The sequence below is a fragment of the Sphingomicrobium sediminis genome (assembly GCF_023805295.1).
Classification (GTDB): Bacteria; Pseudomonadota; Alphaproteobacteria; order Sphingomonadales; family Sphingomonadaceae; genus Sphingomicrobium; species Sphingomicrobium sediminis.
This window is the reverse complement of record NZ_JAMSHT010000001.1, coordinates 1,995,001-2,221,413: the sequence shown is the minus strand read 5'-3', so window position 1 is coordinate 2,221,413 and position 226,413 is coordinate 1,995,001. Positions and strand designations below refer to the sequence as shown.

214 protein-coding genes, 3 tRNA genes, 2 rRNA genes and 1 pseudogene (2 of these 220 cut by a window edge) are annotated in these 226,413 nt (G+C 64.2%); 121 read left to right on the top strand and 99 right to left on the bottom strand.

Translation table 11 applies throughout. The annotated features are described in order from the left end of the window. The 7 genes from NDO55_RS11400 to pal form a co-directional block, all read left to right on the top strand. Positions 1-1,060, top strand: partial view of a DUF3089 domain-containing protein gene (locus tag NDO55_RS11400; protein WP_252115307.1) — the 3' portion only. It extends 68 nt beyond the left edge of the window; 1,060 of the gene's 1,128 nt are visible here — the last part of the coding sequence; its start codon lies beyond the left edge, outside the window; its stop codon occupies positions 1,058-1,060. 70 nt (positions 1,061-1,130) lie between these two features. Next, positions 1,131-1,577 carry a tol-pal system-associated acyl-CoA thioesterase gene (gene ybgC, locus NDO55_RS11395; protein WP_252115305.1) on the top strand — a complete coding sequence of 149 codons (447 nt, stop codon included), beginning with the start codon at positions 1,131-1,133 and terminating at the stop codon, positions 1,575-1,577. A gap of 34 nt (positions 1,578-1,611) precedes the next feature. Beyond that, on the top strand, positions 1,612-2,268 hold the full coding sequence (tolQ, locus tag NDO55_RS11390) for a protein TolQ (protein WP_252115610.1): 657 nt from the start codon (positions 1,612-1,614) through the stop codon (positions 2,266-2,268). Continuing rightward, positions 2,268-2,723: a protein TolR gene (gene tolR / locus NDO55_RS11385; protein ID WP_252115303.1), complete on the top strand. Its 456-nt coding sequence runs from the start codon at positions 2,268-2,270 to the stop codon at positions 2,721-2,723. Before tolQ ends, tolR begins: the two co-directional genes overlap by 1 nt. Next, positions 2,720-3,484 carry a hypothetical protein gene (locus tag NDO55_RS11380; RefSeq protein WP_252115301.1) on the top strand — a complete coding sequence of 255 codons (765 nt, stop codon included), beginning with the start codon at positions 2,720-2,722 and terminating at the stop codon, positions 3,482-3,484. Before tolR ends, NDO55_RS11380 begins: the two co-directional genes overlap by 4 nt. Then, entirely contained in the window at positions 3,481-4,827 is a 1,347-nt protein-coding gene (gene tolB, locus NDO55_RS11375) for a Tol-Pal system beta propeller repeat protein TolB (protein ID WP_425276892.1), read from the top strand. The genes NDO55_RS11380 and tolB overlap by 4 nt, the downstream gene beginning before the upstream one ends. An 18-nt stretch (positions 4,828-4,845) precedes the next feature. Then, a complete protein-coding gene (gene pal, locus NDO55_RS11370; RefSeq protein ID WP_252115297.1) occupies positions 4,846-5,358 on the top strand; it encodes a peptidoglycan-associated lipoprotein Pal in 513 nt (170 codons plus the stop codon). Between the two features lie 72 nt (positions 5,359-5,430). Here the strand turns inward: pal and NDO55_RS11365 are convergent, their stop codons facing one another. Then, positions 5,431-5,748: a hypothetical protein gene (locus NDO55_RS11365; protein WP_252115295.1), complete on the bottom strand. Its 318-nt coding sequence runs from the start codon at positions 5,746-5,748 to the stop codon at positions 5,431-5,433. Positions 5,749-5,866: 118 nt separating this feature from the next. After that, complete coding sequence (gene panC / locus NDO55_RS11360; protein WP_252115293.1) at positions 5,867-6,700, bottom strand: pantoate--beta-alanine ligase; 834 nt, start codon at positions 6,698-6,700, stop codon at positions 5,867-5,869. Positions 6,701-6,759: 59 nt separating this feature from the next. Between panC and NDO55_RS11355 the strand changes: the two genes are divergently transcribed. Both NDO55_RS11355 and pgmG read left to right on the top strand, forming a co-directional pair. Then, positions 6,760-7,566, top strand: a complete 807-nt coding sequence (locus NDO55_RS11355; protein ID WP_252115291.1) for a division plane positioning ATPase MipZ — start codon at positions 6,760-6,762, stop codon at positions 7,564-7,566. Between the two features lie 4 nt (positions 7,567-7,570). Beyond that, positions 7,571-8,938, top strand: coding sequence for a phosphoglucomutase/phosphomannomutase PgmG (pgmG, locus tag NDO55_RS11350; protein ID WP_252115289.1), 1,368 nt, complete (start codon positions 7,571-7,573; stop codon positions 8,936-8,938). Here pgmG and NDO55_RS11345 read toward each other — a convergent pair. Then, positions 8,935-9,936, bottom strand: coding sequence for a ligase-associated DNA damage response exonuclease (locus NDO55_RS11345; RefSeq protein WP_252115287.1), 1,002 nt, complete (start codon positions 9,934-9,936; stop codon positions 8,935-8,937). The genes pgmG and NDO55_RS11345 overlap by 4 nt on opposite strands. Positions 9,937-10,000: 64 nt before the next feature. Between NDO55_RS11345 and NDO55_RS11340 the strand changes: the two genes are divergently transcribed. The 4 genes from NDO55_RS11340 to pdeM are packed head-to-tail and all read left to right on the top strand — an operon-like array spanning position 10,001 to position 13,750. After that, positions 10,001-10,183, top strand: coding sequence for a hypothetical protein (locus NDO55_RS11340; protein ID WP_252115285.1), 183 nt, complete (start codon positions 10,001-10,003; stop codon positions 10,181-10,183). Further along, positions 10,180-12,594 (top strand): ligase-associated DNA damage response DEXH box helicase, encoded by a 2,415-nt coding sequence (locus tag NDO55_RS11335; RefSeq protein ID WP_252115608.1) that lies wholly within the window; start codon positions 10,180-10,182, stop codon positions 12,592-12,594. Before NDO55_RS11340 ends, NDO55_RS11335 begins: the two co-directional genes overlap by 4 nt. A gap of 11 nt (positions 12,595-12,605) precedes the next feature. After that, complete coding sequence (locus NDO55_RS11330; protein WP_252115283.1) at positions 12,606-13,061, top strand: hypothetical protein; 456 nt, start codon at positions 12,606-12,608, stop codon at positions 13,059-13,061. Positions 13,062-13,087: 26 nt separating this feature from the next. Next, positions 13,088-13,750 (top strand): ligase-associated DNA damage response endonuclease PdeM, encoded by a 663-nt coding sequence (gene pdeM, locus NDO55_RS11325; protein WP_252115281.1) that lies wholly within the window; start codon positions 13,088-13,090, stop codon positions 13,748-13,750. Here pdeM and pabB read toward each other — a convergent pair. Further along, positions 13,747-15,519 carry an aminodeoxychorismate synthase component I gene (gene pabB, locus NDO55_RS11320; RefSeq protein ID WP_252115279.1) on the bottom strand — a complete coding sequence of 591 codons (1,773 nt, stop codon included), beginning with the start codon at positions 15,517-15,519 and terminating at the stop codon, positions 13,747-13,749. The two genes, pdeM and pabB, sit on opposite strands and share 4 nt — an antisense overlap. Positions 15,520-15,638: 119 nt before the next feature. On the opposite strand from pabB, the gene NDO55_RS11315 reads away from it, so the two are divergent. From NDO55_RS11315 to NDO55_RS11280, 8 genes are all read left to right on the top strand, one after another. Then, a complete protein-coding gene (locus NDO55_RS11315; protein ID WP_252115277.1) occupies positions 15,639-17,576 on the top strand; it encodes a S9 family peptidase in 1,938 nt (645 codons plus the stop codon). A gap of 2 nt (positions 17,577-17,578) precedes the next feature. After that, positions 17,579-18,865: a dipeptidase gene (locus tag NDO55_RS11310; RefSeq protein ID WP_252115276.1), complete on the top strand. Its 1,287-nt coding sequence runs from the start codon at positions 17,579-17,581 to the stop codon at positions 18,863-18,865. An 11-nt stretch (positions 18,866-18,876) separates the two neighbouring features. Further along, positions 18,877-19,548 carry an MBL fold metallo-hydrolase gene (locus tag NDO55_RS11305; protein ID WP_279639106.1) on the top strand — a complete coding sequence of 224 codons (672 nt, stop codon included), beginning with the start codon at positions 18,877-18,879 and terminating at the stop codon, positions 19,546-19,548. A 126-nt stretch (positions 19,549-19,674) separates the two neighbouring features. Next, positions 19,675-19,854, top strand: a complete 180-nt coding sequence (gene rpmF / locus NDO55_RS11300; RefSeq protein WP_252115275.1) for a 50S ribosomal protein L32 — start codon at positions 19,675-19,677, stop codon at positions 19,852-19,854. An 82-nt stretch (positions 19,855-19,936) separates the two neighbouring features. Next, positions 19,937-20,929, top strand: coding sequence for a phosphate acyltransferase PlsX (gene plsX / locus NDO55_RS11295; protein ID WP_425276891.1), 993 nt, complete (start codon positions 19,937-19,939; stop codon positions 20,927-20,929). Next, positions 20,926-21,885 carry a beta-ketoacyl-ACP synthase III gene (locus NDO55_RS11290; RefSeq protein WP_252115273.1) on the top strand — a complete coding sequence of 320 codons (960 nt, stop codon included), beginning with the start codon at positions 20,926-20,928 and terminating at the stop codon, positions 21,883-21,885. Before plsX ends, NDO55_RS11290 begins: the two co-directional genes overlap by 4 nt. A gap of 112 nt (positions 21,886-21,997) precedes the next feature. Next, the gene (locus NDO55_RS11285; protein ID WP_425276890.1) at positions 21,998-22,330 is read left to right on the top strand and encodes an integration host factor subunit alpha; all 333 of its coding nucleotides are present in this window, start codon (positions 21,998-22,000) and stop codon (positions 22,328-22,330) included. Between the two features lie 8 nt (positions 22,331-22,338). Next, positions 22,339-22,653 (top strand): MerR family transcriptional regulator, encoded by a 315-nt coding sequence (locus NDO55_RS11280; RefSeq protein WP_252115272.1) that lies wholly within the window; start codon positions 22,339-22,341, stop codon positions 22,651-22,653. Here NDO55_RS11280 and NDO55_RS11275 read toward each other — a convergent pair. Together NDO55_RS11275 and NDO55_RS11270 are read right to left on the bottom strand one after the other, a co-directional pair. Then, entirely contained in the window at positions 22,650-23,150 is a 501-nt protein-coding gene (locus NDO55_RS11275; protein ID WP_252115271.1) for a SixA phosphatase family protein, read from the bottom strand. The two genes, NDO55_RS11280 and NDO55_RS11275, sit on opposite strands and share 4 nt — an antisense overlap. Then, positions 23,143-25,857, bottom strand: a complete 2,715-nt coding sequence (locus NDO55_RS11270; RefSeq protein WP_252115269.1) for an ATP-dependent DNA helicase — start codon at positions 25,855-25,857, stop codon at positions 23,143-23,145. Before NDO55_RS11270 ends, NDO55_RS11275 begins: the two co-directional genes overlap by 8 nt. A gap of 89 nt (positions 25,858-25,946) precedes the next feature. On the opposite strand from NDO55_RS11270, the gene NDO55_RS11265 reads away from it, so the two are divergent. The 3 genes from NDO55_RS11265 to NDO55_RS11255 are packed head-to-tail and all read left to right on the top strand — an operon-like array spanning position 25,947 to position 29,158. Then, positions 25,947-26,966: an adenosine deaminase gene (locus tag NDO55_RS11265; protein WP_252115267.1), complete on the top strand. Its 1,020-nt coding sequence runs from the start codon at positions 25,947-25,949 to the stop codon at positions 26,964-26,966. Further along, positions 26,963-27,517 (top strand): phosphoribosyltransferase, encoded by a 555-nt coding sequence (locus NDO55_RS11260; protein WP_252115265.1) that lies wholly within the window; start codon positions 26,963-26,965, stop codon positions 27,515-27,517. The genes NDO55_RS11265 and NDO55_RS11260 overlap by 4 nt, the downstream gene beginning before the upstream one ends. 51 nt (positions 27,518-27,568) lie before the next feature. Next, complete coding sequence (locus NDO55_RS11255; protein ID WP_252115263.1) at positions 27,569-29,158, top strand: lysine--tRNA ligase; 1,590 nt, start codon at positions 27,569-27,571, stop codon at positions 29,156-29,158. Here NDO55_RS11255 and NDO55_RS11250 read toward each other — a convergent pair. Continuing rightward, positions 29,155-30,264 (bottom strand): S41 family peptidase, encoded by a 1,110-nt coding sequence (locus NDO55_RS11250; protein ID WP_252115261.1) that lies wholly within the window; start codon positions 30,262-30,264, stop codon positions 29,155-29,157. The two genes, NDO55_RS11255 and NDO55_RS11250, sit on opposite strands and share 4 nt — an antisense overlap. 108 nt (positions 30,265-30,372) lie before the next feature. Between NDO55_RS11250 and NDO55_RS11245 the strand changes: the two genes are divergently transcribed. Beyond that, complete coding sequence (locus tag NDO55_RS11245) at positions 30,373-30,843, top strand: Lrp/AsnC family transcriptional regulator (RefSeq protein ID WP_252115259.1); 471 nt, start codon at positions 30,373-30,375, stop codon at positions 30,841-30,843. Positions 30,844-30,852: 9 nt separating this feature from the next. Here NDO55_RS11245 and NDO55_RS11240 read toward each other — a convergent pair whose 3' ends face one another. The 4 genes from NDO55_RS11240 to NDO55_RS11225 all read right to left on the bottom strand — a co-directional run bounded on the left by NDO55_RS11240 (position 30,853) and on the right by NDO55_RS11225 (position 33,523). Further along, positions 30,853-31,083 (bottom strand): hypothetical protein, encoded by a 231-nt coding sequence (locus NDO55_RS11240; protein WP_252115257.1) that lies wholly within the window; start codon positions 31,081-31,083, stop codon positions 30,853-30,855. A 49-nt stretch (positions 31,084-31,132) separates the two neighbouring features. Beyond that, positions 31,133-31,795 (bottom strand): PspA/IM30 family protein, encoded by a 663-nt coding sequence (locus NDO55_RS11235; protein WP_252115255.1) that lies wholly within the window; start codon positions 31,793-31,795, stop codon positions 31,133-31,135. Positions 31,796-31,933: 138 nt separating this feature from the next. Further along, the gene (locus tag NDO55_RS11230) at positions 31,934-32,947 is read right to left on the bottom strand and encodes an RcnB family protein (RefSeq protein ID WP_252115253.1); all 1,014 of its coding nucleotides are present in this window, start codon (positions 32,945-32,947) and stop codon (positions 31,934-31,936) included. Between the two features lie 48 nt (positions 32,948-32,995). Beyond that, positions 32,996-33,523 carry a (2Fe-2S)-binding protein gene (locus NDO55_RS11225; protein ID WP_252115251.1) on the bottom strand — a complete coding sequence of 176 codons (528 nt, stop codon included), beginning with the start codon at positions 33,521-33,523 and terminating at the stop codon, positions 32,996-32,998. A gap of 110 nt (positions 33,524-33,633) precedes the next feature. On the opposite strand from NDO55_RS11225, the gene NDO55_RS11220 reads away from it, so the two are divergent. Both NDO55_RS11220 and NDO55_RS11215 read left to right on the top strand, forming a co-directional pair. After that, complete coding sequence (locus tag NDO55_RS11220; RefSeq protein ID WP_252115249.1) at positions 33,634-34,419, top strand: alpha/beta fold hydrolase; 786 nt, start codon at positions 33,634-33,636, stop codon at positions 34,417-34,419. 65 nt (positions 34,420-34,484) lie between these two features. After that, positions 34,485-35,360, top strand: coding sequence for a transglutaminase-like cysteine peptidase (locus tag NDO55_RS11215; protein ID WP_252115247.1), 876 nt, complete (start codon positions 34,485-34,487; stop codon positions 35,358-35,360). A 3-nt stretch (positions 35,361-35,363) separates the two neighbouring features. On the opposite strand, the gene NDO55_RS11210 is transcribed toward NDO55_RS11215, so the two are convergent. The 7 genes from NDO55_RS11210 to NDO55_RS11180 all read right to left on the bottom strand — a co-directional run bounded on the left by NDO55_RS11210 (position 35,364) and on the right by NDO55_RS11180 (position 53,157). Next, positions 35,364-36,623 carry an HlyD family type I secretion periplasmic adaptor subunit gene (locus tag NDO55_RS11210; protein ID WP_252115245.1) on the bottom strand — a complete coding sequence of 420 codons (1,260 nt, stop codon included), beginning with the start codon at positions 36,621-36,623 and terminating at the stop codon, positions 35,364-35,366. Further along, positions 36,620-37,642, bottom strand: a complete 1,023-nt coding sequence (locus NDO55_RS11205) for a cell wall hydrolase (RefSeq protein WP_252115243.1) — start codon at positions 37,640-37,642, stop codon at positions 36,620-36,622. The genes NDO55_RS11210 and NDO55_RS11205 overlap by 4 nt, the downstream gene beginning before the upstream one ends. Then, the gene (locus NDO55_RS11200) at positions 37,639-39,801 is read right to left on the bottom strand and encodes a type I secretion system permease/ATPase (protein ID WP_252115241.1); all 2,163 of its coding nucleotides are present in this window, start codon (positions 39,799-39,801) and stop codon (positions 37,639-37,641) included. Before NDO55_RS11200 ends, NDO55_RS11205 begins: the two co-directional genes overlap by 4 nt. A 16-nt stretch (positions 39,802-39,817) precedes the next feature. Continuing rightward, entirely contained in the window at positions 39,818-41,230 is a 1,413-nt protein-coding gene (locus NDO55_RS11195) for a TolC family protein (RefSeq protein WP_252115239.1), read from the bottom strand. 72 nt (positions 41,231-41,302) lie between these two features. Further along, positions 41,303-50,575 carry a beta strand repeat-containing protein gene (locus NDO55_RS11190; protein WP_252115237.1) on the bottom strand — a complete coding sequence of 3,091 codons (9,273 nt, stop codon included), beginning with the start codon at positions 50,573-50,575 and terminating at the stop codon, positions 41,303-41,305. 561 nt (positions 50,576-51,136) lie between these two features. Beyond that, positions 51,137-52,594 carry an FGGY family carbohydrate kinase gene (locus NDO55_RS11185; RefSeq protein WP_252115235.1) on the bottom strand — a complete coding sequence of 486 codons (1,458 nt, stop codon included), beginning with the start codon at positions 52,592-52,594 and terminating at the stop codon, positions 51,137-51,139. Further along, entirely contained in the window at positions 52,591-53,157 is a 567-nt protein-coding gene (locus tag NDO55_RS11180; protein WP_252115233.1) for a TetR/AcrR family transcriptional regulator, read from the bottom strand. The genes NDO55_RS11185 and NDO55_RS11180 overlap by 4 nt, the downstream gene beginning before the upstream one ends. A 150-nt stretch (positions 53,158-53,307) precedes the next feature. Between NDO55_RS11180 and NDO55_RS11175 the strand changes: the two genes are divergently transcribed. The 4 genes from NDO55_RS11175 to NDO55_RS11160 are packed head-to-tail and all read left to right on the top strand — an operon-like array spanning position 53,308 to position 57,555. Further along, positions 53,308-54,444 (top strand): ABC transporter permease, encoded by a 1,137-nt coding sequence (locus NDO55_RS11175; RefSeq protein ID WP_252115231.1) that lies wholly within the window; start codon positions 53,308-53,310, stop codon positions 54,442-54,444. Further along, positions 54,441-55,181 carry an ABC transporter ATP-binding protein gene (locus NDO55_RS11170; RefSeq protein WP_252115229.1) on the top strand — a complete coding sequence of 247 codons (741 nt, stop codon included), beginning with the start codon at positions 54,441-54,443 and terminating at the stop codon, positions 55,179-55,181. Before NDO55_RS11175 ends, NDO55_RS11170 begins: the two co-directional genes overlap by 4 nt. Further along, positions 55,181-56,158, top strand: a complete 978-nt coding sequence (locus NDO55_RS11165; protein WP_252115227.1) for an efflux RND transporter periplasmic adaptor subunit — start codon at positions 55,181-55,183, stop codon at positions 56,156-56,158. Before NDO55_RS11170 ends, NDO55_RS11165 begins: the two co-directional genes overlap by 1 nt. After that, the gene (locus tag NDO55_RS11160) at positions 56,158-57,555 is read left to right on the top strand and encodes an efflux transporter outer membrane subunit (RefSeq protein ID WP_252115225.1); all 1,398 of its coding nucleotides are present in this window, start codon (positions 56,158-56,160) and stop codon (positions 57,553-57,555) included. Before NDO55_RS11165 ends, NDO55_RS11160 begins: the two co-directional genes overlap by 1 nt. Here NDO55_RS11160 and NDO55_RS11155 read toward each other — a convergent pair. The 6 genes from NDO55_RS11155 to NDO55_RS11130 all read right to left on the bottom strand — a co-directional run bounded on the left by NDO55_RS11155 (position 57,552) and on the right by NDO55_RS11130 (position 63,886). Beyond that, positions 57,552-58,583 carry a serine hydrolase domain-containing protein gene (locus NDO55_RS11155; protein ID WP_252115223.1) on the bottom strand — a complete coding sequence of 344 codons (1,032 nt, stop codon included), beginning with the start codon at positions 58,581-58,583 and terminating at the stop codon, positions 57,552-57,554. The two genes, NDO55_RS11160 and NDO55_RS11155, sit on opposite strands and share 4 nt — an antisense overlap. Before the next feature lie 135 nt (positions 58,584-58,718). Beyond that, positions 58,719-59,174 carry a nuclear transport factor 2 family protein gene (locus NDO55_RS11150; RefSeq protein ID WP_252115221.1) on the bottom strand — a complete coding sequence of 152 codons (456 nt, stop codon included), beginning with the start codon at positions 59,172-59,174 and terminating at the stop codon, positions 58,719-58,721. Between the two features lie 75 nt (positions 59,175-59,249). Beyond that, positions 59,250-59,645: a response regulator gene (locus tag NDO55_RS11145; protein WP_252115219.1), complete on the bottom strand. Its 396-nt coding sequence runs from the start codon at positions 59,643-59,645 to the stop codon at positions 59,250-59,252. Then, positions 59,609-63,046: a chemotaxis protein CheB gene (locus NDO55_RS11140; protein ID WP_252115217.1), complete on the bottom strand. Its 3,438-nt coding sequence runs from the start codon at positions 63,044-63,046 to the stop codon at positions 59,609-59,611. Before NDO55_RS11140 ends, NDO55_RS11145 begins: the two co-directional genes overlap by 37 nt. Positions 63,047-63,147: 101 nt before the next feature. Then, positions 63,148-63,699, bottom strand: coding sequence for a PAS domain-containing protein (locus NDO55_RS11135; protein ID WP_252115215.1), 552 nt, complete (start codon positions 63,697-63,699; stop codon positions 63,148-63,150). Positions 63,700-63,793: 94 nt separating this feature from the next. Next, positions 63,794-63,886 (bottom strand) — tRNA-Ser (locus NDO55_RS11130). Positions 63,887-64,050: 164 nt separating this feature from the next. Between NDO55_RS11130 and NDO55_RS11125 the strand changes: the two genes are divergently transcribed. After that, the gene (locus NDO55_RS11125) at positions 64,051-64,821 is read left to right on the top strand and encodes a Crp/Fnr family transcriptional regulator (RefSeq protein WP_252115213.1); all 771 of its coding nucleotides are present in this window, start codon (positions 64,051-64,053) and stop codon (positions 64,819-64,821) included. On the opposite strand, the gene pyrC is transcribed toward NDO55_RS11125, so the two are convergent. Continuing rightward, positions 64,818-65,855, bottom strand: a complete 1,038-nt coding sequence (gene pyrC, locus NDO55_RS11120; protein ID WP_252115210.1) for a dihydroorotase — start codon at positions 65,853-65,855, stop codon at positions 64,818-64,820. The genes NDO55_RS11125 and pyrC overlap by 4 nt on opposite strands. Before the next feature lie 41 nt (positions 65,856-65,896). Here pyrC and ygfZ point away from each other — a divergent pair, with 41 nt between their 5' ends. Further along, a complete protein-coding gene (gene ygfZ, locus NDO55_RS11115; protein ID WP_252115208.1) occupies positions 65,897-66,595 on the top strand; it encodes a CAF17-like 4Fe-4S cluster assembly/insertion protein YgfZ in 699 nt (232 codons plus the stop codon). After that, positions 66,592-68,541 (top strand): TonB-dependent receptor, encoded by a 1,950-nt coding sequence (locus NDO55_RS11110; RefSeq protein WP_252115207.1) that lies wholly within the window; start codon positions 66,592-66,594, stop codon positions 68,539-68,541. Before ygfZ ends, NDO55_RS11110 begins: the two co-directional genes overlap by 4 nt. Here NDO55_RS11110 and NDO55_RS11105 read toward each other — a convergent pair. Both NDO55_RS11105 and acnA read right to left on the bottom strand, forming a co-directional pair. Then, complete coding sequence (locus NDO55_RS11105; protein WP_252115205.1) at positions 68,538-68,954, bottom strand: rhodanese-like domain-containing protein; 417 nt, start codon at positions 68,952-68,954, stop codon at positions 68,538-68,540. The genes NDO55_RS11110 and NDO55_RS11105 overlap by 4 nt on opposite strands. Next, a complete protein-coding gene (gene acnA / locus NDO55_RS11100; RefSeq protein ID WP_252115203.1) occupies positions 68,954-71,629 on the bottom strand; it encodes an aconitate hydratase AcnA in 2,676 nt (891 codons plus the stop codon). The genes NDO55_RS11105 and acnA overlap by 1 nt, the downstream gene beginning before the upstream one ends. 204 nt (positions 71,630-71,833) lie before the next feature. Between acnA and NDO55_RS11095 the strand changes: the two genes are divergently transcribed. Next, a complete protein-coding gene (locus NDO55_RS11095; protein ID WP_252115201.1) occupies positions 71,834-72,004 on the top strand; it encodes a hypothetical protein in 171 nt (56 codons plus the stop codon). Here the strand turns inward: NDO55_RS11095 and NDO55_RS11090 are convergent. Both NDO55_RS11090 and fumC read right to left on the bottom strand, forming a co-directional pair. Next, positions 72,001-72,534, bottom strand: a complete 534-nt coding sequence (locus NDO55_RS11090) for a DUF4142 domain-containing protein (RefSeq protein ID WP_252115199.1) — start codon at positions 72,532-72,534, stop codon at positions 72,001-72,003. The genes NDO55_RS11095 and NDO55_RS11090 overlap by 4 nt on opposite strands. A gap of 23 nt (positions 72,535-72,557) precedes the next feature. Then, the gene (fumC, locus tag NDO55_RS11085) at positions 72,558-73,949 is read right to left on the bottom strand and encodes a class II fumarate hydratase (RefSeq protein ID WP_252115197.1); all 1,392 of its coding nucleotides are present in this window, start codon (positions 73,947-73,949) and stop codon (positions 72,558-72,560) included. Between the two features lie 80 nt (positions 73,950-74,029). On the opposite strand from fumC, the gene NDO55_RS11080 reads away from it, so the two are divergent. Together NDO55_RS11080 and rimK are read left to right on the top strand one after the other, a co-directional pair. Further along, the gene (locus NDO55_RS11080) at positions 74,030-74,482 is read left to right on the top strand and encodes an ATP-dependent zinc protease family protein (protein ID WP_252115195.1); all 453 of its coding nucleotides are present in this window, start codon (positions 74,030-74,032) and stop codon (positions 74,480-74,482) included. Continuing rightward, positions 74,479-75,384: a 30S ribosomal protein S6--L-glutamate ligase gene (gene rimK, locus NDO55_RS11075; protein ID WP_252115193.1), complete on the top strand. Its 906-nt coding sequence runs from the start codon at positions 74,479-74,481 to the stop codon at positions 75,382-75,384. Before NDO55_RS11080 ends, rimK begins: the two co-directional genes overlap by 4 nt. Positions 75,385-75,479: 95 nt before the next feature. On the opposite strand, the gene NDO55_RS11070 is transcribed toward rimK, so the two are convergent. Beyond that, the gene (locus NDO55_RS11070) at positions 75,480-76,139 is read right to left on the bottom strand and encodes a class I SAM-dependent methyltransferase (RefSeq protein ID WP_252115191.1); all 660 of its coding nucleotides are present in this window, start codon (positions 76,137-76,139) and stop codon (positions 75,480-75,482) included. Between the two features lie 91 nt (positions 76,140-76,230). On the opposite strand from NDO55_RS11070, the gene NDO55_RS11065 reads away from it, so the two are divergent. Beyond that, positions 76,231-77,121, top strand: coding sequence for a LysR family transcriptional regulator (locus NDO55_RS11065; RefSeq protein ID WP_252115189.1), 891 nt, complete (start codon positions 76,231-76,233; stop codon positions 77,119-77,121). Positions 77,122-77,134: 13 nt separating this feature from the next. On the opposite strand, the gene NDO55_RS11060 is transcribed toward NDO55_RS11065, so the two are convergent. Further along, positions 77,135-77,461 (bottom strand): hypothetical protein, encoded by a 327-nt coding sequence (locus NDO55_RS11060; protein ID WP_252115187.1) that lies wholly within the window; start codon positions 77,459-77,461, stop codon positions 77,135-77,137. A gap of 4 nt (positions 77,462-77,465) precedes the next feature. Next, positions 77,466-77,942, bottom strand: coding sequence for an SspB family protein (locus tag NDO55_RS11055; protein ID WP_252115185.1), 477 nt, complete (start codon positions 77,940-77,942; stop codon positions 77,466-77,468). 68 nt (positions 77,943-78,010) lie between these two features. Between NDO55_RS11055 and NDO55_RS11050 the strand changes: the two genes are divergently transcribed. Further along, the gene (locus tag NDO55_RS11050) at positions 78,011-78,391 is read left to right on the top strand and encodes an HIT family protein (RefSeq protein WP_252115183.1); all 381 of its coding nucleotides are present in this window, start codon (positions 78,011-78,013) and stop codon (positions 78,389-78,391) included. Between the two features lie 3 nt (positions 78,392-78,394). On the opposite strand, the gene NDO55_RS11045 is transcribed toward NDO55_RS11050, so the two are convergent. Together NDO55_RS11045 and NDO55_RS11040 are read right to left on the bottom strand one after the other, a co-directional pair. Continuing rightward, positions 78,395-78,907: a surface-adhesin E family protein gene (locus NDO55_RS11045; RefSeq protein WP_252115181.1), complete on the bottom strand. Its 513-nt coding sequence runs from the start codon at positions 78,905-78,907 to the stop codon at positions 78,395-78,397. A 32-nt stretch (positions 78,908-78,939) separates the two neighbouring features. After that, positions 78,940-79,455, bottom strand: coding sequence for a hypothetical protein (locus tag NDO55_RS11040; RefSeq protein ID WP_252115179.1), 516 nt, complete (start codon positions 79,453-79,455; stop codon positions 78,940-78,942). A gap of 226 nt (positions 79,456-79,681) precedes the next feature. On the opposite strand from NDO55_RS11040, the gene NDO55_RS11035 reads away from it, so the two are divergent. Beyond that, on the top strand, positions 79,682-81,130 hold the full coding sequence (locus NDO55_RS11035) for a sodium-dependent transporter (RefSeq protein WP_252115177.1): 1,449 nt from the start codon (positions 79,682-79,684) through the stop codon (positions 81,128-81,130). Between the two features lie 78 nt (positions 81,131-81,208). Here NDO55_RS11035 and NDO55_RS11030 read toward each other — a convergent pair whose 3' ends face one another. Further along, on the bottom strand, positions 81,209-82,210 hold the full coding sequence (locus NDO55_RS11030; protein ID WP_252115175.1) for an adenosine kinase: 1,002 nt from the start codon (positions 82,208-82,210) through the stop codon (positions 81,209-81,211). Between the two features lie 156 nt (positions 82,211-82,366). Here NDO55_RS11030 and NDO55_RS11025 point away from each other — a divergent pair, with 156 nt between their 5' ends. Together NDO55_RS11025 and NDO55_RS11020 are read left to right on the top strand one after the other, a co-directional pair. Beyond that, positions 82,367-83,473 (top strand): DUF5694 domain-containing protein, encoded by a 1,107-nt coding sequence (locus NDO55_RS11025; protein ID WP_252115173.1) that lies wholly within the window; start codon positions 82,367-82,369, stop codon positions 83,471-83,473. After that, complete coding sequence (locus tag NDO55_RS11020) at positions 83,470-83,838, top strand: hypothetical protein (protein WP_252115171.1); 369 nt, start codon at positions 83,470-83,472, stop codon at positions 83,836-83,838. Before NDO55_RS11025 ends, NDO55_RS11020 begins: the two co-directional genes overlap by 4 nt. On the opposite strand, the gene queG is transcribed toward NDO55_RS11020, so the two are convergent. After that, positions 83,835-84,866 (bottom strand): tRNA epoxyqueuosine(34) reductase QueG, encoded by a 1,032-nt coding sequence (queG, locus tag NDO55_RS11015; protein ID WP_252115170.1) that lies wholly within the window; start codon positions 84,864-84,866, stop codon positions 83,835-83,837. The two genes, NDO55_RS11020 and queG, sit on opposite strands and share 4 nt — an antisense overlap. A 29-nt stretch (positions 84,867-84,895) precedes the next feature. Between queG and NDO55_RS11010 the strand changes: the two genes are divergently transcribed. Together NDO55_RS11010 and NDO55_RS11005 are read left to right on the top strand one after the other, a co-directional pair. Further along, positions 84,896-85,825: an ABC transporter ATP-binding protein gene (locus NDO55_RS11010; RefSeq protein ID WP_252115169.1), complete on the top strand. Its 930-nt coding sequence runs from the start codon at positions 84,896-84,898 to the stop codon at positions 85,823-85,825. Positions 85,826-85,830: 5 nt separating this feature from the next. Continuing rightward, entirely contained in the window at positions 85,831-87,054 is a 1,224-nt protein-coding gene (locus NDO55_RS11005; RefSeq protein WP_252115168.1) for an ABC transporter permease, read from the top strand. A gap of 6 nt (positions 87,055-87,060) precedes the next feature. On the opposite strand, the gene NDO55_RS11000 is transcribed toward NDO55_RS11005, so the two are convergent. Continuing rightward, on the bottom strand, positions 87,061-87,441 hold the full coding sequence (locus tag NDO55_RS11000) for a VOC family protein (RefSeq protein ID WP_252115167.1): 381 nt from the start codon (positions 87,439-87,441) through the stop codon (positions 87,061-87,063). Positions 87,442-87,483: 42 nt separating this feature from the next. On the opposite strand from NDO55_RS11000, the gene NDO55_RS10995 reads away from it, so the two are divergent. Genes NDO55_RS10995 through NDO55_RS10980 form a run of 4 tightly spaced genes read left to right on the top strand, consistent with a single transcriptional unit; the run spans position 87,484 to position 91,329 of the window. Next, positions 87,484-88,830 (top strand): MATE family efflux transporter, encoded by a 1,347-nt coding sequence (locus NDO55_RS10995; RefSeq protein WP_252115166.1) that lies wholly within the window; start codon positions 87,484-87,486, stop codon positions 88,828-88,830. A 60-nt stretch (positions 88,831-88,890) separates the two neighbouring features. Then, positions 88,891-89,667, top strand: a complete 777-nt coding sequence (locus NDO55_RS10990) for a DUF2189 domain-containing protein (RefSeq protein ID WP_252115165.1) — start codon at positions 88,891-88,893, stop codon at positions 89,665-89,667. A gap of 52 nt (positions 89,668-89,719) precedes the next feature. Further along, a complete protein-coding gene (locus NDO55_RS10985) occupies positions 89,720-90,511 on the top strand; it encodes a hypothetical protein (RefSeq protein ID WP_252115164.1) in 792 nt (263 codons plus the stop codon). Then, entirely contained in the window at positions 90,508-91,329 is an 822-nt protein-coding gene (locus tag NDO55_RS10980; RefSeq protein ID WP_252115162.1) for a hypothetical protein, read from the top strand. The genes NDO55_RS10985 and NDO55_RS10980 overlap by 4 nt, the downstream gene beginning before the upstream one ends. A 3-nt stretch (positions 91,330-91,332) precedes the next feature. Here NDO55_RS10980 and NDO55_RS10975 read toward each other — a convergent pair whose 3' ends face one another. The 3 genes from NDO55_RS10975 to NDO55_RS10965 form a co-directional block, all read right to left on the bottom strand. Beyond that, positions 91,333-91,620, bottom strand: a complete 288-nt coding sequence (locus NDO55_RS10975; protein WP_252115160.1) for a hypothetical protein — start codon at positions 91,618-91,620, stop codon at positions 91,333-91,335. Positions 91,621-91,707: 87 nt separating this feature from the next. Further along, a complete protein-coding gene (locus NDO55_RS10970; protein ID WP_252115158.1) occupies positions 91,708-92,511 on the bottom strand; it encodes a LytR/AlgR family response regulator transcription factor in 804 nt (267 codons plus the stop codon). Beyond that, positions 92,508-93,530, bottom strand: a complete 1,023-nt coding sequence (locus NDO55_RS10965) for a sensor histidine kinase (protein ID WP_252115601.1) — start codon at positions 93,528-93,530, stop codon at positions 92,508-92,510. Before NDO55_RS10965 ends, NDO55_RS10970 begins: the two co-directional genes overlap by 4 nt. Positions 93,531-93,874: 344 nt before the next feature. On the opposite strand from NDO55_RS10965, the gene NDO55_RS10960 reads away from it, so the two are divergent. The 3 genes from NDO55_RS10960 to NDO55_RS10950 all read left to right on the top strand — a co-directional run bounded on the left by NDO55_RS10960 (position 93,875) and on the right by NDO55_RS10950 (position 98,770). Then, on the top strand, positions 93,875-95,758 hold the full coding sequence (locus NDO55_RS10960; RefSeq protein WP_252115156.1) for a M1 family metallopeptidase: 1,884 nt from the start codon (positions 93,875-93,877) through the stop codon (positions 95,756-95,758). A gap of 104 nt (positions 95,759-95,862) precedes the next feature. Further along, positions 95,863-98,166: a putative bifunctional diguanylate cyclase/phosphodiesterase gene (locus NDO55_RS10955; RefSeq protein ID WP_252115154.1), complete on the top strand. Its 2,304-nt coding sequence runs from the start codon at positions 95,863-95,865 to the stop codon at positions 98,164-98,166. Positions 98,167-98,248: 82 nt separating this feature from the next. Continuing rightward, the gene (locus NDO55_RS10950) at positions 98,249-98,770 is read left to right on the top strand and encodes a TIGR00645 family protein (protein ID WP_252115152.1); all 522 of its coding nucleotides are present in this window, start codon (positions 98,249-98,251) and stop codon (positions 98,768-98,770) included. 3 nt (positions 98,771-98,773) lie between these two features. On the opposite strand, the gene NDO55_RS10945 is transcribed toward NDO55_RS10950, so the two are convergent. Then, positions 98,774-101,167, bottom strand: coding sequence for a hybrid sensor histidine kinase/response regulator (locus tag NDO55_RS10945; RefSeq protein WP_252115150.1), 2,394 nt, complete (start codon positions 101,165-101,167; stop codon positions 98,774-98,776). Positions 101,168-101,341: 174 nt separating this feature from the next. Between NDO55_RS10945 and NDO55_RS10940 the strand changes: the two genes are divergently transcribed. Then, on the top strand, positions 101,342-103,615 hold the full coding sequence (locus NDO55_RS10940; protein ID WP_252115148.1) for a hypothetical protein: 2,274 nt from the start codon (positions 101,342-101,344) through the stop codon (positions 103,613-103,615). Positions 103,616-103,993: 378 nt separating this feature from the next. On the opposite strand, the pseudogene NDO55_RS10935 reads toward NDO55_RS10940, so the two are convergent. Both NDO55_RS10935 and NDO55_RS10930 read right to left on the bottom strand, forming a co-directional pair. Next, positions 103,994-105,370: pseudogene (locus NDO55_RS10935) on the bottom strand (DEAD/DEAH box helicase); the annotation flags it as partial. A gap of 332 nt (positions 105,371-105,702) precedes the next feature. After that, positions 105,703-105,978 carry a metal-sensitive transcriptional regulator gene (locus NDO55_RS10930; RefSeq protein WP_252115144.1) on the bottom strand — a complete coding sequence of 92 codons (276 nt, stop codon included), beginning with the start codon at positions 105,976-105,978 and terminating at the stop codon, positions 105,703-105,705. A 78-nt stretch (positions 105,979-106,056) separates the two neighbouring features. On the opposite strand from NDO55_RS10930, the gene NDO55_RS10925 reads away from it, so the two are divergent. The 3 genes from NDO55_RS10925 to NDO55_RS10915 are packed head-to-tail and all read left to right on the top strand — an operon-like array spanning position 106,057 to position 109,487. Further along, positions 106,057-107,778 (top strand): copper resistance system multicopper oxidase, encoded by a 1,722-nt coding sequence (locus NDO55_RS10925; protein ID WP_252115142.1) that lies wholly within the window; start codon positions 106,057-106,059, stop codon positions 107,776-107,778. Next, positions 107,775-108,734, top strand: a complete 960-nt coding sequence (locus NDO55_RS10920; RefSeq protein ID WP_252115140.1) for a copper resistance protein B — start codon at positions 107,775-107,777, stop codon at positions 108,732-108,734. Before NDO55_RS10925 ends, NDO55_RS10920 begins: the two co-directional genes overlap by 4 nt. 57 nt (positions 108,735-108,791) lie before the next feature. After that, the gene (locus tag NDO55_RS10915) at positions 108,792-109,487 is read left to right on the top strand and encodes a DUF305 domain-containing protein (protein WP_252115138.1); all 696 of its coding nucleotides are present in this window, start codon (positions 108,792-108,794) and stop codon (positions 109,485-109,487) included. Between the two features lie 39 nt (positions 109,488-109,526). On the opposite strand, the gene lepA is transcribed toward NDO55_RS10915, so the two are convergent. Continuing rightward, entirely contained in the window at positions 109,527-111,347 is a 1,821-nt protein-coding gene (gene lepA / locus NDO55_RS10910; RefSeq protein WP_252115137.1) for a translation elongation factor 4, read from the bottom strand. A 106-nt stretch (positions 111,348-111,453) separates the two neighbouring features. Between lepA and NDO55_RS10905 the strand changes: the two genes are divergently transcribed. Both NDO55_RS10905 and NDO55_RS10900 read left to right on the top strand, forming a co-directional pair. Beyond that, entirely contained in the window at positions 111,454-112,245 is a 792-nt protein-coding gene (locus tag NDO55_RS10905) for a DUF1206 domain-containing protein (RefSeq protein ID WP_252115135.1), read from the top strand. A 129-nt stretch (positions 112,246-112,374) separates the two neighbouring features. Next, positions 112,375-115,218: a M16 family metallopeptidase gene (locus tag NDO55_RS10900; RefSeq protein WP_252115133.1), complete on the top strand. Its 2,844-nt coding sequence runs from the start codon at positions 112,375-112,377 to the stop codon at positions 115,216-115,218. Between the two features lie 31 nt (positions 115,219-115,249). On the opposite strand, the gene NDO55_RS10895 is transcribed toward NDO55_RS10900, so the two are convergent. The 4 genes from NDO55_RS10895 to NDO55_RS10880 form a co-directional block, all read right to left on the bottom strand. Next, complete coding sequence (locus tag NDO55_RS10895) at positions 115,250-116,308, bottom strand: 5-(carboxyamino)imidazole ribonucleotide synthase (protein ID WP_252115132.1); 1,059 nt, start codon at positions 116,306-116,308, stop codon at positions 115,250-115,252. Then, the gene (gene purE, locus NDO55_RS10890) at positions 116,305-116,784 is read right to left on the bottom strand and encodes a 5-(carboxyamino)imidazole ribonucleotide mutase (protein WP_252115130.1); all 480 of its coding nucleotides are present in this window, start codon (positions 116,782-116,784) and stop codon (positions 116,305-116,307) included. The genes NDO55_RS10895 and purE overlap by 4 nt, the downstream gene beginning before the upstream one ends. A gap of 61 nt (positions 116,785-116,845) precedes the next feature. Next, the gene (gpmA, locus tag NDO55_RS10885) at positions 116,846-117,532 is read right to left on the bottom strand and encodes a 2,3-diphosphoglycerate-dependent phosphoglycerate mutase (protein ID WP_252115127.1); all 687 of its coding nucleotides are present in this window, start codon (positions 117,530-117,532) and stop codon (positions 116,846-116,848) included. After that, positions 117,532-118,677: a M14 family metallopeptidase gene (locus NDO55_RS10880; RefSeq protein WP_252115125.1), complete on the bottom strand. Its 1,146-nt coding sequence runs from the start codon at positions 118,675-118,677 to the stop codon at positions 117,532-117,534. The genes gpmA and NDO55_RS10880 overlap by 1 nt, the downstream gene beginning before the upstream one ends. A 180-nt stretch (positions 118,678-118,857) precedes the next feature. Here NDO55_RS10880 and NDO55_RS10875 point away from each other — a divergent pair, with 180 nt between their 5' ends. Further along, complete coding sequence (locus NDO55_RS10875) at positions 118,858-120,477, top strand: M20/M25/M40 family metallo-hydrolase (RefSeq protein ID WP_252115123.1); 1,620 nt, start codon at positions 118,858-118,860, stop codon at positions 120,475-120,477. Positions 120,478-120,569: 92 nt separating this feature from the next. Next, the gene (gene ykgO, locus NDO55_RS10870; RefSeq protein ID WP_029941846.1) at positions 120,570-120,695 is read left to right on the top strand and encodes a type B 50S ribosomal protein L36; all 126 of its coding nucleotides are present in this window, start codon (positions 120,570-120,572) and stop codon (positions 120,693-120,695) included. A 75-nt stretch (positions 120,696-120,770) separates the two neighbouring features. On the opposite strand, the gene NDO55_RS10865 is transcribed toward ykgO, so the two are convergent. Beyond that, complete coding sequence (locus NDO55_RS10865; protein ID WP_252115121.1) at positions 120,771-121,682, bottom strand: phosphoenolpyruvate carboxykinase (ATP); 912 nt, start codon at positions 121,680-121,682, stop codon at positions 120,771-120,773. A gap of 22 nt (positions 121,683-121,704) precedes the next feature. Here NDO55_RS10865 and NDO55_RS10860 point away from each other — a divergent pair, with 22 nt between their 5' ends. The 6 genes from NDO55_RS10860 to NDO55_RS10840 all read left to right on the top strand — a co-directional run bounded on the left by NDO55_RS10860 (position 121,705) and on the right by NDO55_RS10840 (position 126,276). Next, positions 121,705-122,004, top strand: a complete 300-nt coding sequence (locus NDO55_RS10860) for a PqqD family protein (RefSeq protein WP_252115119.1) — start codon at positions 121,705-121,707, stop codon at positions 122,002-122,004. Beyond that, positions 122,004-123,641, top strand: a complete 1,638-nt coding sequence (locus tag NDO55_RS10855) for an ATP-binding cassette domain-containing protein (RefSeq protein WP_252115117.1) — start codon at positions 122,004-122,006, stop codon at positions 123,639-123,641. The genes NDO55_RS10860 and NDO55_RS10855 overlap by 1 nt, the downstream gene beginning before the upstream one ends. 100 nt (positions 123,642-123,741) lie before the next feature. Beyond that, a complete protein-coding gene (locus tag NDO55_RS12025) occupies positions 123,742-123,873 on the top strand; it encodes a hypothetical protein (protein ID WP_279639104.1) in 132 nt (43 codons plus the stop codon). A 125-nt stretch (positions 123,874-123,998) separates the two neighbouring features. After that, entirely contained in the window at positions 123,999-124,136 is a 138-nt protein-coding gene (locus NDO55_RS10850) for a hypothetical protein (protein WP_252115115.1), read from the top strand. A 140-nt stretch (positions 124,137-124,276) separates the two neighbouring features. Beyond that, positions 124,277-125,878, top strand: coding sequence for an asparagine synthase-related protein (locus NDO55_RS10845; protein WP_252115113.1), 1,602 nt, complete (start codon positions 124,277-124,279; stop codon positions 125,876-125,878). Then, positions 125,875-126,276 carry a lasso peptide biosynthesis B2 protein gene (locus tag NDO55_RS10840; protein ID WP_252115111.1) on the top strand — a complete coding sequence of 134 codons (402 nt, stop codon included), beginning with the start codon at positions 125,875-125,877 and terminating at the stop codon, positions 126,274-126,276. Before NDO55_RS10845 ends, NDO55_RS10840 begins: the two co-directional genes overlap by 4 nt. On the opposite strand, the gene NDO55_RS10835 is transcribed toward NDO55_RS10840, so the two are convergent. Further along, positions 126,237-126,698, bottom strand: a complete 462-nt coding sequence (locus NDO55_RS10835; RefSeq protein WP_252115109.1) for a hypothetical protein — start codon at positions 126,696-126,698, stop codon at positions 126,237-126,239. The genes NDO55_RS10840 and NDO55_RS10835 overlap by 40 nt on opposite strands. Beyond that, on the bottom strand, positions 126,692-126,844 hold the full coding sequence (locus tag NDO55_RS10830; RefSeq protein ID WP_252115108.1) for a hypothetical protein: 153 nt from the start codon (positions 126,842-126,844) through the stop codon (positions 126,692-126,694). The genes NDO55_RS10835 and NDO55_RS10830 overlap by 7 nt, the downstream gene beginning before the upstream one ends. 135 nt (positions 126,845-126,979) lie before the next feature. Here NDO55_RS10830 and NDO55_RS10825 point away from each other — a divergent pair, with 135 nt between their 5' ends. Continuing rightward, a complete protein-coding gene (locus tag NDO55_RS10825) occupies positions 126,980-127,870 on the top strand; it encodes a peptidylprolyl isomerase (RefSeq protein WP_252115106.1) in 891 nt (296 codons plus the stop codon). A gap of 3 nt (positions 127,871-127,873) precedes the next feature. Here the strand turns inward: NDO55_RS10825 and NDO55_RS10820 are convergent, their stop codons facing one another. The 3 genes from NDO55_RS10820 to NDO55_RS10810 form a co-directional block, all read right to left on the bottom strand. Then, on the bottom strand, positions 127,874-128,110 hold the full coding sequence (locus tag NDO55_RS10820; protein ID WP_252115104.1) for a hypothetical protein: 237 nt from the start codon (positions 128,108-128,110) through the stop codon (positions 127,874-127,876). A gap of 99 nt (positions 128,111-128,209) precedes the next feature. Then, positions 128,210-130,687 (bottom strand): ABC transporter permease, encoded by a 2,478-nt coding sequence (locus tag NDO55_RS10815; RefSeq protein ID WP_252115103.1) that lies wholly within the window; start codon positions 130,685-130,687, stop codon positions 128,210-128,212. After that, positions 130,684-131,355, bottom strand: a complete 672-nt coding sequence (locus NDO55_RS10810; RefSeq protein WP_252115101.1) for an ABC transporter ATP-binding protein — start codon at positions 131,353-131,355, stop codon at positions 130,684-130,686. Before NDO55_RS10810 ends, NDO55_RS10815 begins: the two co-directional genes overlap by 4 nt. Positions 131,356-131,427: 72 nt before the next feature. On the opposite strand from NDO55_RS10810, the gene NDO55_RS10805 reads away from it, so the two are divergent. Next, positions 131,428-132,069, top strand: coding sequence for an arylesterase (locus tag NDO55_RS10805; RefSeq protein WP_252115100.1), 642 nt, complete (start codon positions 131,428-131,430; stop codon positions 132,067-132,069). On the opposite strand, the gene NDO55_RS10800 is transcribed toward NDO55_RS10805, so the two are convergent. Next, positions 132,066-132,374: a PilZ domain-containing protein gene (locus tag NDO55_RS10800; RefSeq protein ID WP_252115099.1), complete on the bottom strand. Its 309-nt coding sequence runs from the start codon at positions 132,372-132,374 to the stop codon at positions 132,066-132,068. The two genes, NDO55_RS10805 and NDO55_RS10800, sit on opposite strands and share 4 nt — an antisense overlap. A gap of 263 nt (positions 132,375-132,637) precedes the next feature. Between NDO55_RS10800 and NDO55_RS10795 the strand changes: the two genes are divergently transcribed. Then, positions 132,638-133,972: a L,D-transpeptidase family protein gene (locus tag NDO55_RS10795; protein ID WP_252115098.1), complete on the top strand. Its 1,335-nt coding sequence runs from the start codon at positions 132,638-132,640 to the stop codon at positions 133,970-133,972. A gap of 75 nt (positions 133,973-134,047) precedes the next feature. On the opposite strand, the gene NDO55_RS10790 is transcribed toward NDO55_RS10795, so the two are convergent. After that, on the bottom strand, positions 134,048-134,680 hold the full coding sequence (locus NDO55_RS10790) for a murein L,D-transpeptidase catalytic domain family protein (protein WP_252115097.1): 633 nt from the start codon (positions 134,678-134,680) through the stop codon (positions 134,048-134,050). 324 nt (positions 134,681-135,004) lie between these two features. Between NDO55_RS10790 and rpsU the strand changes: the two genes are divergently transcribed. Together rpsU and NDO55_RS10780 are read left to right on the top strand one after the other, a co-directional pair. Further along, a complete protein-coding gene (gene rpsU / locus NDO55_RS10785; protein ID WP_245112460.1) occupies positions 135,005-135,211 on the top strand; it encodes a 30S ribosomal protein S21 in 207 nt (68 codons plus the stop codon). A gap of 70 nt (positions 135,212-135,281) precedes the next feature. Then, complete coding sequence (locus tag NDO55_RS10780) at positions 135,282-135,821, top strand: FKBP-type peptidyl-prolyl cis-trans isomerase (RefSeq protein ID WP_252115096.1); 540 nt, start codon at positions 135,282-135,284, stop codon at positions 135,819-135,821. Positions 135,822-135,882: 61 nt separating this feature from the next. Here the strand turns inward: NDO55_RS10780 and NDO55_RS10775 are convergent, their stop codons facing one another. From NDO55_RS10775 to pyrE, 7 genes are read right to left on the bottom strand one after another with little or no spacing between them, the layout of a single operon-like run. Next, positions 135,883-136,983 (bottom strand): AI-2E family transporter, encoded by a 1,101-nt coding sequence (locus NDO55_RS10775; protein WP_252115095.1) that lies wholly within the window; start codon positions 136,981-136,983, stop codon positions 135,883-135,885. Positions 136,984-136,986: 3 nt separating this feature from the next. Further along, entirely contained in the window at positions 136,987-137,958 is a 972-nt protein-coding gene (gene lepB / locus NDO55_RS10770; RefSeq protein WP_252115094.1) for a signal peptidase I, read from the bottom strand. A 6-nt stretch (positions 137,959-137,964) separates the two neighbouring features. Then, on the bottom strand, positions 137,965-138,369 hold the full coding sequence (acpS, locus tag NDO55_RS10765; RefSeq protein WP_252115093.1) for a holo-ACP synthase: 405 nt from the start codon (positions 138,367-138,369) through the stop codon (positions 137,965-137,967). Next, positions 138,366-138,623: a hypothetical protein gene (locus NDO55_RS10760; RefSeq protein ID WP_252115092.1), complete on the bottom strand. Its 258-nt coding sequence runs from the start codon at positions 138,621-138,623 to the stop codon at positions 138,366-138,368. Before NDO55_RS10760 ends, acpS begins: the two co-directional genes overlap by 4 nt. Continuing rightward, on the bottom strand, positions 138,620-139,363 hold the full coding sequence (locus NDO55_RS10755; RefSeq protein WP_252115091.1) for a pyridoxine 5'-phosphate synthase: 744 nt from the start codon (positions 139,361-139,363) through the stop codon (positions 138,620-138,622). Before NDO55_RS10755 ends, NDO55_RS10760 begins: the two co-directional genes overlap by 4 nt. Then, entirely contained in the window at positions 139,353-140,408 is a 1,056-nt protein-coding gene (locus tag NDO55_RS10750; RefSeq protein ID WP_252115089.1) for a serine hydrolase domain-containing protein, read from the bottom strand. The genes NDO55_RS10755 and NDO55_RS10750 overlap by 11 nt, the downstream gene beginning before the upstream one ends. Next, the gene (pyrE, locus tag NDO55_RS10745) at positions 140,405-140,980 is read right to left on the bottom strand and encodes an orotate phosphoribosyltransferase (protein WP_252115088.1); all 576 of its coding nucleotides are present in this window, start codon (positions 140,978-140,980) and stop codon (positions 140,405-140,407) included. Before pyrE ends, NDO55_RS10750 begins: the two co-directional genes overlap by 4 nt. 171 nt (positions 140,981-141,151) lie before the next feature. On the opposite strand from pyrE, the gene coxB reads away from it, so the two are divergent. The 4 genes from coxB to NDO55_RS10725 all read left to right on the top strand — a co-directional run bounded on the left by coxB (position 141,152) and on the right by NDO55_RS10725 (position 146,024). After that, positions 141,152-142,186: a cytochrome c oxidase subunit II gene (gene coxB, locus NDO55_RS10740; protein ID WP_252115087.1), complete on the top strand. Its 1,035-nt coding sequence runs from the start codon at positions 141,152-141,154 to the stop codon at positions 142,184-142,186. Positions 142,187-142,200: 14 nt separating this feature from the next. Then, a complete protein-coding gene (ctaD, locus tag NDO55_RS10735; RefSeq protein ID WP_252115086.1) occupies positions 142,201-143,889 on the top strand; it encodes a cytochrome c oxidase subunit I in 1,689 nt (562 codons plus the stop codon). Positions 143,890-144,063: 174 nt separating this feature from the next. Then, positions 144,064-144,480, top strand: coding sequence for an ester cyclase (locus NDO55_RS10730; protein ID WP_252115085.1), 417 nt, complete (start codon positions 144,064-144,066; stop codon positions 144,478-144,480). Between the two features lie 137 nt (positions 144,481-144,617). Then, a complete protein-coding gene (locus tag NDO55_RS10725; protein ID WP_252115083.1) occupies positions 144,618-146,024 on the top strand; it encodes a porin in 1,407 nt (468 codons plus the stop codon). Between the two features lie 36 nt (positions 146,025-146,060). Here NDO55_RS10725 and phoU read toward each other — a convergent pair whose 3' ends face one another. Further along, a complete protein-coding gene (gene phoU, locus NDO55_RS10720; protein ID WP_252115081.1) occupies positions 146,061-146,747 on the bottom strand; it encodes a phosphate signaling complex protein PhoU in 687 nt (228 codons plus the stop codon). A gap of 157 nt (positions 146,748-146,904) precedes the next feature. Between phoU and NDO55_RS10715 the strand changes: the two genes are divergently transcribed. Further along, positions 146,905-147,063: a YqaE/Pmp3 family membrane protein gene (locus NDO55_RS10715; protein WP_252115079.1), complete on the top strand. Its 159-nt coding sequence runs from the start codon at positions 146,905-146,907 to the stop codon at positions 147,061-147,063. A 20-nt stretch (positions 147,064-147,083) separates the two neighbouring features. After that, complete coding sequence (locus NDO55_RS10710) at positions 147,084-147,380, top strand: hypothetical protein (protein WP_252115077.1); 297 nt, start codon at positions 147,084-147,086, stop codon at positions 147,378-147,380. Here the strand turns inward: NDO55_RS10710 and NDO55_RS10705 are convergent. Continuing rightward, on the bottom strand, positions 147,377-148,108 hold the full coding sequence (locus tag NDO55_RS10705; protein WP_252115075.1) for a peptidylprolyl isomerase: 732 nt from the start codon (positions 148,106-148,108) through the stop codon (positions 147,377-147,379). The two genes, NDO55_RS10710 and NDO55_RS10705, sit on opposite strands and share 4 nt — an antisense overlap. A gap of 89 nt (positions 148,109-148,197) precedes the next feature. Here NDO55_RS10705 and NDO55_RS10700 point away from each other — a divergent pair, with 89 nt between their 5' ends. The 7 genes from NDO55_RS10700 to NDO55_RS10670 are packed head-to-tail and all read left to right on the top strand — an operon-like array spanning position 148,198 to position 152,447. Beyond that, entirely contained in the window at positions 148,198-149,109 is a 912-nt protein-coding gene (locus NDO55_RS10700; RefSeq protein ID WP_252115074.1) for a heme o synthase, read from the top strand. After that, a complete protein-coding gene (locus NDO55_RS10695) occupies positions 149,106-149,249 on the top strand; it encodes a hypothetical protein (RefSeq protein WP_252115073.1) in 144 nt (47 codons plus the stop codon). Before NDO55_RS10700 ends, NDO55_RS10695 begins: the two co-directional genes overlap by 4 nt. Continuing rightward, the gene (locus tag NDO55_RS10690; protein WP_252115072.1) at positions 149,246-149,782 is read left to right on the top strand and encodes a cytochrome c oxidase assembly protein; all 537 of its coding nucleotides are present in this window, start codon (positions 149,246-149,248) and stop codon (positions 149,780-149,782) included. The genes NDO55_RS10695 and NDO55_RS10690 overlap by 4 nt, the downstream gene beginning before the upstream one ends. A gap of 50 nt (positions 149,783-149,832) precedes the next feature. Further along, entirely contained in the window at positions 149,833-150,654 is an 822-nt protein-coding gene (locus tag NDO55_RS10685) for a cytochrome c oxidase subunit 3 (RefSeq protein WP_252115071.1), read from the top strand. After that, positions 150,620-151,012 (top strand): DUF983 domain-containing protein, encoded by a 393-nt coding sequence (locus NDO55_RS10680; RefSeq protein ID WP_252115070.1) that lies wholly within the window; start codon positions 150,620-150,622, stop codon positions 151,010-151,012. The genes NDO55_RS10685 and NDO55_RS10680 overlap by 35 nt, the downstream gene beginning before the upstream one ends. Beyond that, positions 151,009-151,584, top strand: a complete 576-nt coding sequence (locus tag NDO55_RS10675) for an SURF1 family protein (RefSeq protein ID WP_252115069.1) — start codon at positions 151,009-151,011, stop codon at positions 151,582-151,584. Before NDO55_RS10680 ends, NDO55_RS10675 begins: the two co-directional genes overlap by 4 nt. Further along, the gene (locus NDO55_RS10670) at positions 151,581-152,447 is read left to right on the top strand and encodes a class I SAM-dependent methyltransferase (RefSeq protein ID WP_252115068.1); all 867 of its coding nucleotides are present in this window, start codon (positions 151,581-151,583) and stop codon (positions 152,445-152,447) included. The genes NDO55_RS10675 and NDO55_RS10670 overlap by 4 nt, the downstream gene beginning before the upstream one ends. Here the strand turns inward: NDO55_RS10670 and NDO55_RS10665 are convergent. From NDO55_RS10665 to NDO55_RS10655, 3 genes are read right to left on the bottom strand one after another with little or no spacing between them, the layout of a single operon-like run. Continuing rightward, positions 152,444-153,076, bottom strand: coding sequence for a heme exporter protein CcmB (locus NDO55_RS10665; RefSeq protein WP_252115066.1), 633 nt, complete (start codon positions 153,074-153,076; stop codon positions 152,444-152,446). The genes NDO55_RS10670 and NDO55_RS10665 overlap by 4 nt on opposite strands. Then, on the bottom strand, positions 153,073-153,639 hold the full coding sequence (gene ccmA / locus NDO55_RS10660; RefSeq protein ID WP_252115064.1) for a heme ABC exporter ATP-binding protein CcmA: 567 nt from the start codon (positions 153,637-153,639) through the stop codon (positions 153,073-153,075). The genes NDO55_RS10665 and ccmA overlap by 4 nt, the downstream gene beginning before the upstream one ends. Then, positions 153,636-154,037 carry a metallopeptidase family protein gene (locus NDO55_RS10655; protein ID WP_252115062.1) on the bottom strand — a complete coding sequence of 134 codons (402 nt, stop codon included), beginning with the start codon at positions 154,035-154,037 and terminating at the stop codon, positions 153,636-153,638. Before NDO55_RS10655 ends, ccmA begins: the two co-directional genes overlap by 4 nt. 86 nt (positions 154,038-154,123) lie before the next feature. Here NDO55_RS10655 and NDO55_RS10650 point away from each other — a divergent pair. After that, positions 154,124-154,214: transfer RNA gene (locus NDO55_RS10650), tRNA-Ser, on the top strand. A 70-nt stretch (positions 154,215-154,284) separates the two neighbouring features. Here the strand turns inward: NDO55_RS10650 and NDO55_RS10645 are convergent. The 3 genes from NDO55_RS10645 to NDO55_RS10635 form a co-directional block, all read right to left on the bottom strand. Beyond that, on the bottom strand, positions 154,285-155,442 hold the full coding sequence (locus NDO55_RS10645; protein WP_252115060.1) for a tetratricopeptide repeat protein: 1,158 nt from the start codon (positions 155,440-155,442) through the stop codon (positions 154,285-154,287). Then, the gene (locus NDO55_RS12100) at positions 155,439-156,302 is read right to left on the bottom strand and encodes a transferrin-binding protein-like solute binding protein (RefSeq protein WP_252115058.1); all 864 of its coding nucleotides are present in this window, start codon (positions 156,300-156,302) and stop codon (positions 155,439-155,441) included. Before NDO55_RS12100 ends, NDO55_RS10645 begins: the two co-directional genes overlap by 4 nt. Before the next feature lie 275 nt (positions 156,303-156,577). Beyond that, positions 156,578-157,573: an AraC family transcriptional regulator gene (locus NDO55_RS10635; protein ID WP_252115056.1), complete on the bottom strand. Its 996-nt coding sequence runs from the start codon at positions 157,571-157,573 to the stop codon at positions 156,578-156,580. Positions 157,574-157,726: 153 nt separating this feature from the next. On the opposite strand from NDO55_RS10635, the gene NDO55_RS10630 reads away from it, so the two are divergent. Genes NDO55_RS10630 through NDO55_RS10620 form a run of 3 tightly spaced genes read left to right on the top strand, consistent with a single transcriptional unit; the run spans position 157,727 to position 159,650 of the window. Beyond that, positions 157,727-158,569, top strand: a complete 843-nt coding sequence (locus tag NDO55_RS10630) for an NmrA family NAD(P)-binding protein (RefSeq protein ID WP_252115054.1) — start codon at positions 157,727-157,729, stop codon at positions 158,567-158,569. A 26-nt stretch (positions 158,570-158,595) separates the two neighbouring features. Then, entirely contained in the window at positions 158,596-159,081 is a 486-nt protein-coding gene (locus tag NDO55_RS10625) for an anthrone oxygenase family protein (RefSeq protein ID WP_252115053.1), read from the top strand. Positions 159,082-159,140: 59 nt separating this feature from the next. Next, positions 159,141-159,650, top strand: a complete 510-nt coding sequence (locus NDO55_RS10620; protein ID WP_252115052.1) for a DUF2721 domain-containing protein — start codon at positions 159,141-159,143, stop codon at positions 159,648-159,650. Here NDO55_RS10620 and NDO55_RS10615 read toward each other — a convergent pair. Further along, a complete protein-coding gene (locus NDO55_RS10615) occupies positions 159,647-160,552 on the bottom strand; it encodes a haloalkane dehalogenase (protein WP_252115051.1) in 906 nt (301 codons plus the stop codon). The genes NDO55_RS10620 and NDO55_RS10615 overlap by 4 nt on opposite strands. 82 nt (positions 160,553-160,634) lie before the next feature. Between NDO55_RS10615 and NDO55_RS10610 the strand changes: the two genes are divergently transcribed. The 3 genes from NDO55_RS10610 to NDO55_RS10600 are packed head-to-tail and all read left to right on the top strand — an operon-like array spanning position 160,635 to position 164,127. Continuing rightward, positions 160,635-161,834 (top strand): 3-deoxy-7-phosphoheptulonate synthase, encoded by a 1,200-nt coding sequence (locus NDO55_RS10610; protein ID WP_252115050.1) that lies wholly within the window; start codon positions 160,635-160,637, stop codon positions 161,832-161,834. Next, positions 161,831-163,132, top strand: a complete 1,302-nt coding sequence (gene aroA / locus NDO55_RS10605; protein WP_252115049.1) for a 3-phosphoshikimate 1-carboxyvinyltransferase — start codon at positions 161,831-161,833, stop codon at positions 163,130-163,132. The genes NDO55_RS10610 and aroA overlap by 4 nt, the downstream gene beginning before the upstream one ends. Next, positions 163,129-164,127, top strand: a complete 999-nt coding sequence (locus NDO55_RS10600; RefSeq protein ID WP_252115048.1) for a chorismate synthase — start codon at positions 163,129-163,131, stop codon at positions 164,125-164,127. The genes aroA and NDO55_RS10600 overlap by 4 nt, the downstream gene beginning before the upstream one ends. Before the next feature lie 16 nt (positions 164,128-164,143). Here NDO55_RS10600 and NDO55_RS10595 read toward each other — a convergent pair whose 3' ends face one another. The 4 genes from NDO55_RS10595 to pcaF are packed head-to-tail and all read right to left on the bottom strand — an operon-like array spanning position 164,144 to position 167,322. Then, entirely contained in the window at positions 164,144-164,416 is a 273-nt protein-coding gene (locus tag NDO55_RS10595; RefSeq protein WP_252115046.1) for a DUF4242 domain-containing protein, read from the bottom strand. A 45-nt stretch (positions 164,417-164,461) separates the two neighbouring features. Next, entirely contained in the window at positions 164,462-165,652 is a 1,191-nt protein-coding gene (locus NDO55_RS10590; protein WP_252115044.1) for a cation:proton antiporter, read from the bottom strand. Between the two features lie 3 nt (positions 165,653-165,655). Beyond that, positions 165,656-166,117 (bottom strand): 1,2-phenylacetyl-CoA epoxidase subunit PaaD, encoded by a 462-nt coding sequence (gene paaD, locus NDO55_RS10585; RefSeq protein ID WP_252115042.1) that lies wholly within the window; start codon positions 166,115-166,117, stop codon positions 165,656-165,658. Between the two features lie 2 nt (positions 166,118-166,119). Beyond that, positions 166,120-167,322, bottom strand: a complete 1,203-nt coding sequence (gene pcaF, locus NDO55_RS10580; protein ID WP_252115040.1) for a 3-oxoadipyl-CoA thiolase — start codon at positions 167,320-167,322, stop codon at positions 166,120-166,122. A 62-nt stretch (positions 167,323-167,384) separates the two neighbouring features. Between pcaF and NDO55_RS10575 the strand changes: the two genes are divergently transcribed. From NDO55_RS10575 to NDO55_RS10555, 5 genes are all read left to right on the top strand, one after another. Further along, on the top strand, positions 167,385-167,636 hold the full coding sequence (locus tag NDO55_RS10575; protein ID WP_252115039.1) for a 4a-hydroxytetrahydrobiopterin dehydratase: 252 nt from the start codon (positions 167,385-167,387) through the stop codon (positions 167,634-167,636). Then, the gene (locus NDO55_RS10570) at positions 167,633-167,818 is read left to right on the top strand and encodes a hypothetical protein (RefSeq protein WP_252115037.1); all 186 of its coding nucleotides are present in this window, start codon (positions 167,633-167,635) and stop codon (positions 167,816-167,818) included. The genes NDO55_RS10575 and NDO55_RS10570 overlap by 4 nt, the downstream gene beginning before the upstream one ends. A 299-nt stretch (positions 167,819-168,117) precedes the next feature. Continuing rightward, positions 168,118-168,933 (top strand): phenylalanine 4-monooxygenase, encoded by an 816-nt coding sequence (locus NDO55_RS10565; protein WP_252115035.1) that lies wholly within the window; start codon positions 168,118-168,120, stop codon positions 168,931-168,933. Next, positions 168,917-169,423, top strand: coding sequence for a flavin reductase family protein (locus tag NDO55_RS10560; protein ID WP_252115033.1), 507 nt, complete (start codon positions 168,917-168,919; stop codon positions 169,421-169,423). Before NDO55_RS10565 ends, NDO55_RS10560 begins: the two co-directional genes overlap by 17 nt. An 86-nt stretch (positions 169,424-169,509) precedes the next feature. Continuing rightward, positions 169,510-170,121, top strand: a complete 612-nt coding sequence (locus NDO55_RS10555; protein ID WP_252115030.1) for a M23 family metallopeptidase — start codon at positions 169,510-169,512, stop codon at positions 170,119-170,121. Here the strand turns inward: NDO55_RS10555 and crcB are convergent. The 3 genes from crcB to NDO55_RS10540 are packed head-to-tail and all read right to left on the bottom strand — an operon-like array spanning position 170,111 to position 172,300. Then, entirely contained in the window at positions 170,111-170,470 is a 360-nt protein-coding gene (gene crcB / locus NDO55_RS10550; RefSeq protein ID WP_252115028.1) for a fluoride efflux transporter CrcB, read from the bottom strand. The genes NDO55_RS10555 and crcB overlap by 11 nt on opposite strands. Further along, the gene (locus NDO55_RS10545) at positions 170,467-171,444 is read right to left on the bottom strand and encodes a DUF808 domain-containing protein (protein ID WP_252115026.1); all 978 of its coding nucleotides are present in this window, start codon (positions 171,442-171,444) and stop codon (positions 170,467-170,469) included. Before NDO55_RS10545 ends, crcB begins: the two co-directional genes overlap by 4 nt. Before the next feature lie 25 nt (positions 171,445-171,469). Beyond that, positions 171,470-172,300 (bottom strand): serine aminopeptidase domain-containing protein, encoded by an 831-nt coding sequence (locus NDO55_RS10540; protein ID WP_252115024.1) that lies wholly within the window; start codon positions 172,298-172,300, stop codon positions 171,470-171,472. A 96-nt stretch (positions 172,301-172,396) separates the two neighbouring features. On the opposite strand from NDO55_RS10540, the gene serS reads away from it, so the two are divergent. From serS to NDO55_RS10510, 6 genes are read left to right on the top strand one after another with little or no spacing between them, the layout of a single operon-like run. Then, entirely contained in the window at positions 172,397-173,659 is a 1,263-nt protein-coding gene (gene serS, locus NDO55_RS10535; protein ID WP_252115022.1) for a serine--tRNA ligase, read from the top strand. Next, positions 173,646-174,365, top strand: a complete 720-nt coding sequence (locus tag NDO55_RS10530; protein ID WP_252115020.1) for an alpha/beta fold hydrolase — start codon at positions 173,646-173,648, stop codon at positions 174,363-174,365. Before serS ends, NDO55_RS10530 begins: the two co-directional genes overlap by 14 nt. Positions 174,366-174,421: 56 nt before the next feature. Then, entirely contained in the window at positions 174,422-175,246 is an 825-nt protein-coding gene (locus NDO55_RS10525) for an alpha/beta hydrolase family protein (protein ID WP_252115018.1), read from the top strand. A gap of 60 nt (positions 175,247-175,306) precedes the next feature. Next, positions 175,307-176,083, top strand: a complete 777-nt coding sequence (locus NDO55_RS10520) for an ImuA family protein (protein ID WP_252115016.1) — start codon at positions 175,307-175,309, stop codon at positions 176,081-176,083. Next, positions 175,986-177,596, top strand: coding sequence for a DNA polymerase Y family protein (locus NDO55_RS10515; protein ID WP_252115014.1), 1,611 nt, complete (start codon positions 175,986-175,988; stop codon positions 177,594-177,596). The genes NDO55_RS10520 and NDO55_RS10515 overlap by 98 nt, the downstream gene beginning before the upstream one ends. Next, a complete protein-coding gene (locus NDO55_RS10510; protein ID WP_252115012.1) occupies positions 177,596-181,036 on the top strand; it encodes an error-prone DNA polymerase in 3,441 nt (1,146 codons plus the stop codon). The genes NDO55_RS10515 and NDO55_RS10510 overlap by 1 nt, the downstream gene beginning before the upstream one ends. Here the strand turns inward: NDO55_RS10510 and hutH are convergent. From hutH to hutI, 3 genes are read right to left on the bottom strand one after another with little or no spacing between them, the layout of a single operon-like run. Further along, positions 181,033-182,529 carry a histidine ammonia-lyase gene (gene hutH / locus NDO55_RS10505; RefSeq protein ID WP_252115010.1) on the bottom strand — a complete coding sequence of 499 codons (1,497 nt, stop codon included), beginning with the start codon at positions 182,527-182,529 and terminating at the stop codon, positions 181,033-181,035. The two genes, NDO55_RS10510 and hutH, sit on opposite strands and share 4 nt — an antisense overlap. Continuing rightward, positions 182,526-184,193 (bottom strand): urocanate hydratase, encoded by a 1,668-nt coding sequence (hutU, locus tag NDO55_RS10500; protein WP_252115008.1) that lies wholly within the window; start codon positions 184,191-184,193, stop codon positions 182,526-182,528. Before hutU ends, hutH begins: the two co-directional genes overlap by 4 nt. 8 nt (positions 184,194-184,201) lie before the next feature. Beyond that, positions 184,202-185,395, bottom strand: coding sequence for an imidazolonepropionase (hutI, locus tag NDO55_RS10495; RefSeq protein ID WP_252115006.1), 1,194 nt, complete (start codon positions 185,393-185,395; stop codon positions 184,202-184,204). Between the two features lie 40 nt (positions 185,396-185,435). Between hutI and NDO55_RS10490 the strand changes: the two genes are divergently transcribed. Together NDO55_RS10490 and NDO55_RS10485 are read left to right on the top strand one after the other, a co-directional pair. Further along, complete coding sequence (locus NDO55_RS10490) at positions 185,436-186,314, top strand: arginase family protein (RefSeq protein WP_252115004.1); 879 nt, start codon at positions 185,436-185,438, stop codon at positions 186,312-186,314. An 89-nt stretch (positions 186,315-186,403) separates the two neighbouring features. After that, positions 186,404-187,624 (top strand): ammonium transporter, encoded by a 1,221-nt coding sequence (locus NDO55_RS10485; RefSeq protein ID WP_252115003.1) that lies wholly within the window; start codon positions 186,404-186,406, stop codon positions 187,622-187,624. Positions 187,625-187,684: 60 nt separating this feature from the next. On the opposite strand, the gene NDO55_RS10480 is transcribed toward NDO55_RS10485, so the two are convergent. From NDO55_RS10480 to katG, 4 genes are all read right to left on the bottom strand, one after another. Then, positions 187,685-189,238, bottom strand: coding sequence for an alanine/glycine:cation symporter family protein (locus NDO55_RS10480; protein ID WP_252115001.1), 1,554 nt, complete (start codon positions 189,236-189,238; stop codon positions 187,685-187,687). 82 nt (positions 189,239-189,320) lie between these two features. Beyond that, the gene (locus tag NDO55_RS10475; protein ID WP_252115000.1) at positions 189,321-190,127 is read right to left on the bottom strand and encodes an alpha/beta fold hydrolase; all 807 of its coding nucleotides are present in this window, start codon (positions 190,125-190,127) and stop codon (positions 189,321-189,323) included. Continuing rightward, the gene (locus NDO55_RS10470) at positions 190,124-190,549 is read right to left on the bottom strand and encodes a nuclear transport factor 2 family protein (protein WP_252114999.1); all 426 of its coding nucleotides are present in this window, start codon (positions 190,547-190,549) and stop codon (positions 190,124-190,126) included. The genes NDO55_RS10475 and NDO55_RS10470 overlap by 4 nt, the downstream gene beginning before the upstream one ends. A gap of 143 nt (positions 190,550-190,692) precedes the next feature. Continuing rightward, positions 190,693-192,897, bottom strand: a complete 2,205-nt coding sequence (gene katG / locus NDO55_RS10465; protein ID WP_252114998.1) for a catalase/peroxidase HPI — start codon at positions 192,895-192,897, stop codon at positions 190,693-190,695. Positions 192,898-193,087: 190 nt separating this feature from the next. Here katG and NDO55_RS10460 point away from each other — a divergent pair, with 190 nt between their 5' ends. Continuing rightward, positions 193,088-194,263, top strand: a complete 1,176-nt coding sequence (locus tag NDO55_RS10460; protein ID WP_252114997.1) for an acetyl-CoA C-acetyltransferase — start codon at positions 193,088-193,090, stop codon at positions 194,261-194,263. On the opposite strand, the gene NDO55_RS10455 is transcribed toward NDO55_RS10460, so the two are convergent. Then, a complete protein-coding gene (locus tag NDO55_RS10455; RefSeq protein ID WP_252114996.1) occupies positions 194,260-194,679 on the bottom strand; it encodes a VOC family protein in 420 nt (139 codons plus the stop codon). The genes NDO55_RS10460 and NDO55_RS10455 overlap by 4 nt on opposite strands. Further along, the gene (locus tag NDO55_RS10450) at positions 194,676-195,947 is read right to left on the bottom strand and encodes a TetR/AcrR family transcriptional regulator (RefSeq protein WP_252114995.1); all 1,272 of its coding nucleotides are present in this window, start codon (positions 195,945-195,947) and stop codon (positions 194,676-194,678) included. Before NDO55_RS10450 ends, NDO55_RS10455 begins: the two co-directional genes overlap by 4 nt. 137 nt (positions 195,948-196,084) lie before the next feature. On the opposite strand from NDO55_RS10450, the gene NDO55_RS10445 reads away from it, so the two are divergent. Genes NDO55_RS10445 through NDO55_RS10430 form a run of 4 tightly spaced genes read left to right on the top strand, consistent with a single transcriptional unit; the run spans position 196,085 to position 203,234 of the window. Further along, entirely contained in the window at positions 196,085-199,204 is a 3,120-nt protein-coding gene (locus tag NDO55_RS10445; protein ID WP_252114994.1) for a TonB-dependent receptor, read from the top strand. Between the two features lie 18 nt (positions 199,205-199,222). Next, positions 199,223-200,722, top strand: a complete 1,500-nt coding sequence (locus NDO55_RS10440) for an SLC13 family permease (RefSeq protein WP_252114993.1) — start codon at positions 199,223-199,225, stop codon at positions 200,720-200,722. Next, the gene (locus NDO55_RS10435) at positions 200,719-201,855 is read left to right on the top strand and encodes a M14 family metallopeptidase (RefSeq protein ID WP_252114992.1); all 1,137 of its coding nucleotides are present in this window, start codon (positions 200,719-200,721) and stop codon (positions 201,853-201,855) included. Before NDO55_RS10440 ends, NDO55_RS10435 begins: the two co-directional genes overlap by 4 nt. Continuing rightward, positions 201,846-203,234 (top strand): lyase family protein, encoded by a 1,389-nt coding sequence (locus NDO55_RS10430; RefSeq protein ID WP_252114990.1) that lies wholly within the window; start codon positions 201,846-201,848, stop codon positions 203,232-203,234. Before NDO55_RS10435 ends, NDO55_RS10430 begins: the two co-directional genes overlap by 10 nt. On the opposite strand, the gene hppD is transcribed toward NDO55_RS10430, so the two are convergent. Further along, positions 203,231-204,328, bottom strand: a complete 1,098-nt coding sequence (hppD, locus tag NDO55_RS10425) for a 4-hydroxyphenylpyruvate dioxygenase (protein ID WP_252114988.1) — start codon at positions 204,326-204,328, stop codon at positions 203,231-203,233. The genes NDO55_RS10430 and hppD overlap by 4 nt on opposite strands. 86 nt (positions 204,329-204,414) lie before the next feature. On the opposite strand from hppD, the gene argH reads away from it, so the two are divergent. After that, positions 204,415-205,806 (top strand): argininosuccinate lyase, encoded by a 1,392-nt coding sequence (gene argH, locus NDO55_RS10420; protein WP_252114986.1) that lies wholly within the window; start codon positions 204,415-204,417, stop codon positions 205,804-205,806. Here the strand turns inward: argH and NDO55_RS10415 are convergent. The 7 genes from NDO55_RS10415 to NDO55_RS10385 all read right to left on the bottom strand — a co-directional run bounded on the left by NDO55_RS10415 (position 205,803) and on the right by NDO55_RS10385 (position 212,120). Next, on the bottom strand, positions 205,803-207,032 hold the full coding sequence (locus NDO55_RS10415) for an argininosuccinate synthase (RefSeq protein ID WP_252114984.1): 1,230 nt from the start codon (positions 207,030-207,032) through the stop codon (positions 205,803-205,805). The two genes, argH and NDO55_RS10415, sit on opposite strands and share 4 nt — an antisense overlap. Further along, on the bottom strand, positions 207,029-207,487 hold the full coding sequence (locus NDO55_RS10410; RefSeq protein ID WP_252114982.1) for an arginine repressor: 459 nt from the start codon (positions 207,485-207,487) through the stop codon (positions 207,029-207,031). Before NDO55_RS10410 ends, NDO55_RS10415 begins: the two co-directional genes overlap by 4 nt. Then, positions 207,484-208,356, bottom strand: coding sequence for an ornithine carbamoyltransferase (gene argF, locus NDO55_RS10405; protein WP_252114980.1), 873 nt, complete (start codon positions 208,354-208,356; stop codon positions 207,484-207,486). The genes NDO55_RS10410 and argF overlap by 4 nt, the downstream gene beginning before the upstream one ends. After that, positions 208,353-209,246 (bottom strand): acetylglutamate kinase, encoded by an 894-nt coding sequence (gene argB / locus NDO55_RS10400; protein ID WP_252114978.1) that lies wholly within the window; start codon positions 209,244-209,246, stop codon positions 208,353-208,355. The genes argF and argB overlap by 4 nt, the downstream gene beginning before the upstream one ends. After that, a complete protein-coding gene (gene argJ, locus NDO55_RS10395) occupies positions 209,243-210,403 on the bottom strand; it encodes a bifunctional glutamate N-acetyltransferase/amino-acid acetyltransferase ArgJ (RefSeq protein WP_252114976.1) in 1,161 nt (386 codons plus the stop codon). Before argJ ends, argB begins: the two co-directional genes overlap by 4 nt. Next, the gene (argC, locus tag NDO55_RS10390; RefSeq protein WP_252114974.1) at positions 210,400-211,413 is read right to left on the bottom strand and encodes an N-acetyl-gamma-glutamyl-phosphate reductase; all 1,014 of its coding nucleotides are present in this window, start codon (positions 211,411-211,413) and stop codon (positions 210,400-210,402) included. Before argC ends, argJ begins: the two co-directional genes overlap by 4 nt. A 65-nt stretch (positions 211,414-211,478) precedes the next feature. After that, entirely contained in the window at positions 211,479-212,120 is a 642-nt protein-coding gene (locus NDO55_RS10385; protein WP_252114972.1) for a YceI family protein, read from the bottom strand. Positions 212,121-212,381: 261 nt separating this feature from the next. Here NDO55_RS10385 and ccoN point away from each other — a divergent pair, with 261 nt between their 5' ends. From ccoN to acs, 12 genes are all read left to right on the top strand, one after another. Continuing rightward, positions 212,382-214,058, top strand: a complete 1,677-nt coding sequence (ccoN, locus tag NDO55_RS10380) for a cytochrome-c oxidase, cbb3-type subunit I (protein ID WP_425276889.1) — start codon at positions 212,382-212,384, stop codon at positions 214,056-214,058. Positions 214,059-214,072: 14 nt separating this feature from the next. Beyond that, on the top strand, positions 214,073-214,807 hold the full coding sequence (gene ccoO, locus NDO55_RS10375) for a cytochrome-c oxidase, cbb3-type subunit II (RefSeq protein WP_252114970.1): 735 nt from the start codon (positions 214,073-214,075) through the stop codon (positions 214,805-214,807). A 2-nt stretch (positions 214,808-214,809) separates the two neighbouring features. Then, positions 214,810-214,974: a cbb3-type cytochrome c oxidase subunit 3 gene (locus tag NDO55_RS10370; protein ID WP_252114968.1), complete on the top strand. Its 165-nt coding sequence runs from the start codon at positions 214,810-214,812 to the stop codon at positions 214,972-214,974. Next, on the top strand, positions 214,961-215,923 hold the full coding sequence (gene ccoP / locus NDO55_RS10365; protein WP_252114966.1) for a cytochrome-c oxidase, cbb3-type subunit III: 963 nt from the start codon (positions 214,961-214,963) through the stop codon (positions 215,921-215,923). Before NDO55_RS10370 ends, ccoP begins: the two co-directional genes overlap by 14 nt. Beyond that, positions 215,904-217,391 (top strand): cytochrome c oxidase accessory protein CcoG, encoded by a 1,488-nt coding sequence (gene ccoG, locus NDO55_RS10360; protein ID WP_252114964.1) that lies wholly within the window; start codon positions 215,904-215,906, stop codon positions 217,389-217,391. The genes ccoP and ccoG overlap by 20 nt, the downstream gene beginning before the upstream one ends. Before the next feature lie 3 nt (positions 217,392-217,394). Beyond that, entirely contained in the window at positions 217,395-217,841 is a 447-nt protein-coding gene (locus NDO55_RS10355) for a FixH family protein (RefSeq protein ID WP_252114962.1), read from the top strand. Then, positions 217,841-219,970 carry a heavy metal translocating P-type ATPase gene (locus NDO55_RS10350; RefSeq protein ID WP_252114960.1) on the top strand — a complete coding sequence of 710 codons (2,130 nt, stop codon included), beginning with the start codon at positions 217,841-217,843 and terminating at the stop codon, positions 219,968-219,970. The genes NDO55_RS10355 and NDO55_RS10350 overlap by 1 nt, the downstream gene beginning before the upstream one ends. Then, entirely contained in the window at positions 219,967-220,161 is a 195-nt protein-coding gene (gene ccoS, locus NDO55_RS10345; RefSeq protein ID WP_252114958.1) for a cbb3-type cytochrome oxidase assembly protein CcoS, read from the top strand. Before NDO55_RS10350 ends, ccoS begins: the two co-directional genes overlap by 4 nt. Continuing rightward, on the top strand, positions 220,158-221,480 hold the full coding sequence (gene hemN, locus NDO55_RS10340; protein WP_252114956.1) for an oxygen-independent coproporphyrinogen III oxidase: 1,323 nt from the start codon (positions 220,158-220,160) through the stop codon (positions 221,478-221,480). The genes ccoS and hemN overlap by 4 nt, the downstream gene beginning before the upstream one ends. Positions 221,481-221,535: 55 nt before the next feature. Then, entirely contained in the window at positions 221,536-221,694 is a 159-nt protein-coding gene (locus tag NDO55_RS10335; protein ID WP_252114954.1) for a hypothetical protein, read from the top strand. An 85-nt stretch (positions 221,695-221,779) separates the two neighbouring features. Further along, positions 221,780-222,112 (top strand): cyclic nucleotide-binding domain-containing protein, encoded by a 333-nt coding sequence (locus tag NDO55_RS10330; RefSeq protein WP_252114951.1) that lies wholly within the window; start codon positions 221,780-221,782, stop codon positions 222,110-222,112. 177 nt (positions 222,113-222,289) lie between these two features. After that, a complete protein-coding gene (gene acs / locus NDO55_RS10325; protein WP_252114949.1) occupies positions 222,290-224,215 on the top strand; it encodes an acetate--CoA ligase in 1,926 nt (641 codons plus the stop codon). Between the two features lie 149 nt (positions 224,216-224,364). On the opposite strand, the gene NDO55_RS10320 is transcribed toward acs, so the two are convergent. The 3 genes from NDO55_RS10320 to NDO55_RS10310 all read right to left on the bottom strand — a co-directional run. Further along, a tRNA-Met gene (locus NDO55_RS10320) sits at positions 224,365-224,441 on the bottom strand. A 111-nt stretch (positions 224,442-224,552) separates the two neighbouring features. Next, positions 224,553-224,667: ribosomal RNA gene (gene rrf, locus NDO55_RS10315) — 5S ribosomal RNA — on the bottom strand. 102 nt (positions 224,668-224,769) lie between these two features. Continuing rightward, positions 224,770-226,413 (bottom strand): 23S ribosomal RNA (locus NDO55_RS10310) (it continues 1,147 nt past the right edge of the window).

The following is a 226,413-nucleotide window of genomic DNA, read 5'->3' as shown; positions in this document are numbered from 1 at the left end:
TTCCCAAAACTGGATCTGCCTGCCCGGCGGCGATGATATCTGTTCGGATATTCCCATTGGCAGCGAGCTGACGCCGCAAGGCTGGGGCCGCGCCGCCATCAGCGCACCTTACGAAGAGGCCAGCGTCGACTGCTTCTACGTCTATCCGACGATCAGCGGCGATAGCGGCATGAACAGCGACATGCAGGTCGGCAGCAACGAGGAACTGCGTATCACGCAGATGCAGTTCGCCCGTTTCTCCAGCGTCTGCCGTCCCTTCGCGCCCGTCTATCGCCAGATGACCATGGCCTCGATCGCGCTTGCGGCCACCGGCGCCGACATGACCCGCTATGGCGAAATCGCCTATAGCGACGTGCGCGATGCCTTCCGCACCTACCTGCGCGACCATAATGACGGCCGACCCTTCGTCCTTATCGGCCACAGCCAGGGTTCGATCATGCTCGAACAGCTGGTGCGCGAGGAAATCGAGGGCAGCGACGCGCACGACCTCATGCTCCGCGCCATCCTGCCCGGCTGGAACATCCTCGTGCCCGAGGGCGAGGATGTCGGCGGCAGCTTTGCCGAGACGCCGGCCTGCCGCGATGCGCTGCAGACGCAATGCGTCATGAGCTGGTCGAGTTTCGGCGCCAACGAGCCCCCGTCCCGCGGCGCGTTGTTCGGCTACAGCCCGGTGCCGGGCATGCGGCCCATCTGCACCGTGCCTGCCGCCGACGCCAATGGCGGCTGGACCAAGCTGGACGGCTACTATTTCGTCAAATCGACCTATCCGGTGAAGGGCGGTCCGATTACCTGGACCACCGACGGTCCGCCGCCGACCGCCTATGCGGTGGCCGACGATTTCGTCGAGGCGCAATGCGTCGAAGACGGCCCCGCCGGCTATCTCGCCATCCGCATTCCACGCGGCACCGACGACACGCGCTCGCGCCGTATCGGCGGCGAAGTCGGCATGGGCGGCTTCTTCCTACCCGGCTGGGGCAAGCATCTCAACGACATCGCCTTTGCGCAGGAAGACCTGATCAACCTTGTCGCGGCGATGTCGGACACCGTCGGTCGCGAATAGGAGTCGCTTTGGCGACCCCCATGTTAACCCTGCTGGCGCAGGGGCATTTCCCGCGCTATTCACGCCCGTAATGACCTTGACCCCGCCAGAGGGCCGCTTCGACGGCAGCCTCCACTCCTTTCCCGTGCGCGTCTATTTCGAGGACACCGATTTGTCGGGGATCGTCTATCACGCCAATTATCTGCGCTATTTCGAACGCGCCCGCTCGGACATGCTCCGCGCCGTCGGCATCGACCAGCGCGCGGCGCAGGATGAGGGCCTCGGCGCCTATGCCGTCACCCATATGGACATTCACTGGAAACGCCCCGCCAAACTCGACGATGCGCTCATTGTCGAAAGTCGCGTGAAACAGGTGCGCGCTGCCAGTTGTTTCATTCATCAATCAGTCAGGCGCGGCGATGAATTGCTGGCATCGGCCGAAGTGACCGCTGCGCTCCTGACACCGGACGGGCGGCCGCGACGGCAGCCGCGCGACTGGATCGATAAATTCAACGCCGTCGTCGACGAAGGACATTGATGTGATTGCTGGCATCGCCGCTTCCGAAAATCTCATGAGCCCGCTGACCCTTTTCCTCCAGGCCGACCTGGTGGTGAAGGCGGTGATGATCGGATTGCTGCTCGCCAGCATCTGGACCTGGGGCATCATCTTCACCCATTCGGCCCGCCTGTCGCGCCGCCGCGCCGCTGCCCGGAAGACGGCAAAGGCCTTCTGGCAAACCAAGGATGTCGATGCTTTCCTCAAGGATCATGCCGGCGACAAGAGCTCGACCGCCAGCGTGCTGCGCGCCAGCGTCGATGAATATCATCGCTCGACCCGCAACGGCGTCGCCGATGCCGCCGCCGCGCGCGACCGCATCGCGATCGCTGCCGACGATGCCATCGCTGACGAGAGCGAAAAGATGTCGGATCGCCTCAACATCCTCGCCACGGTGGGCTCGGTGGCCCCGTTCGTCGGCCTGTTCGGCACGGTCTGGGGCATCATGCGCAGCTTCACCGCCATTGCCGGCGCCAACAACACCTCGCTCGCCGTCGTCGCGCCGGGCATTGCCGAGGCATTGTTCGCCACCGCCATCGGCCTGTTCGCCGCTATTCCCGCGGTGATCGCCTATAACCGCCTGACCCACCGCCTCGACCAGTATGAGGCCGAACTCACCCGCTTTTCCGATCGCCTGCAGGGAGCGCTGTCCCGCAAGCTGGAGCGCGCCTGATGGGCATGGGCACCGTCGCCTCTTCGCGCGGTAGGCGCGGCCGCCGCGGCGGCAAGCGCCGCCCGATGAGCGAGATCAACGTCACGCCCTTCGTCGACGTGATGCTGGTGCTCCTGATCATCTTCATGGTCACCGCGCCCCTGCTGGTTGCCGGCGTCGCCGTCGACCTGCCGGAAAGCCGCGCCGAAACGCTCGACCAGAATAACGAGCCGGTGCAGCTCTCCATGGCCGCCGACGGCACCATCTCGATCAACGACACGCCGCTCGGCGAAGGCGATCTCCCTGAAGCGCTCGCCACCATCGCTGCCGAACCCGCCCCGCCCGAGGGCCGCCGCGTCTACCTGCGCGCCGACCGTACGCTCGATTACGGGCAGGTCATGCGGGTGATGGGCGAACTCAATGCGGCAGGCCTCAACCGCGTCGCCCTCGTTTCGGTCGGTCAGGACGGCCAATGAAGCTGGACGCGGCAGAATGGACCGGCAACGGCGCAGCCTTCGCGCTGCACGTCGCCTTGGTCGCTGCACTGTCGCTCAGCCTCGCCAAGCCCAATCGCGCGCCCGAAGCGCCTGCCATCTTCGTCGAATTCGTCGATGAAGTCGGCCTCGACAGCCGCGCGCCCGACCAGGTGAGCGCCGCCGCCGCGCAGGCCGCGCTGGACGATCTTCCCGACGATGCCGTGCCGCCTCCGCCCGACGAGGTCGAACCGGTCGACACGCCTCCGCCGCCGCCGCGGACGGCGAGCGAAACGCCCACCCCGCCGCAAACGCCCACCCGACCTCGCCCGCGCCCGCGCGGCGAGCGCTTGGAAGGGATTCTCGACGGCGTTCGAGACGGCAATAGCCGCACCGGCCAAGCCGAGACCGGCCAGGCCGCCGCGCCGACCTTCGATGCCAATGCGCAGGCATCCGTCGCCGCCGTGATCCAGCGCCAGGTCCAACCGTGCGCCAACCGCCAGATCGACCCCGGCCCCGGCGCCAATCGCATCCGCGTCGTCATGCAATTGAACCTGACGCGCGATGGCCGCCTGTCGCGCACGCCGCGCGTGGTGCGCACCGAAGGCGTCACGCCCGACAATGCCCGTTATGAGCAGCGCGTGCGCGACCTTGCCGTCGCCGCCTATCAGGGCTGCGCACCCTATGACGGGCTGCCACCGGAACTTTATTCCACCCCAAGCGGTGGCTGGTCAGAGATTCGCGCCAGCTTCCGCCTGCCATGAGGACAAAACCTATGTTTGTCAGATTGATCGCCCTCTTCGCCCTGCTGCTCCCGTTCCCGGCGCTGGCGCAGGATAGCGGGCCCATCGAGGTCGACGTCATCGGCGGCCAGCAGGCGGCGCAGCCCGTCGCCGTGCCGCAGATGGTCGCGCGCGGTCCACGCATGACGCCCGCCGGCGAAATCGACGCGTTGGCCCGCAACATCAGCTCGGTCATCGCCTCGGACCTTCGCTCGACCGGCGCGATCACGCCGATCGGCCCGGTCGGCATCCGCCCGTTGCGCGATGGCGAAGTTGTCAATCCCGACTTCAACGAATGGCAGAATGCCGGCGCGACCGCGCTGGTGGCCGGCTATACCGAATTTGCGGCAAACGGCCGCCTCACGGTCGCCTGCTACCTGTTCGACACGGTCACCGGCCGCGAACTGGCGCGCCAGGGCTTTTCGGTCATTCCCGCCGACTGGCGTCGCGGCGCGCACAAATGCGCCGACATGGTCTATGCCCGCCTCACCGGCGAAGGCGCCTTCCTCGACACGCGTATCGTCTACGTCGCCGAAACCGGCCCCAAGGATGCCCGCGTCAAGCGCATCGCGCTGATGGACAGCGACGGTCGCAACCATCGCTACCTCACCGAGGGCCAGGAAACGGTGATCAAGCCGCGCTTCAGCCCCGACGGCTCGCGCCTCACCTATTTGAGCTACAAGGGCCGCCGTCCGCGCGTCTATGTGCTCGACCTCGCCACCGGCAATACCCGCCTGCTGGTCCCCGGCACCGCCTTCACCTTCTCGGCGAGCTTCTCGCCCGACGGGCGCAACATCGTCTTCTCGATGGCCGAGGGCGGCAATACCGACATCTATGTCACCCGCGCCGACGGCAGCGGTTCGCCGCGTCGCCTCACCACCATGCCGGGTGTCGACACCTCGCCGAGCTTCTCGCCCGACGGCCGCTCGATCGTGTTCGAAAGCGATCGCTCGGGCTCGCAGCAGCTCTATGTCATGAATGCAGACGGCACCAACCAGCGCCGCATCAGCTTTGGCGGCGGCCAATATGCCGATCCGTCGTGGAGCCCGCTCGGCAACCTCATTGCCTTCACCAAGATCGGTGGTGGCCAATTCCGCATCGGCGTCATGAGCCCTGCGGGCGGGGGCGAACGCCTCCTCACATCGTCCTGGCAGGATGAGGGCCCGAGCTGGGCCCCCAATGGCCAGTTCGTCATGTTCCACCGCACCCGCCAGGGTTCGGGGGACGCCAGCCTCTATGCCGTTCCCGTAAACGGCGGCGAAGCCCGTTTGATGCCGACCCCGCTGGGTGGATCCGATCCCAGCTGGTCTCCGTTACAGAATTAGCAAAAGGGAGTTTTGCACATGAAAAAGGTTCTTTTGATTTCGGCGGCCACGCTCGTGCTTGCCGCCTGTTCGTCCAAGGATGATGCCGTCGAAACCGCGCCGGTCGTCGTCGAGGACACCACCCCGTCGGACGTGGTTGCCGATGAAGATGTCGATCTGGTCACCCTGCCGGGTGCGCAGGCCGAGCTCATCGCCGCTGCCGGCAGCGACACCATCTATTTCGGCACCGACCTCTACAATCTCGAGGCCGATGCCCGCCGTACGCTCGAAGCGCAGGCCCGCTGGCTGGTCGCCAATCCTGGCGTCAATGCCTCGATCGAAGGCCATGCCGACGAACGCGGCACGCGCGAATATAACCTTGCTCTGGGTGAACGCCGTGCCAATGCGGCGCGCGATTATCTGGAATCGATGGGCGTCCCGGGCAATCGCCTGACGGTCATCAGCTGGGGCAAGGAGCGTCCGGTGGCGCTTGGTTCGAATGAACAGGCCTGGGCCCAGAACCGCCGCGCTGTGACGGTGGTCGTCCGCTAGGGACCGTCACCACCAAAGAGGAATTGAGGGGTCGGCCGCGCCAATCGGAGGTGCGGTCGGCCCCTGTTCGTTTCAGGCCGCGTAGGGCTGGGCCTGGCTTGCGCCTGCACCGCCCATGGCGAGGAAGGCACGCGCCGATTTTTGCGCTTCGGCGATTTCGCGGGCCGTCATTTCGACCGAGATTTCCGCGCGGCACTGCTGCGAACGCATGTCGCCGTTAAGGGCGCCAAGGTTGAACCACTTATGGGCTTCGACAAGGTCGACGGCGCAGCCGCCGCGGCCGGTCGAATAGGCGACGCCAAGATCGAACAATGCGTCGATATCGCCCGCCATCGCATCGTCGATGCGGCTCTGCATCAGGAATTCGGCACTCTTCTGGCTGATGGCCATGATCACTTACCCCTGTTCCATGTTGCGGGCTGTTCGCCCGTCGATGAAGCCAGTGATCGCGAGTCGGGTTTGAGAAATGGTTAACGCGCGAAAACCATGTTTCGCGAAATCGGACCGATCAGCCCTCGATATTGTCGATTAATCGCACTTTTCCGAGGAAAGCGGCGACAATCAGGCGCGCATTCTCGGCCCTGTTTTCGAGCGGTTCGAGGCTGTCGGCATCGACATAGGCCAAGTATTCGACCTCCCCGAAACCCGCATCGGCGAGCGATTTTTCGGCCGTTTCGAGCGCTGCGCCAATCCCCTCGCCGTCACGAATCATGTTGCGTGCTTCCTCCAGCGCCTGCGGCAGCGCCGTCGCCCGCGCCCGTTGGTCGGCGCTCAGCAAGGCATTGCGCGACGAGAGCGCCAGACCATCCTCGGCGCGAACCGTGGGAAAGCCGACGATTTCGACACCCAGATCGAGGTCGCGGGTCAGCCGGCGAATGAGCGCCAGCTGCTGGAAATCCTTCTCGCCGAAGATCGCCACGTCAGGTCGGATGTTCGTGAAGAGCTTGGTGACGATCGTCGCCACGCCGTCGAAATGGCCGGGACGATGCGCGCCCTCCCAACGTTCGGTAATGCCCGCGACGCTGACCGTGGTCGCAAAGCCGTCGGGATAGAGATCGGCGGGGGTCGGCATCCACACCAGGTCGCAGCCTGCGCTTTCCAGCTTCTTCGCATCGCCCTCATGATCGCGCGGATAGCGGTCCAGATCGGCCTTGTCGTTGAACTGGAGCGGATTGACGAAGATGGAGGCGACAACCTTGTCGGCGCGGCTGGCCGCTTCGCGTACCAGCGTGAGATGTCCCTCGTGCAGCGCGCCCATGGTCGGGACCATCCCTATCCGGCCGGCAGCGCGCAGCTTTTCCATCGCCTCGGCGAGCCCGTCCATGCCGCTAATGATTTGCACCGCTTCTGACCCTCCGATAAGGCTGTTGGGGAGAGCAATTAGTAGGGGGCCGGGGCCGCATGGGCCAGCCGCATTTCATCATCTTCGCCAATGAAAAGGGCGGAACGGGGAAATCCACCACTGCCGTCCATACCGCCATCGCGCTGGCCGCGACGGGGGTGCGCGTCGGCGCGCTCGACCTTGACGAGCGGCAGCGTACGATGACGCGCTACCTCGAAAATCGCGCCAAGACGGCCGAGCGGATCGGCGCGGATATCCCGATGATCCGCCACGAAGTGCTGACCGAGCGCACCGACGAGGCCTTCGATGCCGCGCTGTCCCGCCTCGCAGCCAACAGCGATTTCGTTGTCGTCGACACGCCCGGACGCGACGATCCGATGGCGCGCACTGCCATCCTCTTCGCCGACACACTGGTGACCCCGATCAATGACAGCTTCATCGACCTCGACCTGATCGGCGAAGTCGATCCGGACACTTACGAAGTCACCCGCCCCTCCTTCTATGCCGACCTCATCTGGCAATCGCGCCAGACCCGCGCGCGCGAGCTTGGGCGCAGCGTCGACTGGGTCGTGCTGCGCAATCGTCTCCAGCATGTCGAGAGCCACAATAAAGAGCGGATGGGCCTCGCCTTGGGCCAGCTCTCCAAACGCGTCGGCTTCCGCGTCATTCCGGGCCTTGCCGAGCGCGTCATCTTCCGCGAACTTTTCCCAAAGGGCCTGACCCTGCTCGACTTCAAGCATCTCCCCGATATCGGCATCGGCCATGTCGCGGCGCGGCAGGAATTGCGCGAGATGGTCTCCAGCCTCGGCCTGCCCGATCCCAGGGCCGAACAACGCACGCCTAACGAAACACGAGAAGCGAGCTAAAACCATGTCCCACGTCTTCGACCCCTCGATCCTGCGCCAGTACGATATTCGCGGCGTCGTCGACGACACTCTCCACGAGGCGGATGCGCGCGCGCTCGGCCGCGCCTTCGCCACCATGGCGAGCGATCGTGGCCTGTCGAAGATCGCGGTCGGCCGCGACGGGCGCGATCATTCGCAGCGCCTGCAGGACGCGCTGATCGATGGCCTGCGCGTCTGCGGGATGGACGTCGTCAATGTCGGCATGGGCCCCTCGCCCATGCTCTATTACGCGGCCGCCGAACTCGACGTGGATGGCGGCATCCAAGTGACGGGCAGCCACAATCCGGGCGACTATAACGGCTTCAAGATGCTCTTGGGCGACGGCAGCGTGCATGGCGAGGCGATCCAGGAACTGGGCCGCATCGCGGCCTCGGGCGAATGGAGCGAAGGCGCGGGCAGCCTCAAGTCGAAGGACGTGCTCAAGGCCTATGTGAAGCGTCTCACCAAGGATTTTCGCGGCGGTGAATTCCGCATCGGCTGGGACGCCGGCAATGGCGCTGCTGGTCCGGCGCTCGAGATGCTCGTCAAGGCACTGCCCGGCGAACATCACACCCTCTACACCGAGGTGGACGGCAGCTTTCCCAACCACCACCCCGACCCGACGGTCGAAAAGAATCTCGACGACCTGAAAGCGCTCGTCGCCGAAAAGGGGCTCGACTTCGGGATCGCCTTCGACGGTGACGGCGACCGGATCGGTGCGGTCGATGGCAAGGGCCGCGTCATCTGGGGCGACCAGATCCTCATGTTGCTTGCCCGCCCCGTGCTGGCGGAAAATCCAGGCGCGACGATTATCGCCGACGTGAAGGCGTCCAAGGCCTTGTTCGACCGGATCGAGAGCATGGGTGGCGACCCCGTCATGTGGAAAACCGGGCACAGCCTCATCAAGGCCAAGATGAAGGAAACCGGCGCGCCGCTCGCGGGCGAGATGAGCGGGCATATCTTCTTCAAGCATCGCTGGTACGGTTTCGACGATGCGCTCTATGCCGCCGTGCGCCTGATCGAGGCGGTCGGCCAAGCCGGGATGAGCCTCTCCAGCCTCTACGACAATTTCCCCGAAACCGTCGCGACGCCCGAAATGCGCTTCCCCGTCGACGGCAAGGACAAGTTCGCGGTGATCGACCAGTTGCTTGACAATCTCCGCGCGGCCGGTGCTGACATCAACGATACGGACGGCGCGCGCGTCACGACCGAGGATGGCTGGTGGCTGCTCCGCGCCTCGAACACGCAGGACGTCCTCGCCGCCCGCGCTGAGGCAAGCGATGAGGAAGGCCTCGACCGCCTCGTCGCCCAGATCGACGCCGAACTCGGAAAACTCGGCATCAGCCGCAGCTAGTCATCCTCCTCTTCGCGCCCGACAAGGTTCAGCTCGCGCGCCTTGATCTGGTGCGTCAGGCACCAATGCTTCAGCGCATCCTCGCGCCCATGCGTGATCCACACTTCCTTGGGCGCCACCTCGCGGATGGTCTGCGTCAGCTCGTCCCAGTCGGCATGATCGGAAATGATCAGCGGCAGTTCCACATTGCGTTGCCGCGCCCGCGCCCGCACGCGCATCCAGCCGCTCGCCATGGCGGTGATCGGATCGGGCAGGCGCCGCGACCAGCGATCATTGAGCGCGCCCGGCGGGCAGATGACGATATGCCCGGCCATGTCCGCCTTGGTCGCCTCGGCAACCGGACGCAGCTCGCCAAGGCCGACACCCAGCTCCTCGTAGAGATTGCACAGCCGCTCCATCGCGCCGTGATAGTAAATGGGCGCGTCATGCCCGCGCTCGCGTAGCTCCTTCACCACGCGCTGCGCCTTGCCCAGCGCATAGGCGCCGACCAGCACGCTGCGGTCGGGTTCGCTGTCGAGGCGGGTCAGCAATTTCTCGACCTCTGCGCCCGTATCGGGATGGCGAAAGACCGGCAGTGCGAACGTCGCCTCGGTAATGAAGATGTCGCAGGGCGTCACCGCAAAGGGCTCGCACGTGGGGTCGGGGCGGCGCTTGTAATCGCCCGAAACGACGACCCGCTCGCCGCGATATTCCAAGAGGATCTGTGCCGAGCCCAGCACATGGCCTGCGGGCACGAAGCTCACATCAACCTCGCCCAGCCGCACCGTCTCGCCATATTGGACGGGATTGTCCGGCTGCGTCCCGTAGCGGATCCCCATGATCGCCAGCGTTTCGGGTGTCGCCCACACCTTGCCATGCCCGCTGCGCGCATGATCGGCATGGCCGTGTGTCACCAAGGCGCGCGGCTTTTCCTGCGAGGGATCGACCCACGCATCTGCCGGCTTCACGTAAATCCCTTCCGGGTGCGGCACGATCCAGGAACCCAAACGGGGTGTCATGCCGTTATAGTCAATGAAAGGGCGTGCAGGTTCCCTGCGCGCGGTGGATTGGAAAGAGGTTTTCATGACCCAGAATATCTGGCTCTTCGTCGTCGGCGGTGGTGCTTTGGCGCTGCTGCTCGTCTACATTTTCGTGATCAAGTCGAACAAGGATAGCGACGTGCCGATCGAACGCACCGAAAAGGCGACGCACGATCTTTACGAGGCCGAGCATGAAGCGGCCGAAAAGCGCGAGGGCGAGATCTGAGCCCACGCCTCCCCGGCATCATCGATGATTGGCTGAGTGGGCGCGGCTGGCAGCTGCGCACCCACCAGCTCGGCATGCTCGAGGCTGCAGAGGCTGGCGAGCATGCATTGCTCGTCGCCGCGACCGGCGCGGGCAAGACGCTCGCCGGCTTCCTGCCCAGCATTGCCGACCTGATCGACAATCCCTCGGAAGGTCTCCACACGCTCTACATCTCGCCGCTGAAAGCGCTGGCGGTCGACGTCCAGCGCAACTTGCTGACCCCGATCGAGGAAATGGGGCTCGAGATCCGCGTCGAGACGCGCTCGGGCGACACACCCTACAATCGCAAGATGCGGCAGCGCACCAAGCCGCCGCAAATGCTGCTGACGACGCCCGAGAGCCTGTCGCTCCTGCTTTCCTATCCCGACAGCATCGACCTGTTCGCAAACATCAAGACGATCATCATTGACGAGGTTCACGCCTTCGCCAAGGAGAAGCGCGGCGACCTTCTCAATCTCGCAATGGCGCGGTTGCAGCGCATCTCGCCCGGCCTGCGCCGCGTCGGGCTTTCCGCCACCATCAGCGACCCCGATGCCTATCGCGCCTGGCTCGCACCTTATGGCGATATCGATGCGGTAAGTTTGGTCAAAGGCGAACCCGGCGCACCTGCCGACCTCTCCATCCTCATCCCCGAAGAGCGCGTGCCCTGGTCGGGCCATTCGGGTCGCTATGCCGCAGGGCAAGTGCTCGATCTTATCGAAGAGCATGAGGCGAGCATCATCTTCTGCAACACGCGCTCCTTGTGCGAGCTCATTTTCCAGGACCTGTGGAGCGCCAACGACAAGCAACTGCCCATCGGCGTCCATCATGGCAGCCTCAGTCGCGAAGCGCGGCGCAAGGTCGAGCTGGCCATGGCCGACGGGCGCCTACGCGGACTGGTCGCCACCGCCTCGCTCGACATGGGATTGGACTGGGGCAATGTTGACCTGGTCGCGCAGATGGGGGCCCCCAAAGGGTCCTCCCGCCTGCTCCAGCGCGTCGGCCGCGCCAACCACCGGCTGAACGAGCCATCCAAAGGCATGATCGTTCCCGGCAACCGCTTCGAATATCTCGAAGCGCGCGCCTGTCTCGATGCGATTGCCGATGGCGAGTTGGACCCCGAAGATTTCCGCCCCGGCGCGCTCGACGTGCTGGCCCAGCATGTCATGGGAATTGCCTGCGCAGGGCCGTTCGAAAGCGAGGCCCTGCTCGACGAAGTCCGCTCCGCCGCGCCTTATTCAGGCCTTACCGACGAGATGTGGGAGCGCATCCTCCACCTCAATTCGACCGGCGGCTACGCCTTGAAGGCCTATGACAAATATAAGCGCCTGGTCGAGGACAGCCCCGGCAAGTGGCGCATTGCCCGGCCCGCCGTCGCCAAGCAGCACCGCCTCAATGCCGGCGTCATCGTCGACAATGTCATGATGGACGTCCGCTTCCGCAACGGCCGCAAGATCGGCAAGGTCGAGGAAGGGTTCGGCTCAACCCTTACCATTGGCGATGCCTTCTATTTCTCGGGCATCAGCCTCGAGGTTGAAGGCTTCAAGGATGCCGACATCATCGTCCGCGCCTCCAAGAAGAACGGCCAGATCGTCAGCTATGGCGGGCAGCGGATGAGCATGTCGACGCACCTTGCCCAGCGCGTGCGCAATTTCCTCGCCGACCGCTCGCAATGGTCGCGCTTTCCCGATGACGTGCGCGAATGGCTCGACGTCCAGTCGCAGCGCTCGCGCCTGCCGGAACCGCACGAACTCCTCGTCGAAACCTTTCCGCACGAGGGCCGCCACTTCATGGTCGCCTACTCGTTCGACGGCTGGAATGCGCACCAGTCGCTCGGCATGCTCGTTACCAAACGCATGGAGCAGGCCGGCCTCAAACCGCTCAATTGGGTCGCCAACGATTATGCGCTGGCCATTTCCTCGATCGAGCCGGTGACCGATCCGCAGGCGCTCTTCTCCCCCGACATCCTCGAGGAAGAATTCGTCACCTGGGTCGAGGAGTCCCACTTATTGAAACGCGCGTTTCGCGAAGTCGCGGTGATCGGCGGGCTGGTCGACCGCCAGCAGCCGGGCCAGCGCAAGACCGGGCGGCAGGTCAGCTTCTCCACCGACCTCATCTATGACGTCCTCAAGCGTTACGAGCCCGATCACCTGCTCCTGAAGGCCGCCTGGGACGATGCCCGAGCGCGCATGACCGAGCTTGGCCGCCTCGTCCGGCTCGTCGACCGCGCCGCCGACACGATGGTCCATGTCGAGGCGAGCCGCGTCACCCCGATGGCCGTCCCGCTGATGGTCGTGATCGGCCGTGAACAGGCGCCGGGCGCGGCTGCCGACGAAGCCGTGCTGGTCGCGGCCGAGGAAGCATTGATCGACGCCGCGATGAGCTTGGATTAGAACCACCCGCCATGCGCTACTTTTGCGACACCGAATATGACGGCTTTGGCGGGCGCCTGTTGAGCCTCGCGCTCGTGCCGGAGGATGAGGGCGAGGAATTCTACGTCGTCCTCGATCCGCCGCACGCGGAGAACGAGTGGGTGCAGAAAAATGTCCTGCCCTATCTCTTCATGGTGCCCGAGGCGCTCAAGGAAGACCCCATGTCGCGCGAGGATGCCGCGCGCGCGCTGGCCCATTATCTCGCGCATGACCCCGAGCCCGTCATTTGCGCCGACTGGCCCGAAGACCTCGCCCATTTCTCGATGCTCACCGTAGTCGGTCCGGGCCACATGGTGACCATGCCCGCCTTCAGCCTGCAAATGCTCAATCTCAGCGGTTTCTCGACCGCTGCGAACAGCGCGGTGCCGCACAATGCGCTGCACGACGCGCGCTCCTTGCGCGAGCATGTCACAAATCACTTGGCGTGAATCGGACGGCCTGATTAAGAGGGGATATGGTTCCCCTTTCGTTCTCTGACCGAAACTTTTCGGTGCTGCCTTCGGGCGGGCTGTTCTGGCCCGATGAGCGCGCACTGTTGCTCGCCGACCTGCACCTTGAAAAGGGCAGCTGGTTCGCGCGCTTCGGCCAGATGCTGCCCCCTTATGACAGCGAACAGACGATCGATTGGGTCGCCGACGATGTCGCGACTTGCGGCGCCGACACCGTCTATTGCCTGGGCGACAGCTTTCACGACCGCTTCGGCTGCGACCGCTTACCCCAGGCCGCACGCGACAAGCTCACGTCCCTTACCGCCTCGCTCGACTGGGTGTGGATCACCGGCAACCACGATGCCGGCATGATCGACCATTGCGGCGGCCGGGTGGTCGAAGAGATCGAGGTCGGCGGCCTGCTGCTCCGCCACGAGGCCGAGCATGACGAGACCCGCCCCGAACTGTCTGGCCACTATCATCCCAAGCTGCGGATCAAGGGGCGCGGTCGCCGCGTCTCGCGCCGCTGTTTCGTCGCGACCAGCCGCAAGCTCATCCTGCCGGCCTATGGCGCCTTCACCGGCGGGCTCGACGCCAACCATCCCGAAATCCTGAAAGCCGTCGGCGCGCCTGCCGAGGCGTGGGTGCCGATCAGCGACCGGCTGCTGCGCTTCCCGCTCGCCGCCTAGTCGGCCAGCCGCGCCGCAATCAGCCCGCGCGCCGAATTGCCGATCCAGAAACCGTCTTCCAGGTCGCTGCGCGTCAGCACGCCCTCGACCGCGCGGCCTTCGGACAGGAGCTGGCCGCGCAGGATGCCGGGGATGAGCCCCAGCGACAGAGGCGGCGTCGTGAGCTGGCCATGCTTTTCGGCGAAAATGCTGGTGAAACTGCCCTCGGTCAGCAGCCCGTCCTCGCGCTCGAAAATCGTCTCGAAGGCCCGATCGGGCTCGCGCGCGTCATCGTAGAAATCGCGGTCCGACGTCTTGTGGCGAAGCCGGAAGTCGCGCGGATCGACCGGCAGCGGTTTGACCAGCACATCGACCGGTTCGCTCGGCGCGGGCGGCATCGGCTTGACCTCGATCGCCATCGCGCCGCCCGGTCCGGTCAGCAGCCGCACCATCGAGGCTTCCTTCTGTCCGAACGTCGCCGCCTGCAGCTCGTTTCGGGCATCATGGCGGTCATAGGCGAAGCCCAGTTCGCCCGCCGACACCTTCATCCTCAAGAGATGATCCTCGAGCGCATGGATCCCTTCGACGGGATCGTAGCGCATCGTTTCGATAAGGTCGTATTTCTGCGTCACGCGATTGACGAACGCCCCCTTAAGCAAACATTCGGCCCACTCCTGCGCGGGCTTTGAGTCCACGACAAGCCCCGATCCCAATCCGATCCGCGCCTGTGCCCGCGCGGCATCAATCTGGATTGTCCGGATTAAGACGTTAAATGCCGCGTCCCCCGCTGCGCCGTTAACGCCCGGGGCAATCCAGCCCATGGACCCGGTATAGGCGCCGCGCGGCTCGGGTTCGAGATCGACCAAGGCCCGCATCGCCGCAATCTTCGGCGCGCCGGTCACCGACCCGCAGGGAAACAGCTTCTCCAGCGCGTCGACGGCATCCAGCCCCTCGCCGATCCGCGCTTCGATCCGGCTCACCATCTGGTGGACGGTTGGATAGATCTCGACGGTGAAGAGATCGGGCACGGTGACGCTTCCCGTCTCCGCCACACGCGCCAGATCGTTTCGCAACAGATCAACAATCATGAGGTTTTCGGCGCGCTGCTTTTCATCGCTCATCAACGCGACGCGTTCGGCCTCGTCCGCTTCGGGATCGGCGCGGCGCGGCGCGGTGCCCTTCATCGGCCGCGCCGATAGCGTCCCGTCTTTCAGCGTGAAGAAGAGTTCAGGCGACAGGGAAACCAGTGCGCCATCGTCATGCACCAGCACGCCGCCCCAGCCGCCACCGCCGGAAGCTGCAAGCTTGGCATAGAGCGCCAGCGGCTCCCCGCCCGCCAGCAAATTGCAACCGAAGGTCAGGTTGGCCTGGTAATAATCGCCGGCAAAGAGCGCCTCACGCACCGTCGTCGCCGCCGCCTCGTAATCCTGCTTCGAGATACGCGGCGTGAAGGGATTTAGCGAAGCCCGCCCGGCCCCGGCCAGCAAGTCCGCCCGCTCGCGCTGCGACAGCCGCTCGGGCGCATCGAACAGGCCGAACAGCAAGAGCGGCTGCCCATCGCTGCGGTGCATCCCGGCGAGAGCGGGATCGAGCGCGAAGCCCGCCTCATAGGCCATGTACCCCGCGACATGATGCCCGGCGCGCAATGCCTCGCGCAGCCGGTCGAGTGCACGCCTTACCTCGTCATGCTCGCGTGCGATGATGACGTCCGACGGCTCGGCAAAGCGCAGGCACGCGCGCTCCGGCACCGGACGGGCATCGTCGAACAGCATCCACATATCCGCCCTCATGGCGGTCCGCGAGCAAGGTCACAAGCTTTCGACGAAGGGCGGTCGCTTCGCCTTGCCCCCTCGCCCCGGCTCTGGTTTGCTCTCCCGCGATCGTTTCGACAATCAGGGGACCTACAAAAATGCGCCTTGCTGCCTTGCTCGCCACCACCGCCGTCACCCTCGCCGCCTCGCCTGCCATGGCGCAGGTCGCGGCCAAGCCTGCCGAACTCACAACCTCGGGCATGCCCGACATTCCGATCGAGATCGTCGAGGCGACGCGCCCCTACCAGGAATATCGCACCGCCGGTTTCCGCGGCTGGGATGCCAGCGACCGCTCGATGCTGATCGGCACGCGCTTCGGCAATGTGAGCCAGCTGCACAAAGTCGCCATGCCGTTGGGCATGCGCCAGCAGCTGACCTTCGAGGCCGAACCCGTCGGCGGCTCGATCGACCCTACCGGATCGACCATCGTCATTTCAAAGGATGCCGGCGGCAGCGAATTCTCGCAGCTCTATCGCTGGGAAAACGGCAATCTCGTGCTCCTAACCGACGGCGAGAGCCGCAATGGCCTAGGCGGCTGGAACGAGGAAGGCACGCAGATCCTCTACTCCTCGACCAAGCGTAACGGGCGCGACGGCGACATCTATATGATGGACCCCAACGATCCCTCGACCAGCCGGATGATCTTCGAAGCGCCGGGCGTCGGCTGGTTTCCGGGCGGCTTCAACGAGGCCGGCACCCACGCCATCGTCGTCAAATATACGTCGGTCACCAACATGGACCTCTACATGATCGACCTCGCCACGGGCGAGCTCATGGCGGTGCGCGATCCTGAAGGGCCCGACTGGGCGTTCGGTGGCGCCGCCGAGGCCGCTGACGGAAATTGGTTCATCGCCGCCGATATCGACAGCGACATCAAGCGGCTCGGCACGATGGACGTCTCAACCGGCGACTTCGCGCCGATCGGCGATTTCGGCGGCTGGGAAGTGACCAGCCTCGATATCAACGAGGAAAAGACGATGCTCGCGGTCGTCACCAACGAACGCGGGTCGAGCCAGCTCTGGTTCTACGACATCGCCACTGGCGAGGAACGCCGCGTCGACACGCTGCCGCCGGGCCTTATCGGCGGCGTCGACTTCGCGCCCTGGGGGCCGCTGGGCTTCACTTTCACCAGCGCGACCAGCCCGTCCGATGCCTATTCGATCAACCCCGACACGTTCGAGGTCACCCGCTGGACCAAGTCGGAAACCGGCGGTCTCGACCCCGAAGCCAATGTCGGCGCCGAACTGGTCGAAGTCGAAAGCTTCGACGGCGAAAAGGTCACCGGCTGGCTCTATCGCCCTGATCCCGCCAAATTCCCCGGCGAGCGCCCGCTGATCGTGTCGATCCATGGCGGGCCGGAAGGCCAGTATCGCCCCGGCTTCCTCGGCAGCCGCAACTATTATCTGAACGAGCTCGGTATCGGCATGTTCTATCCCAATGTGCGCGGCTCGACCGGGTTTGGGCGCCGCTTCGTCAGCCTCGATAACGGGCCTTTCCTGCGCGAGGACAGCGTCAAGGATATCGGCGCCTTCCTCGATGCGCTGCAGGCCGATCCGGCAATCGACGGCGATGCCATCGGCGTGCGCGGCGGCTCCTATGGCGGCTATATGTGCTACGCCTCCATCCTCGCCTATAAGGACCGCCTGGTCGGCGCGGAATGCAACGTCGCCATCTCCAACTTCGTCACCTTCCTCGAAAATACGCAAGATTATCGCCGCGACCTTCGCCGTGCCGAATATGGCGATGAGCGCGATCCCGAACAGCGCGCCAAGCTCGAGGAAATCTCGCCCCTCAATCGCATCGAGGAAGTCGAGGACCCGCTCTTCGTCATCCAGGGCGCCAACGACCCGCGCGTACCCAAATCGGAGGCCGACCAGCTGGTCGAACGCGTCCGCGCCAACGGGCAGGACGTCTGGTATCTCGTCGGCGAAAATGAAGGCCATGGCTTCCGCAAGAAGGAAAATGCCGACTATTATGGCTGGGCTGCCATCGCGTTCTGGCAGGACCTGATGCTCGAAGACGAAGCGGGAGAATAGATTTGTTGAACCTCACTCTCGCCGCGGCCCTGGTCGCGTCGACCCCTCAGTCGACCGCCGCCGCGCTCGCCGCGGCGCATCCCCCCATGGCTGCCGACGGGATCGATCCCGACGCCGCCGCGCGGATCGAGCGCATCCTGGCAGAAACGCCGCTCATCGACGGGCATAACGATTTGCCCATCGCGCTGCGCTTTCGCGCCAACCGGGCGATCGACGATCTCGAGGCCGACACGCCCTACATGACCGATATCGAGGGCATGCATGCCGGCCGCGTCGGTGCGCAAATGTGGTCGGTCTACATCTCCGCCAACACGACCGGCGACGAGGCCATCCGCACCACCATCGACCAGATCGATATCGTCGACCGCCTGGTCGAGGCCTATCCGCGCGATTTCGGTTGGGCCCATGACGCCGACGAGGTAATGGAAGTGTTCGACAGCGGCCGTATCGCCTCGATGGCCGGCATCGAAGGCGGGCACCAGATTGGCGGCAACATCGCCGCACTGCGCCAGTTCAAGCGGCTCGGTGCCATCTACATGACCCTGACTCACAGCCGCACGACCGGCTGGGCCGACAGCGCCACCGACGATCCCGTCCATGGCGGGCTGTCCGATTTCGGCAAGCAGGTCATCCGCGAGATGAACCGCGTCGGCATGCTGGTCGATCTGAGCCACGTGACCCCCGATGCCATGCACGACACGCTCGACGTTACCTCGGCCCCGGTCATCTTCAGCCACTCTTCGGCGCGCGGCGTCACCGACCATGTCCGCAACGTGCCCGACGATGTGCTTCTGCGCCTCAAGGATAATGGCGGCGTCGTCATGGTCACCTTCGTGCCCCAATTCGTGAATGCCGATGTCGGCGCATGGAGCGAGCGTCGCAGCGCAGAGATCGAACGACTGATGGAGCAATATCCGATGGTCGACGGTCAGCCGAGCGAGGAAGGCCGCGCCGCACTAGATGCGTGGATGGAGGCCAATCCCGCCCCCACCGCCACCATTTCCGACGTTGCCGACCATATCGAGCATGTCGCCAAGGTGGCCGGCTACGACCATGTCGGCATTGGCGGCGACCTCGACGGCATCAGCATGACCGTCGCCGGCCTCGATTCGGTCGACGATTATCCCGACTTGCTGGCCGAACTCGTCGCGCGCGGCTGGAGCGATGAAAATCTCGCCAAGCTGGTCGGCGGCAACGTCCTGCGCGTCATGCGCGAGGCCGAGGCGGTCAGCCGCGACATGAAGCGTAGCACCGATCCGCTCATCGACATGGCGCCGCTTGAGGACTAAGCCCGCCCGCCATGACCGATCCCATCGAACCGCCCATGAAGGCCGCCATCATCCCGGTGACGCCGCTCCAGCAGAATTGCACGCTTCTGTGGTGTACCAAGACCAACAAGGCGGCTTTCTGCGATCCGGGCGGCGATCTCGACCGGCTGAAGTCGGCGCTCGACCAATCGGGCGCTCAGCTGGAGAAGATCATCCTCACCCATGGCCATATCGACCATTGCGGCCAGGCCGGCGTGCTCGCCAAGGAATTGGGCGTGCCGATCGAGGGACCGCACGAGGATGACCGCTTCTGGATCGACCGCCTGCCGGAAGATGGCGCGCGCTATGGCGTGCCGGGTGCCAGTTTCGAAAGCGATCGCTGGCTGGTCGATGGCGACGAAGTGACGGTCGGCGAACTCACCTTCTCGGTCCACCATTGCCCCGGCCATACGCCCGGCCATGTCGTCTTCTACAATGCCGAATCGCAGCTCGCTCTGGTCGGCGACGTCCTATTCAAGGGATCGATCGGGCGCACCGATTTCCCGCGCGGGAATCACCAGGACCTGCTCGACGCGATCACGACCAAGCTATGGCCGCTAGGGAATGACACCCGATTCGTCCCCGGGCACGGTCCGATGTCGACTTTCGGGGCCGAACGCGCCTCGAATCCCTTCGTTGGCGATGCAGCCCTGCAAAAGGGGTAGCGATATGCTTGCATCACGCCCGATATCCGTTATAGGACGCCCCAGCCAGCGACCGTCCCTGCGTCCGCATGATTGGGGCGCGGATGAGTCGCTCATTTTTTTTGACTGTTAGATGAAGGTGCCGTCATGGCCGTCCCTAAGAGAAAAACCACGCCCTCCAAGCAGGGTATGCGTCGCAGCCACCACGCGCTCAAGCCGAGTGCGTTCCAGGAGTGCCCGAACTGCGGCGAACTCAAGCGCCCGCACCATATGTGCGACGCCTGTGGCCACTATAATGGCCGCGAAATCATCGCGCCCGAAGACTAGGTCCTAGCAGGCACGCGGCAGGGTGGCGGCAAAACCGAGGATCGCAATTGATGCGATGGGCGGAGATATCGGCCCATCGGTCATGGTCGAAGGTGCCGCCCTCGCCCGCCGCCGCGACAAGGACTTAAGGTTCGATCTCTACGGAGACGAAGATCGTATCGCCGCCGAATTGAAGCGGTACGAAAAGCTGAATCGCGTCTCCACGATCCATCACTGCGAAGGCGTCATCGAAGGTGATGCCAAGCCCAGCCAGGCGATCCGCAAGGCCAAGGGCACGTCGATGGGCGAAGCCGTCGCCGCCGTGAAGGAAGGCGATGCGCATGCCGCCGTCTCGGGCGGCAATACCGGCGCGATGATGGCCATCTCCAAGCTTGCGCTGCGCACCATGGAAGGCATCGACCGTCCGGCGCTTGCAGCCTTGCTCCCGACATTGAAGGATGACGATCTCGTAATGCTCGACCTCGGTGCCAATACCGAGTGCGATGCCAACAATCTCGTCCAGTTCGCGGTCATGGGCTCGGCCTATGCGCGCACCGTCATGGGCAATGAAAAGCCCTGCGTGAAACTGCTCAACATCGGCACCGAAGAGCTCAAGGGCACCGAGGAATTGAAGGATGCGGCGCAGATGCTCCGCGATGCCGACTACCTCCCCCTCAATTTCGCCGGGTTCACCGAAGGCGACCAGCTCGCGCGCGGCAATGTCGATGTCGTCGTCACCGACGGCTTCTCCGGCAATATCGCTTTGAAAACCGCCGAGGGCACGGCCCGGTTCGTCACCGACCTGCTGCGCGGCGCCTTCAAGTCGAGCCTCCGGAGCCGCATCGGCTTCCTCATCTCGAAGCCCGCCATGCGCCTGCTCAAGGTCCATCTCGACCCCAACAACCATAATGGCGCGGTCTTCCTTGGTTTGAACGGCATCGTCGTGAAAAGCCACGGCAGCGCCAGCGCTAAGGGCGTCGCCAACGCCATCTCGGTCGCCGGCTCGATGGTCCGCAATGACATAACCGCCAAGATCCGCGACGATCTCGACAATTTCCGAAGCCACCAAGGCAATATGCCAGAGGCCGCCAAGTGACATCGAAAAGCGTGATCCTGGGTTCCGGGAGCGCCCTCCCAAAGAATTGCGTCAGCAATGACGAGCTGGCCAAGCGCGTCGACACGTCGGACGAATGGATCGTCGAGCGCACCGGCATCCGCCAGCGCTATATCGCCGACGAGACTGAGACGACCTCGAGCCTCGCCACCGACGCGGCGAAAAAGGCGCTCGAGACGGCCGGCATCGCGGCCAGCGATATCGACCTCATCGTGCTCGCCACGGCAACGCCCGACCAGACCTTTCCGGCAACCGCAACGCGCGTGCAGGCCAATCTCGGCATCGAAGACTGCATCGCCTTCGACGTTGCCGCCGTGTGCACCGGTTTCCTCTATGCGCTGACGGTCGCCGATTCGATGCTGCGTGGCGGCAATGCCAAGCGCGCATTGGTGATCGGCGCGGAAACGTTCAGCCGCATTCTCGACTGGGACGATCGGGCCACCTGCGTCCTGTTCGGCGACGGCGCCGGCGCGCTCGTGCTGGAAGCGCAGGACGGCGATAGCGGCATCCTCGCCACGCGCCTCCATGCCGCGGGCCAGCATAACGAACTTCTCTATGTCGATGGCGGCCCCTCGACCACGCAAACGGTCGGCCATGTCCGCATGCGCGGCCGCGAAGTCTTCCGCCATGCCGTCGTCAACCTGGCCGAGGTCCTGAACGAGACGATGGAAGCCGCCGGCCTCACCGCCGAGGATATCGACTGGGTCGTGCCGCACCAGGCCAATGCGCGCATCCTCGATGCGACCGCCAAGAAATTGAGCCTCGATCCCGCCAAAGTCATCGTCACGGTGGACCAGCATGCCAACACATCGGCTGCCTCGGTCCCGCTCGCCTTCGATGTCGCAGTGCGCGACGGACGCATCAAAAAGGGCGACATGGTGGTCATGGAAGCCATGGGCGGCGGCCTAACTTGGGGTGCAGCCGCGCTTCGCTATTGAACTTGCACGTAAATTGCGCAAGGTTACCGCGAGTCGGTCCTCCGGGCTGACCTAAGTTTTTGAGTCCGCGACCTAATCTCCTTAAAGGTCGCTAGAGGGGCGGGAGAAGGAAATGGCCGATTTGGGTGTTGCACGCGCTGCGAGCATGAGTGAGGACGAGACCGGGACGCTGACGCGCGCGGATCTCGCCGACGTCGTTCATCTGAAGCTCGGCCTGAGCCGCGCGGAGTCGGCCTCGCTGGTCGAGCGCGTCCTCTATCACATGTGCAATTCGCTCTCGGACGGCCAAAACGTCAAGATTTCGGGCTTCGGCAGCTTCGTGCTGCGCGACAAGGGCGAGCGTATCGGTCGCAACCCCAAGACCGGGGTCGAAGTGCCGATCGCGCCGCGCCGCGTGATGACCTTCCGCGCCAGCCAGATCATGCGCGACAAGATCGCCGGCTAGGCGAGACGTTGGACAAGGACCCCGACGCCTTTCGCACGATCGGTGAATTGTCCGAAGAGCTGGGCATCGCCCAGCACATCCTGCGCTACTGGGAAACCAAGTTTCCGCAATTGAAGCCGCTCAAGCGGGCCGGTAACCGTCGTTACTATCGCGCGTCGGACGTCGAGATCGTTCGCCGCATCGACCAGCTGCTCAACCGCGAAGGCTATACGGTGAAGGGCGCGCAAAAGGCGCTGCGCGAGGGCGGTGGCGAGCCGGTCCTCGACGATCTCTCGGCATTGAAGGCGATCCGCACCCGCATCGCGCGCGCGCTCGACGCCTAGAGGTCCTTGGGGCGCGTGAAGCGCTTCAGCTCCGCCATTCCCGTATCGAGCTCGCTCCACTGGCAATCGAACAGGATCTCGGCCAGCGCCGCAGTCGGATATTTGCGCACCATCACCGATCGTCCCGGCCCGTTGCTGCCGCGCGTAAGCCGCGTCGCCAATTCCTCCATGCCGGGATTATGTCCCACCAGCATGAGCCGGTCGCACCGCGCCTGGCGCACGAGGTCGAGCAGCCCGGCATAACTCGCGCCATAGATCGAAGGCACGGTGACTGGCGCGGGCAGTTCGGGAAACGCCTTGCGCAGGCCCGACACCGTCTGCTGCACGCGCACCGCATTGCTGGCCCAGATGAGGTCGGGCGGCGCGATATCCTGGAGAAAGGCACCCATTTGCGCTGCCGCCTTCACCCCGCGCGGCGACAAAGGCCGGTCGATATCGGCGAGGCGATGATCCCCCCAATCGGACTTTGCATGACGCAACAGATAGAGCTCAGGCATCGTCCCCCACTCCTTCCTTGCTACGTTCCGAGGCTACCCGAAACGCGGTGCGGTCGGCAATCCGCGCCACGGCTTCCTCTAGCGGCACGCGGTCGACCGACACGCCTTCGGGAAAAGCGGTCATCAGCCGCGACGGGCTGGCCGCCGAGAGCAGCACGAAGAAGCCGCCATCACCCTCGCGCCGCACAAGTCGGCCGTAGGCTTGGGCCAGCTTGGCGCGCACGACCTTGTCGTCATAGCCGCTGCCGCCACCCGCCAGCCGCCGTGCGCCATGCAGTACCGTCGGACGCGGCCATGGCACGCGCTCCATCACCACCAACCGCAGCGAATCCCCAGGTACATCGACCCCGTCGCGCAGCGCATCGGTGCCGAGCAGGCTCGCCTTGGGATCGTCGCGGAACATGTCGATCAGCGTGCCGGTATCGATCGGATCGACATGCTGGGCATGGAGCGGCAGTCCCGCGCGCGCCAGCCGGTCGGCAATCCGCGCATGCACCGCTCGCAGCCGCTTGATCGCAGTGAACAGCCCCAGCGTCCCGCCGCCCGCCGCCTCGATCAGCCGCGCATAGGCGCCCGCCAGCGCCGGAATATTGTCGCGGCCAAGATCATTGACCACCAGCACCTGCGTCTGGCCCGCATAATCGAACGGGCTCTTCGCCTCGAAATGGCGGACGGGTGCGTCGAGATGGACGGCGCCGGTGCGTTGGTCCGCCTCGTCCCAATCCTCCGCGCCTTTCAGCGTCGCCGAGGTCACGACCACGCTATGCGACGGCTCGATCACGGCCTTGGCCAACGGCCGCGTCGGATCAAGCCAATGGCGATGCAGGCCAAGATCATATTCGCGCCCCTCGACGCGGTAGATTGCCAGCCAGTCGACGAAATCGGGATCGGCCGGCCCGCCGACGCGCCCCAGCATCGCCATCCAGCCGCTAATCTCGTCGCGCCGCCAGCCGAGCGAATTGATCGCCCCTTCGACCCGCGCACGTGCCGGGCTGTCGAGCCAGTCGGGCGCATCCTCGAGCACCGCTTCCAGCCGCTGCGACAACTTGGCCATCGGCTTGGCGAGCGCTTCCAACGCCTCCAACGCCGCACTTGCCGCCTCGACCAGGGGCCCGTCAGGCTCGACCATCTCGGTCTCGAGCCCATAGCCCGCATCCTGCGCCTTCGCCCGCGCATAGGTCATGTCGCGCACCGCCGCGAACAGCTTCTCGAACGGTCCCCAAGGGTCGCCCTCGCCGATCCGCGCCAGCCAGCCTTCGCTGTTCAATTTGCCCGCTGCCTCGACAATATCGGCGATCGCCTGGCTGCCTTCCTCGTCATAGCTGGCAAGGTCCATCAGCCTTGCCGCCAGCCCCCGTCGCCGCCCGCGATGCTTGCCTTCGGGGCCGATGACCCAGCGCCTGAGATCGATCGCCTCGCGCCCCGTCAGCGCCGCCGAAAAGGTCGAATCCGCCGCATCGAAGAGGTGATGCCCTTCGTCGAACACGATCCGGCTCGGCGCATCGGGCCGCCCCCGCGCCGCGCCGATCAGGACCAACGCATGGTTGGCGATGACAAGGTCGGCCTCGCGCCCCGCTTTCTCGGCGCGTTCGATGAAGCATTTGCGATAATGCGCGCAGCCCGCATAGACGCACTCGCCGCGTCGGTCGGTGAGCGCGGTCGCGCCGGCGCGCCTGAACAGGCTCGGCAACCAGCCGGGCATGTCGCCGCCGACCATGTCGCCATCCTTCGAATAGGCCGCCCAGCGCGCCACCAGCTGCGCCAACACCGCCGCACGGCCCGAAAAGCCGCCCTGCATCGCATCTTCGAGATTGAGCAGGCAGAGATAATTTTCGCGCCCCTTGCGCACGACGATCCGCTGTTTCCGCGCGGCGGGGTCCGGCTCGATCCGCGGCCCTTCGGCATCGAGCTGCCGCTGCAATGCCTTGGTGTAGGTCGACACCCAGACCGTCCCGCCCGATTTCTCCGCCCAGACCGTCGCGGGGGCGAGATAGGCCAATGTCTTGCCGATCCCCGTCCCCGCATTGGCGAGCAGCACATTGGGCTGCCCGGCGCGCGGCCGCGGATCGAAGACCGGCGCGATCTCCGCCGCCATCTTTCGCTGGCCCTCGCGCGCCTCCGCACCTGTCCCGAGAAAGCGATCGAGCCGCTGCAGGCTCTCAACTTCATCGACGCGCACAGTGCGCGGCTGGCTTGCCTCGGCATGCTCGTCCCATTCGGGCAGGCGCGTGAACAGGCTGCGCTCCATCTCGCCCGGCGTCTGCAGTTGGGCCGTCAGGATCGGTGACCAGGTCCACCCATTGCGCGACAATGCAAGGTTGACCGTCCACGCCCCCTCCCGCTCCGCCCAGTCCGGCTCCTTGGTGCGCGCCACCAAAGCCTCGGCAATCGCCTTCAATGCCAGCACCGCCGCTTCGTCATCAGCAGGCAGATCGATCCCGACCGCGCGCGCCATCCCCTTCACCGTCGGCACGGCAAAGCGCGCCGGATGGATGAAGGCGAACAGCTCCAACAAATCGAGCCCCGACAGTTCGCCGGTCCCCAACCGTCCGCCCACCAACGGCGCGTTGAGGATGAGGTGCGGCGTCTCCGCCGCCAGCTTCATCGCTTCGCCTCGCCCGACCGAACGCACCTGCCCCTCCGGGTCGGCGACCCAGATACCCGCATGGGTCGCATGCAGGGCGGGAAGTGGCGGCAGGAGACTCATGTGAAATCTTCTAAGTCACGAGAACGAAAGGGCAACAGTCCTTGTGGGCAGATTGACGGCGCGACCGGCTTGCGTCAGCTTGCCGCGCCATGACCGAGACCTTCACGCCCGCCGATCGCCGCGCGCTCATCGAGGCCCTGCCCAAGGCCGAACTGCACCTCCATATCGAAGGCTCGCTGGAGCCCGAATTGCTGTTCGAACTTGCCCAGCGCAATCAGGTGGAAATCCCCTTCGACAGCGTCGAGGCGGTCCGCGCCGCCTACGATTTCTCGAACCTGCAGGACTTTCTCGACATCTACTATCAGGGGATGAGCGTGCTGCTCCACGAGCAGGATTTCTACGACCTCACCATGGCTTACTTGAAGCGCGTCCATCAGGACGGCGTGGTCCATGTCGAGATCTTCTTCGATCCGCAGGGCCATACCGAGCGCGGCGTTGCCTTCGACACGGTCATCAAGGGCATCACCCGCGCACTCGACGATGGCGAGGAGCAACTCGGCATTACCCACCGCCTGATCATGTGTTTCCTCCGGCATCTCGACGAGGAAGCGGCCTTCGAAACGCTCGAACAGGCCAAGCCATGGCTGAATCGCATTCACGGGGTCGGGCTGGACTCAAGCGAAGTCGGCCACCCGCCGAGCAAGTTTGAAAAAGTCTTCGCCAAGGCGCGTGCCATGGGGCTCTTCCCGACCGCCCATGCCGGCGAGGAGGGTCCGCCCGAATATGTCCACGAGGCGCTCGACTTGCTGCAGGTCCGCCGTATCGACCATGGCAACCGCGCGCTCGAAGATGCCGCGCTGACGCAGCGTATCGCCGATGAGGGCCTCACCCTCACCGTCTGTCCGCTATCCAATCTCAAACTGTGCGTCATCGACCGGATCGAGGACAGCCCGGTACGCAAGATGCTCGATGCGGGCTTGCGCGCCACCATCAACAGCGACGATCCCGCTTATTTCGGCGGCTATGTGAACGACAATTTCCAAGCCATCGCCGACGCGCTCGACCTCGACCGCGAGGAAATCCTGACCCTTGCCCGCAACGGCTTTGAAGGCGCGCTGATCGACGCCGACGTGCGCCAGCGCCACCTCGACAGGATCGCGTCGCTGTGAGCCACAAGGTCTGGATCAGCGCCGACGAATTGCTCGCCGACAGCTTCAAGCTGGCGCGGCAAGTGCTCGAGAGCGAATTCGCGCCGACCCATCTCGTCGGAATCTGGCGCGGCGGGGCACCGGTCGGCATTGCGGTCCAGGAACTGCTCGCGTTCCACGGCCAGGATTGCGATCACATCTCCATCCGCACGTCCTCCTATTCGGGCATCGACAAGCAGGACAAGGAAGTGCGGGTTTTTGCGCTCGGCTACCTTATCGACACGCTCAATCCCGAAGACCGCCTGCTCGTCATCGATGACGTGTTCGACACCGGCAAATCGATCCAGGCCTTCCTCGAGGAACTCCGCGCCCGCTGCCGCCACAACATGCCGCGCGAGACGCGCATCGCCACGGTCTATTACAAGCCCAGCCGCAACCAGACCGACCTCAAGCCCGATTATCACGTCCACGAATGCGACGATTGGCTCGTCTTCCCGCATGAAATTTGCGGACTGTCTGAAGAAGAGATCGCCGCTCACAAGCCGCAGGCCGAGACGATCCTCAAGGACTAAGGCACTCCGTTACGGTTGATGCGGCGCACAAAGCGCGATAATCGCCACGCCATGTTGAACCGAGACGAACTTTCCGCCGCTGCCCGCAACTCCAAGGCCTGGCCCTATGAAGAGGCCAAGCGCATTGCGAAACGCTTCCCCGAGGGGAAAGCGGAGCCGGTCGTGTTCGAAACGGGCTACGGCCCGTCGGGTCTGCCGCATATCGGCACGTTCAACGAAGTGTTGCGCACCACGATGGTCCGCCGCGCCTACGAAGAATTGATGGGCTACGCGCCCGAAGATGGCCGCACCCGCCTCATCGCTTTCTCGGACGACATGGACGGCCTGCGCAAGGTGCCCGACAACGTGCCCAATGGCGAGATGCTGGCCGACAATCTCGGCAAGCCGCTGAGCCGCATCCCCAATCCGTTCGACACGGATGACGAGAGCTTTGCCGCGCACAACAATGCGCTGCTGCAGCGCTTCCTCGACCAATATGGTTTCGACTACGAATTCGCTTCGGCTGCTGACAAGTATAACAACGGCGCGTTCGACGATGCGCTGCGCACCGTGCTGCGCCAGAACCAGGCGATCCTCGACATCATGCTGCCGACGCTGCGCGAAGAGCGCCGCGCCACCTATTCGCCCATCCTGCCTGTCTCGCCGACCACCGGTCGCGTCCTCCAGGTTCCGGTCGAGATCGTCGATGCCGACGCCGGCACGATCCGCTTCACCGACGAAGATGGCAGCACCGTCGAACAGTCGGCGCTGGGCGGCCAATCGAAGTGCCAGTGGAAGGTCGACTGGGCGATGCGCTGGGTCGCCCTTGGCGTCGACTATGAAATGTACGGCAAGGATTTGACCGATAGCGGCGTCCAGTCAGGCCGCATCGCCAAGGTACTGGGCGGCCGCAAGCCCGAGGGCATGATCTACGAGATGTTCCTCGACGCCAATGGCGAGAAGATTTCCAAGTCGAAGGGCAACGGCCTCTCGATCGAGGAATGGCTGACCTATGGCAGCGAAGAGAGCCTCTCATTCTACATCTATCGCGAGCCCAAGAAGGCCAAGAATCTCCACCTCGGCCTCGTTCCGCGCGCGGTCGACGAATATTGGCAGTTTCGCGGCAATTATGACAACCAGCCGATCGAGAAGAAGCTCGGCAATCCGGTGCATCACGTCCATTCCGGACGCGTGCCCGACAAGACGCTGCCGCTGACCTACGGCCTGCTCCTCAACCTCGTCAGTCTGCCCGGCGTCCAGGACAAGGACATCGCCTGGAAGTTCGTGCAGCGCTATGCGCCTGAATCCTCGCCCGAGAGCGATCCTGAACTCGACAAGCTGATCGGCCTTGCGGTCAATTATGCCCGCGACTTCGTCGTACCCGGCCTCGCGCGCCGTGCGCCGGTCGGGCAGGAAGTCGATGCCCTTAAGGAGCTGGACGAGAAGCTTGCAGCGCTCCCCGCGGATGCGACGGGCGAAGACATCCAGAACATCGTCTTCGAGGTCGGCAAAAATTACGAATTCGAGACGCTGCGCCACTGGTTCCAGGCGCTTTACGAGACCCTGCTCGGCTCGAGCCAAGGCCCGCGCATGGGTAGCTTCATCGCGCTTTACGGCATCGAGGAAACCCGCAAGCTGATCGCCGAAGCGCTCGCCGCCTAGTCGAGCGCGGCGAGCAGGGTTTCCGCGTCCGCCTCGACCCCTTCCAGCCGCAGTACCTCCGCCAAGGCATCCTCGCGCTCGACCTCGATATCGGGCGCGACCCCGGTGCCTTCCCAGCTCTCTCCCGTATCAGGGTCGAAAGTGCGGCCATGCGGGATGAACGTCCCGAAGCGCGTGCCGAGCAATTCGCCGCCGCCGAAATGCGCGCCGCCACCGGTCGCTTCGCCGACCAACGTCGCGCGCCCGGTGCGCTTGAGCACCAGAGAAAGATGCTCGCCAGCCGAGAAAGTCCCCTTGGACGTCAGCAGATAAACCTTGGTGTCGGCCAGCGATGCGCCGCCTGTCGCAGGCGCGGTGTAATGAGTGAGGTAGACGAGGCCATCAGGGGCGTCGGTCTCCCGCAGGCGCACATCGCCATTGCGCGCGCTTTCCAGCATGGGGGCCCCGCTGCCTGAAGCCACGGCCTCGCGCATCTGCATGATCACGAGGTCCTGCGGGTCGGCGAACAGCTCGGCGAACAGGATGTCCATCTCGCTCAGGAAACCGCCGCGATGCGCGCGGGCATCGATGATGAGGGATTCAGCGCCCGCATAGTCTGCCAGCGCCGCGCGCGTGGCCTCCAGCGTGGTCTCGTTCCCAGGGAAAGCGTCGTAGCGCATATAGGCCACGCCATCGGCGAGCCAGCCGCTGCGCGTCAGCCCGTTATAGTCGGGCCCCGGCATGCCCATGCGCGGCCTCTCGCCCTCATCATCGCGCGGCGGGCGATAGCCGACGCGCAAGTGCCGGTCGCGGCTGACCTCGCGCATGTCGCGGGTCAATTGGCGCGAAAATTCGTGCACGTCGGTGAGGTCGTCATAGGCGCCCGCCGCCAGCTTGCCGCGCAGCGCGGCCGCATATTGATGCCCGACATCGGCGAAGACATATCGTTCCTCGAGCAGCCCAGCGAGCTGCTCCACAACGATTGCGCGTTCATCGGCAGTCACGGGTGCCGGGTCATCCGACTGCCCAAGCGCGGCGGCATCGGCAGCCGACATTCCGAACGGGGTCGGGACCATGGCCAGCGCACCGGCGCAAAGCAGCAGGGAAAGAGGGCGGGCAATGTTCATGACTGGCACCTTCACTTGATGAGATTGCCCTCATCTTAGTCCCGATGGCCAACACCCTTTCTGCAATTTTCGTGCATCAGTTGCCAAATTCTGGCAAGTAGGGCGGCAATGCTCGACGAAATCGACCTCCAACTGCTCGACCTGATGCAGCGTGATGCGGCCCGCACGGCGGATTCGTTGAGCGAGGATGTGCCGCTGTCCCCATCTGCCATTTCGCGGCGGCTGCGACGGCTCCGCAAGCACGGTTGGATTGCACAGACCATCGCGCTGCCTGCCGCCAAACTGACGACCGATCGCCTGCAGGCGCTGGTCATCGCGCAATGGAGCAAGGGCAGCAGTCGCGGAGAACGGGACCGCAAGCTGCGCGCGCTACGCGCGGTCGACGAGGTCCAGCAACTCTACGAAATTACCGGCCAGCTCGACCTCATGATGATGCTCAACTGCGCCAACATGAACGAACTGACCGGTTTCGTGGAACGTCATCTCGACGAGCCGCTGATCGAGCGGCGCGAGACGCATTTCATCATGCGCACCGAAAAGGTCGCCCCCTTCGTGAGGCTGCAACCCCGGCGCGACTAGGCTTGAAGCTTATTCTTCTTCTTCAGCGCTGTACGACTGGACCGGATCGGTCGGCTGGGGGCCGCCCGTCTGATTGACGTCGGGCGCGCCGCGACCGCCGCCATAGCCCTTCGCACCGGTGGCATTGGCACCGGCATGACGCTGGCTGTCAGGCTGGTTGGTCTGCGCGACCTCGCCCGTCGACTGGATCGACGGACCGCCCGTATAGGCTTGATTCTTATTACTATTGACATCTGCCATGGTGAATCTCCTTCACTCTAACCAGCGAAGGAGACCGTGGCAGGGTTCCCTATTTGCGCTTCGCTTTGCCCTTCGGCTTGGGCGCCTTGCCGCCCTTCGCCTTGAGTTCGGCCAGTCGCGCCTCGAGCTCTTCTTCGCGCCGCATCGCGCTCACGTCGGCATGCCCACCATCATCGGCCGACATGCGATCGAGCAGCGCACGCACCTTGGAGACCATGTCGCCGGCTTCGCGTTCGCGCTTGACCGCACCGGTCACGCTCGCCCCGCCCGCCGCAATCGCAGCAGCAACATCGGCGCGCACTTTTTCGATCTCGGGGTCGAGGTCGGCAATCGCCTTGTCGAGTTCGGCGGCCTGGGCTTTGAGACCTGCGGCCTGCTCGGCAAGTGCGCCGGCTTCGGTTTCGCGGGCCATCTGCCGTGCCAGCACGTCGCGCGCCAGATCGTCATGGTCCTTCGACAGCGCATAGGCCGCATCCTCGCCGAGCGACTTGGCTTCAGCCAGGCGCTGGTTGCGCAGTTCGAGTGCCTTGTCATGATTGGATAGCGCATCGCGCCGCGCCCGCTGCAGGCGCTCGCGGCTTGCTTCCAGGTCGCGCACCGCTTGCTTGAGCAGTGCGGGACCCGTCGCCTTTTCGGCCTTGGTCAGCGCGGAGTCGATCCCACCAGCGACGATCCGCTTGGCCCGCGTGAAGAAATTGTCGGATTTACCCATCACTCTACCCCCAAATACGCAACGCGTCCCTACCGATTACTTATGGCAGGTTCTGATCCAGATCATAGACCCGAATTCGTAAACAAAAGGGGCGCTGCATCGGCTGCAGCGCCCCTCATTGCCCGGCGATGCTCTCGCCTACCAGAAGAAGTTGTAGATCACGTCCACCACTTCACCGCTATAGATGTCGACGAGCAGGGCATCGTCATAATAGCGGACCCAGCGATAGGGACCGTAGACCGGCGGCAGGCGATACTGCCACGGATCGTTGATCCAGAAACGATGGCCGTAATAAGCCGGCCGCATATACCAGCCGACATTGTAGCGCCGGTAATTCCACCCGAACGGATCCGAGTAGAAGGCCAGCCGGAACAGCGAGCGGTTGCGGTCGCGATAATGACGCCAATTATAGCGACGGTCGGAACGCCAGTGATTGCGCTCCCAGCGGCGATGGTCGCGATAGCCCTCACGGCGGCCATCGCGATAGCCGTCGCGATAGCCATCACGATTACCGGCCCGGCGTCCGTCGCGGTTACCGTCACGGGTACGATCGCGGCGGGTGCCGTCGACCTGTTCGCGGCGACCGTCACGGATCCGGCGCTGGCCGTCATCATAGCGACTCCAATCCTCGCGCACGCGCGGGTTCTGGCCGTCGGCATTTCGCCGCTCGAGGCGGGCCTGGCGATCGTTGGGACGCGTCACGCGGTCGAGATTGCGATCGGCGCGCCGTTCCTGGCGCTGCGCATCCTCGAGACGACGATCGGCGCGGCGCTCGGGGCGACTGCCCTGCGTGAAGTTGCGGTCGGTCCGGCGTTCGACGCGCTGGGCGCGGTCGAGCTGACGATCGGTCCGACGTTCGCGTCGTTCGGCCCGTTCGACGCGGTTGGAACGGTTGGTGGTGGCCGCGCGGCGCTCCGAGCGGCGCTCGGTGCGGGCTTCGCTGCGCGCCGGCCTCGAGGCACGGCGTTCGCTTCTCGCTTCGCTGCGGCTGGCGCGGCGTTCGCTGCGCGCCTTGGCCCTGTTGGGGCGGTCGACGCGATCGGACCTGTCGACCCTCTGGCCGCGGTCCTGGTTCATTTCCATCGTCGAGGCTTCGGCTGCCGCAGGGGCCGCCAGCGCCATGGCGATGACAAGGGTCAGTGCACTACGCATGACGCTGTCTCCTTTCGGAATACGCTTGGTACAATTTTTTACAGAAGTTTAATTGCCGTCGCCGCCTGACCCTAAGCTGAACCCTTCTGTCAGGTTCGAATCAGCCGTTTGGACGGCCTGCGGGGCCGATGCCTGGCGAATGCGACGCGCTGCGAGCTGGGCCGCCTTGCGAATCCGGGGCCCCGCGCCGCACGGACAGCGATTGGGGATCGCCGCCAATTCCTCTTCGGTCGGCGCGCTATTGACCGCCAGCAGCGCGGATAGCGCGCACATGAAGCCCGGATCGCAAAAACCGCACAGGCTCACCTGCTCGTCTTCCCAGGCAGAAAATAACGGGTCGTCGGGCGCCAGTCCCTCGACCGTCTGCACCACTGCGCCCTCGGCCCGCGCGATGGTCAGCGTGCAGCTGCGCACCGCCTGGCCATCGACCAGCACGGTGCAGGCATGGCAGCTCTGGTCGTCGCAACCATATTTGGCGCTGGTGATGTTCGCCGCGTCGCGCAGCGCGAACAACAAGGGCGTCTGGGGATCGAGGTCGAAGGCCAGCGGGCGGCCGTTCAAGGTGAAGCGCGTCATGCCGGCAGACTAGGTCCTAAGTCCATGGTTGCAATACATCGTTTCGGAGGCATTATGGATGCCGTTCGTAGTGTAGCTTATTGTAAGAGCGTGGGGAGATTATGGGGGGTATGGATACGGCCAAGGGCCGGATCGGTGCGCTTGTGCGCGGGGAGGCAAACAAGGGCCATACACCGATCCTGTTCCTGCATGGCGTGGGGTCCGACAAGGGTGTCTGGGCGCCACAGGTCAAACATTTTGCCGAGCGGCGGCCAGCAATTGCCGCTGATTATCCGGGCTACGGCCAGTCGGGCCTGCCGCTCGAGGCAACGCGCGAGGATTTCGCCGATGCGATGATCGCGCTCCTGGACCGGCTCGAGATCGAGCGCGCGCATATTTGTGGTCTCTCGCTTGGCGGCATCATCGCCATGCTGATGGCCGACCGCGCACCGTCGCGGATCGCCAGCCTGATCCTCGCCAATACGTTTGCGCGCCATCCCGACGGCCGCGACATTCACGACAATTCGATCGAAGGCGCGCGCCGCTTCGGCATGTCCGGCCTCGCGCGCGACCGTGTCGACCGGCTGCTCGGCGACAATCCGCCGCCCGGCCTGCGCGAGGAAACGATCGCGGTCATGAGCAAGATTCCCGAGGCCGCCTATCGCATGGGCGCCCGGGCCGTCTGGCTCGCCGACCTCACCAGCGTCGCGCAGAAGATCACCCGCCCGACCCTTGTCCTGTGCGGCGAGAAGGACGTGGTCACCCCGCCCGAATTGTCGAACGCGCTTGCCGATCTCATCGAGGGCGCGGAGCGGCTCGACATTCCCGAAGCGGGACATTTATCCAACGCCGAACGGCCCGAGGCCTTTAACCATGCAGTGGAGCAATTCCTCTCCACCGTGGAGCAAAAAGTCTAACCTTACCGCCATTTTAACCTTACCGCTTAGGCCGATATTCGCCTTGCCCTGCGACAAGCGGGGCCATGGAACGCAATTCGCATCGCTTCGCCATCGCAGCAGCAGGCCTCGCCCTGCTGGGTTTTGCCGCGCCTGCAAGTGCCACCGATTATGATTCGCCGCCGCCGACGCTGGCCATTTCCGCAGCGCCGGTCGTCTCGAGCGCCAAGAGCGAAGCCTTGCTCGGCCGCCCGTCGGCGCTCGAAGCCGTTACGCAGGGTCAGCGTCTCGGGACCTTTGCGCATGCCAATGCCGGCGCCATTCCGATCCCGTCTTCCTATCCCGACCGCTCGCGCCGCGCGATGTTCGCGCCCAAGCTGCGCACCGCGCATGCCACGCGCCCCGATGTCTTCGGCTCGGTCGCCCTCGGCGTCACCCGCACGCCGTTCGATGCGCGCTGGGCCGGCGTCTTCGCCGACAATCGCCTCGGTAGCGCGCGCCGCGTCGCCACCGATCTTGCCGATGCCGACCGCATGGAAGCGATCAAGACGATCAATGCCTATGTGAATGCGCGCGTCGCCTTCACCGAGGATCGCGATCAGTATCGCGTCGCCGACCGTTGGAGCCGCGCTGCAGACACGCTAGCGCGCGGTGCGGGCGACTGCGAAGATTATGCCATCGCCAAGATGCAGATGCTGCGCGCCGCCGGTTTTGCCGAAGAGGATCTCTACCTAGTCGTGCTCAAGGACCTCGTCCGCCGCGCCGATCACGCAGTGCTGGTGGTCCGTCACGAGGGCCGCTTCCTCGTGCTCGACAATGGCACTGACAAGATCCTCGATAGCGATGCCGTGCGCGACTACCGCCCGATCCTCACCTATTCGGCAGGCCAGAGCTGGACGCACGGCTATTCGCGTCCGCAGGCGCCGGCTTTCAGCACCCCGATCCGCGTCGCCTCGCTTTAGGCTTTAGCGCTCGCGCAGCGCTTCCGAACGGGCCTTGTTGAACGGCTTCATCAGGTAAGCCAGCACGCTCTTGCGGCCGGTGATGATCTGTGTGTCGGTCATCATGCCGGGCGTGATCGGCAAACGGGTCGCACCCGCCTGCAGATAGGCGACTTCGGTCTCCACGATCACGTTGAAATAGGCCTCGCGCTCGACCTCGTCATAAATGCTGTCGGCGCTGATCTCGACGACCCGACCCTTGAGGCCCCCATAGATGGAGAAATCGTAGGCGGTCACGGTCACCAGCGCCTCGTCCCCTACGGCGACGAAAGCGATGTCCGAGGGCCGCACGCGGGTTTCGACCAGCAATTTGTCGCCCACCGGCACGACTTCCATCACGCTTTCACCCGCCTGGACGAAGCCGCCGATGGTGGTGACAGCGAGGTTGTTGACCACGCCTTCGACCGGCGAGCGCAATTCGGTCCGCGCCACGCGCCCTTCGGCGCCGCGCAGGCTCTCGCGATTGACCGCGATCCGGCTCGCCACCTGGCTGCGCTCGTCCAGTGCCTGCTGGCGGAAGTCGGCGCGCGCCTCGGCGGCCTGCGCATTGGCTTCGGCAATCGCGGCCTGTGCCCGGCTACGCTGTTCGCGTGCCGAGGCGATGCGACCTTCCAATTCGATCACTTCGCGGCGGGCCTCGTCCAGTTCGGTCTGGGGCACGATATTGCGCTGCGCCAGCGGCTCGAGGCGCGACACATTGTCGCGCGCGAGGCGCACCGAACTGGTCAAGCTGTTGATCGTGGCGGTCGCTTCATCGACATCGGCCTGGGCCTGGCGCGCCTGCGCATTGAGCGCCGTCACGCGGCTGTTGAGCGCGCTGCGACGCGCTGCGCTGACGGCACGTTCGTCGGCACAATCGGCGCCGACGCAATTGATCGAGCTGCCGGTGCCTTCGGCGCGAAGGCGCGCTTCGCGGGCTTCGAGGCTGCGCGTCTCGGCAGCGATTTCGCCGACCGCCGCAGCGCTCTGCGTATCGTCGAGCCGCGCCAGCAACTGGCCGGCCTCGACCCGCTCGCCCGAGCGCACCAGCAATTCCTCGACGATCGAAGGTTCGCTGGCTTGTATGAGCTGGACCTTAGAAGACGGAATGACTTGCCCGGGGCCGCGCGTCACTTCATCTACACGGGCAAAATTGGCCCAGACGAGAAAGGCGATGAACGCCAGCGTCACCAACAGGATGACCCGGGTCGCCCCCGACAGATTGCTCCAACGCGCAACCATCATTCGCCTCCATCACTTGGCCCGACATCTTCGCCGGCATTGTAGGTTTGTTGAAATTCGATCCGCGCCCGCGCGCCCGACGTCTTGGTGGGGTCAGGCATCGAGGGACGCCAGCCGGTCCGCGTATCGACCAGCCCGCCGACATCATTCTCGGCGCGATAGATGGTCGGGTCCTCTTCGCGGGTCGGATGTGCCTTGGGCTTGGGCGGCGGCGCGACCTCGACCAGTTCCTCGACCATCGCGATGCGGTCGGCGGGGCGCAGCGCGCTCGCTGCTGCCGGTTCGCCGATATAGCGTTCGGTGAAAGCGCCGGGGCGGCCCCAGCTGCCTGGCCAGCGATAGAAAATGTGCGTTCCGATGGTCTCGACCTTGGCCAGCATCGGGGCCCATTTCGGCGCGACATAGTCGGCATGATAATGGGTCGCCATGCCGACGCTCGGCTCGACGCGGCCGCTCAACGCTTCGGCGGCGATATCCTTGGCGCGGGCCCATGCACTGGCCGCGGGCGCGCGGTTGAGCGAGCCGTCGCAGGTGAAGCTGAACTGGCAAACCGGCTGACGCGCGCCCTGATAGACGACGCCGCAGACCGAGGCCGGGAATGCGGGATGCTTGACCCGGTTAAGCACGACCTGCGCGACGGCGCGGCGACCCTGCACCGGCTCGAAACCGGCTTCGTAATAGATGGCCTGCGTGAGGCAGAGATGGGCGCGGCCATGATCGCGCGTCCCTGCGCTCGCCCCGGCAAAGCGGGCAGCGGCAGGATTGGGTCCGCCGGCATAAGGAAGCGAGGCATTGATCGACTGGGCATCATTGCCGACCGCGCGCATGTCGACCGACGCTTCGCCCGTCGTGGCTGCGACGAGGGTCGCGCCCTGCAGCGAGGCGCTCGCCACATTGCGCGGCGCGACATCGGCATGCGCATCACTCGGCGACTGCGGCCACAGCAAGGCGGCCAGCACCAGCGGCACAAGCAGCAACAGCGCCAGCCCGGCACGTTGGAGGGAGGTGCGCAGCGGCATCATCCCGCCCCCTCGCGCTTCTTGGCAGCCGCCTCGTTGAGCTTGGCCATGACCTCGTCGCGCGGGCCGTCGGCCACAACGCGGCCCTTGTCGATCACCAGCAGGCGGTCGACGAGGCTAAGCATCGCATGGCGGTGCGTCGACACGACCAGCGTCTGGTCGGCATCGATCGCGTTACCGAGCTTGTCGATGAAATAGCGTTCGGTCTGCGTATCCATCGCGCCCGTCGGCTCGTCGAGGAAGAGCAATTTGCAGTCGCTGACCAAGGCGCGGGCAAGGACGAGTAGCGAGCGCTGGCCGCCCGACAATTGGCTTCCGCGTTCGCCGACATTGAGGTCGAACCCGGCGGCACCCTGACTGAGGAACAGGTCGGCGCCCGAACGGCGAACCGCGTCGATCAGCTGCTCGTCGCTGGCGCGCGCGGCGCCCAGCATGAGGTTGTCGCGTACCGTGCCCGAGAAAAGCTCGGCGTCCTGCCCGACGAAGCGGAAGGCATCGCGGATCTGGTGCGGGTGATATTGGCGACTGTCGAGGCCATCGATGCTCATCACGCCTTCGGTCGGTGCGTAGAGCCCGCACAGCAGGCGCCCGAAGGTCGACTTGCCCGAGGCGACGCGGCCGATCACCCCGATCCGCTCGCCCGGATTGATCGACAGGCTGACGTCGGCAAGGCTGTCGCCGGCGGCTTCGGGATAGCGGAAAGAGACGCGGTCGAACTTGACCTGGCCGGCACGGATTTCGGGGACAACGCTGCGCGCTTCGGCGCTGCGCTCGTCGGGCGCCATCATCATCGCCTGCAGGCTGTCGAGCGTGGCGCTTGCCGTCTTGGCGCGGGTCAGGAGGAAGGCGAACTGGCCGACCGGCGCCATGGCGCGACCGGCGATCATGACGATGGCGATGATCGCACCCATGGTGATGTCGCCGGCATGGAAGAGATAGAAACCGCCGATGATCAGCGCGACGCTCATCGCCTGCTGCGTCACGGCGGCCAGGTTGACCGCGATGGCGGTCAGGCGGCGCATCTTCTCCTGCGTATTCGCGGCCATGCCCGAGAAGCGACGCCAGCGACCCAGCATCTGCCCTTCGGCGCGCGCGGCTTTCAGCGTTTCCGCCCCGCCAATCGCTTCGACCAGCACGCTATGCTGCAGGGAGCTGTCCGCCTGCGCATCGAGCGCGGTGCGACCCATCGCCTTTTGCAGCAGCACCCCGACCACCAGCATGATGGTGATGAGCACGATCGGCACGAAAACCAGCCAGCCGGCCAGCATCGCGATGAAGACGAGGAAGATCGCCATGAAAGCGATGTCGACGAGCAGCACGACGCTGGTCGAGGCGAAGAAATCGCGCACGCTTTCATATTCGCTCACCCGCCGCGCGAACGCGCCGGTCGAGCCTTTCCGCTCGGCGAGCGGGAGGTTCATCACCTTCTCGAAAATCTTCTGCGAATAGCGTTCGTCGAGCTTGCGCCCGATATCGTCGACCAGCCGCGAGCGAGCGAGGCGCAGGATATAGTCGAACACCAGCGCCAGCCCGACACCCGCCGCGAGCACCCAGAGCGAGCTCACCGCATTGTTGGGAATGACCCGGTCATAGACGTTCATGGTGAAGAGCGGCACGGCGAGCGCCAGCAGGTTGATCACCGCGGCGGCCAGGATGACCGGCCAGAAACTCTTGCGCGCTTTCCAGACTTCCGACCAGAACCAGTGACTGCGCTTGGCCTTGTCCCAGGGGCGTTCGCCTTCGCGCTCGCGCGTCGGATCGGCTTCGACCAGCACGACGCGGCCGGTGGCGGCGTCGGCAACTTCGCTACGCTCGACCCAGAGCGGTTCCTCGATGCCGGGCGCATAAACGAGCGCCTGCTTGCCCTCGATCTCGATCAGCACCGCAGCGCGGCCGCCTTCAAGCTCGAGGATGGCGGGAAGCTCGCGCTCCTTGATCGCCCCGACACGGCGGGACGTCGCGGTGCCGCGCATCCCGACCTGGTCGAGCGCGGGTTCGATCTGGTGGAAGGGAAGCAGGCCCTGTTCGTCGAGGGCCAGTCCCGCGCGCAGCGTTACCGGCGATGAAGGCCGGTCGCTCGCGCGCGCGACAAAAGCGAGGCAGTCGAGGACGGGGTCGAGTTCACGCGGGTTTTCCGCGACAAGCCAATTAGCGAAACTCATACCCCATCCCTAACTTCTACTCGTCCGAGGCCGGCGGGCCCATGACCGGATATTCGAGGCTTTCCTCGGCACGGTCGGTCGCCGGGACCGGATTGACCCAATATTCGCGCCGATCTTCCTCGTACGCATTGCGTGCCATGTCGACATTCATGGCTTCGACGAGGCGATTGACCGAGGCGAGCACGCGATATTGCGCATAAAGCTGCGCGAGGCGTGCGGTTTCGAGCTGCGCCATCGCATTGTAGCGCGTGTTCTGCGCATCGAGCACGTCGAGCAGCGAACGACGGCCGACACCGAACTGCTCGCGATAGGAGAGCAGGAGGTCGTCCGAAATGCGCGACTGTTCGGCCAGCTCGGTGACCAGGCGACCCTGGTTGACGAGGCGGGTCCATGCGCTGCGGGTCGACTCTTCGGCATTGCGCTGCGTCTCGAACAGGCGGGCATGGGCCTGGTCGGCACGGGCCTGCTGTTCGCGCACATTGTAGATGTTGGTGGCGCCGTTGAAGACGGTCCAGCGCACCACGCCGAGGGCCTGATAGTCCTCGGTCACGCCGGCAAAGCCGTCAATGTCTTCGCCATAACGGGCGCGACCTTCGACGTTGAAGCGCGGGCCCATCTCACCCTTGGCCTTGCGAATGAGTGCGCGCGCCGCGGCAAGATCGGCGACCGCTTCTTCGACCAGCGGGTTGTTGTTCTTGGCCATTTCGACCGCCATGCCGAGCGATTCCGGCATCGCACCCGACAGATCGGGCGGCATCGAGACCGCGCCCATTTCGACGCCCGACAGGCGCTCGAAGATGATTTCGGCGGTTTCGAGGTCTTCCTGCGCCTCGACGACGCGGGCATTGGCCGACTGGAGACGCTCTTGTGCCTGCTGCAGGTCGGCGATCGAGATCGAGCCCGAATCCACACCCTGCTGGAGGTCGCCCACCAGCGCGCTGTGGAAGGCGGCATTGTCCTCGGCAATCGCCACGAGGCGCTGCTGGAGGATGTAATCGATATAGGCGCGGCTGATGTTGAGCGCGATGAATTCGCTACGCTCTTCGATGCGCGCGGCGGCCGCGTCGGTGCGGGCAGCCTGATGACGGATTTCCGCCTCGCGTGCGCCGCTGTCGAACAGGAGCTGGTCGACGGTCAGCTGAATCTGGCGCGGATAAAGCGTGTCGTCGGCAATGCCGAGCGAGCGACGCGTCGGGTTGCGCAGCTCGCGCACACCCGCCGATGCCTCGACCGAGATGCGCGGATAATAGAAGCCTTCGGCCTGCTTGCGCTCATATTGGGTGGCCTGGCGATTGAAGACCGCCTGGCGAATTTCCGGGTTGGTCTGCAGCGCATAGGCGATCGCCTCGCGCAAATCGGCCCCCTGGGCCGGGGTCGCAAAAGCCACGGCCATCGATGCCGTTGCGAGTGCCAGAATATGCTTCTTCATGTCTTGCCCCTCTCTGGTCCTATGACTTGACGAGGGGGTGGCGTCCACTTGCCATCCCCCCGCCGATACGCATTAGCCGTTGATCATCGGTCCTGCGGCATCGGGTTGAAGCATCATCGCTTCTGCCCCCATATTTGCCGCAAAATCGCCGGTAAAGCCACCCGCAAGCGCACTGTCCCAAATGGGAACGGCGTCGTTTGCCGGCATGATCGCCACTTCGGGCGCCGCCTGCGGCACGCCGAGTGCATCGAGCAGCGCGTCCACGCTGCCGTCTTCGGCCAGGATCACTGCATCGGCTGCAATCCCGTCGAGACCCGCTTCACCAAGTTCGGCTGCCATCGCCGCCAGCGCGTCGCCGCCCGGCATGACGATCTCGCCGCCAAATTCCGGCGCCACCGCAACCTGCGGTTCGGCCAGCTGGTCAGCCTGGAATTCCGGCGCCACTTCCGGCTCGACCATGTCGAGACCGCTGTCGAGCGTCGGCATCTTGGCCGAGATGTTCGACGTGTCGACGCTGACTTCAGTGTCGATCGTCTCACCACCCAGCATGTCACCGTCGATCGCGACCTTGTTGGCCACCATCGGGGCGAGGCCCGGATCAATGTCGAGTTCGGGCGACACATATTGCGTGCCCTGGCTCTCCATCTCGATCATGCCCTGCATGCCGAACTTTACGTCCATCGCGGCAAAGCCGAAGCCGATCGCGAGGGCCGAACCCATCATCAGCGACTGCGAGCTGACCATGTCCAGTTCGGCCATGACGTCATTGTCCGCGCTGAGCGAAGTCTGGCTGACAGCCATGGTGGTCAATGAGTCGGTTGCAGTGCTCGAGAAGGTCACCGTGAACTGCGTGGCAGCTTCCGTGTCGCCATCGGCGTCGCGAACCGTTGCATCGAAGGTCAGGATCGCATCCTGCGGGGTCGAGTTCACCGAGATGAAGCCGATATCCGAGATCTTGAACCCGGTATCGTCAATATCGCCGCTAATGTCGCCACCCGCCAGATTACTGCCGCCACTATCTCCGACAGCGCCATTGAGGTCGACTGCAGTGCCGCTGAGGTCGCCGTTGGAAGCCGCAATCTGCGCCCCGACAATGACATAATCGCCACTATCGATCTGCATCTGTGTCAGATAGTCGTTCGGCTCGATGACGATCAGCGCATCGTTATTGTCGAGCACGACCGAGCTGAAATCGCCAAGCGCATCCCCCTGCTTCAGCATGTCGCCATTCTGGACCTGGATGGCGATCGTGGTCTCGGTCATCGTGTCGGTGTTGAGCACGCGGAGGATAACGATCGCATCCTCGTTGTTCCCGATACCATCGAGCTTGAAGAAGATCGTCGACACGCCGGCCAGCTCGGCGGGGTTGCCGCCATTACCTTCCTCGAACCCGAACGGGTTTGAGCTGTAGAAGGTCATGTCGAGCACTTCGCCCTTGCCGACGGTATCGCCCGCGACGCCGTTACTGTCATTCGACACGGTGACGTAGCTATCGCCCTGCGTCAGCAGTTCACCCGCATTGAAGACATTATCGCCGCCAGTGAGATCCAGACTGTCATTGCCCGGCGCCTTGGAGGAGTCGAACTGGACGTAGAAGCCGTCACCCGAATTGCCCGGGATATCGCTTTCCGCACGCACCGTGGTGACCGCAATGGTCGGCTGCGTATTGTCCGTCGTGCTGCTGTTCAACTGGTAGCCCGTGAAGGCCGAACCCTGCGACGTCGTCTCGATCGAGAAGCTCTGGATCGGGTCGACCGACACGGTGTAGGTGCCATTCGTCTTGTCGAAGACGATCGTACCATTCGCCGTCGCATCGCCTGCCGTGGCCGGGCCATCGTCATAGGTGAAGCTGAAGCTGAAGGTCGCCTGGTTGGCATCCTCGCTCACCCAGGTCGGCTGCGAGATATCGCCCGGATCGATGGTGTTGCCACCAATCGAAACGCCAAGTGTCAGCGAAGAGAAGTCGCTGTCAGCAGCATCAGTATAAGTCGGCGTGTCGGCGCCGACCGTATAACTGAAGTTACCGGAGGCATCGAGCTGGGTTTCGCCCATCTCGACGGCCAGCGTATCCTCGGCGTTGCCGACGGTGCCTACGATCGGACCATCGTCTTCGATCGCGAAGTAGGCGTTGGAGAGATCGATCGAGGCCGGATCGCTGCTGCCATCGGCATCGGTCGCGACGGCATTGAGCAGGATGGTACCGGGATCGAGGGTCAGGGTCGCGCTGGCGACATCGTCGTCATCGCCCGTGCTCCCGTGCCAGACATTGTTCTGCTGTGCGAAGGTGACGTCGCCATTGGTCGGGTTGATAGTGATCGTGAAGTACGACGTTGCACCCACCGAACCAGTGATCACGTTCCCGCTCTGGTTGAGCACGATCTCCGCACCCTTGCCGTCAGCGGCAGTCGGATCGAGAGCGAACAGGCCCGATGCGACGTTATTGCCGGCCAGCGAGAGAGCATAGGTGATCGTCTCGGGCTGGTCGTTGCTCGAATTGGTGAGCGTGAAGGCGCCTGCAAAGTTGGTCGTTACGCTATCAAGCGGAGCGCTGGCGCCCGGACCGTCTGGATCGGTTTCGCCGACCTCGGTCTCGTCGAGCACGAGTCCCGCAGGCACGTTGCCCGAAGGGTCGAGCACCGGCGCATCATCGGCAAAGCTGATATTGCCGCCCAGATCGACCGACTTGCTGTCGGTGGCCTGGTCGCCGTCTCCATCGGTGATGGTCACGCTGTAGATCGCGTTGACGAGACCGTCGGCCAGGGTCGAGGGACCGTCATGGTCGATCGCCTGGTGTTGGGTCACCGTCAGCTTGCCCTCGTCGGGACCGTCGGTCGTGTCGACGCCGATCACGAAGACGTAGTTGGCATTGGCGACATTGGTGAGCAGCGCTTCAGTCGACGCGATCACGAACCCGCCGACTTCGTGCAGGTAAACCGGCACGCCGTCATGGACGGTGATGTCCGAAAGGACGCCATTGGTGCCGTCATAGCCGACAACCTCGAGACTGAAGCTGTCATCGAACGCGTTCGAACCGGCCTGGCCGTCGGCACCGTAGTTTTGCGTCGTGATGCCGAAGAGCGGCAGCAGGCTGTTGGTGCTGGTGGCGGTGTCGGTGGGCGACAGGTCGGCATCGCTGGTCTGGACGGTCACGCCGGCATCGCTGGTCGGATCGGCCAGGACGAGCGTCGGGCCGTCATCTTCGAAGCCAAGATCGGCGGTGATGTCGACCATCTTGCTGACGCTGTCATTATCGTCATCGGTCGCCGTGGCACGCAGCTGGATGAGGTTGCTGCCCACCAGGGTCACGACCTGGTCGGCGCCCGAGTCCGGCGTGTGCGAGACCGCACGCTGCTGGTCGAGCGTCACGTCGCCATCGGCGGCGACGGTCAATTCGAAGACCACATATTCGACGTTGCCGTCGGTGACATAGCCCTGGACGAGGCCGGTGCCATCACCGCGCAGCTGGACGGTCCAGCCGGTGGCAGTATCGACAAGGTTCGTCGCACCTTCGGCCACGACGAAGTCGTAGACGAGGCCGCTGTCGACATCATTACCCTGCGGGCCATCACCACCGAAGGCGGCGGTGAAGAAGGCACCGTAATTGGCGGTAACATCGACGCCGAGGAAGCTTTCATCGACGCTCAGCGGGACGGTGTTGTCACCATCATCCGTGTGCGGATCGACCGTCGGGTCGACATCGTTGACCGTGACGTCCGGCTGGTCGTCCTGGACGTTGATGGTCACCGTGCGGTTGATCGGCGCGGCGCTGCCATCGTCGATGGTCGCCTGGAGCGAGATCGACAGCTGGCCTTCGCCGGCATCGCCGGTCGACGGCGGGGTGCCGTGATACATCGGCTCCGACAGGGTCGCAGTGACCTGGCCCGTCCCATCGACGCTGATGGTGATGACCGGCACACCACCGGCCATGCCGACAATGGTGTTGGTCCCGCCACCCGACCACATGATGAGGTTGCCGTCGGCATCGTAATAATTGCCGACCGGCTCACCCAGCGTGAAGGTCAGCGGGTCGCCATCGGGATCCGAGGCGTTGAGGCTGTCCGAATCGGTCGCGCTGTTAAGGCCCGGACCGTCACCGGTGCCCGTATCGTCGGGATTGCCGACATGCGGATCGGTGGCATCAGGGTCATTGAGGCCTTCTTCCGACACGGTCAGCGTCACGTTGCTGGCCGTCGGGCCCTCGTTCGTGCCGTTGATCGTGATGGTCAGCGTCGCCGTTTCGGCATCAAGATCGCCATCGGTGATCGTGTAAGTGAAGGTCTCCACCAGCGATTGGCCGTTCTGCAGCGTGTTCACGTCGCTATTGGTGTTGTCCAGCGCGTAGACATAGGTGCCGTCCGGGCTGATCGTCAGCGTGCCATACTGGCCGTCGATGACGAGATCGCTGCCGTTGAGGACGAAGTCGTTCGCCGGCACGTTGTTGCTGTCGATATCGGTCACCGAGGCATCGTCGGCACCGACATTGTCGGCCCCATTGTCGCCATTGGCTTCGGCATCGGTGATGACGTTGCCCGTCACCGAGACGGCGCCTTCGTCGATGCTGTCCGTATCGTTCGCGGTTTCCGGCGCATCGTCGATGATCGCGATGACCAGGCTGCCCGGCGCATTACTGTCGCCATCGGCGTCGGTCACGACGACCGAGAAGCTTTCGCTGTCCGGATCGGTGAGCGTGTTGTCGAGCAGCGTATACTGGTAGCTGATCGTGCCAGCACCGGTATTGGCATCATAGGTGTAGCCCGTGATGACCAGTTCGCCCGTCGCGTCGCTCGAGACGGTCTGCGGGAACGGGTCGGTGAGGACCAGGGTGGTGCCCGCAACAGTGATGCTGCCCAGGCCATCGACGGCCGAGAAGTTGATCACGCCCGAGGTGACTTCACCCGGATCGTCATTGTCGGTGCCGTCGCCATCGGCGGCTTCGTCCGTACCGGCAGGCTCGCTGCCACGTTCGGCCAGCGCGTCTTCATAGACGGTCGTGTCATCGCCGCCCGGCTCAGGGATATCGACGGTCACGCCGGCATCGCCGATGCTGATGGTCAGCGTCGCCATCGTCGTGTCGGTGTCGCCGTCGGTCAGGGTATAGGTAAAGACATCCTGCACATCGCCCGGCGTGCCCGCATCGCGGGTATAGGTGTAGCTGCCATCGGGGTTGATGATCAGCGTGCCATATTCGCCGTCGATTTCGAGACCGCCGCCATTGGCCGAAGACATGTTGCCCGGCTCGTTATTGCTGGCGATCGCGGTGACGGTCGCGTCGTCCGCGCCGACATTGTCATTATCGATAACATTGCCGCCGATCGGACCGAACTCGCCGGCGCCGAGGCTGTCGCTGTCATTGGTCGCTTCCGGCGCATCGTCGATGATCGCGATGACCAGGCTGCCCGGCGCATTGCTGTCGCCGTCGGCATCGGTCACGACGACCGAGAAGCTCTCGCTGTCGGGATCGCTCAGCGTGTTGTCCAGCAGCGTATACTGGTAGCTGATCGTGCCAGCACCGGTATTGGCATCATAGGTGTAGCCCGTGATGACCAGCTCGCCCGTCGCATCGCTCGAGACGGTCTGCGGGAACGGATCGGTGAGGACCAGGGTGGTGCCCGCAACGGTGATGCTGCCGAGGCCATCGACGGCCGAGAAGTTGATCACGCCCGAAGTCACTTCGCCCGTGTCATCATTGTCGGTGCCGTCGCCATCGGCGGCTTCGTCGGTACCGGCAGGCTCGCTGCCACGCTCGGCGAGCGCGTCTTCATAGACGGTCGTGTCGTCGCCGCCCGGTTCAGGGATGTCGACCGTGACACCGGCATCGCCGATGCTGATGGTCAGCGTCGCCGTGGTGGTGTCGAGATCGCCGTCACGCAGCGTATAGGTGAAGACGTCCTGGACGTCGCCCGGCGTACCCGCATCGCGAGTGTAGGTGTAGCTGCCGTCCGGATTGATGACGAGCTCGCCATATTCGCCCTGGATCGTCAGCACGCCGGCATTATTGACCGGATCGTTGCCCGGTTCGTTGTTGCTGTCCACGTCAAAGACGACCGCATCGTCCGCGCCGACATTGTCATTGTCGATGACATTGCCGCCGATCGGACCGAATTCGCCCGAGCCGAGGCTGTTCGAATCGTTGGTCGCTTCGGGCGCATCGTCGATGATCGCGATGGTGAGGTTACCCGGCGCGTTGCTGTCGCCATCGGCGTCGGTGACGACGACCGAGAAGCTGACGCTGTCGGGATCGGAAAGCGTGTTGTCGAGCAGCGTATAAGTATAGCTGATCGTACCCGCGCCGGTCATCGCGTCATAAGTATAGCCCGTGATGACCAGTTTGCCGGTGGCATCGCTCGAGACCGTCTGCGGGAAGCCCGCATCGAGGTCGAGTGCGGTGCCGGCAATGCTGATGCCGCCAAGCCCGTCGGGCGAGGTGAAACCGATCACGCCCGAAACGGCTTCGCCGGTATCGTCATTGTCGGTGCCGTCGCCATCGGCGGCTTCGTCGGTACCGGCAGGTTCGCTGCCACGTTCGGCCAGCGCGTCTTCATAAACGGTGGTCGTGTCGCCGCCAGCCTGCGGGATTTCGACTTCCACGTCGGCATCGGCAATCGTGATCGTCAGCGTCGCCGTCGTCGTGTCGGTGTCGCCATCGGTCAGCGTGTAGGTAAAGACGTCCTGCACACCGCCCGGCGTGCCTTCGTCGCGCGTGTAGGTGTAGCTGCCATCGGGGTTGATGATCAGCGTGCCATATTCGCCGTCAATCTCGAGACCGCCACCATTGGCCGAGGACGTGTTGCCCGGCTCGTTATTGCTGGCGATCGCGGTGACGGTCGCGTCGTCGGCGCCGACATTGTCATTGTCGATGACATTGCCCATGACCGGGCCGAACAGGCCCTCGCCAATGCTGTTCATGTCGTTGGCAGCGATCGGCTCGTCATCGACGATCTCGACCGTGAAGCTGCCATTGGCAGTGTCATTGTCCTGGTCGGTCACGACGACGTTGAACGTGTCGCTGGTGGCATCGCCCGACGTATTGTCGGCGAGCGTATACTCATAAGTGATGGTGCCAGTGCCGGCATCGTAGCTCAGAATCTCGATCGAGCCATAGGTGCCGTCGATGACCTGGCCTGCGCCGGTCACCGTCTCGCCATTGATTTCGACCGTCAGCGGGCCGTCGCCACCACCGAAGGTGATGGTGCCGACCGAGCTGGTTTCGCTGTCGTCATTGTCCGGAACATTGTCCGACGCTTCGCCCGTACCGGCAGGTTCGCCGGCACCGCGCGGATCGCCGTCGCCTTCATTGAGGCCGGCTTCGTCGACGAGCGTGCCGTCATCATCCTCGCCCGGAACGCGCAGTTCGGGTTCGGCATCGGCGATCGTGATGGTCAGCGTCGCCGTATCGCTGTCCGTGTCGCCATCGGTCAGCGTGTAGGTGAAGACATCCTGCACACCGCCCGGCGTGCCGGCATCGCGGGTGTAGGTGTAGGTGCCGTCCGGGTTGATGACGAGGACGCCATACTCACCCTGGATTTCCAGGCCGCCGCCATTGGGCGACGAGCCGTTGCCCGGCTCGTTATTGCTCGAAATGGCCGTGACCGAGGCGCCGTCGGCACCTTCGAAGTCGTTGTCCATGACGTTGCCGCCAATGGGGCCATATTCGCCGGCACCAAGGCTGTCCGTGTCGTTCACGGCATCCGCTTCGTCATCGACGATGTCGATGGTCAGCGTGCCTTGCGCGCTGTCGCCGTCGACGTCGGTGACGCTGACGACGAAGCTGGTCGACGTATTGTCGCCCGACGTATTGTCGGCGAGCGTGAAGCTATAGCCGATCGAACCGTTGGACAGGCTGGTGATGGTCAGCGTGCCTTCGGCATTGGTGAAGGTCTGGCCGACACCCGTCACCTCGATGCCGTCGATGCGGATCGTCGTTGCGCCGTCACCCGGCACATAGGTGATCGTGCCGCTGGTGGTTTCGCTCGGCACGTCATTATCCGCGCCATTGCCGTCGGCGGCTTCGTCCGAACCGGCGGGCTCGCCCGCTTCGCGCGGATCGCCATCGCCTTCGGGCAGGCCGGCTTCGTCGACTTGCGTACCGGCTTCGCCAATGGTCGGAACGTCGATCGACGGACCCTTGTCGTCGATATTGATGATGAGCTGGGCCTGGCTTTCGCTGCCGTCGCCGTCGACGAGGATGTAGGTGAAGCTGTCGCTGTCCTGGAGCGGCGCGTCATTGTCGCGCACATAGGTCCAGCTGCCGTCGGGATTGAAGGTCAGCGTGCCATGATCGCCGGAAACGACGATCGGGTCGTTCGAGAAGGTGGGCGAGCCGTTGACGACAATCCCGACCTGCGCGATGCCGTCGGCACCAGCCGTATCGGCGCTTCCGGCGCCAGCATTGGAGCCATCACCACTGACGACGTTACCTGCCGCTTCGCCGTTGGAGGGCAGGTCGACTTCATCGGTGACTGCCACCGGCGCATCGTCGATGATGCCGATGGTCAGCGTCGCTTCGGCGCTGTCGCCATCGGGATCGGTGATGGTGACGATGAAGACGTCGGTGACGTCGCCATTGGTGGTGTTGTCCAGCAGGACATAATCATAGGTGATCGAACCCGGCTGGATGCCGGTGATGATCAGGTTGCCATACTGGCCCGGGATCACCTGGCCGACTTCGGTAATCGGAATACCGTTGACCGAAACGTCATTCTCGGCGTTGGGGCTGTCGGGCGAGGCGAAAACGAACTCACCATTGGTGAATTCGCCATCGGTCGGCTCCTGCGTGCCTTCGGGCTCATCGCCGCGATTGGGAAGGCCAGCTTCGTCAACGATCGCATTGGCGTCGGGAACCGGGAACGGTTCTTCCGGCGTGTCGATCAGAATTTCCGGCTCTTCATCGACTGCTTGGCCGATATCTTCGATCTCGGGCGGGGTGTAGGTGAGTTCGGTCGGCGGAATGAGGTCGCCGAGCGGAACACCCGGATCCAGCGGCGGGACTTCCACCGCGAAGTTGCCGCCGCTCGACGGAGTGTCGCCCGCGGCCGGCTGGGGTTCGTCATCGATCAGCAGCGCGGCGAGGTTGGTGGGGGGAACCTCAACATCGCCGATCATCAGGGTGGGGACGAAGACGGCGCCGCCTTCGACAATCATGAAGCTGCCGTCGGGCAGCTCGATCACCAGGTCGCGTCCGACGACGCTGATGTCCGAAAGCTCAACGCCTTCGGGCAGCATGACCGTGCCGCCGATACCCGGCTGGACGCGCATTGCGTTTTCCGGAAGCTCCTGGATGTCACCGTTCGCATTCACTACCGGACCACCGGCATCCTGCGTCATCGAAAGATCGTCGTTTCGCATGTCCCACCTTTTCAGCTCTTGATGCGCTGAACCCGGGGGTCACAGCGCTGCCAATCCGAAGCATGGGAACGTCTCGCCGTTAAACGGAGAAGGTTAACGAAGCAGCACGCCCCACACGCCTTATGCAGCGATCAAGAACAACAATTTGCCAAATTGCAAGTTAAGTGAGGTTGTGAACGCTCTCTCTTGAATCAAAATCTCACGGTATATGACTACTTATACTGTTAACCTTTTAAGTGGTATTGAAGTTAATACATAGAATGATGGATATCTGATTTGTCACTTTCGGCATTTTGCTAAGTAATGATGACATTAGTAGTGAATATATAGGCCATAGCGAACAATATAGACTTACTAGAGTTAACATGGGTCATGCCCAACGTCGGATATTAACCATCTGTTAGCCTTGTTCGCTAAACTCGGATTTAAGTGAGAACTGGATTCTTCGGCGCCCAGCGCGGCGAAAGAATCTTCGGGAGCGCCGTCCCGAATCGAAACAATTGTTGGTTAGCGGCAGGAATGCCGACCAAAGTCGGTAGTCGGCGACTCCGAGTCGCAGGCCTAGCGAAGCGCCTGTTCGAGCGCTGATTTCCACTGTTTTGCGCGCGCCCCGCGCACGTCTGAGGCGATCGCCGGATCGAACCGTTCGAGCGGCGGCAACATGGCCGATGTTGCGGCCTCCAGGTCGGCATGAATCCCCGCCCCGACGGCAGCCAGGATGGCGCCGCCGCGGGCTGTCGATTCCACGTTCGTCGGGCGCTCGATCGTCAGGTCGAGCTGGTCTGCAAGATCCTGCGCCAACCAGTCATTGGCCACCATCCCGCCATCGATCCGAAGCCGCTCCCATTGGGCCCCGTCGGCCGCAAAGGCACCGGCCAGATCGACGCAGCTCATGGTCACCGCTTCGAGTGCGGCGCGGACCAAATGCGCGCGCGTCACGCCAAAGGTAAGTCCCTGAATCGAGCCGGTGAGATCGGGCCGCCAATGCGGTGCACCCAGCCCGTTGAAGGCCGGAATGATCGTCACCCCGCCATTATCCTCGACACTGCGCGCCAGCGTCTCGGTCTCGCTGGCGCTGCCCACCAGTCCGGCCATGTCGCGGAGCCATTTGACGAGGCTGCCGGCGACGAACACAGCACCCTCCAGCGCATAAAGCCGCTCGCCATGGACATCGCTCAGCAGCGTCGCCAACAGCCGATGTTCCGACTTCGGCACGTCGGTCCCGGTCGAGGTCAGCGCGAACAATCCGGTGCCGAGTGTTGCCTTCGCGGCACCGGGTTCCAGGCACCCCTGCCCGATGGTTGCCGCCTGCTGGTCTCCGGCCGATCCGGTGATCGGGATCGATGCACCGAACATGTCGGTTTCGGCCAGCTTCCCCGCCGTCGGGACGATCGCAGGCAAGGCCTCTTCCGGCACGCCGAACAGGTCGCACATGTCGCTGTCCCAGCTTGCTTTCTCTAGGTCCATCAGCGCCGTGCGCGATGCGTTGCTGGCGTCGGTGACATGCGCGCCGGCAAGCTTGGTGATGAGCCAGCTTTCGACTGTGCCAAAGGCGAGGCTGCCCCGCTGCGCTGCGGCTGCAACCTCTTCATGATGGTCAAGCATCCAGCGCATCTTGCTGGCGCTGAAATAGGGGTCGAGAAGCAGGCCTGTGCGATGCTGGACCGCAGCTTCATGCCCTGCCTCCCGCAGGTCGGCGCAGGCCGCAGCCGTGCGCCGGTCCTGCCAGACGATCGCTGGCGCCAGCGCGGCACCGCTGTCGCGATCCCATGCGATCAATGTCTCTCGCTGGTTGGTGATTCCGATGGTGGTAATTTTCGCCGCGCCGCCCGCAGCATCGATCGCCTCGCGCATCACATTGCGCGACTGGCGCCACAGGTCGCGCGGATCCTGCTCGACCCAGCCGGGCCGGGGATAACGACTTTCGATGTCGGCCTGCGCGACATGATGGATATTGCCGGTCTCGTCGAAGAGCAGCGCCCGCGTCGAGCTCGTCCCTTCGTCGAGGACGAGGATCAATTCTTCGCCCCATAAGCGCGCATGAACGTCTCGACCGCGGCGGCGATGCGCTGGGTGTCCCTTTCAGGATCGGCATCGCAGCCATAGCGGCGCTCCATCTCCCCCATCCCCTTGCACATCGAGGCAAACTGTTCGGCAGCCATTTCTGGATCGTCGACTTCCAGCTCTCCGGCCGCGACTGCATGACCGATCATCATCGCCAGCATCACCTTCATTCGGCGCGGTCCCGCCTCGAGGAAAGCGCGACCGATCTCGGGATCGCGTTCGCTTTCGGCGGCGATCCGTCGGTCGAAAGTGACGATCTCAGGTCGGCTCAGAAATTGCTGGAAGGCGGCCCCAAGGCGTTCGAGCTTTTTACGAATGGGCGCGTCGAAGACGTGGCTGAAATCGAGATGGTCGCGCATCTTCTCGCACTCGGCCTCGACCGCAGCGCCGAGCAGCGCCTGCTTGGTCCCGAAATGGTTGTAGACGGTGACCTTCGACACGCCCGCATCGGCGGCGATCGCCTCGATCGAAGCACCCTCGAATCCATGCGCGAAGAAGGCGCTGCACGCAGCGTCCACAATCTTTTTTCGCTTGGCTTCGCTCGATGGACGCAACTTTTTCCCTCTCTGGCAATTGACAATCTGAACGACACCGTTCAATTGAACGCCACCGTTCAGTATTATGCGTCCGACTCGTTAGAAAAGCAAGGAAGGCCAGGCAACAGCCCGATGATCTGGATCGCGATCAGGATGCTCACCGGAGACCGGCAGAAGTTTTTCGGCCTGCTGTTCGGCATTGCCTTTTCGACCCTGCTCATCACCCAGCAGCTAACCATTTTCGTGAACCTGCTGGAGCGTGGCGCGAGCGCGGTATACGACGTGAAGGTCAACGACATCTGGGTGATGGACAAGGTGAGCCGCACCCCCGACGTTGCCTATCCGATGCCCTCGACCGCGCTCGACCGCGTCCGCGGCGTGCCGGGCGTGGCATGGGCCGTCCCGCACCTGCGCTCGGGCGCGACCATCCGGACTCCCGAAGGCGACCTTGAGGGTGTTACTGTCATCGGCGTCGACGACACCACGTTGATCGGCCTTCCCGAGAATATGATCGAGGGCGATCGCGCCGCGCTGGCCGCGCCCGATGCCGTTTTTATCGACGATGTCGGCGCGACCCGCCTCTTCCCGCCGGGCGAGGAGTTCATCGGCACGCGCCTCGAACTCAACGACCAGCGCGCGGTCATTCGCGGGGTCACCGATTCCATCCCGACCTTCACCAGCCAGGTCACGCTGACCACGCGCTATTCCAATGCATTGGGCTACGTTCCCGGCCAGCGGAACCGCCTGAGCTTCATCCTCGTCAAAGCCGCCGAGGGCGAAGACCTCGACGTGCTGACCGACCGTATCGAAGAACAGACGGGCCTGCGCGCCCGCACCCGCGACGAATTCGCCCGCGACGGTATCGACTTCATCATCGAGAATACCGGCATCCCGTTGAACTTCGGGATCACCGTGGCATTGGGCTTCATCGTCGGGATCGCCATTGTCGGTCTCACCTTCAGCCTCTTCATCCGCGATAATATCAAGCAGTTTGGCGCGCTGAAGGCGATCGGCGTCCACAATGGCAAGATCCGCCTCATGGTCGCCTCCCAAGCGGCGATGGTCGGCCTCATCGGCTACGGCCTCGGCCTCTTGGGTGCGGTCCTCTTCATCCAGGCCTTTGCCGGCGATCCGACCTTCAAGGGTTTCTACACGCCCTGGCAAATCCCGATGATCAGCTTCGTCTCGGTGACCATCATCATCATGCTCACCGGCTGGGTCGCGCTGCGCGGCGTCCTCAAGACCGAACCCGCGGCGGTGTTCAGATGAGCGAGGCACAGCAGAATATGGACGCGACCTTCGACCATGATGCCGCCATTTCGGCGCGCGCCATCGTCCGCGATTTCGAGGCCGGCCAACAGACCATCCGCGTGCTGCACGGCATCGACCTCGACGTGAAGAAGGGCGAGCTCACCTACCTTGTCGGCGAGTCCGGCTCGGGCAAGACGACGATGATCTCGATCATGTGCGGCATCCTGTGGCCGACCGAGGGCAGCGTCGAAGTCTTCGGCACCGACATCTATGCCTTGTCGGACCGCCAGCTGGTCGACTTCCGCCTCAACAATATCGGCTTCATCTTCCAGCAGTATAACCTCATCCCGACGATCGATGCCGCCTCCAACGCAGCCGTGCCGCTGATCGCGCAGGGCATGGACCGGCTCGAGGCGCGCGACATAGCCTGCGAGATGCTCGACAAGCTCAATATCGGCGACCAGGCCGACAAGCTGCCCAAGCAATTGTCGGGCGGCCAGCAGCAGCGTGTCGCCATCGCCCGTGCGCTCGTCCACGAACCCAAGCTCGTCGTCTGCGACGAGCCCACCGCCGCGCTCGATGCTTCGTCGGGCCGCCGCGTGATGGACCTGTTGCGCGAAGTCGCGGTCGCAGAGGACCGCGCCTGCATCATCGTCACCCACGACAACCGCGTTTTCGATCTCGCCGACCGCATCCTCGTGCTCGAGGACGGACGGATCACCCATGACGGCCCCAGCATGCCGGAGGACCACTAATGGCCAAGCTATCCCTCTCCCGCCAGATCCTGCCGATCGTCGCCCTGATCGGCGTCGCCATCGCCATCTACATGATCTTCATCCAGTCCCCCGACCGGTCGATGGCCGAGGCCGAGGAAACGCCGGCGCGCGTCAATGGCGAGCTGGCCGGTGAGGCGCGCGTCGCCGGCGCCGGCATCGTCGAACCGTCGAGCGAGACGATCGAGATCGGCACCGCCATTTCGGGCATCGTCGAAACCGTCCTGGTCCGCCCCGGCGAGCGCGTGACGGCGGGCGAACCGCTTTTCCGCGTCGATACCCGCTCCTTGCGCTCGCGGATCAGCGAGACCGAGGCCGCGATCCGCCGCGCCCGCGCCGCCATCGCCGAAGCCCGCGCCGCCGAAGCCACGGCCACGCGACAGCTCGACCTCTATCGCAATATCGACGATCCGCTTGCCGTGAGCCGCAGCGAGATCATCGCCGCCGAGGGCAACGTGTCCAACGCACGCGCCCGTCGCCAGCTTGCCGAGGCCGAACTGGCCAGCGCCCAGGCCTCGCTCTCGACCGCCCGCACCGAGCTCGACCGGGCCACAGTGCGCGCACCTATTTCGGGTGAGATCCTGCGCGTCGACGTACGCCCCGGCGAACTGGTGAATTCCGGTCCCGGCGGCGGCGGTCCCTACATCCGCATGGGCGAGACCCAGCCGCTTCATGTCCGCATCGATGTCGATGAGGACGAGGCCGTGCGCGTCGCCTTGGGCGAACCTGCCATCGTCAGCCCGCGCGGTGACGCCGATGCCCGCGTCGAGGCCAGCTTCGTGCGCGCCGAGCCGCTTGTCGTGCCCAAGACCAGCCTCACCAACTCCGCGTCCGAACGCGTCGATGTGCGCGTGCTGCAGCTCATCTACGCGCTGCCCGCCGACGCGCCCGAAGCCTTCCGCGTGGGCCAGCAGGTCGATGCCTTCATCCCCGCCAAGCAGGCAGCGGAGGCCGAGTGATGCGCCGGGCCCTCCTCACCCCCGCGCTCGCGCTGTCGCTGACGGCCTGTATCGCCGGCCCCGAGGCCGTGCCGACCGCCAGCGACGCGGCGGTTCCGGAAAGCTTCCTGTTCGCCCCCGAGGCCACGCCGGCCGACGAGGCACAGGTCGCTGCCCTGCTGCCGGACGATCCTGCCTTCGCGGCGCTTGCCGAGACCGCGCTCGCCCAGAACCCGACGCTGGGACAGGCCATTGCGCGGCTCGACATTGCCCGCGCCAGCGCTGCGCGCGCCGGTGCCGAGCGCCTGCCCAGCCTCGGCTATGATGCCGGCGTCCAGGGCAGCCGCACCAATATCAACGCACCCGACAACCTCCCGCTCGAGACCGAGCAGGTCGCCTATAGCGCCAACCTTACCGCGCGCTGGGACCCCGATATTTTCGGCCGCCTGCGCAATGCCGAGCGCGCCGCCTTGCTGCGGATCGACGCCGCCGATGCCGATGCCGCCGCGGTCCGCCTCGCGCTCACCGCGGATATTGCCGGCGCCGTGACCGACTGGCGCACACTCCAGGCCCGCGAAGCCGCGCTTCGCTCCGACCTCAATGCAGCGACGCGCCTCGCCGACCTTGCCGGGACGCGCGAAGAAGCCGGCATTGCCCCCGGCTTCGACCGTTTCCGTGCCGAGACGCAGGCCGCCGCCAGCCGCTCGCGCCTTGCCGCGCTCGACAGCGCCCGCGCCGAATTGCTTGGCCGCCTGGTCGCGTTGACCGCGCTTCCGGCAGGCGACGTCGTTGCCGCGCTCGAGTTGGAGGACGAGGCCGACATGCTGGCCCCGCCGCCGCCGTCCCTGCCCTCGGTCTTGGTTGCCAGCCGGCCCGATATCCAGGCCGCCGCCTTCCGCTTGCAGGCCGCCGATGCCGACCTTGCCGCCACTGCAGCACAGCGTTTCCCGCGCATCAGCCTGTCCGCCGGCATCGGCCTCTTGGCCTTCGCAATGGGCGACATTTTCGATGCCGACAGCGTCGTCGCCAACGCCACAGCCGGGCTTGCCGGGCCTTTGCTCGACTTCGGCCGCATCGAGGCCGAAATCGACGCCGGCGAAGCGCAAACCCGTTTGGCTTTCCAGCAATATCGCGGCGCGCTCTTCACCGCCTTCGGTGAAGTCGAAAGTGCTTATGCGCTGGTTGCCGCCGCCGATGCCGAAGCTGCCGCAACATTGGAAGAAGCCGAGATGGCGACCCGCGCCGCCAATCTTGCCGACACGCGCTATCGCGCCGGGCTCGACAATTTTCTGACGGTCCTCGAAGCGCGCCGCGTTGCCGATGCATCGGGCGATCGCGCCGCCGCAGCGTTGGGCCGCGCCCAGCGCGCGCGCGTCCTGCTGTGGCAAGCGCTCGGCGGCAGCCCGCTCGCCCTTTAGTCGTCGGGCTGGTCGAGCGCCGCGCGCATCGCGGTGGCGAGGCAGGGAAAATCGCTCTGTTCGTTGGTCACCCCGGCAAGGGTGCGTCCGCTCGTCGGCTCGCTGATCGCCAGCACGCCCCAGAAACCCGAATGCGACCAGCGCATCGCGCCGTCCGCCTCGCGCGCGAACAGGCCGAGCCGGTAGCGGTTTGCATTCTCATGCTCACCCTGCCAGCGCATCTCTTCCAGCGTTGCTGAATGTTCGAACACTTCACCCTTCGCGATGGCGTCGAACAGGCGAACGAGATCGGTCATCGGCATGACCAGCCCGCCCCCACCGAACGCATCCGCCGACCCGTGGATATCGGTCACATCCGCTCCGCCGACATATTGCCGCGCCCGGGTCCCGCGCCCGTCTTCATAGACTTCCCACCAGCTCATCGAGAGCTGCATCTCGTCCATGCCGAGCAATGCGCGGACAGCAGCGGCGAGCTCCATGCCCGAGGCCCGCTCGATCATGTCGCCGACCAAGACGTAGCCCGTATCTGAATATTGGAAACGCCCGCCCGGCGCGGCGACCGGATCGCCATATTCGGCCATCAGCTGGACCTGCTCTTGCGGGGTCCACTTCTTGTCGGGATCGGAAAAGACGAGCGGCGCGTAGCGCGGATCTTCGGCATGGCTATAGAGCCCCGCGCTGTGGCTGAGCAGCTGCCGCAGCGTGATCGCTCCGACATCATAGCCATCCTCTACCAGGATCGCCTCGAGCGCGGGCGACAGGGTGCCGGCAATCGGCGCATCCAAGTCCAGCTTGCCTTGCTCGACCAGCCGCAACGCCGCCGCCGCGGTCACCGTCTTGGTGACCGAGGCGATGCGCACGGGCATGGTGGTATCGAGCCCCTTGCCATTGTCGATGCTCAGCAATCCGCCGGGCATCGATCCGGCAATGGCCACCGCGCTTTGGCATTGCGCAGCAGCCGCCTCGGCACGCTGCATGGCCTGCGTTGCGTCATCATCGACTGGCGTCGCAAACAGGATTTCGAACATGTCTCAACGGGCTCCCGATCAATATTGCCGGGAAGCTAGGGAAAGGACGGTTGCGGCATCAAGCGTGCCTCGACCAACGGCCCTTCCGCGTGAACGGGATGCTGGGCGACAAGATGCCGCCCAGCGATCCGTCACCTAGTCGTCGCCGCCCATGTCGGCACAGCCCCAGCCGAGGAACTTCCATTCCCCGTCCTCGCGCACCATCGTGTCCGAGCAGCGCTCCACATTGGCTTCGCGTTCGCCCTTGTGGTTAGTCTCGATGATATTGGCCATGTAATGCACGAGCGCCGTATCGCCGTGCACCGTGATGGCCAACGGATCGAGCTGATAGTGCAGTACTTCGCCTTCCGCACCGAAGACCCGCGAGAAGCTGGCCATCTGCTCGCGCGATCGGGGAAGCAGTGACTGGCCGCCCCAGCCATAGCTGCCGTCGGTCATGGCCTCGTGCCACGTATTGCCATCGACATGGGCTTCCCAATAGGCCGAGACGGCGCCCCAGACATCGGCCTGGTCGTCGCTCCATTCCTGGGCGTGGGCGGGATACGCATACAGAGAAGCGGCCATCATGGCCGCACCGATCATCAGTTTCATCGATATGTCCCCTGTTGGCGCCAAGAGTGGCGCAACAGTAGGTTTAACATAGATTAAATCGATTCGGTAGCGAGACTATTCTGCAGCCTCGCGCTCGGCGGAAACGCCTGCAATCGCCGCTTCGACTTCGGCGGTCAGGATGTTGGGGGTGCAAGGCTTCACGCAGAAGCGCGCGTCGGGATATTGCTCGGCCAGCTTGGCCGGTTCGGCGTGACCCGAATGAAACACGATCGGCACGCCCAGTTCGCCCAGCCGGTCGGCGACCGGAAAGACGTCCTCGCCATCGAGCTGCACGTCGAGGATGGCGGCGGCGGGCTTGTCTTCCTTGTCCAGCGCACGGAGGCTGTCGGCGACATTGCTGAACGCGCCCATGACGCCGTAGCCGGCATCTTCGAGCATATGCTCCATGTCCATGGCGATGAGAATTTCGTCTTCTACGACGAGGATTCGGCAGGCCGTTCCGCTCGGCATTCCGGAGGCAGTGTCAGCAATAATTTGAATGCCCTCTCTTCGCGCTCTGTCTCCACGGTGGCACCCAACTGGCGTGCAAACACTTCCACCAATGTCGTACCAAACCCGCCAGCGCCTTCAGCGTTCCGTTCGTGCGCAAGCTTTTCATCCCAGCGCAGCAGGATCGACCCGTCCTCGCCTTCGGACCAACTGATATCCAGCGTGCCGTCCGGGTCGGCGAGAGCGCCATATTTCATCGAGTTGGTCGCCCTTTCGTGCAGCAGCAGCGCGAGGCCGGACACCGAGCTCGCCTTGATCGACAGGTCGGTGTCGCCAATCTTGAGGCCATCATGGTCGCCATAGGGCGCGAGTGCGGCACCGACGACATCGGCAAGGCCGCCACGCTCCTGGCCATCCTGGTTGGTCAGCGAGTGGGCGCGGCCGAGCGCAGCGATCCGGTCGCGCAAATTGCTCGCCAGCGTTTTCGCATCATCCTCGTGACGCGCGGCGAGGCTCACCATGCCCCCGATGACGGCGAAGAGGTTCTTCACGCGATGGTTCATCTCGCGCAGCATGAGCTCGCGCATGGCGAGATTTTCCGCTTCCGCCGACACGTCGAAATTGACGCCGACCAGCCGCTTGGGACTGCTTTCCGTGATCAGGCGACCAAGGCCGCGCAAGGTCCGGTCCTGCCCCTCGTCGGCGCCGACCCGGAAGGTCGCCTGGTAATCGACCTCGCCGGTAATCGCGCGACGCAGGGCGGATTCGACGATCTTCCGGTCGTCCGGATGAATCGCGCCGACAATCGCTTCGATGGGATGCGAATCCGCCTGGTCGAGGCCAAACATCGCGGCCACGGCATCGTCGATCGTCGCCCGTTCTTCCTCCACGAAATATTCCCACACACCGATGCCGGACACTTGCAGCGCCAGCTTGAGCCGCTCGCGCTCGCGCGCCAGTTCGGCCTCCAGCTGAACGGCCTCGGTAATATTCGTGAATACCAGCGTCGCGCCGGCCACGCTGCCGTCGAGCACGCGATAGGGCATCACCCGCATCATATAGGTCTTGCCATCACTCGACAGGACATTGCGTTCGATGATGCTCTCACCGCGAATGACCGCGCGTGCATTTTCGAGATATCGGTCGTCGACCAGTTCGCTGGTCATTTCCTCGAGCCCGCGTCCTCGATCGGCGGGCTTCAAGGGGAATAGCTCTTCCGCTGCTTCGGTATAGCTGCGGATCTTCAGTTCCGAATCCAGCACGACCACGGCGAGCTGGGTCGATTCGAAGAAATTCTTGAGATCGGCATTGGCAATGGTGAGCTGGTCGACCTTGCTCTTCAATTCGTCATTGACGGTCGTCAGCTCCTCGTTGGTCGACTGAAGCTCCTCGTTCATGCTCATCATTTCCTCGTTGGAGGATTTGAGCTCTTCATTGACCGTCTCCAGTTCCTCGACCGTGCAGCGCAGGCGGTGCCGCGCCAGGCGCAACTCGTCCTCGAGGATCTGCACCTGCCCGTCATTTGGCCCCATCTCGACAAGGTCGTCGTCCAACGCGGCGCGGAATTCCGCCGTCTCGCGGAACACCACCAGCACCTGCCCGTCGGGCAGCGGGTCGGCGATGACGTTGATCGACTGGGTGCCGAATTCGCTGCGCACATCGACATCGCGCGCGACGATGCGGCTCCTTTCGGCCATGACTTCGCGGATCAGCGGCGTCAGCACTTCGCGCAGGCCGGGACGCGCCAGCGACGTGGCGCTCGCCTCGCCCGTTTGGCTGGTCGGAAATTCGAAATAGCGCGACAGGCGCCCATAGCTCTCGACAATCTCGCCGAAGCGGTCGAGCACCATCGCCGCCGGCGTATAACGCTCGATCAGCCGCTTGATCGCGGCATCGGCGTCCCAGCTCGACTGGCGCCGCGGACGCCGGGCATTGCGCGCCGCACGCAGCGGCTTGTGATTGGCGGCAGCGGCCAATTCGGTCGGATAGACACCGCGCCCGCCCTTGCGCTTGAAAATGCGCGATTTCTGGTCGACCGGCTCGAACAAATCGTCGAACCGCCCGATCGATTCCGACGGCCCCAGCATGAGGTAGCCCGACGGCACGATCGAATAATGGAGAAGCGGGATAACCGCCTGCTGCAGCCGGTCCCCGAAATAGATGAGCAGGTTGCGACAGCTCACCAGGTCGAGCTTCGAGAAGGGCGCGTCCTTGATGATCGAATGGTTGGAAAAACGCACCATGTCACGGATCCGCGGGCTCACCATCATATGGTCGCCGTGCGGGATAGTGTAGCGCTCCCTGATCTCATGCGGCATGTCGATCATGGCCGCCGGCGCGTAGCGTGCCTCGCGGGCGATCGAGAGCATTGTCTCCTCGATATCCGTGGCAAAAATCTGCACCGGGAATTCGCGTTTCTGCTCTTCCATTTCGGCAGCGATCAGCATGCCGATCGTGTAAGCCTCTTCGCCCGACGAGCAGCCCGGCACCCAGACCCGCAATTCGTCCTGCGCGGCGCGTTCCTGAACCAACGGCGCGATCACCCGCTCGCGCAACTTTTCCCAGATTTCGGCGTCGCGGAAGAAGCGGGTCACGTTGATCAGCAGGTCGCGGAACAAGGCGTCGCATTCGTCCATGTCATCGCTGATCCGGTCGGCATATTCCTTGCCGTCCTCGATGCCCAGCACCTGCATCCGCCGGGCGATACGACGCTCAAGGGTCGAGCGCTTGTAACCGGAAAAATCATGCCCGATTACGTCGCGCAGCGCGGTGCAGATGGACTCGATATTCTCGGCAATCTCGGAAGCATCGTCGACCAGATCCTTGCCCGACAGGCGCGAGAAATAGTCGACGACTTCGGCGATGATCTCCGCCGGCTCGCGGACAAGATCGACCAATCCGGTCGAGACTGCAGACAAGGGCATGCCGTCATAGCGCGCGCTGGTCGGTTCCTGCGCCACGGCCAAGCCGCCATTCTCCTTGATCGCACGAAGACCGATCGCCCCATCCCCGCCGGTGCCGGAGAGGATTACTCCCGCCGCCAGATGTTCGAGCGCGTCCGAAAGGGAGATGAAGAAATCGTCGATCGGCCGGCGCTGGCCGCGTGGCTGGTCGAAATTGGTCAGCCGGATCCGCTCGTCCTCGATAGCCATGCCATGGCCCGGCGGGATGATATAGACATGGTCGGCCTGCGGCGTCTCGCCGCCCTCGGCCTGCGTCACCGTCAATGCGGTCTCGCGCGCCAGCAATTGCGCCATCAGGCTTTCATGATTTGGGTCGAGATGCTGGATGACGACAAACGCCAGCCCGGTGGATTTCTGCACCGATCCCAGCATTTCGCGCAGGGCCTCAAGCCCGCCTGCCGACGCACCGATCCCGATGATCGGTACGCGTGTGTCTACACTCGCATCCGCCTCAGCCAACGCAACAACCCCCTAACTGAACTACGACCTTGATACGGCACCGTTTCGATTTGTCCAACCCCGGGGAGAAGCTCGCCTGATAGGCGCGGCGCGCTCTCCACTTAGTCGGCGTATCGGCTGAGCTGGATCCGCGCCTGCGCAATGGTCAGCGCGGCATCGGCAAGCGCGGCGCGACTGCCCATCAATTGCATGCCGACGGGCTTCAGCATGTCGCGCGCATATTGGCGCGTGCGGCCCAGCTCATCTTCGTAATCCTCGGCATCGGCCGCATCCGCCGCGCCGATATCGAACTGGCTGGCGAAGAGATAACAGGTCTCGTTCTCCGGATCGCAGATTCGCGACAGCGTCAGCATGTTGATGAACGGTGTCCCGTCGGCGCGTAGGTTGACGAGCTGGACGCGGATCGTGCCGATCTCTTCCGACGCGAGAAACCGCCGTACCTTTTCCAGACCCTCTTGATCGCGCCGATCGCCCTGGAGGAAGCGGCAATTGCGACCGATCACCTCGTCACGTTTCCGTCCGCTGAGCTTCAGGAACGGCTCGTTGACGAGAATGAGGGGGTGCTCGGGATCACGCGCATCCGCAAGCGTCAGCGCGATCCCCGCGCTTTCGACATAATCCACCAGGCCCGAGGGCAACTGTGTTGGCGACATGCAATGCAGCCTCCCATCCTGCGCCCCAAGAACGCGCGGCATGGCCGACGGTTGCAACACGTTGAAAGGAATGGGGAAAGAAGATGGAGGCGGCTGGCGGAGACGGAGGGATTCGAACCCTCGGTACGGGAGTTTCCCGTACGCCGGTTTAGCAAACCGGTGGTTTCAGCCACTCACCCACGTCTCCGCACTTCTGGCCGAAAGGGGCCTCTAGCGGCTCTCGCCCCCGCTTTCAACATCGATTCCGGATTGTTCGGAGCCTTTTCGCGATATTGCGAGTTGATCACGTAACAATTGGGGGGAAGCGAACCGCCGTGCAGCGTTCAGTGCCGGCAAGAGGGACGAAGACATATGAACGCCACGCCTGCCTCCACCCTGGCCGACGACCCCGTCGACCTTACCCGCACCAATCACCTCATCGGCATGATGACCGACAATATCCGCGACCGGCTGCTGGTCGGTGCCGAACGGCTCGAATTCGACGCCGGCCACACCTTGTTCACCAGCGGCGACCAGATCGCCTATACCTATTTTCCGCTCGCCCCGACCATGGTGTCGATGCTGGTCGACCTTAACGGCGACCGCCGTGTCGAAGTCGCCACCATCGGCAAGGAAGGCGCGATCGGCGGGGTCGTCAGCTGCGGCGACCTGCCCGCCTATACGCGCTGCGAAGTCCAGGTTGCCGGACCCGCCTTGCGCGTCCCCATGTCACTGATCGAGGAATTGAAGCGCGAGAGCCTGTTCGTCCGCGACCTCCTGTGCCGCTATGCCGACGCTTTGCTCGCGCAGGTCATGCAATCGGTCGCCTGCAACGCCTTCCATTCGATCGAAGGCCGCGCCGCGCGCTGGCTGCTGACCGCACAGGATCGCGCCGGCGACGAATTGGCGCTCACCCAGGAAACCTTCGCCGCCCTGCTTGGCGTTAAGCGCAGCTCGGTCAACCCGATCGCCCGCGCGCTGCAGGAAGAAGGCCTCATCCGCTACAGCCGCGGCATCGTCACCATCTGCAATCGCGACGGTCTCAAGAAGCGCGCCTGCGAATGCTACGACCGCGTGCGCAATCATTTCGACGCGGTCATCGGCGATGAACAGGCAGCCTGGATCGAGGCCTGCGAAGGCTAGTCGAGCAGCTTCCAGTCGATGCGCTGGCCAGCCCGGAACGGCACGACGACTTCGCCGCCCGACACGATTTCTTCCGGTACGTCCTGCCCGACCTTTTCGAGCGTTACCGTCTCTTCATTCGGCGCCATGCCGTAGAAGCGCGGCCCGTCGAGGCTGGCGAAGGCCTCGAAGCGGTCGAGTGCGTTCTCTTCCTCGAACACCTGCGCATAACATTCGAGCGCATGCGGCGCGTTGAAGATGCCGGCACAGCCACACGCGCTTTCCTTGGCGCTCTTGGTGTGCGGCGCGCTGTCGGTGCCGAGGAAGAATTTCCCTGACCCGCCCGTCGCCGCCTTGCGCACCGCAAGACGATGCATTTCGCGCTTGGCCACCGGCAGGCAATAGGCGTGCGGATTGATCCCGCCTGCGAAGATGGCGTTGCGGTTGATCATCAAATGCTGCGGCGTGATCGTCGCAGCCATGCGTGCATCGCCATCGGCGACGAAGTCCGCCCCATCTTTGGTCGTGATATGCTCGAACACGAATTTGAGCCCCGGATGGCGCTTCAGCATCGGCACTGCGACACGGTCGATGAAGACCGCCTCGCGATCGAAGATGTCGATGTCGCTGCTGGTCACCTCGCCATGAGTGAGGAGCGGCATGCCGATCTTCTCCATGCGCGCCAGCACCGCATCGATCTTCTCGACATCGGTCACGCCCGAGGCGGAGTTGGTCGTCGCGCCCGCCGGATAGAGCTTTGCCGCCACCCAGATGCCATCGCGAAAACCCCGCTCGATATCGTCGGGATCGGTATCGTCGGTGAGGTAAGCCGTCATCAGGGGCGTGAAGTCCACGCCTCGGGGCAGCGCCGCTTCGATCCGGTCGCGATAGGCGGCCGCTTGGTCGGCCTGCACCACCGGCGGCGCAAGGTTGGGCATCACGATCGCGCGCGCAAACTGACGCGCCGTATAGGGCAGCACGCCTTCCATCATCGCGCCGTCGCGCAAATGGAGGTGCCAGTCGTCGGGGCGGCGGATGGTGATGCTGGTCGTCATGCGGCTTGCCTTAGTGGGGGGCGCTCCCTAGCTCAAGACGCATGACCGCAACCCAGCTTCCCGACCGCGCCGTCATTCGCCTCGCCGGCGATGATGTGACCGGCTTCCTCGACGGCCTCGTCACCAACAAGCTTGGCGACGAGGGGCCCGTCTGGGCCGCCTTGCTGACGCCGCAAGGCAAAGTGCTGTGCGACTTCTTCATCTGGCCGGATGGAGAGGACAGGCTGATCGATATCGAGGGCGAAGCCGCCGACGACCTCATCAAGCGCCTGTCCATGTATCGCCTCCGCCGCAAGATCGAGATCGGCCTCGATACCGACCTTGCGGTGCATTGGAGCGCCGACGGCGATGAAGGCCATGCCGACCCGCGCCATCCGGACATGGGGCGCCGGTGGCTGGGCGAAGCGGGTGCGCCTGCGGAGGGCTATCTCGACCACCGCCTCTCCCTCAACATTTGCGAGGGCCGCGCAGAGCTGGCCGACCTCCTCTGGCTCGAATGCAATGCGGGCGAATTGAACGGGGTGAGCTTCACCAAGGGCTGCTTCGTCGGTCAGGAAAATACGGCCCGCATGAACTGGCGCGCCAAGGTCAATCGCCGTCTCTTTGTGGTAGAAGGCGAACATCAGAAGGCACGCGCTCACTATCCGGAACTTGGGCGCTCGGTCATGCATTCGCGGATCGATGCCATTCCCGATGGCGCGATCCTGCCCGACTGGTTGAAAGACGCCCTGCCCGAATGATTCTTGCCCTTCTCGCCGCACAGCCGGCGCCGATCATCGTCACCGGCCAGCCGCTGGAGGAAACCGAGGCGCAAGTCGTTCTCACGGCCGAGGATGCCGAGACCCTGTCGAGCGGCCGCGTCGAGGAATTGCTCGCCCGCGCGCCCAACCTCTCCAGCTTCCGCCGCGCCGATGCCCGGTCGGTCCACCCGACGAGCCAGGGGCTAACCTTACGCGGATTGGGCGGCAATTCCGCCAGCCGCGTCGCGCTGACCATCGACGGCGTGCCGCAGGCCGATCCGTTCGGTGGCTGGATCAATTTCGCCAGCATGGATCCTGTCGCCATCGACCGGCTCGCCATTCGCTACGGCGCGGATACGCAGCCCGGCGCGGTTGCGGGCAGCATCGCCATCGACACCATCTCGCGCACCCCGCGCACCATCCGCGTCGCTTATGGCGGCGATGATCGCTGGGACATTTCCAATAGCGGCCACCTCGAGATTGGCGATGGCTATCTCCAAAGCTCCTCGGGCTTCCTAGAGAGCGACGGCTTCATTCCCGTGGTCGAAGCCGACCGCGGCCCCGCCGATCGCGCCGCGCGCACCGAGCAGCGCGTCAGCCGCTGGCGCTTCGTCTATCCCGTCGCCGGGGTCGAGGCGCAGCTGGGCGCGGCCTGGTTCACCGACAAGCGCGACCGCGGCTTCGATGGCAGCGACAATCGCGCCGAAGGTCTCGACGTCTCGCTCCGTCTGGTCGAGCGCAACGGCCCGCTTCCTTTCGAGCTCACCGGCTGGTGGCAAGATCGCCAGTTCGAAACCCGCTTTGCCGCGCTCGACGAAGACCGCGCGACGACCCGTATCGTGCTCGACCAATATGACGTCCCCGCCACCGGATTGGGCGTCGAAGGAAAGGTCGACCTCGGCGCGGCGCGCCTCGGTGCCGGCTGGCGCAAGAATGAAGGCACCGTGGCGGAACGCTTTTTCTTCATCGACAGCGACCCCACCCGCGAACGCCGCGCCGGCGGCGAGACCCGCATCGCCAGCCTGTTCGGCGAGGCCGATGCCGGTCCCGCAAGCCTGTCGCTGCGCGTCGACCGCTGGGACATTTCGAACGGCTTCCGCGCAATCGAACAACTGACCGATGGCGCGAGCCTCGAAGATGCCAGCTTCGCCGACCGCGACGGCACCCAATGGTCGGGCCGCCTCTCCATCGCCGAGCGTGTCGATGACGTGACCTTCAGCGTGACCGCCTCACGCGGCTGGCGTCTGCCGACCCTCAACGAACTGTATCGTCCCTTCCGCGTCGGTGCCGATGCGACTGCCGCCAACGAAGCGTTGGAGCCCGAGACCAGTATCGGCGTCGACCTCGGCGCACGCTATGAGAGCGACGCACTTTTCGCTTCGGCAACGATATTCTGGCAGCGCCTCGACGACGCCATTGCCAATGTGCCCCTCGACACCGGCCCCGGCCTCTTTCCGGGCGTCGGCTTCGTCTCGGGCGCCGGCACCTATGCGCAGCGCCGCAACCTCGACGCCATTGAAAGCCAGGGCATCGAATTGGCCGCAGGCTGGCAAGACGACGACTTCGACATCACGCTGCTCTACGGTTTTGCCGACGCGACCGTCTCGGCGTCGGGTGATGCAGCCGCGTTCGACGGCAACCAGCCCGCACAAAGCCCGCGCCATTCAGGCTCGCTCACCGGCGGCTGGAGTGGCGGCGACACGCGTCTCCAACTCACCGCCCGCCTCGACGGCACGCGCTATGACGACCTAGCAAACTTGGAAAAGTTGGACGCGGCCGTCAGCTTCGACGCCTACGCCCGCACTCCGCTGCACGAGAAACTCGCGCTCGAACTGCGTGCCGAGAATGTGACCGACGCCGAAATCCTCACCGGTTTCGCCAGCGACGGCAGCCGCGAGCGCGCGCGAGGCCGGACTTTCTGGGTGGGGTTGAAGTTTACGCCCTAAGGCGTTTCGACCGGAAGTCCCGCCTCTTCCCAAGCGATGATGCCGCCCTCCATGTGCGCGACGGTTTCGCCGCGATGGGCAGCGAGCCGGACAGCGGCTTCTTCGGACCGGCGGCCCGAGCGGCAATAGAGCACCACCATCTCGCCATCGAGCGCCGCCGGGTCGAACTCGGCCAGCGGCATCAGCCGTGCACCCGGAATATGCCCCTCGGCATATTCTTCCGGCGTGCGGACATCGATGAAGATAGGCGGCTCGGTCGCCTCGCGCATCGCCGCAACCTCGCTCGCCGACAAAGCGACGATAGGCGCGACGATCTGCGCTTCGGCGATCGGCTCCGCCCCGCTCGCCCCCTGCCCCTCCCCGCACGCGGCGAGAAGGAGGCAAAGGGGTACGAGGCGGATAACCGGATTCACTAGGCGGCGAGCTTGCGCAGCACGTAGTGAAGAATGCCCGAATTCTTGAAATATTCGAGCTCGTTATACGTGTCGATCCGGCACTTGGCGGTGAATTCGACCGTCTCGCCATTGGCGCGCGTCGCGACGACGCTCACGTCCTGGCGCGGTTCGAGATCGGCGAGCCCCTTGATCGAGAAGCTCTCGCTACCATCGAAACCGAAATGGGCCGGGCCTTCGCCGTCTTGGAACTGCAGCGGCAGCACGCCCATGCCGACAAGGTTCGAACGGTGGATACGCTCGAAGCTTTCGGCGATGACCGCCTTCACGCCCTGCAGGATGGTGCCCTTGGCCGCCCAGTCGCGCGACGAGCCGGTGCCATATTCCTTGCCCGCCAGCACGACGAGCGGGGTGCCCGACTGCATGTAGGCCATCGCCGCGTCGTAGATCGGCTTGACCTGGCCCTCGGGACCCTTGGTGAAGCCGCCCTCGACGTCGTCGAGCATCTGGTTGCGGATGCGGATGTTGGCGAAGGTGCCGCGCATCATCACTTCATGGTTGCCGCGACGCGCGCCGTACGAGTTGAATTCGGCGCGCGGGACCTGGTGCTCCTGCAGGTAGCTACCCGCCGGGCTGTCGGCCTTGATCGCGCCCGCAGGCGAGATGTGGTCGGTGGTGATCGAGTCACCGAAAATGGCGAGCGGACGCGCGCCTTCGATGTCGGTGATGGCGTTCGGATCCATGCCCATGCCCTGGAAGTAAGGCGGGTTCTGGATATAGGTCGAACCGGCCGGCCAGTCATAGGTGGCGCCGCCCGAAACCTCGATACGCTGCCAGCGATCGTCACCCTTGAAGACGTCGGCATAACGCGAACGGAACATGTCGGCGTTGACGTGCGCATCGACGAGCGCGCGCACTTCCTCGTTGGTGGGCCAGATGTCCTTGAGGAAGACGTCGTTGCCATCCTTGTCCTGCCCGATGGCGCAGGTCGTGATGTCGTCGCGCGTATTGCCGAGCAGCGCATAGGCGACAACCAGCGGCGGCGAGGCGAGATAGTTGGCGCGCACGTCGGGCGACACGCGGCCTTCGAAGTTGCGGTTACCCGACAGGACCGAGCAGGCGACGAGGTCATTCTCGTTGATCGCCTTGCTGACCGGCGCGGGCAGCGGGCCCGAATTGCCGATGCAGGTGGTGCAGCCATAGCCGACAAGGTCGAAGCCGATGGCGTCGAGATCGTCCGACAGGCCCGCTTTGTCGAGATAGTCGGTCACGACCTGGCTGCCCGGCGCCAGCGAGGTCTTCACCCACGGCTTGCGGTTGAGGCCAAGCTCGCGCGCCTTCTTGGCGACGAGGCCGGCGGCGATCATCACGTCGGGGTTCGATGTATTGGTGCAGCTGGTGATGGCGGCGATCACGACATCGCCATCGGTGATGCCATAGTCCTCGCCTTCGACCGGGATGTCGACGCCCTTCTTGCCGCCTTCATATTGGGTTTCCATCAGCTTGTGGAACTCGCTCGCCATGTCGGACAGCAGCACGCGGTCCTGCGGACGCTTCGGGCCGGCAAGGCTCGGCTCGACCGTGCCCATGTCGAGGTGCAGCGTATCGGTGAAAACCGGCTCGGGGCTGTTCTCGTCGTGCCACATGCCCTGCGCCTGGCAATAGGCCTTGATGAGCGGGATCTGGTCGCCGCGACCCGACAGCTCCATATAATCCATGGTGCGCTGGTCGATCGGGAAGAAGCCACAGGTCGCGCCATATTCGGGCGCCATGTTGGCGATGGTTGCGCGGTCCGCCAGGCTCAGTTTGGCAAGGCCAGGGCCGTAAAATTCGACGAAGCGCCCGACGACGCCCTTTTCGCGAAGCATCTGGACGATGACGAGCACGAGGTCGGTCGCGGTGATGCCCTCGGCCATTTCGCCGGTCAGCTTGAAGCCCACCACTTCGGGGACCAGCATCGAGATGGGCTGGCCCAGCATCGCGGCCTCGGCCTCGATGCCGCCAACACCCCAGCCAAGCACGCCAAGGCCGTTGACCATGGTCGTGTGGCTGTCGGTGCCGACCAACGTGTCGGGATAAGCGACCGTATCGCCATTGGCGTCGTTCGAGCTCCAGACAGCGCGAGCAATATATTCGAGGTTCACCTGATGGCAGATGCCGGTGCCCGGCGGGACCACCTTGAAATTGTCGAACGCGGTCGAACCCCATTTGAGGAATTCATAGCGTTCCTTGTTGCGCTCATATTCACGCTCGACATTCTTCTCGAACGCCATCGGCGTGCCGAACTCGTCGACCATGACCGAGTGGTCGATAACGAGGTGCACAGGGACCTGCGGGTTGATCTTCTGCGGATCGCCGCCAAGCGCCTTGATGCCGTCGCGCATTGCCGCCAAGTCGACCACGGCGGGAACACCGGTGAAATCCTGCATCAGCACGCGCGCGGGGCGATACTGGATCTCGCGATTGATACGGCGTTCCTTCTGCCAGTCGGCAATCGCCTGCACGTCGTCGGTGGTGACCGTGCTGCCATCCTCGAAACGCAGCATGTTCTCGAGCAGCACCTTCATCGAGAAGGGCAGGCGCGAAACGTCGCCGACCTTTTCGGCGGCTTTCGGCAGCGAGTAATAAGCGAACTGCTCGCCATTCACATCGAGCATCGTGCGGGTGTTGAGACTGTCCTGGCCGGTCGCGGTCATCGAGGATCCTCTTTCTTATTTGTTGTACGCCGGCTGGGCCGCCGGCCTCGTCTTCGACGCGCGCCCTAGCACCCTCTTTTGCCTGAGGCAAAGCGACGATTGTATATGTTGCACGGCACCAACGGGCGAGCGGGCCAAAAGCTGCGACGAAGCCTGCGCAAAGCCCTCAAATCCGGCGCGGCAATCTGCTATGCTCCCGACATCATGAAGGACCATGACCGCGACTATTTCGAGCGTCGCGCGGCGGAAGCCCGCGAAAAAGCGTGCCACAAGGGTGGCGGACGCGACAGCCGAGTCGCGGGTCATCTGGCGCTTGCCTATGCCGCGCTCGCACGCGCCAAGGCCGATAGTGAGAAGACCAGCGAAGACGCCTAGTCGATCGCTTCGACCACCGCTTCCTGCTCGGCCAGTTTCTCTGCACTGAATTCCGCCACCGGCCGCAAGGTCGCAGAACCGCCGCGCACGGCATAATCCTCGTGGAAAGCGCGGACCTGCGGTACCAATTGCTGCTGCATCCGGACATAGGCTGCATCGAAATCGGCTGCGTTTTGCAGTTGATCGAGCATCGCCTGGTGCTCGCGGATCAGCGTGTTGCTGGGCAGCGCATCGACCCGGCGCCCGGCATAAGAAAGTTGCCCCGAAATGCCCTCCGCATTGTCCTTTTGCCGCGCGGCCAGCGCGCGAAGCTGCGGGTCGCTCGAGCGCTGTTCGGCAAGGTCCGCCGCCGCGATCGCCAGCAGCGCCGCCGACGCCGCGGTCTCGACATAGAGACCGGCAGTCATCGTCATCGCCGGGGTCACCGGCGCGGTCGTGACTGTCATGCTACCACCGGGGGAAGAAGAGCCAGAACTGCACCCGGCCAGCGCCAGCACGCCGACGCCCACAACCACTGCAACCTTGCGCATCTTCATCCCCCTGTTCTTGTGGATTAGCGTCCTACCATCATCTCCGGCCGCACGACGCGGTCGAAGGTTTCTTCGTCAACCAAGCCGAGCTCCAGTCCCGCTTCCTTGAGCGTTTGACCCGTCTTGTGCGCATGCTTGGCGATATTGGCGGCATTGTCATAGCCGATTTCCGGCGCGAGCGCGGTCACGAGCATGAGCGAGCGGTCGACCAGCTCCTTGATCCGCGTCTCGTTGGCCTCGATGCCCTCGACGCAGCGTTCGGCAAAGCTCGCCATGCCGGTCGCCAGCAGGTCGACCGAGCGCAGCACGTTGGCGCCGATGAGCGGCATGAAAACGTTCAGTTCGAAATGACCCTGTGCGCCGCCAATCGTGACGGCCTGCTGGTTCCCCATCACCTGCGCGGCGACCATGGTCAGCGATTCGCACTGGGTCGGATTGACCTTGCCCGGCATGATCGAGCTGCCCGGCTCGTTGGCCGGCAGGCTGAGTTCGCCGAGGCCCGAACGCGGACCGGAGCCCAAGAAACGAATGTCGTTGGCAATCTTGTTCAGGGCCACGGCAAGGCTGTTGAGCGCGCCGTGGAAGAACACCATGCCGTCCTTGGCCGCCATTTCGGCAAAGGCATTGGGGGCGACTTCGAACTCGGTGCCGGCAATGTCCTCGATGGCCTCGACCATGTCGGCCTTCCAGTTTTCGGGTGCATTGAGGCCGGTGCCGACCGCCGTGCCACCGATCGGCAGCTTGCGAAGGTTGCCGTCCATCGCGCCTTCGATACGCGCCTTGGCGGCGATCAGCTGCGCGACATAGCCCGAAAATTCCTGGCCAAGCGTGAGCGGCGTCGCATCCTGCGTATGGGTGCGGCCGATCTTGACGATATGGTCGAACGCCTTCGCCTTTTCCATCAGCGCCTTGGTGAGGCGATCGAGCGCGGGCAGCAGCTTGCGCTCGGTCGCAACCACCGCCGACACATGGAGCGCAGTCGGGAAGGTGTCGTTCGAGCTTTGCGACTTGTTCACGTGATCGTTGGGATGGACCGGCTCCTTGCCGCCCCGCGTGCCGGCCAGCGCATCGTTGGCGATACCGGCAATGACCTCGTTGACGTTCATATTGGTCTGCGTGCCCGACCCCGTCTGCCAGATGGTCAGCGGGAACTGGTCGTCATATTCGCCGGCGATGATCGCGGCAGCCGCGCTTTCCATCGCATCGGCCAGCTTGGCATCGAGCCCATGCTTGCGGTTCACCCGCGCCGCGGCCTGCTTCACGATGGCCTGGGCGTGGACGATCCCGATCGGCATCTGCTCCTTGGGACCGAAGGGAAAGTTGCTCAAGGAGCGCTGCGTCTGCGCGCCCCAATAGGCGTCGGCGGGAACTTCGATGGGGCCAATCGAGTCGGTTTCGGTGCGGGTGTCGCTCATTTGTCCTCTGCGGTGATGATGCGTTGACTTTTCGGCGCCTGCCTAGGAGGGATGCGGCTTGCTGTCGAGGGGACGCGCGTTTGAAAAAGGGAACAGTCGGCTGGCGCGAATGGATCGCCCTCCCCGGTCTCGGGGTGGAGGCGGTGAAGGCCAAGGTCGACACCGGCGCCAGGACCAGCGCCATCCATGCCTGGAAAGTCCGCCATTTCGAACGTGACGGACGCGAACATATCAGCTTCTGCCTGCACCCGCTGCAGGACAATGACAGCTATGTCGTCGAGGCCGAGGCGCCCCTTTTGGAAATGCGCAAGGTCCGTAGCTCCAACGGCCAGGAACAACGCCGTTTCGTCATCGAGACCGAGGTCGAAATTAGCGACACGCGCTACCCCATCGAACTCACGCTCACCAATCGCGACGAGATGGGTTTTCGAATGTTATTGGGTCGGCAGGCACTTCGCCGCCGCTGGCTCGTTGATCCTGGCAAGAGCTATCTGACGCGCGCCGACGCGGACAATGAAGGGGATGAAGATTGAAGATTGCGCTGACCTGCCGGAACCCGAACCTCTACTCGCACAAGCGACTAGTCGAGGCGGCCGAGGAGCGTGGTCACACGATCGACGTGATCGATCACCTCAAATGCTACATCAATATCACCTCGAACAAGCCGACCATCCGCTACAAGGGCGAGGAACTGCCCAAATATGACGCGGTAATCCCGCGCATCGGCGCGAGCGTGACCTTTTACGGCACCGCCGTGCTCAGGCAGTTCGAGATGATGGGCACCTTTCCCCTCAACGAAAGCGTTGCGATCAGCCGCAGCCGCGACAAGCTCCGCTCGATGCAATTGCTCGCACGCAAGGGCGTGGGCCTGCCCGTCACCGTCTTCGCGCACCAGACCAGCCGCGCCGAGGAAATCATCGAGATGGCGGGCGGCGCGCCGGTCGTCATCAAATTGCTCGAGGGCACGCAAGGCATCGGCGTGGTGCTGGGCGAAACGCAGAAGGCCGCCGAGAGCATCATCCAGGCCTTTTCAGGCGTCGGCTCGAACATCCTCACCCAGCAATTCATCAAGGAAGCAGGCGGCAGCGACATTCGATGCTTCGTCATCGGCGAAAAGGTCGTCGCGGCGATGAAGCGCACCGGCAAGGAAGGCGACTTTCGCTCCAACCTCCACCGCGGCGGCACCGCCGAACCGGTCAAGATCACTGCGATCGAACGCAAGACCGCAACGCTCGCCGCCAAGGCGATGGGGCTGCGCGTCTGCGGCGTCGACCTGCTGCGCGGCAGCCAGGGGCCAGTGGTGATGGAAGTGAATTCGTCGCCAGGCCTCGAGGGCCTCGAAAAGTCGACCGAGATCGACGTCGCCGGCAAGATCATCGATTATCTGGAGAAGACCTACAAGGAAGGCCGGACCCGCACGCGCGGACGGGGCTGACGCCTCGGGGGTTCGAGGGTTGGCGCCAGCCCCGCCCCGTACCCGCCCTTCAGGGGGAGCGAGACAACGGGTACGTTTGGATGTGCGGTGCGGGCCTAGCGCGGCAGCTGCTCGCGCCGGGCGATAAGGAACAGGTCGCGGCCCGGATTGGGTTCCCAATGATAGTCGAACGAGAAACCCGCTTCGACCAGCGCAAACTCCAGCTGCTGCGCGGTAAACCATCCGAATGTCGGGAACCGACCCAAACGCCCCAGCGTCGCCGAGGCAAGCTTCAACAGGCCGCGCACGACCGGGTTGAGATCGCCAAGGCACGGCACCGACAGCACCAATGTCCCGCCCGGCTTGAGCAACCGCCGGAGCTGCGCGATGGCGCTGATCCAGTCGGGCACCAGGTGCAGGATGCTGTGGGCTTGGACCATGTCGAAGCGGGCCTCGGCAGGGTTCATTTCATCAAGCGCAGCGACGCGAAAATCCACATTGGTGACGCCCGCCTGGCCCGCCTTGGCCTTGGCGATGTCGATCATGCCCGGCGAGATGTCGGTGGCGATGATGTCACGTGCATGCGAGGCGTGGTTGAGCGCCGTGCTGCCGGTCCCACATCCCACTTCGAGAACGCGCATCTCCGGGTGCATGAAGCTTCGCGTTACGGCCAGCTTGCGGGCGTAGATGGCCTCATCTGGCACTGGCTTGGCGGCATAGCTGGGCGCGATGCGGTCCCAGAAGCGGCTCGTATTGGTCATGGTCAATTCCGTCATGTCAGTCATTCCTTATGTGCTGAAGACGACATAGCGGCTATTAGCTCACGCATGAATTGACAGAATTTGCCTGTCCATTATGCATTTATGCATGAGTTGGCGCGATCATTTCGACTGGAACCACGCAAAGGCCTTCATGGCGACCGCCGAACATGGCTCGCTGTCCGCAGCCGCGCGCGCGCTCGGCCTCACCCAGCCTACGCTTGGCCGGCAGGTGCGCGCGCTCGAAGACGAGCTTGGCGCTGTCCTGTTCGAACGCGCCGGACGCGGGCTCATTCTCACTCCGACGGGCGAGGAACTGCTCACCTATGTCCGCGCAATGGCCGAGGCGGCATCCGACCTCAACCGCGTCGCCACCGGCCGCGCCGAAGCGATCGAAGGCGACGTGCGCCTCAGCGTGACCGAGGTTGCCGGCTCATTCTGGCTGCCTCCCCTCCTCACGCGCATGCGGCAGGAACTGCCCGGCATCCGGCTCGAGCTCATCGTGACCAACGAGAATAGCGACCTGCGCCGACGCGAGGCCGATATTGCGGTACGTTCGGCTCGCCCTGCGGACCCCGCCCTCATCGCCAAGCGCGTCAGCGAGGAAACCGCCAGCCTCTATGCCAGCGACGATTATCTTCAGCGCTTCGGCGGCCGCATCACTCGCGACCGGCTGCACGAGGTCGAGATGATCGGATTTGCCGACATACCGGCTTATCTGGAGGCACTCCGATCCTTGAACGTCGAGGTCAGCGAAGATCAGTTCGGCATCACCGTGTCCGATCATGCCGTAATGTGGGAGCTGGTGCGCACCGGCGCGGGTGTCGGCATCATGGCCGACCGCATCGCCGCGCGCGAGCCGGGCATCTCGAAAGCATTTGCGGGGTCGCGCGCATTTCCGTTCGAACTCTGGCTGGTCTCGCACCGCGAATTGCTCACCAGCCGCCGCGTCCGCACCGTCTATGACTGGATCGCCACCAACCTGCTCGCGATGAACTGAGGCGCGGGGGGCGTCAGCCGAACAGGTCGCGCTCGATGCCGCGCACGACGCGGTGCTGCAGCAGGATGGCAGCCACGGCGAACGGCCCGAACACCGCAATGCCGATCAAGCGTTCGACGTCGAACATCTGCTCGACCAGGACCGCCGCGCAGATGCCAATCGATGCCAGCGCAAAAGCCGGCAGCCCGCGCATCAGGTAGGCCGCAGTCGAAGCAGGCTCGGCATCCAACCCGGTCGCTTTTGCCCGCTCACGCAGGCGCGCAAGCTTGTGGCCATCCCATCGGAGCGCGATGAGCGGGGGTGCGAGCAAGGCCACGATGATCGCGAGCGCGATTTGCATCGGCCTATTTCTTCTTGGTGAAGTCCACCGCGACGACGTTGGAGCCGTCCTCGACCGGTTCGACGACCGGCTTTTCATCGCCGCCGTCGGGATCGTCATCCTCATGCTCGTCATTGGCCTGGAACTTCAGGCTGAACTCGACCGCAGGATCGACAAAGTCGGTGATGGCGGCAAACGGCACGCGCAGCGTCGAAGGCACGCCGCCGAAGCTCAGGCCCACCGAAAAACCCATCTGGTCGACCGTCAGGTCCCAGAAACGATGCTGGAGCACGATCGTCATTTCGTCGGGGAAACGCTCGATCAGGTGATCGGGAATGTCGACGTCGGGATGGCGCGTGCGAAAGGTGATGTAGAAATGATGGCCGCCCGGCAGCGCGCCGTCGGCTGCGACTTCGCTCAGCACCCGGCCGACCACGGCGCGCAGCGCTTCCTGCACGATTTCGTCGTAGGGAATCAGGCTCTCGGGCGTTTCGTCGCTCATGGTCTTGCCACCTGAACGCCGCGCGGGCATGGGTCAAGGCCTCGCGCAAGATTGAGAAAGACCGAGCCATGCCGATCGACGCCACGCAGCCCTATGACGACGACAATGTCTTCGCCAAGATCCTGCGTGGGGACCTGCCCTGTCACAAGGAAGCCGAGAGCGAGCACAGCTTCGCCTTCCACGACATCAACCCGCTCACGGCGCTCCACATCCTCGTCATTCCCAAGGGCAAATATGTCAGCTGGGACGATTTCACCGCCAAGGGATCGGACGAGGAAATCCTCGATTTCGTGAAGCTGGTCGGCAAGGTCGCGCGCGACCGCGGCATGCACGAGCAGGGCTATCGGATGCTCGCCAATATCGGCAAGCGCGCGGGCCAGGAAGTGCCCCACCTGCACGTCCACCTGTTCGGCGGCGAGCCATTGGGCCCGATGCTCGCCAAGGACTAAGTTCTATTGCTCCAGCGCGGCCACCAGGTTGCCCAAGTCCTCGCCAGCCGCCGCACTGCCAACAATGTCGATCAGGGTCGTAAGCCGATCCGGCGCCTCCAGCCCATACGGATTGGCGCGTCCCGCGGCCGCCTCGCAAGTGGTCTGCGCCAAAGGCTCGGCCATCTTGCCTTCGACGACCGGCTTCCACTGAAGGCCATCGGTATAACGGGTCGGCCCCAAAGGATTGCCATTGCGATCGTACAATTGCGCATTCCTAGTGGCGTACCGCCGCGCGCCGCTGCAATCGATCGCCATGAGGGCCGAATGCACGTTGACACCCGTTTCGGCCATTTCTCTGGGATAGACTGCATGGACCTGGACCTCGATGACCCCGTCGACCGATCTGATCGACTCCAAGTCGACGAAGATGGCACCTTCGTCACTGGAATTGCTGAGCCAGTAATCCTGCGCCTGGGCCGGCGCCGCCGCCATCAAGCCTGCCATCACCATTGCCACGCCCATGATACGTTTCATGCCCTTGCTCCCACTTACCTAGCGCGCCGCGCTCAGTTCTTGATCTCGAGGCCCTCCACGGCCGTCTCGATCGAATTGGCCATGCGAACCGTCACGACCAGCCCGGCCAAGTCGTCGGGCACGTCTTCATTTTCAGCCTGGAATTTCCGAATGCTGATATTGCCGCAGGCGAGGTCATAATTGGACGCCCCGACCGCATTTGCAGCGAGATCATTCCAGGGTGAATTGCTCTCCTCGGGGCCGTAGTTCAGGCTGCCATCCTCACCGCGCCCATTGGCGATGACCAACCGATATTTGCCGTTCGCGCAGTCATACTGGACCGTTCCCCCGACCCCGTAGAACTGGCCACCGCGCGGCTCGGAGTAGAGGTACCAGGCTTCGATTTCGACGATATCACCGCCCAAACGGACGATACTGTCAATGTCGACAATGCCCAGCGTGTCGTCTGTCTTGGCGCTGACCCAGTAATCCTGCGCTGCCGCCGGGGGCGCCGCCAGGTTCAACCCCCCGATCGTTGCCGCCAGCATCACCGTCGTTCGAATCCCCATCTTCGTCCTCCCCACTCTTGTCATCAGTCAGCCTGAGAACTCCAATCGCCCTTTGGTTCGAAATCCCGCGAGATCGGGCCGCCATGTATTGCTTCAATGTCTATCGACGATGTTGCCCATCTGCAAACATGGGTGAATTGCTGTGCTTTGCCCCTTGCGCGGCCTCGTCGACTCATTAGAGCTAGGCGACCGAATTTCATGAATACCCTTGGGGGAGCTTCAAAACATGGTCGCATCCGCAGCACAGGGCAGCGCGACTGCCAAGGAAGGCTGGTCCAGCCGTACCGCCTTCATCCTCGCCGCCGTCGGCGCCGCCGTCGGTCTCGGCAACATCTGGCGTTTCCCGACGCTCGCCGGTGAAAGCGGGGGCGGCGCGTTCGTTCTCGTCTATATCGCTTTCGTCTTCCTGCTTGGCCTGCCGCTGGTGCTGGCCGAGATCACGACCGGCAAGATCGGCCAGACTGACGCGGTCGGCTCGATGCGCGAAGTCGCGCGCCGATCGGGTGCCTCGACCGCATGGTCCGCAACCGCCACGGTCGGGACCGTCGCGGCCTTCCTCATCCTCTCTTTCTACTCGGTCGTCGCCGGCTGGGTGCTCTATTATGCGGGCGTCCATGCCATCGAGCTCGTCAACGCGATCGGACGCGGCGATCCATTGGGCGGCGCATTTGGCGGCCCCGGCGGCGAGAGCGTCGATGAGATCCAGTCGCGCATGGGCAACCTGTTCGGCAACTGGCAGCTCCTGCTGGCCATGCATGTCGGCTTCATGGGCGTGACCTGGTTCGTCGTCAGCCGCGGTGTTCATTCGGGCATCGAGAAGGCGGCCACGATCCTCATGCCGATCTTCTTCGTGCTCCTGGTCGGGATCACCATCTATGGTGCCTTCACCGGCAATTTCAGCGAAGCCACCGCATTTCTCTTCACCGCCGATTTCTCCAAGCTCACGCCTGAAGTCATCAACGCGGCGCTGGGCCAGGCGCTCTTCTCGCTGAGCCTCGGTGTCGCCGGCCTCATCACCTATGGCAGCTACATCAAGTCCAAGGGCGGCCTTGGCGGCACCTCGCTGACCATTGCCTTTGCCGATACCGGCGTGGCGCTGATCGCCGGCCTGATGATCTTCCCGATCGTCTTCGCCGCGGGCCTGGATCCCGCAGGCGGCCCGACCTTGGTCTTCCAGGCATTGCCGGTCGCCTTCCAGTCGATGCCGGGCGGCGCCCTCATCGGCTTCCTCTTCTTCTGCCTGATCTTCGTCGCTGCGCTGACCAGCTCGGTCTCGCTGCTCGAAGTCCCCACCGCATGGGGCAAGGGCGAGATGAAGTGGAGCCGCGCTTTCTCGGCCACCATGTTCGCGCTTGGTGCCGGCTCGCTCGGCGTCCTCTCGCTGCTCGGCTATAACGAGCTGTCGGGCGTCAGCCCGCTCGGCTTCTGGTCGATCTTCGAAGGGCTCGACATCCTCGACACGATTGACGGCTTCACAGGCAAGATCATGTTGCCGCTCGGCGTCATGCTGCTCGCCATCTTCATCGGCTGGAAGGCCGACCAGAAGATGCTGCAGGCCGAGACCGGCCTGTCCGACGGCATGTTCAAGCTGTGGCGCTTCCTGGTCGCCTGGCTGTGCCCGATCGCGGTCGGCCTGGTCCTGCTGTTCGGCCTGTTCCCGGGCCTCATCGGCTAGGGCTTCAGGACCAACAACGAAAAAGGGCAGCCCCGCATCTTGGCAGGGCTGCCCTTTTCTTTTGCTTGGTAGAGCGGGTTAGGCGCTCAGCGCCTTGGACGCCAGCACGCGCAAATCCTGTTCGGGGCGTGCGCCATAATGCTGGATCACTTCGGCCGCCGCGATGGCGCCGAGGCGCAGGCAGGTTTCGAGATCGCGATCCTTGGCGATGCCCGCGAGGAAACCGGCGGCGAAGAGATCGCCGGCACCGGTCGTGTCGACCAGCTGCTCGATCGGCTGCGCGCCGACGCGGGCGCGGTGCCCGTCCTCGACTGCGATGGCGCCCTTTTCCGAGCGCGTGACCACCAACAGCGGCACCTTGGGCGCTACATTGTCGACGGCATCGTCGAAATCGCTGTCCCCAGCGAGCGCCTTGATCTCTTCTTCATTGGCGAAAAGGATATCGATCCGCCCGTCGTCGATCAGCGCCTTGAAATCGTCGCGATGGCGATCGACGCAGAACGTGTCGGACAGAGTGAAGGCAACCTTGCGGCCGGCATTGCGGGCAAAGTCGATCGCCTTGCTCATCGCTTCGATGGCGCCCGGCGGGTCCCACAAATAGCCTTCGAGATAGAGGATGCCGGCATCGGCGATGACCGCCTCGTCGATCGCCTGCGGCGGCAGCTTCTGTGCCGCGCCCAGAAAGGTGTTCATGGTGCGCTGCGCATCGGGCGTGACGAGGATCAGGCAGCGCGCGGTGGCAACGCCCACATTGGGTGACGGCGCGACGACGAATTCGACGCCGGCTGCTTCGATGTCATGCTTGTAGATCTTGCCCAGCTGGTCATCGGCAACTTGGCCGATAAAGCCGGTCTTCACATCGAGCGCTGCGAGGCCTGCGGCGGTATTGCCGGCCGAACCGCCCGACACTTCCTTGCCCGGCCCCATCAGGCCGTAGAGGCGCTCGGCCTCGGCCTCGTCGATGAGCCGCATCGAGCCCTTGTCGAGATCCTGTTCCTCGAGAAATTCGTCGGTCGCATCGGCGATCACATCTACGATGGCATTGCCGATGGCGAGGACGTCCAAACGGGGACTGGTCATACTTCTTGTCCTTGAAGGCGAAAAACCGTGTGCGCGCGCCCCTATGCGCGTGCGCGATGGATGGCAAGCTTTTGGGCCCCACTGTATCGCTTGCATAATACACTTTGTTGCGTCATGGTCCGCACCATACGGATCCAATCGGAGGGGAGTTCACAGATGAAATCGACCATTGCCGCAGCGCTCGCCGCCATCGCCTTGAGCGCCACGCCAGCGACGGCGCAGGAGGCCGACATGAACGAGGCGACGCCCTATGACATCAGCGTCCATGACGATGCGCTGGCGATCGAGCCAACCCAGATGCTCAATCTCGGCAGCGCCCATTTCAGCGGCTGGCGCGAATTCGTGAACCGCGAAGAGCTCGACATGGCGCTGGCGCCGGTCCTCGATCGTCTCGAGGCCTGGGGTCCCGACACCATTACGGTCGAGGCGATTTCGGGCGCCGATTGCGACCAACTGGAACGCTACGGCACCTTCTATGCCGGCGCGGCGGATACCTATTGCGTGACGATTTCGGAGGCTGCCGCCCATGGCGACATGTCGCGCGAGGACGCGAACATCGCGGCGATGGAGACCTTTCTGTCCGGCGGTCCCGGCGACGACCCGGCGGCGCGGCGCAATTATGTCGCGCAGTTGATGGCCGCCGGGGAAATCTATTCGGCGCTGCTGCAATGGCGGTATCTCGATCCCGCCGAGCGGATTGCCGGCGAGGAAGTGTCACAGGGCATGATCGACAGCCTCGAGCGCTTCGATGCCCGCCTCAAAGAAAGCGTGTCGATCGGCGTCGCGCTGGCGCAGCGCCTCGGCCATGAGCGCGTCTGGCAGGTCGATGATCATAGCGCCGACATGCTCTACCTGCGCAATGCGGACGGCTTCGGCGAGCGCATGCGCGAAATCTGGTCGAGCGGATCGACCGAGGGACGCGAGATGTACGCGGGGCTAATGGCCAAAGTGCAGCAGGATCGCGACCTCACGGCTTTCCTCATCGCCATGAACGATCCCGAAGCGCAGCGCCTCACCATCGAGGGCGATTTCGCCAAGGGGCTCGCCGACACCGACGAGCGCGGCATCGGACAGGACTATGCCAATTGGTGGCAGGTCCGGAACATGCGCATGGTCGCCAACATCGTCGCCGCAGCCTCGCTCAACCGGTCGCAAAAGACGCTGAATATCGTTGGCGCGAGCCACAAGGCCTATTACGACTATTATCTCGACACGATGCATCATGTCGAACTCGTGGATGTCGGAGATATTCTCAGCCAGTGACGCGTTTTCTCATCATCGCCGCCAGCCTGACACTTGCCGCCTGCGGCGGCAGCACGACCAGCCAGGTGCGCCCCGCTTTCCCGCAGACCTCGGCGCCCCCGCCGGCGCCGACGGTCCAGGCCTTCGGGCCGCTGATCGGATCGTCCGCAGCCACCCTCGCCGCACGCTTCGGCGAGCCCGCATTGCGCATCGCCGAGGGCAATAGCCTGATGCTGCAATATAAGGGCGGCAATTGCGTGCTCGACGCCTATCTCTATCCGGGCACGAGCGGGGCCATGCAGGTCACCCATATCGATACGCGCGACACCAGCGGCCTGCCGGCGCAGTCCGCCGGCTGCATCCGCGCCATCGAGCAGCGCCGCTAGGCCAGCCGCTCCAGCGCCCAGCGCGCCGCATCCGCGACTACCGGATCGGGATCGTTCGCCAACCGCTCGGCATGCGGACGCAGCGCCGCAGCGCCGCTATTGCCCGCAGCGATCAGGCAATTGCGGACCATCCGGTTGCGCCCGATCCGCTTGATCGGCGAGCCTGAAAACATTTCGCGAAACGCCGCATCGTCCAGCTGCAACAGGTCGGCCAGTCGCGGCGCGACCAATTCGGCGCGCGGCAGGAACTTGCGATGCGCATGGGCCGCGTCGGCAAAGCGGTTCCACGGACAGGCGGCAAGGCAATCGTCGCAGCCATAGATGCGATTGCCCATCGCCTCGCGATACGCATCCGGGATCGGCCCGGAATGTTCGATCGTGAGGTAGGAAATGCATTTGCGCGCATCGAGGCGATGCGGCGCATCGATCGCCCCCGTCGGGCAAGCCTCGATACAGGCCGTGCAGCTCCCGCAATGCATGCTCGCCGCGCCCGACGGCTCCAGCTCCAACGTCGTGTAAATGATCCCGAGGAACAGCCAGTTGCCGTCATTGCGGTTGAGCAAATTAGTATGCTTGCCCTGCCAGCCCACGCCCGCCGCCGCCGCCAGCGGCTTTTCCATCACCGGCGCGGTATCGACGAACACCTTCACCTCGCACGGCTCTTCCTCGACCAACCAGCGCGCCAGCGCCTTCAGCTTCTGCTTCACCAGCTTGTGATAGTCCGCGCCCTGCGCATAGACGCTGATCCGCCCGATATCGCCGCGCTCTTCCAGCGCGCGCGGATCTTGCGCCGGCGCATAGCTCAGCCCAAGTGCGATGACGCTCTTCGCCTCGGGCCACAGCGCCTGCACCCCCTTGCGGTGATGGTAGCGCGTTTCCATCCAGCCCATCTCGCCATGCCGTCCGGCATCGAGCCATTGCCTCAATTCGACCCCGGCCTCGTCCGCCGCATCGGCGCGCGCAAAGCCGCAGGCTGCGAATTCCAGTTCGCGTGCTTTCGAGGAAATCCGGGCTTCGATACTTGTCATTAGCACTTGGGTCTCTACCACTTATCCTCATGGAGAGTAGTGCATTCGCAGCCGAAGCCGTCGGCCTGGTGAAAACCTTCGATGGCAAGACCGCCGTCGATGGCGCCAGCATGTCGGTTCCGGCAGGCTCGATCTACGGCTTTCTCGGGCCCAATGGCGCGGGCAAGACGACGACATTGCGCATGATGCTCGGCATTATCGATCCGGACGAGGGCACGCGCCGGCTGCTCGGCCACGAAGCGCCGCTCAAGGCCGCGCACGATATCGGCTACTTGCCCGAGGAACGCGGTCTCTATCCCGCCATGACCGCCCGCGAGGCGATCGCCTTCATGGGCGCGCTGCGCGGCCTGCCGATCCGCAAAGGCCGCGAACGCGCCGGTGAGCTATTGGACGGCCACGGCCTCGGCGACTGGATCGGAAAGCCCATCCGCTCGCTCTCAAAGGGCATGGCGCAGACCGTGCAATTGCTCGGCACCATCGTCCACGACCCCAAACTCATCATCCTCGACGAGCCCTTTTCGGGCCTCGATGCGATCAACCAGGGCAAGCTTGAAGACCTCATTCGCGCCCAAGCCGACAATGGCGTCACCGTCATCTTCTCGACCCATGTCATCGCCCATGCCGAACGACTGTGCGAAAAGGTCGCGATCATCGCCAATGGCAAGATCGCCTTCGAGGGCGAAGTGGACGAAGCGCGTAATCGCCTCCGTCCCATCGTCCACCTGCGCACCCGCCAGGCCGACGGGCCGTGGCTCGACGACCTGCCCGCCGATGCCAAGCGCTCGGGCAACGAATTCAGCTTCGAGCTTCCCGAGAGCGGTCCTGAGCCCATGCTCAAGGCGCTGATCGACCATGGCGCGGGCATCGACACTTTGTCGATCGAGCGTCCCGGTCTGCACGATGCCTTCGTCGCCATTGCCGGCGCTGCGGCAGCGGCCGAAATGAAAGTGGGGGCCTGAGGCACATGCGCGAAATCCTTCGAGCCGCCTTCGTCATCGGTCGCCGCGACTATCTCGCGACGGTCATGTCCAAGACCTTCCTCTTCTTCCTCCTGGGCCCGCTCTTCCCGATCGGGCTCGGCATGCTGTTTGGCGGGGTCGGCCAGGAACTGGCCTCGCAGGACGAGCGGCAGGTGCTCGCGGTCATCGCCGACGAAGCCGATTTCGAAGCGTTGGAGTCCGCCCGCGCGCGCCTCGTCCCGCTTGCTGGGCATCATCCCTTCATCGAACTGGAACGCGTCGAGGCCGAGGCCGATGTCGATGCACAGATCGACGCCCTGCTGGAACGGCAGGACGAGCCGGTGCTTGGCGTGATGGATGGCGGCCTCACCGCGCCGCGCTTCACCGGCGCGATCGGCGAAAATGCCTTCGCCATCCAGCAATTGGCGACCTTCATCGACAATGCCCGCCGCGATCTCGATGCCGACGGCCCGCCGACCGGCCCGCCGCTCGCTTTCCAGCAGCTTGAAAGCTCGGCCAGCGAGGTCGTCTTCACCCGCACGCTGACCGCGCGCGCCGGCCAGCTCGCGCTCTTCTTCCTCACCATCCTGCTTGCCGGCATGCTCCTCAGCCAGATGCTCGAGGAGAAGTCGAACAAGGCGATCGAGGTCCTCGCCAGCTCGGTCGATGTCGATGCCATCTTCATCGGCAAGCTGTTCGCCATGCTGTGCATCAGCCTCACCGGCATCATCGTCTGGCTATCCGCCGCCATCGCGGCATTTATCGCCTTCGCGCCCCAGGGCCTCGCCTCGGTACCGCCGCCGCCCGCCGTCGGCTGGCCGCTCTTTTTCTTCTTCGCCTTGGTCTATTTCGCGATGAGTTACCTGCTAATCGGCGCGGCTTTTCTCGGCATCGGCGCGCAGGCCGCCACCGTGCGCGAAGTGCAGACCCTGTCCATGCCCATCACCATGCTGCAGGTCGTCATCTTCCTCGGCGCATCGCTGGGGGTCGGCGATCCCGGCGGCCGCGAGGCCATCGCCGCCGCGCTCTTCCCGCTGACCAGTCCCTTCGCGATGATCGCCCGCGCCGCCGAAGAACCTGCGCTATGGACGCACGCACTGGCGCTTATCTGGCAGCTGCTCTGGGTGGCGCTCATCCTCAAGGTCGCGGCCAAGCTCTTCCGCAAAAGCGTGCTCAAGTCGGGCAAACCTTTCCGCTGGCCCTGGGCGAAGAAGAAAGCGTCGGTTTAGGCGCGTCTATTCGCTCGGCGCAGGGCCGATCTGCTCCCATAGTTCGATCTTGATACCGTCGGGATCGAGGATCCAGGCGAACTTGCCATAGGGCTCGTCCTGCCGTCCCAAAATCTCCACGCCCTTCTCCTCCAGCTCCTTCTGGAATCCATCGAGGTCATCGACGCGAAAGTTGAGCATGAAGGGCTGCGTGCCCGGGTCGAGATAGTTGGTGTCCTCGGGAAAGCTGGAAAGCAGGCTGAACGGGTCCTCGTGCGGCTCGTCCTTCCAGCGGAAGGAGGGGCCATATTCGCCGGCGATGCCGAGCACGTCCTTGTACCAGGCGGTCGACTTTTCCTGATCGGCGCGCTTGATGAACACGCCCCCAATGCCCGTAATCTTCGCCATATCGCTTCCCCTTTCGTTGACGCGCCGTCATAGCAGGTGGCCATGAAAAGGGGGAGCATCGACACGCGCGCCATCTGGGCCATCGCCATTCCGGCGATGCTGACCAACGTCGCGACCGCGCTCATCGGCATCGGCGACGTCTGGATCGTCGGGCGGCTGGGCGAGGCTTCGGCGCAAGGCGCGGTCGATATCGGGGCGCGCCTCTTCGCCTTGCTCTTCACCGTCATGAACTTCCTCAAGACCGGCACGACGGGCCTCGTCGCGCAAGCCGGCACGCGCGAGGGCAAGGATGCGCAGGCCGCGACCTTGCTGCGCGGCATGGCGGTCGGGCTCGCCATCGCGGCCGTCCTGCTCGTCCTCAAACCCGTGCTGCTGCCCGCCGTCCTGCAAGCATTGGGCGCGCGCGATGCGGTCTATGTCGCCGCCGATACCTATGCCTCGATCCGCTACTGGTCGGCGCCCGGCGTCATGCTCAACCTCGCGCTGATCGGCTATCTCGTCGGCCAGCGGCGGATGCGCGCGGTGCTGGTGATTGAGGTCGCGTATAACCTGTTGAATGTCGCCCTCGGCCTGTGGTTCGTCCTCGGCCTCGACTTCGGCATTGCCGGCATCGGCTGGTCGAGCCTCATCGCCGAATATGCAAAGCTCGGCGTCACCGCCGCCGTCGTCGCCAGCGCGGGCGGGTTCGCCTTGCTGCGCCGCGCCGCCTCGGAGCGCACCATCCTCTCGCGCCAGAGCCTGCTGCCCTTCCTCAGCGTCAATCGCGACCTTTTCCTGCGCACGCTCATCCTCGTCATCGCTCTGTCGGCGCTGACCCGCATCGGCGCAGAGCGTGGCGAGGTCATCCTCGCGGCCAATGCCATCCTCTTCCAGCTCTTCATTTTCACCGCCTTGCTGCTCGACGGGTTCGAGAATGCGGCGCAGGTATTGAATGGCGAACGGATGGGCGCGCATGACCGGGTCGGTTTCGAGCGCGTGACCAAGGCGATCGTCCGGCGCGGCTTCGTCACCGCCTTCTTCGTCTCGATCTTCTTCGCGCTCTTCGCCTTCCCGATCATCGCCAGCTTCGCCGCCACCAACGAGGTCGCCATCGCCGCGCAGCGCCAGGCACCATGGCTCATCATCATGCCCTTCGCGGGCGTCGCCAGCTTCATCTATGACGGCGTCTATGTGGGCGCGAGCTGGACCCGCGCGCTGCTCCTGACGATGATCGCCGGGACCGTCGTCTACGCGCTGGCGCTGTGGATCACCTGGCCGCTCGGCAATGGCGGGCTGTGGCTCAGCTTCACCCTCTTCCTCGCCGCGCGCGCCATCTTCCAGCGCCTCGCCTTGCCCCGCCTTGCCAGCCGCATCGACGAGGATCCGAGCCTGGCCCCCGAGCGGGCTTGATGCCCGCCGCGCCTTGCGGCATCCTTCAGCGCATGATGCCCCTTGATTGAAGGGAGAGTCATGTCCAACGACACCATCGCCCCCCTAACCGGAACGCAGGTACGCGAAGACCTGCGCCTTGCCGATCTGCGCGCCGCGCTCGGTGCCGGCGTCAGGGATTTCCTTGCTTATCCTCTCTACGGTCTCTTCTTTTCGGCCATCTATGTCGTCGCCGGCTTGGGCCTGCTCTATGCTGTCGCGCGGCTCGGTCAGACGGGCTGGCTGATCCCGGCCATTGCGGGGTTCCCGATCGTCGCCCCGTTCGCAGCCGTCGGATTGTATGAAGTCAGCCGCCGCCGCGAAAAGGGACAGGAGATGAGATGGGGTCCTGTCTTGGGCGCCTTGCGCGGCCGCGGCGATGACCAGATCATGCTGATGGGCGCCTTCATCTTCGTGCTCTTCACTTTCTGGGTGATCCTCGCCCACGGCATCTCGCTCATCTTCCTCGCCAGTGCAGGCCCCACAGCCCATTCGCTCGCCATTCTCGCCACCACGTCCGGCATCGCCATGCTGGTCGTCGGCGGCGCGGTCGGCGGAATGCTCGCCCTCATCCTCTTTGCGATGACCGTCACCAGCCTGCCCATGCTGGTCGACCGCAAGGTCGATGCCATCACCGCCATCATCGCCAGCCTCAAGGTGGTCCGCCGCAATGCAGCGGTGATGCTGGCCTATGCGACCCTCGTCGCGATTGCCCTGCTGCTTGCCCTGCTGCCTCTATTTCTGGGCCTATTGGTCGTGCTCCCGGTGCTCGGTCACGCCACTTGGCACCTCTACCGCCGCGCCATTCCCCCCGCCTGAGCCTTGCCAAAACAGCCTGCCTGACGCAGCCTGTCCGCAAGGGGGCTGAACGATGCTTGCTTTGTGGCGCAGGGTCAGGGGAGCCGTCGGCGATATCGGGCCGACAGAATGGGCGTTGCTCGGCATCGAGACCGTCGCCGTCGTCGGCGGCATAGTCATCGCCTTCCAGCTCGAACAATGGGCCGAAGACCGCCGTGAGGCCCGAGACCGCGACGAGCTGGCAGAGCGACTGCTCGAAGAGGCCGAGGACAGCGTTGCGATCCTGCGCGCCGAACGCGACCTCATGGCGGAGCGCGGGACCTCGGTCGACACCATGCTCAAGGCCTGGATCGTCGATGGCAAATGTCCACCCGCCGAACTCGCCTTCTCCCGCTATCACAGCCCGCTCAACGTGCCGACGGCGGTCTATGACGAGATGATCGGATCGGGCGGCCTTGCCCTGCTGGCCGGCGAGCGCGAGCGGCGAGCCGTCGCCCATTATGCCGCCCGGCGCATGTCCTTCGAACAGCGTCAGGAGCATTATCGCGCCGCCACCAACTACGACCTCGCGCCCGTGGCGGGGAATGGCATCCGCCCGGTCTGGGACGAGGATCGCCAATTCTATCGGCTCGAACGCACGCGCGAGACGGGATGTGACGACCCGACCCAGCAATTGCAGGCCGTATTCGACGCCCAGATGTTCAAGATCCAGCAGGCCAGCCGCGTCGATTTGACCGACGCCGCCATCAGCATGTGCGGCGTCTTGGCGCACCATGTCGGCCGCACCTGTAGCCCCAATGACGCGCCTCTCGAAGGCCGCGACGCCGACATCGCCCGCGATGCAGCCCAAGAGGCCATGCGATGATCACGCTGCTGCGCCGCCTGCGTCGAAACGCCGGCGAAATTCGCGGCCCCGAATGGCTGCTGCTCGGGATCGAGACAATTGCCGTCATCGCCGGCATCCTCGTCGCCTTCCAGCTGCAGGAATGGGCCACCGACCGACGCGAGAAGGCGCAGCTCGATCGCATTTCGGACGGCCTGCTCGAGGAGGCGCGCACCGCAGTCGCCTTGATCTGGCAGGATGTTGAGCAGCGCCAGCCGGGCATCGACCAAGGCATTAGGGTCGCGCAGATGCTGAATGCGGGCCAATGCCCGACCCAGGCCGACCTTGAGGGCCTGCGCATCCTCGAAGTCTATGCCGGCATCGACCCGCCCTCGGGTGTCTATGACGAGCTGGTGGCGGGCGCGGGTCTCTCGGCCCTGCCATCCTCCACCGCGCGGCTCGGCATCGACTTTTATCGCAATGCTCGCGCGACCTACCAATTCCAGCTCATCAATTTTCGCGACAATCGCTGGCCTCTCCTGGTGCCGGACGATCCGGACGTGTCGATCGCCTTCGATCCTGAGTCCTCGTCGGACATGCGGGTCGAATTCGATCTCGAATCGCTCTGCAACGATCAGGAATTTTCCGACCGCTTCAATTACGTCCTGCGCAACCAGCATTTCTTCCAGCGCCGCTATCGCATGGACCTTTTCGAAAACGCCGCCTTCATGTGCGTCGCCCTCGCCGACATGCAGGGCGAGCAATGCTATGACAGCTGGATGCGCGACGTCCTCGATGCGGAGACGGGCGCATTGGTTGAGGAACGCGGCCGTGCCCGGCTCGAAGAAGCCGACATCTAGCGCCTAATCCTCATCGCCCTTCAGCCAGTCGATGCATTCGCCCTGCGTCCGGATGCCGAGATCGGCGAGCACGCCCATGTCGCGCAGCACGATGCACTGACCGACCGGGTCTTCGGCGAGATAGAAGGCGTTGCACAGACCGCGCACCTTGAGCAGCCCGACCTCTTCGGCAAACAGCTTGCAGACATCCACCGTGCCGGTCGCACCGGGGCCTTCATATTCCTGTGCGGCCGCCGGCGCGGCCGTCGCGCCGACCATCAGGATGCTGGCGAAAATTGCGAGTTTCATCATGTCCTCCATCGTTCGTTTCGATGGACGGCACGTTAGGAAATCCCGCTTTTCCGCCATATAGGGCAGATGCCCTATGCGCTGACCAGCCTAGTGCACGAAGCGCGCGACGACGTCGCGATAGCTGCGCGACACCTTCACTTCGGTCTCGCTGCCCAGCACCAGGAAGCATTCGCCATTGGTGTGCGGCTTGACCTGCTTGACCTTGTCCAGGTTGACGATGGTCGACCGGTGGACGCGCTGGAACTTGCGCGGGTCGAGCCGCTTTTCGAGGTCCTTCATCGTCTCGCGCAGGATCAGCGTATTGTCGGGTGTCTGGATGCACATATAGTCGCCCGCCGCATCGATCCGCTCGATATCGTCGACATCGACGCGGAAGATCTGGCCCTGGTCGCGAATGTTGATGACCGTCTCGTAGCGGCTGGCCGCCGGTTTCGACCCGTCGGCCTTGCTGAGTTCGCTCGCCGCTTCGGGCGCATGTTCGGCCAGCGCCTCTTCAAGCTTCTCGGCCTTGCGCGCCGCGCCCTTCTCGGCGAGCCGGTTGCGCACGCGCTCGAGGGTCTCCGCCAGCCGGTCTTCCTCGACCGGCTTCACCAGATAGTCGACCGCCTTGGCTTCGAAAGCCTTCACGGCATGTTCCGAATAAGCCGTCACGAAGACGAACAAGGGCGGCTCGACCTCCATCAGGCCCGAAATCACCGAAAAGCCATCGAACCCCGGCATTTGGATGTCGAGGAAGACGAGGTCGGGTTTCAGCGTCTTGGTCTGGCGGATCGCCTCGCGGCCGTTCATCGCGGTGCCGACGACTTCGACGTCGTCATGCGCCTCGAGCCGGAGCTGGAGGCCTTGGATGGCCAGTTTCTCGTCATCGACGAGCAGGGCTCGAATGGTCATGTCACTTCCGCTTTCGTTTCATAAGGTATTTGGATGACAACGCTGAAACCCCCACGATCGTTCGTTTTGGTCTCGAATCCATGTGCCGCGCCATAAGCCTGGGCCAGCCGTTCGCGCGTATTTGCAAGCCCGACGCCGGTCGAATTGCTCTCGACGATCCCGCCGCCAGCGCCCGAATCCGCCACTTCGAGACGCACCCCGCTGCCATCCCGCTTCGCCGTCACCCAGATGTCGGCGCCGTCCTCGGCGGGCGTCACTGCATATTTGATCGCATTTTCGATCAGCGGCTGGAGCAATAGCGAGGGAAGCAGCGCATTCACTGCATCCGCCTCGATCCGGAAATGCGGGCGCAGCCGTTCCTCGAACCGCATCTTCTCGATCTCGAGATAGAGTTTGAGTGTCTCGATTTCCTTGACCAGCGGCACCTTGGCTGTCGCCTCGTTGGCGAGCGTGTAGCGAAGGAAGCTGGACAGGCGCGACAGCATCGCATTGGCGCGTGTCCGGTCCTGCAGCAGCACCAGTGTCGAAATCGAATTCAACGTATTGAACAGGAAATGCGGGTTGAGCTGGTAGCGCAGCATCGCCAGTTGCGCCGCGCTAGCTTGGCCTTCCAGCGCGCGGCGCTGGTCGATCTGGTCTTCCAGCAGCAGGTAATAGTTGATGCCGTAGTAGAGCGCCGTCCACGCCGCGAGCAGCGCGAAGTCGAGGATAAGCGCCCCGAAATATTGCAGGCCCACCGGCGCGAATTCCGGATTGACGAAGGTCGAGAAGCTCCATGTCTCGACGAAGCTCAACAGGGCCGAGGAGACCGACACGGTGATCAGGCTGACGATCGCGGTGATCCCGGCCTGCATCGCGATCAGTCGCTTGTAGAGCGCGGCCATCAGCAGGGTCAGCGAATAGCCAGTCGCCGTCAGGATCACGACATGGAACAGGAAGACAGGCGGATCCACCCCGTTCACCACGCCGGTGAGGAAGCGCAAAAGGAGATAGCCCGACCAGCCCAGCGACTGGAGCATCCAGAAAGCGCGATTCTTGTCGGCAAAGAAGGGGCGGTCGAGGCCCACGCCCTCAATGATCGGACGCGCCTGTCCCTCGCCCGTCGCAGCGATCTCGCCGACGTCGCGGGCAATCTTTTCGACGGACTCGCGGCTACGCCGGCCGGCTCCCGAGACCTGGCCGCCCAAACGGTCCTTCATCGACGATACAGATCCACTCGCCAAAAGCTGCTCCTGCATGCAATAGACGTAACATAGGCTGCATTGCCGTCGCTTCCTAGATGCGCCAGTCCGGCGCGTATTTGCGGCAATGTCACCGGCCCACCGGAGGTAATATGGTTCGCTTGCTCGTTGTCGCCTGTCTGATGTCCCTCGCCGCCTGCCGCGGCACCACCCCTGCCGAAGACCCGGTCCCGACGCGCAATGTCGCGCCGATCCTCGACCGCGAAGACGCCGTCGACATTCACAGCTTCGCCAAGCCTCTGGAAGCGCGGGTCACCCATGTCGCGCTCGACCTGAATGTAGATTTCGATGCCAAAAACGTCTCGGGCACGGCGACGCTGGACATCGAGGCCGCCGACGATGCCACCGAAATCATCCTCGACAGCCGCGACCTCACCATCAATTCCATCACCGCCGCCGACGGCAGCAATCTCGACTATGTCATTGGCGAGGGCACCGAAGAACTCGGCCAGCCGATCATCATCCAGTTGAATGGAGCGCGCCAGCTCGTCATCCACTATGTCTCTTCGCCGACCAGCGACGCCCTCCAATTCCTCAGCCCCGAACAGACGGTCGGCAAGGAACATCCCTATCTCTTCAGCCAGGGCCAATCGATCCTCAACCGCTCGTGGATTCCGACGCAGGACAGCCCCGGCATCCGCCAGACCTGGGAAGCCGAAATCCGTGTCCCCAATCCGCTCGAAGTGGTCATGAGCGGCCAGCGCGCACGAGACCCCGTGCCCGACGGCGCCGACCACCGCATCTTCCATTACGAGATGACCAAGAGCGTCCCGCCCTATCTCATCGCCATTGCGGTGGGCGATCTCGAATTTCGCCCGCTCGGCCTGCGCACCGGCGTCTGGACCGAGCCCGCAATGCTCGACCGCGCTGCCGCAGAGCTCGCTGATACGGGCCGCATGATCACTGCCGCGGAAAACCTGTTCGGCCCTTATCCCTGGGCCCGCTACGACCTGCTCGTCCTGCCGCCCAGCTTCCCCTTCGGCGGCATGGAGAATCCTGAACTTACGTTCCTCACGCCGACCTTCATCGCCGGCGACAAGTCGCTTACTTCGCTGATCGCGCACGAGCTCGCCCATAGCTGGTCGGGCAACCTAGCCACCAACGCGACTTGGGCCGATTTCTGGCTCAACGAGGGCATGACCGTCTATGCCGAGCAGCGCATCGTCGAAGCCGTCTATGGCAAGGAAGCCTATGACCAGCAGGTCAACCTCAGCCTCGACGCGCTCAACAGCGCGCTTGGCGAACTGCCGGAAGCCGACCAGATCCTCGCCGTCGACCTCACCGGCCGCCATCCAGATGACGGCTTCACCGACATTCCCTACGACAAGGGCGCGGCCTTCCTGCGCACCTTGGAAGCCGATGTCGGGCGCGAACGCTTCGATGCCTTCCTGCGCGGCTGGTTCGACGCCAACGCCTTCTCGCCGATCACCAGCTCGATGTTCATGGAGGCGGTCGTCAACGACCTCTATGAAAGCGACGAGGAACGCGCCACCAGCGCGCTGATCGATGCCTGGATCAACCAGCCGGGGCTTCCCGAAAACAATGCCGCGGGCAATGCCAATGCCTTTGCCGAGGTCGATGCCGACGTCGTCGCCTTCGATGGCGGCGCCGATCCTGCAAGTCTCGGCTGGGGCGAGTGGAATACCGCCGAGCGCCTGCGCTTCCTCGGCCGCATCGACCGCGATCTCGACGACGAGCGCATGGCCGCACTCGATGGCGCCTTCGGGCTCAACCGCACCGGCAATAACGAGATCCTGTTTCTCTGGCTGATGCTGGCGGTGGAGAATCGCTACGACCCCGCGGTCGACCGGCTCGAAAGCTTCCTGACCAGCCAGGGACGCCGTAAATTCGTGCGTCCGCTCGTGGTCGCCTTGGCCGAAGATGAGGAATGGGGCCGCCCCATTGCGGAGGAAATTTACCCCCGTGCACGGCCGCTTTATCATCCGATCACGACCAAGGATTTGGATTTGCTGGGTTTAATCCCGAAAGTCGCCGAAACGGACTGATCGGATCAATCTTAACCGGCTGATAACGCTCTTTCGGCTATGTCTCACGCTCTTGAATAGGAGCGTTGCAAGGCATGTATCAGGCCCCGGACCGTTATAAACGCATGGTTTCCGCCAAATTGCCGGACGGCGCGTCGGTTGGCGCGGCCTCCGGCGTGCGCGACGACCAGGCGTCGACTCCGCTGCGCGATGTGCAGCTGATCAGCCGTGCCCAGCTGGCGCCTTTCTTCGCCGGCGCCAACATCCTCGCTGCCCTCCTCTTTGCGACCTCGATGCACTCCTCGGTCAGCCTCGCCATGATGGGCGGCTGGATCCTGACGATCATCGGCGTCAATGCCGCTTTCATGATGCTGGCGCGCCGCCAGGCGATCACGCATATCGGCCGCTCGGGCAAGCGCGTGCCGCATTGGCTGCTGCTGTCCGACGTCGCCTTGCGCGCCGCCATCTGGCTCAGCCTGCCGATGATGACCTTCGGCTCGCTTGGCGCCTCCGACCAGATCATCGCCGCCTCGATCATTTCCGGCCTTGGCGTTGCCGCGCTCGGCCTCGTGGTCGTGCCCGCCGCCGCCATGACCTGGATCACCGTCTTCGTGACTGCGCTTTGCGTGAACCTCATCGTTGCGCGCAACCAGGTCCCGTTCGAGCATATGGTCTCGATCGTCTTCATCATCGGCGTCGCCATGGGCGGCGTCATGACCGTCGCGCGCTGGGCCTTCCATCAGCTCAAGACCAACGCCGATGTCGGCTCGCAGTCGGAAAGCGCCTCGCTCCTCCTCCAGGAATATGAAAAGCGCGGGGTCGGCTGGCTCTGGCAGGTCGATGACGACAATCGCGTCACCTACCTCTCCAGCCGTATGGTCGCGCTTATCGGCAAGCCCTCGAGCGCCATTATCGGCCATGCCCTGCCCGCCCTGCTCGGCGGCCAGAAGGAATTCGGCGACGTCCTGCTCGAGAAGAAGCCGTTCCAGAATCTCGAAATGCAGCTCGACACCGCCCGCGGTGGCCGCTGGATCAGCCTCGCGGGTGACCCGATCATCGATCATGCCGGCCGTTTCGCCGGCTATCGCGGCGTCGGCAGCGACATTACCGAAGTGCGCCAGCAGCAGGAACGCCTCACCCACCTCGCCAATGTCGACGTCCTGTCGGGCCTGCCCAACCGCGGCCGCGTGCGCCAGCTGGCGGGCGAAGTGTTGCGCCAGGCAACCGCATCGAACGTGCCCTGCGCGATCATGTTCCTCGATTTGGACGGCTTCAAACCGGTCAACGACACGTTCGGCCACCCCAAGGGGGATGCCGTCCTCCAGGCCGTGGCCAAGCGCCTCGTCGACGAGGTTGGCGACATGGGCCATGTCGGCCGCATGGGCGGCGACGAATTCGCCATCATCATCAAGGATGCGCAGAGCCGCAAAGGCGTCGAAGCGCTCGCCACCCGCATCATCAATTCGGTCGGCGAACCCTATATGATCGATCAGATCGAGATCCGCATCGGCGTCTCGATCGGCTGCGCCTTCGGCCCCATCGACGGCGCCACCGTCGACGATCTCATCCTCAAGGCCGACTTGGCGCTCTACGAGGCCAAGAATGCCGGCCGCGGCGTCGCCAAATACTTCTCGAGCGAGCTACAGAGCGAGCAGGAAGACCGCGTCCGTCTCGAAAGCGACCTGCGCGCGGCGATCGCCTCCAAGCAGTTCCACCTGCTCTACCAGCCGCTCGTCTCGGCCAAGGATCAGAAGCTCATTGGCTTCGAGGCGCTCATTCGCTGGAACCACCCGACCCGCGGCCTCGTGCCCCCGCCCGTCTTCATCCCGATCGCCGAGGAATGCGGCCTGATGATGGAGATCGGCCAGTGGGTCATCGAAGAGGCCTGCCGCACCGTCGCCAACTGGCCCGAGCCGATCACGGTCGCGGTCAACGTCTCGCCCAAGCAAATCCAGATGCCCTCGCTGCCGCAGCTCGTCAGCCAGGCGCTGGCGCGTCACAAGGTGCCGGGCAACCGTCTCGAGCTCGAAGTCACCGAGGGGATCTTCCTCGGCAACAATTCGGCCACGCTCGACATCATGCAGCGCCTGCGCCAGCTTGGTGTCGGCATCGCGCTTGACGATTTCGGCACCGGCTATTCCTCGATCGGCTATCTGAACAAGGCCGTTTTTCACAAGCTGAAGATCGACGGCAGCTTTGTCCGCGAAGCCGGTACCCGCGAGGAAAATGTCGCGATCATCAAGTCGATCGTGCAGCTCGCCAAGTCGTTCCGCATGTCGGTCACCGCCGAAGGCGTCGAGACGGCCGAGGATTTCGAGCGCATGCGCGACCTCGGCGTCGACACCATCCAGGGCTACCTCTTCGGCCGCCCGCTCTCCTACGAGCGCGCCAACCAAATGGTCATGGGGATGAGCCGCAAGAGCGCGTAATTCGACAGGATTCCGGCACTAAGTTCTTGACCGCAGCACGGCTTGGCCGCTTAACCTGCCGCAATGCGTTGCGGGGGCACGAATGACCGATCTCACAAAAGTCGAACAAACCACCGAGACCTTGCTGTTCCAGTCGCGTTGGCTGGCTGCACCTATATATCTCGGCCTTGTCTTCGGGCTGATCCTGTTACTGGTCGCATTCTTCAACAAACTTGCGGCAGTTATACCCGAATTGCTGACCTTGAAGCCCGATGCGGCGATCCTCCACGTCCTCACCTTCATCGACCTGGCGCTGATCGCCAACTTGCTGCTGATCGTCATCTTTTCGGGTTACGAAAGCTTCGTCTCCAAGTTCGACGTCAAAGATCATCCCGACCGCCCCGACTGGATCAGCCAGGTCGGCTTCTCGGGCCTCAAGCTCAAACTTTTCGCGTCGCTCGTCGCCATCAGCGGAATCGAGCTGTTGAAAGCGTTCATGGCCGCGCGCGCAACCGGCGAAGTCTTGCCCTCGCTGCCATGGCTGATAGGCATTCACGCCGTCTTCCTCTTGTCGGTCCTCGTCACCGCGCTCGCCAGCAAGCTTCGCGGCAGCGCGACCAACTAGGCGTCAGTCCCGAACCGGCAGGTCCATCTCGCACACCGCATCTTCAAGCTGGTCCGGCGTAAACGGTTTGGCGAGCATCGGCGCGCCGGGCGCTGCGGCGCGGATCGCATCGGTTTCGCTATAGCCCGAGATGAAGAGGATGGGCTGGTCGGGCACCTCATTGCGGATCGCCTGCGCGACCTCCGCCCCGTTCATGCCCGGCATGGCATAGTCGAGCACGACCAGGTCGGGCCGGAAGCTCCTGAACCGGCGTAGCCCGCTCTCCCCGTCCGCCGCCTCGGCCAGCTTTGCGCCGGCATCTTCCAGCGTCGTCGTGACGAACCCGCGCACATCCTCGTCATCGTCGATCACCAGGATCGAGCGCCCTGCCACCGGCGTTCCGCAACCGGCCACACGTTCGTCCTTCGACTGCTGGCCCGCATCGCTGTCGGCCAGCCGGAAATAGAGCGCGACCCGCGTGCCCTCGCCCGGCTGGCTGGCAATGCGCGCGGTCCCGCCGGACTGGCGCGCCATGCCATAAACCATCGAAAGGCCAAGGCCCGTCCCCTTGCCCACTTCCTTGGTCGTGAAGAAGGGGTCGAAGGCGCGTTCCAGCGTCTGTTCGTCCATCCCCGACCCAGTATCGGTGAGCGCCAGCTCGAGATAGTCGCCCGCCTCGATCGCAGGATCGTCCGTGATTTGCTGGACCCGCGCGCTCAGCGTCACGCTGCCCTCGCTTCCCATCGCGTCTCGCGCGTTGATCGCAAGGTTGAGCAGTGCCACTTCGAGCTGCGTCGGATCGGCGAGGATTGCGAGCCCGTCCTGTGCGATCTCCATCTTGAGCTCGATCGCCGGACCCAGCGCATTGCCGAGCAACGGCCGGATTTCCTCGATCAGGTTGTCGACCTCGACCCGGCGGACTTCCAGCTTCTGGACGCGGCTGAAAGTCAGCAGCTGCCCAGTCAGCCTTGCCCCGCGCTGTGCCGCCGCCAACGCATTGTCGGCGTAGCGCTTCAGGCGATCATCCTCGACCCGCTTGGCGATCATGTCGAGCCCGCCGACGACGACCGTCAGCAAGTTGTTGAAGTCATGCGCGATACCGCCTGTCAGCTGACCCAGCGCTTCCATCTTCTGGGCCTGGCGCAACTGGTCCTGCGCCTGCTTCAATTCGGAAATGTCGCTGGCTTCGATGATGAGGTGAGATATCTCCCCATCGTCCGAACGGACCGGCTTGAGCTGGAGCTGGTGATAGCCGCGTCCAACGCCGGGCCGGTCGACTTCGACCTCGTCCATCACCTCGCGCCCGCCAGCAGCCTCCTGAATCAATCGCGACAAGGTCTCGCGACTTTCCGGAATGTCGCGCACGAAGGGAACGTCGCAAACATCGCGGCCCGCCACATCGGCCTGCGTCGCACCCATTTTGTCGAGCGCGTTGCGGTTGATCTCGATGATCGTCCCGTCGAGCGCGACGAGCCCCACCATGTCGAGACTGTCGAAGACGGCACGGAAGCGCGCTTCGCTGGAAGCCAGCTCCCCGCTTTTGTCCGCCACTTCGCGGCGCAGCGCGCGCTCGGCTTCTTTCGCCAGGGTCACGTCATACGCCACATTGAGATGCCCGACCGGCACGCCATGCTCGTTGACACGCGCCTGGCCGATTGCGTTGAGCCAGCGCCACTCGCCATCCCTGCGCTTCACCCTCGCGGTGAGATCGAACGGTTTGCCGTCGATGCGAGCCTCGTCCAGCGCTTCGACAATCGCGTCCCGGTCATCGGCGTGGATCAGCTCGATCCAGCTTTCCGCCCCGTCCCCGAAAATCTCCCGGCAGGCCTGGTTGACGAAATCGCGGCTGCCATCGGCGCGGGTCACCCAGATGGGAACCGGCGCGCTGTCCGCGATGCGCCGGAATCGAGCCTCACTCTCCTTGAGGGCCTGCCCCGCCAATCGTTGCTCGGTCACATCCTGGATGACCAGGATCAGGCCCTTTACCCCGCCATTCTTTCCAACATGCGGGACATATTCGGCCTGCGTGGTCAGCAGGCCGCGCGTCGGATGCTCGTAGGCAGCGGCGTACCATTGGGTTTCCCCGGCCAGGGCCTTGTCGAGCAGCGGCGCGCGCGCCGCATAGCTCTCCTCGCCCATGACATCGCGGATACGCTTGCCGATAACCTCCTCGCGCGGCATTTCCATCCACTCGGCGAGCGGCTTGTTGACGAAGAGATAGCGCTGGTCGGTATCGCAATAGGCGATCATCACCGGCAGCGCGTCGGCAATCGCCACCAGTGCGGAAAAATCGAATCCCCCAGGCATGGCGGCAAGAAGGTCTCCCAACCCCTTGCCGACGGGCGAAACGGCGTTCTCGGTATCCTGCGGCACAGCCACATCCCCCTCGTCGCTCTCAAGCGACTCGCCTTCCCCCATGCGCTCCATGGCCTGAGCTTAACCCAGATTGCCCACAGCGCAAAAAGTGAATGGCGTGGTGAAACTGAAACAATCGAAACAATTCGTGCCCGAAACGTGATAATATCCGCACAGACGGCCAGTATTGCGTCCCACCAGATCGCCAAGACATGTGAAATGGTAAGGAGACGGGTGATGAGGAAGCGTATCGGAGCCACTGGGGGGCTCATCCTATTGTGCATGGCGGGGACCAGCGCCGCGCAGCAGGTACAGGACAATGAGCTCAAGCGGCTCGACGGGACCATCCGGGCCCAGCCGACCGAACTGACCGCACCACAGATCAGCCGCGCGTCCATCCCGCAGCGCGCCGTCATCCTGCGCGCCGACAACCAGGCCCGCAACCTGCAGACGCTGCCCGTCCAGCGCCGCCTCAACCAGCAGCAACTGCGCGCCCAGCCGGTGATCCAGCTCGAGCAGGGCGAGGCCAACCTGCGCCCGGTGCTCGAAAACCCGGCATCGCCGATCAACCTGGCCGACCGCCTGCGCGCCCGTCCGCAGCTTGCCACGGTGCGTGCCGACACGATCGAACTGGCCGAGATCCCGCAAGGCATCGTCGTGCGCCAGTTCATCGCCTACCAGATTGACCTTGGCACCTGCACCAATGCGGCCAGCCGCCGCGCGGTCGAGGAACAGGGAGTCGAATGTTTCGACCGCGCCACGCCGCAGACCCGGGAAGCGGCTTTCGCCGATCCTGAAAGCGCACGCTATATCGAAAATCCGCGCGAGCGCCGCCGCGCCGCACGCCAGGCCGAACGCGCGATTTCGCGTCAGCAGGCCGAGATTGACGGCGACATCGCGCAGCTGCGCCAGATGCTCGCCGATCCGGCTCAACGCGCCCAGATCGAAGCCGAAATCGGCGCGGCGGAAACCCGCCGTCTCGCCAGCCTCGACGACGAAGCCTTGCAGGCCGAACTGGTCAACAATGCCGAAGTCGAGGTCGAGGAAGTGATGTTCGTGCCCAATGTCGAGCCCACGCAGGTTCGCTTCCAGGCGCGACAGGATTTTGGCCAAGTCGACACGCGCGCCCGGGCCCAGGCCGTCACGCGCCTTGCCGACACGCAGCCTGCGGTCCGCACCTCGCCGGTGCCTCCCGACACGCGCCCGACCGACATCAAGGCGGCGCCGCGCCCGATCAATCCGGTCGACGATTTTGCCGCCGCCCCGATGCTGGACATCGCCGAAGACATTCCGATCGAGACCAAGTCGTACCTGACCGGCTTCACCCTGGGCCGCCAGCATGAATGGAGCCGCCGCGTCTCGATCACCGTCAAATGGTGCCTGATCGGCTGCAAGCGCACCTATTATCTCGAGCCCTATGCGGGCTTCGGCTACGGCTTCGGCCTGCGCTTCCCGCTGCGGGTCGAAGGCACCTATGTTTACCGCCACCAGAACGGGCAGGAACGCGCCTTCCTCGTGCCGGAATTCACGCCCTTCAATGGGAATGCCACCCAATATGGCGAGACCGGCCTGCCCCAATCCAAGCGCTTCAACGGCCAGGAGCTTGTCGCCGAGGCGCAGGCCTATGCCGGCCTGCTCTACAAGCTGCCCGCCGGGATCAGCGGCGATGTCGGCTTCAATGTCGGCGTCGATCTGACCGACCGCCTGCCCGATCCGTTCCGCAACGGCCAGTTCACGCCGCCGGGGCCGGGCCAGGTCACCGATCCGGTCACGCGCACGATCACGCAGGTCGACCTCATCGGCAATCGCGCCAATTTCTACGTGGTCGGCGCCAAGATCCATCCGGCGGTAAAGTTCGAACTCACCTCCAACGGCATCGCCTTCAAGCTGCGCGATCATGTCGCCGGCAGCGACCAGTGGATGACCCAGAGCGGCGACCCTTACGAGCTTGCCCTCAACGATGCGCATCGCAGCCGCTTTTCGATCAGCGATCCGGTCTACAACCTCGCCTTCCTCATGACGCCAGGCATCGAAGGCCGCGTCTATGTCGATGTCGCGGTCTGGTCGCGCACCTGGAAATGGCCGGTCTGGTTCCCGCAGCTTGCGGTCCAGCTTCCGCCGGGCGGAGTGAATTTCGCCTGCCACGCGCAGACCGTCTGCTCGAACAGCCACGACATCCGCGCCGCGCACTGGAGCCCGCAGCCGCGCCCGCCGGGCTCGACCACGACGCGTCCCGGTGCCCGTCCGACGGTCGGCACGACCACGGTCCCGGCACGCGCCAATCCGCCGCGCGCCTCGACCCAGCCGGAACGCGCCGCAACCCAGCCCGACCGGGCCAGCGACGATGACATGCAGGAAGCAGCGCAGCCGCAGCGCGCGACGACCCGTGTCATCGCCCGCCCGGCAAATCAGGACGAACAGGAAGCCGCCGAGTCGCAGCGCAGCACGGCTGTCGTCACCGCGCGGCCAGCGCCCCAGATGGAGCGCGCGGCCGACGATGATGATCGCTAGGTTCTAGCGCGCGTCGCGGCGCTGGGCGGGACGGTTCCCACCCTTCCCGCGCGGCGCACCGCCCTGACGCTGGCCGCCCTGGTGCTGGCCACCATGACGCTGGCCGCCACCTTGGCCGCGATGCGGCTTGCCGCCCTTGGGCCCGCCATGACGCTTGCCATGGAACGGCTTGCCACCATCGTGGCGACGGCCTTCCTGGCGTTCGCCTTCAGCGCGCTGCTGTTCGCCGCGCTGCGGGCGACCTTCGCCACCATTGCGGAACGGCTTGCCACCCTGGCGGCGTTCGCCACCCTCACGGTCGAAACGCTGGGGACGACCTTCGCCGCGCTCCTGGCGCTGCGGACGACCTTCGCCAGCCGCGCGGAACGGCTTCCCGCCGCCGCCATGCTTCTTGCGGAAAGGCTTGCGCTCGGCCTGGCCTTCGCTCGGCTGTTCGTCGCGGTCGCGGCGCTCGAAGCGCGGCTTGATGCGATGCGCCGATTTCTTGGGGCGACGCTGCTGCGGCGGACGCGAATTCACGCCGTCACCATGCTCTTCGTCCATCGGGGTCCAGCGACCCTTGCCCGCCGACTTGGGCGCCGCCTTGGGCAGCGCATCGGCACGCTCGATGAAGTTTGCCGGCAGCGGCATCGGCGTGATCTTCACGCCGGTCAGCTTTTCGATCTGGCGCAGGTAGGACTTTTCGTCCGGCGCGCAGAAGCTGATGGCCGCGCCCTCGGCACCGGCACGCGCGGTGCGACCGATACGGTGGACATATTGCTCGGGCACGTTGGGCAGTTCGAAGTTGAACACATGGCTCACGCCCGGCACGTCGATGCCGCGCGCGGCAATATCGGTCGCAACCAGGATCGGGCAGTCACCCGAACGGAACGCGTTGAGCGCCGCGGTGCGCTGACCCTGGCTCTTATTGCCATGGATCGCCGCCGCCTCGATGCCTGCGCCCAAGAGGAAGCGCACGACCCGGTCGGCGCCATGCTTGGTCCGCGTGAAGACAAGCGCACGGTCGATCGACCCGTCGCGCAGGCCCTCGTTGATCCGCATCGTCAGAAGCGCCTGCTTTTCGCGCTGGTTCAAAAACGTCACGCCCTGGTCGATCCGCTCGGCGGTCGTCGACTGCGGCGTCACTTCGACCTTCACGGGATTCTTGATGAACTGCTTGCCAAGGTCGGCAATCGCCTTGGGCATGGTCGCCGAGAAGAAGAGCGACTGGCGCTCTTCGGGCAGCATGCGGGCAATCTGCTGGAGCGGCTTGATGAAGCCCAGATCCATCATCTGGTCGGCCTCGTCGAGCACGAAAATCTCGACGCCCTTAAGCGTCAGCGCCCGGCGGTCGATCAGGTCGAGCAAACGCCCCGGCGTCGCCACCAGCACGTCGGTGCCGCCGACCAGCCCGCGCGCCTGCGCATGGATCGGCTTGCCGCCGAACACGACATTGACGCGCAGGCCCGTGCCCTTCGAATAGCCCTTGAACGAGGTCGCGATCTGCGCCGCCAGCTCGCGCGTCGGCGACAGGACCAGCATGCGGCACGAAGCCGGCTGGCGCGGCGTGAAGCCGTCCTTGGTGAGGTTGTGGATGCTCGGCAGCGCAAACGCCGCCGTCTTGCCGGTACCGGTCTGCGCAATCCCCATCAGGTCGCGCCCTTCCATGAGCGCCGGGATCGCCTCGCGCTGGATCGGCGTCGGCTCGGTGTAACCCTGCGTATCGAGGGCATTGAGGATCGGCTTGGAAAGCCCAAGCTTACGGAAAAAGGACATAGATATTCTTTCAATATGAAGCGGCGCGGGCAGGCCGATAAGGCGCCCACGCGGCAGGGTTTCGTCAAATGCGACCCTGCGTGAAAAAGGAAGCTGTCAGATTTTCTGAGCGGTGCGGGTCCCGAATGAGGGCCTCACGCTGCACCGAATGTGTGTGCGCCCTCTATGACGCATTGCACCAAAACGCAAGCTGAACAGTGAAAAGCGCCGAGTGCAAGGAAAGCGAAGCGCAGCGAGCGTCCTTGCACGAGAAACGCGTCACCTGTCGGCCGACAGGTCGCAAAGCGATCCTGATCGACGGGCTCAGGCCGCCCTGAGCCCGCTGGACGAGCCTACCTTTTCGCCTTTTCGAACAGCGTAATCAATTCGTCGAACTTTTGCTTCTGCTCGGCCTCGTCGCCCGATGCGATCGCCTCGGAAACGCAGCACGCGGCATGATCGCGAAGCACTTCGCTCTCGGCCCGCGACAGCGCTGCGCGCACCGCCTGGATCTGGGTCAGGATGTCGATGCAATAGCGGTCATCCTCGACCATCTTGGCAATACCGTTCACCTGTCCGGCGATGCGTTTGAAACGGTTGGTTTTGGCGGTCTTGCGGTCGGTCGACATGGTCAGAAGGTCCAGCTTGCTATACCCTCAGGGGGTATAGTAGGAACCCACCTCGAGTTCAAGGTACCGGAAGTGCAGATGCCCCAGATTACCAGACGCAGCCTCCTCGGCGCCGGACTTGCCGGCGGCGCTCTCGCCACTGCGATTCCCGCTTGGGCGCGTGGCGGCGACGTGTCGCATGGAGCGATGGCGCGGCGAGGATTCGACGAGGCAGCCGGGCCGCGCGTCGACCTGACGGTCGCCCGCTCGATGTTCGGCACCGGCGGCAAGACCGGGCATGCAGTCACGGTGAATGGCAGCGTTCCGGGACCGCTGCTGCGTCTCAAGGAGGGTACCGACATTGCGCTGGCGGTGCACAATCATGTCGACGAGGATACGTCGATCCACTGGCACGGCCTGCTCGTCCCCTTCCATCTCGATGGCGTGCCGGGCGTCAGCTTTCCCGGCATCAAGCCCGGTGAGACGTTCGTCGCCGAATTTCCCGTTCGCCAGTCGGGCACCTATTGGTGGCACAGCCATTCGGGCCTTCAGGAACAGGCCGGCCATTACGGTCCGATCATCGTCGATCCGGCAGGACCCGACCCGATCGAGGCGGATCGCGACTATGTCGTGCTATTGTCCGAATTCACCCCGCTCCACCCCCACACCATCTTCAAGAAACTGAAGCAGGGTGAAGGCTATTTCAATTACCAGCAGCGCAGCTGGACCGACGACTATCCGCTGAGCGCGGAAGATCGTCGCATGTGGGCGCAGATGCGCATGATGCCGACCGACATTCTCGACGTGACGGCGGCGACCTACACTTACATGATCAACGGTCATGGCCCGATGGACGCGCTTGAATATGCCTTCCGTCCGGGCGAGCGGGTGCGACTGCGCTTCATCAATGCCGGCGCGATGACCTTTTTCAACGTCCGCATCCCCGGCCTGCCCATGTCGGTGGTCCAGGCTGACGGCAAGAATGTGAAGCCGGTCGAAGTGGACGAATTCCAGATTGCCCCGGCCGAAACCTATGACGTGATCGTCGAACCGACGGGCGAAGCGCACACATTGGTCGCCGAAAGCATGGACCGGTCGGGCATGGCGCTGGCGCACCTGGCCAGCCGCCCGGGTGCCCGCACGCCCATCCCGCCGCTGCGCAAGCCGCCGCTGCTGACCATGAAGGATATGGGGCATGGCGGCATGGACCATGGCGCGATGGGCCATGGCGACGGCGGCATGGAGATGGGTGGCATGGACATGCGTGACACATCCCTATTGCCCCCGACGGTCAGAGCTGGCCCCGGGGTCGACATGGTGGCGATGAACCCCGTCGACCGCATGGGCGATCCGGGCGTCGGCCTCGACGATGTCGACCACCGCGTCTTGCGCTACACGGACCTGCGCGCCCTCAAGGCCGATCACAGCGTCCGCGCCCCCACTCGCGCGATGGAGATCCACCTCACCGGCAATATGGAACGCTATATGTGGTCCTTCGACGGCAAGAGGTTTGCTGCCGTCGCCGACGAGCCGATCCGCTTTGCCTATAACGAACGCGTCCGCATCAAGCTGGTCAACGACACGATGATGGCGCATCCCATCCATCTGCACGGCCATTTCTTCGAATTGGTCAATGGCGCGGGCCATGGCGAGCAGCCCTTGAAGCACACCATGATCGTCCAGCCTGGCGGGAGCGCAGTCTTCGACCTTACCGCCGATGAGCCCGGCGACTGGGCCTTCCACTGCCACCTTCTCTACCACATGCATGCCGGGATGTTTCAGATCGTCACGGTCGCCAATCCGGACGGGAGCGAGGCATGAACGCGGCCCTCATCCTGAGCGCCATGGCGCTGCAGCCCGTTCATGCGGGACACCAGCCCACGCCGCCCGCCGAGGCGAAGAAAGATGAAGACGCCGCCGACCATGAGAAGATGGATCACGACATGATGGGCCATGGCGCGGCCGATCAGCCCGTCATGGATCATGGTGCCATGGGGCACGGCGCTGCGGCGGGCGACAAGCTCGAAGGAATTCCCATCGGTCCGCCGCCCCGCGCTGCCGGCAGCGGCCCTGCCCGCGAAGCCGAGCGCATCTTCGGCGCCGATGCCATGCGTGAGGCCCGCGCCGCACTCATCCATGAAACCGGCCAGCAAAGCTTCCTCTGGGTCCAGGCTGACCGCGCCGAAGCCCGTTTCGGCGGCGACAGCGTCGGCTTTCTCTGGGACGCGCAGGCCAGCTACGGACCCGACCTCGACGAACTCTGGATCGAGAGCGAAGGCGAAGGCGATCTCGACGAAGGCATCGAGAGCGCTGACATCGAGGCCACGTGGAGCCGCGCCATCGCGCCCTTCTGGGACCTACAAATCGGCGCCCGACAGGACCTTGCCGGCTCCTCGCGCACCTATGCGACCGTCGGCGTGCAGGGTCTCGCGCCCTACCTCTTCGAAGTCGACGCTGCCGCCTATCTCTCCACCGAGGGCGAAATGACCGCCGAAATCGAGGCCGAACTCGACCAGCGCATCACCCAGCGCCTCATTCTCCAGCCGCGCGGCGAACTGGTGTTCAGCGCGCAGGACATTCCCGATCTCGCCTTGGGTAGCGGGCTCGCCAAGGCCGAACTGGGCCTGCGCCTGCGCTATGAATTCGCCCGCGAATTCGCTCCCTATATCGGCATCGCGCAAGAATGGCGCGTCGGCGACAGCCGCGATTTCGCCCGCGCCGCCGGCGAAGATGCCAGCGCCACCCGCTTCGTCGCCGGGCTGCGCTTCTGGTTCTAGCCCGTCGGAACACATACCCCCTAGGGGTGTTGCATCCCTAACAGAGGGAGTAACAGCATGACCGACCAAAGCCACCAGTCGCACCAGGGCAAATGGACGACCTTCTTCGCGATGATCGCCACCTCGATCGTCACGATGTTCGTCCTCAAATATTCCAACGTCTGGGAGCCCAGCCACGTCTTCTTCTCGCAGACGCGCATGTGGATGGCGCTTATGATGGGCATGGCGATGATCGTCATCATGCTCGGCTTCATGTGGGGCATGTACAGGACGCTGGCGACCAAAGTCCTGGTCATGGCCGGCGCCATCCTCGGCTTCTTCCTCTTCCTCTGGCTCGCCCGCAGCCAGGCCACGGTCGAGGACGAGGCATGGATGAAAGCGATGATCCCGCATCACTCCATCGCCGTCCTCACCTCCAGCCGCGCCGAGATCAGCGACCCGCGCGTGCGCGAGCTTGCCGACGCCATCATCGAGGCACAGGTCAAGGAAATCGCCGAGATGGAGCTGCTGCTCGAAGACATCGAGGCCAATGGCGAAATGGGCGACGGCACCCCGCTCCCCGCCCGCTCGGCCGAACTTACCCCCGAATTGCTCGAGGAAGCCAAAAAGGCCGTCGAGCGCCCCATCATCGAGAACGCGCGCGAAGAAGTCGAGGTCGGCGACAAGGGAAGGGGTCAGGGCGGCCTGACCTCGTCGGTCGGGTTCGTCTTCGCGACCCGCCGTCCGATTAGGATCGTCTCTCGACAGAACTAACGGTTGGCTGTGCCAACCGCTTCGTTTTGCTCGGCGATCCTAATTCTCATCACCCATCTTCAGGGCGGCGATGAACGCTTCCTGCGGGATCGACACGTTCCCGTACTCGCGCATCTTTGCCTTCCCCTTCTTCTGCTTTTCCAGCAGCTTGCGTTTGCGCGTCGCGTCGCCGCCATAGCATTTCGCGGTCACGTCCTTGCGCATCGCGCTGATCGTTTCGCGCGCGATGATCTTGCCGCCGATGGCGGCCTGGACGGGGATTTTGAACAGGTGGCGGGGGATGAGATCTTTGAGCCGCTCGCACATGCCGCGGCCGCGCGCTTCGGCGGTTGAGCGGTGGACGATCATCGATAGCGCATCGACGGCCTCTTCATTGACCAGGATGCTCATCTTCACGAGATCGCCCTCGCGATTGCCGATCTGTTCATAGTCGAAGCTGGCATAGCCCTGGCTGATCGACTTCAGCCGGTCGTAAAAATCGAACACCACTTCATTGAGGGGCAGTTCGTATTTCACCTGCGCGCGCCCGCCGACATAGGTGAGGTCCTTCTGGATCCCGCGCCGGTCCTGGCACAGCTTCAATATCCCGCCCAGATATTCGTCGGGGGTATAGATGGTCGCGAGGATCCACGGCTCCTCGATGCTCTCGATCCGGTTGACGTCGGGATAGTCGGCCGGATTGTGCAGCTCGATCGTCTTGGCGTCCTCATTCTTCGAATGCGACAGGTGCATCGTATAGACGACGCTCGGCGCGGTCGTGATGAGGTCGAGGTCATATTCGCGGGTCAGCCGCTCCTGGATGATCTCGAGGTGGAGCAGGCCCAAGAAGCCGCAGCGGAAGCCGAAGCCCAGCGCCGCCGATGTCTCCATCTCGAAGCTGAACGAGGCATCGTTGAGGCGCAGCTTGTAGAGGCTGTCGCGCAGCTTTTCGAAGTCCGCCGCATCGACCGGGAACAGGCCGCAGAAGACCACCGGCTGCACTTCCTTGAAGCCCGGCAGCGCGGCAGCGGTCGGGTTCTTCACCGTCGTGATCGTGTCGCCGACCGCGGTCTGCGCGACTTCCTTGATCTGCGCGGTGATGAATCCAATTTCGCCCGCTTCCAATTTGTCCAGTTCGACCCGCTTGGGCGTGAAGCAGCCGACGCGGTCGACCAGATGCTCGGTCCCTGCATTCATGAACTTGATCTTGTCGCCCTTCTTCATCGCGCCTTCGACGACGCGAACCAGGATGACGACGCCCAGATAGGGGTCGTACCAGCTGTCGACCAGCATGGCCTTCAAAGGCGCGTCGCGGTCGCCCTTGGGCGGCGGGATCGTGTCGACGATCGCCTGCAATATGTCCTCGATGCCCTGCCCCGTCTTCGCGCTCGCCTCGACGGCATGTTCGGTGTCGAGCCCGATCACGTCCTCGATCTCCAGCTTGACCCGCTCGGGGTCCGCGGCGGGCAGGTCGATCTTGTTGATCACCGGCACGATCTCATGGTCATGCTCGATCGACTGGTAGACGTTTGCGAGCGTCTGCGCCTCGACCCCCTGCGCCGCATCGACGACCAGCAGCGCGCCCTCGCAGGCCGCGAGGCTGCGCGAGACTTCATACGCAAAGTCGACGTGACCCGGCGTGTCCATCAGGTTCAGTTCGTAAACTTCGCCATCCGCCGCCTGATAATTGAGCCGCACCGTCTGCGACTTGATCGTGATGCCCCGCTCCTGCTCGATCTCCATATTATCAAGCACTTGCTCACGCATCTCCCGCTGCGTCAGCCCCCCAGTCTGTTGGATAAGCCGGTCAGCCAGGGTCGACTTGCCGTGATCGATATGAGCAATAATGCTGAAGTTGCGGATTCGAGAAAGGTCAGTCATTTCAACGCGGCAGCTAGCAGCGAAATCCGCGCTTGTCAGCAATTTCGGAACGAACCCATCCCTTTGACCGTCTGATCCCAAACAACAGGGATGGAGCCGCGTTCACATGGTCAGCACTTCGGAATTGGAATCCACCGCCAGCAGCCTCGAAAACTGGACCCGCGCAGGTTATGTCGCGCGCGGCCTCATCTACATCTTGCTGGGCTATGTCGCCCTCTCGGCAGCGGCGCCCGACAGCACCAGCGAACTCTTCTCGGCCGTGAAAGACCTGCCCGCCGGTAGCGTATTGCTCGGCATCATCGCGCTGGGCGCGATCGGATATGGCATCTGGAAGATCATGGACGCCGTGAAGAACCTTGAGGGCTTCGACGACGACGCCAAAGGCAAGGTGAAGCGCTTCTTCTACATCGTCGGCGGCTTCGGCTATTTCGTTCTCGCCTATCTCGCGGCCAAGAGCCTGCTGAGTTCGGGCGGCGGCGGTGGCGGCATGGGTGCCTCGGGTGCAGCCGAGCAAGCGAGCGAAACGGCGGGCGACTGGATCGTCATCGCGACTGGCATCGGCATCCTCATCGCCGGCATCTACCAGATCAAGAAAGGCGTCGCGCGCGACTTTTTGCGCGGTCTTGGCGCCGGCACGCCGCCCTTCGTCGAATGGTTCGGCCTGCTCGGGCATATCGCCCGCGGCATCGTTTTCATCGTCTCGGGTTGGTTCGTCTATCAGGCCGGCACTGGATCGAGCGAGCAGGCCAAGGGCTTGGCGGGCGCGCTGCAAAGCCTGCAGGGCAACGGCACCTTGTTCACTGCTCTGTGCATCGGCTTGATTCTCTTCGGTTTGTTCAGCCTGGTCGAAGCCAAGTATCGCATCATTCCCAACCAGGACCTTCGCCCCGACCACTGACCGCCGTTGGTCGACGCGCGATGCGCGTTCGTCGGGGAGGTAGGCCCCCCGCCCCAAGTCCGGCTTGCCCTCGCGCGACATAGCGGCCACCGTCTCGCGCGACGGAATTCCTAGTATTTGGAGAGACCCATGAAATTGACGACCCGCACCGCGTTGCTGCTTGCCGGCACGGCCATGATGGCCGCCTGCTCGCCCGCCGCCTATGACGCGCCTGCCACTTCCAGCGACACGATGGTCGAAGCGCCCGCCGAGGACGGCCTCACCGCCCTCGTCGAGGAAGTCTCGATCCCGCACGAAAGCTTCACCCTCGATAACGGCCTCACCGTGCTGGTCCACGAAGACCGCAAGGCGCCGATCGTCGCGGTCAGCGTCTGGTACAATGTCGGGTCGAAGGACGAACCGGAAGGCAAGACCGGCTTTGCGCACCTGTTCGAGCATCTGATGTTCAACGGGTCGGAAAACCTCCCCGGCGACTACTTCCTCTACACCGAGGAAATCGGTGCGACCTCGTTGAACGGCACGACCTCGTTCGACCGCACTAACTACTTCCAGAACGTGCCGACCGGCGCCCTCGAACGCGCTTTGTTCATGGAAAGCGACCGCATGGGCTACCTGCTCGGTGCGGTGACGCAGGAAAAGCTGACCAACCAGATCGGCGTCGTGCAGAATGAAAAGCGCCAGGGCGACAACCAGCCCGGCGGCCTCATCTTCTACGAACTCCTCGATGCCATGTTCGGCGAGGGCCATCCTTATGGTCACTCGATCATCGGTTCGATGAGCGACCTTTCGTCGGCCACGATGGGCGATGTCCAGCAGTGGTTCATCGACAAATATGGCCCCAACAATGCAGTGCTTGTGCTCGCCGGCGACATCGATGCCGCGACCGCCCAGCCGCTGGTCGAGAAATATTTCGGCGCGATCCCCTCGGGTCCGGCCAACAACCCCGCCGAGGCCGACGTGCCGACGCTCGAAGCCGACAAGCGGATCGTCATGCAGGACCGCGTCCCGCAGCCGCGCGTCAACATGTACTGGCCAATGCCCGGCATCGCCGACGATGACCGCGAAGCGCTGTCCATCGCGGCCTCGATCCTGGGCGGCCTGAACTCCAGCCGCGTCGATGCCGAGATCGTCCGCGGCGAGGAAATCGCCAACTACGCCTTTGCCAGTTACTCGCCTTTCCATCGCGTTGGCTGGTTCACCTATTCGGCCGAAGCCAAGGAAGGCGTCGCCATCGGCGACCTCGAAACCCGCATGCGAACGCTGATGGATGATTTCATCGCCAATGGGCCGACGCAGGAAGAAGTCGATCGGGCCGTGACCAACCTGCTGGCAGGTCAAGTCAAAGGCCTCGAATCGGTTGGCGGCTTCGGCGGCAAAGCCAACGCGCTCGCCGAAGGGCTCCTCTACAATGAGGATAGCGACGAATATGCCGTCGCGCTGCGCAACTATGCCGCGCTAACGCCTGAGGCCGTTCAGGCGGCCGCTGCGAAATGGCTTACCCGTCCGTCGGTCACCATCACGCTGGAGCCGGGCGAACGCCCTCCCTACGAAGAAGCCGAAGCACCTGCCGAAAGCGGCGGGCTCGAAGCGCGTGACTACGAGATCACCGAACGCGACATTCCCGCGGTCGGCGAGACCGCGGCGCTCGACTTTCCCGATGTGGTGGAAACCGAGCTCTCCAACGGTGCCAAGCTCTACTACGCCTTCCGCGACACCGTTCCGGTGACCAACATGGTCATCGAGTTCGACGCCGGGCGTGCGGCCGAGCCGGTCAACCAGCGCGGCCTGTCGAGCATGGTCACGAACCTTCTCGAAGAAGGCGCCGGTGGCATGGATGCGCAGGCGCTTGCCGAAGCACAGGAATCGCTCGGTGTCTCGATCGGCTTTGGCAACTCGCTCGACGAGAGCATTGCCAGCATGTCGGCCCTCTCGGTCAATCTCGAGGAATCGCTCGACCTGCTCGGCACCATGCTCAAGTCGCCCGATTTCGAGGCTGGCGCCGTCGAGCGTGTCCGTAACCAGTCGCTCGCCAGCTATGCGCGGTCGATGTCGAGCCCCAACGGCCTGATCGCCGATACGCTGCCGCGCATCATCTATGGCGAGAACGACCCCTATGGTGGCAGCCCGTTCGGTGACCCCGCAGCGATCCAGACGATCGGCCGCGAGGACCTGACGCGCTTTCACCAGCGCTACCTGCGTCCCGACAATATGGAGATCTACGTGATTTCCAGCCTGTCGCTCGACGAGGTGAAGGCTGCGGTCGACGCCGAGCTCGGCACTTGGGAAGCCCCTTCGGTCGCACTGGGCAGCAAGGCATTTCCGGACCGTCCGGTCCGCCCTGAAGAGCCGACCTATATCTTGGTGGATCGCCCGGATTCGCCGCAGTCGATCATCGCTGGTGCGCAGATCCTCCCGGTGGATCCGACGGCCGACCTGGTCGACATCAACGCGGCCAACGAGGCGCTGGGTGGCAACTTCCTCAGCCGCATCAACATGGACCTGCGCGAAACCAAGGGTTGGTCCTACGGTGTCCGCGGCTCGGTCAATCGTAATGACCAGGATGTTGGCTACATCTTCACGGCGCCGGTCCAGGCCGACCGCACTGCAGACAGCATCCTCGCGCTGCAGGAGCAGACGGTTGCGTTCCTGTCGAACGATGGTGTCCGCGAAGACGAACTGAAGCGCATCGTTGCCAGCAACATCGCCTCGCTGCCGGGCAATTTCGAAACATCGAACTCGGTCCTGGGCGGCATTCGCAACAATGTCGAACTGGGTCGTCCGATGGATTATTACGAGACCCTGTCGGAGCGCTATCGCAGCCAGACGCAGGCAAGCCTCGACAATGCCATCCGTTCGATCCTCGATCCGGAAGATTTCATCTGGGTGATCGTCGGTGACGCCGATGTCGTCGGGCCGCAGCTCGACGCGGCGGGCATCGAATATGAGCTTCGTTCGCTCGAAACCGGCGAGTAAGTTCTAGTAAGATACGCCGAAATGGGGCGCGTTATCCAAGCCGGGTAACGTGCCCCATTTTGCGTCCGGCGCGGGCTTCGCGCTTGCCGTAAAGATGCAGGTGCGCGCCGGGTTCTGCGAGGATCTGCTCCCAGCGGTCGACATCATGGCCGATAAGATTGTCCATGGTGACGCGCGGGCTGACCAGCGCCGGGTCGCCCAGCGGCAGATCGGCAATGCAGCGAATATGCTGTTCGAACTGGCTCGTCTGCGAGCCTTCGATGGTCCAGTGGCCGCTATTGTGGACACGCGGCGCGATCTCGTTGACCAGCGGGCCATCTGCGGTGGCGAAGAATTCGACCGCCATGACCCCGACATGGCCAAGCTTCATGGCGAGCTCGCAGGCGACCTCGACGGCCTGCGGCACCTGTTCGTCGACGCCTTCGCCTGCCGGCACCTCGCTGCGGCGCAGGATGCCACCGTCATGAATGTTGCGCGGCGCGTTCCAGACGGCGAGCTCGTCATCGGCGCGGCGCGCGACAAGGACGGAGAATTCGGCGATATAGTCGACCGCAGCTTCGGCCACGGCAGGCTCGCGCCCGATCGCGTCCCACGCATCCATCAACTGGTCGGCCTCGCGCACCCAGGCCTGACCCTTGCCGTCATAGCCGAGGCGGCGTGACTTGAGGACGAGGGGGTAGCCGATCTTTTCGCCTGCCGCTTCAAGGTCGGCGGCTTCGCTGACCTCGTGCCAATTGGCGACCTTGCCGCCATGCTCCTCGATGAAGCGTTTTTCGTGGGCGCGGTCTTGCGCGATGGCGAGACTGCGGGTGGAGGGGCGCAATTTGTCGCCCATCGCTTCCAGCGCCTCCACCGGAAGATTTTCGAATTCGTAGGTGACGACGTCGCACTCGGCGGCGAAGGCCGCCATCGCATCGGCGTTCAAATAGTCGGCGCAGACATAGAGCGACGCCGGTCCGCTCGCAGGCGGAGCGGGATCGGGAGCGTAGACATGGGTGCGATAGCCGAGCTGCGCGGCGGCCTGCGCCAGCATGCGCCCGAGCTGGCCGGCACCGACGATGCCGATGGTCGAACCGGGTTCGAGGCTCATTCGGGGCTCTCCGCAACCTTGGCGGTCTGCGCCGCGCGCCAGTCGTCGAGTTTCTTGGCAAGCCCCTCGTCATTCACCGCAAGCTGTGCGGCAGCGAACAGCGCAGCGTTGCTGGCGCCGGCCTTGCCGATGGCGAAGGTGGCAACGGGGACGCCCGCGGGCATCTGGACGATCGAGAGCAGGCTGTCCTGTCCTGACAATGCGCGGCTCTGGACCGGAACGCCGAGAACGGGAACGGGGGTCAGCGCGGCGACCATGCCTGGCAGGTGCGCAGCGCCACCGGCACCCGCAATGATCGCTTGGAGCCCGCGCGAGCGAGCCGATTTGGCATAGTCGTAAAGGCGGTCGGGCGTGCGATGCGCCGAGACGATCTTCACCTCGTGCGAAATGCCCAATTCGTCGAGAATGGCGGCGGCATGCCCCATCGTCTCCCAGTCGGACTGGCTCCCCATGATCACGCCGACGCGTGCGGTCATCCTTGATCCCCTGTCATGACCTCAAAGCCGGGGTTTAGGGAAAAACAGGGGGGCGATGCAACTAGGCTTCGTCGAGATAGGCGCGGCTCAGCGCGTTCAATTGGTCATCCAACTCATAAAGGATCGGCCGCCCGGTGGGGATTTCGAGCCCCGTAATCTCGTCATCGGAGATATTCGACAGATGCTTTTCGAGCGCGCGCAGGCTGTTGCCATGGGCGCTGATCAGCACCGTCTCGCCGGCCTTGAGGTGCGGCACGATCTGCTCCTCATAATAGGGCATGACGCGCGCGATCGTGTCCTTGAGGCTCTCCGTATCGGGAATGTCGATGCCCTTGTAGCGCGGGTCGGCGTCCATCCGATACTTGTCGTCTTCGTCCTGCGGCGGCGGCGGGACATCGAAGCTGCGGCGCCAGATATGCACCTGCTCGTCGCCCACCTTGTCGCGCATCTCCTGCTTGTTGAGCCCGGTCAGCCCGCCATAGTGACGCTCGTTCAAGCGCCAGTCCTTGGTCACCGGCAGATAGAGCATCTTCGCTTCGTAAAGCGCGAGGTGCAAAGTGCGGATGGCGCGGGTCAGCACCGAGGTGAAGCAGCGCGTCGGCGCAAGGCCCTTTTCAGCGATCAGGCGTCCTGCCGACCGCGCTTCCTCGACCCCCTTGTCGGTGAGGTCCACGTCCCACCAGCCGGTGAAACGGTTTTCCAGATTCCATTCGGACTGACCGTGGCGGACGAGGATGAGCTTGGGCATCAATCGCGTTCCTTCTTGTAGGCGATGAGATCGTCGACCATCGAGGCGAGCGTCGTGAGGCAAGCATCGGCGAGATATTTGCAGCGCTCGGTCGACCAGCCATAGACGGGATCGGGCAGGTCGCGATTGTCCTTGTAGGGCATCTCGAGCGTCATCGAGACCGCGCCGAAGCGCTCGGCCAACTGCGTTGTCGACATGGAAAGGTTGGCCTTGCCCGGCGCCGACACTTCATAGCCCAGCGTCTCCTGGAAGTCGGGCGTTGCCGCATTCAGTTTCGCCGAGAAGTGCTTGAACAGCTCGTGCTGCTTGTCGGTGATGCTCGGCACGCCTTCGAAGCCGGCCAGGAATGCGGCGGGAATTGCTTCGTCGCCATGCACGTCCATTGCAAAGTCGACGCCCGTTTCGTCCATGCGATTGCGCACGACGAGGACTTCGGGGCTCTTCTCTTCAGTCGGATTGTCCCATTCGCGATTGAGGTTGATGCCGACCGCATTGGTGCGCAGGTGACCGCGCTTGGACCCGTCGGGGTTCATGTTCGGCACGATGTGGAAGGTGCATTTCTGCAAGAGCGCGCGCGACACCGGATCGTCGGGGTCGGTGAGCTTTTCAAGCGCGCCTTCCATCCACCATTCGGCTTGCGTCTCGCCCGGATGCTGGCGCGCATAGAGCCAGACGGTGAGTTCGCCCTCGCCCATGACGAGATAGTCCATGTCCTGTCCGTCGAGCGTCTTGCCGAGGCTGCGATATTCGACCCCCGGCAGCGCCGCGACCGTCGAGACGAGGTCGAGGTGACGCTCCATCGAATAAGGCGCAAAATAAGCGAGGAAGACGCTGTCGGTCTCGGGCACGAGACGGATCGTCAGGACGCCATCTTCGTAGCTCGTCGCCGGGATGCTGGTCCATTCTTCGCGGTCGATGCTGACCTTGGCCTGGTAGCCTGGCCAACCGTCGGGATAGGCCGAGCCGCCCGCATTGGTGATGCGCAGCTCGACCTCGCGGCCCGCACCGCCGATCAGGCGGAAGTGGAACCACTGGTAGAAATTGCTGTCCTTGTCGGTGACGATTTCCAGCTCGAGCATGTCGCCCTGCTGGCTCAGCAGCCGGATATTGCCGCTATCGAATGCGGAACTGACGGAAAGGGTCATGGGAAAGAAGGGCCCCTTGAAGGATGAAAAAGTGTGGCCATGTCCTCTAGGCAGAAGGGCGGGCGCTGAAAAGGGGGGCATTCCTCGTGGCCGCCGTTCGTCGAAAGGGGGGAGCGCAGCGCAAAAGCTTCGCTATGTTCCCGTCGCAATTGGATTTTTTGCAAGGGACACGACTTCAATATGAGTATCCAGATTTCCCGCCTCGCGCTTGGCGCGCTGGCCTTTTCCGTGGCCACGCCCGGTTTCGCCCAGGAAATGACGGGCAAACGCGCCGATGAAAATATCGTGCGCGGCCATGTCGAATTTCTCGCCGACGACCTTCTCGAAGGTCGCGACACCGGCAAGCGCGGCTATGACATTGCGGCGCTCTACGTCGCCTCGCAATATCGCGCCATGGGCCTCGAGCCGGCCGGCGATAATGGCAGCTGGTTCCAGGACGTGCCCTTCGTGCGCGCCACCCCGACCGCGAGCAGTGCCACCTTCACCGCCAACGGCATCTCGACCGAGATGACGGCGGAGCAGATCGCCATCTACGCCAATGTCGAGCAGGCTGAAGCCACGGTCGATGCCGAGCTGGTCTTCGTCGGCTACGGTCTCGACGAGCCGCTGCTTGGCTATAACGATTATGACGGCGTCGATGTGCGCGGGAAGATCGTCGTCGCGATGAGCGGCATTCCCTCGGGCCAACCAAGCGACATTGCCGCGCATCTCGGCAATTCCAAGCTGCAGGCCGCCGCCGACAATGGCGCGGTCGGCTTCATCGAAATCACCACGGCGCCCGAAGGCCGGGCCGAGCGGATCGTCGCCTTCATGGCCCAGCGCGACATTGTCGACTGGATGGCACCCGACGGCAATGCGGGCTCGATGCCCGGCGACATTGCCGTGCGCGGCATGATGACCCGCGCCGGTGCGGAAATGATGCTGGGCCGCGACCTCGACGCCCAGTTCGCTCAAGCCGCGGCTGGCGACGTCGTCGACGGCTTCGACGTGACCGGCCGCCTCAGCGCCAGCGTCACCTCGACCCACGAAAGCTTCATGAGCGCCAATGTCGTCGGCCGCCTGCCTGGCAGCGATGCGTCGCGCGATGACGAGCATGTCGCGATGACCGCGCACCTCGACCATGTCGGCGTCAACGAACGCGCGCGGGGCGAGGACAAGATCTTTAACGGCGCGCTCGACAATGCCGCCGGTGTCGCCACCATGCTCGAGGCCGCCCGCCTCTTCACGACGATGGACGAACGCCCCGATCGCTCAATCCTGTTCATCGCGCTGACGGGTGAGGAAAAGGGGCTTCGCGGAGCCGGCTATTATGCCAACTTCCCGACCGTGCCGCTCGATAGCATCAACGCCGTCGTCAATCTCGACATGCCGGTACCGCTCTACGAGTTTAACGACGTGGTCGCCTTCGGCGCCGAATATAATAGCGTTGCCGAGAAGGTCGCCGAAGCGGGCGAAACGCTCGACATCGCTGTGTCGCCCGACCCGATGCCGGAACAGGGCATCTTCACCCGTTCGGACCATTACCGGTTCGCAATGAAGGGCATTCCCGCCATCCTGCTGTTCACCGGCTATGGCGGTGACGGCGAAGCGGTGTTCGGCGACTTCTTTGCCAACCATTACCATCAGCCGTCGGACCAGCTCGACCTGCCCATCATGTGGGACCAGCTGGCCAAATATGCCGACCTCAACTATCGCATCGCCTACACGATCGCGGTCGATGAGGACCGGCCGCTCTGGTATGCGGACAATTACTTCGCCGACCGGTTCGACCCGGATGGCGAGCGGGCGCCGCTCCCCTAAAGCTTGACTCGGCGGGGGGCAGCCACTACCTGCCCCCCAAGGTTTTTTACCCCGACATTCGAATCAAACTTTTTGAGGCAGAGGTTCTCGCCATGAAAATTCGTAACTCTTTGAAGTCGCTGAAGGATCGTCATCGCGACTGCCGCGTGATCCGCCGTCGTGGCCGGACTTACGTCATCAACAAGACCAACCGTCGCTTCAAGGCGCGCCAGGGCTAATTGCCCGACGGCCTCCCTGCGGGGAGGGTTGAACGTGAAGAACGCCTCCGGGTTTCCGGGGGCGTTTTTTGCTGTCTATAGCCCGCGATCGAGATGCGCTTCGAGGGTGTCGGTCGACAGGGCAAGGGTTTCGAGGTCGAACGGACGCGAAAAGGTGAAGCCTCGCGCCGTGTTGGCCATGGCCATCGCCTTGGAAAATCGCCCCGCCTGCCCGGCCATGTCGGCATCGAGCATAGGGCGAAAGATATTGTCGATGACCAGCGCCCCCATTGCGCGGCCCTGTGCCGGGGCGATGTCCAGCTCGCCCTGTTCGAGCCGGTAGAGGCGGGTCAGGCGGTATCGCTTGTCCCAGTCCGCGCTGCGATCGAGCGGCATCTGATATTTGTCGATATCGGCGGCCACGCGCGGCGCGTCGGAAAGATCGATTCCCAGCACCGCCGCTGCGGTTGGGCCCACCTTCACGCGCGGGATGCCGGGCCGCACCCATGCCGCACCGTCATTGTCGACGTCGACCGCCAGCAGGTCGTCGCACAGCACCCGGCGACCCCGCGCGGACAACGCCGCCGCCAATGTCGATTTCCCGTCGCCCGATGCGCCGAGAAATGCCGCCGCCTCGTCGTCACCAAAGGCGACGGCATTGGCGTGCAGCACGAGCAGACCGCGCTGTAGTAGCAGCGCACTGATCACCGTTCCGAGCAGCCAAATGCGGATGTCCGCGGGATCGGTTTCAGGCGGCGCGGCAATGTCGATATGATTGCCGTCGGTCACGACATAGGAAATGCCCTCGAGCCGGAAGGTGACGCTTCCGTCCGCGCGCACGTCCCACAAGGTCAGGTCGTCGCGTTGCAACTCGGTATCTACTCGCAGGTCGAGGCGAATGTCGGGCTCTGCCGCGGCGTCGATCGCGAACAATTCAGGCAGCTCCAACGCGCTCGAAATGCGCAGCCCGAAGGCGCCGTAGGAATAGGGATGCTTGCCACCGCTCACCGGTCTCGCTTAGCTGGCCACGATGCAAAAGGCGAACCCTTCCCTGTCGCTCGACGACCGCGTGGCCCGCAATGCGGCCATTCCGACCGGCGAAGTCGATCATGAATTGATGGCGCTCGATCCCAAGGCCGGCGAGGTGTACGGCCTCGACGCCATCGGTACCGAGATCTGGAAGAGCATCGAGGGCGAGACGCGGATCGGCGATATTGTCGATCGCATGTTGGACGAGTTCGACGTCGACAGGGCGACCTGCGAGGCTGACACCCTGTCTTTCCTGGACGAATTGCTCGCGGCCAACATGATTCTGAAAGTCGACGCCTGATGGCCAAAGCGGGGCGCCTGCTGGTCGACGACCTCAAATCGCGCCTCGGCGGGCGGCTCTATCTGTTGCTTGCGCTGATGCTGGTCGCCTCGATTGCCGAGGGTTTGGGGCTGCTGTTGCTCGTCCCGGTCCTTGCGGCCCTGGGCGGCGACGTGCCCGAATGGGTCCCCGAATTGCCAAGCGTGCCCGTTCTGCTAGGCCTCTTCCTCGGCGCGATGGTGCTGCGCAGCCTGCTGCTCTACGCCCGCGACCGCGTGCAGGCCCGCATCGACAATGATTATGTAGGCTTGCTCAAGACCGACCTTGCCGCCGCGCTCGCGCGGCTCGGTTGGGCGCGCGCCAGCCGCATCGGGCAGGCGCGCATGCAGCAATATTGGAATGCCGATATCGTGCGCACGGGCGTCGCCGTGATGCAGGCGCTGAGCATTGCAGTGTCGCTCGTCTTCCTCGCGGTGCAGGGCCTCATCGCGCTGGCCATCGCGCCGCGCTTCGCCTTGCTGGCCGCGATGTTGCTGGGCCTCAGCATTGCGGTGAGCTGGCGCTGGATCGCGGGCAGCCAACGCGGCGGTGCGGACCTGCTCGCGGCGGTCGAGGATGCCAATCGCACCGGCTTTTCCTTCCATGCAGGCCTCAAGGCCGCGTTGGCCGAAGGGCGGACCGACCGTTTCCTCGACCGTTATGGCGAGGCCGTGCGGATCGAACAGGAACGCTGGGTCGCTCTTGACCTCATGCGCGCCCGCGCCCGTCTCGCCTCCACCATCACCTCCGTCGTGGCGCTCGTCGCCATCCTGTTTGCAGGTCTCGTTTGGTTGGACATCGCGCCTGCAATCCTCGCGTTGCTGGTGATCCTGCTCGCGCGGATGATGGGGCCGGCCCGCCAGGCGGTGGAGGCCTTGCAGGGTTTCTGGGCCAATGCGCCGGCCTTCCTGCCCATCGCCGAATTGCTGGCCGAAGCCGGGCGCGACCCCGGCGGCACCGCCTCGTCCCTGCCCGCCGCAACGCGGCACTGGTCGAAGCTTGAGGCCGACGACCTCAATATCGGCGACCAGGCCGATCCGTTCGGCCCCTACGATCTCCACATCGATGCGGGCGAGTGGGTCGCGATCGCCGGTCCCTCGGGCAGCGGCAAGACGTTGCTGATCGACACGTTGACCGGCCTGCTCTCGCCCGTGTCTGGCACCATCCGCCTCGATGGCGAGCCGGTCCTGCTGGGCGTGCTCGATGGCTGGCGCGAAGGCGTTGCCTATGTCGGTCAGGACGATGCGATGCTGGGCGACACGCCGCGTGACATGCTGGGCCTCGAGCCGGGTGAAACGCCTACCGATCTGGACGGCCATATCGACGATGTCGGCCTGCGCGACCTGATCGATCGCCTGCCCGCGGGCCTCGACACGCATGTCGGCGATCGCGGGGCCAAACTGGCGGGCGGCGAACGGCGTCGCTTGGCCATCTTGCGCGCGCTGCTTCGCCAACCCAAGCTCCTCATCCTCGACGAAGCCACGGTTGCGCTGGACCTGCAGGCCGAATCGCTTCTGCTTGCGCGACTCCGCGCCGCGCAGCCGGACATGAGCCTCCTGTTCGTCTCGCACCGGCCGCAGAGCCTGACATTTATGGACCGCGTCGTCGAAATCGGCTGATTCGCCCCATTTTACGGCTTACCGTTTTTTAACCTCGTCCATTCATTCTCCAGCATCGAACGGGGCGCCATCGGCGCCGTCGAAGAAAGTGCCGAATCGAATGAGCAAGATGTTGAAACAGCGCCGCAATTGGACCCGTCCGCAGCTTGAATCGCTGTCGGCCAAGGCCGCGCGCATGCCTAATCGCGCCGGGATCGGCGAAGGCCAGAGCGGCAAGCTCGGCAAGAGCTGACCCGAAGCGGGACGCATTCACCGCGAAAATTTGTCACGCGCCGCAAAGTCGATGGACTTGGCGAAGCGCGCCCTTTAGTCATGCCCTGAACACGCCGGACGAACCGGCAACACTGTTTTCGGGGAATGAGTATCATGCAAGCCGCGTCGCCGCGTCGTATCTGGAACCAGCCGCGCATCGAGCGTCTGTCGGCGAAATCCGCGCGCATGCCCAACCGCGGCAATGTCGGCGAAGGCAATAGCGGCAAGCTTGGCAAAAGCTGAGGCGACCCATCGCCCAGCCCCACTACTTCCCTCTCTACATTAGCGGCCAACCATGGGCCGGCGCCTCGGGTGCCGACGGTGACCACGCGCGTGCTTTTGCGGTAGCCGGGCGACTGGAACAACGCCAGCCGCTGGTCGATTTGCTCGGCCCCGATGCGAAGACATTGTCGGACGAAGCGCTGCTTCGCACGGCGATCGAGCGCAGCGGCCTGTCGGCGCTGTCCCGGCCGCTGGGCCCGTTGGCCATTGCATGGTGGAACGAGGATGAGCTCATCCTCTATCGCGATGCGACGGGGCGACTGCCGCTCTACGTCCGGATCGCGGGAGAGCAGACCGCCTTTTCGCATAGCGCGCTGGAGCTGGCGCAGGCCGTCGGAAAGCCGCGGATCGACAAGGATTGGCTCGCCGCCTACCTGCTGACCCTCCCCGAGCGAGGGCCGCGGTCACCCTTCCAAGGCGTATCGCGGGTGCCGCCCGGTCATGTGATGCGGGTGCGGCGCGACGGTACCTACCGCCTTGATCGCTGGTGGCAGCCCGATCTCGACACGGTGGACGTGGGGTTCGAGGATGCAGTGCGCGAAGGCGAGCGGCTGCTCGACCGCGCCTTGTCGCCCGACCGCGACCTTCCGCTCACTCTGTCAGCCGGCGTCGACAGCAATGTCCTGTTGAGCCGCCTCGCCGCGATGGGCGTGGACGTAGAAGCGATGACCGCCTCGCCCGCCAGCGACCCCGATCCATGGGATGGAGGCTGGACCGACGAGGGGCCGCTTGCGGCGCAGGCGATGGAAGCGCTGGGCGGATCGGTCCACCACCAGATGCGCGTCGCGCCGACGGGCCTGCGCGAAGCCATCGCCTGGGGCTTCGATGCCGCCGAGCAGCCCATGTACAATCCGTCCAACCTCGGCTGGACCGACGCACTTGGCGAGCTGGCGAGCGGACTGCGTCGACAAGCCTATCTGATCGGGACGGCGGGCAATTTCACCCTCGGCCATGGCGGGCTCGACCGCATCGAAATACTCGGGCAGCAGCGCGATTGGGCGGCGCTAGCCTCGATCTTCTGGCAGTCGCGCGGTCACGGCCTGCGCTCCACGCTCAAAGCCTATCCGCCGGGGCCACTGCGTCCCATATTCGCGCGCAAGTCGGCGCAGCGCCATGTCGCCGCCGTCATGGCCAATCGAAATTCCACCACGGTGATGGATGCGCTCTGGCCGGAAATCCATGCTGGCCATCTCGTCGACCGCCCAGACGACGGCATTGGCGACCCGTCGCGCCGCCTCAACGATTTCGTGCTGCACCGCGACCCCGGCGCCTATTCGCTCATGTCGGTGCGCCGCCACGGCACGTTGGGGATCGACCCTTATGCCAATCCTGCTCTCGTCGAATATGCCATGCGCCTGCCCAACCATGTCTTCACCAACGGCAATGGCACGCGGCGCCTCCAGCGCGCCATGCTTGACGAGCGACTGCCAAGCGCGATCCGCGACATGGAAGGGCGCGGCGTGCAGGGCTCCGACTGGCGTTGGGCCGCGCGGCGCGATGTCGGGCTGATGAAGAGCGTGATCGATCGGATCGAGGATGGGCATCGCGGTGCCGACCTGTTCGACACGGTCCGGCTTCGCGCTCTGCATAGCGCCTGGCCCGCAGCAGGCTGGCGCGACAAGGCGCAGGTCATGGCCTATCGCGTGCACCTGCAACGCGCGCTCACCAGCGCGGCCTTCGCGCAATGGGTCGAGGAATTGTGAGCGGAAACCGCCTCCCCGTTGCGATGCTGGTTGAGGCGCTGGCGTCGATCCTTGCCGCTGCGGCTCGGCTCAAGACCTCGTCTTTCGAACAGTTGGTCCCGACGTCGCAGGTCGATGGCGCGACGGGCATTTCGAAGGCAGAGGCCAGCCAGATCGAACGTGCGATCGACGGCTGGGCGCGGCGCTTGCCCGGCAAGCCAGCCTGCTTCATCCAGGGTCTTGCTGCCACCGCCATGCTGCGGCGGCGCGGCTATCTAGCGACATTGCATTACGGCTCGCGCCGCGGCGACGCGGGGCTGGAAGCACATGTCTGGGTATCATCGGGCGGTGAGCCGGTGATCGGCCACCGCAACGCCGATCAGTTCGCCGAACTCTCGCTATTCCCCTCTTCGGGGTAGGGCTCGTTCGATCCCGGCTCGACCGGGGTCAGCTCGGGCTCGATGCCTTCAGTGTCGAGCTGCGTGATCTCGCAGGCCGGCAAGCCCTCGGTCGCCTCGACATCGGGGCAGTAGCGCACTTGCGCGCTGTCATCCGCGCCCACGAAGATCGCCCAGCGGCGCGTATCGCTGCAGGTTGCGGTCCACATGTCAGTATTCTCATACTTCGCGACGAAACCCGACCGTTCGACCCGGTCGCAAGGATAGCCCGCCGCCAAGATGGCGCGGCGCATGGTTATATCACGGTCGATCGCTGACAGTTCGAACAGGCGGTTCTGTTCGGCGCTGCGCACTTCGATACCGCTATCTTCGGACGCGCTGGTATCGCCGCAGGCCCCTAGAGCCAGCAGGGCGGACGAGGCGATGAGAAGGCGACCTACCAAAGGTCGTCATCCCGCATGGGCTGGTGCTGCTGCTCGACATCTTCGGCCAGATTTTCGAGCGCGCGCCGGATGATCGGATCCGCGCTCGTATCGGCCATGCTGCGCAATTCGTCGGGCGTCAGCCGGTTCGAATGATCTCTCTCCATGTCGGGCCAAATGACTGAAAACAGGCTTTGTTCCCAAGCCGACATAGCGCGCGCCCGCTTCGCGGCATCTTGCGCTTTTTCGGTCACATGCCATGCTGCCGGCCAATTGCTCCATTTCGACATAGGATTGCCTACATGATGCTTTCGCTGCTGCCCCTCCTGCTCGCACTAGGCGCGCAGGATGCCGACCCGCCCGTCCCGGCCATGAGCCCCAGCGAAATCGTCGAGAATTCGCATCCCTCCGCTTGGCGCCAGGTCGCGCCCGACCACCTGCTCATCATGACCCTGTCAGGAGATCGCGAGGTCGTCATCGAGCTCAACAGCCGCTTCGCCCCGCGCCATGTTCTCAACATCCAGCGCTTCGCCGAAAATGGCTGGTGGTTCGACGGCACCGTCTATCGCGTGCAGGACAATTATGTCGCGCAATGGGGCATCGGCGATGCCGAAAAAGACATGCCCGACGGCGTCGTCGAAAACCCGCCCGAGGAATATGTCACGTCGATCGAGGGCATCCGCGCACGCGGCCTTGGTTCGCCCGACTCCTATGCCGCAACCGCAGGCTTCGTCGATGGCTGGCCTGTCGCGCTGTATCGCGACGGCACTGCCAGCCTGACCCATTGCTACGGCACCGTCGGAGTCGCGCGTGGCCTGCATCCGCAGACGGGATCGGGCAGCGAGCTTTACGCGATCATCGGCCATGCGCCGCGCCATCTCGACCGCAACATCGCGATCGTCGGCCGCGTCATTGATGGGATTGAGCATCTCTCCTCGCTACCGCGCGGGTCGGGTACGCTCGGCTTTTACGAGGCAAATGAGACGCCGACCGAGATCGACCGCGTCATCCTTGCCAGTATGCTGCCGGAAGAAGAGCGCCCGTCCTATGAAGTGATGATCGAGACGAGCGACGAATTCGGGGATTATGTGCGGGCGCGGGCCAATCGCAGCGGCGATTTCTTCCGCGTGCCGGCGCGCGGCGTGGACCTTTGCAACGTGCAGGTGCCGATCCGCGAGGTCGGCGAAGACTAAGTCTTACGCAGCCGCGCTGTGGCGCGTGACGAAGCGGGTGGGGGCGGCGTAGCTGCTCGACGTCGCTTCGGCGATCGGGAGCGCGGTCGCGCAGAAAGCGCATTCGGCGGAAATCCGCCCGACCAGCCATTGCGAATGTCCGCAGCCCGGACAGTGATTGACCTCATGGGCGCGATAGACGGGAAAATACCCCCGTTTCTCGGCGACGCGGCTGATGCCGAAGCTCATGCGAGCGGTCATGTGCACTCCTTTCCCCTAACGGGTCACAGTCGATAAAGAACGCTTCATCGCAGCAAGAGTTTCTTAACCTATAGCATATTTTCGGGGGCCGACCGAAATTTAGCGGATTCGCAGGGCTTCTGCCGGGGTGCGCGACAAGGCCGGGCGGACCGCCACCATCGCCGCAAGCACGGCGACGCCGACCGCGGCGACGGCCATCACGACCAGCTGCGGCGTGTCGGGCCTGAAGGGCAATTCGAAATTGCCGTCGAGTGCCCACCATGCAAGACCGAGGCCGATGCCGAAGGCCAGGCTGACCGCGACGATCGAGAGGATGGCAAACTCGATCAGCTGGCTGGCGACCAGCTGGCGGGGACGCCCACCGACCAGGCGCAACAGGACGATGTCGCGGGCGCGCGCCGCGCGGGTGGCGACGACCGACCCGGCAAGCACGACCACCCCGATACCGATGGCGAGCAGGGTCGCGATGCGGATCGCGGCGTCGAGCGCGGTGAGGATCGAGCGCACTTCGGCAAGCACATCGGACACCGAAATGGCGGTTGCCATCGGCAAGCGCTCGCCCAGCGCCCGTTCGAACCCGTCGGTCATGCCGGCATCGCCAGGGCTGACGGTCGCCATCAGCGTGTGCGGCGCATTTTCCAGCGTGCCGGGCGCGAAGACGATCCCGAAATTGAAGCCGAAGCTCTGCCAGTCGACTTCGCGCAAGGATGCGATCTCGGCCTGGATTTCGCGTCCGGCGATGGAAAAAGTCAGCGTGTCGCCGACGCCGACGCCAAGGTCGCGCGCGGCCTCATCCTCGATGCTGACCAAGGGCACGCCGTCATAGGAGGCGTCCCACCATTCGCCTTCGGTGATGCGATTGCCCTGCGGAATGTCGGTCGCGTAGGTCAGGCCGCGGTCGCCGCGGACGAGCCAGCTGCGTCGATCCTCGGGCAAGTCCTCGACCGCGATACCGTCGACCGCGACGATCGACCCGCGCAGCGAAGAGACCATGCGCAGATCGGCACCGGGCGCGAAATCGTCGACCAGCTCCTCGAGCGCATCGCCTTCGTCGCGCGGAATATCGACGATGAAGTGGGACGGCGCGCGATTGGGAATCGAGCCGTCCAGTTCGGCAAGGATGGATTGGCCGCCCGCTGCCAGGGCGACGAGGATCGAGAGGCCGAGGCCAAGACTGACCGTAAGCCGCTTGGTCGCATTGCCCGGCCTGTCGAGTGCCGCGATGCCGAGCCGCACGACGGGGCCGCCACGATGTCGAAGTGCGCGGGCCAGCCGCTGCACCAGCCAGCCGAGAAAGGCGAAAAAGATGGCGAGCACGGTAAGCGCTGCGATTGAGATGGCCGCCAGCATCGGCTCACCGGCAGAGACAAGCAGCAGGATGACGGCACCGAGGCTGGCGAGGATGGGCACCAGCCAGTCGCTCCAGCGGCGCTCAGGGTCGCTCGCCCCGTCGCTGGCGCGCAGCATGTCGCGCGGCGGCGTGCGCAGCGCAGTGACCACCGGACGCCAACTGGCCGCGAGCGTCACCATCAGGCCAACGGCTGCAGCAAGGCCGAGCGCATCGAGGTGCGGCCCCGGATCGGGGGTGATCGGCAATTGGTCGCCGACCGCAGCGCCGACAATGATCGGCGCGAGCGCGCCGAGTGCGAGGCCCGGGATGAGCGCCGCAAGCGTCACGATGAGGATTTCGAGCGCGAGCATGTTGCCAAGCGGGCCCTTGGTGGCGCCAACCAGCTTCAGTCGCGCGACCGTGGCGCGGCGCGAGGCGGCGAAGGCGCGCATCGCGCTACCAATCCCCAGCGCACCAATGCCGAGCGCGGCAATGGCGATGAACAGGAGCATGTCGCCCGTCGTCTCAACGAAGCGCTGCGTGCCGCCGGCGGCACCATCGCGAGTGCCGCTTTCCCAGCCGATCGGCTCTAATTTCTCGACCAAGGCATCGACGCTGGCGCGCGGGTCGGTGGGGTCGTCGAGCGCAAGACGATACTGATAGTCAACGAGGCTGCCCGGCACGACCAGCTGGCTGCGGTCGATCCCGTCCAACGTCATCAATGCCGGCGGGGCGAACAGGAAAGTGCCGCCGGGAAGCCGGTCGACGATTGCAGTGATCCGGTAGTCGGCCCGCCCGACAGAGACCGTGTCGCCGACACCGATCGAAAGACGCGTCGAGATATCGCGCCCGATGGCAATGCCGTTGCCGTCGGTCGGCGCTGCGCCGTCACCGACAATGCCGATGCTGCCAGCCAGCGGAAAGGCGTCGTCGACGGCGCGCAGGTCGATGAGCGCAGTCTCGCCCTCGTAGCGCAGCATCGCGCGGGTCCCGATACTTTCGCTGACCTCGCCATATTCCTCCATGGCTGCCAGCTCGGCCTCGGTAGCGGGCCGCATCGACTGGTTGACAATGATATCGCCGCCCAGGAGCTCGCGCGCATTGCCCTCGATTGCGCGGTCCATGGCCGAGACAAGGCTGAGAACGGCGGCAAGCCCCGCCACAGCAAGCAACAGGCAGGCAAAAAGCAGGCCGAGCCCGCCAAGCCCGCCCTTCAAATCGCGTTTTGCGAGCGTCCAGCCGGTCACGCCGACAACTTTCCATCGCGCATGTAGAGCGTGCGGTCGGCGCGTTCGGCCAGCGCGGGGTCATGGGTGATCACGACCAATCCGGCCTCGCGCGCCTTGGCGCGTTCGAACAGCAATTCGATGATCGCCTCGCCCGTCGCGCTGTCGAGATTGCCGGTCGGCTCGTCCGCTAGCAGCAATTCGGGACCCGGCGCGGTGGCCCGGGCGATGGCGACGCGCTGCTGCTCGCCCCCCGACAATTCCGACGGATAATGGGTGAGACGTTCGCCGAGGCCGACGCGCGCCAGTTCGGTTTCGGCACGTTCGAAAGCATCCTTGGCGCCTGCAAGCTCGAGCGGCACCGCGACATTCTCGCGCGCCGTCATCGTCGGGAGCAGCTGGAAATCCTGGAGGATGATGCCGATCCGGCGGCCGCGCAGCTGCGCCAGCCGGTCTTCGCTGAGCGCGCCGAGATCTTCCCCGACGATGCGCGCCGCGCCGGCATCGGCTTTCTCGAGCCCCGCCATCACCGCCATCAGCGAGGACTTGCCCGAGCCAGACGGCCCGAGGATGGCGAGCGTTTCGCCGCGCTCGACCTGGAGGTCGAGGCCTTTCAATATGTCGACCCGCGAGGCGCCGCTGCCGAGGCTCAGGCGGATGTCGGATAGGTCGATCAACAGGTCGGACAAGATAGGCGCTCCATGGTCGGGGTGTCGCGAGATTGCAGCGCGCTAGCAAAGGCGCTAGCCAGACAAAAGGTCATGACCCGCTTTCTATTCGCCATATTGATCCTGTTCCTGCCGCTTTCGACCGGCTCGGCCCAGCCTTCGACGGAGGGAGATGAAGGCGCGCTCGTGCTGGCCTTCGGCGACAGCCTGACTGCTGGCTACGGGCTCGATGCGGGCCTCGGCTTTGCGCCCCAGCTCGAAGATGCACTGCGCCGCGAAGGGCTTGCCGCAAGCGTTGTCGATGCCGGCGTATCGGGCGACACGACCAGCGGCGGGCTGGACCGCGTCGACTGGACGCTGGAAAACCTGCCGCGCTCGCCCGACCTCGTCATCCTCGAGCTTGGCGGCAACGACATGCTGCGCGGCATCGATCCGGCGATCGTGCGGACAAATCTTTCGGCGCTGATCGAACGGTTCGAAGCCGAAGGTGCCACTGTCCTGCTTGCCGGGATGCGCGCCGCGCCCAATTACGATCCCGAATATGTCGCCACCTTCGATGCCATCTATCCCGAGCTTGCGAGCGAATATGGCGTCGCGCTTTATCCCTTCTTCCTCGAAGGCGTCGCGGCCGAACCGGGGATGATGCAGCGCGACGGCATCCATCCGACCTTTGCGGGGATCAAGCGGATCGTGACGGGCATCCTGCCGAGCGTCGAAGAGGCGCTCGACGACTAGTCGAGAGCGATCGACTTGGCGTCCACGGGTTCGGCAAATTCGGCACCCAGATTCACGCCGCTGGTCCATTTGATGAGCGCGCTGGCGCGATTGCCGTCGGGCAGCAGCAACCAGATACGGGCACCGACCTCATAATCGCCCTCGGTTACTTCGGCCATGAAGCCATGATCGGAAATGTTGAGCAAACGGGCCTCATGCCCTTCCGCACCCATTTCGCGCACCTGTGCGTCGAGGTCGATATCGTGCCGCTTGGCACGCCGCCGCTCATGGGCGGGATCGACCGGCGCGATCCGCGCTTTGACCATTACTTCGTCACTCCGTCCCTGTTCGCGCGACCTCGCACGAGACGCGCATCTTCATGAACATAAGACATTTCGCCAGCGTAGCAAAGCAGGCGAGCGCGACCCCGCAGCCACAATCGCCGCAAAAAAATGCCGGATGGTCGCGCCTAGCTCCCTGATTTTGTAGCGAAACCCATTCAGCTTCTATATGGTTTTGCAAAGCTAAAGGGGTTGCTGACGGAAGCGTGTGCCCCGGCATGCGCGTAACTGGGGATAAAGGACCAATCGTGATCAAGAATGTTGCCCTGATGAAGCTTGCTGCCGCGAGCTTCCTGATTCCGGCCTCGGCTGCCTTCGCCATGCAGGACGCACAGCCGGTCGAAGAGGCCGCAAGCGAAGTCGCCGAAGCGGCTGCAGAAGTCGAAGCCGAAGCGCAGGACGCGCAGGAGAGCACGGTCAAATTCCGTCCCTATGCCTATGCGCCGGCCGAATGGAACGCCGACCAGGCCGAGATGCTCGCCGCCGCGATCGACAATATCTATGCGCACGGTCTCGACCCTGCCGATTATGACGCTGCGGGTCTTCGCGCGCTGATCGAAGCCGGTGAAGGCGAGGCGCTGTCCGCCGCCGCCACCGAACGGTTCAACAAATTGTCCGGCGACATCGCGCTCGGCCATGTTCGCGGCGAGGACCGTGTCGACTGGTATATCGTCGATACCGACATGAACGGGCACCAGCAGCGCGCCCTGCTCGACCGCTTCCTCGGCGGTGAGGATTTGAGGGCGCTGCTCGAGGGCCTCGCCCCCACTCACCCGCAATATGCCGCGCTGCAAAATGCGCTGGCGACCGAACTGGCCAAGGGCGAGGAAGCCGATGCCGAGGCGATTGCCGACATCCGCTCCAACCTCGACCGCTGGCGCTGGCTGCCGCGCGACCTTGGCGACCGCTACATCATCGTCAACGTGCCGGCCTACACGGTCGCGCTTGTCGAAGATGGCCGCACCGTCTCGCGCCATCGCGGCGTTGCGGGCGCAGTCGACACGCCGACCCCGCAGCTGATGGCCGAAGCCACCGGCGTCATCTTCAATCCCTATTGGAACGTGCCCAAGTCGATCGAACCCGAAGTTCGCGGCAAGGCCGGGTACGAGAAGATCCCGCTGGGCAATGGCGAATTCCGTTATCGCCAGCCGCCGGGTCCGAACAACTCGCTCGGGATGGTCAAGTTCGTCATGTATAACGAGCATGCCATCTACCTGCATGACACCAATGCCCGCGGCCTGTTCAGCGACAATAGTCGCGCTTATTCGCATGGCTGCATCCGCACCGAGAATATTCTCGGCCTGGCGACGATGCTGCTTGAAGAAGATGGCGGCGATTGGTCGGGCCAGAAGACGATCGACGTCGTCAATTCGGGTAAGAATACTGGCGCGCAATTCGTCAATCCGCTGCCCGTCTACATCGTATACTTCTCGGTTGCCGCGAAGGGCGATGGCTCGATCATCCACTATAATGACGTCTACAGCCGCGATGCCCAGGTAATCGCCGCGCTCGACGACGCGCCCGCCATCGACCTGTCGCCCGCCGGCGAAGAGCTTGGCGAGGAAATGGCCGAAGCCTTCTAAGGCAGGCCGACATCGGACAAAAAGAAAGGGCGGTGCCGATGGCATCGCCCTTTTTCTTGTGGGGTTGGTGCGGGCCTAGGCCAGCTTGTCGGCGTAGATCAGGCGGCCATCGCCAAGCAGGTTCATCACCGTCCAATGATCGCGCTTGCCGAAGGCGAAGCAGCCTTCGGAACGACCCAGCTTGCCATGCTTGGCGACCATGTCCGCCTCGGCATACCAGGCCGGGTGCATGACGATGGCACGCTGGAAGGCGTTGGAGTTGCTCCAGTCGAGACCGTGCAGGCGCATCGAGGGGCCATACTTACCGGTATAGCGGTTGGCCGTGACATAGGCGCCCGACGAGCTGGCAAGGCTGCCGACCCGGTTCGAGAAATTGTCGAGATAGCCGTTATGGTTGCGGTCCGAACCGCGGCCATGGCTCACCAGGTGGCTGGTGGTCTGGCCCGAATTCATGTCGAGGACGTGAAAGCGCTTGAGGTTCGACCGCTTCGAATAATCGACGATGCCGATACGATCGCGATTGGCGATGCGGCTCGAATGGCGATCGAGCGCCTCGCGGGCCCGCGCCACCAGTGCGGGATCGACCGCGTCGCCGCCGGCATAGGGGCGGAAGCGCACGTCGCTGCGGCTATTGGGGGTGATGCTCTTCGGATCGGTCGCGGCAGCATGCGCGGCAGCCGGCAGCATCAAGCTCCCGAACCCTGCCATTCCAGCTTTCAAAAGGTCACGACGACCGGTTTGCATCTTGTTCATCCCCTCCCTGTGAGAGAAAAGTTATATACATAAAGGCCTTAAGCATGGATGAGCGCCAGATTCGGTTCAGCGCGGTCCCGAAACGGTTCACCGATAATGCGGGCAATTTTTTGCGCGATGCAGCAAGAAATGATTGGGCGCTAGAAGGTTGAATTATCGGCGGCTTGCTGCTAGTGGCGCCCCTTCTCCGCGGCCTTATTGGGGTCTGCGGCCCAATTTTCATGACTGTGATTCGCGGCGAATGTTGCACTGCCGCGCGAAAAGGAGCTGGTGTTTTTTATGCAGATTATCGTTCGCGACAATAATGTCGACCAGGCGCTGCGCGCGCTCAAGAAGAAGCTGCAGCGTGAGGGCGTCTATCGCGAAATGAAGCTGCGTCGCCACTACGAGAAGCCGTCGGAAAAGCGTGCCCGTGAAAAGGCTGCCGCTGTCCGCCGCGCTCGCAAGCTCGAGCGTAAGCGCATGGAACGCGAGGGCGGCCGCTAAGGCTGACCCGCAAGACAAGGCTCCGCCCCGGCGGGGCCTTTTCTTTCTCTAGTCCCGAGAGGATCCGCCGATGTCGGCAACCCAGGTTCCGTTGCGCCCGATCGCCAAGGGTTCGGTCGCCAAGTTCTGGCTCGCTATCCTCGCACTCATCGCCGTCGGCGTTGCGCTTGCCGCGCTGTCGACCGCACCGGTGCGTGGCGAAACCACCGAGAGCGGGCTCAACATCCGCGTGATCGAGGAAGGCGACGGCGATCCGCTAACCGCCAACGATGCCGCCCTGCTCGAATATGAGGGCAGCCTGGCCTCGACCGGCGAAGTCTTCGACAGCACGATCGACAATCCGGTGCCGATGATCCCCGAGGGTCACATCCCGGGCTTCGACGAAGGGCTCCTCAAGATGCGCGCGGGCGGTGAATATCGCATCACCATCCCTGCCGACATCGCTTATGGCGCCGATGGCCGTCCGCCGGTCATTCCGCCCAATTCGGATCTCGTCTTCCGCATCAAGATCCTGGAAATCGGCCGCGACCTCGCGCCGATGATCCGGATGCAGCAGCAGCAGATGGCTCCGCCTATGCCGCCGATGCCGCAGGACGAAGCGGGCCAGTAGGCCCGCTGAACAAGAACAGCTCCATGAGAGGCCGGGCCGCCGATACGGCGCCCGGCCTTTTCTATTCTGGCGCGGGCTCGGCCGCGGCCTCGTTCAATTCGCCCTTGTCGCGCTGACGCGAATATTCCTCCAGCGCCGCCTTGATCGCGGCGATGATCGGATCGGCGAGCAGCAGGCCAAGGATGCCGAACAACGTCCCGAAGATGATCTGCGCGGCCAGCACCAGCGCCGGGGCGAGGTCGACCGTCTTCTTGGCGATCATCGGGATGACGACATAGCCGTCGAAATTCTGGACGAAGAGATAGACGAAAATAGCGTAGAAGCCCTCGCTCTGCCCCTGGCTGAACCCGACCGCGACCATCAGCAGGCCGGACACGATGGCGCCGATATTGGGAATGAAGGCGAGCAGGCCGGTAAGCAGGGCGAGCAAGGCCGCGAGCGGGAAGCTGTCGAGTCCGATCATCTGCGCGACCAAGGTCAGCATGACGTAGGTGAAGATCCCCTCGATCACCATGCCGAGCAGGCGGCCGGCCAACAGGCGGCGCACGGCCCAGCCCATATGGTCGCTGATTTCATAGAAGGTCGGACGGCTGCGCTTGGGCAACATCCAGGCAACGCCGCGGTCGTAGAGGCGCGGCTCGGCAGCGATGAAGATGCCGATGACGATGATCAGGATCGAGGCGGTCACCGCGCCGATGGCGGTGCCGAGGATCGAGGTGACGCGTCCGACCGAGCTCACCACCTGCCCGCTGACACTGTCGACCGAAAGGCCGGAGACGAGGCCCATATCGTCGGCCATGGCGAAAAGTCGCTCGGCCTGTCCGACAACCACGTCGCGCAGCTGGGCGAACTGGCTGAAGAAGCTGGTGCCGGCATACCAGCCGACCCAGCCCAGGAAAGCGAAGAAGCTCAGCACGACAATGGCGAGTCGCCAGCCGCGCGCGATAGGGAGGATGCGACCAAGCAGGCGCACGCCGCCATCGAGCAGGACCGCAAACACCATCCCCGCAATGATAAGAAGCAGGGGCGCGGCCAGCGTGATGACGCCGACGATGAGGAGAGCCAGCCCCAGCCAGACGATCGCGCGCTTCAGTTCGAAGCGGAGCCGCGGATCACTGATCTCGGTCGGCCCTGCGGTCTGCTCTTCCGGCTGGCTGGACATCTCTTACTCTTCCCCCTGTTGCGGGCTCGTTTCCGCGCCCGTGCTGCCGCGCAGGCTGGACCAGCTACGCCCGTCGCGCAAGCTGGTGAACCATGTCGCCGGATTGAGACCGGTCGTGCCGTCGAGCGAGAAGCTGATGAATTCGGCGCGTCCGCCGATCCGTTCGACCGGCACGGTGCCGCCAAGGCCGCCGGCCTCGATATCGACGCGGCTGTCCGAGGAACGGTCGCGATTGTCGCCCATTACGAAGACATGACCTTCGGGCACGACGATTGGCCCATAATCGTCATTGGGCATGTTGGGCCGCGCATCGATCGTGTCGTAGCTGACCCCGTTGGGCAGCGTCTCGCGCACGATCGGCAGGCTGCAATACTGCTGGCCTTCATTGCTGGTGACGAGGCTGCCCTCGCCCGGCATGCAGGGCGTGTTGGCGTCGATCGGGATGAGCACGGGCGGGCGCCCGACGCTGGGCACGCGATCGCCATTGATGAAGAGGCGGCCGCCGACCAGCTCGATCTCGTCGCCCGGCAGGCCGACGACGCGCTTGATATAATCGTCCGACCGACCCGGCGGGGTGAGGATGACGATATCGCCATATTCGGGCATCGACCCGAACAGTCGGCCTTCCATCGGCGGCAGGACGATGCTCCACGGTTCGGCGGGTCCGCCCAGTACGATCATGCGGAACAGTGCCGCCGGATTGGGAATGGTCGGGCTGACATGGCTCCAGCCATAGGGGAATTTGCTGACCACCAGCCGGTCGCCCTTCAGGAGGACGGGCATCATCGATTCCGACGGAATGTAGAAAGGTTTGGCGATGAAGCTGTGGAAGCCGAGCACGGCGAGCAGCACCCAGAACAGCCCTTTCACCTCGCGCCAGACGGCGCGCAGCGCATCGCGGATGCGGGTGGCAGGGGTGCGCTGCGGCAGGGCGGCGCGGGCGGCTTCGGCTTCGGTCGGGGTCTGGTCGGTCACTTGTGATTACTCGGTCGGTATGGCCTCGAGGATGACGTAGGCCTGCGCCCATGGGTGGTCGTCGGTGAGGGTGAGATGAATGCGCATCTGATGCCCTGCAGGCGTCAAACTGTCGAGCTGCGCCTTCGCTCCACCCGTCAATTCCAGCGTCGGCGCACCCGAGGGCGCATTCACCGTGCCGATATCCTTCATATAGACGCCGCGCTTGAAGCCGGTACCGACCGCCTTGGAGAAAGCCTCCTTGGCCGCGAAGCGCTTCGCCAGCGTGCCGGCGATCGTATAGGGACGGCGCTTGGCCTTGGCCTGCTCGATCTCGGTGAAAACGCGCTGCAGGAACCGCTCGCCATAACGGTCGAGCGAATTCTGGATGCGCTCGATATTGCAGAGGTCCGATCCGAGGCCGACGATCATATCACTACCTTGAAGCCAAGCGGTGCAACGAGGGCAGACACCCACCCGAAAGCAATCGCAATGTTCGGCCGTGAGGATGCGAACCATTGCGCGACGAAACCAGCGGCGATTGCGACCAGACCCGGCCACATGATGGCGAGATATTCTTCCGACGTCGGTGCCTTGGCGCCGATCGAGGTCGCCATGAAGAAGAGCCCGACCCAGGCCATCCCCATCATTATGCCGATGGTCGAAAGAATGCGCACGAAGGTCATCCGCGCGCCTCGTCCATCAGTTCGCGCATCTTGAGCACGGCGGGCGCGAGGCCGTGGAAGATGGCTTCGCCGATCAAATAATGGCCGATATTAAGCTCGGCCAATTGCGGGATGGCGGCGATCGGCTGGACATTTTCGTAGGTGAGACCGTGCCCGGCATGGGGTTCGATGCCGTTCTTGGCAGCCAGCGCGGCCATGTCGGTGACCCGCTTCAGCTCCGATGCGATCCGCTCGCTGTCGCCATCGAAGAAGGCGTGCGCATATTCGCCGGTATGGAATTCGACCACCGGCGCGCCGAGGCGGTTGGCGGCGTCCAGTTGGCGCTCACTCGCCTCGATGAACAGGCTGACACGGATGCCCGCATCCTGCAGCGCGCCGACATAGCGGGCGAGATGATTGTGCTGGCCTGCCGCGTCCAGCCCGCCCTCGGTCGTGCGCTCCTCGCGCTTTTCGGGGACGATGCAGGCGGCGTGCGGCTGATGCCTGAGCGCGATGGCGAGCATCTCGTCGGTAGCCGCCATTTCGAGATTGAGCGGCAGGTCGGTCGCATCCTGGATGCGCTTCAGATCCTCGTCGCGGATATGGCGGCGGTCCTCGCGCAGGTGCGCGGTGATCCCGTCGCCACCGACCGATGCGACGATCTCGGCGGCGCGGACCGGATCGGGATGATCCCCGCCGCGCGCATTCCGCACGGTCGCGACATGGTCGATATTGACCCCGAGGCGCAAATTATTGGGCATCACCCTCCCCACATAAAGCAGCCGACAGCACGTCGAAGGAAAAACCCTCGCCGGTCCAGATCTCTCCAAACTCGAAATCGGGCTGATAGGTCAGCAATGCAAGCGCCGCCCCGCGGTCGGGCGCGATGAAGTTGCGGATCTGATAGGGCCCGATCCCGCCGCGGCGTTCGACCAGCTGCACCGGTTCTTCGCAGCCCGCAAGCGGTGCGGGGAAGGACCATTGGCCGAGCCCCATGTAGCCGAGCGCGGGATCGCCCGCCCACATTTCGGCGCGGGCTTCCTCGCTGAGCAACAGGCCGTCCATCAGAGCGCGGTCGAACTTGACCATCTCGCGCGGTTGGCCAACCAGGCCGGCCGAGGCGCCATAGCGTGCGACCCGGGCGAGCATCTCTTCCTCGGCACCGAAAATGCCCCAATCGGATTCGACGTCGGCAAAGTCGGTATATTTGATGCCGGCAGGTTCGAAGATGTCGCGCTGCATGAGATCGGCGAGAGTCTTGCCAGTCAGCCGTTCGAGCATCGCGCCCAAGACGATGTAATCGCAATTATTGTAGGACCAGCCCTCGCTCGGCACCGGGCCACGCTCGGCAAGGCACCAGTCGAGCCCGGTCGGTCCATCTGTATAAAAAGACGGCAGGCCCTCCGCATCCGGATCGCTCTCGTCGGGATTGCGCAGGCCCGATTGGTGCTGAAGCAATTGGCGGACCGTCGGCGACCCCTCGCCAATCTCGGGCAAATAGGCATAAGCGGGCGCATCGAGCGCCATCCGGCCGGCATCGACTTGCTGCATCACCAAGGTCGCGACGATCTGCTTGGTGACAGACGCCCATGGCCACGGTGCATTATTGTTGGTGAGCTCGGGCCAGTCGCCATCCAGCCCCGACCAGGCGAACGCGCCGATGAAGTTGCCCTCGTCGAGCGCTTGGCCGACAGCGGTCGAGTAGACGATGCTCGGCGGTGCGGCGGCCCCGCCGCGAATATGTTTTTCGGTTGGCGGACAGCCGCCCAGCGCGATCGCGACCGGGATGAGCAGCAGTCGTTTCACGCGCGACTGCCGGGCTTCACTGCAGGGATCGCCGCCAGTTCTGGCGGCAGGCCGTCGGGATCGTAAGTCGGAATATCGAGGTCGATCAGCGAGAAGAAGGGCACGCCCAGATCGCTGCCCCCGCCACGATTGACCAGCGCGACCTCGGCAACAACCTCGCCGCCTTCTTCGCCGACGGCAGCGATGGCCTCGCGGCTCGACAGGCCGGTGGTGACGACATCCTCGACCATGAGCACCTTGGCACCCTTGTCGAGCGTGAAGCCGCGGCGCAGGTAGAAGACACCGTCGGGGCGCTCGAGGAACATTGCATCCTTGCCGAGCGCACGGCCCATTTCATGTCCGATGATGACGCCGCCCATAGCGGGCGAGACCACGCAATCGATGGATTCGCGCAGTGATTCCGGCAATTTATCGGCCAATGCCTCTGCCAGCCGGCTCGCCCGCGCCGGGTCCATCAGCACGCGCGCGCATTGCAGATAGGCCGCGCTGCGCTTGCCCGAGGAGAGGATGAAATGTCCCTCCAGCAACGCATTTGCGCTACGGAATTCTGCCAAAATCTCGTCTTCGGTCACATCGTTCTCCGGTCTCGGGCTGCCTTCCACTTAAGCGCTCGCATGGAGGGCGTCCAGCGATCCGAATACAGACTTTATGCAGCGCTTGAGCATGCGGCCTCACCTCTCTATAGAGGCCCCAATTCTGATGGGTCGCGCGCGCGGCCCGACCTTCAGTAACGTGGGAAAAGCATGATCTTGAAACGCTGGCTCCTGGCCCTTCTGGCCATCACCCTCCTGCCCAACGCAGCGATGGCTGCGGTCGACACGCCGATCGGCGAACTCGTCGCCGTGCAGCCCGATCTCGACGGTACGACCGCCGACGAAGCTGCGGCCGAAATCCCCGACTGGGTCGGTCTCGATGCGACCGAAGGCTATTACGGTCCCAGCGATGCGGCGCGCGGCATCCAGACGCAGGTCACCGAAGTCGGCCAGCAGGCGCAGGGCTTCCACGACAACATGCTCCTGCCGATCATCACCGCGATCAGCATCTTCGTGCTTATCCTGATGATCTACGCGATGGTGCGTTTCCGGCGCGCCGCCAACCCGGAGCCAAGCCGCACCACCCACAATACCGCGATCGAGGTCATCTGGACCCTCGTCCCGGTGCTCATCCTGCTGGTGATCGCGGTGCCGTCGATCGGCCTCATCCGCGCCCAGTATGACCAGCCGCCGGCCGACGTCGTCATCAAGGTGACCGGCCAGCAGTGGCACTGGGATTACGAATATCCCGACCATGGCGAGATCAAGTTCTCGAGCTACATGCTGCGCGAGGAAGACGATCCCGATCGCAACACTAGCAGCCGTCCGCGCACCGATGCCGACGGCCCGGCCCTGCTCGCGGTCGACGAACGCGTCGTCATTCCCGCCGGCAAGGTCGTCAAGCTGATCATCACTGCCGATCCGGGCGGCGTCATCCACAGCTTCGCGATGCCCGCCTTCTGGCTCAAGATGGACGCGGTCCCCGGCCGCCTCAACGAGACCTGGGTCAAGGTCGACGAGCCGGGCCTCTATTTCGGCCAATGCTCGGAGCTTTGCGGTGCGCGTCACGCCTACATGCCGATCGCCATCGAAGTGGTGAGCGACGAGGAATTCGAAGCCTGGGTCGCCTCCAAGGGCGGCGCCATGCCCGAGGACATCGCTGCTGCGGCCGCTGCCGAAGAGGCTGCCGACGCCGCCAACGACAATGACGAAGCGGCCGACGATGCCGCCGACACGACTGCGTAAGGGATAGAAGAAACATGGCTACCACCCACGCCGACACGCTGCCGTTCGACGCTCCCCGCGAGGAGGGTCACGACACCCATGCGCACGACGCGGACCACAAGCCGGGCTTCTTCGCCCGCTGGTTCATGTCGACCAACCACAAGGATATCGGCACGCTCTACCTGATCTTCGCGATCATCGCGGGCATCATCGGCGGCGCGATTTCGGGCTTCATGCGCCTCGAACTGGCCGAGCCGGGCATCCAGTATCTAACCGGCGCATGGCCGATGGGTGCGGGTGCCGAAGCAAGCTTCGACCAGGCGCTCCATCACTGGAACGTGCTGATCACCGCGCACGGCCTCATCATGGTCTTCTTCATGGTCATGCCGGCCCTTATCGGGGGCTTCGGCAACTGGTTCGTGCCGATCATGATCGGGGCGCCGGACATGGCCTTCCCGCGCATGAACAACATTTCCTTCTGGCTCACCGTGGCCGCCTTCATCATGCTGCTCGCCTCGGCTTTCGTGCCGGGCGGCATCGGACCGGGCGCGGGTACGGGCTGGACCGTCTATGCCCCGCTGTCGACCAGCGGTTCGGCTGGTCCGGCGGTCGATTTCGCCATCTTCTCGCTGCACCTTGCCGGTGCTGCCTCGATCCTTGGCGCGATCAACTTCATCACCACCATCTTCAACATGCGTGCGCCGGGCATGACCCTGCACAAAATGCCGCTGTTCGTGTGGTCGGTGCTGGTCACCGCCTTCCTGCTGCTGCTCGCGCTTCCGGTTCTGGCCGGCGCGATCACCATGCTGCTGACCGACCGTAACTTCGGCACGGCCTTCTTCGATGCTGCCGGCGGCGGCGACCCGATCCTGTACCAGCACCTGTTCTGGTTCTTCGGTCACCCCGAAGTGTACATCATGATCCTGCCGGCCTTTGGCATCGTCAGCCAGATCGTCGCCACCTTCAGCCGCAAGCCCGTCTTCGGCTATCTCGGCATGGCCTACGCCATGGTCGCGATCGGCGTCGTTGGCTTCGTCGTCTGGGCGCACCACATGTTCACCATCGGCATGAGCGTGAACACCAAGATGTACTTCACCGCCGCGACGATGATCATCGCGGTCCCGACCGGCGTGAAGATCTTCTCGTGGATCGCCACCATGTGGGGCGGCTCGATCAGCTTCCAGACCCCGATGCTGTGGGCGCTGGGCTTCATCTTCCTCTTCACCGTGGGCGGCGTCACCGGCGTCGTGCTCGCCAATGGCGGCGTGGATAACTACATGCACGACACCTATTATGTGGTCGCGCACTTCCACTACGTGCTGAGCCTCGGTGCGGTGTTCGCGCTGTTCGCGGGCTTCTACTACTGGTTCGGGAAAATGTTCGGGAAGCGCTACAACGAGTTCCTGGGCAAGCTGCACTTCTTCGTGATGTTCGTTGGCGTCAACGTCATCTTCTTCCCGCAGCACTTCCTCGGCCTCGACGGCATGCCGCGTCGCTATCCTGACTATCCGGATGCCTTTGCGTACTGGAACGAGATTTCGTCGATCGGCTACATGATCATGGCCGCCTCGATGGTGATCTTCTTCGTCAATGTCTTCTGGAGCCTGGCCAAGGGTCCGAAGGCCCCCGACAATGAGTGGGGCGAAGGTGCGACGACGCTCGAGTGGAGCCTGTCGAGCCCGCCGCCTTATCACCAGTTCGAAACGCTGCCCCGGGTCGACTAGTCCCCGCAGCACCGAGAACAAGGAAAGGCCGTTCCTCCGGGAGCGGCCTTTTCTTTTGGTGTCGGTTCAGGTGGCCCCTCGACTTTCGCCCCTTCCGCAAGCCCGAACACCGCTCTATCCTGCATGTCGCCCCGGGGGGCCTGTCAGCGTCCAATGCGAACAAGGAGAGCTGATATGAGCATGTACGATACGGCGCGGAAGTTTTTCGATGCGTGCGAGACAGGCCAGGGCTGGGATGCCTGCAGACCCTATTGCAAGAGCAATGCGAGCTTCAGCGCGCAGGCCGATGCACTCGACGAGATCAAGACGGTCGAAGCCTATGCCGACTGGATGAAGGGCATGATGCCGCTCATGCCGGACGCGCATTACGATCTCAAATTTTTCGGCGTCGACAAGGACCGTCAATGCGCCGCGGCAGCCGCCGTCTATCATGGCACCCATACTGGCGGGGAAGGCGACCATGCGCCGACCGGCAAGAGCTTTGCCGGCGACTATGTGTTCGTCATGGATTTCGACGGCGACCGGATCAGCCACGTCAACAAGGTGTGGAACGACGTCCACTCGCTGCGCCAGTTGGGTTGGATGGAATAGGCCGCAGCGATCCGTTTGAAATTGCCGGTCAACTCTTCACCCTGTGTCATCGAACAGAAACGCGATTGCCTCAATTGTTAGACGTTCGTCGCCAAAGGGACACCTAATCGTCAATTAGGGGTCAGGGGACCGTCATCATGATTCGTAATACTCTTCTCGGCTCGGCCGCGCTTTGCCTTGCGCTCGCGGCCCAGCCCGCCTTCGCACAGGAAGTCAGCGCCGAGGATCTCGCGCGCATGCAGGCGCAGCTCGATGCACTCCAGGCCGAGGTCACCGACCTTCGCCAGCAGCTTGCCGAAGCGCAGTCCGCCGAAGTCGTCTACGAAGCGGAAATGGCTGCACGCGAGAGCGAGCTGATGTCCAGCATCGCCGAAGCCAAGGCCGAGGCCGAGGCCGCCAATGCGGCCGTTGCGGCGGCGCCCGCAATCGCCATGAAGCCGACCCCGGAAACCAAGGCCGGTGGCTTCACTTTCAAGCCGCGTGGCCGTCTCCAATATGACGTCGCCAACGTCTCGTCGCCCAACGGCATCGATGATGAGGGCCTCGGCTGGGGCACCACGCTGCGCCGCGCACGCCTGGGCGTCTCGGGCGATATGCCGGGTGGCTTCGGCTACAAGTTCGAAGTCGATTTTGCCGATAACGACGTCGCCATGACCGACGCCATCATCACCTACGAAGATGGCCCGCTCGGCGTCACCATCGGCCAGCACAATGCGTTCTGGGGCCTCGAGGAAATGACCTCGAGCAACCATATCAGCTTTATCGAGCGCGCTGCCTTCACCGATGCCTTCGGCTTCTCGCGCCGCGTCGGCCTTTCGGCCGAATATTCCGCTGGGGACGTCAAGCTGTGGGGCGGTTTCTTCACCGCCGATCTCGACGATCTGGGTGACGATGATGCCGACGATTACGGCATGGATGCCCGCGTCGTGTACCTGCCCAAGGTCGGCGACACGCAGCTTCATTTCGGTGGCTCGATCCACTGGCTCGATCGCGACGATGACGATCTCGGCGTGCGCTATCGCCAGCGTCCGAATATCGCGACGACCGACACGCGCTTCATCAATACCGGGAGCTTCGATTCCGACGAGCAGCTGAGCTACGGGCTCGAGTTCGCCGCCATTCGCGGCCCGCTCCACGTCGCCGGCGAAACGCATTGGCTCGATGCCTCGCGCGACGGTTTCGAAGATGCCAGCTTCTTCGGCGGGTTTGCCGAGGTAGGCTATTTCCTGACGCCGGGCGACAGCCGAGGTTACAAGGGCGGCAAGTTCGATCGCGTGAAGCCGGTCAGCCCGGTTGGCGAAGGCGGCTTCGGCGCGCTGCAGGCCAACCTGCGCTACGATCATATCGATCTCACCGACGGCACTCTGATCGGTGGCAGCCAGGACGCCTATGGTGCCTCGCTCATCTGGACGCCGATGGATTACATCCGCTTCATCGTCCAGTATCAGCGCCTGCAGATCGAGAATGCAGCCATCCCCGCGGCCGGGGACGATCGCGACTACGGTGTGGACGTGTTCGGCACCCGCGCGCAGGTCGAATTCTAAACTGAAATTGCGAATAGCCGTCGCGCGATGCGGCGGCTATTCGTCCAGGTCGTCGGTGCGGGCGGGATCCTCAGGGAACATCTCGCCCGTCGCCGCATAATAGACCGTCTCCGCCACGTTGGTGGCATGGTCGCCAATCCGCTCAAAATATTTGGCGATGAAAAGCGCGTGGGCAATGTCGTCGGCAGCGCCTTCGCTGTCCGAGGTCATCTTGAGCGTACGTTTGACGATCTTGGAATAGGCCTTGTCGATCGCATCGTCGCGGCTGTCGATCGTCAGCGCGAGCTTTTCATCACGATCGAGATAAGCCTTCACCGCAGCGCCGGCGAGCGCGGCGGCATCCTTGCCCATCGCTACGAGGTCGTCGACCTGGCTCCGGTCGGCGCTGTCGCCCATGCGCTTGACGCGCTTCGAGACGTTCTTGGCATAGTCGCCGATCCGCTCGATTACCGAGGCGATCTTCAGCGCTGCGATAATATCGCGCAGGTCGTCGGCCATCGGCGCGCGCAGCGCGATCGTGCGGATCGCCAGCTGGTCGATATCCTGCTCGAGCAAGTCGATCTTCTTGTCGTCCTCGATCACACGCTTGGCGATCGCAACATCGCCGGTCGACAGCGCTTCCACAGCCTGCTCGACCGCCTTGATCGCGAGACGGCCCATGGTTTCGATCTGACCGCGCAGGTTCGAGATATCGTCGTCGAAGGCGCGAAGCGTATGTTGCACTGAAGTTGCCATAATGTGACGGTTATATATCACTTGCGTGACAAAATCAAGTAAATCGCGGTTTGCCGTGCTTTTCGGCGCGCTCGTCGTTGCAGGGCCATGCCGACCGGAACGGCGCATTAGGCGAACAAGTTATTGGCCATGAAAGGAATTTTTCATGGGTAATCTTATCGTACTTATCGCTTCCGTCCTGCTGCCGCCGCTCGGCGTCGCGCTGAACAAGGGTATTGGCGGCACCTTCCTCGTGAACCTGGTGCTGACGCTGCTCTTCTTCATCCCGGGCGTGCTCCACGCAATTTACGTGAATTTCCTCTAATCGAGGTGTAAAAGGGGGCAATGGATAACATTGCTCCCGCAACACCGCGCTCGCGCCTGACGCCCTATCTTTGGGGCCTGTCGCTGCTGCTCATTCCATTGATCGGCACCAGCGTGAGCGGAGAGGTGAATTGGTCGCCGCTCGACTTCATCGTCGGGGCGGCGATCATTCTTTTGGCGGTCGGCCTGTTCGACCTTGTCGGGCGGCGCGTCGACACGACCGGCAAGCGTCTGCCTTATTATGCCATCATCGCCATCTTCATCCTCTACCTGTGGGCAGAGCTGGCGGTCGGCATCTTCTTCAATTTCGGCAGTTAGTCGTCGCCCGCCATCTCGGCGGCGGTGATCAGCACGGGATCGGCCAGCATCTGGCCCTTCATCACGCCCTCGCCCGCTTCGGGATCGAGCGGTGCGCCGAAGATCGCCTCGACCACATCCATGCCCTCGACCACGCGGCCGAAGGGCGAGAAGCCGTGAAAGCTCTCGCTCGCATCGAAGCCCGGGATATCGACCAGTGAGATGAACCAGTCGGCGCGGCCCTCACCCGGCGCCGGCGCGATCAGCGAGATAGTCCCGCGCTCGTGCAGGATGCCCGTATCGTCGGTCGATTCATGCGCGATCGGATCGAGCAGGTGATCGGTGCGCCGCACGCCGAATTGCGCGATCCCGGCATCGCCATAGGGCATCGCCCGATAGAAAGCCGCATCGACCAGCCAGCCGCGCTCGAGATAATCGAGGAAGGCCGCCGTCGTGACCGGCGCATTGCCACGGTCGAGATCGAGCACGATGTCGCCCATGCCGGTGGTCAGCGTGACCCGAACCAAATCCTCCGCAGCCTCGGCCTCTTCCGCCTGCGGCTCGATCGCCAGCCCAACGGCCACGACCCGCATCGGCTCACCGTTTGGACCCCCGATCATCAGCCCCGCCGGCGCCGGGCGCCAGCCGGGCGGCAGGGCTTGGTCAACACTTTCCTCGGCTTCGGAGGGCTCTGCAGGCACTTCCTGCGAGGCGAGCGACAATGCGGCGGCAAGACTGAGAATCAACATGGGCGGCAGCCTAGCCTAAACACCTCTTGCGACAAGGTATTTTTGTGGTCTTGGACTCATCGAAACGAGGCCTTATAGGAGCCGCAACCATGGACAATGCAGCCGCCACCACGACGCCCCGCTATCCGGCCAGCGCCGCCGACCTGTTCGCGCTGACCAAGCCGCGCGTCATGACGCTCGTCGTCTTCACGGCCCTGTGCGGACTGCTCGTCGCGCCGCAGGGCATCCACCCGATCCTGGGCTTCACCGCGATCCTCTGCATCGCCGTCGGCGCCGGCGCATCGGGCGTGCTCAACATGTGGTACGAAGCCGATATCGACGCCAAGATGAAGCGTACCGCCAAGCGGCCGCTGCCGACCGGGCGCGTCGAACGCCAGTCGGCGCTCCACTTCGGCGTCGGGCTCTCGGCCTTTTCGGTGATCCTGCTGGGGCTCGCGACCAACTGGCTCGCCGCAGCCATCCTCGCATTCGCCATCTTCTTCTATGCCGTCATCTATACGATGTGGCTGAAGCCCCGGACCGCGCAGAATATTGTCATTGGCGGCGCGGCAGGCGCTTTCCCGCCCTTGCTTGGCTGGGCTGCCGTGACCGGTGACGTCACCGTCCTTCCCATCCTTCTGTTCGGCATCATCTTCCTGTGGACCCCGCCCCATTTCTGGGCGCTGTCCCTGTTCGTGCGCACCGACTATGCCGCCGCCGGCATCCCGATGCTGCCGGTGGTCGCGGGCAACAAGGAAACACGCCGCCAGATCTTCCTCTATACGCTGCCGCTGGTCGCCTCGGCGGTCGCGCCCTGGCCGCTCGGCCTGACCGGGCCGATTTACGGTATCGCATCGATCGCGCTGAACCTTATCTTCCTCGTGCTGGCAGCAAGGGTCGCGCGCAACACCGCCGACGAGCCTGCCGGCATGGGCCCTGAAAAAGCCCTGTTCAAATATTCGATCCTTTACTTGTTCGCGCTGTTCGCAGTGCTCGTTGCCGACCGGATGATCATCGCATGACCGAAAACCAGCCCCCCTTCGACGAGAATGAATATCGCCGCCGCCAGAAAGAGCGCGCACGGGTGATGGCCCTGCTGCTGCTCGGCTTTGTCGCGTTGGTCTTCGGGATCACCATCGCCAAGATGGGGCTGGCCGGATGAGCGACAGCACGGCCCTCGACCGCAATAATGGCAAGGTCGCGCTGCGCGCTGCCTTGTTCGCGCTGGGCATGCTCGCGCTCGCCTTCGCTAGTGTCCCGCTCTATCGCATCTTCTGCCAGGTGACCGGCTTTGGCGGCACCACGCAGGTCGCAAACGAGGCACCCGGCGCCGTGGCCGGCGAAATCGGCGTGCGCTTCGATGCCAACATCTCGCGCGACCTGCCGTGGAATTTCGAGCCTGCCGCCACGGTGCGCATCGCCCCCGGCGCGCGCACGACCGTCAATTATACGGCGGAAAGCTATACGAGCCTGCCGACCAAAGGCACCGCGACCTTCAACGTGACGCCGGTCCAGGCGGGACAATATTTCTCCAAGATCGAATGCTTCTGCTTTACCGAGCAGGAGTTGGCACCCGGCGAGAAGGTCGAGATGCCGATCAACTTCTTCGTCGATCCGGCGATCCTCACCGACCCCGAGACCGCGCATATCGACGAAATCACCCTTTCCTATACATTTTTCCCGGTGGAAAATTGATGCGGGGTTCGCTAGGGCCGCGCGTAACGAACATCTGAGGACCTGAATCCATGGCTGGTACCGTCAACCACGACTATCACATCCTTCCCCCGAGCATCTGGCCGCTGGTCGGCGCGACCTCCGCGATGATCATGCTTGCCGGCGCGGTTTTCTGGATGAGCGATTATGCCGTTGGCCCGTACATGTTCGGTGCCGGCCTCATCGGCGTGCTGTTCACCTTCTGGAGCTGGTGGGCCGATGTCGTAAAGGAAGCCAACGGCGGCGATCACACCCCGGTCGTGCAGCTGCACCACCGCTATGGCATGATCCTCTTCATCGCGTCTGAAGTGATGTTCTTCGTCGCCTGGTTCTGGGCCTATTTCAACGCCTCGCTCTTCCCGCCCGAAGTGATCGGCGCCGAATGGCCGCCCGCGGGCAAGGAAGTTCTCAACCCGTTCGGCTATCCGCTGCTCAACACCCTCATCCTGCTCTGCTCGGGCACGACGGTGACCTGGGCGCACCATGCGCTGATCCACGGCGACCGTGACGGCCTCAAGAAGGGCCTGCTCGCGACCATCGGTCTGGGCGTCGTCTTCTCGGCCATCCAGGCCTTCGAATATAGCGTCGCGCCGTTCGCCTTCTCGGTCGAAAATGGCGGCGACATCTATGGTTCGACTTTCTACATGGCGACCGGTTTCCACGGCTTCCACGTGCTCGTCGGCACGATCTTCCTGATCGTCTGCTACTTCCGTGCGCGCCGCGGCGACTTCACCCCCAAGCAGCATTTCGGCTTCGAGGCCGCTGCCTGGTACTGGCACTTCGTCGACGTCGTCTGGCTGTTCCTCTTCGCCACCATCTATGTGTGGGGCGGCTGGGGCGCCACCTATCACTAGAAACACGGCACCGGGGCTGGCCGCGGCCAGCCTCAAGGGCCAGTGCCCGCGTTGCGGCACCCCGAGCCTATTTTCGGGGCCCGTCGCGCTCGCCGATACGTGTCGCCATTGCGGCCTCGACTTGAGCGGCTTCAATGTCGGCGATGGTCCGGCCGCCTTCCTTATCCTGATCATCGGCACGATCGTCGCGGTCGGCGCGATCTGGATGGAGCTGGCGATCGAGCCCGCCTGGTATGCGCACCTTGTCTGGGTCCCGATCCTGCTCGGCCTTACGCTTTATGGCCTGCGCCTCGGCAAGGCGGCTTTATTGTACCAAGAATATCAGCACGAAGCCCGCGAAGGACGCCTCAAGGAATGAGCACCAAGCGCATCCTCACCCTCGTCATCGTCGCCGGCGCGGTCGCCACGATGATCGGCCTCGGCATCTGGCAACTGGGCCGGGCCGAGGAGAAGGAAGCGTTGCTCGCGCAATATGAAGCCGCGACCGATCTCGATCCGGTTGCCTATCCGGTGATCGTCCCGGCCGAGCCGCCGCTCTATCGCCGCTCCTCGCTCAACTGCCTCGAAGTCGTCGATTGGCGACACCAGGCCGGTGCCAACGCCGCCGGCCAGTCCGGCTACGCCCATGTCGCCGATTGCCGCACCAGTGCCGAGGGGCCGGGCGCCGCAGTCGAAATCGGCTGGAGCCGGGAACCCGTGGCCGGCACCGACTGGGAGGGCGGCGAGGTTGCCGGCGTCATCGGACCCGACGAGCGATACGGCTTCCGCCTTGTCGCAGAGGCAGGCCAGGCCGGGCTCGAGACCAGCGCCGCGCCCTCGCCCGATGCGATCCGCAACAACCATATGAGCTATGCCTTCCAATGGTTCGCCTTTGCGGCGATCGCATTGATCATCACTTTCCTCGCCATGCGCCGGAAGCCCAAGACATGAGCGAGCTTCTGACCCTCGTCACCCAACCGTGGGACGATTATGCGCTGATCGACTGCGGCGACGGGCGCAAATATGAGCGCTTCGGCGACATCCGCACGATCCGTCCCGAGCCGCAGGCCATGTGGGCGCCCGCGCGCACCGACTGGGACGCACATGCCGAGTTCGTGCCGGCCAGCGATGCCGACGGGCGCGGCCGCTGGCACGAGCTCAAGCATGTCCCCGCAACGTGGGAATTGTCGCGCGGGCCGACGCGTTTTCACGCCAGCCTGACCCCCTTCCGGCACCTTGCCTTCTTCCCCGACATGGCCCCGCAATGGGACTTTGCCCGCGAGCGGCTCGGCGCGGGCAAGAGCGCGATGAACCTGTTCGGCTATACCGGCGTCGGCACGCTTCAGATGAGCGAGACCGGGGCCGACCTCGTCCATGTCGATGCAAGCAAGAAGTCGGTCGACGGCGCGCGCGAAAATGCCGCTTTGTCGGGGATGGAAAACAATCCCATCCGCTGGCTGGTCGAGGATGCGGGCAAGTTTGCCGCGCGCGAAGTGCGCCGCGAGCGCCGCTATGACGGCATCATGCTCGACCCGCCCAAATTCGGGCGCGGCCCCAAGGGCGAGCGTTGGGAAATCGAGACTGGATTGGCGCCGTTGCTCAACGATTGCGTCAGCCTGCTCGACGCCGATAGTCGCTTCCTCATCCTCACCGTCTATGCCGTGCGCATGAGCGCGCTGAGCATTGGCGAACTGCTGCGACAGCAGGCCGCACACCTGCCGGGCAAGGTGGAAGTCGGCGAGATGGGCGTGCGCGAGGAAGCGCGCGGGCTGGTCCTGCCCACCGCCATCTTCGCGCGCTACGTGAACGACTAGCTGCGCTGGCGCAAAGCTGCGCCCGCAACGAACGGGCTTCCCACCGTCAGCAACAACGAGACCGCGCCCAAGAGTGGAAAGGCGCCGGCCTGTCCTTGCGCCGCGCCGACGCCGAAGACGAGCACGGGGATGCCGAGCGGCAGGAGCAGGATGCCCGCCAGCGATCCGGCGCGCTCCAGTCCGGCGACGAGCCCTGCGACCGCGATGCCAAGCCCTGCCAAGGCGGGCGTCCCGACCAATAGGGAGAGGGCCAGTGCGGGGATCTGCGTTTCGGTAAGGCCCATCAGGGCGGCGGCCGGGAGCAACGCGACCAGCAACAGCGGCCCGAAGCCAAGCCAGTGTCCGATCAGCTTGGTGAGCGCGATCCATTCGGTCGAGATGCCGCGCAGGCGCAGCTGGTCGATGCTGCCATCTTCCATGTCGGGCGCGATCAGGCGGTCGAGCGGGAGCAAGGCCGCAAGCAGGGCAGCGACCCAGATCATACCCGGGCCGACGGCGCCCAGCAGCGCCGCATCGGGGCCGGTCGCGAACGGCACCAAGGTCGCGACGAGCAGGAAGAAGATGACCGGCAGCCAAATGCCGCCCGCCAGCGCGCGGCGCACTTCGCGAGCAATGAGCGCGCCGGTCACGAGCCCAGCTCCAATTCCTGCCACGTACCGTTCAATGGCTGGTGGCTGGCGGCAAGAACCGCACCGCCCGCCTGCCGATTCCGCGCAATCGCGGCGTCGAGCAGTTCGCGCGAGGCCGTATCGAGACCGTCGGCCGGTTCGTCGAGCAACAAGAGGCGCGCGCCGCTGGCAATCGCCCGCGCGAGGCCGGCGCGGCGGCGCTGTCCCGTCGACAAATAACGCACCGGCACTTCGGCCAGCTCGGTAAGGCCCATCGCCTTCAACGCCGTATCGACAATGTCCGAATTGTCGAGCTTCGCCCAAAAGGACAACGCATCGCGCAAAGACCGGTCGCGCTCCAGTCCGATCCGCTCGTCGGCCAGCGCCAGCCGCACCGCCTCGACCCGGCCGGAGATAGGTTCGAGCAATCCTGACGCGACCAGCAGCAGCGAGGATTTGCCGGTGCCGTTGGGGCCCGTCAGCCGCAGCGCATCGCCGGGCCCGAGCGCGAAGCTCACATCCTCGAACAAGGTCCGCCCGCCGCGCGCGCAGGTCACGCCCTCGAAGGTCAGGAGCGCGCTCATGCCTCGTCCTCGAGCGCATGCATGTCCGCGTCCGACAGGCCGAAATGATGACCGATTTCGTGCACCAGCACGTGGTGAATGAGATGCTCCAGCGTCTCGTCGCCCCGCTCGCACCATTCGAGCAGGATCGGCAGGCGAAACAGGCGGATGCGGTCGGGCAAGGTGCCGGAATGCTCGACACTGCGCTCGCTCATCGGGATGCCTTCATAGACGCCGGTCAGCTCGTACGGCTCCTCGATACTCATTTCGCGCAGCAGCTCGGGCTCGGCAAAATCCTGCACCTGGAAGACAATGTCGCCGAGATGTTCCGTAAATTGGGCAGGCAGCCGCGCATAGGCCGTCTCGGCAATCTTCTCCATCTCCTCCGCAGAGGGGGCAGTGCCGAAGCGACGATCCATCGCCTTCGCTTAGGCGAGGGAGATGCGCCGGGGCAAGCCACGGCTTGCACGCGCGCGCCCTTCCCGCTAGGCGCACGCACTGGCGCGGAGCGGTGGCCGAGTGGTCGAAGGCGCACGCCTGGAAAGTGTGTATAGGGTAACCCCCTATCGTGGGTTCGAATCCCACCCGCTCCGCCATTTACGAGGCCGTCCTGCCCAAGGCGTTTTTTTGGATGCTGGTGCCGGCCATCCGGACACTCCCGAAAATCTAGAAGATGCGGTTTATCTGCACCGCATAATCGCAATTCCTCTGCTCGAAATAGTCGATCGAGGAACTGACGAGATCGCACGAGATCGTGAGGCCCGGGACGAACGAGCCGACCCGCAAGCGCTCCGAACTGATCGCAGCCGCAACCGATGCGCCCGCTTCCTCCCTGCGCTCGAGCCAGAACGGGTCGATCTCGTCGAACCGGGTCAGCCGGCCACGCAATGACAATTCCAAGCTGACCTCTTCGAACCTCCACTGAGCCGAGGCCCTCAGGCCGATCGAGGTGAAACTCTGCTCGGCAAAGCCGGCCTCTCGTCGCTGGAATATGGGGCCCACCGCAAATCGTTGGGTGGGCGTCGGCGTGAAAAGATAGGGGAGCGACGCCTCGACTTGCACGCCTGACAGGCTCGACCCTGCATCGGAAAAGAAATAGCCGACCGTCAAAGCGGGTTGCAGTGCGGCCCTGGGGCCCAACGTCTCCGTATACGCTACCCGGGTGAAGGGCAGCGTGAAGGACTGAAACTTCTGGTCCAAGCGCGCAGCGCCGACCGTCGCCGAGACCCGTGGCCCCAATCTGTGCTGCACGCCGACATTGCCAGTGAACCTGTCAGCCAGGTCGCCGCGCAATTCTCGATAGGAGGCGGATACGGCCACCGAGGTGTCATCCGCGATCTGACGGTCATACTGCCCGCCAAGCGTGATGCCCCAGATGTCGCGATACTCGTCGTCCGGCTCGAAGGTGAGTTCGATGCCGCCGAAATCGAAGGAGTAGGTGTCGGGTTGGCGCAAGGGGTTGCCGAAACGGGCGATCGACGCCTGCAGCTTCAGTCGCCCGCGCTGCCTGTCGATCCGGTCGATGAAGACGAGAATCGACGATTTGACGGCAGCCGGCGGGTCATCGTCATAAGCCTCGACGAAGAGCTGCCGCGCCTCCCCAAGCCGCCCGGACAGCATGAGGGCGCGGGCCAGCTCCAATCGGATGCGCGGGGTCGGTGATCGCGCGTAGAGATCGCTCAGGACATCGACCGCTTCTTCCGGTCGGCCCTCGGCAATCAACTGTAGTCCGATCAGAAACTGACGTTGGTTCTCGGTTTCGCTGTGACCTGGTTGTGGCGCTTCCAGATGGGTCGGCGATATATCGACCGGAGCATCGATCAATTGCCGCCGAAGCCCCCGATATAGGACATGCTGTCATCGGGATTTGTCAGGAAGAACGTCCCGCCAATCTCGTTGGCATCCGGCCCGAAAAACTGTCCCGAAGCTTCGCCTGACAGGTTGAGCGTGGGCGACGTGCTGAAAATGCCGGTGATCGTGTTACCGCCGCCGCCATAGGTCAGCGTGCCCGTGAAATCCAACAAGGCCGCGTCGTTCGGCGTCAACGAACCAACGGCATTCGACAATTGCGAATTGACGGCTTCCACTTCGATCGTCCGGTTCTCGAAATTGGTCGAGAAGCTAGCATCGGCGACGACTTCGGCCGCATTTTCACCGTCTTGCGTGAGGATGCCGGCAACATAGCCGGTAAACACGACCGAGCCAGTCGGGGGGATGCGGGTGCCGTCCGTTGCCGCTCCGACCGATAGGGCGCCGAGATTGCCGCTCCCGGTCCCGAGACCCGTCGCCCAGACACCGAAGGTCTGATAATTGAAATTGCTGAAATAGGGATCGGCATAGATAGCCATGCTCCGCATGTCCGAGGATTGCAGCGTGATGGCCCCGGGATAGCCCAACGAACCCAAATTGGATGCTACCCCGGCATCGCCTTCGTCGAACGATACATCGGATTGCCGACCGTCGATCGAAAGACTTGAAAGGTCCTGATTATTGTCGATCGTGATCCTAGCGATCGCGCTGCCCCGAGTGACCCCCGACACCGAATTGAATACCAGATTGTCACCGCTGCCACTGGAGGTGAAAGCAGCTTCAGTGGACCGACCGTTGATGCGGGTCGTGTTGTTTGCAACCACGCTATCGAAATTGGCGAAGACGGCCTGTGGAGGCGGCGGCGGACTGGTCACGATGCCCGAACCGCCCGAAGTCGATCCGCCGCCACAAGCTGTAAGCAGCAAACCGATCGGCAATACTGCCAGAAGGCTCTTCGTTGGCTTGCAGCTCTCAGGAAAACGACTTCTCATTTCTCAGACCCTTCAGGAGATGAAGTGTAACAATGTAACAAGCCGCGCTTGGCCTGAGTCATTCTGAACACGCGGCGATGCTTTTTGTTGCAATTGCAGAGGATTGGCTCCCGTCAGCATGCGTCAGATCGCGCGAATGACTGCACCGGCTTCCTTATCTACGCCTTGCGAAATGACCCCGGTGTCTGCCCGGCCCAGCGCTTGAAGGCGCGGGTGAAAGCGCTTTGTTCGGAGAAGCCGGTGAGGAAAGCGATTTCGGCAAGGCCGTAATCGGTCTCGCAGAGCAATTGCTTGGCGAGACCCTGCCGCGCCGCGTCGACCAGGCCTTGGAAACTGAATCCCTCGTCCGACAAACGCCTTTGCAGCGTTCGTGCGCTCATGCCCATGTCCGAAGCGATGGATGAGACCGTCGGCACGCCTTCGCTCAAGGCGTTTGCGACCAGCGTCTTCACCTGACCGTCGAGGGTTTGCCGCTCCTCGATGCTCGCCAGTTCCTGTTCGAGATGGCGGTCGAAGAAACCCGCAATGGTGGCATCGCCCAACAGGTTGGGCGCGGTCAGCGTGTCTTCGCTCACCAGCACGGCATCGCGCTGCTCCCCGAAGTGCACGGGGCAGCCGAAGTGCGCTTCGTAGGCTGCAACGTCGCCGCGCGGCGCGTGCATGAAATGGATGGCCTTGGCGCGGAATGGTTCGGCGCTGACCTGCGCGCACATGACCCGTACGGCCGCGATGCTCGCTTCGTTGGAGAGCAGCATGCCGCGGCTGCCGTCACCTTCTTTATGGAGCGTGAGGAAAGCGCCATCTTCGACCCGCTCCAGTTCGAAGACTTCGACGCTGGAGAGGACGCGGCCATAGCGTTCCGCGCGGCTGAACGAGCCGCGCAGGTCGGGCGCCGACTTCCAGGCGAGCCCGAAGGCGCCATATTCGTCGGCCCGCATCGAACCGCCGATCCGCCACGGCAGCGCCAGCCCTTCTGGGTCGCGCTCCTCCAGCCGGGCGAAGAAACGGTAATAGTCTTCCGACGACACCATCCGCGCCGGATCGATCGGACCATCGGGATCGAGCCCCAGATCCTCGACCAGGTCGCGCGTCTCGACGCCCTCGCTCGCCTGCGAGACGACCTTGTAGACATAGAGTGACGTGATCTGCCCCATGACGGGGATTGAGCCTAATCGGCGCCCTATGGCTTGAACAGGCAGCGGCCGCGTGAATTGTCGTCATCGGTCAAAAGCTTGGCACGAGCGGGCAAGAATGATCGCGGTCCCTCGGCCTATCCCGGATGATGCAACGCCAACGGGAGACATGACATGACCAATAACGACACCATCCTCGTCCTCGGCGGCACCGGAAAGACCGGTCGCCGCATCGTGGAGCGCCTCGAAGCGAAAGGACATGACGTCCGCGCCGCCTCGCGCTCCTCGACCCCGGCTTTCGACTGGAATGAAGAAGCCGGATGGGATGCCGCAATGCACGGCGCCGCCGCCATCTACATCAGCTACACTCCCGACCTCGCCATGCCGGGCGCGACCGATGCCATCGCTGCGTTGGTCGAGAAGGCCAAGGCCAATGGCGTGAAGCGCCTCGTCATCCTGTCGGGTCGCGGCGAGGAAGAGGCACAGGCCTGCGAACGGATCGTCCAGCAAAGCGGGCTCGAATGTACCGTGGTGCGAGCCAGCTGGTTCGCGCAGAATTTCTCCGAAGGCGCGTTCATCGACATGGTCCATGCCGGTGCCATCACCCTTCCCGCCGGCGACACGCCCGAGCCCTTTATAGACGCCGACGACATTGCCGACGTGGCGGTCGCCGCCTTGTCCGAGGACGGCCACCATGGCGAAGTCTATGAAGTGACCGGCCCGCGCCTCATGACCATGGCCGAAGTGGCCGCCGACCTCAGCGCCGCGACGGGTCGACAGATCGACTTTGTCGACGTCCCGCACGATGCCTTCATGGACGAGATCAAGCGTTCGGGTGCGCCGGACGATATCGTCTGGATCCTCGATTATCTGCTCTCGACCGTGCTCGACGGGCGCAACGCCTATCTTGCCGACGGGGTCGAACGGGCGCTCGGTCGGCGCCCCAGGGACTTTGCCGACTATGCGCGCGAAACTGCCGCGACCGGCATCTGGAATGTGGAGGAAGCGGCCGCTTGAGGCCGCTTCCCAAGGGGAGAATCATCATGGATATGTTCACCACCGCCCTCACTTGGTTCGCCGCGATATCATCGGGCATCATGGCCGGAGTCTATCTCACCTTTTCGGTTTTTGTGATGCGCTCGCTCGACGCGATGGCAGGCACGACCGGTATGGCGGCGATGCAGTCGATCAACCGCATCATCCTCAAATCCGCCTTCATGCCGCTCTTTTTCCTGAGCAGCCTTGCCAGCCTCGTCCTTGCCATCGGCACGGCGCTCGACTTGGCGGATGCCGGGGCGATCTACCTGCTGGCAGGCGGCGCGATCTATGTGCTGGGCATGTTCGGCGTGACGGCGGCGGGCAATGTGCCACTCAACGACCGGCTGGAAGCGACCGATTCCGACGGCTCGGGAGCAGCGGCCATGTGGTCGCTCTACATGCGCCGCTGGACTGTCTGGAACCATGTACGCTCAATTGCCTGCACCACCAGTGCGGTCCTGTTCACGCTGGCCCTGATCGCACGGGCCTAACCGACCCCGAAGCGCGCGTCACGCTTGCCAGGCGCGCGCCGCGGGTCCATCCCTCCATCATGCTGATCGACCTTCTTATCGCATCCGGCGTCACCGACCTGCTCGAACGCACTGCGTCCACGCCGCGCGTCCAGGCGATCCTCCAGGCAAGCCTCGCCCCCGTCTTCATGCTCGCCGGCATCGGGGCCTTCCTCAACGTCATGAACCTGCGACTGACTTGGCTAGGCGAGCGCATCGATATCATAGAGACGGCGATCGACGAAGGGCGCAGCCCGCGCAGCGAGGATAGGCTCGCCTTGCTCCAGCGCCGCCAGCGCTTCGCCCATCATGCGGTCAACCTGTCCACCGCCGCCGCGCTGACCATCTGCATCGTCGTGGCGCTTCTGTTCGTGAGCGCCTTCGTCCGCACGCCGCTTGGTACGCTGGTGGCGATTGCATGGATCGGTGCGATGACGTTGATCTTCGCGGCGCTCACCTTCTTCCTGCGCGAAACGTCGCTGGCGACGCGCAGCCTCGCGGATTCCCGCGACCTGTCGAAGAAGATCGAAGAGCAGTCCGGCGATAGCTAGACGCCCGCTAGTTCCTTCAAGGCAGCGACAAACGCGTCCGGCACATCTTCCTGGCAGAAGTGCCCGCCACCCTCGACAATACGATGCGGCTGGCCTTTCGCGCCCGGCACCATCTTCTGGAAATAGGCCTCGCCGCCCTTGGTGATCGGATCCTGATCGGTGAAGAGTGTCAGGAAAGGCTTGTCGAAGCGCGCCAGCCCAGCCCAAGCCGCCACATTGGCAATGCCGCCCGGATCGTCTTCGCTCGTCGGGACTAACGTCGGGAACATGCGCGCGGCGGCCTTGCTCGGTTCGTCGGGAAAGGGTGCATCGTAGGCAGCAACTTCTGACTCGCTTAGTTCGCGCACCGTCGCGCGCTGGAGCAGCGGGCCGATACGGAAATCGGGGCTCGATTTGGCGAATTGCTGCCAGGCGAGGAAGGCGTCGGGCGGGGTGCCCTTGCCCGTGGGCAACATCGTGTTCGAGGCGACGACGAAGGCGAAGCGGTCCGGGTTCAAGCCGACGGCGCGCAATCCCAACAGGCCGCCCCAATCCTGGCAGAAGAGGCCGACATCCTTCAACTCGAGCGCATCGAGGACTTGGACCAGCCAATCATAATGCGCCGCATAGCTGAAGAGCGCCTTGTCGGTGGGCTTGTCGGACTTGCCGAAGCCAATGAGGTCGGGCGCAACGACGCGGCAGCCGGCCTCGGCCAGCGGCGGGATCATGAAGCGATAAAGGAAGGACCAACTCGGCTCGCCATGCAGCAGCAGAATAACCGGCCCGTCGCGCGGCCCTTCGTCCACATAGTGCATCCGTGCTGTCTCGCCATTGCCGAGGTCGACCTCCTGCCAGTGTTCGGCAAAGGGATAATCGGGAATGTAGGCAAAGCGGGCGGGATCGTGGGGCTGGATGGCGGGCATGAAGGGGCTCCTCTCGTCCGCATCGGGCCGCAGGCACGGCCTTTAGTCAACGCTTTTCACCGCGTCCCCGCTCGGCTAGTCCATGAAAACGCCCATGAACCGCCATTTCACCCCGACCATGGCCGACTGGAAGCCGGATAGCTGGCGCGCCTTTCCCGCGCGTCAATTGCCGAGCTATGCCGACGCGGCGGCTCTCGCCGATGTCGAGGCGCGACTGGCGAGCGCGCGGCCGGTGGTGAAGATCCACGGTATCGAAGCGCTGGCTCGCGATCTGGGGGGCGTTGCCAAGGGCAACAACTTCCTCCTGCAGGGCGGCGATTGCGCTGAAAATTTCGACGATGCCGTCGCCGACCGTGTCTCGCGGCTCGCCGGCCTATTCGACGACATGGCGGCAATGATCGAGGATAGCGACGGGCGCGATGTTGTTCGTGTTGCGCGGATCGCCGGACAGTTCGCCAAGCCCCGCTCGGCACCGACTGAAACGCGCGGCAGCGTCGAATTGCCCGCCTATCGCGGTGACATCATCAACGGGCAGGGATTTTCCGCAGCGACGCGCGCGCATGATCCGCAGCGCATGATCCGCGCTCATGTCCAGTCGGTCGGGACAGCGGCGACGCTCAAGGCCGCGCGCGACGGGTTGGCGCCGATCTACACCAGTCACGAAGCCTTACTTCTACCGTACGAAGAGGCGCTGACCCGGAAAGGCGAAGACGGACGCTGGTGGGCGACGTCGGGGCACCTCCTTTGGCTCGGCGACCGCACGCGCCAGCTCGACGGCGCGCATGTCGCCTATCTGTCGGGCATCGCCAATCCGGTCGGCATCAAATGCGGGCCGTCGATTGAGACAGACGAAATGACCGCGTTGATCGATCGGCTTGATCCCGAGGCGCGAGCCGGCAAGCTCGTCTTGATCGTTCGGCTGGGTGCCGACCAGATCGAGGCCTACTTGCCGCGTCTGCTGAAAGCCGCGCGGGGGCGCGACCTCGTCTGGATCGTCGATCCGATGCACGGCAACACCGAAAAGGTCGGGACCCGCAAGCTGCGCCGCTACGATGCGGTGCTGGCCGAAGCGCGCGCCTTCTTCCGCATCCTGCGCGAGCATGGTCTCGTGCCGGGCGGCGTGCATCTCGAGATGAGCCCAGATCCCGTTACCGAGTGCCTCGGCGGCGGCGGCCCTGCAGAGGTTGCCGACCTCGACCGTGCCTATCGCACCGCCTGCGACCCGCGTCTCAATGGCGACCAGGCGCTCCGTTTTACCAAGGATTTGATGGCCACTTCATGACCCCGCTCATCGCCCATCCCAGCCCCAAGTTTGGCGGCGAAACCGACCTACCCGGCGACAAGTCGATCAGCCATCGCGCGCTGATCTTCTCGGCGCTTGCGGAGGGCACGAGCAAGGTGACCGGCCTGCTCGTCTCCGACGATGTCCGCGCCACCGAGGAAGCAGTTAAGGCCTTCGGCGCCCATATCGAGCGCGATACCGAGGGCCTGCTGATTACCGGTCGCGACTGGGAAAGTCCGTCCGATCCGATCGACTGCGGCAATAGCGGTACGTCGGCACGATTGCTGATGGGCGCGGCCGCGGGATTCGAAGGTCTCAGCGCGCGCTTCATTGGAGATGAAAGCCTTTCGAGCCGGCCGATGGGACGCGTGATGACGCCGCTCCGCCGGATGGGCGCGGTCTTCACCGGCGACGACACGCTGCCGATCGACCTGGTCGGTGCCAAGCTGGGCGGCATCGATTATGCGAGCCCGGTGGCGAGCGCGCAGGTCAAGTCCGCCATCCTGCTGGCGGGTCTACAGACCGACGCGCCGGTGCGCGTGGTCGAGCCGCATCTCAGCCGCGATCATACCGAGGTCATGCTCGCCCAATTCGGCGTCGACGGCGCCATGGACGAGGTCGAAAATGGCATCGCCATCTCGCTAGGCGACAATCGCAAGCTTTCCGCGACGCGCATCGACGTGCCGGGCGATCCGTCCTCGGCCGCCTTTGCCTGGGCGGCGGGTGCGATGATCCCCGGCGCTTCGGTCACGACCCGCCGCGTCTGCGTCAACGCGACCCGGACCGGCTTCGTAGAAATGCTCGAACGGATGGGTGCCAAGGTGACGTTGTCCAACCAGACCGTCCTGTCGGGAGAACCGGTGGCGGACGTCACGGTCGCGCATGACCGCTTGGAGCCTATTTCGCTTAGCGCGGAGGAAGTCCCCGCGCTGATCGACGAAATCCCCATCCTCGCCTGTGTTGCGGCGATGGCCGATGGCGAGAGCGTGTTCGAGGGCATTGCCGAATTGAAGGTCAAGGAAAGCGACCGCATCGGCGCGACCGCGGCCGGCCTCATCGCGAACGGTGTCACGGCGGCGCCCGGCGAAGACAGCCTGCGCATCTTCGGCAAGGGCAAGGTCGCAGGCGGGCGGATCATCTCGACCCGCCATGACCATCGCATCGCCATGGCGTTCCTGACGCTGGGCCTTGCGGCAGAATCCGCGATCACGGTCGACAATGCCGACCCGATCGCGACCAGCTTTCCCGATTTCACCGCGATCATGCGCGGACTTGGCGGAGTGATTACGGCACGATGAGCATCAACAGTTTCGGCCATCTCCTTCGACTGTCGACCTGGGGCGAAAGCCACGGTCCGGCGATCGGCTGCATGATCGACGGGTGCCCCCCGGGGATCGAAATCGACGAAGCGGCCATCCAGCAATATCTCGACCTGAGACGCCCCGGCACCGGCAAGAATGTGTCGCCGCGCCAGGAACCCGACCAGATCAAGATCCTGTCCGGCGTCTATGAAGGCAAAACGACGGGCACCGCGATCGGGATGATGATCGAGAATGTGGATGCGCGTTCGAAGGATTATCCCGCCGACGCGCCCTATCGCCCCGGCCATGCCGATTATGGCTATGACGAGAAATACGGCTTTCGTGATCCGCGCGGCGGCGGGCGCGCGTCAGCGCGCGAAACGGCCATGCGCGTGGCCGGCGGCGCAGTCGCGCGGCTGATCATCCCTGAAGTGGAGATCGAAGCGCGCGTCCTTGCCATCGGTGGCGAGCAAGATGAAACCAAATGGGAATCATTGCTCGATAGCTTACGAACCGAAGGGGATAGTGTTGGCGCGCTTGTCGAATGCGTTGCGCGCGGCGTCCCTGCCGGTTGGGGCGCGCCGGTCTATGCCAAGCTCGATGCCATGCTGGCCTCGGCAATGATGTCCATCCCGGCCGTGAAGGGCGTGGAGATTGGCGAGGGCATGGCGGCGGCTGCACTAAAAGGCAGCGAGAATGCCGATCCGATGCGCGCGGGCGCGGATGCCCCGCACTTCGAGGCCAATCATGCCGGCGGTATTTCGGGCGGGATCTCGACCGGGCAGGACATCGTCGTGCGCGTCGCCTTCAAACCGACCAGCTCGATCCGCAAACCGGTGCACAGCATCCGCAAGGATGGCAGCGAGGCCGATGTCGTCACCAAAGGCCGCCACGACCCCTGCGTCGGGATCCGCGGCGCCCCAGTGACCGAAGCGATGATGGCGCTAGTGCTGGCCGACCAGTATCTGCTCCACCGCGCCCAGTGCGGCTGAGCGAACTGTAGCGAAGCTAGATTTCGGCGGTTGCCGGGCTGATGACGTTGCGCACTTCGGCTATGCTGTTGGCCGGGAAACCCGATTGCTCGGCATGGTCCCGAATCTGCGCGGCATCGTCGGCATTGTAGATGCAGTAAATCTTGTCGCCGGTGACATAGCTATGCACCCATTCCAGCCCGTCGATGCGGTCTACGACCGAACAGCTTTTCTGCGAGGCACCCTTGAGGTCGTCGGGGCCGAGATTCCCGGCTCCGGGCATTTCACGCTCGATCACGAATTGCGGCATGGCACGTCTCCCTCTGGTTGACGGCCTTCGGTCATACCAGAAAGCTCAGCCTTTGTCGGCGTCCCGCGCGGCAATGGCCCGCTGCGCCATCGGCATCGCCAGCATGGTGCTGAGCACTGCCGCCAAGAGGAGCGCGGTGAAGGCGGTCGGGCTGATGACACCGCGGTCGAGCATGATGTTGGCGAAGATGATCATGATGAGCGCCTTGGTCTGGAGGAGCCAGCCGATGAGGCGCGCCTCGCCCTTGGCCCAGCCGAGGATGCGCGCGGCCAGCAGGACACCGAAGCGCTTCCCGACCACGATGGCAGCGAGCAAGGCGAGCGCGACGCCGATAACGTCCATCCCGCCCATCTCCCAGCGCGTGCGCAGCCCCGTCGACAGGAAGAAAACGGGCATCAGAAGCGTCAGGATACGGTCGCGCCACTCGTCGATGACGGGGATGCCGAACCAGTCGGAATCGAGCACCGAGCCGGCAAGGAAGGCGCCGACCATATAATGCAGTCCGGCCCAGTCGGCGCCGAGAGCGACGACGAGAAGCCACATGAGGGCGAGCGGAATGCGGTCGCGTTCGTTCGCACGGGCGAACAGGCGGCGCGCAGCGATCGTGGCGAGCGCGAAGAGGGTCGCGAACTCCGCTTGCCGCCCGAGCATTTCGGCATCGACGAGAATGACCGCGAGCAGCGCCCAGACGATCAGGTCATCGAGGCTGGCATAGCGAAGGATGCGCTGGCCCAGCGGGCTGCGCAGGATACCGAGCCGCTCGAGGAAGAGCAGCAGGATCGGCAAGGCGGTAACCGCACAGGCAAGCCCGACGCCGAGCAGGAATTGCCACCGCGCCGCGCCCACACCCATCCACACGGAATCGCGCATGACGAGCGCGGCAGTCGCGGCGCCGATCAGCAGCGGGACGATGAGCGCGAGCCCCGCCGTAGTCGCAGTGTCGCGCCGATTAGCCCAGGCATCGGGCAGGTCGAGCTCCAGCCCCGCGACGAACACGAACAACATCACCGCCCATGACGCGATTCCGCCCAGCGCGCCCAGTACGCCGGGGGTGAAGAGCGCCCCATGGGCGTCGGGAAAGACGGCGCCGAGCACCGCCGGACCGGCAAGCACGCCGCCGACGATCTGGACGACGACGAGCGGGAGCCACGAGCGCTGGCCGGCCGCGCGCCAGAGCAGCCAGGGTAAGGTGTAGATGGCGAGCATCGCCAGCAGGAAGGCCGTCGGCTCACTCATCGGTCAGTGGCATTTGAACCTGTCGAAGGGTTCGAGGCAGGATTTGCACTGCCATTGCGCCTTACATGGCGTAGAACCAAATCGGCTAATTTCCTTAGTATCACGCGAACCGCAATTTGGGCATTCGGCGGTTTCATCGCGCGTTGGTGGCGCGATTCCATAGGCCTTGAGCTTGGCGTGGCCCTCTTCGGAAATCCAGTCGGTCGACCAGGGCGGGCTCAGCCGGTTCTCGATTCCCACGTCGCGATAGCCATTGGCGTCGAGCGCCTCGCGGACCGATTGTTCGATGGCGACGGTGGCCGGGCAGCCCGAATAGGTTGGCGTGATGATGACGCGCACGCCATCCTCGTCCGCCTCGATGCCGCGGACGATCCCGAGATCGACGACCGAGATAACTGGGATTTCCGGGTCCGGCACGCCGGCCAGCACCTCCATCAATCCCTGCTCGTCGATCATCGTCGTCATGTTCAGACCCGTTCGATCCCCAATGCGATACCCTGTCCGACGCCGATGCACATTGTTGCGAGCGCGCGCTTGCCCTTGGTCGCGGCGAGCTCTTCGGTTGCGGTCAAGGCGAGACGCGTGCCGCTCATGCCGAGCGGGTGGCCCAGGGCGATCGCGCCGCCATTGGGGTTTACGTGCGGCGCGTCATCGGCAAGCCCCAATTCGCGCATGACCGCCAGGCCCTGCGCCGCGAAAGCTTCGTTTAATTCGACCACGTCGAAATCGTCGATGTGCAGCCCCAGACGCTCCATCAGCTTGGCGCTGGCGGGCGCGGGACCGATCCCCATGATGCGCGGCGGGACACCGGCAACCGCGCCGCCGAGGATGCGCGCACGCGGCGTCAGGCCGTGGCGTTTTACAGCGTCTTCCGAAGCGATAACGAGGGCCGCGGCACCGTCATTGACCCCGCTGGCATTGCCCGCCGTCACGGTCCCGTCTTCCTTCACGATGGGACGAAGGCCCGCGAGCACGTCGAGGCTCGACAGGCGCGGATGCTCGTCCGCCTCGACCAGTACAGGATCGCCCTTGCGCTGCGGGATCGACACCGGCGTGATTTCTGCGGCGAGACGTCCATTCTCCTGCGCGCGGGCGGCGCGGACCTGGCTTTCATGCGCGAACTTGTCCTGGTCCTCGCGGCTCACCCCATATTGCTCGGCGACATTCTCGGCCGTCTCAGGCATCGAGTCGATCCCGAACTCGGCCTGCAGAATGCGGTTCACGAAGCGCCAGCCGATGGTCGTGTCATAGACCGCATTGCCGCGCGAAAAAGCGGTTTCCGCCTTGGGCATGACGAAGGGCGCGCGGCTCATCGATTCGACACCGCCGGCGATGATGAGGTCCGCCTCACCTGCTTTGATGGCGCGGCCCGCCATGGCGACGCAGTCGAGACCCGATCCGCACAGGCGGTTGACCGTCGTCCCGGGCGCCGTCTCGCCCAGCCCGGCGAGCAAGGCGGCCATGCGCGCGACATTGCGATTATCCTCGCCGGCCTGGTTGGCGCATCCCATGATGATGTCGTCGATGAGCGCCCAGTCCACGCCCTCGTTGCGTTCCTTCAATGTGCGCAGCGGGATGGCGGCAAGATCGTCTGCGCGCACGCGGGCGAGCGCCCCGCCATATTTCCCGATGGGTGTCCGGACGGCATCACAGATAAAGGCGTCGCGCATCACTTTCTCCTTGGCTTGCCCGCGTCCTGACGGGCAAAGTGCCGACAATCAAGGAGCATGACATGGAATTTCCGACAAGCTGGACCAAATCGGACGACGGCAAGGCGATCACGCGCCGCTTCGAATTTGCCGATTTTTCCGGAGCCTTCGCCTTCCTGACGCGCGTGGCGATGCTGGCCGAGAAAGCCGACCATCATCCCGAGATCGAGAATGTCTGGAACAAGGTGACGCTGACGCTGACCACCCATGATGCGGGCGGGTTGACGGGCAAGGATGCCGACCTCGCCGCGCAGATCGACGAGCTGGTTGCGTGAGGTCAAACCTTCCTCCCCTTCCCGGTGCAGCCTTCGACGCGGCGATTGCAGGCGGGCTCATCTGGTTCTTTGCTGCCATCGTGTTCGACCGCCCTGATCGAGCGCTGGAGATGGTCGCGATCGGTGCTGGCGCCGTGTTCATTGCCGAGTTCGTCCGGCGTAGCCGGGTGAAGGGATCCTAGGCTCGGCCTGTGGCGCCAGAGGCGCAGTTGGTCGAAAAGCGTGGCATTCCAGCCATTCAGCCTTGCTTCACGCCGACGCTTCGACCATGGTCCCCATCATGTTGACCCGTTCGACCAACCCGATGGCCATTAAAGCCGACCGCCGCGCGCTTGCGTGGACGGTCGTCTATTATGCCTATCGCGGTGCGGTGGAGACAGGTTAGCAACAGTTTAGCAACGAGCCTGAAACCACCGCCCGCCAAGCGAAAGCTTGAGCGGGTTTTTTATTGCCCCAAGAACCCGAGACCTAGGAGCGTCACATGTTGGAGACCAAGATCGAAGCCGCCACCCGCAATCCGGACTGGCAGGCTTATCTCGTGCCCGAAAACTGGTCGCGCTTCATGCCCGTCGACCACGCCACCTGGGATCGCCTGTTCGATCGGCAGGTGAAGCTGCTTCATGACGATGTCGTCAGCATCTTTATCGACGGCCTCAAGAAGCTCGGCATGACCGAGCCGGGTATCCCGCGGCTCGAGCGACTGTCTGACCGGCTCGAACACCTCACCGGCTGGCGGCTCGTTTCGGTCGAAGGCATCGTGCCCGATCCCGAATTCTTCGCGATGCTGCGCGACCGCCGTTTCCCGATCGGCAACTTCATCCGCGACGGCAAGAATCTCGATTATCTGGAAGAGCCCGATTGCTTCCACGATATCTTCGGCCACGTGCCCGTGCTGGCGCACCAGCCGATGGCCGACCTTATGGAAGCGTTGGGCCGGCTGGGCGTCGAAGCCTGCGCCAACGGTCATGGCGATCTCATCAGCCGCCTCTACTGGCATACCGTCGAATTCGGTCTCGCCAAGGAAGACGGGCGCACCAAGATCTGGGGCGCAGGTCTCGCCTCCAGCTTCGGCGAAGCGAAGTTTTCACTCGAGGCCGATGTGCCACGGCCGCGCTTCACTCCGGAGGCGGCATCGCTCACCCCGTATCGTTCGGACCGTTTCCAGCCGCTCTATTTCGTGTCGGACAGCGTCGAGGAAGCGAGCCGCATGCTCAATGAATTGACCGATGCGAAGCTGGCAGTGCTTGGCGCGGGCGAAGCACCCAGCTATGCCCCGCTGGATGGCCAACCTGCATGAATATCGACCCGGCGGTGATCCCCGGACTTTACGCGATGCTCTCGGATGCTTCGCGACCGGGGTCACCGTGGTCACCTGCCGAGATGGCGAGGACGTGCCGCACGGCCTGACGGTCAACAGCTTCACGAGCGTCAGTCTCGACCCGCCGCTGCTGCTCGTCTGCCTCGCCAAGCCGACGACCAGCGCAAAGCCATTGGTCGAGGCCGAGCATTTCGCGATCAACGTCCTGCAGACCGAGCAGCGTCCGGCCTCGATCACCTTCGCGACGCGCGGCAATGACCGCTTCGGCGAGACGCAGTGGGAGGAAGGCGAGCATGGCGCCCCCCTGCTCACCGGCAGCCTCGCCATGTTCGAATGCGACCGCCACGCCGTTCATGATGGCGGTGATCACTGGATCCTGATCGGCGAAGTCAAACGCGCGCGTTTTGAAAAAGGGCCCGATCCCCTCCTCTATTATCAGGGCCGTTATCGTCGGTTGCATTTCGACTAACGTTGTAGTCGGTTCGTCGAAGCCGCTTTGCAGATTGGCGGCCGGCCCACCTACCCCAAGGCTGTCTTGAAGAAGGGGAGGATGTCATGCTTGCACTCGCACTGATCGCCGCGATGGTCACCCAACCGACGCCCGAGGAACGCGCCGCGATGGAAGCGCGCGCCAATCCCGAGGTTATCCGCCAGGCCACGCTGCATCCGCTGTTCGAAGACAATTACATGTGCTCCGAGCATTGGGCGGGACAACTGATGTTTCCCGGCGACGCGCTGGGACAGGATTGCATGATCACCGGCGGGATCGAGGAGCGTGGCTATGCCTCGCCCTATCGCACCGACGGCGCGACCAACGAGGATTGGTATGGTTGGGGCCGCCCGGTGCTGGCGCCGTTGTCCGGGACGGTCCGGCGCATCATGGTCAATGACGTCGTGAACGTGCCCGGCGAGCTCGGCACGCCGCCGGCCAATGCGGTGATGATTGCGGGCGAGGATGGCGTGAACCTCATTGTCGCCCACCTTGGCGAGATCCTCGTGGCCGAAGGCGACATGGTCGACGCCGGACAACAAATCGGGACGGTCGGCAACAATGGCTTTGGTCGCGCGCCGCATATCCAAATCGGGGCCTGGGACGAGGAAAGCGCGCTGCAAATCCGCTGGGACTTGAAGGCCATCGCCGCGCTCTACGAAGAGCCTAGCGAGTAAGCATCCATCCGGCTGCGCAGGCGGCCAGCGACAGCACGACAGACGCCGCGACATAAGCGAGCGCCGTCGCCGCTTCGCCGCGCTGCCACAGGGTCAGCGTGTCGAGGCTGAAGGCGGAAAAGGTAGTGAAACCGCCGAGCAGGCCCGTCACGAAGAACAGGCGCGCCGTCGGTCCGACCCCTTCCAGCGCGCCGATGGCGAGGCCAATCATCAGGCTGCCGACGACATTGACCGCCAGCGTGCCGACCGGGAACCCGCTCCCGAACCAGGCCAGCGTCCATTTGCCGACACCATAGCGCAGCAGGGCGCCCAGCCCTCCGCCGAGGAAGACGGCGAGCGCGTGGCTCAATGCAGTTCGGCCTTCTTGACCGGCTCCCCGCCGCCATGGAGCGGATGATGGCCGAAGATGCGGGTGACGATCTGGACGATGATGAAGCCCCAGATGAAGCCGACGATCGCCGCGCCGATCGTGTTCACGATCCACTCGATCACGCCATTGCCCTGGCCGATGCTCTCGGCGGCATGGTGGACCCAGTCATAGACGAATTCGAAGAAGTGCAGCTCGTGGAATCCATGCAGGATGATCGATCCGCCGACCCACATCATCGCGGCCGTGCCGATGACGCTGAGCGCGGTGAGGAGCTTGGGGACGAAAGCAATGAGCCCGCGGCCGAAGGCTGCGCTGCCCCCCTCGCCTTGCGCCATGTGCAGCCCGATATCGTCGAGCTTCACGATCAGCCCGACCGTCCCGTAGACGAGCAACGTCACCGCGACAGCGACAATCGCCAGCGCGCCAGCCTGCATCCACAGCCCCTCGACCAGGCCCTGCGAAGTCAGCTCGTTGAGCGTGATCGCCATGATTTCGGCCGACAGGATGAAGTCGGTTCGCACCGCTCCGGAAACCTGGCGCGCTTCGAGTTCTTCGGGCGTGTCCGCCTCGGCCAGCGTCTTTTCGGCATGGTGGTCGCCAGTCAGCTTTTCGAGGATCTTCTCGACTGCCTCGAAGGCGAGATAGGAACCGCCGAGCATCAGGATCGGATAGATCAGCCAGGGCGCAAACTCGCTCAGGAGGAGCGCGGCAGGCAGGAGGAAAATGAGCTTGTTGCGCAAGGACCCCTTGGTGATCTTCCAGATGATCGGAAGCTCGCGCTTGGGATCCAAGCCGGTCACGTAACTCGGCGTCACCGCGGCATCGTCGATCACGACACCTGCCGTCTTGGCCCCGGCCCGGCCCGCGGCCGCGGCGACGTCATCGACCGAGGCGGCGGCTGTGCGCGCGATGAGCGCGACGTCGTCGAGCAGAGCTACGAGGCCTGAAGGCATGCTTGTTTCCCCTGTTGGCGGCGCCCTAACGCCGTTCGATCGTCACCATGTCGTCCGATTGCTGCTTTGCCAATGCTTCGGAGGCCTCGGTCGATCCAAGCGCATGCGCGGCAATGAAATCGCGCGTCATCGGCAGCAGCGTTTCGGCAAGGGATTCATCATCGAAGCGGACAAGGTCGTGCGTGCCCTCATTGACGATGACGAGCATCTTGTCGCCAGCCGGCGCACTATCGAACGAGACGCGATGATCGGTCCATTCGGGCACGAAGCCGGGAACCAGGTCTTCGGTTCCGGTGATGAGCAAAAGCGGCTCGTCGAGATCGGCATAAGCGCCGACACCCATCAGCTGCGGCAGTTTTCCAGCGGTCGAGAAAGCGATGATGCCGGCGACGGGCGGACCTTCGAGCGGGGGGACATACATCGTCGTCGCGCCGCCACCCAGGAGCGACATGAAGCTGCCGAAGCTGTGACCGGCGAGGATGACGGGCAAGTCGGCATGCGTTTCGTCGATCATGCCGCGCGTAGCCTGTAGGTCCTGCACACGGGCAATGAAGCCCGATTGCATATCATAATCGGCGCGATCCGGATGGACATGGCTGTCGACGGCCATCGGCGCATAGACGAGATAGCCCGCATCAGCCCAATAGCTGGCGAGCAGCTCGTACGAGGCCGGGTCGGCGCCATGGCCGTGCCCGAACAGGATCACGGCCTCGGCCTCGTCTCCTGGCTCCCACACCAGAATCTCGACCGCGCGTCCTTCGACGTCCAGTTCGGCAATGCGATCGGGCTCGGCATGCGCGATGCCGGCGGTGGACAGGGAAAGCGCCAAAGCAAGCGCGGTGATGAGGATACGCATAGGATACTCCGGTGAACCGATATTTCTTAAAGTTCGGGCTGATAGCGCGTCAGTTTGTCTTGCCAAGCCCCCGTCCGATGCCGCAGGACGCGCCCCATGCTTTCGATCGATTTCATCCGCGAGAATCCGGACGCCGTCCGCAAGGCCATTGCCGACAAGAATGTCGAACTGGACCTCGACCGCCTCATTGCCTTGGCCGACGAGATCAAGTCGGCGCGGCAGGAGATCGACGCGCTGCGCACCGAGCGCAACCGCATCTCCGACATGTTTAAGGACGCCTCGAACGAGGAGAAGCCCGAGCTTGGCAAACGCGCCAAGGAAGCCGGCAAGAAAGCGGGCGAACTCGAAAAGGGCCTGTCGGACCAGACCGACGAATATAAGGCGCTGATGCTCCAGCTGCCCAATATCCCTTATGGCGGCGCGCCAGTGGGACCGGACGAGAGCGCCAACGAGGTGATCCGCACCGAAGGCACGCCGCCCAGCTTCGACTTCGAACCGCTCGACCATGTCGCGCTGATGGAAAAGAATGGCTGGGCCGACCTGTCGCGCATCACACAGGTCTCGGGCAGCCGCACTTACTGCCTCAAGGGGCGCCTGGCCTTGCTCGAACAGAAGCTGATGGCATGGGCGCTCGAGGAAATCATGGGCAACGGGTTCGACCCGATCACCGTGCCCGCCATCGCCCGCGAGGATGCCTTTATCCGCCAGGGCCAGTTCCCCGGCCACCGCGAGGAAACCTACGAGCTCGAGAAGGACGACCTGTTTCTCGCCGGCACTGCCGAGGTTGCGCTCACCGGCCTGCATTCGGGCGAAATTCTTGAGTCCGATCAGCTGCCGGTTCTTTATGCCGGCTACAGCCCCTGCTTCCGCCGCGAAGCGGGTAGCGCGGGTCGCGACGTGCGCGGGCTGCTGCGCGTCCACCAGTTCGTGAAGGTGGAACAGTACGTAATCTGCGAAGCCGACGAGGCGGTCAGCGCCAAGTGGCATGCCCGCTTATTGGGCGCCGCGGAGAAGCTGCTGCAGGCGATGGAAATTCCCTATCAGGTCATCGAAACCTCGACTGGCGACATGGGCCTCGGCAAATATCGCATGAACGATATTGAAAGCTGGGTCCCGAGCCTCGGCAAGTATCGCGAAACGCACAGCTGTTCGACGCTGCATGACTGGCAGGCACGCCGCGCCAACCTTCGCTACCGCAATGCCGAGGGTAAGGTCGTGTTCGCGCACACGCTGAACAATACCGCGCTGGCCAGCCCGCGCATCCTCGTCCCGATCCTCGAAAACCACCAGACTGCCGACGGCCGCGTGAAATTGCCCAAGGCGCTTCATGAGTTGATGGGCGGCGATGAGTATCTCTGAGGACGGACGTTCCGCACTCAAGGAAGGCGAAGGCGAGGAAATTCCGAGCCTGCTGGCGCGCCTGCGCGATGTCTCGGGCCACCTCATCCGCATGGGTCGCCATATCGGCCATCTGGGTCCGCGCGGCCCCGAAGAAGGCCCGCCTGCGCTCGTCATTCCCGGTTTCCTGGCCAGCGACCGCACGACGCTGGAGCTACGGCGTCATCTCGCCCGGGGTGGCTGGCGCGTGCATGGCTGGGGCAAGGGGCAGAATCGCGGTGCCTATGAAGGCATTCTCGAGGATCTCGAGGAAAAGCTCGATGCCGTCTCGGGCAATGACAAGGCGCTGGTCGTCGGCTGGAGCCTTGGCGGCGTCATGGGCCGCGAGCTCGCCCGCAAGCGCCCCGACAAGGTGCGTGCCATCGTCACGCTCGCTTCGCCTTTCTCGGGGCATCGCAAGTTGAACAATGTCTGGCGCGAATATGAGCTGGTCGCGGGCCATCCCGTCGATGCGCCGCCAGTGCAGCAGATTCCCGACAAGCCACCCGTGCCGACCATGGCCATCGTGGCGCAGAATGACGGGCTGGTCGCGCAGCGCGCGCAGACCGGATTGCGCGAGGAAAGCGACCGCGTCGTGCTGCTTCCCTGCGGCCATATGCAGATCGGCAAATCGCGCCCGATGCTGCGCCGCATCATGTCCGAAATCGATACGTTCGTCGAAAAATAGCCAAAAATGAGGGGAACAGCCCTCGTTCATCTGCTTTATGCTCCCATATAGGGAGTATGACACGGGAGCTTCGCAAGGCGCCGCGCATCGCTGCGACGGACCTGCATCCCGACGACCGCGCGCCGTCGGGATGGATGCGAATGCGCGAGATGGCCTGGCAACTCCCCCGCTTGCTATCCTCCGTCGGCCCGATCGAACCCGAGGGCCCCAAAAGCGGCCCGCCCGCTTTGGTCCTTCCCGGTTTCATGGCCTCCGACCGTTCGACCCGCCAGCTGCGGCTCGCGCTTGGGCGGCACGGCTGGCACACCCATCCCTGGATGCTCGGCCATAACCGTGGCGCCAGCCTCGAACTGCACGAGCGCATGTGCGAGCGGATCGCGGCAGTCGGCAATGGCGAGAAAGTCCTGCTCGTCGGCTGGAGCCTTGGCGGCCTCTATGCCCGCGAGCTGGCGCGCGCCTGTCCCGACAAGGTGCGCGCGGTGGTGACACTGGCATCGCCCTTCGCGGGCGATCTCAAGACCAACAACAATGTCCGCTGGCTTTACGAGCGCGTTGCCGGCCATCCAGTCGACGATGCGCCCTTCCCGCGGATCGAGGATAAGCCGCCAGTGCCGACCATCGCTTTCTATTCGCGCCGCGACGGCATCATCGCCCCGCGCGCGGGCTGCGGTGACGAGCGGCATTGCGATGCCGCGATCGAGATCGATACGCACCATATGGGTTTTGCCGTCTGGCGCCCGGCGCTGAGCCGGATCATGCTCCATCTCGGCGACTTCCTCGAGGCGGTCGAGGGGCGTTTGCCGACGCCCGAGAACGAACATGCCGTGCGCACCGCGCGACTCAAGGCGGCCCGGCGCGAGGCGGCGCCGAAGCCGGCTTAGAAATCCGCCATTCTTGACTCTTGAAGCCGACTCAAGGCACAAGAACATAACCAGAACAAAGTGATTGCGAGTCGTGTGGAAGATCGTCTGTCCATCGCGGCCGGCGATCTTCCGCGAGCGGCCGAACTGGCTGCGGCGGGCGATGTCGTGCGGCCCCATGAACCGCCCCCGGACGGGGATGCAGGCGTTGGACTGCGCGTGCCCCGACCAGCCTCGCCGACCCTGGTCGAAACCTTCGCAACTCATCCGCGCGATGCCGGCTGGACCCGCTTCCTGGCCGCGCAATTGCCCCGGGGCAAACCCCTGCTCTGGGTGCAGGAGCGGATGGCCATCCTCGAGGCCGGGCGCATCCATCCCCCCGGCCTCGAGGAGCTTGGCCTGCTCGACATCATCCATGTCGCCGTACCCGATACGCCGCGGCTCCTATGGACCATGGAGGAGGGCCTTCGATGCCCGGGGCTAGGCGGCGTGATCGGCGAGGCCTGGGGCGAGCATGCGCGGCTCGACTTCACCGCGACGCGCCGCCTCGCCTTCGCCTCGGAACAGCATGGCGTCGCCTGCTGGCTGATGCGGCTGGGTGCTGGCGCGGCCAACCTGTCGGGCGCACGCTGGCGCTGGCGGGTGGAGAGCCGCCCCAGCGCGCCCAATCCCTACAATCCGCGAGCCCCCGGCGCGACGCGGCTGATGCTCGATCTGTTTCGCGCCCGCGGCCGCGCGCCCGGCACGTGGGAGTGGGCCGATGAAGAAGGTCCGGACCAGGATCGTCTCGATCTGGCTGCCGCGCCTGTCGATCGAGCGGTGGGAGAAATTGAGCCAAGGCAGCGACGACGCGCCTGACCCGGACGCGCGTATCGTCCTTACTGTCGAGGGACCGCATGGCACGCTGGTGCACGCGCCCAATGACGCGGCCGCAATCACCGGCGCTCGGGCTGGCCAGCGTCTTACCGATGCGCGCGCGCTCGATCCGGCGCTGGCGGCGATCCCCTGCGACCTCGAGGGCGATGCCGCATTGATGGGACGCCTCGCCCGCTGGGCCACACGCTGGTCGCCGGCGGTCGAACAGGATGGGCGCGACGCACTGCGGCTCGACGTCAGCGGCGCGGCGCATCTGTTCGGCGGCGAAAAGGCGATGCTCGACGATATCGAGGCGCGATTGGCGGCCATGGGCCTCACCGCACGCACCGCCATCGCCGACACCCCGCTCGCGGCCTGGGCGCTGGCGCATTTTTCCCGCGAGGGATCGGGCCAAGAATCGGGGAGGGGCGAGCTTTCAGGCTCGGCACAAGCCCCTCCCCGCACCAAGGAAGAACGCCGCATTGCCAGCGCCGCGCTGGCCCGCGCGCTGGCGCCGCTGCCGGTCGCCGCACTGCGCCTGCCCGCCAATGTCGTGACGACGCTGGGCCGCCTCGGCCTCAAGACCGTCGCCAGCCTGTCGGGGATCGAGCGGCGCAGCCTCGCGCGGCGTTTTCGCACGCAGGACAATCCGCTCGATGCGCTCGACCGCGCACTGGGCCGCGCGCCCGAGCCGATCGATCCGCAGCGGGTGAAGCTGCTGCCCCATGCCTTGCTGCGACTGAAGGAGCCGGTGACCGATCCCGAGGCCGCTGCCCAAGCGCTCGACCTGCTCGTCCCCGACCTAGCGCGCAAGCTGGAGGGCGAACGCCTCGGCCTGCGCTGTCTCAGCCTGACCGGCTACCGCCTCGACGGGTCGGTGGCGCGGATCGAGGCGCGCACCGCGCTGCCCAGCCGCGAGACCCCTCACCTCAAGCGCCTGCTCGCCGAAAAGACCGCTTCGATGGACCCCGAATTCGGCTTCGATGCCTTCATGCTGCTCGCCGACGCGGTCGAGCCGCTCGACCCCGCGCAGGATGCATTGGATGGCGGCGAGCCCGACGGGGTCGCGGTGGGGCGACTGGTCGACCGTATCGCCACCCGCCTCGGCCCGCAGGCCGTCACCCGCCCGCGCCACCGCGCCAGCCACATGCCCGAACGCGCGTCGGGCTGGGCCAGCGCGATTGCCGACAAGGCGGAGGAAAAGCCCGCGCCCCTCCAGGCCCCGCGCCCCGAACGCCTGCTCGACACGCCCGAGGCCATCAGCGTGCTCTACGCCACCCCCGAAGGCCTGCCCCGCCGTTTCGTCTGGCGCCGCGCCGTGCACGACATCAAGAAGGTGGAGGGCCCCGAACGCATCGCGCCGGAATGGTGGCGCGAATATCGCCCGGCACGCCTGCGCGACTATTATCGCGTCGAGGACCAGGCGGGGCGGCGCTACTGGATCTTCCGCGAGGGCCTGTTCGGCGACGGGCGCGGCGGCGATCCGGCCTGGTATATCCACGGACTGTTCGGCTGATGCCCGACGCCTCCCACTCTTTCTCCAAGAAGCGCCTGCTGCTGGGCGATGACGGGCCCCGGCCCGACATCCCGCGCGCGGACTTTGTCGAGCTGGGCGTCACCACGCCCTTTTCCTTCCTGCGCGGCGCGTCGGATGCGATCGAGCTGGTGCTGACCGCGCTCGAAAAGGGCATGCATGCGATCGGGGTCGCCGACCATGACACGCTGGCGGGCGTGGTGCGGGTGCATAGTGCGGCCAAGGCGGCGGGCTTGCGGCCGCTGATCGGCTGCCGCCTCTGCCCGGTCGATGCGCCGCAATTGCTTGCTTATCCGCTCAATCGCGACGGCTATGGCAATCTCTCGGCGCTGCTCAGCCTCGGCAAGATGCGCAGCGAGAAAGGCGCGTGCGACCTCCTCTTTTCCGAGATCGTCAGCCATGGCGAGGATATCGCCTTCATTCTCGTCCCGCCCGACGATCTCGACGCCTTCGCCGAGCAATTGCCCGGCCTCGCAGCAGCGCTTCCCGGCCTCACCCACATCGCGGCAAGCTATCTCTATCGCGGCGACGATATTGCGCGGATCGAGCGACTGGACCGCCTCGCCCGCGCGCACCGCCTGACCCTTCTCGCCACCAATGACGTCCATTATCACGCGCCCGAAAAGCGCCCGCTGCAGGACGTTATGACCTGCATCCGCGAGAAGGTGACGCTCGCCGATGCGGGCTGGCACCTCCACGCCAATGCCGAGCGGCACTTGAAATCACCGGGCGAAATGAAGGCTTTGTTCGAGCGCTGGCCCCACGCCATCCGCGCGACGAGGGAATTCGCTGATCGGATCGACTTCAGCCTCGACGAACTCAAATATGAGTATCCCGAGGAGACTTGCCCCGGCGGGCGCACCCCGCAGCAGCATCTCGTCCATCTCGCCTGGAAAGGCGCGAGCGAACGCTGGCCCGAGGGTGTGCCCAAGACGATCATCGCGCAGATCGAGAAAGAACTGGCGCTGATCGAGAAACTCGACTTCGCCCGCTATTTCCTCACCGTCCACGACATCGTCGCCTACGCCCGCAGCCTCGACCCGCCGATCCTGTGTCAGGGGCGCGGCAGCGCGGCCAACAGCGCGGTCTGCTACTGCCTCGGCATCACCGCGGTCGATCCCTCGACCACCGACCTTTTGTTCGAACGCTTCATTTCGGAGGAGCGCAAGGAGCCGCCCGATATCGACGTGGATTTCGAGCATGAGCGGCGCGAGGAAGTGATCCAGCATATCTACGCCAAATATGGCCGCGAACGCGCCGGCATCGCCGCGACCGTCATCCATTACCGCCCGCGCATGGCGATCCGCGAAGTCGGCAAGGTGATGGGGCTTTCCGAAGACGTCTGCGCGGCCATTGCCGGCACCTTCTGGGGCTCGATGGAAAGCGAGATGCAGGACGAGCGGGTCAAGGAAGCCGGGCTCGACCTTTCCGACCCGCATCTGAAGCGCACCGTCCATCTCGCCGAGCAATTGATCGGCATGCCGCGCCACCTTTCGCAGCATGTCGGCGGCTTCATCCTGACCCAGCGCCCGCTCACCGAGACCGTCCCGATCGGCAATGGCGCCATGCCCGACCGCACCTTCATCGAATGGGACAAGGATGACATTGAGGAGCTGGGCATCCTCAAGATCGACGTGCTCGCACTGGGCATGCTCACCTGCTGCCGAAAAGCGTTCGATTTGATCGAGGCGCATCATGGCGAAAAGTGGGACCTCGCCACGCTCCCCAAGGAGGAACCGGGCGTCTACGACATGTTGTGCGAGGGGGATTCGCTGGGCGTCTTCCAGGTCGAAAGCCGCGCGCAGATGAACATGCTGCCGCGCCTACGCCCGCGCGAATTTTATGACCTCGTCATCGAAGTCGCGATCGTCCGTCCCGGCCCGATCCAGGGCGACATGGTCCATCCTTTCCTCAAGCGGCGGCAGGGCAAGGAGCCGGTCCTCTACCCCTGCCCCGACCCCGACCATGGCCCGCCCGACGAGCTGGAACGCATCCTCAAGCGCACATTGGGCGTCCCCGTCTTCCAGGAACAGGCGATGAAGATCGCGCTCGACGCGGCCAAATTCTCGAGCGCCGAGGCCAACCAATTGAGGAAGGCGATGGCGACCTTCCGCAGCCGCGGCACGATCGACCTCTTGCAGGACAAGATGGTCACGCGGATGGTGACGCGCGGCTATGATCCCGACTTTGCCGAGCGCTGCTTCCACCAGATCAGGGGCTTTGGCGAATATGGCTTCCCCGAGAGCCATGCGGCGAGCTTCGCGCTGCTGGTTTACGTGTCGAGCTGGCTCAAATGGCGCTACCCCGCAGCCTTTGCCGCCGCGCTCCTCAACTCGCAGCCCATGGGTTTCTACGCACCCGCGCAGATCGTCCGCGATGCCAAGGAACATGGGGTCGAGGTGCGACCCGTCGATGTGAACCACAGCGAATGGGACTGCACGCTGGAGCCGACCGATGCGAAACCCGTGGCGCAGCGGCGCAGTTGGGGCTCGACCGCGCTCCCCGCCGCCGAATGGACCCCCGACAGCCTGCCCCCGCCCAGCCCACGCATGGCGCTGCGCCTCGGGCTCCGGCAGGTCGACGGCATGCGTCTAGATGACGCGACCCGCATCGTCGCCGCGCGATCGTCGACACCCTATGAGAGCGTCGAGGAAGTCAAACGCCGCGCCGGCGTGGGCGTGGGGGCCGTGGAGAAGCTCGCCGAGGCCGACGCCTTCCGCTCGATCAAGCTCGATCGCCGCGCTGCGTTGTGGGATGCCAAGGCACTGAAAGGCGCACCGGCGCTACCGCTGTTCGAAGCCGCCGAAGCGCGCGACGAAGGCTGGGAAGTGGAGCGCGTCCGCCTCCCCACCATGCCTTTGAGCGAGCAGGTCGTGAACGACTACCAGACCACGCGATTGAGCCTCAAAGCCCACCCGATGAGCTTCCTGCGCCCGCATTACGAGCGGCGCGGCTGCGTGACGGCGGGAGAGCTTCGCACCATGCGCTATGGTCGCCGGGTCCAGCTTGCGGGCCTCGTCCTCATCCGCCAGCGGCCGGGCAGCGCCAAGGGCGTCTGCTTCACCACGATCGAGGACGAGACGGGCGTAGCCAACCTCGTCATCTGGCCTGACGCGTTCGAGGCCTATCGTCCCATCGTCATGGGCGCGCGATTGCTGAAAGTGACCGGCATCGTCCAGCACGACGATGCCGTCGTCCACGTCATTGCGGCGAAACTGGAGGACGACACGCACCTGCTCGCCAGCCTGTCCAACGACCTGATGCCCGCCACGCAGGGTCGCGGTGATGGCGGCGGCGCATGGGCCCCGCATGGCGGCCGCGGCGACGAAGCCCAGGGCGGCGGCAGCGGAAGCCTACCGCCCCCGACCCACCGTCATCCCCGCAACGCCGAGGTCATCCCCAAGGGACGCAATTTCCACTAGGCGATCTCGCCCGCCAGCACTGCGGCCTGCAGCGCGGCCATTTCGTCGGCCCAGTAACGGTCGCTCTCCAGATAGGCCGAGCGCTCGCGGATCTTGGCGTGGAGCGCCTGCAGCCGGAGCGAGGTCTTGAGTGGCGCGTGATAGTCGACGCCCTGCGCCGCCGCGATCAATTCGACCGCGATCACGCCCGCAGCATTGACCGCAATCTGTCCGGCCTTGCGCGCGGCGATGGGGGCCATCGAGACATGGTCCTCCTGCCCCGCCGATGTGGGGATCGAATCCACGCTGGCCGGATGGGCAAGCGCCTTGTTCTCGCTGACCAAAGCGGCCGCGGTGACCTGCGGGATCATCAGACCCGAATTCACCCCGCCATCGTCGATCAGGAAAGCGGGCAGCCCGCTCATCTTGGGATCGACCAGCACGCTCGTGCGCCGTTCGGACAGTGAGCCCACTTCGCACAGCGCCATGGCGATGATGTCGGCGGCGAAGGCGACCGGTTGGGCATGGAAGTTGCCGCCCGAAATCGCCTCGTCCGCATCTTCTGCCTCGCTGCCGAACAGGACCGGATTATCGGTCACGGCATTGGCCTCGATCTCGAGCATGGCGGCGGCCTTGCCGAGCAAATCCATCGACGCGCCCATCACCTGCGGCTGGCAGCGGAAGCTGTAGGGGTCCTGCACGCGCCCGCAGCGGTGATGGCTCTCGATGATGGCCGAACCGTCGAGCCAATCGCGCAGCATCTCGGCGACTGCGACCTGGCTCACATGGCCGCGCAATTCGCTCAGCCGCGCATCAAACGGCTTGGCGCTGCCCTTCAAGGCATCGACCGACAGGGCGCCCGCCGCAATCGCGGCGTCGAATACCCGCTCGGCCTTGAACAGCGCGTCCAAGGCGATGGCGGTCGAGGCCTGCGTGCCATTGATCATGGCGAGGCCTTCCTTGGGCCCCAACACGACCGGCTCCATGCCGATCTTCGCCAGCGCGTCGGCAGCAGGCATCCGCTCGCCCTTCAGGTCGACCCAGCCTTCGCCGAGCATCGTCGCGGTCATGTGCGCGAGCGGCGCAAGGTCTCCGCTGGCGCCCACACTGCCCTGGCTCGGCACTTCGGGGATCGCATCGGCATCGACCATGCGCTGCAAAGCCTCGACCAGCTCGACACGCACGCCCGATGCGCCGCGCCCGAGGCCGATCAGCTTCAAGACCATCATCAGGCGTGTGACATGGCGTGGCAGCGGGTCGCCGAGCCCGCAACTATGCGACAGGATGAGGTTGCGCTGGAGCTCTGCCAGCCGCTCGGGCGGGATTTTCTCGCTGGCAAGCAGGCCGAAGCCGGTATTCACGCCATAGACCGTCTCGCCGCCCGCGACGATGCGGGTCACGACCTCGTGGCTGGCGGCAATCGCGTCATAAGCGGACGCTTCCAGCGATGCCGCCTCGCCGCCCCAGACGGCGCGAAGCTGGTCGAGCGTCACGTGGCCGGGATCGAGTTTCATTCGCCCGCCTCCAGCATCGGCAGGTCGAGCCCCTGTTCCCGTACGCATTCCTTGGCAATGTCGTAGCCCGCATCGGCATGGCGCATGACGCCAGTGCCCGGGTCGTTCCACAGGACACGTTCGAGGCGGCGCGCCGCATCCTCGGTGCCATCAGCGACAATAACGACGCCCGAATGCTGCGAATAGCCCATGCCGACCCCGCCACCATGGTGCAGCGACACCCAGGTCGCGCCGCCAGCGGTATTGAGGAGCGCGTTGAGCAGCGGCCAGTCGCTGACGGCGTCCGACCCGTCCATCATGCTTTCGGTCTCGCGATTGGGCGAGGCTACCGAGCCTGAGTCGAGATGGTCGCGGCCGATCACAACCGGCGCTTTCAATTCGCCGTTCGCCACCATCTCGTTAAATGCCATCCCAAGCCGATGGCGCTGGCCGAGACCGACCCAGCAGATGCGTGCTGGTAAACCCTGGAAGGCGATCCGCTCAGCGGCCATGTCGAGCCAGCGATGGAGGTGCGGATCGTCAGGGATTAGTTCCTTCACCTTGGCGTCGGTCTTCGCAATGTCTTCGGGATCGCCCGACAGCGCGGCCCAGCGGAACGGGCCGATGCCGCGGCAGAAAAGCGGGCGGACATAGGCCGGCACGAAGCCCGGGAAAGCGAAGGCATTCTCGACGCCCTCGTCAAAGGCTTCCTGGCGGATATTGTTGCCGTAGTCGAAGGTCGGGATCCCCATCTCATGGAAGGCGAGCATGGCCTTCACGTGCACCGCCATCGACTTGCGCGCTTCGGCGGCGACGGTTGCGGGATCCTTCTCCCGCATCTCGCGCCACTTGGCGACGCTCCAGCCGGCCGGGCAATATCCGTTGGCGGGGTCGTGCGCGCTGGTCTGGTCGGTGACGGCGTCGGGGCGGATGCCTTTTTCCACCATCTCGGGCAGGATTTCCGCGGCGTTGCCCAACACCCCGACGCTGGTCGGCTTGTCGGCCTTGCCAATGATCTCCAATGCCTCCTCGAGCGAATGCGCCTTATGGTCGATATAGCGCGTCTCCAGCCGCTTCTCGATCCGGCTTTCCTGGCATTCGATGGCGATGCAATGCGCGCCCGCCATCACCGCAGCGAGCGGCTGCGCGCCGCCCATCCCGCCGAGGCCGGCGGTGAGGATCCACTTGCCCGTAAGGTCGCCGGCGAAATGCTGGCGGCCCATTTCGGCAAAGGTCTCGTAGGTGCCCTGCACGATCCCTTGGCTGCCGATATAAATCCAGCTGCCGGCGGTCATCTGGCCGTACATCATCAGGCCCTTGGCATCCAATGCGTTGAAATGCTCCCAAGTCGCCCATTTGGGCACGAGGTTGGAGTTGGCGATAAGCACGCGCGGCGCGTCCTTGTGGGTCGGGAAGACGCCGACCGGCTTGCCCGACTGGACGAGCAATGTCTCGTTCTCCTCGAGCCTCTCCAGAGTTTCGACGATCTTGTCGTAGCAGGCCCAATTACGCGCGGCTCGGCCGATCCCGCCATAGACGACCAGTTCCTCGGGTGCCTCGGCGACCTCGGGGTCGAGATTATTCTGAAGCATCCGCACTGCGGCCTCGGTGGTCCAGTGCTTGGCCACTTTCTCCGGCCCGGTGCGGGCGCGGATGATGCGGCTATTGTCGAGACGGTCGTTCATGTCAGTCCTCAGATGATCTGGCCCGCGACGATGCGGCGGGCGGGACCGGGAAGCCCGATCCAGTAGGCAAGTTCGTTCAGGTCGGTCACGCTCCACGCGCACAGGTCGGCGCGCTGCTCCTCGGCGATGGTGCCGCGATCGGACAATCCTAGAGCGGCGGCAGCATGAACGGTCACGCCCGCCAATGCTTCCTCCGGGGTCAGGCCGAACAGGGTCGCGGCCATATTCATGACGAGCGGAAGCGACAGGGTCGGCGAGGTGCCGGGATTGCAGTCGGTGGCAATGGCGATGCGCACGCCTGCCTCGCGCAGCAAGTCGACCGGGGGCGTGCGGGTCTCGCGCAGGCAGTAGAAAGCGGCAGGAAGCAGGACGGCGACCGTGCCCGCCTCGGCCATCGCCTTTGCGCCAGCCTCGTCGAGATGTTCGAGATGGTCCGCCGACAGCGCCTGAAATCGCGCGGCCATCGCGGCGCCGTGCGAATTGGACAGCTGCTCGGCATGGAGGCGGACCGGGAGTTCGTGCGCGCGGGCCGCTTCGAAGACGCGTTCGACTTCCTCGGCCGTGAACGCGATGCGCTCGCAGAAAGCGTCGACGCTGGTGGCGAGGCCTTCGGCTGCGACGGCCGGAATCGTCTCGTTCACGACTTGGTCGACATAGGCCGTGCGGTCGGTCTCGGGCGGGAGTGCATGGAGCGCCAGAAAGGTCGGCACGATGCTGACGCCGGCATGGCCATCGAGCGCCTTGGCAACGCGCAACATCTTGAGTTCCGTGTCGGGATCGAGGCCGTAGCCCGATTTCACTTCGACCGTCGTCGCACCGCTGGCCGCCAGCGCATCGAGCCGCTTCCGCGCCGAGGACAATAGCGCATCCTCGCTCGCCTCGCGGGTCGCGCGGACGCTCGACAGGATGCCGCCGCCTGCCTCTGCGATTTCCTCATAGGTTGCGCCGGCGCGGCGCATGGCATGTTCGTTCGCGCGGTTTCCACCAAAGACGAGATGGGTGTGGCAGTCGATCAGCCCCGGCGTGACCCAAGCGCCGCCCAACGACACGGCGTCATCGCTTTCGATATCGGCGCGCTTGCCGACCTCGGCGATCCGGCCGTCGACGACGCGGATGGCACCATCCTCGATCCGCCCCAGCGGGTCGCCATGGCGCTCGACCATCGTTGCCACATGGCAATCGAAATAGACCACTTCCCCCATGGGGATGGCGATGCGCCTCAAGCCTGCTATCCGTCAAGCCATGAGCTGGCCCAATCTTGCCGATTTGATCGTCGATGCCGGGACGCAAGCACCGATCGGTCTGGTCGGTGCACCGCTGGCGACGGGATCGGTGACGCCCGGCCGCTGCGATCTCGCGCCGGCCGAACTGCGCAAGGTCCTGCGCCGGATCGGGCGCTACGACATCGACACGAGGCGCGAGCTTGGCTCGCTGATCGCGGATCATGGCGATGTCGCGATCGACGGCCTGACCATCGCGGACGCCACCGGTCCGATCCGCGAGGTCTGTGCTGCCAGCGTGTCGCGGCACGAACTCACCCTTCTCATCGGCGGCAACAATGCGGTGACGCGGCCCGGCCTCCATGCGCTGGACCTGCACTTGGAAAAGATCGGCCTGATTACGCTCGATGCGCATTTCGACATGCGTTCGACGGCGGACGGGCTGGCCAATGGCAATCCGGTGCGTGCGCTGCTCGAGGACGGATTGTCGGGCGCGAATGTCGCGCAAGTCGGCCTCGCGCCCTTCGCCAACAGCTTCGACATGCATCGCGATGCGGAGGCGGCTGGCAATCTTGTCGTGACGCAGGCCGAAGTGGACGAGGCAGGCATCGACGCCGCCGTCGACCGGGCGCTTGCCCATGTCGGCCATTGCGAGGCGCTGATGGTGGATTGCGACATCGACGTGATCGACCGGTCGCAATTCCCTGCCGCGCCCGGTGCACGGCCCTGCGGCATGCAGGCGCGCGATTTTTTCGCTGCCGTCCGCAAGCTCGCGGCCCATCCCAAGCTGCGCATCATCGATTTGACCGAATGGGACCCCCCGCTCGATCCGACCGACTTGTCGAGCCTCGTCGCCGGGCGCTGGCTCGCCGAAGTGGTGGCTGGCTTCGAGGCGCGCTAGCCCCCTCATTTCGCGTTGAAAAGTTCACCGCAGCGGCCTTGGCGATTGCCTCGCTGGGCTCGCCGCGCCAGTCTTCGCACCTGCAACAAATGTCGGGGGATGCGACGATGATCGACAGTGGTGACACGGCCTGGATTTTGACGGCGACCTTGCTCGTCATGCTGATGACACTGCCCGGCCTCGCTCTATTCTATGGCGGGCTGGTGCGATCCAAGAACGTGCTCTCCGTCATGAGCCAGGTCATGGGCGTGGCTGCCATCGTCATGCTGGGCTGGGTCGGCTGGGGCTATAGCCTGGCCTTTTCCGGCGACGGTCCGATCATCGGCAATCTCGAGCTCGCAGGACTGGTCGGCCTCGGCCCCGACAGCGAGAGCGGCTCCATCCCCACGCTCGCCTTCGCCGCTTTCCAGATGACCTTTGCCGCCATCACCGCCGCCCTCGTCGTCGGCGCCGTGGTCGAGCGGATCCGCTTCTCCGCGATAATGCTGTTCTCCTTACTCTTCCTCACCTTCGTCTACGCGCCGATCGCGCACATGGTGTGGGGCGAGGGCGGGCTCATCCTCGGCATGGACGCGATCGATTTTGCCGGCGGCACCGTGGTTCACATCAATGCGGGCATTGCCGGCCTCGTTGCGGTCGCCTTTGCGGGCAAGCGGCGCGGTTTCATGAAGGACATCATGCCGCCGCACAGCCTCGCTTTGCTGTTTATCGGCACGGGCCTGCTCTGGGTCGGCTGGTTTGGATTCAATGCGGGGAGCGCGCTCGAGGCGGGCGGCCTCGCCGCGCTGGCCATGATGAACACCTTCATTGCCCCGGCGGCGGGCGTGCTGGCGTGGATGGCCGCCGAGCGCATCCGCTCGGGCAAGCCGTCGCTGCTGGGTGGGGCGTCGGGTGCGATTGCCGGCCTCGTCGCCATCACCCCGGCGGCAGGCGTCAGCGGCCCGCTGGGCGCCATCCTGCTGGGCACCGCGTCGGCACTCGCCTGCTACGGCTTCGTCGCCATCCTCAAGCACAAGCTCAAGCTGGACGACAGCCTCGACGTCTTCGGCATCCATGGCCTTGGCGGTCTGGTCGGATCGGTCGGGTTGGTCGTTGCGGGGCTGCCTGCGCTGGGCGGCCAGGGCGATTATGTCTTCATCGACCAATTGGGCGTGCAGGTGCTGAGCGTCCTCATCGCCATCACCTGGTCCGGTATCGGGTCGACGCTCTGCTTCCTCATCGTGAAACTGGTCGTGCCGATCCGCGCCGAAGAGGATGACGAACGCCTCGGCCTCGACCTCGCCGAACATGGCGAGCGCGCCTACAATTAGCGCATAAGAAAAAGGCCGGAGCGCGATGCTCCGGCCTTCTCCCCCTCCCCAACGGGGATCCTAGTGGCCGACGCCGGGCGGCGGTGCGGCGAAGTCCTCGCCGTCGTCGCCCTTCTTTTTGATGGCCTTCAGCTCGTGCGTCGGACCGGCCGTCTTGTCGCCCTTGGCGAGTTTGAAGACGACACCCGACAACAGGGCCAGCGCCAGAAGGTTGGGCAGCGCCATTGCGGCATTGGAAATATCGCCCATGCGCCAGACCAGTTCGAGCTCCTGGCTCGCGCCGACATAAATGACCACGCACCAGAGCAGGCGCCACATGAGGTGGAGCCGCTTCTCGCCCGTGACGCTGGCGCCCGGGATGCGGTCGTAGATGAAGGTGATCGCGCGTTCGCCATAATAGCTCCAAGTGAGGAGCGTCGTGAAGACGAACAAGATGAGCGCGAGACTGACGATGAAGGTGCCGATCGGAATGCCCGCCACCAGCATCGGGAACGCAGCGCCGTACGCGGCCGACGTCATTTCGAAGCCGTTGAGGCCCGACTGCCAGGCATGCGCCACCGCTTCGCCTTCATAGGTGAAGTCACCGCGCACGGTGAGGATCACCAAAGCGGTCATGGTGCAGATGACGATCGTGTCGATGAACGTGCCGAGCATCGCCATGCGGCCCTGCTGTTCGGGATCGTTGGTCTGCGCCACGGCGTGCGCGATCGGGGTCGACCCCTGGCCGGCTTCGTTCGAGAAGAGGCCGCGCGCCGCACCGGCCCGGATGGCGATGATGATCATCGCCCCCAGGAAGCCGCCCGAGGCAGCCTGCGGGTTGAATGCACCGTGGAAGATGAGGCCGAACGTCTCGGGCAGGTCGCCTGCATTGAGGATCAGCGCCAGGATGGCGAGCAGGATGTAGGCGACCGCCATGACCGGCACAATCTTCTCGGCGACGGCGCCGATCGACTTGATGCCGCCGACGATGACGATGAACACCGCGACCGCGACGATGGCGCCCGACAGCCACTCTTCGAAGCCGAACAGTTCGCCGAAGCTGTCGGCGATCGAGTTGGCCTGGATCGAGTTGCCGGTGACGACCGCACTGAACAAGGTGCCGATGCAGAAGAGAATGGCGAGCCAGGTCCACTTCTTGCCGAGACCCATCATGATGTAGGTCATCGGACCGCCGCGATAGACGCCGATGGCTGCCTTTTCGCGATAGCGGATGGCGAGGCTGCCCTCTGCGAAGGCCAGCGCCATGCCGATCAATGCAGTGATCCACATCCAGAAAATCGCGCCCGGGCCACCCAGCGTGATGGCCGTCGCGACGCCGGCAAGGTTACCCGTGCCGACCTGCCCCGACAAAGCCGTCGAAAGCGCGGCGAAGGGCGAGATTTCGCCATCGCCTGACCCCTTGCGGCCCGCGAACAGGCCCTTGAAGGCACTGCCGAGCTGGCGCAGCGGATAGAATTTGAGGCCGACCATGATGTAGAGGCCGATGCCGAACAGGACGAGCACCATCGGCGGAAGCGGGATGACCTGCTCCCCGCCCCAGGTGCCGCCCCAGATGAAATCGGAAATGTTGGTAACGCGGTCGATCAACGACACGCCTTGTTCTTCAACTGCCATGAAAATGCGCCTCCCCGAGCGCCAAGGGTTTCAGTTCAGTGACGCACGATAGCGACAGGCAGGGCGCTGGCAAGGCGCTTTGTCAGCGCGCCGCCTCGGCAAGATCGGCTCGGACGCCGGAAAGATGCCCGTTCACCGCCCAGCGGACATGTTCGACATCGACGCCGCTGCGTGCCTCCGAGAGGATCGAAGCGCCATGGGTTTCGCTTGCGGCGATGAAGTAGCCGTGGCCTGCCGCATCGAATGCCGCGGCCTCTTCCATGCTGCTCTCGCTCGATGGCCGAACGACTAGCGCACTCACTCGTGCCTCCTCGGCGTAAAGCAGGGCCTTGCATTCCTCGACCGGCCCTCCACCTGCCGGAGAAAAGGCAAGGAGGCCGCCGACCAGGTCCGGATTTTTGGCTGCGGCCTGAAAAATGAGAGAGCCCGAATAGCTCGAACCCACCAGCAACACCGGGCGCAGCGCATTAAGTTCGACGCTGCGCAGTAACGCGGCTTCTACGTCGGCATAGGCGTTGCAATAGGTGGGCTCGATATCGTCAGGCAGGCCCGCCGCGGTGCGGTTGGTCATCCCGAAACGGTCGCCGCCCATCCGCAAATCCCACGCGATAGCGCGGAAGCCCTGGGCATGGAAGAATTCGGCGAGCTCCGCATATTCGCCGCGCGCATCGCCGCCACCCTGGTGGAACAGTACCGCCAACGGCGCATTGGGCGGCAAGTCGCCATAGTAAGGCGTGCCATAGACGGTGACGCCATCACTCGAGCGCGCGGTCAGCACCACCTCGGTCGAGCGGCTGGTCTCGTTGCCCATGCGGGGCGGACCGAGCGGCTCGCTCGGGGCGCAGGCACAGGCCAATGCCGCAATCGCGATGGCGGCGCAGCGGCTCACTGGGCCTGATAGACCTTGGCGACGATCTTCCACTCGTCATCGAACTTGTAGAGCGCGAGCACGTCGACGAAGCGCGGATTGCCGTCCACAGCGAGATCGACCCGCACCGTGGCCATGGTGCCGTCGCACTGGCTGAGCGCCAGCTTGGCTTCGACGTCGGCCTCGTTGGAGCCAAGGTCGTCGGGCCAGCCACCGATCCAATCCTCGATCGACATGGAGCGCATTTCGCCATCACGGCGCGCCTGCATCACGAAATCTTCGTGGAAACCCGCATAGACGAGCGCCTTGTCTCGCAGCCGCCAGATGCCGTCGACATAGGCGCTGTCGACCGTTTCCACCGCGCCGGCGCATTGCTCGCCGTGATGATCGAGGCCCGTATCGGCCGCCGCCAGCAACGCCAGCGCTGCAATAACCGTGATCATTCGCCCTCTCCTCATTCAACCTGTTCCTGAGCAGGCTCGCTATGCCGAGCGTCGCGCGCAAGGGCGAAATCGACCAACGGACATGAAAAAAGGCCCCCGGCATCGCTGCCGAGGGCCCCTTTTCGGTCCGTCAATCGAAGCGCCTAGTTGTGATACTTGGCATATTCGATGTCGAAACGGTCGGCGTCCATGACCTTGGTCCAGGCGCGGATGAAGGTGTCGACAAACTTCTTGTCGCCGCCCTTCTCGGCAAAGACTTCGGCAATGGCGCGCAGCTGCGAGTTCGACCCGATCACAAGGTCGACGCGGCTGGCGCGATAGGTCTCGTCGCCGGTCTCGCGATTGTGACCGGTATATTCTTCTTCCTGCGTCCCTTCGACGGGATGCCACTCATTCTCCATGGTGAGGAGGTTGGTGAAGAAGTCGTTCGACAGCGTGCCGACGCGATCGGTGAACACGCCGAGCTTGGAGTTGCCGCTATTGGCACCCAGCACGCGCATGCCGCCGACCAACGCGACCATTTCGGGGATGCTGAGGCCAAGGAGATGCGCCTTGTCGATCAGCATGTCCTCGGTCTTCACGCCTGCCTTGGTCTTCAGATAGTTGCGGAAACCATCGGCGAACGGCTCGAGCGGCTCGAAGCTTTCGGCATCGGTATGCTCGTCAGTGGCATCGCCGCGACCCGTGGTCACGTCGACATTGACGTCGTAGCCGCCATTCTTGGCCGCGCTTTCGATTGCCGCCGCACCGGCCAGGACGATGGCATCGGCCATCGACAGGTCGCCGCGAAGCTCATCGAGCTTGCCAAGAACATTGGAGAGCTCTTCCGGATCGTTGGCCGCCCAATTCTTCTGCGGCTCGAGACGCACGCGGGCACCATTGGCACCGCCGCGATTGTCCGAGTTGCGGAAGGTCGAGGCCGAGGCCCAGGCAGCCTTCACGAGTTCGCTCACGGTAAGGCCGCTATCCAGCACCTTCGACTTGAAGTCGGCGACGGCGCTGTCGGACGGGGTCGAGCCGGCCGGGACCGGATCCATCCAGATCAGCGTTTCTTCGGGGACTTCCGGGCCGAGGTAACGGACCTTGGGACCCATGTCGCGGTGGCACAGCTTGAACCATGCGCGCGCAAACGCGTCGTCGAGCGCCGCCTGGTCGTCGCGGAAGCGCTCCGAAATCTTGCGATAATCGGGGTCCATCTTCAGCGCCATGTCGGCGGTGGTCATCATCGTCGGGACCTTCTTGGAAGGATCGCGCGCGTCGGGCGCCATGTCTTCCTCGTCCGGATTGATGGGCTGCCACTGCTGCGCACCGGCAGGCGATTTGACCAGCTCATAGTCATACTTGAACAGCAGGCGGAAATAGTCGCCGCCCCACTGCGTCGGGTTGGGCGTCCATGCGCCTTCGATGCCCGACGTGGTGATGTTGCCGCTGGCAATCTCGTCCTTGTCATTGAGCCAGCCGAAGCCCTGGAGGTGCAGGTCTTCGCTTTCCGGCGCACCGCCGAACGTGTCGGCCGGATGCGCGCCATGCGCCTTGCCGAATGCGTGGCCGCCGGCGGTCAGCGCGACCGTCTCTTCGTCATTCATCGCCATGCGCGCGAAGGTCTCGCGCATGTCCCGGGCCGACAGAAGCGGGTCGGGATTGCCGCCCGGGCCTTCCGGGTTGACGTAGATGAGGCCCATCTGGATCGCCGCGAGCGGGTTTTCCAGCGCCTTGCCCTCGTCGGGGATGATGCGAGTTTCGACGCCCTGGTCGACCCACTGTTCTTCCGTGCCCCAATAGACCGTTTCCGGCTCGTAGACGTCGGCACGGCCGCCGCCGAAACCGAAGACCGGTCCGCCCATCGATTCGATGGCCACGTTACCGGTGAGGATGAACAGGTCGGCCCAGCTGATCTGCGTGCCGTACTTCTGCTTGATCGGCCACAGCAGGCGACGCGCCTTGTCGAGGTTGCCGTTGTCGGGCCACGAGTTGAGCGGGGCGAAACGCTGCTGACCGCTCGATGAACCACCGCGACCATCGCCGGTGCGATAGGTGCCGGCAGCGTGCCAGGCCATGCGGATGAAGAAGGGGCCATAATGCCCGTAATCGGCCGGCCACCATTCCTGGCTGTCGGTCATCAGCGCGGTGAGATCGTCCTTCAGCGCCTTGTAGTCGATCGTGTTGAATGCTTCGGCATAGTTGAAGTCTTCGTCCATTGGGTCCGCAGACTTGCCCTGCTGCGTCAGGATTTCGAGGTTGAGCTGGTCAGGCCACCAGTCACGGTTGGTGCGGCCAAGAAGGCTGCGCGTGCCACCATCATGGTGGAACGGGCAACCGCCGCTCATTTCGCCGGTTTTTGCGTCCATTGGATAAGTCCCCTCTGATCAGAATATTGCGGGCGCGCGAGAGACTCGCCGCCTTCATGATGCCAATGGTGCGGCAATGGCGTTCGTTCCGTCCAACGGGGATGATTTGTAAGAGCAATCGAAACAATCAATCTTCGTCTTGCGGAACCGTCGATCAATGGTCGAACATGCAAGGCGAAGGAGAGACACATTGCCCGAAGCCTATATCGTCGCCGCCAAACGGACTGCAGGCGGCAAACGCGGCGGTGCGCTACGCGACTGGCATCCCGCCGATCTCGGCGCGGCCGTGCTCGATGCGCTGGTCGCGGACAGCGAAATCGACCCCGCTGCCATCGAAGACGTCATCATGGGCTGCGTCAGCCAGGCGGGCGAGCAGGCCTTCCATATCGGGCGCAGCGCGGTGCTTGCCTCGTCGCTTCCGGAAAGCGTGCCGGCGGTGACCATCGACCGGCAGTGCGGCAGCTCTCAGCAATCGCTCCACTTTGCCGCGCAAGCGGTGATGAGCGGGACGCAGGACGTGGTTGTCGCGGCGGGCGTTGAGAGCATGACCCGGGTGCCGATGGGAACGCCGTTCGTGGCGCCGGCCAAGGCAGGGCTGCCATCTGATCCCTGGAGCCCGGCGATCAAGGAGCGGTTTGGAGTCTCGCAGTTCAGCCAGTTCGTCGGCGCGGAGATGATTGCGCAGAAATATCAGATGACCCGCGAGGCGCTCGACAGCTTCGCGCTGGAGAGCCATCGCAAGGCCTCGGCGGCCACCGAAACGGGCGCATTTGCCGATGAGATCGTCCTGCTCGACGGGCTCGACAGGGAAGGCAATACGATCCGCCATGATCGCGACGAGGGCATCCGCCACGATGCCTCGATGGAGGGTCTCGCGAGCCTCGATCCGCTGACCGATGGCGGGGTGATCACGGCGGGAAATGCCAGCCAGATTTGCGACGGGGCTGCGGGCCTGCTCGTCGTGTCAGAGCGCGCGCTCAAGGCGCATGGGCTCACGCCGCTGGCGCGGGTCGACGCGCTGGCCGTGACTGCAGGTGACCCGGTGATGATGTTATGGGAGCCCATTCCGGCGACCGCCAAGCTGTTGGATCGCGCCGGACGCAGCCATGCCGACATCGACTTGTACGAGGTTAACGAGGCCTTTGCGTCGGTCCCGCTGGCCTGGCTGCACGAAACGGGTGCGGACCCCGACAAGCTCAACGTCAATGGTGGCGCGATCGCCTTGGGCCACCCGCTCGGCGGGACCGGCGCGAAACTGGCGACGACGATGATCCATGCGCTGAAGGCGCGTGGCCAGCGTTTCGGGCTTCAGACGATGTGCGAGGGTGGCGGCATCGCCAATGCGACGCTGATCGAGGCGCTCTAGTCGCGCGCGAAGATCCGGCTGTCGTCGGCGAATGCCTTGAACTCGAGCGCGTTGCCGGCCGGGTCCTTGAGGAACATGGTCGACTGCTCGCCCACCTCGCCCTTGAAGCGGGTATGCGGCTCGATCACGAATTCGGTGCCCGCATCAATCAATCGGTCGGCCAATGCCTGCCAGTCGGCGGGGCGCAGCAGCAGCCCGAAATGCGGCACAGGAACCGATTTGCCATCGACCGGATTGTGCGAGGCTTCCGTCTTGGGCGCGAGATGCGCGACGATCTGGTGGCCGAAGAGGTCGAAGTCGATCCAATGGTCGCTCTCCCGTCCCTCCGGACAGCCGAGCACGCCGCCGTAGAATGCCCGCGCGGCCTCGAGATCGTCGACGGGAAAGGCGAGATGGAAGCGGGGGCGATCGGTCATGAACGCGAGCCTATCCCGAACAGGAGCGGCGCGAAATAGTCGGCGGCATGGGGATGCCCGCCCGCACTGCTGCCCGGTCGTCGCAGCCCTGCATCGGGCGACCAGTTGAGCGTTGCGCCGGTGAGCACGCCGAAGATCATCGTCTCGACCGCCTCCAGTTCGACCGGCCGGACGCTGCCGTCGGCCATGCCCTGCGCGACGAGTTCGCCGAAGCCGGCAGTCGCGCGGCGCAAGCGGGCATGTGCCAGCGGGCGGATGCGCTGCGCCAGCGCTGGATAGAGCGAGACGCGGAGCAGCGGGTCGACATCGTTGACATGGCCATCGAACAAGCGCGACAGCGCATCGAACAGGCCGGCCAGTCCGTCGGGTGCGGCGCGTCCCATCGCGACGGCTTCCTCGACCCGGTCGAGCGAGCGTTCGACGCAGGCTTCGAGCAAGGCCGCCTTGTCCTCGAAATGATAATAGAATGTCCCGCGTGTCACGCCGAGATCGTTGGCGATGTCGTTGACCGAAAGCGCGCGATAGCCGCGCCGATTGAGGTGACGCGTGCCGACGCGCACGAACGCGTCGAGCTTCATGCGATTGCGCGCCTCACGGTCGAAGAGCAAAGATTCCGCATCGATTCCGTCGCGCAGCACGGGCGAGCGAAACTGGCGGTCGCGCGACGTTGCGAGGCCGTGGGTCAGCAGGTCGAGAAAGGCGTCGATCGCCTGGTCCTGCCCGTCGAGCGGCACACGGGCCAGCCAGCGACCCAGCCAATAGTGAAGCGACAGGATGAACTGAACTGCTGCATCGCCGCTTGCGGGCGAGAGGCTGCCATCGGCAATGCCCTCGTCGACGAAGCGCTGCAGCATGGCCGCCTGGCGATTGAGCCGCGCGTGGAGTGCCTGCTCGCCCTCACCGCCCAGGCCTGCCGGATCGCGCAGCATGGCGACGGGGCGACCCTGGCGCGCCTCGTCGGCGGCGTGGTGGGCGAAGTTGCGGATCCAGCTTCGAATGCGTGCCAGCCCGTCAGGTGCCTGCGCGGCCAGCTCGAGCTCGGCATCGGCAGCATCGCAGCTCGCTTCATAGGCGGCGGCGAGCAGCGCCTCCTTGCTCTGAAAATGGTAGGAGATGCTGGTCTTGGCCGTGTCGAGCGCCGCGGCAACGTCTTCCAAGCGCGTGTCGAAATAGCCCTGTTCGTTGAACAGCCGCACGGCGCGCGCGAGGATCAACCCGCGCTTGTCGCTCCGTTTTGCCGCCTGCAAATTGGCCTGTCCGTCCCGCATCGATCCCGTCCGATACCCCCCTGTCACTCGAAAACAACGATAAATTCGTTTTTTGAACCAGATGTATAAAAGTATTGACTTGGTTCAAGCCAAACGCAAGACCGGGCACATCAGGACAGGAAAACAGGGGAATTTCGATGATGACGCTGCGCTCGGGACTTTTTGCCGGCACCGCTTTTGCGAGCCTCGCGCTGCTGCCAGCCGCCGCAATGGCACAAGCGCAACAGGGCCCGCAGGACTCCCAGCCCGCTGCCCAGCCCGCCACGCCGCCGGATGACGAAGCCGTCGTCATTACCGGCCAGCGCGGCTCGATCCTCGAATCCATCGACGACAAGCGCGACTCCGACGCCATCGGTGACACGTTGAGCGCCGACCAGCTCGGCCTCTTCCCCGATCCCAACGTCGCCGAAGGCCTCGCCCGCATCCCGGGTATCGGCTTCCAGCGCGAGAACGACACGGGCGAGGGCGAATTCATTTCGATCCGCGGCCTCGACGCTTCCTACAATACCGTTTTGTTCAACGGCATCCGTACCGGTACCGCCGACGAGTTTCGTCGTACCGCGCTCGACATCGTGACGGCCAACAATGTGTCCTCGATCCGCGTCACCAAATCCCCGCTGCCCGAAGACGCCTCGGAAGGTATTGGCGGCGTGGTCGACATCCGCACTCGGGGCCCGCTGGAGCGGCGCGAGGGCGGCTTTCTGCAGGGCGATATCCGCGACAACAGCTTCGTCGACAATTACGGCTACCGCATTGCCGGCGGCTATACCTGGGTCGACCCCAGCGACACGATCGGCATCAATATCGCCGCCAGCTATCGCAAGACCTATCTCGACACGATCTACGTCAACCCGGCCAGCTTCACGCTCGAGCAGGTCAATGCGATCACGCTCAACGGTCCGAACGGCCCGGTGACCTTTGTCGACGAGGACCCGCTGACCTTCGTGCCCGAAGGGTTTCTCGACCCCAACGACTTCACCAACGAGCAGATCAACTTCGAAGACAATTTGATAGATCGGGACAATTACAACATTTCGGGTGTGATCGACTGGCGCCTGTCGGACTCCACGGTCCTGACATTGGGCGGTCGTTATACGCGTGACGACACCTACCAGACGACGTCGAACGTCGAGTTCGATGCCGACAATGGCGACATCGATCCCGACGGTATGGGCGGTTTCCTGCCGAGCGACTTCCCCGATCCCGAAGTCACCTTCGAGGGCCAGATCGAGGATTCGATCGAGGAACGTGAGGCCTACTTCCTCCGCGGCCAGACGCTCGCCGGCAATTTCACCTTCGACTATGTCGTCGGCTACAGCCGCGCCTTCGAAGACGAGCCCATCCTGTCGATCGACTTCACCAACGATTTCGACGACATTCCGGGCGGCCGTGCCGACAATGACGTGACCTTCGTCCCGCTCGACTTCTCCAATCCGCCTTTCGCAGCGCCGCTGCCCAAGGACCTCGACGTCTTCCTCCAGGGCATCGACCCCTTCTGCCGCGACGACGACAACGAGCCGTGCGGCGAGATCAACGATTTCGACGAGGACCTCGTCGATAGTCTCGAGAACAAGCGTTACAATGCGCGTTTCGACACCACCTACGACTTCGACGACCAGGATGGCTTCCTGCGCCAGGTGAAGGTCGGCGTGATGTACGAGCGGTCGGAATATGACGCGCTGCGCATCGACATTTCCAACGTCGATGACAGCCTCGGCCCGAATGGCGAGTTTCTCGGCGTCGACCGTTCCGACCGCTTCGGCGGCAGCCTGCCCGACAACAACGCCGCGCTGGGCGACTACGGTCTCGTCGATGGTTCGATTTCGAGCTTTGACCGCATCGGCGACCCCTACGCCAGTATCGGCTTCTTCGGCGTCACCCTGTTCGATCCCGATGCGCTGCGCGACCTTCGCGACACGTTCCGCAGCACCTATTATGCGAGCCAGGCCGCACCGCTCCTGATCGAGCGCGTCGGCGCCGAAGAGGATTTCTATACTGGCTACGCGCAATTCCGCGTCGGCTCGGGCCCGCTCGAAATCATCGGCGGCGCTCGCATCGAGCAATATGAAGGCACCTTCTTCGCGCCGAGCAGCTTTACCGGTTCGATCTTCTTCGATGAAGGCGATGGCGGCGATGCCTTCCAGCTGGTCGCGCCCAATGCGACACAGACCTTTACCAGCACCGACAATTTCGAGGTGCTGCCGCGTATCATCGCCAATTATGACATTTCGGACCAGTTCAAGGCCCGCTTTGCCTATACGACGGCACTCGCTCGCCCGACCTTCGACCTGCTGGCTGCCGAAGTCGACGGCGATTTCGATATCGAACTGACCGAAGGCGTCGCCTTGGCCGATGCCACGATCGGTGATGTCGAGAATGTCGATATCGACTTCTCGCTCGGCAATCCGGAGCTTCGGAATGCCTACAGCCAGAGCTTCGACATCAGCCTTGAATGGTACCAAGATCGCGGCAATGCCATCACGCTCGCCGCTTTCTACAAGACGATCGACGACTTCATCTTCAACAGCTTTGCCGTCGAAGGGCAGCTCGATGCCACGTCGCAGCAATTCGACCCCGAAGCCGCAGTAGCCGCTGCGCCCTTCACCGCCGAAGGTCGCGCCCTGCTCCAGCAGCTCGGTGGCATCGATGCGCTGGTCGCCCTGCCGCAAGCCTCGGTGTCGATCCGCCAGCCCAACAATGGTCGCACGGCAGAAGTTTACGGCCTCGAGCTTGGCGTGTTCCACTCGTTCGATTACTTGCCCGGCGCGCTGTCGAACCTGTTCTTCACGGGTAACGTGACCTGGCAGGAAACGAGCATCGATCTCGAACTCGGCACGCTGACCGACGATGATGCGCTGGTTATTCTGGGTCTCGCGCAGGCCGGCGACACGTATGTTGCCGAATATGACCTGTTCAATGCCCCCGAATGGACCGGCAATGCCGCGCTCACCTATCAGGATGACAATTGGGAGGCGACGGTCGGCTATCGCTATGCCGGGCTGCAGCTAGAAGAGATTTCGAGCTTCGGCTTCACCCAGTACATCCAGCCGCGCGGCTTCGTCGATCTCGACATTGAATATGCCTTCCGCGATGTCGGCCCGTTCAACCGCGTGACCGCCGTGCTGTCGGTCAACGATGCACTCGACAATGGTCGCAAGCCGACCACCTACGAGACCAATATTCGCCAGGACTTCTTCCCCAACTTCGCCTCATTCAACGGACGCACGGTGACGCTGGGCTTGCGCACGACCTTCTAGCGCGAGACAAGACCTGTCATGAGTTTGACCGAACAGGCCGCGAGCGAAGCCTCGGCCGGCGGGGACGTCCCTGCCGACCGGGGCCTTGCCGCACGCATCGGCCTTATCGCCGGCCCGCTCGTCGGGCTTCTCGTCACCTTTTTGCTGGGCGGCAGCGAGCTGTCGCCCGAAGGCGCACGCACGGCCGGCGTCGCCACAGTCATGGCGATCTGGTGGGCGACCGAGGCTATTCCGGTCGCCGCGACCGCTTTCCTTCCGATCGTGCTATTCCCGACCCTGGGCGTCCTGCCGATGGAGGACACGACCTCGCGTTATGCGCACCCGGTCATCTACCTCTTCTTCGGCGGGTTCGTCGTCGCGCTCGCCATCGAGCGGTGCGGCCTGCATCGCCGCATCGCGCTCAACATGGTCCGGCTGACGGGCACCAACGGTGCGGCATTGGTCGCCGGTTTCATGGGCGCCGCGGCCGCGATTTCGATGTGGATCGCCAATACCTCGACGACCCTCATGCTGGTCCCCATCGCCTTGTCGATGATCGCCGTTGTACGCGACAGCATGACGGGGCTGACCGAAAAGCAAGCGCGGCATTTTGCCACCGCGCTCCTGCTCGGCGTTGCCTATGGCGCGACACTTGGCGGCGTTTCGACCTTGGTCGGCACCCCGCCCAATGCGTTGATGGCCGGCTTCATGGCCGACGAATATGGCGTCCAGATCGACTTTTCGCGCTGGATGCTGGTCGGCGTGCCAGTTGCGCTCATCATGCTGCCGATCACCTGGCTGATGCTCACCAAGGTCATGTACAAGGTGAACTTCAAGTCGACTGCCGATGCCAAGGCGCATGTCGATCGCCTGCGCAGCGAATTGGGGCCGGCAACCACGGCCGAGCGCCGCATAGGCATGTTGTTCCTTTTCCTCGTTATCGGCTGGGTTTTCCGCAAGCCGATCAGCGCCGCGCTGGGCATCGAGGGCGTTACCGATACGAGCGTTGCGATGACCGCGGCCTTGCTCGCCTTCATCATCCCCGCAGGCTCGATGCCCGGCCGGCTGATGCGCTGGCGCGACATGAAGAAGCTGCCCTGGGGCGTGCTGATCCTGTTCGGCGGCGGGCTCGCGCTGGCCGCAGCCATGAGCGAATCCGGTCTCTCCGCCTTCATCGGTGCGCAGCTGGCGCCGCTCTCGAGCGTGCACCTCGCCATCCTCATCGTCGCAGCAACCGCGATGGTGATCCTGCTCACCGAGCTGACCAGCAACCTTGCCACCACGGCGACCTTCCTGCCGGTCATGGCAGCGATCGCGATGGAAACGGGTAATGACCCGCTTACGTTCATCATCCCGATCACGCTGGCTGCGAGCTGCGCCTTCATGTTGCCGGTCGCGACCGCGCCCAATGCCATTGTCTTCTCGACCGGCGCGGTGACGATCCCGCAGATGATGCGCGCCGGTTTGCTGCTCAACCTGTGCGGCGTGGTCGTGCTCTCGATCATCGCACTGACGCTCGCACCGATGGTGTTCGGATGATCCTCGCTGCCCTCGCCCTCACGCTCGCCGGTCCGGCCTGCGACGAGGGGGCGGTGCAGCTGAGGACCGATTTCGTCGGTGCGGGTCGCCATGGCTGCGAACGGACGGAGAAAGGTTTTCGCCTGACGGTCGAACCCGAAGCGACGCCGATCAATCCCAGCCCCTGGTATGCCTTCGACATCATCAGCGAGGATGGCGGCCCGGTCGAAGTCGAGCTGGTCTATCTAGACAGCCGCCATCGCTATGTGCCGAAGAAGTTCGCGCCGGGCAGCGCGTGGCATGACCCGATCCCGGATCGCGTCGAATTGCTCGATGGCGGCAAGCGGGCCGTGCTCCGTCTCGATCCCGAAGCGGGCTGGACGAGATATGCCGCCCAAATGGTTTTCACTTCGACTCACCGCCTTGCGCATTACGAGCAATTCGCGCGCGGTCATGGGTTCGAGATGGATATGTGGGGGATGAGCGGCGAAGGACGGCCTGTCCCGAAAATCACCTCCGCGCCCGAAACGCCCGGCCACCCGACGGTCCTGCTGCTCGGCGGCCAGCACCCGCCGGAATGGACTGGCACCGCCGCCATGTCGCAGTTCCTGAACCGCATTGCCGGAGGCGACGATCTCGCCAGCGAATTTCGCGAGCAATACGGCCTGCTGATCTTTCCGACGCTCAATCCCGACGGCATCGACAACGGCAATTGGCGCTTCACGATGAAGGGCGGCGATCTCAACCGCGATTGGGGACCGTTCGAGCAGGTCGAGAGCAACCTTGTCCTCGAAGCATTGGAGGCGCTCCAGCCCGATCGCTGCCTTGCGCTGATGATCGACTTTCATTCGACGCGGCGCGACGTCCTGTACACCCCGGCGCCGAAGGCAAATGCCGACCCGGACGACTTCCTGCCCCGCTGGATCGCGCACATCGACGGCGCCATGGGCGACGAGGAGGGTTTCGACGTCAGCGCCAACCACAATCCCGGCCTCCCCACCGCCCGGACCTGGTTTTCGGAAACCTATGGCCGCCCCGGCGTGACGCTGGAGATCGGGGATGAGACCGAGCCGCTACGTATCGAGCGCTTGGCGACCGCAGCCGCCGAGGCGATGATGCAGACTTTACTTGAAAGGCCCGTCACATGCGACTGATCCTCGCCGCCTTGCTCCTGATCGCCTGGCCGGTGGCTGCCGAGGCCAATGACGCGCAGGAATTGGTCGAGGAAGTGTTCGATCCGGCGACCCGCAACCTCAACGTGATGCGGCTTGAGGCGGCGATTGCGCAGGCACAGGCCGATGCCGGCATGATCAGCCAGGAGGCTGCGGCCGAAATCGCAGCAACCGCCAATCTCGACACCGTTCCGCTGGACGCAGTCGAGGCCGAATATGACATCGTCCGGCACCGCATGGTCGCTTTGCTCAACGTGTGGCGGCGCTCGCTCTCGCCCGAAGCGGCCAAGGCGCTGCATTTCGGGGTGACGACGGTCGATATCTATGACGGCACGCGCGTCCTCCAGATGCTCGAAACGCTATCGATCCTGCGCAGCGCGATGCGACGTAACGAAACCGCGATGATGGAAATCGCCATCGCGCATCGCGACACGCTCATGGTCGGGCGCACGCTGGGCCAGCACGCCTTGCCCATCACCTTCGGCAAGAAAGTCGCGGTCTGGGCCGCGGCCAATCGGCGCCATATCGAGCGGATCGACGAGCTTGCATGCCGCCTGCGCACCTTGGGCGTGCTGCGCGGTGCGGTCGGCAGCCATGTCGGGCTCGGCCCGCAGGCCATCGAGGTCGAGCACGCCTTTGCGCGCGAGCTGGGCCTCGGCCCCGTCAATCCCGCCGACTGGCATGGCCATCGCGACGTGTTCGGCGAATATGGCCAGCTGCTGGCGCTGATCTCGCGCAGCTATGCCGGAATCGGGCAGGAAATCTGGATGCTGCAGATGACCGATATCGGCGAGGTGGTCGAAACCCGGCCCGCCGGCGCGCAGTCCAGCTCGACCATGCCGCACAAGGTCAATCCGTCGCGCTCCGAAGCGCTGATGCACTGGGGCCGCGTCATCCCGGCCCATGCCAGCATCCTCATCGACGATGTCGCCAACATGTTCGAGCGCGACAATACGTCGCGTCCCAATGCCACGGTAGAGGACATCTCCATCGCCGCTGCCGAAATGGTCGACGACATGGCCGTCCTGCTGCGCCGTATCGAGGTGAACGAGGAGCGGATGCGCGAGAATCTCGACCGTACCGACGGCATGATCCTCGCCCAACGCATCGTCTTCCACGTACAGGACGATCTGGGCCGCGAACATGCGGAGGAATTGGTAGCCGCTGCCGCGCGCAGGGCGATGGAGGGCGACATGAATTTCCGCGCCGCGCTTCTGGCCGATGCCGAACTCGGACCGCTGCTCGCGGACGAGATCGACGCCCTGCTCGACCCGGCTACCTATACGGGGCTGGCCGCCGAGCAGGTCGATGCGACGGTGCGGATGCTCAGCGAGGCGCCAACCTCGCCCTGCGGCTCTTAAGCGTCTTCCTCGACCTTCAATGCACCGCGCTTGATCTGGTCGCGCTCCATGCTTTCGAACAGGGCCTTGAAATTGCCTTCACCGAAGCCGTCATCGCCCTTGCGCTGGATGAATTCGAAGAAGACCGGCCCGATATTGGCCTCGGCAAAGATCTGCAGCAGGAGCCGCGGCTTGCCGCCCTCGACGCTGCCATCCATCAGGATGCCGCGCGTCTGCAATTCGCCGACCGGCTCGCCATGGCCCGGCAGGCGCTCGTCGAGCATTTCATAATAGGTTTCGGGCGGCGCGGTCATGAAGGGCACGCCGAATTCCTTGAGCCGGTCCCAGCATGAATAGAGATCGTCGCAGATGAGCGCGATATGCTGGATGCCCTCGCCGTTGAATTGCTTCAAATATTCCTCGATCTGGCCCTTCCCACCTTCGCCTTCCTCGTTGAGCGGAATGCGGATCTTGCCGTCGGGCGCGGTCAGCGCCTTGGAGGTGAGACCGGTATATTCGCCCTTGATGTCGAAGAAGCGGATTTCCTGGAAGTTGAACAGCTTCTCATAATAGTCGGCCCAATAGGCCATGCGGCCATTATAGACGTTGTGGGTGAGGTGATCGATCATCTTGAAGCCCGCGCCCTCGGGATGCGGCTCGACGCCTTCGATATAGTTGAAATCGATGTCGTAGATGGTGAGGTTCTTGCCCTCGGCGCCCTCATAGCGGTCGATCAGGTAGATGTAGCTGCCGCCGATCCCGCGAATGGCCGGAATGACCAGTTCCATCGGGCCCGCATCACGCTCGACCGGCTGTGCGCCCTTGTCCATGAGGTGATCCCACGCCTTCTGCGCATCGCGAACGCGAAAGCCCATGCCGCACGCGCCGGCGCCATGTTCCTGCGCAAAATACCAGGCCGGGCTCTTGGGCTCGTAATTGGTGATGAGGTTGATGCCGCCCTGGCGCCACAGCTGCACGTCTTTCGAACGGTGATTGGCGACATGCTTGAACCCCATCGCTTCGAAGACGGGTTCGAGCATGCCCTTTTCGGGCGCGGTGAATTCGACGAATTCAAACCCGTCCAGGCCGGCGGGGTTCTCGAACAGATCGGGCATGGCGTGCGACTCCCTCTCATTAGCCACGTGCAATATTCGCGCGCCGCCTAGCATGGCGGGGGCGCTTTGGGCTAGCTCTAGTGCCCATGACAAAGGACGCAAAATCGAACCCGATGTGGGGCGGCCGTTTTGGCGGCGCGCCGGACAAGGTGATGGAGGCGATCAACGCCAGCATTTCCTTCGACAAGCATTTGTGGCGACAGGATATTCGCGCCAGCAAGGCGCACGTCGCCATGCTCGGGCAGACGGGGATCATCGATGCGGATGCTGCCGCGAAGATCGCCGAGGGACTCGATGCCATTGCCGCCGAATATGAGGCGGGTGGGCTGGTAGAAAACCCGGCGCTCGAAGACATCCACATGCATGTCGAATCGCGCCTCAAGCAATTGATCGGCGAGGATGCGGGTCGCCTCCACACCGCACGCTCACGCAACGACCAGGTCGCGACCGATTTCAAATTGTTCGTGCGCGAGGCGTGCGAGGAAGCCGAGGCGCTGTTGAAAGCGCTCCAGGCTGCACTGATCGACCGCGCCGAGGAGCATGCCGAGACGGTCATGCCGGGCTTCACGCATCTCCAGTCGGGCCAGCCGGTGACGCTGGGCCATCACCTCATGGCCTATGTCGAGATGGCAGCACGCGACCGGTCGCGCTTCGTCGATGCCGCCAAGCGCATGAACCTCTGCCCGCTCGGCACGGCAGCGCTCGCAGGCACGCCCTATCCGGTCGACCGCGAGGCGACGGCCAAGGCGCTCGGCTTCGATGGTCCCACCCGCAACAGCCTCGACAGCTCGTCCGACCGCGATTTCGCGCTGGATTATGTGATGGCGGCGACGTCCACCGCGCTGCATCTGTCGCGCCTCGCCGAGGAAATCGTTATCTGGGCGAGCCAGCCCTTCGGCTTCGTTAAGCTGCCCGATGCCTGGTCGACCGGCAGTTCGATCATGCCGCAAAAGCGCAATCCCGACGCCGCCGAGCTGGTGCGCGGCCATGCCGGACGGGTGCTCGGTGCGCTGGTCAGCCTCGCGACGATGCTCAAGGGCCTGCCGCTCGCCTATGCCAAGGATCTGCAGGACGACAAGCCGCCGGTGCTGGAGGTGCGCGAACTCATCACGCTTTCGCTGGAAGCCATGCGCGGCATGATCGCCGAACTGACGTTCGTGCCCGAAAAGATGCGCGCGGCGGCGGCCTCGGGCCATGCCACCGCAACCGACCTTGCCGACTGGCTGGTCCGCGAGAAAGGCGTGCCGTTCCGCGACGCACACCACATTTCGGGAAGCGCGGTGGCGAAGGCCGAGGAGAAAGGCGTCAATCTCGATGCGCTGACGCTCGACGACCTCAAGGCGATCGACAACCGGCTCGACGAAACCGCGCTGGAGGTCCTGACCCTCGACGCCTCGGTCGCCAGCCGCACGAGCTTCGGTGGCACCGCGCCGGAGCGCGTCCGCAAAGCCATCGCCGAAGCGAGAAAGACGCTCTAGCCTTTCAGCTTGGCCCGTTGCTGGGCGAGCGTGCGCAGGCGCAGCGCGCGCAGCTTGATGAAGCCCTCGGCGTCCTTCTGGTCATAGTCGCTCTCGCCTTCCTCGAAGGTGACGAGGTCCTCGTCATAGAGCGAATAGGGGCTCTTGCGGCCGATCACGGTGGCATTGCCCTTGTAGAGCTTTATCGTGACTTCGCCCGTGACCGCGCTTTGGCTGGCGTCGATCGCGGCCTGCAGCATCTCGCGCTCGGGCGCAAACCAGAAGCCGTCATAAACGAGTTTGGCGTAGCGCGGCATGAGTTCGTCCTTGAGATGCATCGCGCCGGCATCGAGCGTGATCGATTCGATCCCGCGCCGCGCGGCGAGCAGCACCGTGCCGCCCGGCGTCTCGTAGATGCCGCGCGACTTCATGCCGACCTGCCGGTTCTCGACTAAATCGAGTCGGCCGATGCCGTTGGAGCCGCCAAGCTCGTTCAGTTTAGCGAGCAACGTCGCCGGGCTCATTGTTTCGCCGTCGATCGAGACGGGATCGCCGGCCTCGAACCCGATCTTGATGACAGTCGGCGTATCGGGCGCGTCCTCGGGCGACACGGTGCGTTGGAACACATAGTCCGGCGCATCGACATCCGGGTCCTCGAGGACGCGGCCTTCGGAAGAGGAATGCAAGAGGTTCGCATCGATCGAGAAGGGTGCCTCGCCGCGCTTGTCCTTGGCGATCGGGATCTGGTTGGCTTCGGCGAAGGCCAACAGGTCGGTCCGCGACGCGAATTCCCAATCGCGCCACGGGGCGATGACCTTGATATCGGGCTTCAGCGCATAATAGCCGAGTTCGAAACGGACTTGGTCGTTGCCCTTGCCCGTCGCGCCATGACAGACGGCATCGGCGCCGACCTTCTCGGCGATATCGACCTGCCACTTGGAAATGAGCGGCCGCGCGATCGACGTGCCGAGGAGATATTGCCCCTCATAGAGCGCATTGGCGCGGAACATCGGGAAGACGAAGTCGCGGACGAATTCCTCGCGCAGATCCTCGATGAAAATATTCTCGGGCTTGATGCCGAGCAATTCGGCCTTGTGGCGGGCTTCCTCGACTTCGCCGCCCTGACCCAGATCGGCGGTGAAGGTCACGACCTCCGCGCCATATTCGGTCTGCAGCCATTTGAGCATGATCGAGGTGTCGAGCCCGCCCGAATAAGCGAGGACGATCTTCTTGGGGGTCTTGGTCATTGCGTGTTTCCGGAAAGTTTGTCGGCCAAGGCGCGGGCATCGAAGCCGTCGCGCAGGGCGATGAAAAGCGTGTCGTCGCCGGCAATCGTGCCGGCAATGTCGGAGAGCTGGGCAGCGTCGAGGGCGGCGCCCACGACATGCGCGCTGCCCGGCCGGGTTCGCAGGATCACCATCCCGCTCGCCGCCTCGGCGCTGCGTAGCCATTCGCCGAGGATCCGGTCGAGTTCGGCGCTCGGCCCGTTGGTTTCCGACAGCTGCTCGGCGAGCAAATAGGCGGTCTTGCCGTCCTTCTTGCCCTTGATCGCGCCGATTGCGTCGAGGTCGCGGCTGACCGTGGCCTGCGTCGTCGGATGCCCCGCATCGGACAGTCGCGAGACCAGCTCTTCCTGGCTCGCCGCACCGCCTTCGCGGAGCATCGCGGCCAGCGCCCGGCGACGTTCCTCGACCCGGCTCATGGCCTGACGCCCATCAGGTAAGCGAGCGCGCCGCGTGCCGAATGGAGCCGGTTTTCGGCCTGCCGCCAGACCGCGCTTTGCGGGCCGTCGATGACAGGCGCGGTGACTTCCTGCCCGCGAATGGCGGGGAGGCAGTGGAGGAACTTCGCTTCGGGGTTGGCGCAGGCCATCAGCGCCTCGTCGACCTGGAAGGGCTTGAACGCAGCGAGCCGCGCTTCGCCTTCCTCATCCTGTCCCATCGACACCCAGACATCGGTATAGACGAAGTCGGCGCCATCGACCGCTGCGCGCGGGTCATTGGTTTCGGACACGCCGGGCATAGCAGCGATATCGTCGCCGAATTCATAACCCGAAGGCGCGGCGAGGACGAATTGGGCGCCGAGCTTCGAGGCACCGACCGCGAGGCTGCGCGAGACGTTGTTGCCGTCGCCGATGAAGGCGATCTTTGCGCCCTCGATGCTGCCGCGCAGCTGCTTGACCGTGAGCAGGTCGGCGAGACCCTGCAATGGATGCGCGATATCGCTCAGCATGTTGAGCACGGGCGTGTCGGGGACCGCGGCCTGCATGGCTTCGAGCACCGCATGGTCCTTGACCCGCGCCGCGACGATCGAGTGATAGCAAGCGAAGGTGCGCGCCACATCCTCGACGCTTTCGCGCCCGCCAATACCGACCTCGTCAGCGCGGACATAGACGGGATGGCCGCCGAGCGCGGTGACGGCCATTTCCATCGAATGGCGGGTGCGGGCGCTCGGCTTCTCGAACAGCAAGGCGACGCCCTTGCCGGCAAGCGGCTTGCCCGGCGAGTTCTCGGCGAGCGCCAGCATGTCGGCGACGGTCTCGGGCGCAAGTTCGGCGAGGGTCAGCATCATTTGACCTTTCGTGGGGTAATCATGGTGCCGATACCGCTTTCGGTCAGCACTTCGATAAGCAGCGAATGGGCGATCCGCCCGTCGAGAATATGCGCGCGCGGCACGCCTTCGATGACGGCGCGGATGCAGGCGGTAAGCTTGGGGATCATGCCGTCACCGACCGCGCCGCTTGCGATCAACGCCTCGGCTTCCGCAGCGGTGATGCGGCTGATCAAGCTGCCTTGGTCGCCGGGATCGGCGAGCAGGCCTGGCGCGGCGGTCAGATAGACGATCTTTTCGGCGCCCACTTCGCTGGCAATGGCGCACGCAGCGGCATCGGCATTGATATTATAGGGCTGACCCTTGGCGTCCGCGCCGACAGTCGAGACGATCGGTACCAGTCCTTCGTCGAGGAGCCGCGTCAGCACCGAGGCGCGGACCTTTTCGACTTCGCCGACAAAGCCGAGTTCAGGCTTCAACTGGCGTGCTAGCAACAGGCCGCCATCTTCGCCCGACACGCCGACGGCGACGGGGTCTTCAGGCGCCTCGACATTGAACTTGGCGACCAAGTCGCGATTGACCTTGCCGACCAACGTCATGCGCACCGCCTCGAGCGTGGCGGCATCGGTGACGCGCAGCCCGTCCTTGAACTGCCGCTCGATCCCGAAGGCGGTCAGCGTTTCGTCGATCTGCGGGCCGCCGCCATGGACGACGATGCAGCGAACGCCGACCTGGCGCAGCAGGAGCACGTCCTGCGCCAGCGCCTTGTCCACCTCGGCATCGATCGCATTGCCGCCAAGTTTGACGACGATGGTCTTGCCATCGAAGCGCTTCACGTAGGGCAGCGCCTCGACGAGGACGCGCGCCGTCTCATCGGCGGCGAGGCCGCGGATCCGGTTCTGGGCGGTCATGACGTCACCACATTTTCGGCGATGTAGCCGGGGCCGAGGTCGATCCCGATCGTGGTCGAGCTTGCGCTGCCGACGCCAAGGTCGACGGTGATTTCGGCCTCGGCCTCTTTCATGTGCGCGAGCACAGCGGCGGCGTCATGATCGACCTCCACCCCGCCCTCGGCGACGAGGATGCCGCCATAGCTGACCTTGCTCTTGTCGATGTCGATCTCGACGCCGCAGCTACCCGCGCCGGCAAGCAGGCGACCCCAATAGGGATCGGCCCCGTGCCAGCTGCATTTGACGAGATTGTTTTCGGCGATCGCCTTGGCCGCCTTGCGCGCCTCGGCCTGGCTCGCCGCGCCCGAAATGGTGAGGTGGACGATCTTGGTCACCCCCTCCGCATCGCGCGCCATCAGGAGAGTGAGCTGGTTGCAAAGGTCGGTCAGCGCAGCCTGGAACTCGGCCTTGTCGACAGTGCCTGCCCGCCCGTTGGCGAGCAGGAAAACGGTGTCATTGGTCGAGGTCGCCCCGTCGACATTGAGCCGGTTGAAGCTCGCATCTACCGCTTCGCGCAGCATGGCGGTCATCTCAGCGGGTTCCAGCGCCGCATCGGTCGTCAGGAAGGCGAGCATGGTCGCCATGTTGGGCGCGATCATGCCGCAACCCTTGGCCATGCCGCCAAGGGTGAAGTTCGACCCCTCGACAACCGCCTCCTTGGGCACATGGTCGGTGGTCATAATGGCGGTCGCGGCCTTGAGGTTGTGGTGCTTGGAGAGGTTCTGCGACAGGGTCTCGATACCCGGCAGGATCTTTTCCATGGGAAGCGGCGTGCCGATGATCCCGGTCGAACAGACGAGGATGTTGGCCGGGTCCATGTCGAGCGCCTTGGCGGTCGCCTGCGTCATCGCCACGGCGTCGTCCATGCCCGGCTTGCCGGTCCCGGCATTGGCATTGCCCGAATTGACGACGATGGCGCTCGCCTTGCCGCCGGACACGGCGAGCTGCGCCTTCGAATGGACGACAGGCGGCGCGACGAACTTGTTCTGCGTGAAGACGCCGGCTGCGGCGACGGGCTGGCCGTCGTCGGTGGCGACGATGGCGAGATCACGGCGCCGCATCTTGACCCCGACATGCATGCCGCCGGCGATGAAACCGGGTGCTGCGGTCACGCTCATGGCCACACTCCTGCAGTGGTGAGCCCGGCACCTTCCTCGAGGCCGAGCATGAGATTGGCGCACTGGATCATCTGACCAGCCGCGCCTTTCCCGAGATTGTCGATCGCGCCCAAGGCGAGCAGGTTGCCGGTGCGCGCACAGCGCCGGGCGGACAGGTGCACCGCATTGGTCCCGGCAACCGCCTTGGTCGCGGGGGCCGTTTCCGAGATATGGATGAAGGGCTCGTCGGCATAGGCCTCGGCCAGCGCGGCCAGCGGATCACCCTCGCCTGCCGACTTGGCGGTGCAAGTGACGAGGATGCCGCGATCCATCGGCACGAGATGCGGGTTGAAAAGCACATCCTGGCCGAGCGCCATCTGCATCTCGCCGGTATGGCGATGATTAAGCAGGCCGTAGGCGCCCAGAGAGCCATGCACGCTGTCGAAATGGGTTTTGGGGCTCGGTACCTTGCCGGCGCCCGACACGCCCGACATGCCGTTCACGATGATGCTGCCCGCCTCGACGAGGCCGGAATCGACCAGCGGCTTCATGGTCAGGATTGCGGCCGTGGCATAGCAGCCGGCTGTGGCCACGGCTTTGGCTCCCTTGATCGCATCACGGTTGAGCTCGGGGATGCCGTAGATGAAATCATCGAGATGCTGGGGCGCTGCATGGGGTTCGCCATACCAGGTCGCATAATCCTCCGCGCTGTCGAGGCGGAAGTCCGCGCCGAGATCGACGAAGGGCTTGCCCGAGGCGAGCAGATAGGGGGCCAGTGCCTGCGTTGTACCATGCGGCAGGGCGGCGAAGACGAGATCGACTTCGGGAAGATTCAGCGGGTCATATTCGGTAATCGTGAGGTCGGGATAGGCGAGCGCGAGATGCGGATGCACCTCGGCGACCGCCTTGCCCGCCTCGCCGCGCCCGCAGGCAAAGGCAACCTCAAGCCCCGGATGGTGAGCGACCAGCCGCAGCAATTCGCCGCCGACATAGCCGCTCGCCCCGAGGATCATGACCCGATTCGTGTTCATGCGGGCCTTTATGCATTTTTATGCATGAACCGCAAGTTTATTCAAATAATTATGCAGCGAGGTCCCTATTGCCGTTCGAAGGCAATGCTGATGTCGATATCGACCTCGTCCGAAATGGCGGGGATGAAGCCGCTCACGCCGAACTGCGAGCGTAGGATACGCGCACGGCCGGTAAAGCCGATCGTCGGCGCCTGGCTCATCGGGTTCGCGCCCGCGCCGGTAAAGGTCGCGGCAATGGTCACCGGGCGCGTATTGCCGAGCAAGGTGAGGTTGCCGCGCAGGATCGCGCTTGTCGCACCCGTCTGCTCGACCGAGGTGGAGACGAAGCGCGCCTCGCCCGCATCGGGACCGAAGAAATCGGGATCGCCGCCATCCTGACCGGGGCGCAGCAGATGCTCGCGCAGGCCAGCACTATTCACGACGATGGAGTCGATCGGAATGGTGACATCGAGCGACGTCGCTTCGAGATTATCGGGATCAAGAAACATCGTGCCTTCGACATCGCCGAAGCTGCCCCAATAAGGGTTGAACCCGAAATGGCTGACCGACCAGGCGACCAGGCTATGCGCTGGATCGGTGGTGTAGGTACCAGCCTCGACCGACGCGATTTCTTCGGCTGTCGCGGGCGCACCTGCCGGCTGGAAGGCGGCGGCGGTGCCGGCAAGGAGGGTCGTGGCAGCAAGGGCAGCGATCAGGTTGGTCTTCATGAATGGGCTCCGTCTGTCTGGCTTGTCTCTCACCCCCTAACGTCGCTTCGGCGTTTTTGTCCCGAATTTTCGAGAAAAAGGCCGCGATCTTCAGCGGCCGCCCGCTGCGGCCCAGGATTATTGCAGCGCACCAATCCCCTGTCCCGAGTTGCCTTCGCTTTCTTTGACCGGGGTCAAAGCGCGGCGGCGCAAGGCACGGCAAAAGCGGACCCGAGGGACTCGCCATCCAGGCGGGCCGGACCTGGTTAGGGGATACGCACTATGGACGCGCGCACATCGAGCATCGGATCGGATCCGGTCGTTGCCAATGTCGGTCGCACTCTGGGCTGGCTGGTCGCCGGCATCTTTCTCGTTCTCGTCGCAGCGGCGGGCCATGATGCCGTCTTCAGTTTCCACATGCTGCTCTTGGCGGGCGGGGCCTTCCTCGCCACTGCCGTATCGGCCAACAAGGTCGGCATCCTGCAGCCTTCCAAGCGCGACCTCGAAAGCCGTTATGACGACCAGCTCATCCGCTTCGGTGTCGTGCTCACCAGCTTCTGGGGGATTGTCGGCTTCCTTGTCGGCATCCTGATTGCCGCGCAGCTCGCCTTCCCGATCCTCAACCTTGAGCCCTATCTGAATTTCGGACGGATCCGACCGCTGCATACATCGGCGGTGATCTTCGCCTTTGGCGGCACGGCGCTCATCACCACCAGTTTTTACGTGGTGCAGCGCACCTGCCGTGCGCGCCTTGCGCTCCCCGGGCTCGCCCGCTTCGTTTTCTGGGGCTACCAGATGTTCATCCTGCTGGCGGCCACCGGCTATGTGCTCGGCGTCACCAGTTCGAAGGAATATGCCGAACCCGAATGGTATGTTGACCTGTGGCTCACTGCTGTCTGGGTCGCCTATCTCGCGGTCTTCATGGCGACCATCGTCAAGCGTAGCGAACCGCATATCTACGTCGCCAACTGGTTCTTCCTCGCCTTCATCATCACCGTGGCGATGCTCCACGTCGTCAACAATCTCGCCGTGCCGGTGAGCTTGCTCGGGACCAAGAGCTACACCCTGTTCGGCGGCGTCCAGGATGCACTCACCCAATGGTGGTATGGCCATAATGCGGTCGGCTTCTTCCTGACCGCGGGCTTCCTCGCGATGATGTATTACTTCGTGCCCAAGCAGGCCGAGCGACCAGTCTATTCTTACCGGCTCTCCATCGTCCACTTCTGGAGCCTCATCTTTCTCTACATCTGGGCGGGGCCGCACCACCTGCATTACACCGCGCTCCCCGACTGGGCGCAGACCCTCGGCATGGTCTTCTCGATCATGCTCTGGATGCCCAGCTGGGGCGGCATGATCAACGGCCTGATGACCTTGAACGGGGCATGGGACAAGATCCGCACCGACCCCATCATCCGCATGATGGTCGCGGCATTGGCCTTCTATGGCATGAGCACCTTCGAGGGCCCCATGCTGTCGATCAAGGCTGTGAACAGCCTGTCGCATTATACCGAATGGACCATCGGTCACGTGCACTCGGGTGCACTGGGCTGGAACGGGCTCATCACCTTCGCCTGTCTCTATTACCTGGTGCCGCGCCTGTGGGGCCGAGAGCGCATGTACTCGCTGCGCATGATCAACTGGCACTTCTGGCTCGCGATCCTCGGCATCGCCATCTACGCCGCCAGCATGTGGGTGGCCGGGATCACCCAGGGCCTGATGTGGCGCGAATATGGGGAGGATGGCTACCTCGTCTGGTCGTTCGCCGACGTCGTGGCCGCGATGAACCCCTATTACATCATGCGTCTGGTGGGCGGGCTCATCTACTTCGCCGGTGCCCTTATCATGGCCTTCAACATCGTCATGACCATCAAGGGCAAGCTGCGTGACGAGCAGGCCATGACCAACACCCCGCACGACCCACAGCTCGACCGGCCCCAGCCGGCGGCCAACCCTGCCTGAAGGATCGCGAACCGATGAAAAAGATCGTCAAGCAGCACAAGAAGCTCGAGAAGAACGTCACCATCCTCGCGATCGGTTCGCTGGTCGCGGTGGTGATCGGCGGCATCGTCGAGATCGCGCCGCTCTTCTGGATCGACAATACGATCGAGGAAGTGGAGGGCGTTCGACCGCTCGCCCCATTGGAGCTGGCGGGCCGCAACATCTATATCCGCGAGGGCTGCAATACCTGCCACAGCCAGATGATCCGTCCCTTCCGCGACGAGAATGAGCGCTACGGCCATTACAGCCTCGCGGCGGAAAGCATGTACGACCATCCCTTCCTGTGGGGCTCCAAGCGGACCGGGCCGGACCTGGCTCGCGTCGGCGGGCGCTATTCGGACGAGTGGCATGTTCAGCATCTCGTCGACCCGCGCAGCGTCGTGCCTGAATCGATCATGCCCAAATATGGCTTCCTGAAAGATCGCGAGCTCGCGGCGGGCGACTATGCCGACCACCTGGCGGCCAATCGCGCCGTCGGCGTGCCCTACGGTGACGATCATATCGCCAATGCCGAGGCGGACCTGCGCACGCAGGCCGGGCGCGACGGCGATGTCGACGCCCTGCAGGAACGCTATCCGGGCGCCGAAGCGCGCGATTACGACCAGCAGCCCAGCCGCATCACCGAGATGGACGCGCTCGTCGCCTATCTCCAGCAGCTCGGCACCCAGGTCGATTTCTCCGCCGTCGAGGCACAGGAACTGGAGCGCTAGAGATGTACGAGACACTCCGCCAGATCGCCGACAGCTGGGGCCTGCTCGCCATGCTGGTCCTCTTCCTCTTCTTCGTCGTCTGGGCCTTCCGCCCGGGCAGCAAGGACAAAGCCAACGACGCCAAGACCAGCATCTTCGACAAGGATCATGACGATGGCCGAGCATAAGGAAATCGACCAGCCGACCGGCACCGAAAAGGTCGGTCACGAATGGGACGGGATCGAGGAGCTCGATACCCCGATGCCGCGCTGGTGGCTGTGGACCCTCTACGCGACCATCGTCTGGGGCGTGGCCTATACCATTGCCTATCCGGCCTGGCCGATGATCGAGAAAGCCAGTGACGGCCTGCTCGGCTGGTCGAGCCGCGGCGATCTGCATGCCGACCTTGCCGCCGAGGAAGAGCGCCGCGCGCCCATGACCCGCGCCATCGCGCAAATCCCGATCGAACGCCTGCCCGAAGACAGCGAACTTCTGCGCTTCGCCGTCGAAGGCGGCCGCTCGGCCTACAAGGTCAATTGCGTCCAATGCCACGGCTCGGGCGCGGCGGGTTTCCCCGGCTATCCCAATCTCAACGACGATGACTGGCTGTGGGGCGGCGATCTGCAGGCCATCCACCAGACCCTGGAACATGGCATTCGCGAGCCCGGCAACCGTGAAAGCCGCTATAGCGAGATGCCGGCCTTCGGCGAATTGGGTATCCTCAATCGCGACGAGATGAACGACGTGGTGAGCTTCGTTCGAGTCATGTCGGGCCAGGACAGCGCCAGCAATGCCTCGCGTCGCGGCCAGGCCATCTACGACATCCAATGCTCCTCGTGCCATGGTGCCGACGGCACCGGCAATCGCGACCTTGGCGCGCCCAATCTCACAGACTCCATCTGGCTCTATGGCGGCGACCGCGAGAGCCTTTATCGCACCGTCGACCAGAGCCGCTACGGGATCATGCCGAGCTGGGGCAATCGCCTCGATCCGGTGACCGTCAAGATGCTAGCCGCCTACGTCCACTCGCTGGGCGGCGGCGAAGAGCTGGTCGAACAGGATGACAGCACAGAAGTGGACACCAATACCGACGATGCCCCCGACCCGGTGACCCAGAATGAACGACCAGCCGGCTAACCTCACCGACCGCGAAACGAACCAATTCTTCGAGGCACGGAAGAAGGTCTTTCCGCGCCGCATCGACGGCTCGTTCCGGCGGCTGAAATGGGTCATCATGGTGGTGACCCTGGCTATCTACTATGTAACGCCATGGCTGCGCTGGGACCGCGGTCCCTATGCGCCCGACCAGGCAGTGCTGGTCGATCTCGCCAATCGTCGTTTCTACATGTTCTCGATCGAGATCTGGCCGCACGAATTCTATTATGTGGCGGGCCTGCTCATCATGGCGGCGATCGGCCTGTTCGTCGTCACCAGCGCGGTCGGCCGGGCCTGGTGCGGCTATGCCTGCCCGCAGACGGTCTGGACCGACTTGTTCATGCATATCGAGCGCTTCGTCGATGGCGGGCGGCGCGAGCAATACAAACTGGACGACGCACCCTGGGGCCCAAAGAAAGTCGCCAAGCGCCTCACCAAGTGGACGCTCTGGCTACTCGTCGCCATTGCTACCGGCGGGGCGTGGGTCTTCTACTTTGCCGATGCCCCGATGCTGGCACGCGAGCTCTTCAGCGGCACCGCGCCCCAGACCGCCTATTTCTCCATCTTCATTCTCACCATGACGACCTTCATCTTCGGCGGCTTCATGCGCGAGCAGGTGTGCATCTACATGTGCCCCTGGCCCCGCATCCAGACCGCGCTGATGGACGATCAGAGCCTGCAGGTGACCTACAAGCATTGGCGCGGCGAACCCCGCACGCGCGGGATCAAGCGCGCCAAGGCGATGCAGGCCGAGGAGGTCGATGCCTCCAGTCTCCTACCCCCAGGCGACTGTATCGACTGCAAGGCCTGCATCGCCGTCTGTCCCACCGGAATCGACATTCGCGAAGGCCCGCAGATCGGCTGCATCACCTGCGCACTGTGCATCGATGCATGCGATGAAGTGATGCGCCGCATCGACCGGCCCGAAAAGCTGATTGGCTACACCACGGTCGAGGATGAAAAACTGGCCATGGCAGGCAAGGTGCCCGAGCCGCCTTTGAAGCGCCTGCTGCGCCCGCGCACGCTCATCTATTTCGCTATCTGGGCAGGGATCGGGCTCGCCATGCTGTTCGTGCTGGGCAATCGCAGCCGGCTCGATATCGATGCGGGGCAGATCCGCAACCCGCTCGCCATCACCCTGTCCGACGGCGACATTCGCAACGGCTACGTCATCAAGCTCAGGAACATGGAGCAGCGCCCGCGCGACTTCGTCGTCACCGTCGAGGGCATCGAACAGGCCGAATTGTGGACCGACCTCCAGTCGCGGGCCGAGGCGACCCGGCAGATCCGCTTCGAAGTGCCTGCCGACAGTGTCGCGCGCCGCACCCTCTATCTCGCCGCGCCAGCCGAGGGGCCCGAACGCAGCGACATTCTCTTCACCGTCACCGCGCTCGATGACGAGACCGCCACCGCCAGCGCGCCCACCAATTTCAACCGCACAGGAAACTGACCCATGACCAAGCGCTTCACCGGACGCCACATGGCCTTCATCCTCGTCCTCTTCTTCGGCGTGGTCATGGCGGTCAATTTCAACATGGCCCGCCTCGCCATCGGCAATTTCGGCGGCACGGTCGTCGACAACAGTTATGTCGCCAGCCAGCATTATGACGAGTGGCGCGACGCGCAGGCGGAGCAGGATGCGCTGGGCTGGGACGCGTCGGCGACGATCGAGGAAAGCGGCCATGTCCGCATCGACCTCGAAGGCTTTTCCGCGATGACGCTCGAAGGTCGTGCCGAGCATCCCTTCCAGAAATCGCGCGATGAAGCGCTGACGTTCGCGCGGCAGCCTGACGGTAGTTATCTGAGCGATGCCCCTCTTTCGCCCGGCCGCTGGGAGCTTCGTCTCGAAGCCGAGACTGCCGAACGCACCGCCCGCTTCCTCATTCCGGTCGTCAGCTGATGAACCGCCCGCTCGCCCCCGATGTGACGGTCAGCTCGCGTTGGTCGGTCGAGGGTATGCGCTGCGCGGCCTGTATCGCCCGCATCGAACGCGGTCTGCCCGAAGTGCGCGGGATCGAGGCGGCGCGGGTAAATCTGTCGGCGCGGCAGGTGCGGGTCGACCATCGCCCGAGCCTTTCTGAAAACGTAATCGCAGAGGCTTTCCGCAAGGTCGGCTTCGATGCACATCCCTTTGCCGGCGAGGATGTCGACAGCGTCCGCTCGAAGGAAACGCGGGCGCTGTTTCGCGCGCTCGCCGTCGCCGCCTTCGCGACCATGAACATCATGCTCCTGTCGGTGTCAGTCTGGGCCGGCGCGGAGGGCATGACCCGCCAGCTCTTCCACTGGATCAGCGCGCTCATCGCCATCCCCACCGTGGCCTATTCGGGCCAGCCTTTCTTCAATAGCGCGCTCGCCGCCCTTCGAAATCGCCGTACCAATATGGACGTGCCCATTTCGATCGGGGTGACGCTGGCGACCGCGATGAGCCTCTACGAGACCGCAATCGGCGCCGAACATGCCTATTTCGACGGCGCGGTGATGTTGCTCTTCTTCCTGCTGATCGGGCGCAGCCTCGACAGCATGATGCGGGCCCGCGCGGAAAATTCGGTGGCGACGTTGATGAAGCGTATCCCGCGCACCGCCCGTCTCGCGACTACCGACGGCGCGGGCCGAGAAGTCCAGGTCGAGGCGCTGATGCCGGGAGACACGATCCTCGTCGCAGCGGGCGAGCGTCTGCCCGTCGACGGGCGCGTCCATACCGGCTCCAGCGAAGTCGACCGCGCACTCGTCACCGGCGAAAGCCTGCCGGAGAAGGCGGAGCCCGGTGGCGAAGTGCTGGCCGGGACCATCAACCTTGCCGCGCCGCTCACGGTCGAGGTGACCCGCGCCGCGCAGGACACGGTCATCGCTGAGATTTCGCGCCTGATGGAGCGCGCACATGAGAGCCGCTCGGCCTATGTCCGCATCGCCGACCGCGCTGCGCGGCTCTACACACCGGTCGTCCACAGCCTTGCCTTGCTCGCCTTTACCGGCTGGATGATCGCAGGCATCGGCGTGCATGACGCGATGCTGATCGCCATCGCGACGCTCATCATCACCTGCCCCTGTGCGCTTGGCCTTGCAGTGCCAGTCGCGCAGGTCGTCGCGGCCAATGCACTGATGAAGGCCGGAATCCTCGTGCGCGACGGGTCGGGAATCGAGCGGTTGGCCGGGATCGACAAGGCCTATTTCGACAAGACCGGCACGGTGACGCTGGGCAATCTGGTGCCGTTATCACTGCCGAAAGACAGTCAGCGACGCGCGATCCTCGCCACCCTCGCCCGCGCGAGCCGCCATCCCTTGTCGCGCGCGCTGACCTGTGCGCTGGAGGGCGTCGACGGCGTCGAGCCAGAATCGATCCGCGAGGAAGCCGGTATTGGCGTCGAGGCCGTTATCGGCGGTCGCGCATGGCGCCTCGGCAAGCCCGACTGGGTCGGATGCGATGCCCGCGACGAGGCCAGCAATGCCATCACCGCCTTCGGCGAGATTGGCGGCAACGCATCGCTCATCGCCTTCGACGACAAGGTCCGTCCGGACGCACGGGAAAGCTTTGCGGCACTCGCCCGTGCCGACGTCCCCGTTACAATGCTGTCCGGTGACCGCATCGAAGCCGTCGCCCGCGTTGCGGACAGCCTCAGCATCCAGGCCGAGGGCGGGATCGGCCCCAGCGAGAAGGCGGCGCGGATCGAAGCCGACGAAGCAGCGGGTCGCCGCGTGCTGATGGTCGGGGACGGCCTCAATGACGGCCCCGCCCTCAAGAGCGCGTTCGTCTCCATGGCGCCAGTGACCGCCAGCGATGTCGGCCAGAATGCCGCCGACTTCCTTTTCTTCGGCGCGTCGCTCGACAAGGTGCCCACCGCGCTGAAAGCCGCGCGCCGCACCATGCGGATCATTCGCCAGAATTTCGCGCTCGCCATCGGCTACAACATGATCGCGGTCCCGCTGGCGCTGGCCGGCATGGTCACGCCGCTCATCGCTGCCGTCGCCATGTCGGGCTCCAGCCTGATCGTGGTCGCCAATTCGCTGCGCCTGGCGCGAGCCGCCAAGTGACCGCGGTCGGCTATCTCCTCCCCATCGCGTTGCTGCTCGGCACGGCAGGGCTCGCCGGCTTCTTCTGGACGATGAAGAGCGGGCAGTATGAAGACCTGGATGGCGCAGCGCATCGCATCCTCATCGACGACGAGACGATTGATGCCGGTCAAAGCGAGGGCGAAACAGATGTGAAAGAAGGCGAAGCATGACCTATCATCCCGACCTGCTCGCCCGCCCCGTGCCGCGCTACACCAGCTATCCCACCGCTGCCGAATTTACCGACCATGTCGGCGCCGAAGACCAGCCCCGTGCGCTGGGCCGTGTGCGCGGCGACGAGCCCTTGTCGCTCTACCTCCATGTGCCCTTCTGCGAGAAGATCTGCTTCTATTGCGGCTGCAATACGGGCGCGGCCAATCGTTCGGCGCGGCTCGAACGCTACGTCGCGGCGTTGCATGCGGAGATCGAGTTGGTCGCAGCGCGTCTGGGCGGACGCGGACGCGTCATCCGGGTCGCGTTTGGCGGGGGCAGTCCCAATGCATTGAGCCCCGAGCAACTGGAAGGCTTGCACAGCCACATCCTCGATGCGCTCGGCGGCGACCATGCAGCCTGGTCGATCGAAATCGACCCGCGATCGCTCGACGAGGCCTTCCTTGATGCGGTTGCGCGTATCGGGTTCGAACGCGCCAGCCTTGGTGTCCAGACCTTCGACCCCGCCATTCAGGAAGCGATCGGGCGGATCCAGCCATTGGAAAGCATCGCCGCCGCGACGCAGGGACTGCGCAAGGCCGGCATCACCAGCCTCAATTTCGACCTGATGTATGGTCTGCCCCGACAGGATGCCGCCAATTTCGGCGCAACGTTGGATGTTGCAGTGGACATGCGCCCGGACCGACTGGCCGTGTTCGGCTATGCCCACGTTCCGCAGATCATCCCGCGCCAGCGCAAGATCGATGACAGTGCGCTACCCGGAACCGAAGCGCGCTTTGCGATGGCGCAGCAGGCGCAGCGCCGGTTGGTTGATGCGGGATATGCGACAGTCGGGTTCGACCATTTCGCCTTGCCTGAAGACCCGCTTGGCCGCGCGGCCGCCGCAGGCCGCGTGCGCCGCAACTTCCAGGGCTATACCGACGACCCGTGCAACGTTTCGATCGGGCTGGGTGCCAGCGCAATCAGTCGCCTGCCCGGACTGCTGGTCCAGAATGACAAAAATGGCGGGCGCTACGGGCTCAAGGTCGGCAACGGGCTGTTCGCCGCCGAGCGCGGCGTGCTGCTGACGCCACTGGAGCGCATTCGCGGCCACGCCATCGAGAAATTGCTTTGCAACGGGGCCTGCGACATCCGGCCGCTGCATGATCGCCAGCGGATCAAGGCCGCCGTCCAGCCCTTTGTCGAGCGCGGATTGGCGTCCTGCAAAGACGGCATCATCGGCATCGATCCGGACAAAGGCTGGCCCTATGCCCGCGCGATCGCGGCCTTGTTCGACCCTTGGCGCCAGGACAGCAAGGGGCGCTTCTCCAATGCGGTTTAGCGGCCTTCTTCCTTCCGGCGCGATGGGGCTTGCCATGGCCCCGTCGCCCTTTGGCATGGCGCCTGAACATTGCGCGCCGGGCGGGATGGAGATGGCGCATCATGGCGACGACGCGCCGGCCATGCCGTCGGAAAAGACGATCGCCTGCCACGCTGCCTGCCTGCGCGATGACAAGCATTCCCCCAAGCGCGCGAAGGGCGATGGCGCGGCCTGATCGCCCCCGCTCCGCTTGCGCCACGTGCGCGGCGGCGGGCCATGCGCCCTGCAGCTGCTTCACCGCAGCCGAACGCAGAGAATTGATGGAGAAAGGTCGCCTGCTTCACGTCAGCGATGGCCATGTCATTGCCGGTCCCGACCGCCCCTTCCCCTGGTGCGCGGTGATCCTGTCAGGTGCAGTTGCACTCGTTCGTTTGGGAGCGCCCTTGGGTCAGTCGCATGACCGGTTAGGCGCCGGCTGCGTGCTGGGCGATCCCTATCACGACCGGCTGCCCATGCTGGCAATCGCGGTCGGTGCGACCGAATTGTGCTGCCTGCCGCGCACCGAGTTGCTGGGCTGGCTCGAACGTCGCCCGCAACTCACCCGCTTCTTCCTGCGCTCGACGATGGAAGCGAAGAACCGCGCCCGCGGCTAGAAGCTATCTTTGGACTTGATTTGATTCTTGCCGCTGAGTCGGGGGGCGCGAGACCGCAACGGAAATATCGTCCTAGAGGGGGGCAAAGGTAGTACGACCTTTGTCGCAGGGGTGGCCAAGGGGCCTCGGCGCTATGCTAGGCTCACGACTCAAGGACAGGATCAGGAGAGCTGACCGATGGACGCCATTTCGCCGCCTGCAACGCACCAGAACGCCCATGCCAAGGCCGAGGATTATCACGCGCTCTATCGCCAGTCGGCCGAGGAGCCCGATGCCTTCTGGCTGAAACAGGCCGAACGGCTGCACTGGTTCGTGCCGCCCACCAGGGCGGGGGACTGGAGCTTCGATCCGGTCGACATCAAATGGTATGAGGATGGTACGCTCAATCTCTGTCACAACGCCGTCGATCGCCATGTCGAAGAGAGGCATGGCGACCAGACGGCCATCATCTTCGAACCCGACGATCCCGCCGACGAAGCGCGCCACATCAGCTATGACGAGCTGAAACGCGAAGTCGTTGCCATGGCCAACGCCCTGAAGGCCCTTGGCGTGAAGAAGGGCGACCGCGTCACCCTCTACATGCCCATGATCCCCGAAGGTGCGTACGCCATGCTCGCCTGCGCGCGCATCGGCGCGGTGCATTCGGTCGTCTTCGGCGGCTTTTCACCCGAAGCGCTGGCGGGGCGCATCACCGATTGCGGCAGCCGTTTCGTCATCACGGCCGATGCCGGCAAGCGCGGCTCCAAGACGGTGCCATTGAAGGCCAATGTCGATGCTGCGCTGGCGCAGGACGGGGTCGATGTCGACGCCGTGCTGGTCGTCAAGCATGTCGGCAGCGACGTGGACTGGACCGAAGGCCGCGACCACTGGCTCCATGACAAGGTCAGCGATGCCGCCTGTCCGTGCGAGCCGATGGCTGCCGAAGATCCGCTGTTTATCCTGTATACGTCGGGTTCGACCGGCAAGCCCAAGGGCGTCTTGCATACGACCGGCGGCTATGGCGTCTGGACCGCGACGACGTTCCACTACGTGTTCGATTACCAGCCGGGCGAGATTTACTGGTGCACCGCCGATATCGGTTGGGTCACCGGGCACAGCTACATCGTCTACGGTCCGCTGATGAACCGGGCGACCAGCCTTATGTTCGAGGGCGTACCGAGCTATCCCGATGCCAGCCGTTTCTGGGCGGTCGTCGAGAAGCACAAGGTCAATCTCTTCTACACCGCCCCCACCGCGATCCGCGCGCTGATGCGAGAGGGAGATGCGCCGGTGCAGAAGCATGACCGCTCCAGCCTTCGCGTGCTCGGGAGCGTCGGCGAACCGATCAACCCCGAGGCCTGGCGCTGGTATTATGAAGTAGTCGGCGAAAGCCGCTGCGCCGTCGTCGACACTTGGTGGCAGACCGAAACGGGCGGGATCATGATCACGACCCTGCCCAACGCCCACGCCATGAAACCGGGCAGCGCAGGCAAGCCCTTTTTCGGGATCCAACCGCAGCTGGTCGACAATGATGGCGGCGTGCTCGAGGGCGCGACCGAGGGCAATCTGTGCATCACCGCCAGCTGGCCTGGGCAGGCCCGCACCGTCTATGGCGACCATGAGCGCTTCATCCAAACCTACTTCTCGACCTACAAGGGCAAGTATTTCACCGGCGATGGATGCCGCCGCGACGAGGATGGCTATTACTGGATTACCGGCCGCGTTGACGACGTCATCAACGTGTCGGGCCATCGCATGGGGACGGCAGAAGTGGAAAGCGCGCTCGTCCTCCACGACAAGGTCTGCGAAGCTGCGGTCGTCGGCTACCCGCACGATATCAAGGGGCAGGGCATTTATTGCTACGTCACCCTGAATGCCGGCGAGGAATCGAGTGACGATCTCTGTGCCGAGCTTCGCGCCCATGTCCGCAAGGAAATCGGGCCGATCGCAACGCCCGACCATCTCCACTTTACGCCGGGCCTGCCCAAAACCCGCTCGGGCAAGATCATGCGGCGGATTCTCCGCAAGATTGCCGAGAATGATTATGGTGCGCTGGGCGATACGTCGACGCTGGCCGACCCGAGTGTCGTGGATGAGCTCATCGAAACGCGGCAAAATCGCTAGCGCGTTGATCTCACGCGGCAGCCTGGCTGGCCATGATCCGCCATTGTCAGATGACGCGCAAACGCGGATCGCCCGGAGTTTGGCTCGATGCACACCCTAGGGTTGCCATGAATCAAAAAACCCGCCTCGAGGGCGGGTTTCTTTTCGGTTGGTTGCGGGGGTTGGATTTGAACCAACGACCTTCAGGTTATGAGCCTGACGAGCTACCGGACTGCTCCACCCCGCGGCACCGAACGACCGTTGCCGGCCTATAAACACAAAAGCCGCCGCTCAGGTGTGCCTGGCAGCGGCTATCATGTTGAAACTGTGAATGGGTTACTTGAACGGCGATCGCAATGCCTGGCGACGACCTACTCTTCCGCAGCTTAAGCTGAAGTACCATCGGCGCTGTCCGGTTTCACGGCCGAGTTCGGGATGGGATCGGGTGGGTCACGGACGCTATGGTCACCAAGCAATGGGATCGTCGTTCAAGTTTCTAGAAATCTGGGCGTTATCTTGCTGAGAAATACCGCATCATACGGCAGTCAAAGGACTGTCGATGATGGTGGGATCCTCAAAGCGCGAAAAGAGTAATTAGGACCGGTTAGCTCCACGCATTACTGCGCTTCCACACCCGGCCTATCAACGTGGTGGTCTTCCACGACTCGATGATACCTTATCTTAAGGGAGGCTTCCCGCTTAGATGCTTTCAGCGGTTATCCCGTCCATGCATAGCTACCCTGCTGCACCGTTGGCACGATGACAGGTCCACCAGAGGCATGTTCACCCCGGTCCTCTCGTACTAGGGGCAACTCCTTTCAAGTATCGACGCCCACGGCAGATAGGGACCAAACTGTCTCGCGACGTTCTGAACCCAGCTCACGTACCACTTTAATTGGCGAACAGCCAAACCCTTGGGACCTGCTCCAGCCCCAGGATGTGATGAGCCGACATCGAGGTGCCAAACAACCCCGTCGATATGAGCTCTTGGGGGTTATCAGCCTGTTATCCCCGGCGTACCTTTTATCCGTTGAGCGATGGCCCTTCCACGAGGGACCACCGGATCACTATGACCGACTTTCGTCTCTGCTCGACCTGTCAGTCTCGCAGTCAGGCAGGCTTATGCCATTGCACTCTTGCAGACGGTTTCCAACCGTCCTGAGCCTACCATCGCGCGCCTCCGTTACTCTTTAGGAGGCGACCGCCCCAGTCAAACTACCCGCCACAGAGGGTCCCTGAACCGGATAACGGTTCGAGGTTAGACTGTAGAAAACATCAGGGTGGTATTTCACCAATGGCTCCCTGTCAGCTGGCGCCAACAGATCAAAGCCTCCCACCTATCCTACACAAATGTTTCCCACAGCCACTCTGAAGCTGCAGTAAAGGTGCACGGGGTCTTTCCGTCTAACCGCGGGTACTCCGCATCTTCACGGAGAATTCAATTTCGCTGAGCAGGTGTTGGAGACAGTGGGGAAGTCGTTACGCCATTCGTGCAGGTCGGAACTTACCCGACAAGGAATTTCGCTACCTTAGGACCGTTATAGTTACGGCCGCCGTTTACTTGGGCTTCAATTCGGAGCTTGCACTCCTCCTTTTAACCTTCAAGCACCGGGCAGGCGTCAGACCCTATACGTCGTCTTGAAGCCGACTTAGCAGAGCCCTGTGTTTTTGATAAACAGTCGCTACCCCCTGGCCTGTGCCCCCCGCTAAAAGTTGCCTTCTAACGGGGCCTCCTTCTTCCGAAGGTACGGAGGCAATTTGCCGAGTTCCTTCAACACCCTTCTCTCAAGCGCCTTGGTATACTCTACCTGCCCACCTGTGTCGGTTTCGGGTACGGTCTTTATGGAGAGGCTATTTCCTGGCACAACTTGGCAGCCCGACCAATCCGATAAGGTCGAACTACATCCGCCATGCGTCACACATCTCCTGGTACAGGAATATTAACCTGTTTCCCATCGACTACCCCCTTCGGGCTCGTCTTAGGGGCCGACTCACCCTGCGCGGATTAGCCTTGCGCAGGAACCCTTGGGCTTTCGGCGAGAGGGCATCTCACCCTCTTTATCGCTACTCATGTCAGCATTCGCACTTCTGATATCTCCACCGTCGGTTACCCTTCGGCTTCACAGACTTACAGAACGCTCCGCTACCGCTCGTGATAAATCACGAACCCTAAGCTTCGGTGCATCACTTTAGCCCCGATACATCTTCGTCGCAGGAAC

Coding starts and splice junctions, on each gene's coding strand:
- NDO55_RS10900 (WP_252115133.1), top strand. CDS start 112,375: ATGAAATTGACGACCCGCACCGCGTTGCTGCTTGCCGGCACGGCCATG.
- NDO55_RS11215 (WP_252115247.1), top strand. CDS start 34,485: ATGGAACGCAATTCGCATCGCTTCGCCATCGCAGCAGCAGGCCTCGCC.
- NDO55_RS11225 (WP_252115251.1), bottom strand. CDS start 33,523: ATGACGCGCTTCACCTTGAACGGCCGCCCGCTGGCCTTCGACCTCGAT.
- NDO55_RS11045 (WP_252115181.1), bottom strand. CDS start 78,907: ATGAAACGTATCATGGGCGTGGCAATGGTGATGGCAGGCTTGATGGCG.
- NDO55_RS10370 (WP_252114968.1), top strand. CDS start 214,810: ATGTACGAGACACTCCGCCAGATCGCCGACAGCTGGGGCCTGCTCGCC.
- NDO55_RS11160 (WP_252115225.1), top strand. CDS start 56,158: ATGCGCCGGGCCCTCCTCACCCCCGCGCTCGCGCTGTCGCTGACGGCC.
- NDO55_RS11365 (WP_252115295.1), bottom strand. CDS start 5,748: ATGGCCATCAGCCAGAAGAGTGCCGAATTCCTGATGCAGAGCCGCATC.
- NDO55_RS11235 (WP_252115255.1), bottom strand. CDS start 31,795: ATGGGTAAATCCGACAATTTCTTCACGCGGGCCAAGCGGATCGTCGCT.
- lepA (WP_252115137.1), bottom strand. CDS start 111,347: ATGACTGACCTTTCTCGAATCCGCAACTTCAGCATTATTGCTCATATC.
- serS (WP_252115022.1), top strand. CDS start 172,397: ATGCTTTCGATCGATTTCATCCGCGAGAATCCGGACGCCGTCCGCAAG.
- tolQ (WP_252115610.1), top strand. CDS start 1,612: ATGAGCCCGCTGACCCTTTTCCTCCAGGCCGACCTGGTGGTGAAGGCG.
- NDO55_RS10575 (WP_252115039.1), top strand. CDS start 167,385: ATGGAATTTCCGACAAGCTGGACCAAATCGGACGACGGCAAGGCGATC.
- NDO55_RS10630 (WP_252115054.1), top strand. CDS start 157,727: ATGACCAATAACGACACCATCCTCGTCCTCGGCGGCACCGGAAAGACC.
- NDO55_RS11195 (WP_252115239.1), bottom strand. CDS start 41,230: ATGAAGAAGCATATTCTGGCACTCGCAACGGCATCGATGGCCGTGGCT.
- NDO55_RS10985 (WP_252115164.1), top strand. CDS start 89,720: ATGCTTGCTTTGTGGCGCAGGGTCAGGGGAGCCGTCGGCGATATCGGG.
- NDO55_RS10560 (WP_252115033.1), top strand. CDS start 168,917: ATGGCCAACCTGCATGAATATCGACCCGGCGGTGATCCCCGGACTTTA.
- NDO55_RS11205 (WP_252115243.1), bottom strand. CDS start 37,642: ATGATGCCGCTGCGCACCTCCCTCCAACGTGCCGGGCTGGCGCTGTTG.
- NDO55_RS10755 (WP_252115091.1), bottom strand. CDS start 139,363: ATGCCCAATAATTTGCGCCTCGGGGTCAATATCGACCATGTCGCGACC.
- NDO55_RS11285 (WP_425276890.1), top strand. CDS start 21,998: ATGGCCGATTTGGGTGTTGCACGCGCTGCGAGCATGAGTGAGGACGAG.
- NDO55_RS12025 (WP_279639104.1), top strand. CDS start 123,742: ATGAGCAAGATGTTGAAACAGCGCCGCAATTGGACCCGTCCGCAGCTT.
- NDO55_RS11025 (WP_252115173.1), top strand. CDS start 82,367: ATGAAATCGACCATTGCCGCAGCGCTCGCCGCCATCGCCTTGAGCGCC.
- NDO55_RS10610 (WP_252115050.1), top strand. CDS start 160,635: ATGAAAACGCCCATGAACCGCCATTTCACCCCGACCATGGCCGACTGG.
- NDO55_RS11125 (WP_252115213.1), top strand. CDS start 64,051: ATGAACGCCACGCCTGCCTCCACCCTGGCCGACGACCCCGTCGACCTT.
- NDO55_RS10725 (WP_252115083.1), top strand. CDS start 144,618: ATGATTCGTAATACTCTTCTCGGCTCGGCCGCGCTTTGCCTTGCGCTC.
- NDO55_RS10860 (WP_252115119.1), top strand. CDS start 121,705: ATGCAAAAGGCGAACCCTTCCCTGTCGCTCGACGACCGCGTGGCCCGC.
- pgmG (WP_252115289.1), top strand. CDS start 7,571: ATGTCCCACGTCTTCGACCCCTCGATCCTGCGCCAGTACGATATTCGC.
- NDO55_RS11065 (WP_252115189.1), top strand. CDS start 76,231: ATGAGTTGGCGCGATCATTTCGACTGGAACCACGCAAAGGCCTTCATG.
- NDO55_RS10590 (WP_252115044.1), bottom strand. CDS start 165,652: ATGAGTGAGCCGACGGCCTTCCTGCTGGCGATGCTCGCCATCTACACC.
- NDO55_RS10800 (WP_252115099.1), bottom strand. CDS start 132,374: ATGGTCAAAGCGCGGATCGCGCCGGTCGATCCCGCCCATGAGCGGCGG.
- NDO55_RS11275 (WP_252115271.1), bottom strand. CDS start 23,150: ATGCCTGAGCTCTATCTGTTGCGTCATGCAAAGTCCGATTGGGGGGAT.
- purE (WP_252115130.1), bottom strand. CDS start 116,784: ATGACCGCACGCGTCGGCGTGATCATGGGGAGCCAGTCCGACTGGGAG.
- NDO55_RS11255 (WP_252115263.1), top strand. CDS start 27,569: ATGTTGAACCGAGACGAACTTTCCGCCGCTGCCCGCAACTCCAAGGCC.
- NDO55_RS10970 (WP_252115158.1), bottom strand. CDS start 92,511: ATGACCATTCGAGCCCTGCTCGTCGATGACGAGAAACTGGCCATCCAA.
- NDO55_RS11155 (WP_252115223.1), bottom strand. CDS start 58,583: ATGTTCGAAATCCTGTTTGCGACGCCAGTCGATGATGACGCAACGCAG.
- NDO55_RS10950 (WP_252115152.1), top strand. CDS start 98,249: ATGACCGATCTCACAAAAGTCGAACAAACCACCGAGACCTTGCTGTTC.
- NDO55_RS10450 (WP_252114995.1), bottom strand. CDS start 195,947: ATGCGGGACGGACAGGCCAATTTGCAGGCGGCAAAACGGAGCGACAAG.
- NDO55_RS10905 (WP_252115135.1), top strand. CDS start 111,454: ATGGTCAGCACTTCGGAATTGGAATCCACCGCCAGCAGCCTCGAAAAC.
- NDO55_RS10655 (WP_252115062.1), bottom strand. CDS start 154,037: ATGGATCGTCGCTTCGGCACTGCCCCCTCTGCGGAGGAGATGGAGAAG.
- ccmA (WP_252115064.1), bottom strand. CDS start 153,639: ATGAGCGCGCTCCTGACCTTCGAGGGCGTGACCTGCGCGCGCGGCGGG.
- ygfZ (WP_252115208.1), top strand. CDS start 65,897: ATGACCGCAACCCAGCTTCCCGACCGCGCCGTCATTCGCCTCGCCGGC.
- argC (WP_252114974.1), bottom strand. CDS start 211,413: ATGAACACGAATCGGGTCATGATCCTCGGGGCGAGCGGCTATGTCGGC.
- NDO55_RS10515 (WP_252115014.1), top strand. CDS start 175,986: ATGAAGAAGGTCCGGACCAGGATCGTCTCGATCTGGCTGCCGCGCCTG.
- argB (WP_252114978.1), bottom strand. CDS start 209,246: ATGACCGCCCAGAACCGGATCCGCGGCCTCGCCGCCGATGAGACGGCG.
- NDO55_RS10945 (WP_252115150.1), bottom strand. CDS start 101,167: ATGGGGGAAGGCGAGTCGCTTGAGAGCGACGAGGGGGATGTGGCTGTG.
- NDO55_RS11090 (WP_252115199.1), bottom strand. CDS start 72,534: ATGCGCAAGGTTGCAGTGGTTGTGGGCGTCGGCGTGCTGGCGCTGGCC.
- NDO55_RS11245 (WP_252115259.1), top strand. CDS start 30,373: ATGCTCGACGAAATCGACCTCCAACTGCTCGACCTGATGCAGCGTGAT.
- NDO55_RS10435 (WP_252114992.1), top strand. CDS start 200,719: ATGATCCTCGCTGCCCTCGCCCTCACGCTCGCCGGTCCGGCCTGCGAC.
- NDO55_RS10670 (WP_252115068.1), top strand. CDS start 151,581: ATGAGCGAGCTTCTGACCCTCGTCACCCAACCGTGGGACGATTATGCG.
- NDO55_RS10545 (WP_252115026.1), bottom strand. CDS start 171,444: ATGCCTTCAGGCCTCGTAGCTCTGCTCGACGACGTCGCGCTCATCGCG.
- ctaD (WP_252115086.1), top strand. CDS start 142,201: ATGGCTACCACCCACGCCGACACGCTGCCGTTCGACGCTCCCCGCGAG.
- ccoO (WP_252114970.1), top strand. CDS start 214,073: ATGAAAAAGATCGTCAAGCAGCACAAGAAGCTCGAGAAGAACGTCACC.
- NDO55_RS10790 (WP_252115097.1), bottom strand. CDS start 134,680: ATGGCAGGGTTCGGGAGCTTGATGCTGCCGGCTGCCGCGCATGCTGCC.
- NDO55_RS10685 (WP_252115071.1), top strand. CDS start 149,833: ATGGCTGGTACCGTCAACCACGACTATCACATCCTTCCCCCGAGCATC.
- fumC (WP_252115197.1), bottom strand. CDS start 73,949: ATGAGCGACACCCGCACCGAAACCGACTCGATTGGCCCCATCGAAGTT.
- NDO55_RS10555 (WP_252115030.1), top strand. CDS start 169,510: ATGCTTGCACTCGCACTGATCGCCGCGATGGTCACCCAACCGACGCCC.
- NDO55_RS10445 (WP_252114994.1), top strand. CDS start 196,085: ATGATGACGCTGCGCTCGGGACTTTTTGCCGGCACCGCTTTTGCGAGC.
- NDO55_RS11230 (WP_252115253.1), bottom strand. CDS start 32,947: ATGCGTAGTGCACTGACCCTTGTCATCGCCATGGCGCTGGCGGCCCCT.
- NDO55_RS10875 (WP_252115123.1), top strand. CDS start 118,858: ATGAGTATCCAGATTTCCCGCCTCGCGCTTGGCGCGCTGGCCTTTTCC.
- NDO55_RS10820 (WP_252115104.1), bottom strand. CDS start 128,110: ATGACCGCTCGCATGAGCTTCGGCATCAGCCGCGTCGCCGAGAAACGG.
- rpsU (WP_245112460.1), top strand. CDS start 135,005: ATGCAGATTATCGTTCGCGACAATAATGTCGACCAGGCGCTGCGCGCG.
- NDO55_RS11060 (WP_252115187.1), bottom strand. CDS start 77,461: ATGCAAATCGCGCTCGCGATCATCGTGGCCTTGCTCGCACCCCCGCTC.
- NDO55_RS10355 (WP_252114962.1), top strand. CDS start 217,395: ATGACCAAGCGCTTCACCGGACGCCACATGGCCTTCATCCTCGTCCTC.
- NDO55_RS11010 (WP_252115169.1), top strand. CDS start 84,896: ATGGAGAGTAGTGCATTCGCAGCCGAAGCCGTCGGCCTGGTGAAAACC.
- NDO55_RS11330 (WP_252115283.1), top strand. CDS start 12,606: ATGCGCTACTTTTGCGACACCGAATATGACGGCTTTGGCGGGCGCCTG.
- NDO55_RS10705 (WP_252115075.1), bottom strand. CDS start 148,108: ATGTTGATTCTCAGTCTTGCCGCCGCATTGTCGCTCGCCTCGCAGGAA.
- NDO55_RS10855 (WP_252115117.1), top strand. CDS start 122,004: ATGGCCAAAGCGGGGCGCCTGCTGGTCGACGACCTCAAATCGCGCCTC.
- NDO55_RS10415 (WP_252114984.1), bottom strand. CDS start 207,032: ATGACCAAGACCCCCAAGAAGATCGTCCTCGCTTATTCGGGCGGGCTC.
- NDO55_RS10430 (WP_252114990.1), top strand. CDS start 201,846: ATGCGACTGATCCTCGCCGCCTTGCTCCTGATCGCCTGGCCGGTGGCT.
- NDO55_RS11305 (WP_279639106.1), top strand. CDS start 18,877: ATGACCGATCCCATCGAACCGCCCATGAAGGCCGCCATCATCCCGGTG.
- NDO55_RS10715 (WP_252115079.1), top strand. CDS start 146,905: ATGGGTAATCTTATCGTACTTATCGCTTCCGTCCTGCTGCCGCCGCTC.
- NDO55_RS10980 (WP_252115162.1), top strand. CDS start 90,508: ATGATCACGCTGCTGCGCCGCCTGCGTCGAAACGCCGGCGAAATTCGC.
- NDO55_RS11175 (WP_252115231.1), top strand. CDS start 53,308: ATGATCTGGATCGCGATCAGGATGCTCACCGGAGACCGGCAGAAGTTT.
- pabB (WP_252115279.1), bottom strand. CDS start 15,519: ATGAGGGCGGATATGTGGATGCTGTTCGACGATGCCCGTCCGGTGCCG.
- hemN (WP_252114956.1), top strand. CDS start 220,158: ATGACCTATCATCCCGACCTGCTCGCCCGCCCCGTGCCGCGCTACACC.
- acs (WP_252114949.1), top strand. CDS start 222,290: ATGGACGCCATTTCGCCGCCTGCAACGCACCAGAACGCCCATGCCAAG.
- NDO55_RS11150 (WP_252115221.1), bottom strand. CDS start 59,174: ATGAAACTGATGATCGGTGCGGCCATGATGGCCGCTTCTCTGTATGCG.
- NDO55_RS10775 (WP_252115095.1), bottom strand. CDS start 136,983: ATGTCCAGCCAGCCGGAAGAGCAGACCGCAGGGCCGACCGAGATCAGT.
- NDO55_RS10690 (WP_252115072.1), top strand. CDS start 149,246: ATGAGCGACAGCACGGCCCTCGACCGCAATAATGGCAAGGTCGCGCTG.
- NDO55_RS10825 (WP_252115106.1), top strand. CDS start 126,980: ATGATGCTTTCGCTGCTGCCCCTCCTGCTCGCACTAGGCGCGCAGGAT.
- NDO55_RS11145 (WP_252115219.1), bottom strand. CDS start 59,645: ATGCCGAGCGGAACGGCCTGCCGAATCCTCGTCGTAGAAGACGAAATT.
- argJ (WP_252114976.1), bottom strand. CDS start 210,403: ATGAGCGTGACCGCAGCACCCGGTTTCATCGCCGGCGGCATGCATGTC.
- NDO55_RS11040 (WP_252115179.1), bottom strand. CDS start 79,455: ATGGGGATTCGAACGACGGTGATGCTGGCGGCAACGATCGGGGGGTTG.
- NDO55_RS11050 (WP_252115183.1), top strand. CDS start 78,011: ATGCCGATCGACGCCACGCAGCCCTATGACGACGACAATGTCTTCGCC.
- NDO55_RS11135 (WP_252115215.1), bottom strand. CDS start 63,699: ATGTCGCCAACACAGTTGCCCTCGGGCCTGGTGGATTATGTCGAAAGC.
- acpS (WP_252115093.1), bottom strand. CDS start 138,369: ATGATCGTCGGCCTCGGATCGGACCTCTGCAATATCGAGCGCATCCAG.
- pcaF (WP_252115040.1), bottom strand. CDS start 167,322: ATGCGCGACGCCTTTATCTGTGATGCCGTCCGGACACCCATCGGGAAA.
- plsX (WP_425276891.1), top strand. CDS start 19,937: ATGGTCGAAGGTGCCGCCCTCGCCCGCCGCCGCGACAAGGACTTAAGG.
- NDO55_RS11355 (WP_252115291.1), top strand. CDS start 6,760: ATGGGCCAGCCGCATTTCATCATCTTCGCCAATGAAAAGGGCGGAACG.
- pyrC (WP_252115210.1), bottom strand. CDS start 65,855: ATGACGACCAGCATCACCATCCGCCGCCCCGACGACTGGCACCTCCAT.
- tolR (WP_252115303.1), top strand. CDS start 2,268: ATGGGCATGGGCACCGTCGCCTCTTCGCGCGGTAGGCGCGGCCGCCGC.
- NDO55_RS10965 (WP_252115601.1), bottom strand. CDS start 93,530: ATGCTCCAGTCGCTGGGCTGGTCGGGCTATCTCCTTTTGCGCTTCCTC.
- tolB (WP_425276892.1), top strand. CDS start 3,481: ATGAGGACAAAACCTATGTTTGTCAGATTGATCGCCCTCTTCGCCCTG.
- NDO55_RS11095 (WP_252115201.1), top strand. CDS start 71,834: ATGAAGGACCATGACCGCGACTATTTCGAGCGTCGCGCGGCGGAAGCC.
- NDO55_RS10490 (WP_252115004.1), top strand. CDS start 185,436: ATGAGCTGGCCCAATCTTGCCGATTTGATCGTCGATGCCGGGACGCAA.
- NDO55_RS10410 (WP_252114982.1), bottom strand. CDS start 207,487: ATGAGCCGGGTCGAGGAACGTCGCCGGGCGCTGGCCGCGATGCTCCGC.
- NDO55_RS10730 (WP_252115085.1), top strand. CDS start 144,064: ATGAGCATGTACGATACGGCGCGGAAGTTTTTCGATGCGTGCGAGACA.
- NDO55_RS10925 (WP_252115142.1), top strand. CDS start 106,057: ATGCCCCAGATTACCAGACGCAGCCTCCTCGGCGCCGGACTTGCCGGC.
- pal (WP_252115297.1), top strand. CDS start 4,846: ATGAAAAAGGTTCTTTTGATTTCGGCGGCCACGCTCGTGCTTGCCGCC.
- NDO55_RS10760 (WP_252115092.1), bottom strand. CDS start 138,623: ATGACCTTCGTGCGCATTCTTTCGACCATCGGCATAATGATGGGGATG.
- NDO55_RS10440 (WP_252114993.1), top strand. CDS start 199,223: ATGAGTTTGACCGAACAGGCCGCGAGCGAAGCCTCGGCCGGCGGGGAC.
- NDO55_RS10975 (WP_252115160.1), bottom strand. CDS start 91,620: ATGATGAAACTCGCAATTTTCGCCAGCATCCTGATGGTCGGCGCGACG.
- hutI (WP_252115006.1), bottom strand. CDS start 185,395: ATGGGGGAAGTGGTCTATTTCGATTGCCATGTGGCAACGATGGTCGAG.
- NDO55_RS11030 (WP_252115175.1), bottom strand. CDS start 82,210: ATGACCAGTCCCCGTTTGGACGTCCTCGCCATCGGCAATGCCATCGTA.
- NDO55_RS10780 (WP_252115096.1), top strand. CDS start 135,282: ATGTCGGCAACCCAGGTTCCGTTGCGCCCGATCGCCAAGGGTTCGGTC.
- NDO55_RS10455 (WP_252114996.1), bottom strand. CDS start 194,679: ATGACCGATCGCCCCCGCTTCCATCTCGCCTTTCCCGTCGACGATCTC.
- NDO55_RS11190 (WP_252115237.1), bottom strand. CDS start 50,575: ATGCGAAACGACGATCTTTCGATGACGCAGGATGCCGGTGGTCCGGTA.
- aroA (WP_252115049.1), top strand. CDS start 161,831: ATGACCCCGCTCATCGCCCATCCCAGCCCCAAGTTTGGCGGCGAAACC.
- argF (WP_252114980.1), bottom strand. CDS start 208,356: ATGATGCTGACCCTCGCCGAACTTGCGCCCGAGACCGTCGCCGACATG.
- acnA (WP_252115203.1), bottom strand. CDS start 71,629: ATGACCGCGACCGGCCAGGACAGTCTCAACACCCGCACGATGCTCGAT.
- NDO55_RS10915 (WP_252115138.1), top strand. CDS start 108,792: ATGACCGACCAAAGCCACCAGTCGCACCAGGGCAAATGGACGACCTTC.
- NDO55_RS11170 (WP_252115229.1), top strand. CDS start 54,441: ATGAGCGAGGCACAGCAGAATATGGACGCGACCTTCGACCATGATGCC.
- queG (WP_252115170.1), bottom strand. CDS start 84,866: ATGACAAGTATCGAAGCCCGGATTTCCTCGAAAGCACGCGAACTGGAA.
- NDO55_RS11315 (WP_252115277.1), top strand. CDS start 15,639: ATGCGCCTTGCTGCCTTGCTCGCCACCACCGCCGTCACCCTCGCCGCC.
- hppD (WP_252114988.1), bottom strand. CDS start 204,328: ATGCCCGATCTGTTCGAGAACCCCGCCGGCCTGGACGGGTTTGAATTC.
- NDO55_RS10635 (WP_252115056.1), bottom strand. CDS start 157,573: ATGGGGCAGATCACGTCACTCTATGTCTACAAGGTCGTCTCGCAGGCG.
- NDO55_RS10995 (WP_252115166.1), top strand. CDS start 87,484: ATGAAAAGGGGGAGCATCGACACGCGCGCCATCTGGGCCATCGCCATT.
- NDO55_RS10940 (WP_252115148.1), top strand. CDS start 101,342: ATGAGGAAGCGTATCGGAGCCACTGGGGGGCTCATCCTATTGTGCATG.
- NDO55_RS11110 (WP_252115207.1), top strand. CDS start 66,592: ATGATTCTTGCCCTTCTCGCCGCACAGCCGGCGCCGATCATCGTCACC.
- NDO55_RS10920 (WP_252115140.1), top strand. CDS start 107,775: ATGAACGCGGCCCTCATCCTGAGCGCCATGGCGCTGCAGCCCGTTCAT.
- NDO55_RS11270 (WP_252115269.1), bottom strand. CDS start 25,857: ATGAGTCTCCTGCCGCCACTTCCCGCCCTGCATGCGACCCATGCGGGT.
- NDO55_RS10485 (WP_252115003.1), top strand. CDS start 186,404: ATGTCGGGGGATGCGACGATGATCGACAGTGGTGACACGGCCTGGATT.
- NDO55_RS10955 (WP_252115154.1), top strand. CDS start 95,863: ATGGTTTCCGCCAAATTGCCGGACGGCGCGTCGGTTGGCGCGGCCTCC.
- ccoP (WP_252114966.1), top strand. CDS start 214,961: ATGGCCGAGCATAAGGAAATCGACCAGCCGACCGGCACCGAAAAGGTC.
- ccoN (WP_425276889.1), top strand. CDS start 212,382: ATGGACGCGCGCACATCGAGCATCGGATCGGATCCGGTCGTTGCCAAT.
- hutU (WP_252115008.1), bottom strand. CDS start 184,193: ATGAACGACCGTCTCGACAATAGCCGCATCATCCGCGCCCGCACCGGG.
- NDO55_RS10530 (WP_252115020.1), top strand. CDS start 173,646: ATGAGTATCTCTGAGGACGGACGTTCCGCACTCAAGGAAGGCGAAGGC.
- ccoG (WP_252114964.1), top strand. CDS start 215,904: ATGAACGACCAGCCGGCTAACCTCACCGACCGCGAAACGAACCAATTC.
- NDO55_RS10675 (WP_252115069.1), top strand. CDS start 151,009: ATGAGCACCAAGCGCATCCTCACCCTCGTCATCGTCGCCGGCGCGGTC.
- NDO55_RS11265 (WP_252115267.1), top strand. CDS start 25,947: ATGACCGAGACCTTCACGCCCGCCGATCGCCGCGCGCTCATCGAGGCC.
- NDO55_RS11240 (WP_252115257.1), bottom strand. CDS start 31,083: ATGGCAGATGTCAATAGTAATAAGAATCAAGCCTATACGGGCGGTCCG.
- NDO55_RS10895 (WP_252115132.1), bottom strand. CDS start 116,308: ATGAGCCTCGAACCCGGTTCGACCATCGGCATCGTCGGTGCCGGCCAG.
- NDO55_RS10335 (WP_252114954.1), top strand. CDS start 221,536: ATGGCGCCTGAACATTGCGCGCCGGGCGGGATGGAGATGGCGCATCAT.
- NDO55_RS10595 (WP_252115046.1), bottom strand. CDS start 164,416: ATGCCGCAATTCGTGATCGAGCGTGAAATGCCCGGAGCCGGGAATCTC.
- NDO55_RS10480 (WP_252115001.1), bottom strand. CDS start 189,238: ATGGCAGTTGAAGAACAAGGCGTGTCGTTGATCGACCGCGTTACCAAC.
- NDO55_RS11210 (WP_252115245.1), bottom strand. CDS start 36,623: ATGATGGTTGCGCGTTGGAGCAATCTGTCGGGGGCGACCCGGGTCATC.
- rpmF (WP_252115275.1), top strand. CDS start 19,675: ATGGCCGTCCCTAAGAGAAAAACCACGCCCTCCAAGCAGGGTATGCGT.
- NDO55_RS10510 (WP_252115012.1), top strand. CDS start 177,596: ATGCCCGACGCCTCCCACTCTTTCTCCAAGAAGCGCCTGCTGCTGGGC.
- NDO55_RS10615 (WP_252115051.1), bottom strand. CDS start 160,552: ATGCCCGCCATCCAGCCCCACGATCCCGCCCGCTTTGCCTACATTCCC.
- NDO55_RS10625 (WP_252115053.1), top strand. CDS start 158,596: ATGGATATGTTCACCACCGCCCTCACTTGGTTCGCCGCGATATCATCG.
- NDO55_RS11200 (WP_252115241.1), bottom strand. CDS start 39,801: ATGAGTTTCGCTAATTGGCTTGTCGCGGAAAACCCGCGTGAACTCGAC.
- NDO55_RS11000 (WP_252115167.1), bottom strand. CDS start 87,441: ATGGCGAAGATTACGGGCATTGGGGGCGTGTTCATCAAGCGCGCCGAT.
- NDO55_RS11220 (WP_252115249.1), top strand. CDS start 33,634: ATGGATACGGCCAAGGGCCGGATCGGTGCGCTTGTGCGCGGGGAGGCA.
- ybgC (WP_252115305.1), top strand. CDS start 1,131: ATGACCTTGACCCCGCCAGAGGGCCGCTTCGACGGCAGCCTCCACTCC.
- NDO55_RS10620 (WP_252115052.1), top strand. CDS start 159,141: ATGCTGATCGACCTTCTTATCGCATCCGGCGTCACCGACCTGCTCGAA.
- gpmA (WP_252115127.1), bottom strand. CDS start 117,532: ATGCCCAAGCTCATCCTCGTCCGCCACGGTCAGTCCGAATGGAATCTG.
- NDO55_RS11035 (WP_252115177.1), top strand. CDS start 79,682: ATGGTCGCATCCGCAGCACAGGGCAGCGCGACTGCCAAGGAAGGCTGG.
- NDO55_RS10525 (WP_252115018.1), top strand. CDS start 174,422: ATGACACGGGAGCTTCGCAAGGCGCCGCGCATCGCTGCGACGGACCTG.
- NDO55_RS10540 (WP_252115024.1), bottom strand. CDS start 172,300: ATGCGTATCCTCATCACCGCGCTTGCTTTGGCGCTTTCCCTGTCCACC.
- NDO55_RS10470 (WP_252114999.1), bottom strand. CDS start 190,549: ATGATCACGGTTATTGCAGCGCTGGCGTTGCTGGCGGCGGCCGATACG.
- hutH (WP_252115010.1), bottom strand. CDS start 182,529: ATGAAACTCGATCCCGGCCACGTGACGCTCGACCAGCTTCGCGCCGTC.
- argH (WP_252114986.1), top strand. CDS start 204,415: ATGACAAAGGACGCAAAATCGAACCCGATGTGGGGCGGCCGTTTTGGC.
- NDO55_RS10600 (WP_252115048.1), top strand. CDS start 163,129: ATGAGCATCAACAGTTTCGGCCATCTCCTTCGACTGTCGACCTGGGGC.
- NDO55_RS10350 (WP_252114960.1), top strand. CDS start 217,841: ATGAACCGCCCGCTCGCCCCCGATGTGACGGTCAGCTCGCGTTGGTCG.
- coxB (WP_252115087.1), top strand. CDS start 141,152: ATGATCTTGAAACGCTGGCTCCTGGCCCTTCTGGCCATCACCCTCCTG.
- NDO55_RS10330 (WP_252114951.1), top strand. CDS start 221,780: ATGGAGAAAGGTCGCCTGCTTCACGTCAGCGATGGCCATGTCATTGCC.
- NDO55_RS10565 (WP_252115035.1), top strand. CDS start 168,118: ATGTTGGAGACCAAGATCGAAGCCGCCACCCGCAATCCGGACTGGCAG.
- NDO55_RS10830 (WP_252115108.1), bottom strand. CDS start 126,844: ATGGAGAGAGATCATTCGAACCGGCTGACGCCCGACGAATTGCGCAGC.
- NDO55_RS10880 (WP_252115125.1), bottom strand. CDS start 118,677: ATGACCCTTTCCGTCAGTTCCGCATTCGATAGCGGCAATATCCGGCTG.
- NDO55_RS10695 (WP_252115073.1), top strand. CDS start 149,106: ATGACCGAAAACCAGCCCCCCTTCGACGAGAATGAATATCGCCGCCGC.
- NDO55_RS10680 (WP_252115070.1), top strand. CDS start 150,620: ATGTGTGGGGCGGCTGGGGCGCCACCTATCACTAGAAACACGGCACCG.
- ykgO (WP_029941846.1), top strand. CDS start 120,570: ATGAAAATTCGTAACTCTTTGAAGTCGCTGAAGGATCGTCATCGCGAC.
- NDO55_RS10960 (WP_252115156.1), top strand. CDS start 93,875: ATGTCCCTCGCCGCCTGCCGCGGCACCACCCCTGCCGAAGACCCGGTC.
- NDO55_RS11005 (WP_252115168.1), top strand. CDS start 85,831: ATGCGCGAAATCCTTCGAGCCGCCTTCGTCATCGGTCGCCGCGACTAT.
- NDO55_RS11070 (WP_252115191.1), bottom strand. CDS start 76,139: ATGACGGAATTGACCATGACCAATACGAGCCGCTTCTGGGACCGCATC.
- NDO55_RS11250 (WP_252115261.1), bottom strand. CDS start 30,264: ATGAACATTGCCCGCCCTCTTTCCCTGCTGCTTTGCGCCGGTGCGCTG.
- NDO55_RS10805 (WP_252115100.1), top strand. CDS start 131,428: ATGACCCGCTTTCTATTCGCCATATTGATCCTGTTCCTGCCGCTTTCG.
- NDO55_RS10385 (WP_252114972.1), bottom strand. CDS start 212,120: ATGAAGACCAACCTGATCGCTGCCCTTGCTGCCACGACCCTCCTTGCC.
- NDO55_RS11345 (WP_252115287.1), bottom strand. CDS start 9,936: ATGACACCCCGTTTGGGTTCCTGGATCGTGCCGCACCCGGAAGGGATT.
- NDO55_RS10930 (WP_252115144.1), bottom strand. CDS start 105,978: ATGTCGACCGACCGCAAGACCGCCAAAACCAACCGTTTCAAACGCATC.
- NDO55_RS10850 (WP_252115115.1), top strand. CDS start 123,999: ATGAGTATCATGCAAGCCGCGTCGCCGCGTCGTATCTGGAACCAGCCG.
- NDO55_RS10700 (WP_252115074.1), top strand. CDS start 148,198: ATGGACAATGCAGCCGCCACCACGACGCCCCGCTATCCGGCCAGCGCC.
- NDO55_RS11340 (WP_252115285.1), top strand. CDS start 10,001: ATGACCCAGAATATCTGGCTCTTCGTCGTCGGCGGTGGTGCTTTGGCG.
- NDO55_RS10710 (WP_252115077.1), top strand. CDS start 147,084: ATGGATAACATTGCTCCCGCAACACCGCGCTCGCGCCTGACGCCCTAT.
- katG (WP_252114998.1), bottom strand. CDS start 192,897: ATGGACGCAAAAACCGGCGAAATGAGCGGCGGTTGCCCGTTCCACCAT.
- NDO55_RS10990 (WP_252115165.1), top strand. CDS start 88,891: ATGTCCAACGACACCATCGCCCCCCTAACCGGAACGCAGGTACGCGAA.
- pdeM (WP_252115281.1), top strand. CDS start 13,088: ATGGTTCCCCTTTCGTTCTCTGACCGAAACTTTTCGGTGCTGCCTTCG.
- NDO55_RS11380 (WP_252115301.1), top strand. CDS start 2,720: ATGAAGCTGGACGCGGCAGAATGGACCGGCAACGGCGCAGCCTTCGCG.
- NDO55_RS11165 (WP_252115227.1), top strand. CDS start 55,181: ATGGCCAAGCTATCCCTCTCCCGCCAGATCCTGCCGATCGTCGCCCTG.
- NDO55_RS11055 (WP_252115185.1), bottom strand. CDS start 77,942: ATGAGCGACGAAACGCCCGAGAGCCTGATTCCCTACGACGAAATCGTG.
- paaD (WP_252115042.1), bottom strand. CDS start 166,117: ATGACGACGATGATCGACGAGCAGGGATTGATGGAGGTGCTGGCCGGC.